The organism is Klebsiella sp. RIT-PI-d (assembly GCF_001187865.1).
Classification (GTDB): domain Bacteria; phylum Pseudomonadota; class Gammaproteobacteria; order Enterobacterales; family Enterobacteriaceae; genus Superficieibacter.
The window spans coordinates 864,822-1,095,507 of sequence record NZ_LGIT01000009.1 but is presented as its reverse complement, the minus strand read 5'-3'; the positions used below and the strand labels follow the sequence as shown (position 1 = coordinate 1,095,507).

209 protein-coding genes, 5 pseudogenes and 1 other annotated feature (2 of these 215 only partly in view) are annotated in these 230,686 nt (G+C 52.6%); of the genes and pseudogenes, 101 read left to right on the top strand and 113 right to left on the bottom strand.

Annotation, left to right across the window (positions count from 1 at the left end; all coding sequences use genetic code 11):
- The 5 genes from AC791_RS11595 to AC791_RS11575 form a co-directional block, all read right to left on the bottom strand.
- Positions 1-50, bottom strand: the 5' end (the start) of a protein-coding gene (locus AC791_RS11595; RefSeq protein ID WP_199485515.1) for an ABC transporter permease. It extends 1,570 nt beyond the left edge of the window; the window shows 50 of its 1,620 coding nt (coding positions 1-50); it begins with the start codon at positions 48-50; its stop codon lies beyond the left edge, outside the window.
- Positions 51-125: 75 nt separating this feature from the next.
- Complete coding sequence (locus tag AC791_RS11590) at positions 126-1,094, bottom strand: ABC transporter substrate-binding protein (RefSeq protein ID WP_049840589.1); 969 nt, start codon at positions 1,092-1,094, stop codon at positions 126-128.
- The gene (locus tag AC791_RS11585) at positions 1,091-1,792 is read right to left on the bottom strand and encodes an ABC transporter ATP-binding protein (protein WP_049840588.1); all 702 of its coding nucleotides are present in this window, start codon (positions 1,790-1,792) and stop codon (positions 1,091-1,093) included. The genes AC791_RS11590 and AC791_RS11585 overlap by 4 nt, the downstream gene beginning before the upstream one ends.
- Before the next feature lie 247 nt (positions 1,793-2,039).
- Complete coding sequence (gene pptA, locus AC791_RS11580; protein WP_049840587.1) at positions 2,040-2,267, bottom strand: tautomerase PptA; 228 nt, start codon at positions 2,265-2,267, stop codon at positions 2,040-2,042.
- Between the two features lie 60 nt (positions 2,268-2,327).
- On the bottom strand, positions 2,328-3,332 hold the full coding sequence (locus AC791_RS11575; protein ID WP_148677790.1) for a LacI family DNA-binding transcriptional regulator: 1,005 nt from the start codon (positions 3,330-3,332) through the stop codon (positions 2,328-2,330).
- Between the two features lie 314 nt (positions 3,333-3,646).
- On the opposite strand from AC791_RS11575, the gene AC791_RS11570 reads away from it, so the two are divergent.
- Both AC791_RS11570 and AC791_RS11565 read left to right on the top strand, forming a co-directional pair.
- Complete coding sequence (locus AC791_RS11570; RefSeq protein ID WP_049840586.1) at positions 3,647-4,843, top strand: L-talarate/galactarate dehydratase; 1,197 nt, start codon at positions 3,647-3,649, stop codon at positions 4,841-4,843.
- An 87-nt stretch (positions 4,844-4,930) separates the two neighbouring features.
- A complete protein-coding gene (locus AC791_RS11565; protein ID WP_049840585.1) occupies positions 4,931-6,247 on the top strand; it encodes an MFS transporter in 1,317 nt (438 codons plus the stop codon).
- Between the two features lie 62 nt (positions 6,248-6,309).
- Here the strand turns inward: AC791_RS11565 and AC791_RS11560 are convergent, their stop codons facing one another.
- From AC791_RS11560 to AC791_RS11525, 7 genes and pseudogenes are all read right to left on the bottom strand, one after another.
- Complete coding sequence (locus AC791_RS11560) at positions 6,310-7,203, bottom strand: ABC transporter substrate-binding protein (protein ID WP_049840584.1); 894 nt, start codon at positions 7,201-7,203, stop codon at positions 6,310-6,312.
- Positions 7,200-7,976 carry an amino acid ABC transporter ATP-binding protein gene (locus AC791_RS11555; protein WP_049840583.1) on the bottom strand — a complete coding sequence of 259 codons (777 nt, stop codon included), beginning with the start codon at positions 7,974-7,976 and terminating at the stop codon, positions 7,200-7,202. The genes AC791_RS11560 and AC791_RS11555 overlap by 4 nt, the downstream gene beginning before the upstream one ends.
- Entirely contained in the window at positions 7,960-8,889 is a 930-nt protein-coding gene (locus AC791_RS11550; RefSeq protein WP_049840582.1) for an amino acid ABC transporter permease, read from the bottom strand. The genes AC791_RS11555 and AC791_RS11550 overlap by 17 nt, the downstream gene beginning before the upstream one ends.
- 9 nt (positions 8,890-8,898) lie before the next feature.
- The gene (locus AC791_RS11545; RefSeq protein ID WP_049840581.1) at positions 8,899-9,405 is read right to left on the bottom strand and encodes a GNAT family N-acetyltransferase; all 507 of its coding nucleotides are present in this window, start codon (positions 9,403-9,405) and stop codon (positions 8,899-8,901) included.
- A 10-nt stretch (positions 9,406-9,415) separates the two neighbouring features.
- Positions 9,416-11,676, bottom strand: a pseudogene (locus AC791_RS20800) (NtaA/DmoA family FMN-dependent monooxygenase).
- Between the two features lie 26 nt (positions 11,677-11,702).
- Positions 11,703-12,824: an amidohydrolase gene (locus AC791_RS11530; RefSeq protein ID WP_049840578.1), complete on the bottom strand. Its 1,122-nt coding sequence runs from the start codon at positions 12,822-12,824 to the stop codon at positions 11,703-11,705.
- Positions 12,821-13,822, bottom strand: coding sequence for an LLM class flavin-dependent oxidoreductase (locus AC791_RS11525; RefSeq protein WP_049840577.1), 1,002 nt, complete (start codon positions 13,820-13,822; stop codon positions 12,821-12,823). Before AC791_RS11525 ends, AC791_RS11530 begins: the two co-directional genes overlap by 4 nt.
- A 564-nt stretch (positions 13,823-14,386) precedes the next feature.
- Here AC791_RS11525 and ansP point away from each other — a divergent pair.
- Positions 14,387-15,850 (top strand): L-asparagine permease, encoded by a 1,464-nt coding sequence (ansP, locus tag AC791_RS11520; protein WP_049840576.1) that lies wholly within the window; start codon positions 14,387-14,389, stop codon positions 15,848-15,850.
- Positions 15,851-15,981: 131 nt separating this feature from the next.
- Here ansP and AC791_RS11515 read toward each other — a convergent pair whose 3' ends face one another.
- On the bottom strand, positions 15,982-17,043 hold the full coding sequence (locus AC791_RS11515) for a YncE family protein (protein WP_049840575.1): 1,062 nt from the start codon (positions 17,041-17,043) through the stop codon (positions 15,982-15,984).
- A 259-nt stretch (positions 17,044-17,302) separates the two neighbouring features.
- Between AC791_RS11515 and pqqU the strand changes: the two genes are divergently transcribed.
- Positions 17,303-19,414 (top strand): TonB-dependent receptor PqqU, encoded by a 2,112-nt coding sequence (gene pqqU, locus AC791_RS11510; RefSeq protein ID WP_049840574.1) that lies wholly within the window; start codon positions 17,303-17,305, stop codon positions 19,412-19,414.
- Positions 19,415-19,452: 38 nt separating this feature from the next.
- On the opposite strand, the gene AC791_RS11505 is transcribed toward pqqU, so the two are convergent.
- The 3 genes from AC791_RS11505 to AC791_RS11495 all read right to left on the bottom strand — a co-directional run bounded on the left by AC791_RS11505 (position 19,453) and on the right by AC791_RS11495 (position 23,214).
- On the bottom strand, positions 19,453-21,363 hold the full coding sequence (locus AC791_RS11505; RefSeq protein WP_072094345.1) for a methyl-accepting chemotaxis protein: 1,911 nt from the start codon (positions 21,361-21,363) through the stop codon (positions 19,453-19,455).
- A gap of 171 nt (positions 21,364-21,534) precedes the next feature.
- A complete protein-coding gene (locus tag AC791_RS11500) occupies positions 21,535-22,572 on the bottom strand; it encodes an NADP-dependent oxidoreductase (protein WP_049840573.1) in 1,038 nt (345 codons plus the stop codon).
- A gap of 66 nt (positions 22,573-22,638) precedes the next feature.
- The gene (locus AC791_RS11495; RefSeq protein WP_049840572.1) at positions 22,639-23,214 is read right to left on the bottom strand and encodes a helix-turn-helix domain-containing protein; all 576 of its coding nucleotides are present in this window, start codon (positions 23,212-23,214) and stop codon (positions 22,639-22,641) included.
- 92 nt (positions 23,215-23,306) lie between these two features.
- Between AC791_RS11495 and AC791_RS11490 the strand changes: the two genes are divergently transcribed.
- Positions 23,307-23,825, top strand: a complete 519-nt coding sequence (locus AC791_RS11490; protein WP_049840571.1) for a GNAT family N-acetyltransferase — start codon at positions 23,307-23,309, stop codon at positions 23,823-23,825.
- Complete coding sequence (locus AC791_RS11485; RefSeq protein ID WP_049840570.1) at positions 23,822-24,271, top strand: DMT family transporter; 450 nt, start codon at positions 23,822-23,824, stop codon at positions 24,269-24,271. Before AC791_RS11490 ends, AC791_RS11485 begins: the two co-directional genes overlap by 4 nt.
- A gap of 890 nt (positions 24,272-25,161) precedes the next feature.
- Here AC791_RS11485 and AC791_RS11480 read toward each other — a convergent pair.
- On the bottom strand, positions 25,162-25,395 hold the full coding sequence (locus AC791_RS11480) for a DUF2526 family protein (RefSeq protein ID WP_049840569.1): 234 nt from the start codon (positions 25,393-25,395) through the stop codon (positions 25,162-25,164).
- 15 nt (positions 25,396-25,410) lie between these two features.
- Entirely contained in the window at positions 25,411-27,009 is a 1,599-nt protein-coding gene (locus AC791_RS11475; protein ID WP_049840568.1) for an ABC transporter substrate-binding protein, read from the bottom strand.
- A gap of 262 nt (positions 27,010-27,271) precedes the next feature.
- On the opposite strand from AC791_RS11475, the gene AC791_RS11470 reads away from it, so the two are divergent.
- The 3 genes from AC791_RS11470 to AC791_RS11460 are packed head-to-tail and all read left to right on the top strand — an operon-like array spanning position 27,272 to position 33,646.
- A complete protein-coding gene (locus AC791_RS11470) occupies positions 27,272-28,555 on the top strand; it encodes an SrfA family protein (RefSeq protein ID WP_049840567.1) in 1,284 nt (427 codons plus the stop codon).
- A 4-nt stretch (positions 28,556-28,559) separates the two neighbouring features.
- Complete coding sequence (locus AC791_RS11465) at positions 28,560-31,529, top strand: virulence factor SrfB (RefSeq protein ID WP_049841610.1); 2,970 nt, start codon at positions 28,560-28,562, stop codon at positions 31,527-31,529.
- Complete coding sequence (locus tag AC791_RS11460) at positions 31,526-33,646, top strand: virulence factor SrfC family protein (protein ID WP_049840566.1); 2,121 nt, start codon at positions 31,526-31,528, stop codon at positions 33,644-33,646. Before AC791_RS11465 ends, AC791_RS11460 begins: the two co-directional genes overlap by 4 nt.
- 43 nt (positions 33,647-33,689) lie before the next feature.
- Here the strand turns inward: AC791_RS11460 and AC791_RS19840 are convergent, their stop codons facing one another.
- On the bottom strand, positions 33,690-33,863 hold the full coding sequence (locus tag AC791_RS19840) for a GhoT/OrtT family toxin (RefSeq protein ID WP_072094344.1): 174 nt from the start codon (positions 33,861-33,863) through the stop codon (positions 33,690-33,692).
- Between the two features lie 190 nt (positions 33,864-34,053).
- Here AC791_RS19840 and yncL point away from each other — a divergent pair, with 190 nt between their 5' ends.
- Entirely contained in the window at positions 34,054-34,149 is a 96-nt protein-coding gene (gene yncL, locus AC791_RS19835) for a stress response membrane protein YncL (RefSeq protein ID WP_072094343.1), read from the top strand.
- Positions 34,150-34,211: 62 nt separating this feature from the next.
- Here the strand turns inward: yncL and patD are convergent, their stop codons facing one another.
- Positions 34,212-35,639, bottom strand: coding sequence for an aminobutyraldehyde dehydrogenase (patD, locus tag AC791_RS11455; RefSeq protein ID WP_049840565.1), 1,428 nt, complete (start codon positions 35,637-35,639; stop codon positions 34,212-34,214).
- A 171-nt stretch (positions 35,640-35,810) separates the two neighbouring features.
- The gene (locus AC791_RS11450) at positions 35,811-37,220 is read right to left on the bottom strand and encodes a PLP-dependent aminotransferase family protein (RefSeq protein WP_049840564.1); all 1,410 of its coding nucleotides are present in this window, start codon (positions 37,218-37,220) and stop codon (positions 35,811-35,813) included.
- A 233-nt stretch (positions 37,221-37,453) separates the two neighbouring features.
- Here AC791_RS11450 and AC791_RS11445 point away from each other — a divergent pair, with 233 nt between their 5' ends.
- Genes AC791_RS11445 through AC791_RS19830 form a run of 3 tightly spaced genes read left to right on the top strand, consistent with a single transcriptional unit; the run spans position 37,454 to position 39,992 of the window.
- Positions 37,454-38,854, top strand: a complete 1,401-nt coding sequence (locus AC791_RS11445; RefSeq protein WP_049840563.1) for a cytochrome ubiquinol oxidase subunit I — start codon at positions 37,454-37,456, stop codon at positions 38,852-38,854.
- Positions 38,854-39,864: a cytochrome d ubiquinol oxidase subunit II gene (gene cydB / locus AC791_RS11440; RefSeq protein WP_049840562.1), complete on the top strand. Its 1,011-nt coding sequence runs from the start codon at positions 38,854-38,856 to the stop codon at positions 39,862-39,864. Before AC791_RS11445 ends, cydB begins: the two co-directional genes overlap by 1 nt.
- Positions 39,864-39,992: a DUF2474 domain-containing protein gene (locus AC791_RS19830; RefSeq protein ID WP_072094342.1), complete on the top strand. Its 129-nt coding sequence runs from the start codon at positions 39,864-39,866 to the stop codon at positions 39,990-39,992. The genes cydB and AC791_RS19830 overlap by 1 nt, the downstream gene beginning before the upstream one ends.
- 93 nt (positions 39,993-40,085) lie before the next feature.
- Here AC791_RS19830 and AC791_RS11435 read toward each other — a convergent pair whose 3' ends face one another.
- Both AC791_RS11435 and AC791_RS11430 read right to left on the bottom strand, forming a co-directional pair.
- Positions 40,086-42,050, bottom strand: coding sequence for a peptidase U32 family protein (locus AC791_RS11435; RefSeq protein WP_049840561.1), 1,965 nt, complete (start codon positions 42,048-42,050; stop codon positions 40,086-40,088).
- A 72-nt stretch (positions 42,051-42,122) separates the two neighbouring features.
- On the bottom strand, positions 42,123-42,659 hold the full coding sequence (locus AC791_RS11430; protein WP_049840560.1) for a helix-turn-helix domain-containing protein: 537 nt from the start codon (positions 42,657-42,659) through the stop codon (positions 42,123-42,125).
- 71 nt (positions 42,660-42,730) lie between these two features.
- Between AC791_RS11430 and AC791_RS11425 the strand changes: the two genes are divergently transcribed.
- Positions 42,731-43,918 (top strand): benzoate/H(+) symporter BenE family transporter, encoded by a 1,188-nt coding sequence (locus tag AC791_RS11425; RefSeq protein ID WP_072094341.1) that lies wholly within the window; start codon positions 42,731-42,733, stop codon positions 43,916-43,918.
- Between the two features lie 62 nt (positions 43,919-43,980).
- On the opposite strand, the gene AC791_RS11420 is transcribed toward AC791_RS11425, so the two are convergent.
- Both AC791_RS11420 and AC791_RS11415 read right to left on the bottom strand, forming a co-directional pair.
- Positions 43,981-44,646, bottom strand: a complete 666-nt coding sequence (locus AC791_RS11420) for a DUF3313 domain-containing protein (RefSeq protein ID WP_049840558.1) — start codon at positions 44,644-44,646, stop codon at positions 43,981-43,983.
- 180 nt (positions 44,647-44,826) lie between these two features.
- On the bottom strand, positions 44,827-46,419 hold the full coding sequence (locus tag AC791_RS11415) for an ABC transporter substrate-binding protein (RefSeq protein WP_049840557.1): 1,593 nt from the start codon (positions 46,417-46,419) through the stop codon (positions 44,827-44,829).
- Between the two features lie 119 nt (positions 46,420-46,538).
- Between AC791_RS11415 and pepT the strand changes: the two genes are divergently transcribed.
- Positions 46,539-47,768 carry a peptidase T gene (pepT, locus tag AC791_RS11410; RefSeq protein WP_049840556.1) on the top strand — a complete coding sequence of 410 codons (1,230 nt, stop codon included), beginning with the start codon at positions 46,539-46,541 and terminating at the stop codon, positions 47,766-47,768.
- On the opposite strand, the gene tehB is transcribed toward pepT, so the two are convergent.
- The gene (gene tehB, locus AC791_RS11405; protein WP_049840555.1) at positions 47,765-48,358 is read right to left on the bottom strand and encodes a tellurite resistance methyltransferase TehB; all 594 of its coding nucleotides are present in this window, start codon (positions 48,356-48,358) and stop codon (positions 47,765-47,767) included. The genes pepT and tehB overlap by 4 nt on opposite strands.
- A gap of 116 nt (positions 48,359-48,474) precedes the next feature.
- Here tehB and ydcK point away from each other — a divergent pair, with 116 nt between their 5' ends.
- Together ydcK and AC791_RS11395 are read left to right on the top strand one after the other, a co-directional pair.
- Positions 48,475-49,455: a YdcK family protein gene (ydcK, locus tag AC791_RS11400; RefSeq protein WP_049840554.1), complete on the top strand. Its 981-nt coding sequence runs from the start codon at positions 48,475-48,477 to the stop codon at positions 49,453-49,455.
- 93 nt (positions 49,456-49,548) lie between these two features.
- Entirely contained in the window at positions 49,549-50,037 is a 489-nt protein-coding gene (locus AC791_RS11395; protein WP_049840553.1) for a glutathione peroxidase, read from the top strand.
- Positions 50,038-50,224: 187 nt separating this feature from the next.
- On the opposite strand, the gene AC791_RS11390 is transcribed toward AC791_RS11395, so the two are convergent.
- From AC791_RS11390 to AC791_RS11375, 4 genes are all read right to left on the bottom strand, one after another.
- Positions 50,225-51,199, bottom strand: coding sequence for a hypothetical protein (locus AC791_RS11390; RefSeq protein ID WP_049840552.1), 975 nt, complete (start codon positions 51,197-51,199; stop codon positions 50,225-50,227).
- Between the two features lie 633 nt (positions 51,200-51,832).
- On the bottom strand, positions 51,833-52,384 hold the full coding sequence (gene rimL / locus AC791_RS11385; RefSeq protein WP_049840551.1) for a 50S ribosomal protein L7/L12-serine acetyltransferase: 552 nt from the start codon (positions 52,382-52,384) through the stop codon (positions 51,833-51,835).
- 53 nt (positions 52,385-52,437) lie between these two features.
- Entirely contained in the window at positions 52,438-54,093 is a 1,656-nt protein-coding gene (locus AC791_RS11380; RefSeq protein WP_049840550.1) for a glucan biosynthesis protein D, read from the bottom strand.
- A 225-nt stretch (positions 54,094-54,318) separates the two neighbouring features.
- Positions 54,319-55,662 (bottom strand): VOC family protein, encoded by a 1,344-nt coding sequence (locus AC791_RS11375; RefSeq protein ID WP_049840549.1) that lies wholly within the window; start codon positions 55,660-55,662, stop codon positions 54,319-54,321.
- A gap of 337 nt (positions 55,663-55,999) precedes the next feature.
- Here AC791_RS11375 and AC791_RS11370 point away from each other — a divergent pair, with 337 nt between their 5' ends.
- The gene (locus AC791_RS11370; RefSeq protein WP_049840548.1) at positions 56,000-56,923 is read left to right on the top strand and encodes a LysR substrate-binding domain-containing protein; all 924 of its coding nucleotides are present in this window, start codon (positions 56,000-56,002) and stop codon (positions 56,921-56,923) included.
- 67 nt (positions 56,924-56,990) lie between these two features.
- On the opposite strand, the gene AC791_RS11365 is transcribed toward AC791_RS11370, so the two are convergent.
- The 6 genes from AC791_RS11365 to AC791_RS11340 form a co-directional block, all read right to left on the bottom strand.
- Complete coding sequence (locus AC791_RS11365) at positions 56,991-58,679, bottom strand: methyl-accepting chemotaxis protein (protein WP_049840547.1); 1,689 nt, start codon at positions 58,677-58,679, stop codon at positions 56,991-56,993.
- A gap of 153 nt (positions 58,680-58,832) precedes the next feature.
- Positions 58,833-59,951 (bottom strand): S-(hydroxymethyl)glutathione dehydrogenase/class III alcohol dehydrogenase, encoded by a 1,119-nt coding sequence (locus tag AC791_RS11360; protein WP_049840546.1) that lies wholly within the window; start codon positions 59,949-59,951, stop codon positions 58,833-58,835.
- A 30-nt stretch (positions 59,952-59,981) separates the two neighbouring features.
- Positions 59,982-60,257 (bottom strand): metal/formaldehyde-sensitive transcriptional repressor, encoded by a 276-nt coding sequence (locus AC791_RS11355; RefSeq protein ID WP_049840545.1) that lies wholly within the window; start codon positions 60,255-60,257, stop codon positions 59,982-59,984.
- Positions 60,258-60,388: 131 nt separating this feature from the next.
- A complete protein-coding gene (locus AC791_RS11350) occupies positions 60,389-60,589 on the bottom strand; it encodes a hypothetical protein (protein WP_049840544.1) in 201 nt (66 codons plus the stop codon).
- Between the two features lie 139 nt (positions 60,590-60,728).
- Positions 60,729-61,259, bottom strand: coding sequence for a cytochrome b561 (gene cybB, locus AC791_RS11345; protein ID WP_049840543.1), 531 nt, complete (start codon positions 61,257-61,259; stop codon positions 60,729-60,731).
- 115 nt (positions 61,260-61,374) lie between these two features.
- Positions 61,375-62,160 carry a YdcF family protein gene (locus AC791_RS11340; protein WP_049840542.1) on the bottom strand — a complete coding sequence of 262 codons (786 nt, stop codon included), beginning with the start codon at positions 62,158-62,160 and terminating at the stop codon, positions 61,375-61,377.
- A 206-nt stretch (positions 62,161-62,366) separates the two neighbouring features.
- Here AC791_RS11340 and AC791_RS11335 point away from each other — a divergent pair, with 206 nt between their 5' ends.
- From AC791_RS11335 to AC791_RS11325, 3 genes are read left to right on the top strand one after another with little or no spacing between them, the layout of a single operon-like run.
- Entirely contained in the window at positions 62,367-64,019 is a 1,653-nt protein-coding gene (locus AC791_RS11335) for an MFS transporter (RefSeq protein WP_049840541.1), read from the top strand.
- Between the two features lie 19 nt (positions 64,020-64,038).
- On the top strand, positions 64,039-65,121 hold the full coding sequence (locus AC791_RS11330; protein ID WP_049840540.1) for an HlyD family secretion protein: 1,083 nt from the start codon (positions 64,039-64,041) through the stop codon (positions 65,119-65,121).
- On the top strand, positions 65,118-66,503 hold the full coding sequence (locus AC791_RS11325; protein ID WP_049840539.1) for an efflux transporter outer membrane subunit: 1,386 nt from the start codon (positions 65,118-65,120) through the stop codon (positions 66,501-66,503). The genes AC791_RS11330 and AC791_RS11325 overlap by 4 nt, the downstream gene beginning before the upstream one ends.
- A 24-nt stretch (positions 66,504-66,527) precedes the next feature.
- Here AC791_RS11325 and hrpA read toward each other — a convergent pair whose 3' ends face one another.
- Positions 66,528-70,430, bottom strand: coding sequence for an ATP-dependent RNA helicase HrpA (gene hrpA, locus AC791_RS11320; protein ID WP_049840538.1), 3,903 nt, complete (start codon positions 70,428-70,430; stop codon positions 66,528-66,530).
- Between the two features lie 197 nt (positions 70,431-70,627).
- Between hrpA and azoR the strand changes: the two genes are divergently transcribed.
- Positions 70,628-71,233: an FMN-dependent NADH-azoreductase gene (gene azoR / locus AC791_RS11315; protein ID WP_049840537.1), complete on the top strand. Its 606-nt coding sequence runs from the start codon at positions 70,628-70,630 to the stop codon at positions 71,231-71,233.
- 37 nt (positions 71,234-71,270) lie between these two features.
- Here the strand turns inward: azoR and AC791_RS11310 are convergent, their stop codons facing one another.
- The 10 genes from AC791_RS11310 to AC791_RS11265 are packed head-to-tail and all read right to left on the bottom strand — an operon-like array spanning position 71,271 to position 80,558.
- A complete protein-coding gene (locus tag AC791_RS11310; RefSeq protein WP_049840536.1) occupies positions 71,271-71,780 on the bottom strand; it encodes a hypothetical protein in 510 nt (169 codons plus the stop codon).
- A 30-nt stretch (positions 71,781-71,810) separates the two neighbouring features.
- Entirely contained in the window at positions 71,811-72,206 is a 396-nt protein-coding gene (locus AC791_RS11305; protein WP_072094340.1) for a hypothetical protein, read from the bottom strand.
- Positions 72,182-73,459, bottom strand: coding sequence for a phosphatase PAP2/dual specificity phosphatase family protein (locus AC791_RS11300; RefSeq protein WP_049840534.1), 1,278 nt, complete (start codon positions 73,457-73,459; stop codon positions 72,182-72,184). The genes AC791_RS11305 and AC791_RS11300 overlap by 25 nt, the downstream gene beginning before the upstream one ends.
- Positions 73,456-75,216 (bottom strand): bifunctional alpha/beta hydrolase/class I SAM-dependent methyltransferase, encoded by a 1,761-nt coding sequence (locus tag AC791_RS11295; RefSeq protein WP_049840533.1) that lies wholly within the window; start codon positions 75,214-75,216, stop codon positions 73,456-73,458. Before AC791_RS11295 ends, AC791_RS11300 begins: the two co-directional genes overlap by 4 nt.
- A complete protein-coding gene (locus tag AC791_RS11290) occupies positions 75,191-75,850 on the bottom strand; it encodes a lysophospholipid acyltransferase family protein (protein WP_049840532.1) in 660 nt (219 codons plus the stop codon). Before AC791_RS11290 ends, AC791_RS11295 begins: the two co-directional genes overlap by 26 nt.
- Positions 75,851-75,854: 4 nt before the next feature.
- Positions 75,855-76,772, bottom strand: a complete 918-nt coding sequence (locus AC791_RS11285) for a phosphatidate cytidylyltransferase (protein ID WP_049840531.1) — start codon at positions 76,770-76,772, stop codon at positions 75,855-75,857.
- Complete coding sequence (locus tag AC791_RS11280; protein WP_049841609.1) at positions 76,772-77,371, bottom strand: CDP-alcohol phosphatidyltransferase family protein; 600 nt, start codon at positions 77,369-77,371, stop codon at positions 76,772-76,774. The genes AC791_RS11285 and AC791_RS11280 overlap by 1 nt, the downstream gene beginning before the upstream one ends.
- A 45-nt stretch (positions 77,372-77,416) precedes the next feature.
- Positions 77,417-77,740: a YdbL family protein gene (locus AC791_RS11275; protein ID WP_416202295.1), complete on the bottom strand. Its 324-nt coding sequence runs from the start codon at positions 77,738-77,740 to the stop codon at positions 77,417-77,419.
- 4 nt (positions 77,741-77,744) lie between these two features.
- Positions 77,745-77,936: a YnbE family lipoprotein gene (locus AC791_RS11270; RefSeq protein ID WP_049840529.1), complete on the bottom strand. Its 192-nt coding sequence runs from the start codon at positions 77,934-77,936 to the stop codon at positions 77,745-77,747.
- Between the two features lie 9 nt (positions 77,937-77,945).
- On the bottom strand, positions 77,946-80,558 hold the full coding sequence (locus tag AC791_RS11265; RefSeq protein WP_049840528.1) for a YdbH family protein: 2,613 nt from the start codon (positions 80,556-80,558) through the stop codon (positions 77,946-77,948).
- A gap of 291 nt (positions 80,559-80,849) precedes the next feature.
- Between AC791_RS11265 and AC791_RS11260 the strand changes: the two genes are divergently transcribed.
- From AC791_RS11260 to hslJ, 3 genes are all read left to right on the top strand, one after another.
- Positions 80,850-82,643 carry an EAL domain-containing protein gene (locus AC791_RS11260; protein WP_049840527.1) on the top strand — a complete coding sequence of 598 codons (1,794 nt, stop codon included), beginning with the start codon at positions 80,850-80,852 and terminating at the stop codon, positions 82,641-82,643.
- A 214-nt stretch (positions 82,644-82,857) separates the two neighbouring features.
- Entirely contained in the window at positions 82,858-83,847 is a 990-nt protein-coding gene (locus tag AC791_RS11255; protein WP_049840526.1) for a 2-hydroxyacid dehydrogenase, read from the top strand.
- Between the two features lie 110 nt (positions 83,848-83,957).
- On the top strand, positions 83,958-84,395 hold the full coding sequence (hslJ, locus tag AC791_RS11250; protein WP_049840525.1) for a heat shock protein HslJ: 438 nt from the start codon (positions 83,958-83,960) through the stop codon (positions 84,393-84,395).
- Here hslJ and AC791_RS11245 read toward each other — a convergent pair.
- Together AC791_RS11245 and AC791_RS11240 are read right to left on the bottom strand one after the other, a co-directional pair.
- Complete coding sequence (locus tag AC791_RS11245; RefSeq protein WP_049840524.1) at positions 84,392-84,661, bottom strand: DUF333 domain-containing protein; 270 nt, start codon at positions 84,659-84,661, stop codon at positions 84,392-84,394. The two genes, hslJ and AC791_RS11245, sit on opposite strands and share 4 nt — an antisense overlap.
- Before the next feature lie 16 nt (positions 84,662-84,677).
- The gene (locus tag AC791_RS11240; protein WP_049840523.1) at positions 84,678-84,959 is read right to left on the bottom strand and encodes a hypothetical protein; all 282 of its coding nucleotides are present in this window, start codon (positions 84,957-84,959) and stop codon (positions 84,678-84,680) included.
- Between AC791_RS11240 and nifJ the strand changes: the two genes are divergently transcribed.
- From nifJ to ttcA, 5 genes are all read left to right on the top strand, one after another.
- Positions 84,960-88,484, top strand: coding sequence for a pyruvate:ferredoxin (flavodoxin) oxidoreductase (gene nifJ, locus AC791_RS11235; RefSeq protein ID WP_049840522.1), 3,525 nt, complete (start codon positions 84,960-84,962; stop codon positions 88,482-88,484).
- A gap of 346 nt (positions 88,485-88,830) precedes the next feature.
- Entirely contained in the window at positions 88,831-89,943 is a 1,113-nt protein-coding gene (gene ompC / locus AC791_RS11230; RefSeq protein ID WP_049840521.1) for a porin OmpC, read from the top strand.
- Between the two features lie 134 nt (positions 89,944-90,077).
- Positions 90,078-90,296, top strand: coding sequence for a KTSC domain-containing protein (locus AC791_RS11225; protein WP_049840520.1), 219 nt, complete (start codon positions 90,078-90,080; stop codon positions 90,294-90,296).
- An 85-nt stretch (positions 90,297-90,381) separates the two neighbouring features.
- Complete coding sequence (gene uspF, locus AC791_RS11220) at positions 90,382-90,816, top strand: universal stress protein UspF (protein WP_049840519.1); 435 nt, start codon at positions 90,382-90,384, stop codon at positions 90,814-90,816.
- A gap of 179 nt (positions 90,817-90,995) precedes the next feature.
- Positions 90,996-91,931 carry a tRNA 2-thiocytidine(32) synthetase TtcA gene (gene ttcA / locus AC791_RS11215; RefSeq protein WP_049840518.1) on the top strand — a complete coding sequence of 312 codons (936 nt, stop codon included), beginning with the start codon at positions 90,996-90,998 and terminating at the stop codon, positions 91,929-91,931.
- 44 nt (positions 91,932-91,975) lie between these two features.
- Here ttcA and dbpA read toward each other — a convergent pair whose 3' ends face one another.
- The 3 genes from dbpA to zntB all read right to left on the bottom strand — a co-directional run bounded on the left by dbpA (position 91,976) and on the right by zntB (position 94,818).
- A complete protein-coding gene (dbpA, locus tag AC791_RS11210) occupies positions 91,976-93,349 on the bottom strand; it encodes an ATP-dependent RNA helicase DbpA (RefSeq protein ID WP_049840517.1) in 1,374 nt (457 codons plus the stop codon).
- A 27-nt stretch (positions 93,350-93,376) separates the two neighbouring features.
- Entirely contained in the window at positions 93,377-93,559 is a 183-nt protein-coding gene (locus AC791_RS19825) for a hypothetical protein (protein ID WP_072094339.1), read from the bottom strand.
- Positions 93,560-93,834: 275 nt separating this feature from the next.
- On the bottom strand, positions 93,835-94,818 hold the full coding sequence (gene zntB / locus AC791_RS11205; RefSeq protein ID WP_049840516.1) for a zinc transporter ZntB: 984 nt from the start codon (positions 94,816-94,818) through the stop codon (positions 93,835-93,837).
- A 271-nt stretch (positions 94,819-95,089) separates the two neighbouring features.
- Between zntB and AC791_RS11200 the strand changes: the two genes are divergently transcribed.
- From AC791_RS11200 to AC791_RS11185, 4 genes are all read left to right on the top strand, one after another.
- Complete coding sequence (locus AC791_RS11200; RefSeq protein WP_049840515.1) at positions 95,090-97,213, top strand: putative bifunctional diguanylate cyclase/phosphodiesterase; 2,124 nt, start codon at positions 95,090-95,092, stop codon at positions 97,211-97,213.
- Between the two features lie 100 nt (positions 97,214-97,313).
- Positions 97,314-97,541 (top strand): YgdI/YgdR family lipoprotein, encoded by a 228-nt coding sequence (locus AC791_RS11195; protein ID WP_049840514.1) that lies wholly within the window; start codon positions 97,314-97,316, stop codon positions 97,539-97,541.
- Positions 97,542-97,986: 445 nt separating this feature from the next.
- Positions 97,987-98,394, top strand: a complete 408-nt coding sequence (locus tag AC791_RS11190) for a YsnF/AvaK domain-containing protein (RefSeq protein ID WP_049840513.1) — start codon at positions 97,987-97,989, stop codon at positions 98,392-98,394.
- A 41-nt stretch (positions 98,395-98,435) separates the two neighbouring features.
- Positions 98,436-99,500 (top strand): YsnF/AvaK domain-containing protein, encoded by a 1,065-nt coding sequence (locus AC791_RS11185; protein WP_049840512.1) that lies wholly within the window; start codon positions 98,436-98,438, stop codon positions 99,498-99,500.
- A 112-nt stretch (positions 99,501-99,612) separates the two neighbouring features.
- Here AC791_RS11185 and AC791_RS11180 read toward each other — a convergent pair whose 3' ends face one another.
- On the bottom strand, positions 99,613-101,229 hold the full coding sequence (locus tag AC791_RS11180) for a peptide ABC transporter substrate-binding protein (RefSeq protein WP_049840511.1): 1,617 nt from the start codon (positions 101,227-101,229) through the stop codon (positions 99,613-99,615).
- Positions 101,230-101,367: 138 nt separating this feature from the next.
- Between AC791_RS11180 and mpaA the strand changes: the two genes are divergently transcribed.
- On the top strand, positions 101,368-102,081 hold the full coding sequence (mpaA, locus tag AC791_RS11175; RefSeq protein WP_049840510.1) for a murein tripeptide amidase MpaA: 714 nt from the start codon (positions 101,368-101,370) through the stop codon (positions 102,079-102,081).
- On the opposite strand, the gene ycjG is transcribed toward mpaA, so the two are convergent.
- The gene (gene ycjG, locus AC791_RS11170; RefSeq protein WP_049840509.1) at positions 102,072-103,037 is read right to left on the bottom strand and encodes an L-Ala-D/L-Glu epimerase; all 966 of its coding nucleotides are present in this window, start codon (positions 103,035-103,037) and stop codon (positions 102,072-102,074) included. The two genes, mpaA and ycjG, sit on opposite strands and share 10 nt — an antisense overlap.
- Positions 103,038-103,127: 90 nt before the next feature.
- Here ycjG and tpx point away from each other — a divergent pair, with 90 nt between their 5' ends.
- Entirely contained in the window at positions 103,128-103,634 is a 507-nt protein-coding gene (gene tpx, locus AC791_RS11165; RefSeq protein WP_049840508.1) for a thiol peroxidase, read from the top strand.
- A gap of 46 nt (positions 103,635-103,680) precedes the next feature.
- Here tpx and tyrR read toward each other — a convergent pair whose 3' ends face one another.
- The 7 genes from tyrR to pspA all read right to left on the bottom strand — a co-directional run bounded on the left by tyrR (position 103,681) and on the right by pspA (position 109,603).
- Positions 103,681-105,222, bottom strand: coding sequence for a transcriptional regulator TyrR (tyrR, locus tag AC791_RS11160; protein WP_049840507.1), 1,542 nt, complete (start codon positions 105,220-105,222; stop codon positions 103,681-103,683).
- Positions 105,223-105,350: 128 nt separating this feature from the next.
- Complete coding sequence (locus AC791_RS11155) at positions 105,351-106,415, bottom strand: YcjF family protein (protein ID WP_049840506.1); 1,065 nt, start codon at positions 106,413-106,415, stop codon at positions 105,351-105,353.
- Complete coding sequence (locus AC791_RS11150; protein ID WP_049840505.1) at positions 106,412-107,809, bottom strand: YcjX family protein; 1,398 nt, start codon at positions 107,807-107,809, stop codon at positions 106,412-106,414. Before AC791_RS11150 ends, AC791_RS11155 begins: the two co-directional genes overlap by 4 nt.
- Before the next feature lie 168 nt (positions 107,810-107,977).
- On the bottom strand, positions 107,978-108,214 hold the full coding sequence (gene pspD / locus AC791_RS11145) for a phage shock protein PspD (protein ID WP_049840504.1): 237 nt from the start codon (positions 108,212-108,214) through the stop codon (positions 107,978-107,980).
- 23 nt (positions 108,215-108,237) lie between these two features.
- Positions 108,238-108,597, bottom strand: coding sequence for an envelope stress response membrane protein PspC (gene pspC / locus AC791_RS11140; protein ID WP_049840503.1), 360 nt, complete (start codon positions 108,595-108,597; stop codon positions 108,238-108,240).
- The gene (gene pspB, locus AC791_RS11135) at positions 108,597-108,821 is read right to left on the bottom strand and encodes an envelope stress response membrane protein PspB (RefSeq protein WP_049840502.1); all 225 of its coding nucleotides are present in this window, start codon (positions 108,819-108,821) and stop codon (positions 108,597-108,599) included. The genes pspC and pspB overlap by 1 nt, the downstream gene beginning before the upstream one ends.
- Positions 108,822-108,934: 113 nt before the next feature.
- Positions 108,935-109,603, bottom strand: coding sequence for a phage shock protein PspA (gene pspA / locus AC791_RS11130; RefSeq protein ID WP_049840501.1), 669 nt, complete (start codon positions 109,601-109,603; stop codon positions 108,935-108,937).
- 158 nt (positions 109,604-109,761) lie between these two features.
- Between pspA and pspF the strand changes: the two genes are divergently transcribed.
- From pspF to osmB, 12 genes are all read left to right on the top strand, one after another.
- The gene (gene pspF / locus AC791_RS11125) at positions 109,762-110,748 is read left to right on the top strand and encodes a phage shock protein operon transcriptional activator (protein WP_228136898.1); all 987 of its coding nucleotides are present in this window, start codon (positions 109,762-109,764) and stop codon (positions 110,746-110,748) included.
- 111 nt (positions 110,749-110,859) lie between these two features.
- On the top strand, positions 110,860-112,506 hold the full coding sequence (gene sapA / locus AC791_RS11120; RefSeq protein WP_049840500.1) for an ABC transporter substrate-binding protein SapA: 1,647 nt from the start codon (positions 110,860-110,862) through the stop codon (positions 112,504-112,506).
- On the top strand, positions 112,503-113,468 hold the full coding sequence (sapB, locus tag AC791_RS11115) for a putrescine export ABC transporter permease SapB (RefSeq protein ID WP_049840499.1): 966 nt from the start codon (positions 112,503-112,505) through the stop codon (positions 113,466-113,468). Before sapA ends, sapB begins: the two co-directional genes overlap by 4 nt.
- Entirely contained in the window at positions 113,455-114,345 is an 891-nt protein-coding gene (gene sapC, locus AC791_RS11110; RefSeq protein ID WP_049840498.1) for a putrescine export ABC transporter permease SapC, read from the top strand. Before sapB ends, sapC begins: the two co-directional genes overlap by 14 nt.
- Complete coding sequence (gene sapD / locus AC791_RS11105; protein WP_049840497.1) at positions 114,345-115,337, top strand: putrescine export ABC transporter ATP-binding protein SapD; 993 nt, start codon at positions 114,345-114,347, stop codon at positions 115,335-115,337. The genes sapC and sapD overlap by 1 nt, the downstream gene beginning before the upstream one ends.
- A gap of 1 nt (position 115,338) precedes the next feature.
- Positions 115,339-116,145: a peptide ABC transporter ATP-binding protein SapF gene (gene sapF / locus AC791_RS11100; protein WP_049840496.1), complete on the top strand. Its 807-nt coding sequence runs from the start codon at positions 115,339-115,341 to the stop codon at positions 116,143-116,145.
- Between the two features lie 202 nt (positions 116,146-116,347).
- Complete coding sequence (gene fabI, locus AC791_RS11095; protein WP_049840495.1) at positions 116,348-117,136, top strand: enoyl-ACP reductase FabI; 789 nt, start codon at positions 116,348-116,350, stop codon at positions 117,134-117,136.
- Between the two features lie 183 nt (positions 117,137-117,319).
- Positions 117,320-118,456, top strand: a complete 1,137-nt coding sequence (locus AC791_RS11090) for a carboxymuconolactone decarboxylase family protein (protein WP_049840494.1) — start codon at positions 117,320-117,322, stop codon at positions 118,454-118,456.
- Between the two features lie 99 nt (positions 118,457-118,555).
- Positions 118,556-120,493 (top strand): exoribonuclease II, encoded by a 1,938-nt coding sequence (locus tag AC791_RS11085; protein WP_049840493.1) that lies wholly within the window; start codon positions 118,556-118,558, stop codon positions 120,491-120,493.
- 199 nt (positions 120,494-120,692) lie between these two features.
- Positions 120,693-122,684, top strand: a complete 1,992-nt coding sequence (pdeR, locus tag AC791_RS11080) for a cyclic di-GMP phosphodiesterase (RefSeq protein ID WP_049840492.1) — start codon at positions 120,693-120,695, stop codon at positions 122,682-122,684.
- 80 nt (positions 122,685-122,764) lie between these two features.
- Positions 122,765-122,947 (top strand): hypothetical protein, encoded by a 183-nt coding sequence (locus AC791_RS11075; protein WP_049840491.1) that lies wholly within the window; start codon positions 122,765-122,767, stop codon positions 122,945-122,947.
- Between the two features lie 358 nt (positions 122,948-123,305).
- The gene (osmB, locus tag AC791_RS11070; RefSeq protein ID WP_049841607.1) at positions 123,306-123,524 is read left to right on the top strand and encodes an osmotically-inducible lipoprotein OsmB; all 219 of its coding nucleotides are present in this window, start codon (positions 123,306-123,308) and stop codon (positions 123,522-123,524) included.
- Positions 123,525-123,605: 81 nt separating this feature from the next.
- Here osmB and yciH read toward each other — a convergent pair whose 3' ends face one another.
- The 5 genes from yciH to pgpB all read right to left on the bottom strand — a co-directional run bounded on the left by yciH (position 123,606) and on the right by pgpB (position 127,254).
- Positions 123,606-123,935 (bottom strand): stress response translation initiation inhibitor YciH, encoded by a 330-nt coding sequence (gene yciH / locus AC791_RS11065; RefSeq protein WP_049840490.1) that lies wholly within the window; start codon positions 123,933-123,935, stop codon positions 123,606-123,608.
- Positions 123,932-124,672: an orotidine-5'-phosphate decarboxylase gene (gene pyrF, locus AC791_RS11060; RefSeq protein WP_049841606.1), complete on the bottom strand. Its 741-nt coding sequence runs from the start codon at positions 124,670-124,672 to the stop codon at positions 123,932-123,934. Before pyrF ends, yciH begins: the two co-directional genes overlap by 4 nt.
- Before the next feature lie 184 nt (positions 124,673-124,856).
- Positions 124,857-126,026, bottom strand: a complete 1,170-nt coding sequence (gene lapB, locus AC791_RS11055) for a lipopolysaccharide assembly protein LapB (protein ID WP_049840489.1) — start codon at positions 126,024-126,026, stop codon at positions 124,857-124,859.
- Positions 126,027-126,032: 6 nt separating this feature from the next.
- A complete protein-coding gene (locus AC791_RS11050; RefSeq protein ID WP_049840488.1) occupies positions 126,033-126,338 on the bottom strand; it encodes a LapA family protein in 306 nt (101 codons plus the stop codon).
- A gap of 151 nt (positions 126,339-126,489) precedes the next feature.
- Entirely contained in the window at positions 126,490-127,254 is a 765-nt protein-coding gene (pgpB, locus tag AC791_RS11045) for a phosphatidylglycerophosphatase B (RefSeq protein ID WP_049840487.1), read from the bottom strand.
- A gap of 180 nt (positions 127,255-127,434) precedes the next feature.
- Here pgpB and ribA point away from each other — a divergent pair, with 180 nt between their 5' ends.
- Entirely contained in the window at positions 127,435-128,025 is a 591-nt protein-coding gene (ribA, locus tag AC791_RS11040; protein ID WP_049840486.1) for a GTP cyclohydrolase II, read from the top strand.
- A gap of 84 nt (positions 128,026-128,109) precedes the next feature.
- Here ribA and acnA read toward each other — a convergent pair whose 3' ends face one another.
- From acnA to topA, 5 genes are all read right to left on the bottom strand, one after another.
- Entirely contained in the window at positions 128,110-130,785 is a 2,676-nt protein-coding gene (gene acnA, locus AC791_RS11035; RefSeq protein WP_049840485.1) for an aconitate hydratase AcnA, read from the bottom strand.
- A gap of 311 nt (positions 130,786-131,096) precedes the next feature.
- Positions 131,097-131,195 carry a small membrane protein YmiC gene (gene ymiC, locus AC791_RS20925; protein ID WP_322842783.1) on the bottom strand — a complete coding sequence of 33 codons (99 nt, stop codon included), beginning with the start codon at positions 131,193-131,195 and terminating at the stop codon, positions 131,097-131,099.
- A gap of 94 nt (positions 131,196-131,289) precedes the next feature.
- Positions 131,290-131,418 carry a YmiA family putative membrane protein gene (locus tag AC791_RS19820; RefSeq protein ID WP_077264627.1) on the bottom strand — a complete coding sequence of 43 codons (129 nt, stop codon included), beginning with the start codon at positions 131,416-131,418 and terminating at the stop codon, positions 131,290-131,292.
- A 302-nt stretch (positions 131,419-131,720) separates the two neighbouring features.
- Complete coding sequence (cysB, locus tag AC791_RS11030; protein WP_049840484.1) at positions 131,721-132,695, bottom strand: HTH-type transcriptional regulator CysB; 975 nt, start codon at positions 132,693-132,695, stop codon at positions 131,721-131,723.
- Between the two features lie 186 nt (positions 132,696-132,881).
- On the bottom strand, positions 132,882-135,479 hold the full coding sequence (topA, locus tag AC791_RS11025; protein WP_049840483.1) for a type I DNA topoisomerase: 2,598 nt from the start codon (positions 135,477-135,479) through the stop codon (positions 132,882-132,884).
- Positions 135,480-135,878: 399 nt separating this feature from the next.
- Between topA and AC791_RS11020 the strand changes: the two genes are divergently transcribed.
- Positions 135,879-136,130 carry a YciN family protein gene (locus tag AC791_RS11020; RefSeq protein WP_049840482.1) on the top strand — a complete coding sequence of 84 codons (252 nt, stop codon included), beginning with the start codon at positions 135,879-135,881 and terminating at the stop codon, positions 136,128-136,130.
- A 49-nt stretch (positions 136,131-136,179) separates the two neighbouring features.
- On the opposite strand, the gene sohB is transcribed toward AC791_RS11020, so the two are convergent.
- A complete protein-coding gene (gene sohB, locus AC791_RS11015) occupies positions 136,180-137,226 on the bottom strand; it encodes a protease SohB (protein ID WP_049840481.1) in 1,047 nt (348 codons plus the stop codon).
- 231 nt (positions 137,227-137,457) lie between these two features.
- Between sohB and AC791_RS11010 the strand changes: the two genes are divergently transcribed.
- Positions 137,458-138,219, top strand: coding sequence for a YciK family oxidoreductase (locus AC791_RS11010; protein ID WP_049840480.1), 762 nt, complete (start codon positions 137,458-137,460; stop codon positions 138,217-138,219).
- Positions 138,216-138,806, top strand: a complete 591-nt coding sequence (cobO, locus tag AC791_RS11005; RefSeq protein WP_049840479.1) for a cob(I)yrinic acid a,c-diamide adenosyltransferase — start codon at positions 138,216-138,218, stop codon at positions 138,804-138,806. The genes AC791_RS11010 and cobO overlap by 4 nt, the downstream gene beginning before the upstream one ends.
- Positions 138,807-138,848: 42 nt before the next feature.
- On the opposite strand, the gene rluB is transcribed toward cobO, so the two are convergent.
- Positions 138,849-139,766: a 23S rRNA pseudouridine(2605) synthase RluB gene (gene rluB, locus AC791_RS11000; protein ID WP_049840478.1), complete on the bottom strand. Its 918-nt coding sequence runs from the start codon at positions 139,764-139,766 to the stop codon at positions 138,849-138,851.
- Positions 139,767-140,186: 420 nt separating this feature from the next.
- On the opposite strand from rluB, the gene AC791_RS20870 reads away from it, so the two are divergent.
- The 3 genes from AC791_RS20870 to AC791_RS10990 are packed head-to-tail and all read left to right on the top strand — an operon-like array spanning position 140,187 to position 142,132.
- Positions 140,187-140,309, top strand: coding sequence for a hypothetical protein (locus AC791_RS20870; protein ID WP_265597049.1), 123 nt, complete (start codon positions 140,187-140,189; stop codon positions 140,307-140,309).
- Complete coding sequence (locus AC791_RS10995; RefSeq protein ID WP_148677789.1) at positions 140,310-141,737, top strand: PAAR domain-containing protein; 1,428 nt, start codon at positions 140,310-140,312, stop codon at positions 141,735-141,737.
- A complete protein-coding gene (locus tag AC791_RS10990) occupies positions 141,734-142,132 on the top strand; it encodes a hypothetical protein (protein WP_049840477.1) in 399 nt (132 codons plus the stop codon). Before AC791_RS10995 ends, AC791_RS10990 begins: the two co-directional genes overlap by 4 nt.
- A 214-nt stretch (positions 142,133-142,346) precedes the next feature.
- Here AC791_RS10990 and AC791_RS10985 read toward each other — a convergent pair whose 3' ends face one another.
- The gene (locus AC791_RS10985) at positions 142,347-142,967 is read right to left on the bottom strand and encodes an L-threonylcarbamoyladenylate synthase (RefSeq protein WP_049840476.1); all 621 of its coding nucleotides are present in this window, start codon (positions 142,965-142,967) and stop codon (positions 142,347-142,349) included.
- A 9-nt stretch (positions 142,968-142,976) separates the two neighbouring features.
- Positions 142,977-143,846, bottom strand: coding sequence for an RNase RNM (gene rnm / locus AC791_RS10980; protein ID WP_049840475.1), 870 nt, complete (start codon positions 143,844-143,846; stop codon positions 142,977-142,979).
- A 158-nt stretch (positions 143,847-144,004) separates the two neighbouring features.
- Positions 144,005-144,100, top strand: a sequence feature (Trp leader region).
- 23 nt (positions 144,101-144,123) lie between these two features.
- On the opposite strand from rnm, the gene AC791_RS10975 reads away from it, so the two are divergent.
- The 5 genes from AC791_RS10975 to trpA are packed head-to-tail and all read left to right on the top strand — an operon-like array spanning position 144,124 to position 150,656.
- On the top strand, positions 144,124-145,686 hold the full coding sequence (locus AC791_RS10975; RefSeq protein ID WP_049840474.1) for an anthranilate synthase component 1: 1,563 nt from the start codon (positions 144,124-144,126) through the stop codon (positions 145,684-145,686).
- The gene (trpD, locus tag AC791_RS10970; protein WP_049840473.1) at positions 145,686-147,281 is read left to right on the top strand and encodes a bifunctional anthranilate synthase glutamate amidotransferase component TrpG/anthranilate phosphoribosyltransferase TrpD; all 1,596 of its coding nucleotides are present in this window, start codon (positions 145,686-145,688) and stop codon (positions 147,279-147,281) included. The genes AC791_RS10975 and trpD overlap by 1 nt, the downstream gene beginning before the upstream one ends.
- 3 nt (positions 147,282-147,284) lie before the next feature.
- Positions 147,285-148,643 (top strand): bifunctional indole-3-glycerol-phosphate synthase TrpC/phosphoribosylanthranilate isomerase TrpF, encoded by a 1,359-nt coding sequence (gene trpCF / locus AC791_RS10965; protein WP_049841604.1) that lies wholly within the window; start codon positions 147,285-147,287, stop codon positions 148,641-148,643.
- 10 nt (positions 148,644-148,653) lie between these two features.
- Positions 148,654-149,847 carry a tryptophan synthase subunit beta gene (trpB, locus tag AC791_RS10960; RefSeq protein WP_049840472.1) on the top strand — a complete coding sequence of 398 codons (1,194 nt, stop codon included), beginning with the start codon at positions 148,654-148,656 and terminating at the stop codon, positions 149,845-149,847.
- Entirely contained in the window at positions 149,847-150,656 is an 810-nt protein-coding gene (trpA, locus tag AC791_RS10955) for a tryptophan synthase subunit alpha (protein ID WP_049840471.1), read from the top strand. The genes trpB and trpA overlap by 1 nt, the downstream gene beginning before the upstream one ends.
- Before the next feature lie 265 nt (positions 150,657-150,921).
- On the opposite strand, the gene AC791_RS10950 is transcribed toward trpA, so the two are convergent.
- Entirely contained in the window at positions 150,922-151,554 is a 633-nt protein-coding gene (locus AC791_RS10950; RefSeq protein WP_049840470.1) for a hypothetical protein, read from the bottom strand.
- 187 nt (positions 151,555-151,741) lie between these two features.
- The gene (gene ompW, locus AC791_RS10945) at positions 151,742-152,377 is read right to left on the bottom strand and encodes an outer membrane protein OmpW (protein WP_049840469.1); all 636 of its coding nucleotides are present in this window, start codon (positions 152,375-152,377) and stop codon (positions 151,742-151,744) included.
- A gap of 434 nt (positions 152,378-152,811) precedes the next feature.
- Here ompW and AC791_RS10940 point away from each other — a divergent pair, with 434 nt between their 5' ends.
- Genes AC791_RS10940 through yciA form a run of 3 tightly spaced genes read left to right on the top strand, consistent with a single transcriptional unit; the run spans position 152,812 to position 154,540 of the window.
- Positions 152,812-153,555, top strand: a complete 744-nt coding sequence (locus tag AC791_RS10940) for a YciC family protein (protein WP_049840468.1) — start codon at positions 152,812-152,814, stop codon at positions 153,553-153,555.
- A 44-nt stretch (positions 153,556-153,599) separates the two neighbouring features.
- Positions 153,600-154,145 carry a septation protein A gene (locus tag AC791_RS10935; protein ID WP_049840467.1) on the top strand — a complete coding sequence of 182 codons (546 nt, stop codon included), beginning with the start codon at positions 153,600-153,602 and terminating at the stop codon, positions 154,143-154,145.
- Entirely contained in the window at positions 154,142-154,540 is a 399-nt protein-coding gene (yciA, locus tag AC791_RS10930; RefSeq protein ID WP_049840466.1) for an acyl-CoA thioester hydrolase YciA, read from the top strand. The genes AC791_RS10935 and yciA overlap by 4 nt, the downstream gene beginning before the upstream one ends.
- A 32-nt stretch (positions 154,541-154,572) precedes the next feature.
- Here yciA and AC791_RS10925 read toward each other — a convergent pair whose 3' ends face one another.
- A complete protein-coding gene (locus AC791_RS10925) occupies positions 154,573-155,109 on the bottom strand; it encodes a YniB family protein (protein WP_049840465.1) in 537 nt (178 codons plus the stop codon).
- A 212-nt stretch (positions 155,110-155,321) separates the two neighbouring features.
- Here AC791_RS10925 and hxpB point away from each other — a divergent pair, with 212 nt between their 5' ends.
- The 3 genes from hxpB (at position 155,322) to AC791_RS10910 (ending at position 158,253) form a co-directional block, all read left to right on the top strand.
- On the top strand, positions 155,322-155,990 hold the full coding sequence (gene hxpB, locus AC791_RS10920; RefSeq protein ID WP_049840464.1) for a hexitol phosphatase HxpB: 669 nt from the start codon (positions 155,322-155,324) through the stop codon (positions 155,988-155,990).
- Between the two features lie 152 nt (positions 155,991-156,142).
- Positions 156,143-156,724 carry a metal-dependent hydrolase gene (locus tag AC791_RS10915; RefSeq protein WP_049840463.1) on the top strand — a complete coding sequence of 194 codons (582 nt, stop codon included), beginning with the start codon at positions 156,143-156,145 and terminating at the stop codon, positions 156,722-156,724.
- Between the two features lie 137 nt (positions 156,725-156,861).
- Positions 156,862-158,253, top strand: coding sequence for an L-cystine transporter (locus AC791_RS10910; RefSeq protein WP_049840462.1), 1,392 nt, complete (start codon positions 156,862-156,864; stop codon positions 158,251-158,253).
- Positions 158,254-158,317: 64 nt separating this feature from the next.
- Here AC791_RS10910 and cedA read toward each other — a convergent pair whose 3' ends face one another.
- Positions 158,318-158,557: a cell division activator CedA gene (gene cedA, locus AC791_RS10905; protein ID WP_049841603.1), complete on the bottom strand. Its 240-nt coding sequence runs from the start codon at positions 158,555-158,557 to the stop codon at positions 158,318-158,320.
- 196 nt (positions 158,558-158,753) lie between these two features.
- Between cedA and katE the strand changes: the two genes are divergently transcribed.
- A complete protein-coding gene (katE, locus tag AC791_RS10900; protein ID WP_049840461.1) occupies positions 158,754-161,012 on the top strand; it encodes a catalase HPII in 2,259 nt (752 codons plus the stop codon).
- Between the two features lie 53 nt (positions 161,013-161,065).
- Here the strand turns inward: katE and chbG are convergent, their stop codons facing one another.
- From chbG to osmE, 7 genes are all read right to left on the bottom strand, one after another.
- Positions 161,066-161,824, bottom strand: coding sequence for a chitin disaccharide deacetylase (gene chbG, locus AC791_RS10895; RefSeq protein WP_049840460.1), 759 nt, complete (start codon positions 161,822-161,824; stop codon positions 161,066-161,068).
- On the bottom strand, positions 161,802-163,181 hold the full coding sequence (locus AC791_RS10890; RefSeq protein ID WP_049840459.1) for a 6-phospho-beta-glucosidase: 1,380 nt from the start codon (positions 163,179-163,181) through the stop codon (positions 161,802-161,804). The genes chbG and AC791_RS10890 overlap by 23 nt, the downstream gene beginning before the upstream one ends.
- Positions 163,182-163,303: 122 nt before the next feature.
- Entirely contained in the window at positions 163,304-164,116 is an 813-nt protein-coding gene (gene chbR, locus AC791_RS10885) for a transcriptional regulator ChbR (protein WP_049840458.1), read from the bottom strand.
- 33 nt (positions 164,117-164,149) lie between these two features.
- A complete protein-coding gene (gene chbA / locus AC791_RS10880; RefSeq protein WP_049840457.1) occupies positions 164,150-164,497 on the bottom strand; it encodes a PTS N,N'-diacetylchitobiose transporter subunit IIA in 348 nt (115 codons plus the stop codon).
- Positions 164,498-164,545: 48 nt separating this feature from the next.
- On the bottom strand, positions 164,546-165,904 hold the full coding sequence (gene chbC, locus AC791_RS10875; protein WP_049840456.1) for a PTS N,N'-diacetylchitobiose transporter subunit IIC: 1,359 nt from the start codon (positions 165,902-165,904) through the stop codon (positions 164,546-164,548).
- Between the two features lie 81 nt (positions 165,905-165,985).
- Positions 165,986-166,306, bottom strand: a complete 321-nt coding sequence (locus tag AC791_RS10870) for a PTS sugar transporter subunit IIB (protein WP_049840455.1) — start codon at positions 166,304-166,306, stop codon at positions 165,986-165,988.
- A 305-nt stretch (positions 166,307-166,611) separates the two neighbouring features.
- Positions 166,612-166,953, bottom strand: coding sequence for an osmotically-inducible lipoprotein OsmE (gene osmE, locus AC791_RS10865; protein WP_049840454.1), 342 nt, complete (start codon positions 166,951-166,953; stop codon positions 166,612-166,614).
- 241 nt (positions 166,954-167,194) lie between these two features.
- On the opposite strand from osmE, the gene nadE reads away from it, so the two are divergent.
- Both nadE and cho read left to right on the top strand, forming a co-directional pair.
- Positions 167,195-168,022, top strand: a complete 828-nt coding sequence (gene nadE / locus AC791_RS10860) for an ammonia-dependent NAD(+) synthetase (protein WP_049840453.1) — start codon at positions 167,195-167,197, stop codon at positions 168,020-168,022.
- 100 nt (positions 168,023-168,122) lie between these two features.
- Positions 168,123-168,992 carry an excinuclease Cho gene (cho, locus tag AC791_RS10855; protein ID WP_049840452.1) on the top strand — a complete coding sequence of 290 codons (870 nt, stop codon included), beginning with the start codon at positions 168,123-168,125 and terminating at the stop codon, positions 168,990-168,992.
- Here the strand turns inward: cho and ves are convergent.
- From ves to AC791_RS10820, 7 genes are all read right to left on the bottom strand, one after another.
- Positions 168,978-169,535, bottom strand: coding sequence for an environmental stress-induced protein Ves (gene ves, locus AC791_RS10850; RefSeq protein ID WP_049840451.1), 558 nt, complete (start codon positions 169,533-169,535; stop codon positions 168,978-168,980). The two genes, cho and ves, sit on opposite strands and share 15 nt — an antisense overlap.
- 280 nt (positions 169,536-169,815) lie before the next feature.
- Positions 169,816-170,298, bottom strand: a complete 483-nt coding sequence (gene spy, locus AC791_RS10845) for an ATP-independent periplasmic protein-refolding chaperone Spy (protein ID WP_049840450.1) — start codon at positions 170,296-170,298, stop codon at positions 169,816-169,818.
- A 318-nt stretch (positions 170,299-170,616) separates the two neighbouring features.
- The gene (gene astE / locus AC791_RS10840; RefSeq protein WP_049840449.1) at positions 170,617-171,594 is read right to left on the bottom strand and encodes a succinylglutamate desuccinylase; all 978 of its coding nucleotides are present in this window, start codon (positions 171,592-171,594) and stop codon (positions 170,617-170,619) included.
- An 11-nt stretch (positions 171,595-171,605) separates the two neighbouring features.
- The gene (astB, locus tag AC791_RS10835; protein WP_049840448.1) at positions 171,606-172,931 is read right to left on the bottom strand and encodes an N-succinylarginine dihydrolase; all 1,326 of its coding nucleotides are present in this window, start codon (positions 172,929-172,931) and stop codon (positions 171,606-171,608) included.
- A complete protein-coding gene (gene astD, locus AC791_RS10830; protein ID WP_049840447.1) occupies positions 172,928-174,406 on the bottom strand; it encodes a succinylglutamate-semialdehyde dehydrogenase in 1,479 nt (492 codons plus the stop codon). The genes astB and astD overlap by 4 nt, the downstream gene beginning before the upstream one ends.
- Positions 174,403-175,437: an arginine N-succinyltransferase gene (gene astA / locus AC791_RS10825; protein WP_049840446.1), complete on the bottom strand. Its 1,035-nt coding sequence runs from the start codon at positions 175,435-175,437 to the stop codon at positions 174,403-174,405. The genes astD and astA overlap by 4 nt, the downstream gene beginning before the upstream one ends.
- Positions 175,434-176,654, bottom strand: coding sequence for an aspartate aminotransferase family protein (locus tag AC791_RS10820; protein ID WP_049840445.1), 1,221 nt, complete (start codon positions 176,652-176,654; stop codon positions 175,434-175,436). The genes astA and AC791_RS10820 overlap by 4 nt, the downstream gene beginning before the upstream one ends.
- 424 nt (positions 176,655-177,078) lie before the next feature.
- On the opposite strand from AC791_RS10820, the gene xthA reads away from it, so the two are divergent.
- The 3 genes from xthA to AC791_RS10805 are packed head-to-tail and all read left to right on the top strand — an operon-like array spanning position 177,079 to position 179,014.
- Positions 177,079-177,885, top strand: coding sequence for an exodeoxyribonuclease III (gene xthA, locus AC791_RS10815; RefSeq protein ID WP_049840444.1), 807 nt, complete (start codon positions 177,079-177,081; stop codon positions 177,883-177,885).
- Complete coding sequence (locus AC791_RS10810) at positions 177,864-178,580, top strand: TVP38/TMEM64 family protein (protein ID WP_416202294.1); 717 nt, start codon at positions 177,864-177,866, stop codon at positions 178,578-178,580. Before xthA ends, AC791_RS10810 begins: the two co-directional genes overlap by 22 nt.
- A 20-nt stretch (positions 178,581-178,600) precedes the next feature.
- Positions 178,601-179,014, top strand: a complete 414-nt coding sequence (locus tag AC791_RS10805) for a pyrimidine (deoxy)nucleoside triphosphate diphosphatase (RefSeq protein WP_049840443.1) — start codon at positions 178,601-178,603, stop codon at positions 179,012-179,014.
- Here AC791_RS10805 and AC791_RS19805 read toward each other — a convergent pair.
- Entirely contained in the window at positions 178,974-179,222 is a 249-nt protein-coding gene (locus AC791_RS19805) for a DUF1496 domain-containing protein (protein WP_416202305.1), read from the bottom strand. The two genes, AC791_RS10805 and AC791_RS19805, sit on opposite strands and share 41 nt — an antisense overlap.
- A gap of 252 nt (positions 179,223-179,474) precedes the next feature.
- Here AC791_RS19805 and gdhA point away from each other — a divergent pair, with 252 nt between their 5' ends.
- Positions 179,475-180,818, top strand: a complete 1,344-nt coding sequence (gdhA, locus tag AC791_RS10795) for an NADP-specific glutamate dehydrogenase (protein WP_049840441.1) — start codon at positions 179,475-179,477, stop codon at positions 180,816-180,818.
- A 39-nt stretch (positions 180,819-180,857) separates the two neighbouring features.
- Here gdhA and AC791_RS10790 read toward each other — a convergent pair whose 3' ends face one another.
- From AC791_RS10790 to AC791_RS10775, 4 genes are all read right to left on the bottom strand, one after another.
- Positions 180,858-181,670 carry a hypothetical protein gene (locus tag AC791_RS10790; RefSeq protein ID WP_049840440.1) on the bottom strand — a complete coding sequence of 271 codons (813 nt, stop codon included), beginning with the start codon at positions 181,668-181,670 and terminating at the stop codon, positions 180,858-180,860.
- A 157-nt stretch (positions 181,671-181,827) separates the two neighbouring features.
- On the bottom strand, positions 181,828-183,744 hold the full coding sequence (locus AC791_RS10785; RefSeq protein ID WP_049840439.1) for a DNA topoisomerase III: 1,917 nt from the start codon (positions 183,742-183,744) through the stop codon (positions 181,828-181,830).
- Positions 183,745-183,748: 4 nt separating this feature from the next.
- Positions 183,749-184,792: a selenide, water dikinase SelD gene (gene selD / locus AC791_RS10780; protein ID WP_049840438.1), complete on the bottom strand. Its 1,044-nt coding sequence runs from the start codon at positions 184,790-184,792 to the stop codon at positions 183,749-183,751.
- Positions 184,793-184,908: 116 nt separating this feature from the next.
- Positions 184,909-185,460, bottom strand: a complete 552-nt coding sequence (locus AC791_RS10775) for an NAD(P)H nitroreductase (RefSeq protein ID WP_049840437.1) — start codon at positions 185,458-185,460, stop codon at positions 184,909-184,911.
- Between the two features lie 167 nt (positions 185,461-185,627).
- Here AC791_RS10775 and sppA point away from each other — a divergent pair, with 167 nt between their 5' ends.
- The 4 genes from sppA (at position 185,628) to yajD (ending at position 189,767) form a co-directional block, all read left to right on the top strand.
- On the top strand, positions 185,628-187,481 hold the full coding sequence (sppA, locus tag AC791_RS10770) for a signal peptide peptidase SppA (RefSeq protein ID WP_049840436.1): 1,854 nt from the start codon (positions 185,628-185,630) through the stop codon (positions 187,479-187,481).
- 163 nt (positions 187,482-187,644) lie between these two features.
- Positions 187,645-188,661, top strand: coding sequence for an asparaginase (gene ansA, locus AC791_RS10765; protein WP_049840435.1), 1,017 nt, complete (start codon positions 187,645-187,647; stop codon positions 188,659-188,661).
- A 16-nt stretch (positions 188,662-188,677) separates the two neighbouring features.
- Positions 188,678-189,319: a bifunctional nicotinamidase/pyrazinamidase gene (gene pncA, locus AC791_RS10760; protein ID WP_049840434.1), complete on the top strand. Its 642-nt coding sequence runs from the start codon at positions 188,678-188,680 to the stop codon at positions 189,317-189,319.
- A gap of 103 nt (positions 189,320-189,422) precedes the next feature.
- Positions 189,423-189,767 (top strand): HNH nuclease YajD, encoded by a 345-nt coding sequence (gene yajD / locus AC791_RS10755; protein ID WP_049841601.1) that lies wholly within the window; start codon positions 189,423-189,425, stop codon positions 189,765-189,767.
- 63 nt (positions 189,768-189,830) lie between these two features.
- Here yajD and AC791_RS10750 read toward each other — a convergent pair whose 3' ends face one another.
- Together AC791_RS10750 and msrB are read right to left on the bottom strand one after the other, a co-directional pair.
- On the bottom strand, positions 189,831-190,106 hold the full coding sequence (locus tag AC791_RS10750) for a YeaC family protein (protein WP_049840433.1): 276 nt from the start codon (positions 190,104-190,106) through the stop codon (positions 189,831-189,833).
- Positions 190,107-190,146: 40 nt separating this feature from the next.
- Positions 190,147-190,560, bottom strand: coding sequence for a peptide-methionine (R)-S-oxide reductase MsrB (gene msrB, locus AC791_RS10745; RefSeq protein WP_049840432.1), 414 nt, complete (start codon positions 190,558-190,560; stop codon positions 190,147-190,149).
- 341 nt (positions 190,561-190,901) lie between these two features.
- Here msrB and gapA point away from each other — a divergent pair, with 341 nt between their 5' ends.
- Both gapA and AC791_RS10735 read left to right on the top strand, forming a co-directional pair.
- A complete protein-coding gene (gene gapA, locus AC791_RS10740) occupies positions 190,902-191,897 on the top strand; it encodes a glyceraldehyde-3-phosphate dehydrogenase (RefSeq protein WP_049840431.1) in 996 nt (331 codons plus the stop codon).
- Between the two features lie 76 nt (positions 191,898-191,973).
- The gene (locus tag AC791_RS10735; RefSeq protein WP_049840430.1) at positions 191,974-192,861 is read left to right on the top strand and encodes a D-hexose-6-phosphate mutarotase; all 888 of its coding nucleotides are present in this window, start codon (positions 191,974-191,976) and stop codon (positions 192,859-192,861) included.
- A gap of 90 nt (positions 192,862-192,951) precedes the next feature.
- On the opposite strand, the gene AC791_RS10730 is transcribed toward AC791_RS10735, so the two are convergent.
- Positions 192,952-193,806: an aldo/keto reductase gene (locus tag AC791_RS10730; RefSeq protein ID WP_049840429.1), complete on the bottom strand. Its 855-nt coding sequence runs from the start codon at positions 193,804-193,806 to the stop codon at positions 192,952-192,954.
- A 92-nt stretch (positions 193,807-193,898) separates the two neighbouring features.
- Positions 193,899-194,645: a MipA/OmpV family protein gene (locus AC791_RS10725; protein WP_049840428.1), complete on the bottom strand. Its 747-nt coding sequence runs from the start codon at positions 194,643-194,645 to the stop codon at positions 193,899-193,901.
- 431 nt (positions 194,646-195,076) lie between these two features.
- On the opposite strand from AC791_RS10725, the gene yeaG reads away from it, so the two are divergent.
- The 4 genes from yeaG to AC791_RS10705 all read left to right on the top strand — a co-directional run bounded on the left by yeaG (position 195,077) and on the right by AC791_RS10705 (position 200,313).
- On the top strand, positions 195,077-197,011 hold the full coding sequence (gene yeaG, locus AC791_RS10720; protein ID WP_049840427.1) for a protein kinase YeaG: 1,935 nt from the start codon (positions 195,077-195,079) through the stop codon (positions 197,009-197,011).
- Between the two features lie 125 nt (positions 197,012-197,136).
- Positions 197,137-198,420 carry a YeaH/YhbH family protein gene (locus AC791_RS10715; RefSeq protein ID WP_049840426.1) on the top strand — a complete coding sequence of 428 codons (1,284 nt, stop codon included), beginning with the start codon at positions 197,137-197,139 and terminating at the stop codon, positions 198,418-198,420.
- Positions 198,421-198,616: 196 nt separating this feature from the next.
- Complete coding sequence (locus tag AC791_RS10710) at positions 198,617-199,063, top strand: DUF441 domain-containing protein (RefSeq protein ID WP_049840425.1); 447 nt, start codon at positions 198,617-198,619, stop codon at positions 199,061-199,063.
- Between the two features lie 62 nt (positions 199,064-199,125).
- Positions 199,126-200,313, top strand: a complete 1,188-nt coding sequence (locus AC791_RS10705) for a CynX/NimT family MFS transporter (RefSeq protein ID WP_049840424.1) — start codon at positions 199,126-199,128, stop codon at positions 200,311-200,313.
- Here AC791_RS10705 and AC791_RS10700 read toward each other — a convergent pair.
- From AC791_RS10700 to cspA, 3 genes are all read right to left on the bottom strand, one after another.
- Positions 200,310-201,014, bottom strand: a complete 705-nt coding sequence (locus AC791_RS10700) for a CTP synthase (RefSeq protein ID WP_049840423.1) — start codon at positions 201,012-201,014, stop codon at positions 200,310-200,312. The two genes, AC791_RS10705 and AC791_RS10700, sit on opposite strands and share 4 nt — an antisense overlap.
- Positions 201,015-201,183: 169 nt before the next feature.
- Positions 201,184-202,494 (bottom strand): PAS domain-containing methyl-accepting chemotaxis protein, encoded by a 1,311-nt coding sequence (locus AC791_RS10695; RefSeq protein WP_077264625.1) that lies wholly within the window; start codon positions 202,492-202,494, stop codon positions 201,184-201,186.
- Between the two features lie 363 nt (positions 202,495-202,857).
- A complete protein-coding gene (gene cspA / locus AC791_RS10690; RefSeq protein ID WP_016495754.1) occupies positions 202,858-203,070 on the bottom strand; it encodes an RNA chaperone/antiterminator CspA in 213 nt (70 codons plus the stop codon).
- 488 nt (positions 203,071-203,558) lie between these two features.
- On the opposite strand from cspA, the gene AC791_RS10685 reads away from it, so the two are divergent.
- Together AC791_RS10685 and AC791_RS10680 are read left to right on the top strand one after the other, a co-directional pair.
- Positions 203,559-204,068, top strand: coding sequence for a DUF523 domain-containing protein (locus AC791_RS10685; protein ID WP_049840422.1), 510 nt, complete (start codon positions 203,559-203,561; stop codon positions 204,066-204,068).
- Positions 204,055-204,417, top strand: coding sequence for a DUF488 domain-containing protein (locus AC791_RS10680; protein ID WP_049840421.1), 363 nt, complete (start codon positions 204,055-204,057; stop codon positions 204,415-204,417). The genes AC791_RS10685 and AC791_RS10680 overlap by 14 nt, the downstream gene beginning before the upstream one ends.
- On the opposite strand, the gene AC791_RS10675 is transcribed toward AC791_RS10680, so the two are convergent.
- On the bottom strand, positions 204,399-204,632 hold the full coding sequence (locus AC791_RS10675; protein WP_049840420.1) for a DUF333 domain-containing protein: 234 nt from the start codon (positions 204,630-204,632) through the stop codon (positions 204,399-204,401). The two genes, AC791_RS10680 and AC791_RS10675, sit on opposite strands and share 19 nt — an antisense overlap.
- A gap of 293 nt (positions 204,633-204,925) precedes the next feature.
- Between AC791_RS10675 and yoaJ the strand changes: the two genes are divergently transcribed.
- A complete protein-coding gene (gene yoaJ / locus AC791_RS20960; protein ID WP_072094384.1) occupies positions 204,926-205,000 on the top strand; it encodes a protein YoaJ in 75 nt (24 codons plus the stop codon).
- A 248-nt stretch (positions 205,001-205,248) separates the two neighbouring features.
- Entirely contained in the window at positions 205,249-205,587 is a 339-nt protein-coding gene (gene iraM / locus AC791_RS19795) for an anti-adapter protein IraM (RefSeq protein ID WP_072094335.1), read from the top strand.
- A 41-nt stretch (positions 205,588-205,628) separates the two neighbouring features.
- Here the strand turns inward: iraM and AC791_RS20790 are convergent, their stop codons facing one another.
- Both AC791_RS20790 and AC791_RS19785 read right to left on the bottom strand, forming a co-directional pair.
- Positions 205,629-205,820, bottom strand: coding sequence for a cold-shock protein (locus AC791_RS20790; protein WP_072094383.1), 192 nt, complete (start codon positions 205,818-205,820; stop codon positions 205,629-205,631).
- A 323-nt stretch (positions 205,821-206,143) separates the two neighbouring features.
- A complete protein-coding gene (locus AC791_RS19785) occupies positions 206,144-206,470 on the bottom strand; it encodes a four-helix bundle copper-binding protein (RefSeq protein WP_072094334.1) in 327 nt (108 codons plus the stop codon).
- Positions 206,471-206,771: 301 nt separating this feature from the next.
- Here AC791_RS19785 and AC791_RS10670 point away from each other — a divergent pair, with 301 nt between their 5' ends.
- Complete coding sequence (locus tag AC791_RS10670; RefSeq protein ID WP_049840419.1) at positions 206,772-207,887, top strand: mechanosensitive ion channel family protein; 1,116 nt, start codon at positions 206,772-206,774, stop codon at positions 207,885-207,887.
- A 108-nt stretch (positions 207,888-207,995) separates the two neighbouring features.
- Here AC791_RS10670 and AC791_RS10665 read toward each other — a convergent pair whose 3' ends face one another.
- Positions 207,996-210,539: an excinuclease ABC subunit UvrA gene (locus tag AC791_RS10665; RefSeq protein WP_049840418.1), complete on the bottom strand. Its 2,544-nt coding sequence runs from the start codon at positions 210,537-210,539 to the stop codon at positions 207,996-207,998.
- Positions 210,540-210,831: 292 nt separating this feature from the next.
- Between AC791_RS10665 and AC791_RS19780 the strand changes: the two are divergent.
- The 4 genes and pseudogenes from AC791_RS19780 to AC791_RS20865 form a co-directional block, all read left to right on the top strand.
- Positions 210,832-211,008: pseudogene (locus AC791_RS19780) on the top strand (TOBE domain-containing protein); the annotation flags it as partial.
- A gap of 495 nt (positions 211,009-211,503) precedes the next feature.
- Positions 211,504-211,890: a hypothetical protein gene (locus AC791_RS10660; protein WP_049840417.1), complete on the top strand. Its 387-nt coding sequence runs from the start codon at positions 211,504-211,506 to the stop codon at positions 211,888-211,890.
- Positions 211,891-212,153: 263 nt separating this feature from the next.
- Positions 212,154-212,771: pseudogene (locus AC791_RS10655) on the top strand (SDR family NAD(P)-dependent oxidoreductase); the annotation flags it as partial.
- A complete protein-coding gene (locus tag AC791_RS20865; RefSeq protein ID WP_265597054.1) occupies positions 212,769-212,987 on the top strand; it encodes a hypothetical protein in 219 nt (72 codons plus the stop codon). The pseudogene AC791_RS10655 and the gene AC791_RS20865, both read left to right, overlap by 3 nt.
- Positions 212,988-213,162: 175 nt before the next feature.
- On the opposite strand, the pseudogene AC791_RS10650 reads toward AC791_RS20865, so the two are convergent.
- A pseudogene (locus AC791_RS10650) lies at positions 213,163-213,888 on the bottom strand (IS30 family transposase); the annotation flags it as partial.
- Between the two features lie 46 nt (positions 213,889-213,934).
- Between AC791_RS10650 and AC791_RS19775 the strand changes: the two are divergent.
- Positions 213,935-214,078, top strand: a pseudogene (locus tag AC791_RS19775) (ferric citrate ABC transporter ATP-binding protein FecE); the annotation flags it as partial.
- Between the two features lie 29 nt (positions 214,079-214,107).
- On the opposite strand, the gene AC791_RS10645 reads toward AC791_RS19775, so the two are convergent.
- Positions 214,108-215,916, bottom strand: a complete 1,809-nt coding sequence (locus AC791_RS10645) for a toxin-antitoxin system YwqK family antitoxin (protein ID WP_049840414.1) — start codon at positions 215,914-215,916, stop codon at positions 214,108-214,110.
- 361 nt (positions 215,917-216,277) lie between these two features.
- Here AC791_RS10645 and AC791_RS10640 point away from each other — a divergent pair, with 361 nt between their 5' ends.
- The 3 genes from AC791_RS10640 (at position 216,278) to AC791_RS10630 (ending at position 218,250) form a co-directional block, all read left to right on the top strand.
- Entirely contained in the window at positions 216,278-216,892 is a 615-nt protein-coding gene (locus tag AC791_RS10640) for a hypothetical protein (RefSeq protein WP_049840413.1), read from the top strand.
- A gap of 202 nt (positions 216,893-217,094) precedes the next feature.
- Positions 217,095-217,847 (top strand): thiol:disulfide interchange protein DsbG, encoded by a 753-nt coding sequence (gene dsbG / locus AC791_RS10635; protein ID WP_049840412.1) that lies wholly within the window; start codon positions 217,095-217,097, stop codon positions 217,845-217,847.
- 55 nt (positions 217,848-217,902) lie between these two features.
- Positions 217,903-218,250, top strand: a complete 348-nt coding sequence (locus AC791_RS10630) for a DUF6404 family protein (RefSeq protein ID WP_049840411.1) — start codon at positions 217,903-217,905, stop codon at positions 218,248-218,250.
- Between the two features lie 102 nt (positions 218,251-218,352).
- Here the strand turns inward: AC791_RS10630 and AC791_RS10625 are convergent, their stop codons facing one another.
- Positions 218,353-220,653, bottom strand: a complete 2,301-nt coding sequence (locus tag AC791_RS10625) for an FdhF/YdeP family oxidoreductase (protein ID WP_049840410.1) — start codon at positions 220,651-220,653, stop codon at positions 218,353-218,355.
- A gap of 475 nt (positions 220,654-221,128) precedes the next feature.
- Here AC791_RS10625 and AC791_RS10620 point away from each other — a divergent pair, with 475 nt between their 5' ends.
- Together AC791_RS10620 and AC791_RS10615 are read left to right on the top strand one after the other, a co-directional pair.
- Positions 221,129-221,494, top strand: coding sequence for a hypothetical protein (locus tag AC791_RS10620; protein ID WP_049840409.1), 366 nt, complete (start codon positions 221,129-221,131; stop codon positions 221,492-221,494).
- Between the two features lie 10 nt (positions 221,495-221,504).
- Positions 221,505-223,601 (top strand): pyrroloquinoline quinone-dependent dehydrogenase, encoded by a 2,097-nt coding sequence (locus AC791_RS10615; RefSeq protein ID WP_049840408.1) that lies wholly within the window; start codon positions 221,505-221,507, stop codon positions 223,599-223,601.
- Positions 223,602-223,784: 183 nt separating this feature from the next.
- Here the strand turns inward: AC791_RS10615 and AC791_RS10610 are convergent, their stop codons facing one another.
- Positions 223,785-224,387, bottom strand: a complete 603-nt coding sequence (locus AC791_RS10610) for a helix-turn-helix domain-containing protein (RefSeq protein WP_049840407.1) — start codon at positions 224,385-224,387, stop codon at positions 223,785-223,787.
- A 43-nt stretch (positions 224,388-224,430) separates the two neighbouring features.
- Between AC791_RS10610 and AC791_RS10605 the strand changes: the two genes are divergently transcribed.
- The 3 genes from AC791_RS10605 to AC791_RS10595 form a co-directional block, all read left to right on the top strand.
- Positions 224,431-225,126, top strand: a complete 696-nt coding sequence (locus tag AC791_RS10605; protein ID WP_049840406.1) for a B3/4 domain-containing protein — start codon at positions 224,431-224,433, stop codon at positions 225,124-225,126.
- A 21-nt stretch (positions 225,127-225,147) separates the two neighbouring features.
- Entirely contained in the window at positions 225,148-226,041 is an 894-nt protein-coding gene (locus AC791_RS10600) for a dihydrodipicolinate synthase family protein (RefSeq protein ID WP_049840405.1), read from the top strand.
- A 250-nt stretch (positions 226,042-226,291) separates the two neighbouring features.
- On the top strand, positions 226,292-230,686 hold the 5' portion of the coding sequence (locus AC791_RS10595; RefSeq protein WP_049840404.1) for an NACHT domain-containing protein. The gene runs 549 nt beyond the window's last position; the window shows 4,395 of its 4,944 coding nt (coding positions 1-4,395); the start codon lies at positions 226,292-226,294; its stop codon lies beyond the right edge, outside the window.

Below are 230,686 nucleotides of genomic sequence, written 5' to 3'. Positions count from 1 at the left end.
GCTTGCAAAATGATAAATAGCAGCGGTAAAGCGACCAGCACCAGCAGCATCGCCAGTGTAAAGACCGGGATCAATTTTTGTTTCACAAGTCAGTCCTGACGGCGGAGTGGTCCCCGCCGGACGCGTTATTGCGCGAAGAGTTGATTAAAGCGGGTAAGTACGCTGCTGCGTTCACTGCTGCCGTCACTGGTGGTCGGCAAAATGTGAAGTTCATCAAGCAGCGGACGTTTGGCTTTGATATCGCTACGGGCAGGCATCAGCCAGGCATCAGCGACCCGCATTTGCCCTTCCGTAGACAAAATATAATCAATAAAGCCTTTTGCCTCATCAGCCTGTCTGGTGGTTTTGAGGATCATCATCGGGCGCGGAGCAATGACTGTCCCGCTGGCCGGAAAAATCACTTTTAGCGACTCGCCCTGGCTGATATTGCCATAGGAGACATAATCCACCGCGCCGAAAACCGCCGCTTTCGCCCCCTGCATCACCGGCGTCACTGCCTGCGCATTGGGACCACTGACCACCATGCCGTTGTTCTTAAGCGCAGCAAACAGGCTCCAGGCTTTATCTCCCATGTCATGTTGCAACCCAATCAACAGATCAAGTGACGCGCCCGACAGCGCCGGATCGGGGGTAGTCACTTTATCTTTAAATGCCGGTCCGGTCAGGTCCTGCCACTCTTTGGGTTCTGGCGTTCCGCTCTTGCTGTTCCAGACGATACCCAGTGCCGATACGCCCTGGGCCACAAAATCGCTGGATTTTAGACGGGCAGGCACATTAGCGGCATTCGCGCTTTGATAAGGCAGCAACCAGCCGCGCTGGTGTAAATCTTCTGCCGTATCCCACGAGGCGGAAATGAGGATATCCGCCTGCGGATTGGCCTGCTCGGCCTCCAGTCGTGCCATCACTTTACCGGTTGTGGCCTGAAATACATTTACTTTCACGCCGGTTTTCTTTTCATAATCGCTGGCAAGATTTTTCGCCAGTGTGCCCGGCCCTGCGGTATAGACGGTGAGCGCATGTGCGCTGGATAGTATGACAGATGACAACATGATGGCGAGGGCCACTCCTTGTTTTACGGATAGTACGGATGTCATGCGGGTTCCCCTGAGGATGAAGTAACAGTACGGATCGCGGCAATACTGCCGCCAGAAAGATGCACAACGCGATCGGCCAGCAGCTCGGCTTCCCGGCGGTCATGCGTAACATACACCGCGGTCGTCCCCAACTGGCGCAGTAGCTGGCCCATTTCCAGACACAGCGACTCGCGTAGCTCGCTATCAAGATTGGATAGTGGCTCATCGAATAACAGCACCCGCGGCTCCGCGACAATCGCCCGCGCCAGCGCCACCCGCTGCTGCTGCCCGCCGGACAAACCGGAGGGTTTACGTCCGGCGAACGCCGCCAGTCCGACCCGCTGGAGTGCCAGGGCTACGCGCCGTTCCCGCTCCGCCCGCGCAACATCGCGCATTCGCAGCGGAAAGGCGACATTCTGCGCCACCGTCATGTGCGGCCACAGGGCATAGTCCTGAAAGACCATTCCGATATCGCGCGCTTCGGGTGGCAGCGACCAGCCGCGCATCGCCACCCGCCGTTCGCCAAAAAAGATCTCGCCCCCGGCAGGCTGTGCCAGTCCGGCCAGCAAGCGTAACAGCGTACTTTTGCCGCAGCCGGATGGCCCCAGGAGCGCCACAATGCTGCCGGGTTCGATATGCAGATCGATATGATTGAGGATATTTTGAGTGCCGAAAGCGAACGAAACGCCTTGTAGCGAGATTGAGGTGAATGCGTGCATTAGCGCCCTCCTGTTACGGAAAGCATGCCGCGCCCTGCGGTCACTGGCCGCCGGGCCGCACTCACCTGTGAGAAACACAGGGGAGCCATCATATTGTTATCCTCTTTGGGACTTAATCTGGCAGTGACTATAGGCAGGAGAGATGACGGAAGAATGACGGTTTTGTGGCGATTTAAAGTGAGGCAAAAAGCAGACCCGGCACGCGCCGGGCCGTTGAGGCGCGCTGTAAGCACCTCAAATCTTAACGTTACATACTGTATCCGGGCTTCTTGATGAGCGTATCCATCTGCGGAGCGATTTCACTGTCCCAGACCTGCTGCCACGCCTCCTGCTTAACGTTATTTAGCGCAATGGAAACTGAGCGCTCCTGGCTTTGCAGATGGCGAACGATAACCTGAGTAATGTCATCCGCCAGCGCGGATTTTTGTTCGTCGGTTAGATCGCGGGGAAAGCATTTAATATCAATGTGCGGCATGGTTTTCTCCTTCGGGAATAAACCTTAACGCTAGCATAAAAACCAGCGCGCTATTTATCATTACGCCGACTCACGTTCAACCAGATGGAAACCGATATCAATAATGTTTTCGTCCTGCTCAACGCCTTCAATACGGTCTGCCAGTAGCGTGGCGGCGCGATAGCCGATCTCATGACGATCAATACTGACAGTGGTTATGGCCGGCCGGTTGCTGGCAGCAAAATCCAGATCGCCAAATCCAATCACCGCGAGATCCCGCGGAACCGTCAGCCCCCGACTTTCCGCTTCCATTATCGCGCCTTGGGCGAGGGTGTCCGAGCTACAGACGATAACGTCATAGGTATCCTGCGCCAGCAGGGAAGCCAGCCCGCTGCGCCCCAGCGCCAGCGAGGCCGGCAGCGGCACATCAATTTGTCCCGGCTCGGCGAGACCATAACGTTTAAGCACATCACACAGACCGTTTTTACGCTGCGCGCCCCGCAGGTCAGCGGTCCACAATAACCCCGCTTTACGATACCCCTTGCGCAGAAGATACTCCCCGGTCGCAATACCGATTTTCTCATGCGAGAACCCCACCAGCATATCCAGCGGCGTGGGCGTCAGATCCCAAATCTCCACGACCGGAATAGCCGTATTAAGAATGATTTTACGCAGGTCCGGCGAATGATGAATACCCGTCAGCACTACACCATCCGGGCGGCGGGACAACAATGTGGATACCAGTTCAGATTCAGTCTGCTGGGTGTATCCGGCCACGCACAGCAGCATGTGATAACCCCGCAGCGCCAGCGCATCACTTAATGCCTGGATAGTATCGACAAACATATTGTTGTTAATTTGTGGCACCACAACTGCAATCAGCCGACTCCGGCGTGAGGCAAGCCCGCCCGCCAGGGCATTCGGAATATAGCCGGTGACCCGTACCGCCTGAAGTACTTTATCGACGGTTTTTGGCCGAACAAGGTGCGGGGTATTCAGCGCCCGGCTCACCGTCATTGAGGATAAACCTGCGGTGCGGGCCACGTCTTCGAGTGTCGGTGCATGGGTCATTTTTGAACGCTTCACGGCGCAGCCTTTTGAGATCTTGTTGGGGGAATTAACATTATTAATGATATACCGCCCCATTACCAGAATAAGACCATTTTTTAGCCAAATATCAATCTGTTAACGACAAAACATTGTCTTTTAATGTTATCGCTAACATTTTAAATTGCACTCGTTGCCTGACGCGTCCGGAATGTGATACCCCTCTTAATAATGGGGGCATTTTAAGCCATATTTGTGATCGACTGTACATAAATAGTACGTGCTGCTGGCAACACGATAACACAGGAGATAGAAATGTTAGCGCAAACATTTTAGTTCACCTGGAGAGTAAAATGACCACAAGCGCCAATTCAGATGCTGTTTCCTACGCCCGCGTTTCAGGGATAAAAACCGCCGCTGAAACCGGGGATCGTATTGAGTGGGTAAAACTGTCGCTGGCTTTTTTACCGCTGGCGACACCGGTCAGTGATGCAAAAGTACTGACCGGACGTCAAAAACCGCTGACCGAAGTCGCGATTATCATCGCTGAAATTCGCAGCCGTGACGGCCATGAAGGCGTCGGTTTTAGCTATTCCAAACGTGCCGGAGGCCAGGGCATTTATGCCCATGCCAAAGAAATTGCCGATAATCTGCTCGGTGAAGATCCCAACGATATCGACAAAATTTACAGCAAACTGCTGTGGGCCGGAGCCTCCGTTGGCCGCAGCGGAATGGCGGTGCAGGCTATCTCCCCTATCGATATAGCCCTGTGGGATATGAAAGCCAAACGCGCCGGACTGCCGCTGGCTAAACTGCTTGGATCGCATCGTGATTCGGTACAGTGCTACAACACCTCCGGCGGCTTCCTGCACACGCCGCTGGATCAGGTGCTGAAGAATGTGGTTATTTCGCAAGAAAATGGTATCGGCGGTATCAAACTTAAAGTGGGCCAGCCAAATACCGCAGAAGATATTCGCCGCCTGACGGCTGTGCGTGAAGCGCTGGGTGATGATTTTCCGCTAATGGTTGACGCCAATCAGCAGTGGGATCGCGAAACCGCCATCCGCATGGGGCGTAAGATGGAACAGTTTAATCTGATCTGGATCGAAGAGCCGCTGGATGCTTACGACGTTGAAGGCCACGCCCAGCTGGCTGCCGCCCTGGACACGCCGATTGCGACCGGTGAAATGTTGACCAGCTTCCGCGAGCATGAGCAGTTGATCCTCGGTAACGCCAGCGACTACGTTCAGCCGGACGCCCCGCGGGTTGGCGGCATCTCACCGTTTCTGAAAATTATGGATCTGGCCGCCAAACATGGTCGCAAACTGGCTCCCCATTTTGCGATGGAAGTGCATTTGCATCTGTCTGCCGCCTACCCGCTGGAGCCGTGGCTGGAGCATTTTGAATGGCTGAATCCGCTGTTCAACGAACAGCTGGAGCTACGTGACGGACGGATGTGGATCTCTGAGCGTCATGGTCTGGGATTCAGTATTAGCGAGCAGGCCCGCCGCTGGACACAATTAACCTGCGAGTTTGGGAAACGCCCTTAACCTCAGGCTGCCCTGTACCCTGGCGGGACGTCATTGCCCGCCACCCTACCCGATAAAATAAAATTCAACCCTGTTAAGGAGTTGGTTATGACGACGCGTATTGCACGCACTAATGTGCGTCACGGCATTCTGTTATTTTTATTTTTGGCCACCGTATTTAATTATGCCGACCGTGCCACGCTTTCGGTAGTGGCACCGATCATGAGTAAAGAATTAGGGTTTGACGCGGAAGAGTTAGGGCTGGCGTTTTCTGTTTTTGGCATTTCTTATGTCATTATGCAAATACCGGGGGGATGGCTGCTGGATAAATATGGCTCACGGCTGATTTACGGCTGTGCATTAATTGCCTGGTCATTGGTAACCATGTTTCAGGGTACTATTTATTTGTTCGCCAGCCCGCTGATTGTCCTGGTGATCCTGCGGCTAATGATGGGCGCGATAGAAGCCCCGGCATTTCCGGCTAATAGTCGCCTGAGCGTCCAGTGGTTTCCGAATAAAGAGCGTGGTTTCGTCACCTCGGTTTATCAGGCGGCACAGTATATCTCGCTTGGCATTATTACGCCGCTGATGACCATTATTTTGCATAATCTAAGCTGGCATTATGTCTTCTATTACATTGGCGCTATTGGCGTCGTGCTGGGAATATTCTGGCTGATAAAAGTCCGCGACCCGCTACAGCATCCAAAAATTAATCAGCAGGAAATGGATTATATCCGTGAAGGCGGCGGAGAACCGACACTTGGCACCAAAAAAGATCAGCCGAAACTGTCCCTAGCCCAGATTAAAAGCGTCTGCGTGAACCGAATGATGATCGGCGTCTATATCGGGCAATTTTGCGTCACCTCTATAACCTGGTTTTTCCTGACCTGGTTTCCAACGTACCTGTATGAAGCCAAAGGGATGTCGATCCTGAAAGTCGGTTTTATCGCCAGTATTCCGGCGATTGCCGGATTTATCGGTGGCCTGCTCGGGGGTATCACTTCGGACTGGCTGCTGAAACGTGGTTACAGTCTGACCATTGCACGAAAACTGCCGGTTATTTGTGGGATGTTGCTCTCCTGCGTCATCGTGGTCGCCAATTACACCTCTTCAGAAGTAGTGGTGATTGGCGCAATGAGCCTCGCCTTCTTTGCCAAAGGCTTTGGTAATCTCGGCTGGTGCGTACTGAGCGATACCTCGCCGAAGGAAGTGCTGGGGATTGCCGGCGGGGTCTTTAATATGTGCGGCAATATGGCGAGTATCGTCACCCCGCTGGTGATCGGCATGATCATCGCCAATACCCACTCTTTTGATTATGCCATTTTGTACGTGGGCTCAATGGGACTGATCGGCCTGATCTCTTATCTGTTTATTGTGGGTCCACTCGATCGCATTCAGTTAACGCCAGCAACTACCCGATCCTGATATGGCGAACTTTCGCCACGCTGTTCCAGGTCTGAACTCCCCGGAACAGCGTTTTTTTGCCGTTACCAGGTGATCCCCGGCGGATTAATTTGTGAAGCTGAAACCGCCTCGCCCTGCTCCCCCCATCGTGCCAGTACCTGCTGATACTCACCGCGTGCAATCGCGCCGTTTAGCGCCGCCTGCAATGCATTGACCAGACCATTGCCTTTTTTAGTCGTAGTCGCTACCGACGCCTTTTTCGGTCCCAGCCCTGCTACCCGGGTTTTGCCTGTTAATGCGGCTTTATACGACGCCACAGACTGTGGGCCAAAAATCACATCCGCGCGTCCGGACTGAATATACAGATTGCCTGAGGCATCATCGGTTAAATAGATCGGCTGCGCAGGCTGACGCCCGGCCTGTTCATTTTCCGCATTCCAGCTAAGCAGGATGCGTTCCTGATTGGTACCTGAGCCGACAATCACTTTCATTCCGGCGAGATCTTCTGCCTTATTAATGTGCGTTATCGGGCTGGTGGATTTAACCGAAAACGCCAGATGATCGTCGCGGTAGGTGGCGAAATCAAATTTCTCTTTGCGCTGCTCCGTGACCGCAATATTGACCAGGGCGACATCATAGCGCCCGGAGGAAATCCCCAGCGGCCAGTCTTCCCATGCGACTGGCACCAGCTTCAGATTCAGGCCAAGGCTTTTGGCCAGCAGGCGGGCAATATCCGGATCGCTACCAATACGGGTCCGGTTATCGCTCGCCAACAGGGCCAGCGGCGGCGAATTAAGCGCAGAAATAGCCACCGTCAGCGTTCCCGGTTCAACAAAGCGGTAATTCGCCGGAATACGGGCAATGGCCGTCTCATCACGCGTGACCGGTAGCGGCTGTTCATTAGCTTTCAAATCCGGGGTACTGTTCGCCAGAGTCGAAGCGCTTAATACGATAAGCGCCAGAAGCGTATATTTCATGACAATACCTTTGATAAGAACTGACGGGTGCGCGGATGCTGCGGGTGATTAAGAACCTGCTCGCTACTACCCTGCTCGACGATTTTTCCATCGACCATAAACACCACCTGATCGGCTACCTCGCGCGCGAAACCAATCTCATGGGTGACCACCACCAGCGTGGTGCCGGAACGGGCCAGCTTTTTGATAACATCCAGGACTTCTCCCACCAGCTCTGGATCCAGCGCTGAGGTCGGTTCATCGAAAAGCATGACCCGTGGACGTAGGGCCAGCGCGCGGGCGATAGCAATGCGCTGCTGTTGTCCGCCAGAGAGATGCCGCGACCAGGCATCGGCTTTATCCCGAAGCCCGACGATATCCAGTAGTTCATAAGCGCGCGCTACCGCGTCCCGCCGCCGCAGCTGACGGTGAGCAACGGGAGCCTCAATCAGATTTTCCAGCACCGTGAGGTGCGGGAATAAATTAAAATTCTGAAAGACATACCCAACGTTAATTCGCTGGCGCAGGATCTCTTTTTCTTTTAGCTCATACAGCTTGTCACCCTGTAAGCGATAGCCGATATACTCACCGTCAATCTGAATAAATCCCTCGTCAACGCGTTCGAGGTGATTAATGGTTCGCAGCAGCGTCGACTTTCCCGATCCTGACGGTCCGAGGATCACGGTGACGGTGCCCGGCGCAATATCAAGCGTGACGTCATTCAGCGCTTTGTGGCGGCCAAAATATTTACTGACGCCGGTAATGGAGATATGACCTTCAGGAGAGGTGGGCATGGGCAGGCTCCTGCGATGATGAAACAACGGATGAAGTTGAAATGCTGCGGGGAAGCGGCGCCGGATTAATCGCCGAACGCCGCTCGCTGCGGGCCATCCAGCGCTCAACCAGATACTGGATCAGCGACAGCACGCTGGTGATCGCCAGATACCAGACCGCGCCGACCATTAGCAGAGGGATCACTTCCTGAGTGCGGTTGTAGATCATCTGAATGGTGTAGAACAGTTCCGGCATGGCCAGGACGTAAACCATTGCTGTGCCTTTAGCGAGGCTAATGATTTCATTAAACCCGGCGGGAAGAATGGTGCGCAGCGCCTGCGGCAGAATAATCCGCACGGTGCGTCGCCAGGCCGGAAGACCGAGCGCGGCGGCGGCTTCATACTGACCATGATCGACGCCTAAAAAACCACCGCGAATGATTTCCGCCGTATAGGCACTTTGTACCAGCGTCAGCCCTACCACGGCGGTGGAAAATTGCCCCAGCACATTGATGGTTTCATATTTCCCCCAGGCAATCTGCGTAAAGGGAATACCGAGCGACAGGGTGTCGTAGAGATACGAGAAGTTATACAGAATAATCAGCACGACAATCAGCGGTAATGAGCGAAATAGCCAGATGTAACTCCACGCCAGGCTGTTTAACAGCCATGACGATGAGAGCCGCGCCAGCGCCAGCATCCCGCCCAGTATCACGCTCAATACCGTGCCAATCAGGGTTAATAACAGCGTTTGTCCGAGTCCTTCGAGGATCACCGGGTCAAAGAACCAGCGGGCGAAGACCGCCCATTCCCAGCGTGGATTGAACGCAACGGACTGGATCACTGCTGCCAGTACAAACAGGGCGACCAGCGCCCCCGCAGTACGTAGCGGATAGCGGGCCGGAACCACTTTAATTTTTTCAGCGCTTTTCATACTGACTCCTCAGGCACTCTTACTCAGGCGGGCTGATAATAGTTTGCTAAAGCGCAGCCGCCCGTCATAAGGCGGCAGGCTGTACTCGTGCGGATCGCGCGTCAGATCAAAATGCGGGGTATAGTCCAGGCTCAGATACAGTCGGACCGCTTCCGGCTGACGAAAGCCGGTAGTCAGATAAATATGGCTATACCCTGCCTGGAGCGCACGTCGCTCCAGTTCCTGAACCACACGGCCCGCCAGCCCCTGCTGGCGCAGGCGCGGATGGGTCCAGATGCGCTTAATTTCGGCTGTACGATCGTCAAACGGTTTGTAGGCGCCGGTAGCAATAATCTCGCCTTCACGCTCCAGCACCAGAAATACCCCCTGTGGCGCAAGATAGTGTTCGCTGATTTCAACCTCGGCATCACGGGAAAAATAATCGCCATAACGTGCAGCGTAATCAGCAAATAAGCCCTCGATAACTGGCTGAAGTTCGGCAGCGTCCGGGGAAATATCGCGAAAATAATCACTCATGTTACGCACCTCAGTCGCCAAGTCCTGCCGGGTTAATTTCCGACCGGGCAATGCGCTCAACGCTTTCTCCCCAGCGTTTCAAAACTTTATCGTAATCGCCGCTTTGAATGACCCCGTTCAGAGCCGTCTGCACCGGCGTAACCAGCCCGCTGCCTTTTTTAAGCGTGACGGCAATATGCGCAGCCTTAGGCCAGCCGCCGTCGACACTGCCCACCAGCCGGGTTTTACCGGTCAGTTCCGCTTTCCATGCGCCAATCACATTGGGACCGAAGAAAGCGTCGGCGCGCCCGGACTGGATCGCCAGCGTCTGCGCGGCGTCATCTTTGGTATAGACCGGAATAAAGGGTTTCAGCCCTTTCTTCAGGTTGGCCTCATTCCAGGCCAGCAGGATCGCTTCCTGATTGGTGCCTGAGCCGACAATAATGCGCAGTCCGGGAATATCTTCTGCTTTCTCAATCTGCTTTATCGGGCTGGTGGATTTAACGTAGAAACCCAGTGAATCTTTACGGTAAGTAGCAAAATCGAACTTCTCTTTGCGTTCTTTAGTCACCGTAATATTGCTGATTGCCGCATCATATTTGCCTGACGCCACCCCGAGCGGCCAGTCTTCCCAGGAGGCAGGCACCACGTTTAACTCCAGTCCTAAACTGTCGGCGACCAGCCGTGCAATGTCGACTTCGCTGCCCATCAGCGTTTTATTGTCATCGGCGAAAACCGTTAACGGAGGCGAGTTCAGCGCGGCTACCGCCACGGTCAGTTTGCCCGGTACGGCAAAATGATAATTCGCGGGCAGTTGCGCGATGGCCGCGGGATTTTTCGCGCTGTGAACAGGCGTTTTGTTGGCCTCCAGGCTAACGCCGGTGCCATTAATGGTGACTTCTTTTGCCAGCCCCACGGAACTCCATGCCAGCGCAAGCGCCAGAACCAGTGATGTTTTGTACATAGCGTTGTCTCTTATTATTGTGTAAATGAGTTAACGGGCAGATCCAGGCCAAAGCTCTCACGCAGCGTGCTGCCGGGATAATCCCGACGGAACAGGCCGCGCGCCTGCAAGATAGGCACCACGCGATCGACAAAATGTGCAAAGGTATCGGGCGTACCGCCCTGAATGATAAATCCGTCGGCCGCGCGCGCCTCGAACCAGCGTTGCAGCCCGTCAGCAACCTCGTCGGCTGTACCGGAAAAACGCGGGCGCGGGCTGGCAGCTTCCAGCGCCACCTGACGCAAGGTCAACTGGCGTTCCCGCGCGCTGCGTTTGATTTCATCCGTGGTGCTGCGAAAACTGTTTTGCCCTAAGTCACCGATATCCGGGAACGGCGCGTCCAACGGATACTGGCTGAAATCGTGATGTTCGAAATAGCGACCAAGATAATTCAGCGCATCGTCAATCGACACCAGCGCCGCGGTGGTCTGATACTGATGTTCAACATCCGCTGCATCATCACCGACAATAATGCTGACGCCCTGGAATATATGCAGTTCATCGGCGCGACGACCTTGCCCCTCCAGCTGATGCTTCACGTCCTGGTAAAATGCCTGCGCCTCTTCCAGGGTTTCATGATGGGTAAAAATGGCATCTGCATGGCGGGCGGCCAGTTTTTTACCGTCTTCAGAAGCGCCTGCCTGGAAAATGACTGGTCGCCCCTGTGGCGTGCGGCCAATGTTCAGCGGCCCAGCCACCTGAAAAAAATCACCGTGATGATTGAGGGTGTGCAACTTAGCCGGATCAAAAAATTGGCCGCTCTCTTTATTGCGCACGAACGCGTCCTCTTCCCAGGAATCCCACAGGCCTTTAACCACTTCAAGATATTCATCGGCGATGCGGTAACGCAGCGCATGCTCGGGATGCTGCGCCCGGGAAAAGTTTTTCGCCGAGCCTTCCAGCGGCGAGGTCACTACATTCCAGCCTGCGCGGCCCTGGCTTAGATGATCCAGACTGGCAAATTGCCGCGCGGTGGTGAACGGCTCGCTGTAAGAGGTCGATAGCGTACCGACCAGCCCCAGATGGCGGGTAATGCTGGCCAGCGCGGAAAGCACGGTCAGCGGCTCAAAACGATTCAGAAAATGTGGGATCGATTTCTCATTGATATATAAACCGTCGGCGACGAATAAAAAATCGAGCTTGCCCTCTTCCGCCTTTAACGCAGTCTGTCTGACGAACTCAAAATTAATACTGGAATCCGCTAGCGCTGTCGGATGACGCCAGGCTGACATATTTCCCGACGCGCCATGTAAAATCGTGCCAAGACGCAATTGCCGTTCTCTGGACATAGTTCCCCCTACCCCTGAAGCAAAAATTAAATATGATGTAATGCGCGCTCGGCCAGCGACGCAAAATAGTGCGCGGCAGGTGCAATCAGCGCTTCGTCCGGATTAAACGCCGGATGATGTAAGCCAAAATCGCTGGCGCTGCCGATACTGACAAACGCGCCGGGAATGTGCTGGAGATAGACGGCAAAATCTTCACCGCCCATATGCAGGTCGGCAGGATCGGTGTGATAACCCGATTGCTGCGCTACATCGTGAGAAAAGGCCGCCCAGCGCTCATCATTCACCAGCGCCGTCGGCCCGGCGTACCAGGTAACGTCGATCTGTGCGCCAAACGCGAGGGCAAATCCGGCGGCGATTTCATCGACCCGGGCCTTCACCCGCTGTTGAACTTCAATGCGATGGGTGCGCAGAGTCCCTTCCAGTTCAACGCTTTCAGGCAGCACATTCCAGGTATTCCCGCCCTGTATGCGCGTCACGCTAAGCACGACTGAATCAAGCGTATTCACTTCGCGGCTGGCAACACTCTGGAGCGCCGTAACCAGTTGACTGGCAAGCAGGATCGCATCACGCCCTTCATGAGGCCGGGCAGCGTGCGCACCTTTGCCGGTAATGCGGATCACCAGGCGGTCGACGTTGGCATAAAACGCGCCGCCACGGGTAGCAAAGTGCCCTACCGGTAGTCCCGGCTCATTATGCATGCCGAATATCGCCGAAATACCCTCCAGCACCCCGGCGCGGATCAGCGCTTTGGCCCCGGCGAAATTTTCCTCGGCAGGCTGAAATAAAATTCGCACCCGCCCCGGCAGCTGGGCTTCTTTTTGTTTCAATAGCAGCGCGGCACCCAGCATGACGCTACTGTGAATATCGTGACCGCAGGCGTGCATAACTCCGGCGTTCTGCGAGCGAAACGGGACAGTAGTGGCTTCATGGATGGGCAGTGCGTCAATATCCGCACGCAGGGCAATCGCTTTTTCTCCCTGGCCAATTTCCGCCACCACGCCGGTTTTGAGCGCATAGGGCAGCAGGCGGATATTGCCTGCCTGCAACCAGTCACTCAGGCGTGCAGTGGTAGCGACCTCTTCGAGAGAAAGTTCCGGATGCTGGTGCAGTTCGCGCCGCCAGTCGATTAATTGCTGGCTGAAGGTCATGGCGCAACCTCCGCGACGACACGCGCATCCGCCAGTAAACGCAGAGAGTTGATCCGCGCCTCACCCTCGGCCACCGGCGTATCAATGATAAATTCGTCAATGCCGAACGCGGTGTGCAGCGCGTCAAGCTGGGCCAGCACCTGTTCCGCGGTGCCGTGCAATAACGACGATTCGCGGCGGGCTATATGGATCGCCGGACTTTGCGCCTGGCGTACAAACGCCTGCGCCTGGGCTTCACTGCCCACGGTCACGCGCTGACCGTTTTCAAGCTCCACGCCCCAGATCTCAACCTGCTGCGCCAGCGTTGCCGCCCGGGTAGTGTCGTCGGCGACAATTGCCTGCACGGCAACAATCACCGGTCTGCGACTGACGGCTCGCCAGGCGGCGATGACCTCGCGCAGCAGCGCTTTATCGCCATTCAAATGCGCGGCAAAAACAAAATCCCAGTCCAGCGACGCGGCCAGTCTGGCGCTCTGCACGCTGGCCCCCAGCAGAAATCCCTGCGGACGCTGGGTCGGGATCGGCGTGGCCAGCACGCTGGCCTCATCATCTTCCCGGGTCAGGGACAACCAGTTATCCAGCTGCGCCAGCCGATCGTCAAAACGTCCTTTTTCGTCTGCATGACTGCCCTGCTGAAGAACGCGCGTGGCATTCGGCAGGCCGCCCGGCGCTTTTCCCACTCCGAGGTCGACCCGTCCCGGCGCAATAGAGGCCAGCAAATTGAAGTTTTCAGCCACTTTATACGGACTGTAGTGCTGCAACATCACCCCGCCAGAGCCAACCCGAATACGTCGGGTCTGGCCAAGAAGCCAGGCAATAACCAGCTCCGGGGAGGGGCTGGCCAGTTGAGCGGTATTATGATGCTCGGCTATCCAGAAACGATGATATCCCCAGGCTTCGGCATGTTGCGCCAGTGTTAATGTGCGCGCCAGCGCCTGGGTGGCATTTTCGCCTTCCGCCACGGGGCTTTTATCCAGAATACTTAATAAATAAGACATATTGCAGGCTCGCTTTCGAGGACATACCCGCATTATTAAAATTCTGGAGCCGCTAAGAGAAACAATTTATTTACATTTGTACTGCCAGAAAATGCAAATACGCCATTGGTGTCTCGGTAAACGACATAAAGCAGAAGATCTTTTTTTACAATTCCGCCGCGCCTGGCCTGACGCGTCAGACGTTATTCCTTTCTTTGCGTTATGTCTGTCTTCCCTCGGCAAACAAGAGGACGCTATCCGGGTACTGTTTGAATTAATATCCGAAAACCCGCCGAAAAATGCGCTACGCGCTTATCAAAAAACGCTATAAACCTGTTTAAACGATGAATATCCGAAACCCTGATTTTTATTTTCTGCATTCAGCATAGCGGTGAAATCCGTCAATAACTGCGCCTTTCTTTCCTGAGCTGCCGTTTTCAGCGGCAGACTGTCTTTACGCCATCCTGATGATAAGTGTAGGATGTTTCGCCCTCTGCGGCGCTATCTCATCCTCAGAATAATGAGAAGCGTCCCGGGGCATCAGCACATCCTTGCAGGATTTGGACAGGTAAAACAGGAAAATTCATGAACACAACTGAACACACCCCGGCTGAGCAACATGCCGCAAAACGCCGGTGGCTAAACTCGCATGAAGAGGGATACCACAAAGCGATGGGCAACCGCCAGGTACAGATGATTGCTATCGGCGGCGCTATCGGTACCGGGCTATTTTTGGGCGCGGGTGCCCGTTTACAAATGGCTGGCCCCTCGCTGGCGATTGTCTATCTGGTCTGCGGCATTTTCTCTTTCTTCATATTGCGGGCGCTGGGCGAGTTAGTCCTGCACCGCCCCTCCAGCGGCAGTTTTGTTTCTTATGCCCGCGAGTTTCTCGGCGAAAAAGCGGCCTATGTGGCAGGCTGGATGTACTTTGTTAACTGGGCGATGACCGGGATTGTGGACATTACGGCGGTGGCGCTCTATATGCACTACTGGGGCGCGTTCGGTGATGTTCCACAGTGGGTATTTGCGCTCGGCGCGCTGGCCATTGTCGGCACCATGAACATGATTGGCGTAAAGTGGTTTGCCGAAATGGAGTTCTGGTTTGCGCTGATCAAAGTGCTGGCGATTGTCTTGTTCCTCGTGGTCGGCACGGTATTTCTCGGCAGCGGTAAACCGCTTGACGGCGGTACAACCGGGTTTCATTTGATCACCGACAACGGCGGCTTCTTCCCGCACGGCCTGCTGCCGGCGCTGGTGCTGGTCCAGGGCGTGGTATTTGCGTTTGCCTCCATTGAACTGGTTGGCACGGCGGCAGGAGAATGTAAAGATCCGCAGACCATGGTACCAAAAGCTATCAATAGCGTGATCTGGCGCATCGGGCTTTTTTACGTCGGATCGGTGGTGCTGCTGGTGCTGTTATTACCGTGGAATGCCTATCAGGCGGGGCAAAGCCCGTTTGTCACCTTCTTCTCAAAGCTTGGCGTACCCTATATTGGCAGTATCATGAACATCGTGGTGCTGACGGCGGCGCTGTCGAGTCTGAACTCCGGTCTTTACTGTACCGGCCGCATTTTACGCTCCATGTCGATGGGCGGTTCAGCACCGTCGTTTATGTCGAAAATGAGCCGTCAGCAGGTGCCCTACGCCGGGATACTGGCGACGCTGTTTATCTATGTGATCGGCGTGTTTCTGAACTATCTGGTGCCCTCACAGGTCTTTGAGATTGTGCTTAACGTCGCATCAATCGGCATCATCGCCTCATGGGGATTTATTGTGGTTTGCCAGATGCGGCTGCGAAAAGCCATCAAAGAAGGCAAAACCCCCGACGTCGGCTTCAAAATGCCCGGCGCGCCGTTTACCTCCTGGCTTACCCTGCTGTTTTTATTAAGCGTTCTGGTGCTGATGGCTTTTGATTATCCGAACGGCACCTGGACCATCGCTTCTCTGCCGCTGATTGCCATTCTGCTGGTTGCAGGCTGGTTCGGCGTACGCAAGCGGGTGGAGGCTATTCAGCGTCTGGCGCCGGACCACGCCCCCGCCAATAAATAAAATACCCGCCGCGCTGCCTTTCAACACAGCGCGGTTTCTACCCAACTGGCTGATAATGCCGGATGGCGGCTACGCCTTACCCGGCCTGGGACTATACGTAATATCTAAAGTTACCCATAACCGCAGCGCCTTCAGAGCGCAATACGTATCACATCATCCGGCTGGGTGGCTTCTTTTTCGCGGCTGGACGCCTGCTTAACGGTAACAAACAACGTTTGCCCATCGGCTGAAAGCGCGAGGCTATTCGGGAAGGTCGGGGTATCAATGGTTTTCACCACTTTTGCGGTTTTCGCATCAATAACGCTGACTTTACCGGCCTTACGGTGGGTGACATAGACCTCATTTCGCACCGGGTTAAACAACACGGCCAGCGACTCTGGTGCATCAATAGTACTGATGACTTTGCCGTCGCGCAGATCCACCACCAGCACCTGCGGCTGTTTTGAATCGGTGATAAAGGCACGATGACCGTCCACATCCAGGCTCAGGTTGAGCAACATGTGTTCTTTACCATCATCAAGCAGCTTTTTGCGGGACAGGATCTTATTACCTGCGGTATCAATGGTCACCAGTTCACCGTCGGCGTTGGTTACATACAGACGTTTCGCGTCGGCATCCAGCGCCAGACCGGTACCCATCGCGCCAGTATTATTGATGGTGGTTTTCAGCGTCATGGTTTTGCCATCGACTACCCAAACCACGCTTTCTTTACCCAGTCCGGTGATATAGACGGTGTTGGTTTTTTCATCCACCAGCAGTTCACGCGGTTGCAGCGGGCGCAGGCTTTCGGTGCGTTTACGCGCATCCAGCACCAGGCGCCCTTTCACGTCGCCGGTTTTCGCATCCACCGCCGTAATCGCCCCATTAGTGGTATTACCGAACCACAGCGTACCGGTCTGATTGTTGATGGCTGCGCCAAACGGTTTGAGATCGTTATGAATCGCCTGCGTAACCTCAAGCGTGACCGGGTCGAGGCGATAAATTACCCCGCCTTTATCCGTTTTACGGCTCTGTGAGGTGGCAACCCACAGCGCATTTTCCTGCGCGCTGACCGCCATTTCATACGCCCCTTTACCTACAGGCTTGCGCAACATCTCTTCGGCAGCATGGGCGGTGAATGTGCCCGCCAGCAGCAGGGATGTAAGTAAAAGCGACTGGCGCAGGCGCGGCGCGAACCGATGACGTAATGACATAATGACTCCCTTTCTTGAGCAATAGTAGTACCGCTTCACAGGCTTCCCCGGGCGCATTCATGGTGACACCCTGATTTAGATGCGAATAATAATCATTATTTAATGGAATGTGGAGCGTTAATTTTTACCTTTCCGGCAAAAAACGATTTACTTCCTATACTTGCACTTAACGTAAAGTGCCGTTTTGATTTTCAATTTTTTACAAAAACATTAACATGACGGCGAATATCCACTTTGTTGCGTATGTAAGAGCCTTTTAATGAAAATCCCGATCGTCCATCCGGCCGCATTTCCGGCGCTGTTGTTACCCGTTATTGCCCTGCCAGCCCTCTCCTTCGCCGCTGACGATCAGACGCTGATTGTTACTGCTACGCCTCATGCGGTTTCTGAACTGGATACCCCCGCCGCCGTGAGCGTGATCAACGGCGAGGAAATGCGCCATGCCGCGCCGCGCGTCAACCTTTCTGAATCGCTGGGCGCGGTACCGGGTTTACAGGTGCAGAATCGGCAAAACTATGCGCAGGATCTGCAATTGTCGATTCGCGGTTTCGGTTCGCGTTCCACCTACGGCGTGCGCGGCCTGCGACTCTATGTCGACGGTATCCCGGCGACCATGCCCGACGGTCAGGGGCAGACCTCCAATATTGATATCAATAGCGTTGAAAGCGTAGATGTCCTGCGCGGCCCGTTTTCCGCGCTCTACGGCAACTCTTCCGGCGGAGTGATGAATATCACCACCCAGACCGGAGAGCAGCCGCCTGCCATTGAAGCCAGTAGCTATTACGGCAGTTTTGGTACCTGGCGCTATGGACTCAAAGCGACGGGTGCCACCGGTGATGGCACCCAGGCGGGCGACGTGGATTACACCGTGTCGACCAGCCGATTTGCCACCCACGGCTATCGCGATCACAGCGGCGCGCGCAAAAATCTGGCCAATGCCAAACTTGGGGTAAGAATTGATGATGTCAGCAAATTAACCCTGCTGCTTAACAGCGTTGATATCACCGCCAACGATCCAGGCGGCCTTAGCCGTACGGAATGGCACGATAATCCGCACCAGTCGCCGCGCGGCGATCAGTACAACACCCGTAAGGATACCCGGCAAACCCAGGCCGGGCTGCGCTATGAACGTGAACTCAGCAGCGATGACGATCTTAGCGTAATGATGTATGCAGGCGAGCGTGAAACGACGCAGTATCAGTCCATTCCGCGCGCGCCGCAGCTTAATCCCACGCATGCCGGCGGCGTGATTAGCCTTAATCGTCATTATCAGGGGATCGATACCCGCTGGACGCATCGGGGTGAGCTGGGCGTTCCGGTCACCTTTACCACCGGTCTCGATTACGAAAACATGAGCGAGGATCGTAAAGGTTACGAGAATTTTGTCATGGTGAATGGCGCACCTGAATACGGGCAGAAAGGCGCGCTGCGTCGTAATGAACGTAACCTGATGTGGAACCTCGATCCCTATCTGCAAAGCCAGTGGCAGTTAACGCAAAAGCTGTCTCTTGACGCCGGCGTGCGCTACAGCTCAGTGTGGTTTGATTCCAACGATCATTACCAGACGGCGGCCAACGGCGATGACAGTGGTGATGCCAGCTATCATAAATGGCTTCCGGCCGGCTCGCTGAAATACGCGGTCACCGACGCCTGGAATGTGTATCTCTCTGGCGGACGCGGGTTTGAAACGCCGACGATTAACGAGCTGTCGTACCGGTCGGATAATCAGAGCGGGCTTAATTTCAATCTTAAACCCTCAACTAACGACACGATAGAAGTGGGTAGCAAGACGCGTGTAGGCAACGGGCTGTTTACCGCGGCCCTGTTCCAGACGGACACCGATGACGAGATAGTAGTGGATGCCAGCAGCGGCGGGCGAACCAGCTATAAAAACGCGGGCAAAACCCGTCGTCAGGGTGCAGAGTTGTCATTGGATCAGCAATTTGCTGAAAACTGGCGGGCTAAAGCGGCGTGGACCTGGCTTGATGCCACCTATCGCACCAACGTCTGCGGCGCAAATGACTGCAACGGTAACCGGATGCCGGGCATTGCACGCAATATGGGATTTGCCTCTCTGGGCTATGAGCCAGAAAGCGGCTGGTATGCCGGAGGCGACATCCGTTATATGAGCGGCATTATGGCAGACGATGAGAATACCGCCGAAGCGCCGTCGTGGACGGTCGTCGGCCTTAATACCGGCTATAAGTTTAGCTACGGGCACTGGCTGATGGATGTTTTTGGTCGGGTGGATAATCTGTTTGATCGGGAGTATGCGGGGTCGGTTATCGTTAACGAATCTAACGGTCGCTACTACGAACCGGCGCCGGGGCGCAATTACGGCGTCGGCGTCTCGGTGGCCTGGCAGTTCTAACCGCGTTAACCCGGCGGCATCGGCCGCCGGGTTGACCGTCAGAATGTTGTCCAGTTGCCCTGCGGCATGCTGCCTGCGGCCAGTGCAGGTTCACGCGATGCTCGCTGAACGCGGACGCTGTCATCCAGACGGAAAGCGGTCACCAGTTCTTCGAGGATCCGCGCCTGCTCCTCCAGCGAACCGGCCGCCAGTGACGAGGCATTAACCAGTGAGGCATTTTGCTGGGTCGTACTGTCAAGCTCAGATACGGCACGGGCAATCTGCTCAATTCCCCGGCTCTGCTCTTCCGACGCCGAAGAAATTTCGCCCATAATATCGTTCACCCGCGTTACCGAGTCGACCACCTGCTCCATGGTTTTTCCGGCTTTCACCACCAAATCACTGCCGGTATCGATCCGGGATACCGATTCTGCGATCAGGTGCTCAATGTCTTTCGCCGCCTGCGAACTGCGCTGGGAGAGACTGCGAACTTCGCTGGCGACCACTGCAAAACCACGCCCCTGCTCGCCAGCGCGAGCCGCTTCTACTGCCGCATTCAGCGCCAGGATATTGGTCTGAAACGCAATACTGTTAATGACGGCGGTAATATCGGCAATTTTGCGCGAGCTGGTATTAATATCACCCATCGTCGCCACCATATCGCGCATCACGCTGCCTCCCTGGCTTGCTGTGTGCGACGCTTCCGCCGCCAGTTTACTGGCATGACGGGCATTATCCGCGTTATTTTTCACCGTGGCGGTCAGTTGTTCCATACTGGCAGCCGTTTGTACCACTGCCGCCGCCTGTTGCTCGGTGCGGGACGACAGATCGGTATTACCATCGGCAATGTCTGACGCCGCTCTGGTGACCTGCGTCACGCTGTGGCGCACCTCGCCAATCATGGCGCGCAATTTATTATTCATCACGCCCATGGCGGCAGTCAGCTTGCCGAATTCATCCTCACTGCGCGCCACAATACGAGCGCTGAGATCGCCGCTGGCAATGCGCTCTGCAAGCTGCAGATTCTCGCGCATCGGCCGGGTGATCTGGCGTGTAACCCACCACGACACGGCGATCCCCAGCAGAATGGCGATAAACCCTACCAGCGCGGTGATTGTCGATGAAGTATTTGCCAGGCTATCGTTATGCGCTTTTACCAGCACGATAATGTCTTTAATGGCTGCGCTGGAGCGGTCACCGGCGGTTTTAACCGCATCTTCAGCGGTGTTGAGTGACTGCACGGACTGGTAATAATAGATACTGTTATCGCGGTAGGCGGCGCTCTCCTCCCATAACGACTGAAGCTGGGTTCTGGCATCGTCTGGCAGCAGAGGCAGCAGCGTCTGAACCGCGTTTTGCGTGGTGGCGGCAGATTTTTCCAGCGTGTCGCGGGCCTGCTGGCTGGTACTGAACCGTAAGGCCAGCGCCCGGTCACGCACGTTGCCAATGGCAAACAGCACATCATAAAGCTGATAGCTCAGCGCGGTGTCCTCCAGCGGAGTACGGATCAGGGCGGCGTAGCGGGACTGAAGGTCGTCGTTACCGGCCTGATCCAGTGCGCTCCTCAACGCCAGCAATGCAGCGGTGGAGGCCTGCATTGCGCTAACGCTGGTTTTGAATTCTTGCAGATGCTTGTCCACGGCATCAATGACGGCGCTTTCTTGCGGCGTCCAGTCAAGGCTCCGGGCAGATGCGGTGAGTTGCAGCGCGTGATCCACATAATTTGCCATCACCTGGCCTGATTTTTCATCGCTGCTGTAGAAATATTTCAGCCGGTTAATTTTGGCCTGAAAGACTTCTATATTGATATTGTAAATAAGATTGGTTTTTTCATAAACGTCACGTATTTCACGAAAGCGGAGTACGCTGAGGGTGGTAGCGATGGCCACCAGCAAAAGAACGACCCCAAATCCGGTGGCGAGTTTTTTAGTGATAGTGATATTGCGTAAGCGTTGGCGAAAACCAGACATCCCGTACTCCCTGGGTAACCAGTAACATGTATAGCGTGTCTTGTTATCGGCAGAGAAAGGGGTTAATTCAGCCATGCGGAAGGAAAAACGCTCTGAGGCGCGCAGAACGCGAGCCGGATCACATTACGCCGCGCAACGTTGCACGGCGTAATGTCAGTTAACCTTGTCGAATCAACTTTCTTCGGAGACTTTGATCACGACTTTGCCGAAGTTTTTCCCCTCCAGCATCCCGATGAAGGTGTGCGGCGCGTTTTCGAGGCCCCCGGTGACTTCTTCGAGATAGTGAATTTTTTCCGCTTTCACCCACTCGCCCATCTGCTGCTGGAACTCATCAATTCGGTGCGCATAGTCCTGGGCAATAATAAATCCCTGCACCCGCATCCGTTTTTTCAGAATGGTACCCATCAGCAGCGACAGTCGATCCGGTCCTTCCGGCAGGTCGGTAGCATTATAACCGCTCACCAGACCACATACCGGCACGCGCGCGGAGGTATTAAACAGTGGCAGCACGGCATCAAAGACTTTGCCGCCGACGTTCTCATAATAGATATCGATGCCGTCAGGACACGCCGCCGCCAGCTGGTCAGCAAAGTCGTCTGCACGATGGTCAAGACACTCATCAAAGCCCAGTACCTCTTTGGCATGACGGCATTTCTGTGGTCCACCGGCAACACCAATTACCCGGCAGCCCTTGAGTTTACCAATCTGCCCCACCGTCGCGCCTACTGGCCCGGTTGCGGCAGCGACCACCAGCGTTTCCCCCTCTTTCGGATTGCCAATATCCAGCAGCCCCATATAGGCGGTAAAGCCCGGCATTCCCAGCACGCCCAGCGCCCAGGAAAGATGCGGTATGCTGTCATCCAGCTTGACCAGGTCTTTGCCGTCAGAGAGCGCGTACTTCTGCCAGCCGCTGTAGCCAAGTACATAATCGCCCGGCGCAAAATCCGCATGATTCGACTGCTCAACCTGGCTGACTGTTGCCCCAACCATGACGGCACCAATCTCAACCGGCGGCGAATAGGACGGCTGATCACTCATTCTTCCGCGCATATACGGGTCGAGAGAAAGATAGACGGTGCGCAGTAAGAGCTGTCCTTCACCTGGCGCTGAAATCTGCTCTTCTTCAAGACGAAAATTTTCGGCGACCGGCGCACCGTGCGGACGGGACGCGAGGACCCAGCGGCGGTTACGTTGTGGTTGTTGACTCATAAATCGCTCCTTATTGGTTTAATGCATCCATAGATACTAGACCCTGAATCTGTGCACCGCTTCACATTACGCGGCAGAGGGATTTAAGCGCACCACCAGATATACGCATGGCTCTGCCGTTTCATTCATAAACCGACAGTCATTCGGCGGCCCCAGTTCAAGGCAGTCTCCGGCGCGCATTTCGTGGCGCGTATCGCCTTCAATAAACACCAGCTCCCCATGCTGTAGCCAGAGAAGCTGGCGGGCAAGCGCATAGGAGGATGCCGGCATCGGTACATCGCTACCGGCAGGGAGTTCAATTTGCACCAGATCGATGGGCAAATCGCTGCGCGGGGAGACGTGGCGACGCAGATACCCGGTTTGCGGATCGTGCCATACCGGCTGGTTTTGCTGGCGAAGAAGTCTGCCCTCCTGCATTTCGGCCCGGGCAATCAGCATTGACATACTAATACCAAACGCGCCGGAAAGACGCCCCAGCAGCGTTGCCGTTGGACTGCTTTCGCCGCGTTCGATTTTGTGGATCATCGCCCGTGAGACGCCGGACCGCTCCGCCAGATCGCTCAATGACCAGCTCCGTGATTCGCGCTCAATCCGAATGCGGCTGCTGATCCGCTGGTTAATAGTATCTTCAGAATTATTCATCGCGCTCCACGGGGTAATAAAAATGATGACAATACGGCGTACAGTATTGTAATAATATCGTACTACTATAGTGTACAACTGCTGAGGTCATTATGTCACTTCGTTACGCCTGTCAGGATGACTGTGCTGCCATCGCCGCCATCTACAATCATGCAGTACTGCACACTGCCGCCATCTGGAATGACACTACGGTTGATACGGATAACCGCATTGCCTGGTTTGAGGCGCGCACGCTGGCGGGTTATCCGGTGCTGGTGAGCGAGGAGAATGGCGTAGTGACAGGCTATGCGTCATTTGGTGACTGGCGCGCCTTTGATGGCTTTCGCCACACGGTTGAGCACTCGGTGTATGTCCATCCCGATTATCAGGGTCAGGGAACAGGCCGGACGCTGCTTGCTCAATTGATCATCGAGGCACAGCGCATCGGCAAGCACGTCATGGTCGCCGGGATAGAATCGCAAAACAGGGCCTCGCTGCATCTTCACCGTACGCTCGGGTTTATTACCACCGCACAAATGCCGCAGGTCGGCACCAAGTTTGGCCGCTGGCTGGATCTGACATTTATGCAACTGCAACTGGATCAGCGCAGCGATCCGGATGGCACAGTATGAATCAGACGCTTACCCTCACCTTCCTGGTGGCGGCCGGCATCGGGCTGGTGGTGCAAAATACGCTGATGGTGCGTATCACCCAGTCCTCCTCCACGGTACTTATCGCCATGCTGCTTAATTCGCTGGTGGGTATAGTGCTGTTTGTCACCATCCTGCTGTTTAAAAACGGTGCTGGAGGGTTCAGCGAGCTGGCCGCGAATGTACGCTGGTGGACTTTGCTCCCGGGCCTGCTGGGATCGTTTTTCGTCTTCGCCAGCATTAGCGGCTATCAATACGTTGGCGCAGCCACCACCGTTGCCGTACTGGTAGCCAGTCAGCTTATCGGCGGACTGGTGCTGGATATCGTTAAAAGTCAGGGGCTGACGTGGCGGGAGCTGATAAGCCCGGTATGCGGGGCCGTGCTGCTGGTCATTGGCGTCTGGCTGGTAGCAAAGCGATCGTTTTAAAGTAGAGTAACGTAGACGTTGCATGACAGTGTGTTTAGAAAAACAAATCTCCCGAAGGAGATTTGGCTTGATCTGTGATTTTATCGGGATAATAACTGAACGCTTACTTGTTCATTATCTTCATCTTTGTTGATAAAAGTGCTGTCATCGCAAATCAATATTTCGTCAGATTCCAGCCATAGCTGAGAGTCAATTTCCCCTCCATTGATTACCATCCACACTGACCCATCCTCAAGAGTCAGTATTGACTCCTGGTCATTTTTAGTTTGAAGCCAGTGTCCGGACTCACAGTCGGCATAAGCTCCAGCAGATAATAATAGTAAACTCAACAACAACATTGTTTTTTTCAAAAAATATGCCCTGGGAATTCATCAACGGATTATTAGCGTATTTATGTGCGGATAGATGGAATACCACTTAGAAATTTATCTAGCCGCTTTTTCTTCAAATCTTATATTTCAGGTATACCGACTAATATCAAATACGTGTTTTTATAAACAGACGCTTATTGATCGTAAGAACAATACCCTCCCTTATGGTGAGAACCCGTACCGCCATGCGGATGCTGACCTTTAGGGCAGGCAAATGCAGAAACTGATATCAGAAGTAAACCCAGGCACATCATTAGTTTTTTGATTTTCATAACATTTTCCTCATCCAATAACAAAGCCCGCACATTTGAGCGGGCTTTGTTATTGAGTCGTAATTATAGGTGTGATGCAGGGTGAGTAACTTTGATCTTGCGCATTTATTTTCACTGATAAGATGGTTGATCATCATCTGTACGTTATTCGTAATCAGCAGTTCTGTGCACGTGCAGCCTCAAATGAGGCTGCACTCTTCTTTTGCGATCGACGGCCGAAACTGCGCCTGTCATCACGCTGAACGCGCTACAAAATCGTGCCGCCCTTGGTTAACTGCTCGCGACGCGCGTCTTTATCTTCCCGATGCTGATGCCCATGATGCGCAATAGCGTTACGCAAACGCTGCTGCTGTTCATAACGGTCTTCGCGTGACAGCTCGGTATCATCGCTTAATACCACCAGCAGTTCGTTCATATGGGTGATGACGTCTTCCATAAGGGTGGCGTCTACGCGGCGGCGAACCTCATCCAGGTGCGACATACTTTCTCCTTTGTACTAGTTCAGTTTGGCTTTCGAAAAATCACTGCCCATCAGGCTTACACTATACCCGCTCACGTTGCTGCGGGTGGCATAAAATGTCTTTCCGTTGGCCAGGGCGATCCACGGCGCCTGCTGATAGTAAATTTCCTGGGCCTGCGCATACAGTGCTGCCCGGTCCGCCGGAACGCTGGTCAGACGCGCTTTTTGCACTAAATCGTTATAGCCCTTATCGCACCAGCGAGCCGCGTTGGAGCCGGTTTTAATGCTGTTACAGCCCAGCAGAACGTCCGCGAAGTTATCCGGATCGCCATTATCCGACATCCAGCCAAACAGCGCGGTATCATGCTCGCCTTTACGCATACCAGAGAGATACTCACCCCACTCGTACGAGACGATTTTGGCTTTTACGCCCACTTTCGCCCAGTCGCTTTGCAGCATTTCCGCAATACGGCGCGAGTTCGGGTTATAGGGACGTTGCACCGGCATTGACCATAACGTTGCTTCAAAGCCCTTCTCCAGACCCGCCTGTTTAAGCAAATCTTTGGCTTTTTGCACGTCGTAACCATAATCTTTCAGGTCTTTATTAAAGCCCAGCATATTCGGTGGGATTGGCGATTTCGCGACTGTACCAGACCCCATAAAGACGGCATTAATAATGGCTTCTTTGTCGGTGGCATAATTTAACGCCTGGCGCACCAGCACATTATCAAACGGTTTTTTCTCGGTATTAAACGCCAGATAGCCGACGTTCAGTGCATCAACGGAGTGTAGCGCCAGATCTTTATTCTTTTTGATCACATCAAACTGCACCGGTGACGGTGCGGGAATAATCTGGCACTCGTTGGTCTGTAATTTCGCCAGGCGTGTTTCAACATTCGGCGTAATAGAGAAAATCAGATGCTTAGTCGGAACCTCGCCGTCCCAGTAATGGGGGTTGGCAATATAACGAATGAGAGAATCCACTTTATATTGTTGCAGCGCGTAAGGTCCGGTACCCACCGGCCAGGTATCGACGTTTTCTGGAGTGCCTTTTTTCAGCATCGCATCGGCGTATTCCGCAGACAGGATAGAGGCAAAATCCATTCCCCAGTCGGCAAGAAACGCGGCATTCGGCTCGCTGAGGGTAAATTGAACGTGATAATCATCAATCTTTTTCACGTCGGTAATCAGCTTATCCAGCCCAACGTCATTGAAGTACTCGTAATTGCCCTGCGACACATTGTGGTAAGGATGCTTAGGGTCTTTCTGACGCATCACCGAGAAAATAACATCGTCGGCATTAAAATCGCGGGTGGGCTTAAAAAACTTATTGCTGTTGAACTTCACGCCCTGACGCAGGGTAAAGGTATAGGTTTTACCGTCAGGTGAAATGGTCCACTCGGTGGCCAGCGACGGGATCGGCGTATTCTTCTCGCGATCGAAGTTAATCAAACGGTTATACAGAACCTGCGAGCTGGCGACAAACGTCGGCCCGGAACTGGCAATCTGCGGGTTGAACGATTCCGGAGAAGCTTCGGAACAGTAAATCAGCGTATCATTATTTGCCGCCCAGGCGGCGCTTGCCGGTAATAAGGTGCTCAGCGCCAGCGCGAGCAGCGATTTTCCCATCGACATGGTTATAAGCCTTTCGGTTTTATTATATGAAGCTTAATAACAGCATAGCGATGTGTAACTGGCAAATAACAAATCACTATCAGGTTATGCTTAAGGAGCATTTTTCGCTGATATTCCAGGCATTTTCACCCCTGCCCCTGCGCCAGCGGTCCACAAGCGGGTCAATGCCGCGAGAATTACCCAGTTTTAGCCTCTCTTCCACCGTTTATCCGATCGCGCATTGCGTAAAGTAGAGCGGTGAAAAAGTCAGTGAGATGAAAACGTGGCAAAAACTCTTTTACGCAGCGGCGATTTAGACGATTTTCAGGCGGTGGGTGGCGGTGGCCAGGCCGTTTTTGAGTCGGCGCTGCAAATTCGTGAGACGCTGCGCCTGCGTAAACAACAGGCAATGGCAGAGTGTCTGGCGATCCCGCAGGTTAATGATGATGGCGATCGCGTCCACTGGTACTCGCCCATTGAAGGCCAGCCGGTGGCCTGGCTGGCAGCCGATGCGCCGACCCGCGCCCGCGCGCTGCAAAGCCTTGAAGCCACCTTTGAGGCGGCCTCGGCCCTCAGCCGCAAATGCCTGCAATCGGCGAAAACCGCGCAGCAGCTCTTCGGCTCCCTGCTGGAGAAGGCGCAGCAGTTCCCCGGTGAAAATCATCTTTTCCTCGTTGACGGCAAGCCGGTTATTACCTTCTGGGGCTTTGTGAATCTCAACGACAATGCCCGGGAAGATGTATTTGACTGTCTGCGCCAGCCTGCGGTGATTGAGCCTGCCCTTATTGTGCTTCCGGTTGAGGAAGAGGAAGCTCCGACAGTCGTGCCGCTCAGTCAGCCGGATGAGCCGTTGTTGACGCCACCCCCAGTCGCCGCTCCCGAACCGCTGGCGGCGTATGTGTTACCTGAACCGGCTGCGGAAGCGGTACCCGCCCCACAGCAAAAAAAATCACGCCGCCGTTTTCCGCTGTGGACTGTCAGCATTGCCGCCATCCTGATTGCAGCAGGGGTTGCGCCGTTGCTGCTCAATAACACCCCGACGCCTGCGGCGCCCGTCGTCGGGTCAGCGCATCGCCCTTTGCCTGAAGCGATTGCTGCGCTGCCGCTCGATCAGGCCGGGGTAGTAAAACCGGCACGGCCTGAGGTTGTCCCCAGCGCGCCAGTGGTGATTGCCGCCATTCCTAAGGAAGCAATGGTCATGGACGCAAGTCAGGTTCGGGCAGGCTTAACGCGCTTTCTCAACGGTAACTGGCAGGTCAACATTGCCATTCAGGACCCTGTTACCGGTAAAGCGCCGAATCTGCGTTTTCAGATCCAGAACAATAAAGGCACGGCACGACTGGTACAGGGAAAAAATATTGTCTGCCGCGCGGACCTTTTTTCGGGTCTGCACCAGAGCGGCGAGCTGATGATAAAAAGCCGTAATAATGCCCGATGCAACGACGGCTCCCGCTACCCGATGCCGGAAATTACCTGCAAAGCTGGCGTTAACGACGTTGCACAATGCGTTGCCCGCTATGACGCCGCAGACGCGGTTCCTGTGACGTTTCGAAAAATAGGTGCCTGATCCCATGCTGGTAAATCTCTGCGACTACAAACAGAGCGTCACGTTAATCGCCAACAGTGGCGTGCAATTTCTTGATTTTGGCCTGACGCCACTGGACGCACCACACAGCGGCCGCTTTGTGCGCAAGACCGCGAACGGGCCGCTGCTGCGCCTTGATTACGATCCTGCCAGCGAGCGGTACACCCTGCCCGGGCATGACGGTGCACGCCCCGAAGTGGTCAAGCCCGAAAGTACCCTGGGGCTGCCGCACTCGCTGACCCTGCTCGACGGCGTCTGGCTGCCGCTGCCCTTTTTACGCTTTAATCCACCCCGCACCTTTGTTGAGGGACCCGACAACTGGGGACGGATGCAGATCCGCAAACTCGACGCGCCGGATAGCGCAGGCAATACGCACCGCATCACGCTGGCGCTGGACACGCAAATCAGCGAGCGTTCACCCGCTGCGCTCGCCCCCGTGGAAAACGATCTGCTCAACGGCACCCGCTTTGCGCTGGCGTGGCAGGATAGTGAACTGGCCGATTTTCTCGACCAGACCTGGATCGACGGCTGGCTGCGCGAGGTATTTACCCACTCTGTAACGCAGTACGAGAAGCGCAGCGAGATGGAGATGGCGCAGGCGCTGAGAAGTTTCGAATATCAGGGACACTGGCTGAACTTACTGGCGCTGCTGGGCGAGCAGCTTACCGTGCCTGAAGTCAGGCTGGTAACAGCGACGCTCAGTACCCCGGCAATCCCGGTCGATCTGATCCTTGATGTCGGTAATACCCACACCTGCGGCATCATTATTGAAGATCACGGTGATGCCAATGACGGTCTGCGTCAGACGGCGGAACTGCAAGTGCGCTCACTCAGTGAGCCGCAGTTTTTTAATGACCCCCTGTTTACCAGCCGCCTTGAATTCTCCGAGGCGCGCTTCGGCAAACAGCATTTTTCGGTACAGAGCGGGCGTGAAGATGCGTTTATCTGGCCCTCCATCGTTCGCGTAGGCGACGAGGCGCGCAAGATGGCGATGCAGCGGCTGGGGACCGAAGGCAATAGCGGTATTTCCAGTCCGCGGCGCTATTTGTGGGATGAGACGCCGGTACTCCAGGACTGGCGATTTAGCCAGATGAACGCCAAAACCCATCGTGAACCGCTGGCGACGGCTTTCCCGCTGATGAACCTGATGAACGACGACGGCCAGCCGCTATTTACCCTGCCGCCGGATGAACGCTTGCCGGTCTTCTCACCGCTTTACAGCCGAAGTACGCTGATGACGCATATGCTCTGCGAGTTGCTGGCGCAGGCGCTGGGACAAATTAACAGCGTTGCCACGCGTCTGCGTCTGGGTTTTCCGGCGTCACCGCGCCAGTTGCGCACCATCATTCTTACCCTGCCCTCCGCGATGCCTAAACAGGAGCGCGAAATCTTTCGCCGTCGCATGTTTGAAGCCATCGCGCTGGTGTGGAAAGCGATGGGCTGGCACCCGCAGGACGACGATTTCGTCAGCCAGAAACAGCGGGAGAAAAGCCGGGTCCCGGTGCCTGAAATCCAGATGGAATGGGATGAAGCCAGCTGTGGTCAACTGGTGTGGCTGTATAACGAGGCTATCTCGCATTTTGGCGGGCAGACCGGGGCCTTCTTTGCCTCGCGCATCCGCCCCGATCGTGGGACCGCAGGCGATCGTACCTTGCGGGTCGCCTCAATCGATATTGGCGGCGGCACCACTGATATGGCAATTACCCATTATCAGCTGGATGACGGTACCGGCAGTAATGTCAAAATCACGCCGCACCTGCTGTTTCGTGAAGGCTTTAAAGTGGCCGGCGATGATGTCCTGCTGGATATCATACAACGTTACGTTCTGCCCGCCCTGCAAACCCGTCTGCAAAAATCAGGCATTGTAGATGCTGCGGCGCTTATGGCGACGCTGTTTGGTGACTCTGGCCGCATCGACACCCAGGCGGTGTTGCGCCAGCAAACCACTCTGCAACTGTTTATGCCCGTCGGACACGCGATCCTCGCGGCCTGGGAGCAGTGTGGTACTGACGATCCGCTGGCCGGAATGCACGCCACTTTCGGCGATCTGCTTGACCAGCCGCCGGGGCGTAACGTGATGAATTATCTTAATCAGGCGATTGAACATGCGCTGCCAGCCGGGGCTGAGACATTCGACATTCTGGCCGTGCCGCTGGAGGTTAATTTCAGTGAATTACAGCGCGCCATGCTCGCCGGTGAGTTTACCCTTGCGGCTCCGCTACATGCGGTATGTGAAGCCATTTCGCACTATGTTTGCGATGTGCTGTTGATTACCGGACGTCCGGGCTGTCTGCCTGGCGTTCAGGCGCTGATCCGTCATCTTCAACCGGTGCCGGTTAACCGGATGGTCTGGCTGGATAAGTATCGCGTTCATGAATGGTATCCGTTCAGCCAGCAGGGACGGATCGGCAATCCTAAATCCACCGCCGCCGTGGGCGCCATGCTGTGCAGTCTGGCGCTGGATCTGCGTTTGCCACGCTTTAATTTCAAGGCCGCCGATATCGGCGCATATTCGACGGTGCGCTATCTTGGCGTGCTGGATAACACGGTGAATACGCTGCGGGATGAGAATATCTGGTATCACCACATTGATCTGGATAAAGGCGGCAGCAAGCTGGATGCGCGCCTGCATTTCCCGCTGCGCGGCAACGTGACGCTGGGCTTTCGTCAGCTGGCGAATGTCCGCTGGCCCGCCACGCCGCTGTACACGCTGAGTATTAATTCTCCGGAGCTTGCCAAAGCCATTGCCGGCGACGGCGTACTGAATGTGCGTTTGCAGCTTAGCGGCGGCAGTAAAGCCCACGGCCCGGAAGCTTTTGTCCTCAGTGATGCCTGGTTGCAGGACGGTACGCCGGTGGCGGCCGATGCACTGACCCTGAAGCTGAACACGCTGGCCGACCGCCGTCACAGCGGCAGCCATTATTGGATCGACAGCGGGAGCATCTATTTAAAATGACTCAGTTACAGTCAGTCAGCCACTGGATTGATGAGGTTCGCCAGCGTTCAGCGCTACTTGATAGCGATGCCGATGCCCTGCACCTGCGTCTGGCGGAAATCGCGTCCCGCCAGCAAAAACTGGCGCAGGCTCAAAAAGAAGGCGCCAGCGTGGCGCTATACGGCCATTCGCAGGCGGCAAAAGCCCATTTGTTAACGGCGCTGTGCGGCAACGTGCAGGGTCGACTGACCGTGCGCCCGGGAGAGAAAACCCTCGACTATTTTAGTCACATCAATCCGGGCCATGCGCTGACCCGCATGGCGCTGCGTTTCACTCATCAGCCCGCGACGCCCGATGAAGCGTTTCCCCTGCGTCTGGCGCTAATCAGCGAAGCGGAGCTGGTGCAGCTATTTATAGTTCATGCCCGGGAGCAAATACACGTCAGGCCGGTAGAGCGCACGGTGATTGAAGCCCGCCTCCACACCTGGCGCACACTGCGGCAATCGCAACCGGTACCCGGTCTGAATGCCAGCGACGTTGCCGCGATTGCCCATTTCTGGCGTCAGCATATTCCGGCCCCGCAGCAGCAGATTGATGATTACCTGTGGCAACAGTTTGCCGACCTGCTGCCGGCGCTCGATCTCAGTACCCGCGCCAGCGCGTGGTCGTTATTGTGGGGCGAACAGCAGGAATTGACCCGGCAATGGCTGGCCCTGGCGCATGTTCTGCACCAGACCGGGAATGCCCGTGAGGTGGCGGCTCCACTAAGCTTACTGGTCGATCAGTTTGCCCTGCCGGCAGACGGATTTTTAACCGCGGAAAGTCATGCTGAAGGCGAAGTGGTGGTGCATCCGTGGGCCGATTCACAATTGCGCAGTGCCATTAGTCTGCCTATTTCAACCCTGTCTTTGCTGACCTGCGAACTGATCCTGCCGTGTGAACATGGCGCGTTATCGCAGGTTGACGTCCTCGATATTCCGGCTCCCGCCCCGCAGGATAATGCCCCGCTATGGGTAAGCAAAGCGCACTGGCTGATGGAGCGCTACCGTCAACATTTGCAGCCAGACGTGCTGGTGATTTGCAATGCCGTGGCAACCCGCGGGCAAACTCCTGCAACAGCGAAAATGTTGCGCCAGTGGGTGGATGAAACCCAGGCCAGCGAGGAGGTTTCTTTGCCGGGGCTGGTATGGGCCATAACGCCGCAGGACGATCGGTTTACCCGTAAAGTAAACTTCGATGAGTCCGTTCAGCAACTGCTGGGAAAACCCGGTCAGCGCTGGGGAACATTACAGGCGCTCGATGCCGGAAGCGTACAGCGGTTGCTGGAGTGGTTATCACAAGCCACTTCCGCCGGACCACGCGAGGCTCGCCTGAAGGCGCTTGCCACCCGCTATCACCAGCAGTTGCAAACCCTGATGCAGCCCTGGCGCAGCACAAAGGTTAACAACCACGATGCCATGATTAAGGAGTTACAACGTCACGCGGCACGACAAGGTGATATCCTGGACGGACTGCTGCCTGACGTGACGTTGTTCGAGTCCATCTGGCAGGTGCAGTTGCCTCGTGAGGAGAAAGTGAACGGCCTGTTTAATGAGGCCATCGATCTGTTTGCCCAGGATACGGCTCCGGCGACGTCGCGCGATCGGGAAGAAGATATTGCTCAGCAGGCACATCGTCTGTGGGTACAACATCTGCGTCAGTGGAGCCGCCAGACTAAAAATGCGCCGGGGCTGTCTTCTGCGACGCTGCAACAGCTGGCGGATTGTCTTATCGTGACCAGCTACCGGCTGGATCTGGTGGGTCAGCTACAAACGGCTATACAGCAAAATAATGCCCGTGCGGCCCAGCTTCACGCGGTGATGGGCAATTTTATTGCCTGGCTGGGGTATGCGGATGCTCCGCTGGATCAGCGCCCCGCCAGTCGGATTGCCAGCGGTAGCGCCGTATTCGCAGCGAATAATGCCAACAGTATGACCCGTCTTGACAGACTGGCAGAACAGCCGGTCCATGCGGCAACCCGCTATGTCTATGACTGGCTGGTGGCGCTGTATACCCGCGCCTGTGAAAATGAACGCTATCAGGCGGCCCAGGATGTCGGTATCGCCGACCGGGAACGGCTTGAGGAATGGCTTCGCTGATCGTTGCCCGGCGTGATTGCCGGGCATCATATTGTCAGGGGTATTAAAAAAGCGACAGCAGGAGCGCCATCGGAAAGCTAAAAGGCCAGGTTGCCCCCACCAGCACCGCCGCGAGTAAGCGTATACTGCGGCGATCTTTGGTCAGAAACCACGTTATTAGCCCACAGACAACTGCCATGACGGCATAGAACACCAGCATTTTATGATAGAACGTCATCGTTCAGGTCTCCACCCTGGAGAAAACGCCGCGAAATATGCCTCTTTTTCTGATCTACATCAAGTTTTTCTGGCACATTTTCCTAAACCCAAACTAGAATCAGAACTGCGCCTGAAAATTACCGCTTTTCGGGGCCGATTTTTCTGAGCGCATTTTACCATTTGGTCAAACTTTTGAGGGTTATAAGACTATGGAAGTTTCGGACAAAACCGTGGTGATGATTAACGTTTTTGCAGCACTTGGCCTTTTTAGCCTGCTTTCATTGCGTTTTGGATGGTTCCTCTGATGATTTGGTCACCCCGGTGACAAAACGCCCGACACCGTCGGGCGTTCATCATTCTTTTTGTCTCACGTGTGTTTGATCATGACGTGCCGGACGACGGTATAGTCTTCCAGACCGTACAACGACATATCCTTGCCATAACCCGACTGTTTTTGCCCGCCGTGCGGCATCTCACTGACCAGCATGAAATGGGTATTTACCCAGGTGCAGCCATATTGCAGGCTGGCGCTGAGGCGGTGCGCACGTCCCACGTCGCGCGTCCACACGGATGATGCCAGCCCGTAGTGTGAATCATTAGCCCAGGATAACACCTGCTCTTCATCGCGAAATGCCGTAACGCTGACCACCGGACCAAAAACCTCGTGCTGAACAATCTCATCCTCCTGCCGGGCGCCTGCCAGCAGCGTCGGCTGAAAATAATAGCCTGGCCCCCCGACTTTATGGCCCCCGGTGACGACCTGGATATGCGCCTGCGCACTGGCTTTTTCAACGGCGTCGGCAACCCGCGCCAGATGGGCCTTTGAACTGAGCGGTCCGAGTTCGCTGGCAGCATCTTCAGGAGGGCCCATTCTGATGCTGGCCACTGCCGCACCCAGTTTTTCCACCAGCGCGTCATAAATGCCCTCGTGGACATAGAGACGGCAGGCAGCAGTACAATCCTGACCGGCGTTATAAAACCCGAAAGTGCGTACCCCCTCAACCACGTCATCCAGACAGGCGTCGTCAAACACAATGACCGGCGCCTTTCCGCCCAGCTCCATGTGCGTCCGTTTTACCGACGAGGCGGTATGGCGAAGAATATGCTGTCCGGTAGCAATGGAGCCGGTCAGCGAAACCATGCGCACTTTATGATGCCCGGTCAGCGGATCGCCCACCGTGTGACCGCGACCAGACAGTACGTTCAGTACCCCCGGCGGGAAGATATCTTTGGCCAGCCCAGCCAGTGCCAGTGCAGTAAGCGGCGTAATTTCAGAGGGTTTAAGCACCACGCAGTTGCCTGCCGCCAGCGCCGGTGCCAGTTTCCAGGCGGCCATCATCAGAGGATAATTCCACGGCGCAATCGACACCACGACACCCAGCGGGTCGCGGCGGATCATAGAGGTATGTCCTTCAAGATATTCGCCTGCGGCCAGCCCGTTCAGACAACGGGAGGCACCGGCAAAAAAGCGAAACACATCGACGATTGCCGGGATCTCATCACTCTTCACGCAGTGCAGCGGCTTGCCGCAGTTTTTTGACTCAAGGCCAGCCAGCATATCGGCGTGCTGCTCAATGGTATCGGCCAGTTTTAACAGACAATCGGCGCGGGTTTTCGGCGTTGTACGCCCCCATTGCTCAAAAGCCGCTGCCGCAGCGTTGACCGCAGCATCAACCTGCCCCGGTGACGCCTCCGCCAGCATCAGCAGCACGTCTCCGGTAGCTGGGTTGTATACCGGCTGCGTTTCGCCTTCACCTGCCACCAGTTCGCCGTTAATCAGTAAATGATGTTGCATCGTGTTGTCCTGTTCAGAGTGAGGGGATCTGATAGAGTAAAATGCAGCAAGCGTGCCAGGTGTGAGCGCACGTCGACAGTGATAAAAGCATAGAGGGTAACAGGGGCGTGTGAAGCACGCAGAGTGTTACCGCCGCCACATTACTGAACAGTAATGCACGGCGGCAGTGCGTTATGCCATCATCTGACGGATAAGATCGCCAAGCTTACGTACCGCCTGCGCCTCTTTTTCTTCCCAGCTCCAGGAAGTGTTGAAACGGAAAAAAGGCCGCCACGCGCCGGAGGTAGAAAACATCTTACCCGGCGCAATGCTGATCCGGTGTGCCAGCGCGCGTTCGCTGAGTTCACCCGCATCAAGATGTGCAGGCAGCTCCAGCCATAAAAAGTAGCCGCTGTCGTTGTGGTGAATTTTTACCTCTGACGGGAGATAGCGCAGCAGCGTTTGCCAGGCCATTTGCTTGCGCTCGGCAAGCTGACGCCGCAGTCGTCGTAAATGAGCGTCGTAGCGGCGGGTTGACAGGTAATCCACCAGCGCCAGTTGCATCGGTGAACTGCTGGAAAGCGTACTCATTAATTGCAGCTGCTGGATGCGCCGGGCGTGTTTCCCGGCCGCGACCCAGCCGATGCGGAATCCCGGCACCAGGCATTTGGAGAATGAGGAGCAGTGAAGGGTCATATCATCACGATCCCAGGCTTTAGCAGGAAGCGGTTTTTCCCGACCAAAATAGAGTTCGCTATAAACGTCATCCTCAATAAGCACAACGTTATGCGCCGTTAGCAGCGCTATCAGACGCGCTTTCTTCTCTGGACTCAGGGTAAAGCCGAGGGGGTTCTGGCTGTTAGTCATCAGCCAGCAGGCTTTAACCGGATAATTCGCCAGCGCCTGCGCCAGGGCATCGAGATCTATGCCCTCTTTTACATCGCTGGCGACAGCGAGTGCTTTTAGCCGCAGGCGTTCCAGTGCCTGAAGCGCACCGTAAAAACAGGGGTTTTCAACAATCACCCAGTCACCCGGTTCGGTGACCGCCTGTAAACTCAGATTCAACGCCTCAAGCGCCCCGGCGGTGATCACAATATCGTCTGGCGATACCGGTATGCCCTGCAGAGCATAACGTCGGGCGATGGCATGACGCAGTTCACTATTCCCCGGCGGCAGATTTTCCAGGACGCTCATCGCACTGGCGGTTTTGCTGACCTGGGCGAGCGAGCGATTAAGCTGGCGTAGCGGGAACAGATGCGGGTCAGGAAAGGCGGAAGCAAATGGCATTACCGAGGCTTCACGGCTGGCCTGAAGCACCTCAAATATGCAGGTGTTAATATCGACAGACTCGTCGCTCATAACGCTTGCCGGTGGCGCAGGCTGCTTATGTACCGTGCGCGGAGCAACGTAGTAGCCGGACTGAGGTCGGGCCACAATCCGTCCCTGGCTTTCCAGCATCTGGTAAGCGTGGCTGACGGTCATAAAACTCATTCCACTGCTCACTACCTGCTCGCGTAAAGAGGGTAAGCGATCGCCAGGTTGCCAGACGCCTAAGTCAATTTGTTCACGAAGTTGCTGTGCCAGCCGCTGATACTTTTTCATTGAAAAATGCCAGGCCAATGGAGAAATAATGAAGCTCAAATTATAACAGTTGCAAAAAAATAAAGCATTTTTAACAACTGTTATAGATAAAAAAAGCCCGACTGTGTCTGACAGTTGCCGCTTGTAGTGTCTACCCTATGATCATCCTTCACTCGTTTTCCTGTGCATGGCCCGGACACTATGTGTGGGCCGTACCGTTGATGACGAGGATCTTTTTAATTTCGGGGTAGTCCATGTTTGGTCTCGATGCGTTTCATCTTGCGAGGATACAGTTTGCTTTTACCGTATCTTTTCACATTCTTTTTCCGGCGATCACCATCGGCCTTGCCAGCTATCTGGCAGTGCTTGAAGGGCTGTGGCTGAAAACTAAAAATCCGGTCTGGCGCACGCTGTACCACTTCTGGCTGAAGATTTTTGCCGTTAACTTTGGCATGGGTGTGGTATCCGGCCTGGTCATGGCTTATCAGTTTGGGACTAACTGGAGCGGCTTTTCCGAGTTTGCAGGAAGCATTACCGGGCCGCTGCTGACCTACGAGGTGTTAACGGCCTTCTTTCTTGAAGCCGGTTTTCTTGGCGTAATGCTATTTGGCTGGACCAAAGTGGGGCCGGGGCTGCACTTTTTTGCCACCTGCATGGTCGCGCTGGGCACCCTGATGTCAACGTTCTGGATCCTGGCATCCAACAGCTGGATGCATACGCCGCAGGGATTTGAGATTGTTAACGGTCAGGTAGTCCCGGTGGACTGGTTCGCGGTTATCTTCAACCCGTCATTCCCCTACCGCCTGCTGCATATGACCATTGCCGCCTTTTTATGCAGCGCGCTGTTTGTTGGTGCCTCGGCCGCCTGGCATCTGCTGCGCGGCAATAATACGCCCGCTATTCGCACCATGTTTTCGATGGCGCTCTGGATGGCGCTGATCGTCGCCCCGATTCAGGCGCTGGTGGGTGATATGCACGGGCTTAACACGCTTGAACATCAACCGGCAAAAATTGCTGCCATTGAAGGTCACTGGGAGAATCGTCCAGGCGAAGCCACTCCGCTGCTGCTGTTTGGCCTGCCGGATATGGAAAAGGAGCGCACTCGTTACGGTATTGAAATTCCGGCGATGGGCAGCCTGATCCTCACTCACAGCCTGGATAAGCAGGTTCCTGCCCTGAAGGAGTTCGCAAAAGAAGATCGGCCTAATTCCACGATTGTGTTCTGGTCTTTCCGCGTGATGGTCGCGATGGGACTGCTAATGATGCTGATGGGGGCGCTGTCGCTCTGGCTGCGTTATAAACGGCGGCTTTATGTCTCACGTCCTTTCCATCACTTCGCCCTGTGGATGGGGCCTGCCGGGCTGGTGGCACTCCTTGCCGGGTGGATCACTACTGAGGTAGGACGGCAGCCGTGGGTAGTATACGGTTATCAACGCACCATCGACGCCGTTTCTGCCCACGGCGAGTTGCATATGAGCATCACGCTGCTGGCTTTCTTTGTGGTCTATTCCTCGGTATTTGGCATTGGTTACGCCTATATTGGCAGTATGATCAAAAAAGGGCCGCAGCCGTTTGATGAACACCCGACTCAGGGCACCCCTTCTCGTCCACTGTCAGCCGCGGGCGAAGAGTTTGATACGAAGGAGAAAGTATAATGGGTATCGATCTCTCTGTTATCTGGTTTGTGATTATCGTGTTCGCCACGCTGATGTATATCGTGATGGACGGTTTCGATTTGGGAATCGGCATTTTATTTCCGGTGACCCGCAGCGCAGAAGATCGCGATGTCATGGTCAACAGCGTTGCCCCGGTCTGGGACGGCAACGAAACCTGGCTGGTACTGGGTGGCGCGGGGCTTTTTGGCGCATTCCCGCTGGCCTACGCGGTGATTATCGATGCCCTGACACTGCCGCTCACCCTGATGTTGATCGGCCTGATTTTTCGCGGCGTGGCGTTTGAATTTCGTTTTAAAGCAACGCCGTCGCACCGTCCTTTCTGGGATAAGGCATTTATTGGCGGATCAATTCTGGCAACGTTTTGTCAGGGGATCGCCGTCGGCGCGGTGATTAATGGTTTTCAGGTCACCGGGCGCAGTTATAGCGGCGGGGCGCTGGACTGGCTGACCGCCTTTAATCTGTTTTGCGGTCTGGGGCTGGTAGTGGCATATGCCCTGCTGGGGGCCACGTGGCTGGTCATGAAAAGTAGCAATCCGCTACAGGACAGAATGCGCTACGTGGGCAAAAGATTACTGCTGGCACTGCTGGTGGTGATCGCGGTGATTAGTCTGTGGACGCCGCTGACGCATCCGGCCATTGCCGGGCGCTGGTTTACGCTGCCGAATCTGTTTTTCCTGCTGCCCGTTCCGCTGCTGGTGGTGCTGTTCAGTTTCTGGCAGTGGCGCTGTCTAAATAATCCGCAGAGCCATACCCGTCCTTTCCTGCTGACGCTGGGTCTGGTGTTTCTCGGCTTTAGCGGGCTTGGGATCAGCATCTGGCCGCACATTATTCCGCCGTCCATTACGCTGTGGCAGGCGGCAGCGCCCCCACAAAGTCAGGGCTTTATGCTGGTTGGCGCGCTGCTGATTATTCCGGTGATCCTGGTGTATACGTTCTGGAGTTATTACGTGTTTCGCGGCAAAGTTCAGCACGGTGAGGGGTATCATTGATGCAACAGCCATTATTCAAACGCCTGTTGTGGCTGGTCGCGATCTGGGGCGGCAGCGTGCTGGCGCTGGCGCTGGTAGGCATGTTCTTTCGCCTGCTGATGACCGCCGCCGGATTTAAATCACACTGACGTGGTTGCAGGCCGCCGGAGGGATAATGCCGGATGGCGGCTGCGCCTTATCCGGCTTACAAATTCCACTATATCAATCGCATAGCATTAGTCTTAGCGACGTCGCGGCAGGGTTTTTAACAACGCATCCGGGCTGACCGAGGCCACTACGCTTCCGGCCAGCGGCATTTTCAGGATGTGGTGTTTAATCTTGCCGACGACGTGCATTTCACACGGTTTACAATCGAATTTCAGGGTTAATACTTCATCCCCATTGACCAGTTGCATTGGCGTGGCGCGTCCGGCCTTAACCCCGGTAACCCCTTTTGCCTGTTTGGGACAGAGGTTAAATGCAAAACGCAGGCAATGTTTAGTGATCATCACCGGTACGTCGCCTTTCTCCTGATGTGCCTCGTAAGCGGCCTCAATCAGGGTCACGCCGTAGCGCTGATAAAAGTCGCGGGCTTTCTGGTTATAGACATTGGCAAGGAAGCTAAGATGCGTTTGCGGATAGACGGGTGCAGGCTGCGCCACCGCTTTGCGCTGTCCGCGCTGATACCCTGACAGTCGCGCCTCCTCCAGCAGCGCCACCGTTTCGCGACGCAGCTGATTCAGCATTCCGCCCGGCACAAACAGTGCCCCCGGCAAATTAATCACCACATCGCGGGCGTAATACCGTGTTTGCCCGAGTTTAGCCAGGCCATCACGCAGATGGCTCAGCGCTTTTTCGGCCTGCGTAGCCTCGTCAAATACCCCCTCCAGAGTATGTGTGACGCTAATCCCGTCTTCACAGGTTAGCGTCAGGATCAATTGCTCCTGCCAGCCGCCGAGGTCGATATCAACGCCAATACGTCGATCGCTGGACGTTTTTAACAGCGTCTGCTGCCAGTGATGATCAAGATTGCGATACAGCGGATGAGGGGTGCGTAGCCCCTGTATGACGGCGGGCATATCGTTTGGCCACACCCGATAGCGATTTTCCGCCTGCTTCTCAACCACGTTCGCGCGAAAGCCCGTAACCTCACGCTTGATCATCACATTCAGACCGTCGCCGTTAGCCAGCGGCTCCGTCACCTCCACGTCGAGGTGATCTTTCGCGACCTTCAGCACGTTACCCACCTGTACGCCGACAAACGTCGGTGAATCGAAGGCGCCAATATCACCCTGCCGCGCATTGACGAAGTAATCGGTACTGCCCCGGTGAAACGTTTTCTCTGTGGATGGCGTAAAAAAGTGCGTGGTCCACCCCACCGACGCGCGCGCCAGATCGCCGCGTGCGTCAATAATGGCGTCGAGCATTTGCCGGTAGTGCGCGGTGATATTTTTGACGTAGCTCATGTCTTTATAGCGTCCTTCAATTTTGAAGGAGCGCACCCCCGCGTCGATCAGCGCCGCCAGGTTTGCCGTCTGATTATTATCTTTCATCGACAACAGGTGTTTTTCAAAGGCCACCACCCGTCCTTGATCGTCTTTCAGGGTATACGGCAGACGGCAGGCCTGCGAGCAGTCACCACGGTTAGCACTGCGCCCGGTCTGGGCATGTGAGATATAACACTGTCCTGAATAGGCGACGCACAACGCGCCATGCACAAAAAACTCGATGGTGGCATCGGTCGCCTGATGGATTGCGCTGATTTGCTGCAAGTTAAGCTCACGCGCCAGCACCAGTTGACTGAAGCCGACATCGCCGAGAAATTTTGCCTTTTCGACACTGCGAATATCGCACTGGGTGCTGGCATGAAGCTCAATTGGTGGAATATCCAGCTCAAGAATGCCCATATCCTGCACGATAAGCGCATCAACGCCGGACTGATACAGCTCGGTAATCAGCTTTTGCGCCGGTGCCAGTTCGTTATCATGAAGGATAGTATTGAGCGTGACGAAAATTTTTGCGCCATAACGGTGGGCAAACGGGACCAGTTCAGCAATATCGCGCAGCGAATTACCGGCATTGTGGCGTGCGCCAAAACCGGGGCCACCAATATAGACGGCATCCGCGCCGTGCAGGATAGCCTCGCGGGCAATGGTGGTATCGCGGGCCGGACTAAGAAGTTCAAGATGATGAGGTTGCAGGCGCATACAGTCGTCGCGATCCCTTAAAAAGAAAATGACCGCTATTGTAGTCAGAAGTCCACAATTTCGAAATGGCTTTTAGACGGGTTGCGCGTAATGGATCAACGAGTGAAATAAGACCGGCTGGTCGCTGCTGTTACGATAGGCGTGCAGTTGATCGCCTGCAAAGCGGATCCCCTGCGGCGGCGTAAGAGTCTGCCATTGCCCCTCAGTACGCAGGTCCAGTATGCCGCTAATCACCACCACATGTTCAATCACCCCTTGCTCGTGCGGCGTCGATTCGCTAAACGCGCCAGGGGCGAGCGTAATTGAAAAATGATCAAACCGGAGCGTGGGATCGAAGGGAAAAAGCGGCGTAATCACCATTGCCTGCTGCTGGGGATCGTACGCCGGACGCTTTTCGCTCTGCTCAGCAACAATAAATAGTGAGAACGGCACGTTTAGCCCGGTGGCAATTTTCCATAGCGTCGATACCGTCGGGCTGGATTCATGACGCTCAATTTGCCCCAGCATCGCTTTTGATACCCCGGTTTCTTCTGCCAGACGTGAAAGGCTCCAGCCGCGCTGCTGGCGCAGGGCCTTAAGCGTCATCGCCAGATGTTGTGCAATATCCATCTTTCCTCCTCTGAGTCGTCAAGTCTAGCACTTGTCCGCTATAGCGCACAGTGGTAGATTGAGCGGACGTTATAACGCACGGAGCAGGTATGCGCAGTTCCTCTTTTTCTTTTTCACCTTTGTTAGCCGGTTTTGTCGCTGTACTGGTCGGCTATGCCAGCTCTGCCGCCATTATCTGGCAGGCGGCGTTTGCCGCTGGCGCCAGCGATATGCAAATTGCCGGGTGGATGACCGCGCTCGGGCTGGGGATGGGCATCAGTACGCTGGCGCTTACCCTGCGATATAAAATGCCGATATTGACCGCCTGGTCCACGCCCGGGGCGGCCCTGCTTGCCACCAGCCTGCAGGGCATTTCATTACCTGATGCGACAGGAATTTTCATATTTGCTAATGCACTTATTGTGCTCTGCGGCGTAACCGGGATTTTCGCAAAACTAATGAAAATCGTCCCCCCCGGGCTGGCGGCGGCCATGCTGGCCGGGATCCTGCTGCGCTTCGGCCTGCACATCTTCACGCCGCTACCCGCGAATACCCTGTTGTGCGGCAGTATGTTGATAGTGTGGCTATTGATGCGTTTCCTTGCTCCTCGCTATGCCATTATTGCTGCATTAATCGTCGGACTGGTGATCGCCTGCATAAAAGGTGACGTTGTCACTGAGAATTTGTCGTTGTCGCTGGTGGCTCCGATATGGATAACACCGCATTTTTCACTGCCGCTACTGATAAGCGTTGGACTGCCGCTTTTTCTGGTGACCATGGCCTCGCAAAACGCGCCGGGCGTCGCCACATTGCAGGCCGCCGGGTATACGCCACCCGTATCGCCGCTGATAGTAGCAACTGGCGGACTGGCATTAGTGCTCTCTCCATTCGGCGTATTTTCGATTTGTATTGCAGCCATCTCGGCAGCGGTGTGTCTGGAGCCGGATGCCCATCCGGATAAAAATAATCGCTGGACAGCGGCAGCAATAGCCGGGGGAATTTATCTGCTGGCAGGGCTACTGGGTGGCTCGATTACCGCACTGATCGCTGCGCTGCCGGTAAGCTGGCTTCAGGTACTGGCCGGACTGGCGCTGTTTAATACCTTCACCGGCAGTCTGTATCAGGCTCTGCACGACGAACGTCAGCGCGATGCAGCAGCAGTCACGTTTTTGCTGACCGCCAGCGGGATCGTTTTTCTTGGGGTTGGTTCAGCATTCTGGGGACTGCTGGCAGGAAGCGCGGTTATTGCGCTGCGCAACGTGTTGAATAAGACAGCCTGATCCGTTAAGTGACAACGTCACGGAAAGCCCGACGGTATGCCGTCGGGTTTCTGTCATCAGGATTAATGCGAAACGTCAAACATCGTGGCGTCCGTCGCCATATCATCAATAACCTGTTTGAGCGTATCAGCGGTCATTGGCGTATTTTCATTGCTCAGATCCTTGCCCTCGCCCATACGCACGACCTTAACCACCGGCTTGTTGGTGGCAGCATCAATCAGCTCGCCCTCAAAGTACAGTCGGGTATCCATAGTGCGGTGCCCGGTTGCCATTTGCGTACCGGCAACCACCAGTGCCACTGGGATCACTTCATAGAATTGCAGGCCTTCTTTGCTGGTATCCACGCCGGTAATTGCCCCGCGGAAAATCAGGCTGCGTGGACCCGGGGCCGACATCAGCGGTTTACGTTCCGCGGCTGCCGCTTTTAGTTTGGTATTGGTATAGGTCAATACCTCATCAAGAGCCTTTTTACCAATCTGAGTGGTAGGTTTTGGCGTGGGGTAATAGGTTACCGGACGATAAACAATACTGTCATAATTTGCCGCATTGAAATCAGGCGCAACCCAGCGCAGAACCGGTTTTCCGGAGGCTGACGTAGTTTGTTGTAAACCGGAATAATCGCCTAAAAAACCAGAATATTTATCGGGCTGAGCGACTTTAGACGCGCAGCCTGCTAATGCTAAAAGGCCGCAAAGCGTGGCGACTTTGAAGAGGGCGTGAGTACGCATAGACAGGTCCCTTAATGGAGAGTTCAACCGGGTAATTTATAGCAAAAAAGCGATGTGGCTGTTGTGACAAAAAAGGGGTTGATGATAAAAATTTGCATTTTGCACCATGGGTGATGCCGTGTGACTTTCTGCCCCAAAAAACAGATATGCCGCCAGACTCAATGAAGCCTGGCGGGAGGTTTACTTCATATCAACCTGATAAAAAATATGCTTGCCAAACGGATCAATTTCATAGCCACTCACCTCTTTACGCACCGGCTCAAAAATCGTTGAGTGCGCAATCATCACTGCCGGCATCTGATCGTGCATCATTTGCTGTGCCTGCTTATACAGCGCGGTGCGCTGCTGCTGATCGGTGATGCCTTTGGCCTCAGCAATAATTTTATCAAACGGTTTGTAGCACCATTTTGCCGAATTTGAACCACCATTGGCCGATGTGCAGGTGAACAGCGGGCCGAAGAAGTTATCCGGATCGCCTGTTGCGGTGGTCCAGCCCATTAGCGCCGCCTGATGTTCGCCGCTCTTGACCCGGTTAAGATACTCACCCCACTCGTAGGTCACGATCTTCGCCGTGATCCCGACTTTCGCCCAGTCGGCCTGGATCATCTCCGCCATGCGTTTGGCATTGGGGTTGTACGGCCGCTGAACCGGCATCGCCCACAGCTCAATGGACGTTCCTTCTGGCAGTCCGGCCTCTTTCAGCAGCGCTTTGGCTTTTTCAGGATCGTAATCATAATCTTTCAACTCGCTGTCTGCGCTCCAGACGCCCGGCGGCAGCAGATTTTTAGCCGCTGTACCGGTGCCGTGGAAAACGGCCTCAATAATTGCAGGCTTATTAATGGCCAGCGCCAGCGCCTGACGGACTTTGACATTATCCAGCGGTGCTTTTTGGGTGTTGAATGACAGGAATCCGGTATTCAGCCCGGCTTTGCTCATCAGGTTCAGGTCTTTATTGGCCTTCATGCGCGGCAAATCGGCCGGATTAGGAAATGGCATGACCTGGCACTCGTTTTTTTCCAGTTTAGCAAAGCGTACTGACGCATCCGGCGTAATGCTGAATACCAGGCGATCAAGCTTTGCCTTGCCACCCCAGTATTCCGGGAAAGCGGTAAACAGAATGCGCGAATCCTTCTGATACTGCGTCAGCCTGAACGGGCCGGTGCCGACTGGCTCCATATCGACGCGCTCCGGAGTGCCTGCTTTCAGCATCGCATCCGCATATTCAGCCGAAAGGATAGAGGCAAAATACCAGCCTAAATCAGCCACAAACGGCGCTTCCGGGTGGGCGAGATTAAAGCGCACCGTATAGTCATCGACTTTATCAATGCCGGTGATGAGCGAGCCAAACTCCAGACTTTCAAAGTTCGAGTATGTCCCCCCCGACACTTTATGATACGGATTATTGGCATCTTTCTGGCGCATAAACGAGAAAATTACGTCATCGGCATTAAAATCGCGGGTCGGCTTAAAGTATTTATTACTTTGAAACTTGACCCCTTTGCGCAAATGGAAGGTGTAGGTTTTGCCATCCTCACTGACCTCCCAGCGCTCCGCCAGACTCGGCTCCAGCTCGGTTGTCCCCACTTTAAAATCCACCAGCCGGTTATAAACCGGTACGGCGCTGGCATCCACGCTGGTGCCCGAGGTGTAAAGCTGCGGATTAAAGTTTTCTGGCGATCCTTCAGAGCAATAGACCAGCGTTTTCGCCGCCACGGTTGAACTTAACGTCACTGCGGCAAGTGCCAGAGCAAGGGTAGAGTATTTGCTTTTCATCACATTTTCCTGTTTTCTTGAGCCAGAGGCAGAGGACAGTCACGTCATTTGCTTATTCCATAGATAACATTAAAAACACCTTGCAAGCACCTGATAACACAAATAAAGAAGGAAAAACCATGTCTTCGCCGTTAGCCAGTCAATTAACCCAACGCTTCTTCCGCTATCTTGCTATCAGCAGTCAGAGCGATGCGGCTGCTACAACCCTGCCAACAACACCGGGTCAACACGAGATGGCACGGGTGCTGGCAGCAGAACTCACCCGCTTTGGGCTGGATGATATTGTGATCGATGAACAGGCGACGGTAACCGCGGTAAAACGCGGTAATGTGCCCGGCGCACCGCGGGTGGGCTTTATTACCCATATCGATACGGTTGATGTCGGACTGTCACCAGATATTCATCCACAAATACTGCGCTTTACTGGTGAAGATCTCTGTTTAAACGCCGAAAAAGACCTCTGGCTGAGGGTAAATGAGCATCCTGAAATTCAGGCTTACCCTGATGAAGAGATTATTTTTAGCGATGGCACCAGCGTGCTGGGCGCAGATAATAAAGCGGCGGTGACCGTAGTCATGACCCTGCTGGAGAATCTGACGGCTGAACATCGCCACGGCGATATTGTGGTGGCATTTGTGCCGGATGAAGAGGTCGGATTGCGCGGTGCGAAGGCCCTTGACTTGCGCCGCTTTGCGGTCGATTTTGCATGGACAATTGACTGCTGCGAGCTTGGGGAAATCGTGTATGAAAACTTTAATGCCGCGTCGGCCGAAATTCGCTTTACCGGCGTGACGGCGCACCCGATGTCAGCAAAAGGCGTACTGGTTAATCCGCTGTTGATGGCCTGCGATTTTATCAGTGAATTCGACTGTCAACAGACCCCGGAGCACACCGCCGGGAAAGAGGGCTATGTCTGGTTTAACGGAATGGAAGCGGTGCAGAGTTACGCGGTGCTTCAGGCCAGCATTCGTGATTTCGACCTTACCGGCTTTGAACAGCGTAAGCAGCAGATTGGTGAAGTTGCACAGCAGATCGCAGCGCGCTATCCCACGGCAAAAGTGGAATACACTATCAGCGATATTTACAGTAATATCAGTAATGCCATCGGCGAGGATCGTCGGGCGGTGGATCTGATATTCGAAGCGATGGAAACCCTCGGCATTACGCCAAAACCGACGCCAATGCGCGGCGGTACGGATGGCGCAGCGCTCTCGGCCAAAGGATTGCTTACCCCGAACTTTTTCACCGGCGCGCATAACTTCCATTCAAAATTTGAGTTTTTGCCGCTGAAATCGTTCGAGGCATCCTACCAGGTCGCGCTGCAACTCTGTCTGCTCGCCGCGCGTTAAGCCGGTTTTCGCGCCAGCATCGTGGCAAAACGCAGTTTAATGCGCTGACCGTTGGCGTCGGTGCGGTGCAGTTCACCGACGTCTTCATTGTATTTTATGAAATCCCAGCCGCGGTAGTAGTCGCGCAGTTCACCCTGCTTAAACGCAAAGGGGAACCCTGTGGTACAAGGATAATCTTCTGTATCCATGGCCGCCACAATCAGATTAACACCGCCGGGGACGGTGCAACGCTGCATATTGGCGATCAGACCCGGAATGGTCTGCGCCTCGAGGAACATCATCACCACGGTGGAAAGAATGAAATCGTATTCGCCGTCAAAACGCAGGGTGTTCAGATCACGGATGTCACTTTTGAGGTTATCCAGCCCTTCTGCCGCGCGAATGTTCTCCAGCGTCGTAATGCTCATCGGATTACGATCCCAGGCGGTGACGGTATATCCGTTAGCCGCAAGCCAAAGACTATTGCGCCCGCTGCCGCAGCCTAAATCCAGCGCATTACAGGGCGACATGTGCGCAGCAGCGGCTATCACATCTGAATGCGTGCGGGTCAGACCATATTTTTCACTAAAGTAATTCTCATCGCGAACCATGCTGTTTTCCTCAATGTTTATAAGATGTATTTTTGATGCATTTTAAGAAAAAGTGCTATTAATAGCCAGCGCTATAACCTCTGCTACCTTTAACAGAGGCCTGCCTGGAGAAGATCATGCAAAAATACCGTCTGAGCGAGCATACCCGCGTATACAGCTATCAGGACAAGGGCGAAACCTGTCTTGTGACGCTGCGCCAGATTATTGCCCTGCGCAACTTCGCCGATGTTATTGCAGGTGATGAAGGCGGCTGGGTTGATGCAGAAGATGCGCTGAGCCAAACGGGGGAAAGCTGGATTTACGATCCCAATAGTGCGGTATTTGGTGGGGCAAAAATTGAAGATAACGCCCGACTGACGCGCAGTTGTATTGTCAGTCACCGGGCCATCGTAAAAGACAATGCGTGGCTGGATGCCGCAGAGGTCAGCCACCACGCGGTAATAAGTGACAACGTCACTATTCAACACTCAACCGTGCGCGGCGAGTGCCAGATTTCCGGCGAGGCGCGAATACTGCACCAGAGTCAGGTGATAGCCGTGCGGGGCCTGACCCACGAGCACGATAAAATCCTCAAAATCGGCGATCGCGCCACCGTCACCGACTCCCGTATTATTCATCAGGCACAAATTTACGGCGATGCTGTGGTTAACCATGCCTTTATTGAACATCGGGCTGAAGTCTTTGATTTCGCCCATCTGGAAGGCAATGAGGAAAATAATGTCTGGGTATGCGACTGCGCCAAAGTGTATGGACATGCCAGACTTATTGCCGGGACCGAAGAAGATGCCATCCCTACCCTGCGTTACAGTTCGCAGGTGGCAGAAAATGCAGTGGTTGAAGGTAATTGCGTCTTAAAACATCACGTGCTGGTCGGGGGTGAGGCCTGGCTGCGCGGCGGCCCCATTCTTATCGACGATAATGTCGTTATTCAGGGTCGTGCACGGGTGCGCGGCGACGTGATTATTGCGCATTTTATCGAGCTTAGCGGTGACGCCGTTATTGAAGCCACCGACGGCGAGGTGCTTTGCCTGCGCGATCATAAAGTCGTCAATGGCGCGCAGCGCATTACCCGCACGCCATTGGTGGGGTTACTTTAGTGGTGTAGCGCTTGAGTATAACGCCACGGGATAAGTCGAAATGACCGTGGAGGCTTACGCAGAGATTTCACCCGCAATTCAGAGGTTTTCACCATGACAACTTTTCACCAACTTGCTGCGACCAGCCTGCAAGGCCAGCGTATATCAATGTCCGACTATAAGGGTAAGCTGGTCCTGGTGGTTAACACCGCCAGCCATTGCGGCTTTACCCCCCAGTACGCCGGTCTGGAAATGCTCTACAAAAAGTACGCCGCCCGGGGGCTGGTCGTACTGGGTTTCCCGTGCAACCAGTTTGGTAAGCAGGAACCCGGCGGTGTCGATGAAATCACCCGCACCTGTCGCATCAATTACGGGGTGAGCTTTCCGATGTTCGAAAAAGTTGAGGTCAACGGGGCAGCGACGCATCCGCTGTTTCACTATCTTAAAGAAGAATTGCCCGGCGTACTGGGTGGGCGAATAAAATGGAACTTCACTAAGTTTCTCATCGGCGGCGACGGCAAGCCGCTTAAACGTTTTGCGCCACTCGTCACCCCGGAAAAAATGGAAACCGCCATTCTGGCGGCCCTTGACCGCGGACAATAAAAAACATAAATGCCCTTTCGGGCATTTATGTTTTGCTAACGACGGTCCTGATAGAACGAGTCTACCTCCCGCGTTGATATATCCGTATTAATGGAAAAACAGCGCAATCAGGATAATGATTGGAATAGGTACACCTAAAAAGAATAGTAATAATGAGCGCATTTTAAATCCCTCACCTGTTTAAAGATTATAAATCACGTTGACGGCCACCAAAGGTCGCACTCAGGCTGGCGACGAAAGCACCTGCCAGCAGAGAAATGAATGTCCACAGCATTAAATAACTTGTGGCTTTGCGTGCAGCATCAGCAGCCTGCTGCGCTTTCTCCTTCGCTTCTTTTAATTTAGCCTGGGCTTTGTCATAAGTACTCTGAACGCGCTGTTCAGCCTCTTGCTGACTAAGACCGGTATTTTGGGCAATCAGACGGGCAACGTACTGGCGATCGTCCTGCGGTAGGGCTCCGGTACTGATGCTGTTAGCAAATATACCGGTCACTTCACTTAATTGTTCCGCAGAGACGGGCTGACGCGGTGCAGAAGGCATTGCCGGCGTCGCAGCAGGATCGGCCGCATCAGTTGCCGGTGTTGCAGGGTCACTGGATCTAAACATTGAATTGATAAAATAGTTCATTGGCGAGCCAGAGTCGTCAGACGATGCGCTGGCCATGCCCGCAGCACCCGCAGCCGTAGTGGCCGCAGCCCCACCCGCAACGGTACCCACGATTTTAGCGCCACCGCCAAGGATAGACCCCACCGTGCTTGTTAACAGCACAGCCGAGATCAGCGCCGCCACAGCCCAGGTCAAAAAACCATGCGCAGTATCGCGGAAGTAAACTTCATCACTGCGGGTATCGATCCATTTTGTGCGCAGTCGTCCCGATAAGTAGCCTCCCATACCCGAGGCCACAATCTGGGTAAACGTCAACCAGGCGATGGCGGCGATACCCACCGTGCCTGCGTCAAGGCCGCGACTTTCCCACGGCGAAACGGACGTAAGACCTAAACCAGCACCCAGCATCAGTAAAATCAACGACAGGGATGCCGCTGCGACGGCTCCCGCAAAGATGGCACCCCATGATACGGCGCTGCTGCTCGCGGCAGGCAGCGGCAGACGCGTATCAGGATACGTAGTGTTAACTGTGGCGTGTTCATGAATGTGAGTCATGCTGTTATCCTTTAAATAATCTTTGCGTTCGGAACCGGGAACGGATTGAAGAAACAGGAAACATTATCATCTTCAACATTAAGGCTCTGCATGAGCCGGGCGATGCCATAAATAAAAAGAACGTTCGTCAAACGTTAAAAAAGTAAAAACGTAATACCACAATGGAAACGTATTCCATGAACTAAGGATAGTAGATATTTTATTACTAAATGAATTTTAAATTTTAAAAGCCGCGGGCATTAACAGTAGCGGATGTTATGGCGCTTTAGCGCCTTAACAATGCGACCACCCTGAGATGTATGGCAAGGAAGACCTGAAATGGAAGCCATCGTCAGGTCATTAAGTTGTCTCTGAAAAGCGCAAAGTGAGAGCGCCGTCAAATTATTAACTCACAGCGGAGTTTTTTATTATCCGGTTAATAATGTGGTTAATCATCTCACCGACAATAAATCGCCTTTGCTTATTCCAGCGGCTGATGAGGCGTGCGGGTATAGATTGCATTACTCAGCTTGCGCATTTTGTCGATCTCGCCCGGCATATCCTTAGCCGGGATGGTTTTTATCATGGCCGAATAAAGCGTGCTCTTGTCAGACCTGAACAACGCGTTAAACCACTTTAGGTCGAGAATACGCGTCAGGCAAAAATTCGCGCGTAGATATTCTGATCGTCGTACCTACCGTTCAGATATTCCGCCTGCTTTAAACACCCTTCCAGCGCAAAGCCGTTGCGGCGGGCCAGGGCATTGCTTCTCGCATTATCAACCCGGCATTTGATGACGAAACGGCGCAGTTCGCCGCGCTGTACATAATGTTCCATCAGGCTTTGCAGCGCCCGGGAGAGGATCCCCTGCCCCTGGACATCTTCATCCAGCCAGTAGCCGATATACGCCGTTTTATTCAGCGGCTCAATCAAATTAAAGGAGAGCACGCCAGCCAGTGTCTCGTCGCAGAAAATCAGATACATTTTGGCGTAGCCACGCTGATGCAGCATCACGTTGCCCTGGATATTTTTACGCGTATCGGACTCGTCGTTGACCAGCTGCGGCCAGTTCAGGGTCTGCTGAAGCCTGGCCTTATTCTTCAGCACAAGCTGATGCAGCGCTGAGACAAAAATCTCGTCAACCGCACGCAGGCTTATAATATCGTCAACCGGGATAATGTCAGGGGAAGGTCTATGTTCAGTCACGAAATATCCTTAAACAGCAAAGGTCGGACGGCGAGCCGTCCGACAGAGGATGTTTAGCGCATAACGCGATCGTCAACATATTGACGTTTGTCGGGCGCAGGCGGGAAATACTGATACAGCCAGGTTTCACTGATGGCGTCTCCCTGACAGCGCAGGAACATGCGCATATCGACCGGGTCGGTCGCCTCAGAGGTGGGATACCAGTCAAACAGGATGCGGTAGCCGTCAAACGGTTCGACATACAGAATTTCAACCTGTCGGGCTTCGCCGCTGGACAAGGTGATCACTGGCTCAATACCCTTTGGCGCAGCCGCTTTTAAATCGCCGCCGACGAAATCGACCGCAAAGCGACGCGACCATTTTTCCGGGAAGTGTTCACCCGGCGCCCATCCTTCCGGAAAGGATCCCATGCCGGTGCGCGTCGCCATTACGCGGGCCAGCGGTGAGCGTACCGGCGGCTGGGCGCTCCAGTAAAGTCGATATTTGAAGTCCAGAGCATCTCCTGCCCGAATCGCTTTTTCCGGCTGCCAGAAGCAGACAATGTTGTCCAGCGTTTCACCGGTAGTTGGGATTTCCATCAGGCTGACCGCCCCTTTTCCCCACTTGCTGCGCGGCTCGACCCACAGGCTGGGACGCTTGTTATACCAGCCCATCACATCCTGATAGTGGGTAAAATCGCGGTCCAGCTGCAACAGGCCAAAGCCTTTGGGATTGTTATCAACAAAGGCGTTGAACTGAAGTTTCTGTGGGTTATTCAGCGGGCGGCAAATCCATTCGCCGTTGCCGCGCCACATGGCCAGCCGGTCAGAGTCGTGAATTTGCGGATGCAGGGTATCGCACATCCGACGCTCGTTGTTACCGCAGCTGAACATGCTGGTCATCGGCGCGATGCCTAACTGTTTGATATCTTTACGCGCATAAATATGATTTTCCACTTCCATGATCACCTGGCTCTCTTCACAGTGGATCACGAATTTATACGCGCCTGTCACGCTGGCGCTGTCCAGCAGGGCATATACCGTGAAAGTCGTCGCGCCCGGCTTGACGGTTTCGAACCAGAAGGAGGTGAAGTCAGGGAACTCTTCCGGCGTATCGGTAAAGGTGTCGACTGCCAGACCGCGTGCGGACAAGCCGTACTGGTATGTGCTGTCCACCGCCCGGAAATAGCTCGCACCGAGGAAAGAGACGATATCGCGCCGCGCCAGTTCCGGGGCCTTGAACGCACGGAAGCCGGCAAAGCCCAGATCGGTCTGGCCTTCAAGCTGACGGGTATCAACGCCGGCATCATTGTACTGGAACAGCTCAGGACGAAAGTGAATTTCACGCGCACGCTGGGTGGCAGAGTCCAGAGAGAACATGCGCACCCGGCGGCGGAAACCCATCCCGACATGGAAAAACTGCACGTCCAGATTGCGGTCGTTAACGTTATTCCATAATGAATGCGCCGCATCATACTGAATGCTGTTATAAGCCTGCGGCGTCAGGTTCGCCAGGGTATCGGGCAGCGGACGAGGCGCGCCAGTCCACGGCTGTTTCGCCAGCGAGCTTGCCGTGGACTGAAGAACGGAGAAATCAAAGGGACGGGTCTGGCCGTCGGCGATGTCCGACTCTTCAGCGAGGGCGGCACGCGAGAACAACGTCGAAATCCCGGACGTGCCGCATACGGCGGCAACAGCCATTGTATTTTTAAGAAATCTTCTGCGATTCATGCCTGGAAAAACGTCCTTACGTCAGCAAATGGACCCGCTCATGCCGGTAAAGGCAGCGCGCGCGAAAGCGCCCACTTTAGACAAATTCAGGTGATAAACCAAATGGTAACGCGGGAAAAAATGACGTTGCGGAGAAAAAAGAGAGTGTCGATGAGAGCATCCTGAATCATGCGTAAAATTATGTATAAAAATTCCTCACCTGCGCCAGCGGGCGAGGGTCTGATATCACAGTAACCCGCAACGTTTTTTACTGCGATCCTCCGCCTGCTGGTAGAGCGTAAACTCATCCAGCGTTGGGCAGCCCAGCGCCTGCTCAAAAGCCTGACGTGACGCATTTCCATGATGACGCGCCTGCGTTTGGTTACCCAGATTGGACTGGAAAATCCCGGCTGCGCTGACCGGCAAAAAATCCTCGTAAACGATCGGCTGCGCAATCAGCCATCCCCGCTCGATCAGCGGTTGCGGGTCGTCGCCGGCATGAATAGCATTGCGGTGCGCCTCGCCGGCCGGTGTCAGACGATAACGGTAATATGCCAGCCCCTGACGGCGCAGGAATATATCGCTGTCCGGAAACTGTTTGAACGCCGCGTGCAAATTTGACTGGTGCGTCAGATTATCTTTGCCGGTACCGGCCTCAGCCAAAAGCTGGTCATATAGCGCACGGCCTTTCGGGGTCAGCGCGACGCCGCGCTGCTCAATCTCACCGAAGCGCGCCGTGTGGGTGCCCTGATGACTTCCGGCAAACAGTACCGGCTCCTCCAGCGCCTTAAAACTGGTCTGGCGCAGCAGGATCGGCACTTCGCGCCGGGGCGGGCCTTCGATCAGCGTCTTTGGTTCAATACCGCAGCCCGGCATTAACGCCTGGGCACGGTCGATATCCAGGGTTCGCGGTGTCAGATGGTTGATATGGCAGCCGGGAAAGCAGACCACGTCGGCAATCAGCCGGTGCTCGTTGTTGAGCGCATGATAGGTATCTTCATCGACAGTCGCGTGACGATGCCAGCGGAACGTCTCCAGCGCTTCACGTACAAATGCCTCACCCTCAGCCGGAGTAAATGCCCCCTGCTCATCAAATTTATCTAACAATGCCCGACAGCGCGGGGTAAAAATATCGCGCTGCGCAAGGGTAGCAGCCGCCCGCTCACGCAGTTTTGGATCGTCAATCAGCTCAAGGCGCAACAGCGAGGTGAATATTCGAAAAGGGTTATGTGCCAGGGCCGCATCATCGATGGGTCGAAAGGCCGTTGAATGCACCGGGACCCCGGCCTGGGATAAATCATAATAGCTGACCGGAAACATGCCCATAATGGCAAACATTCGCCGCAGAGTACTTAGCTCGCGCGCAGTACCGACCCGGATCGCGCCGTGACGTTCGACGTTTAATCGTGCCAGTTCATCGGCATTGACCAGATGTTCATGCAGCGCAGGATTGTTCTCCAGTACCGCCAGGTTCACATCTGCCACCAGCTCAAGCAACGTACCATATTGCGGCACCTCCTGCTGATACATGGCTGACATAGCCTGCGAAAAGTGTTCCCGAATCTCATCAGCCGTGATGGTGTTCGCCATGATGTCTGCCTCCAGTGAGTACTCTCTGGAGTGTAGAGAAGCGCCTTCAATGCGGGGGGAAGAATTTACGATTTGTGATCGCGGACGAGCTTCTTTTACCTGGTCATGCATCGCCGCGCGATGCAGACTGCTATGTATAAATCATGCTTATGGATAAGGCATTTACCATTTACTTAAAATTAACCTGCTCACTGTAGGTAGATCTACAATCGTCTGATTTATGGGCCAATTCACATATTCCCGTCGTTTTGTAAATGTTAATGAAATTTTGCTAGCAAGTTATCAAAATTAAGTAACTTTACTTGTCACCTTTATCATCTGTTTTTAACATCCGCACATGGAAAAAAATGGCCTCTTTAATCAGCGTATTCGCCTGCGCCATCTGCACACCTTTGTTGCCGTTGCTCAACAGGGAACGCTCGGACGCGCCGCGGAAACGCTCAATCTCAGCCAGCCTGCACTGTCAAAAACGCTCAATGAACTAGAGCAGTTGACCGGTGTACGTCTGTTCGATCGGGGCCGCCTGGGTGCGCATCTGACGCTGGTCGGTGAACAGTTTCTGACCCACGCCATGAAAGTGCTCGACGCCCTGAATACCGCCGGACAATCGCTGAACCGAAAAGAAGGCATTGATAACGATATTGTGAGAATCGGGGCCTTGCCGACCGCTGCCCTGGGAATTCTGCCGGCAGTGATTGGTCAATTTCACAAACAGCAAAAAGACATCACATTGCAGGTCGCCACCATGAGTAATCCCATGCTGCTGGCGGCGCTGAAATCAGGTGAAATCGATCTTGGTATCGGCAGGATGTCCGATCCTGAATTGATGAGCGGCCTGAACTACGAATTGCTGTTTCTGGAATCACTCAAGCTGGTGGTGCGTCCGGATCATCCGCTGCTTCAGGATAACATTACCTTTAGCCGCGTTCTGGAGTGGCCGGTGGTGGTAACGCCACGGGGAACTACGCCAAGGCAAAACGCCGAGGAAATGTTGCTCAGTCAGGGATGTAAAATGCCCGCTGGCTGTATTGAAACGCTTTCGGCATCGCTCTCCCGCCAGCTTACTGTTGATTATAACTATGTCTGGTTTGTACCTTCGGGGGCGGTTAAAGATGATTTACGGCTGGGCACGCTGGTTGCCCTGCCCGTTACCCCCCAGGGCGTGAGCGAGCCGATAGGCATTTTGACCCGCATAGACGGGCAGCTATCGCCGGGCGCGCAGATATTACTCAGTGCGATCCGCAAAACGCTGCCGGAATAGCCTCTGCCCCAATGCGGACAATTAACCTCGCGCCATCCTCCCGGATGGCGCGTCTACTTTATCTGGCTTAAAAGGTTTCCCAGTGATCGCCCGACGCGGGTGCCGGATGTCGGGTGGTCAAAACCGGTGTCGCAACGGCGGGAGACCGGGGCACGGTAGTGCCGGTTTGCAGGCGAAATGCTCCCACGGCTTCGGTCAGGCGAGCGGCCTGTTCTTCCAGCGAGGCAGCAGACGCCGAGGCTTCTTCCACCAGCGAGGCGTTTTGTTGGGTCACATTATCCATCTCGCTGATCGCCTGGCTGACCTGGGTGATCCCCCGGCTCTGCTCGTCAGAGGCGGCGGCAATTTCCAGCATAATATCGGTGACACGCTTGACGGCGTCGACGATCTCTTTCATCGTGCCGCCAGCCGCGACGACTTCGCCCGAGCCACGCTCAATCAACGTCACTGATTCACTGATAAGCCCTTCAATTTCTTTTGCTGCCTGCGCACTGCGGCTGGCAAGCGTACGAACTTCGCTGGCGACGACGGCGAAACCGCGGCCCTGCTCACCAGCACGTGCGGCTTCAACGGCGGCGTTAAGTGCCAGAATATTGGTCTGAAAAGCAATGCTGTTGATGACCGCAGTGATCTCAGAGATTTTCTTCGAACTGGCCGTAATGCTGCCCATCGTGGTGACTACGCCGGAGACAATCTGCCCGCCCCGGCTGGCTTTCCCTGACGCGTCTTCTGCCAGTTTGCTGGCATGATGCGCGTTATCGGCATTTTGTTTAACCGTGGCGGTCAGTTGTTCCATGCTCGCCGCGGTTTGTTCGATAGCGGCAGCCTGCTCTTCGGTACGGGCAGAAAGATCGGTGTTCCCTGCTGAAATCTCGCTGGTACCACGATAGATCTCATCCGCGCCCATACGAACGGTGCCGACGGTGCGCACCAGTGAATGCTGCATCGTTTGCAGATCGCGGCTTAGATGGCCGATTTCACTGCCCCCCGTAATCTCATCGGCAAGTGTGAGATCGCCGGAAGCGATCTTTTCAATGCGCTGGGCAGCACGCTGTAAGGGCAAAATGACCGTCCGACGCAACACAATGAAGGTCAGCAGCGTCAGAATGAGTGCGGTGGCAAAAGCCACGGCCATAAAGACCATGCCCAGCTGGCTGCGATGATGTGCCTGTTCCTGCAGGGCGGTGGCGCGTTCGGTACGCAGTTGAATGGCTTTTAACAGCACCTCGTTGTAGGCGCTGTCCAGCGGCCGTGCCTGTTCGTTCTCATGGTTGATGATGGCTTCAAACATGCCGTTTTTAGCGAATTTCACCATCGGCTCCATGCCTTTAATATAGGCTGCAAAATGACTATTCAAATCGCCATCCAGCGCCTTATCAGCAGGAGTTTTAACGGCGCGGTTCATGTAGACCGCAAATCCATCCTGCGATTGCTTGATCCGCCGCTCCGCCTCGGTAATATTCGCTTTCATATCATCCATTTCGGCAATACGGCTGGCAGCCCCGGCATGGATCAAATTGATACGCGCCGTACGCAGATGGTTGGCGCTGTTAGAAAGGCCCATGCGAACCTGGATTTCTTCAGTAACATCTTTCTGATCGTGGTCGGCCTGCATTAAGAAGTAGCTGGCTAACCCGGCACTCAGTGCGAATAAAATAAGGATGCCGCCGAGAATGGTGGAAAACAGAGGAACCAGACGAATATGGTGTAAAAAACTCAGCTTTTGCGCAGGTTGCAGCGCTGTTTTATTGTCCATGGCTATCGACTCTCAGTGAAAGAAGCGTACAAACACGCCCGTCTGATAGTCATCGGCATTTACGTGCAATTGCTTATGGCAAAAAGCGCTACCTGGCTCACACTTCACAACATTAGACGAAACGGCCAGCGGCGTGAACCGCTGGCAGATGAATCAGTTATCGCCGAAATGGATAACGGTACGGATGGATTTGCCCTCATGCATCAGGTCAAAAGCCTGGTTAATTTGGGCCAGCGGCAGGCGGTGGGTGATGAACGGATCAAGCTTGATTTTACCCGCCATGGCATCTTCAACCATGCCCGGCAGCTGTGAACGGCCTTTGACGCCGCCGAATGCAGAGCCGCGCCATACGCGCCCGGTCACCAGCTGGAAAGGACGGGTACTGATTTCCTGACCGGCTCCGGCCACGCCAATAATCACGCTTTCGCCCCAGCCCTTGTGACAGCATTCGAGCGCTGCACGCATCACATTGACATTGCCGATACACTCGAAACTGAAATCAACGCCGCCATCGGTGAGTTCAACGATCACCTCCTGGACAGGGCGCTCATGGTCTTTCGGGTTGATAAAGTCGGTTGCGCCCATCTCTTTTGCCAGCGCAAATTTATCAGGGTTGGTATCAATGGCGAGAATACGTCCGGCTTTCGCCTGTACCGCGCCCTGGATTGCCGCCAGACCAATTCCACCGAGACCGAAAATCGCTACAGTATCACCCTCTTTCACTTTCGCCGTGTTATGCACCGCACCGATACCGGTGGTGACACCGCAGCCCAGCAGACACACTTTGTCCAGCGGTGCCTCGGGATTTACTTTAGCCAGAGAGATTTCAGCGCACACGGTATATTCGCTGAAGGTGCTGGTGCCCATGTAGTGATAAATCGGCTCGCCGTTATAGGAGAAGCGAGTGGTGCCGTCCGGCATCAGCCCTTTACCCTGGGTGGCGCGTACCGCCTGACACAGGTTTGTTTTGCCGGATTTACAGAATTTACACTCGCCGCATTCGGCGGTGTACAGCGGAATAACGTGATCGCCCGCTTTCAGGCTGGTTACGCCCTCGCCCACCTCAACCACGATGCCGCCGCCTTCATGTCCCAGCACCGCCGGGAAAACCCCTTCCGGATCGTCGCCGGACAGGGTAAATGCATCCGTATGACAGACGCCAGTGTGGGTGATTTTGACCAGCACTTCACCTTTCTTCGGCGGTGCAACGTCGATTTCAACAATTTCCAGTGGCTTACCGGGACCAAAGGCAACAGCTGCACGTGACTTCATATTCTCTTCCCCAATTGCGATGTGAGTTATTTATTTTAGATACGAGCGGAGCAAGTGGCCGACTTCCGCCATTCTTACCGCGCGCTGGTCGGCCGTTGTCTCACCGCTGACCAGCTCGTCTTTCAGGTGGATCTCAACCATTTCGCCCATCAGCCCGTTAGCCGCCCCGCGAATAGCCGCAATTTGCTGCAAAATAGCGATGCAGGGTTCGCCCGACTCCAGCGCCCGCTCAAGGGCTTCAACCTGACCACGGATGCGCCTGACGCGGGTCAATGCGCGTTTCTTGTCTTCGGGTGATTGCGGCATAAGAACTCCAGCTAAATAATATACCCCCCTATAGTATCAGAGTGACTACGCAGTTGCAAAATAGCGCGTGAACAACATTTTCAGGCGGAAAGTTCAGAGCAGACCGGGTGCGGATAAAACAATACGTATCATCACATTCCCGATGTCGGACACGATGCCGGTGCGCCTTTAGAATCAACGCACGCGCCGCTGGCCGTCGTAATTTTGGTGCCCGGTGCAGGCGCAGCGTGCTCAGCGGCAGCCTGATCCTCAGTGCGGGAAGCCTCGGTCCAGTTGGTTTGTGAACAGCCGGCCAGAATGAGCATAACGCCTGCAATAACGCTTTTTTTCATCACACTTCTCCATAAATCAGAGGGATAAATCGCTAATGTAGATTAAGTGTGGCGTATATTGCGCGATTTTCCAGCGAGCGTTTGAACGGCTGACGCGCATAAAAAAGCCCCGCCAATGCGGGGCCGTCAGAAGACAGAGTTATGAACGTTTTTTTGGCATCATGCGTAATAAGGTATTATCTTTCCAGACATAATGATGCATAAGCGCCGCCAGCGCATGTAGTCCCACCACCCAGTAGCCCAGCTTAGCCAGTAAAATGTGATAATCCTTAACTACGTCGACTACATCGAAGTTAGCGTCTGTGGCATAAGGCATCACCACGCCAAAGGCGATCCACGGATGACCGCGGTTATACATCATCACCAGACCGAGGATCGGCAGAATAATAAACAGTAGATAAATGATCAGATGACCCAGATGCGCCATTCCGGTCATCATCGGTTTGGGTTTAGGCAGGATGGCCGGAGTTGTGTATTTAAGCCGTAGCAGCAGTCGGGCTACCATCAGCACCAGAACCGAAATACCACACGAGACATGAACCATATTAAACCACGGTCGGGCGCTTCTTGGGGCCAGACCGCGAAATTCCATTGCACAATAGGCCACCACGACTAACAGAAAAACCAGCCAGTGAATGGCTATTTGCACGCCGGAATATTTATTACTCATCAGAGTTCCCTGTTATATCAACAACAAAACGACAACATAGCGAGGTTCGGTTAAAAATTCATTAACTTTCATTCGCGGTATGACGGTTTTTGCTGTTACGGGATCGCGCAGCCTCTTACCGTAGAGAACGACTTTTTAGCGCATCAGTCAGCAATACATCCTCTTTAAGCGTTTGCCACGCCTGCTCGATGTCGGCCGGGATCGTGACGTGGGATATAAATCCTTTGCCACGAGGACCGTACCCCCCGGCGTCATCGCGCAGGCGCGGGATTTCACCTGAAATCAGCGATAAAAAACGCTCAACTGGCCACAGCCCCTTCTCTTTGTCGACTAATGCAAGCCCGCGATCGCTGTTGTAGAGTTGCGGCACAAAACCGGGATAGCTCACCCAGCGTGGCGCTTCCATCCTCTGCCAGGCATGGGCAAACGTGGCCATCGTCCGGCGCTGCATGGTGGGATCTTGTACCACTGCGATGTCGGTAGCGGGTAATCCGGTAACCTCAATCATTTGACGGGTGAAGCGCGCATTTTCACCGCAGTTAGTCGATTTACACTCCAGCAGCACCCTTTCCGTGGGTATCTCCCAGAATTGCCGGGCGATCTGCGCCAGGATCTCTGCTTCGGTACGTCCGGTCGTGTGCACCGTGTTATAGCGCGGATGACGGGCAACCGCGGCGTACAGATAAGTGGTCGAATGGCCAATGCCACCGCTTACCAGCAGTGGGCTTGAGGTGGCTATCGCCAGTTCACAGGCCGCATCAATACTCGGGATCACCGCATTGCCAGCCAGCACTACCAGATCGATATTTCCATTAACGGGTTCACTCTGCGCCAGCCACTGGCCCAGTCGGTTAGCGGCCTCGAGCGTAGAAGCGGTCAACGAGGGAAAAATAGCTGTCATTCGCGTTACTCCTTGTCTTAACGTCGTGGAGCGTAACATGTGCTGTGCGGCATCACAGAGGATCTATCTTAAAGCCTTGGGCACAATCTTTTCTGCTTTCGCGCCGCGCTGGTCTATATTTTCATTCACTTGAATTATGAATCACACCGGTTGTACACTCGACCACCGGGTGCAAAGAGAGTGCAATAATAAGGTGGAAAAGCATTATGCGCCTGCCAGGACGTGACCCCTACGCGCCGCGCGAGTGGGCCGCTCATGAAAAACCCATGTTACTCGGCTCGCCTTCGACGCCGCTACACAGTACGCCAAAAAGGGTTGCCTACGGAATAGTGGGCCTGCTGGTCTGTTTGACCGGCGCGCTGGGCAATGCGGTGGTGACCGCTAATCTGCAAAATTTGCAGGGAACCTTTGCCGCATGGTCGACAGAAATTGCCTGGCTGCCGACGGTCTACGTGATGACCAATGTCTCCATTAACCTGCTGCTGGTGAAATTTCGCCAGCAATACGGTCTGCGTGCCTTTACTGAAGGGTTTCTGGTGCTGTATGTACTGGTTACCTTCTTTCACCTCTTCGTGAATGACTTAAGTTCAGCCCTTATGGTGCGTGCGGCGCACGGCATGGTTGCAGCCGCCTTAAGTTCCTTAGGGATTTATTATCAAATTCAGGCCTGGCCCGCGCGTCATCGTCTCAAAGCATTAACGATTGGTATTACAGGCTCCTCGCTGGCAATCCCGCTGGCACGTCTGTTCTCCAGTGATTTACTCCAGCTGGATGAGTGGCGCGGACTTTATTTTTTCGAACTGGGGCTGGCGCTGATTTCACTGGCCGCGGTGATATTACTCAAACTGCCGCCGGGCGATCGTAAAAAAGTCTTTGAGAAAAAAGATTTTCTTACGTTTATTCTGCTGGCACCCGGCATCGCCCTGCTCTGCGCGGTGCTGTCTCTCGGACGCCTGGAGTGGTGGTTTGAGACGCCGTGGATTGGCTGGGCGCTTGCCGGTGCAGTGGTATTGATTATCCCGGCCATGGTGTTTGAACATAACCGGCAGAATCCGCTACTTAACACCCGCTGGCTTTCAAGCGGCAGTATTTTACGTCTTGGACTGATTATGCTGTTGATCCGCATCGTGCTGGCAGAACAGAACACTGGCGTGATTGGCTGGCTACAGTATGTCGGGCTGCAAAACGAACAAATGACCAGCCTGGCATGGGCGATTTTCGCCGGTATCGTCTGCGGCATTATTGCCAGTTGTCTCACCATTAAACCTCAGCGGCTGGCGTGGCCTATTCTCACAGCGCTGGCGCTGATGATTGTCGCCTCCTGGCTCGACAGTCACTCCACCAGTCTTACGCGCCCGAATCAACTGCTGTTTAGTCAGTTTCTCCTCGGATTTGCCAGCGCCTTTTTCCTCGCCCCTGCCATGCTTGCCGGGATCGGCGGTGTCATTGCTGAACCACGTAATCTGGTGAGCTTCTCCGTATTATTCGGCATGAGCCAGAACATTGGCGGCCTGTTGGGATCGGCGATCCTTGGTACCTTCCAGACCTGGCGGGAGAAGTATCATTCCAGCCTGCTCGCCGATCAGTTAACGACGCTCAATCCGCTGGTTAACGAACGTCTGCAATTGTACAGCCAGATGTATAACCGGCTGATTGGCGACAGTAATTTGCTCAACGTGCAGGCCGGTCAGCTTCTACAAAATGCGTCAGCGGTTGAGGCAAATATTCTGGCTTATAACGATACTTACCTGCTAACGGCAACCATTGCCGCCGCGACGATGCTGTGGATTTTCTGGCGGCTGTTGCGCCTGCACCTTACTGCACGGATGGCCCTTAAGCGGACGACAGGAACAAAATAATGCTATTTCAGGAGAGAGTATGAGTCAGCAGGACGCCGCTAAAGAGCGAGCGAATACGCGCAGCAACGTGCGCATTGTCTCTATTTTTGCTGCCGCCGCCATCGGCATTGTCGGCGTATTAGCTATTCTCTATGCCTGGCAACTTCCGCCGTTTACGCGGCACAGCCAGTTTACCGATAACGCCTACGTTCGCGGGCAAACGACCTTTATTAGCCCGCAGGTTAACGGGTATGTCACCGCAGTCAATGTCCAGGATTTTGCCCACGTCAACGCCGGGGATGTGCTGATGCAAATTGACGATCGCATCTATCAACAGCGGGTTCATCAGGCCCAGGCGCAGCTGGATATGAAAATTGCCGCGCTTAACAATAATTTGCAGCAGCGGAAAAGCGCTGAAGCAGTGATTGCCCGCAATCAGGCCGCGCTGCAAAATGCCCGCGCTCAGAATCAGAAAAACCAGGCGGATTTGCGGCGGGTGAAAGAGCTAACCGCCGATGGCTCCCTGTCGGTTCGCGAGCGGGACGCCGCGCTCGCCAGTGCGGCCCAGGGTAATGCAGATATTGCCCAGTCGCAGGCCACTCTGGAGATGTCCCGCCAGGATCTGCAAACCACGATTGTTAATCGTGCGTCGCTGCAAGCCGATGTCGAAAATGCCAAAGCCGCGCTCGAACTGGCGCAAATTGACCTGCAAAACACGCAAATTATTGCTCCTAAGGCGGGTCAACTTGGGCAGATTGCCGTTCGACTCGGGGCCTATGTTGCGGCGGGAACGCATCTAACATCGCTGGTACCGGCCGAGCACTGGGTGATTGCCAACGTCAAAGAGACGCAGCTGGCAGAGATCCGCACCGGGCAACCGGTACAATTCAGCGTAGATGCGCTAAACAACCGTCGTTTTCACGGTCGGGTGCAGAGTATCTCTCCGGCAACGGGCGTCGAGTTCAGCGCGATTTCACCCGACAATGCCACCGGTAACTTTGTCAAAATTGCGCAGCGTATTCCGGTGCGCATCGAAATACTCGGCCAGCCTGAGGAGATTGCCCATTTACGTCCGGGGATGTCGGTGCAGGTGACAATTGATACCCGCGAGGAGCCGCGATGAATCGCTCTCCTCTCGCCTTGCTGCTGGCATCACTGTTACTCACCGCCTGCCAGTCGGCTGACATTCAACCCGCGCAGCCGTCGCTACAGATCCCGGCAGAGTGGCGACAGAGTGTCGGTCCGGCAAGTCCGGTCGAGGGCGTCTGGTGGCGCGCTTTTCATGATGGCATGCTGAACCGCTATGTCGATCGGGCGCTGCAATACAACACCGATATTTTGATTGCCCGCGAGCGCGTAAATGAGTATCAGGCGCGAGTCTATGCCGCGCAGGGCAGTTTGTTCCCGACGCTGGATGCAGGACTTAACGGTACGCGGGCACGATCGCAATCGGCTGCCACCGGCCAGCCGGTTTATGGCAGTTTGTATAAAGGCACGCTCACCGCCAGCTATGATGTGGATATCTGGGGGGCGAATCGCCGCACCGCCGACGCCGCTGAAGCCGGTCTGGAAGCCCAAAAAGCCGCCGCGGCAGCGGCAGATTTAACTATCGCGGCTTCGGTGGCTGGTGGCTACATCACCCTGCTTTCGCTTGATGAGCAATTAAACGTGACCCGGGCCACGCTCACCGCGCGAGAAGCCTCTTTTCGCCTCGCACAACGTCAGTTTGAAACCGGCTACAGCTCTCGTCTGGAGTTGATGCAGGCCGATTCTGAACTGCGGGCAACCCGGGCGCAACTACCGCAGCTTCAGCATCAGATAAGCGAGCAGGAGAATGCGCTTAGCCTGCTGTTGGGTGAGAACCCGCAGGCCGTGGGGCGCGGCGGCGTATTCGGGCAGCTCACGCCATTAACACTGCCGTCGCAACTGCCTTCCACTCTCCTGAACCGACGTCCCGATATTGTTCAGGCACAGCGGGAGCTGATTGCTGCTGACGCCACGTTAGCATCAGCTCGCGCGCAGCTGCTGCCGTCGATTAACTTCATGGCAACCGGTTCGGTACAGGATCGGACGTTGCCGGGCCTGCTGGATAATCCGCTTCAGCTCTGGAGCATTGGCGGCAGTATTCTCGCCCCGCTGCTTAATCGTCAGGCGCTGAATGCTCAGGTCGATGTGTCCATGTCGCAGCGTAATCAGGCGCTATACCGTTATGAAAGTACCGTGCGTAACGCATTCAGGGAGGTTAACGATAGTCTGGATGCGATTCGCCGTTTACAAGAACAGCTTCAGGCGCTGGAGGGCCAGGAGACGGTGGCGCGGGAAACCTTACGCATCGCGCAAAATCGCTATCGCAATGGCTATTCGTCCTATCTGGATGAGCTGGACGCACAGCGCACGCTGTTTTCTACTCAGCTGAATGTCGTACAGGTGAAGAATAGTGTGTTGCAGGCGCAAATTGACTTGTACCGCGCGCTGGGCGGCGGATGGCGTGATGCAGCCCGCTAAACCGGGCTGCATCACAGTATCGCCTCAGGCGCTAATCTGCTCCATCGCCTGTAAAATACGCTTATCAGAAATCGGATACGGCGTGCCCAGCTGCTGGGCGAAGTAGCTAACGCGCAACTCTTCGATCATCCAGCGGATCTCTCTTACATCGTCATCTTCCCGGCGGGCAGGCGGCAGCTTATTTAACCACTGCTGCCACGCCTGCTGAACGTGTTCAACTTTCAGCATTTGCGCCCGGTCGCGATGCGGATCGACCGCGAGTTTTTCCAGCCGTTTCTCAATCGCCTGCAAATACCGTAACGTGTCCCCCAGACGGTTGAAACCGTTGCCGGTGACAAAGCCGCGATAGACCAGGCCGTTCATCTGCGCCTTTATGTCCGACAGGCCAAGCGCCATGGTCATATCCACCCGCCCTTTCAGCCGTTTATTAATGGTAAATACCGCGGTCAGGATCTGTTCCACCTGCCTGGCAATTTCCACCACCGTGTCGTTCAGTTCAGCCCGCACCTTTTCATGCAGGGCGGCAAAACCCGCTTCGGTCCACACCGGGCCACCGGCTTCATGGATCAGCTTATCAACGCCGCAGGAAATGCAGTCATCGATAAGATCGAGGACTTTGCCGTACGGGTTGAAATACAGCCCCAGCTTGGCCTTGTTGGGCAACTTTTCATGCAGATATTTCACCGGCGACGGGATGTTGAGCAGCAGTAAGCGTCGCAATCCGCGCCACATCGCCTGTTGCTGCTCCAGCGGGTTATCAAACAGCCTGATGGCAACACTGTCGCGCTCATCCACCAGCGCAGGCCACGCTTTCACTTTATAGTTGCCACGTTTCTGCTCATAACTTTCTGCCAGCGTGCCGAAGCTCCAGATGTGCAGCCCGCTTTGCTCAATACCATCGTCTGCCACCGCAGACAGCGTTTCCTGGACTTTCCCTTTTAGGCTCTCTTTCAGCGCATTCAGCGAGCGACCTTCCAGCAGCTTTTTATTTTTATCATCCACCACGCGCCAGGTAATCTTCAGGTGATCGGGCACCTGATCCCAGTGCCAGTCTTCGCGATCAATGGTGTTCCCGGTCATCCGTCGCAGTTCGCGCTCGAGTGCCTCCAGCAGCGGCAGTTCCAGCGGCGTCACGCGGCCTAAAAAGGCCTCGGCATAATTAGGTGCAGGGACAAAGTTGCGGCGTACCGGCTTGGGCAGGGATTTGATAAGCGCAATAACCAGCTCTCGGCGCAGACCAGGAATTTGCCATTCAAACCCCGCTTCTTCCACCTGATTAAGCAGCGGCAGCGGAATATGCACGGTAACGCCGTCGGCATCTGCCCCCGGCTCAAACTGGTAGCTCAGGCGTAGCTTAAGTGCGCCCTGATACCAGAAGTTCGGGTAATCCAGCTTGCTGATTGACTCTGCACCGGCTTTGATCAGCATACTTTTTTCAAAGTTAAGCAGATCCGGCGTTTCCCGGCTGACCGTCTTCCACCAGCTATCAAAATGGCGGGCAGAGATAACATCAACGCCAATACGCTGGTCGTAAAATTCAAACAGCGTTTCGTCGTCCACCAGAATGTCGCGGCGGCGGGATTTATGCTCCAGCTCCTCGACTTCGCTGCGTAATTTCAGATTCTCGCGAAAAAACGCGTGACGCGTTTGCCAGTCGCCTTCGACCAGCGCGTGACGGATAAACAGCTCGCGACATAACGCCGGATCGATCTGGCTGTAGTTTACTTTTCGGGCGGCTACCACCGGCAGGCCGTAGACGGTGACTTTTTCTGTCGCCATTACTGCCCCCTGGGCCCGCTCCCAATGGGGTTCACTGTACGACCGTTTTAGCAGATGCTGTGCGACCGGCTCCACCCACTCCGGATCGATGCGGGCGGCGATACGGCCCCACAGACGACTGGTTTCAACCAGCTCGGCCACCATTGTCCACTTCGGCGGTTTCTTGAATAAACCCGACCCCGGGAAGATGGCGAACCTGGCGTTGCGCGCGCCGGTAAACTCTTGTTTATCGGCATCTTTCATGCCGATATGCGACAGTAGCCCGGTCAGTAATGCAATGTGAACTTCACGGTATTCAGCCGGTTCGCTGTTGACCGGAATGCCCAGTTCTTTTACCACCTGGCGAAGCTGGGTATAAATATCCTGCCACTCGCGCACCCGCAGGTAGTTGAGGAAATCGGTACGGCACTGGCGACGGAACGCATTCGACGACAGCGCTTTTTGCTGTTCGCCGAGGTAGTTCCACAGATTGACAAACGCCTGAAAATCAGACTCTTTGTCATGGAAGCGACGATGCTTCTCGTCCGAGGCCTGCTGTTTGTCCATCGGGCGCTCACGCGGGTCCTGAATCGACAGCGCGGAGGTAATGATCATTGCTTCGCGCACGCAGCCATGTTTCTGCGCTTCCAGCACCATGCGCGCCAGACGGGGATCAACCGGCAGTTGCGAGAGCTGGCGGCCCATCGACGTCAGTTTATAGCTCGTCTGATCGGCATCCATGGTGATGGCGCTCAGTTCTTCCAGCAGGCGTACGCCATCCTGAATATTGCGCTTGTCAGGGGCTTCCACAAACGGGAATGCGGCAATATCGCCGAGGCCCAGCGCCGTCATCTGCAAAATAACCGATGCCAGGTTGGTCCGCAGGATTTCCGGGTCGGTAAATTCCGGGCGCGACAGGAAATCGTCCTCCGAATAGAGCCGGATGCAGATCCCCTCAGACACACGTCCACAGCGTCCTTTACGCTGGTTAGCCGAGGCCTGTGACACCGGCTCTATCGGCAGGCGCTGAACTTTGGTGCGGAAACTGTAGCGGCTTATACGCGCCGTACCCGGATCGATCACGTATTTGATGCCCGGTACGGTCAGCGAGGTTTCCGCCACGTTGGTCGCCAGCACAATACGCCGTCCGCTGTGCGACTGAAACACACGGTTTTGCTCACTGTTCGACAGGCGGGCATACAGCGGCAGGACTTCGGTATGGCGCAGATTAAGCTTATTCAGCGCATCGGCGGTGTCCCGGATTTCTCGTTCACCGCTCATAAAGATCAGAATATCACCGGCACTTTCGCGTCCAAGTTCGTCAACCGCATCGAAAATAGCCTGGAGCTGATCGCGTTCACTATCGTCAGCCTCTTCAACCATAGGGCGGTAGCGTACTTCCACCGGATACGTACGCCCGGACACTTCAATAATCGGGGCATTATTGAAGTGACGGGAAAAACGCTCGGGATCGATGGTTGCCGACGTAATAATGATTTTTAAATCCGGACGCCTCGGCAGCAGCTCGCGCAGGTAGCCGAGCAAGAAGTCGATATTCAGGCTGCGTTCGTGGGCTTCATCAATAATGATGGTGTCATACTGCATCAGCAGCCTGTCCTGCTGTATTTCAGCCAGCAGAATACCGTCGGTCATCAGCTTGACCATGGTATTATCACTCACATGATCGCTGAAACGCACCTTGTACCCGACGCAGCCGCCCGGTTCGGTTTGCAGTTCCTCCGCAATGCGGTTAGCAACGGTGCGTGCCGCCAGCCTGCGGGGCTGAGTATGGCCGATCAGACCTTTGATGCCGCGCCCCAGCTCCATACAAATTTTAGGTAACTGGGTAGTTTTGCCTGAACCGGTTTCCCCGGCAACAATTACCACCTGGTGATCGCGCACTGCTTCCAGAATGGCCTGTTTTTTCTGGCTAACAGGCAGGTTTTCCGGATAGGTAATCGCCGGACGAGCCGCAACGCGCAGGGCAACTTTCGCTGCTGCCTGCCCGATTTCTGCGGCAAGCGTCGTCAGGATCCCCTGTTGAGCATCAGGATTTTTAACTTTCTTCACACCGTGAAGACGTTTAGCGAAGCGCTGTTTATCGCGCAGCATCAGCTCGTCAAGCTGCTGATGCAGATGCGCAGGAGTCAATTTCTGTTGTTCTGTCATCGTGTTATCGGGCGATTAAATGCCATAGAAAAATAAACTTTTATGTTGGCTATAGCGTAACACACTGGCGGTATAGCCGCCTTATTCAAAAAAATCGAATATAGGATTCGATATATTGCGCTATCACTGCGGCGCATTTGTGAATAAAGTGTCAATAAGTCACGGGCCACCCCGTAAACACAGAAAAGGAAACACCCATGAGCAAAGTACTGATTCTTAAATCGAGCATTCTGGCAGGGTATTCACAGTCTGGTCAGCTGTCTGACTATTTCGTCGATCAATGGCAGGCAAAGCATCCGGGTGATGAGATTACCGTCCGCGATCTGGCAGCCAACCCGGTTCCGGTACTGGACGGTGAACTGGTCGGCGCAATGCGCCCTGGCGATGCCCCGTTGACGCCGCGCCAGCAGGACGCGCTGGCACTGTCAGACGAGCTGATTGCCGAATTGCAGGCTCATGATGTGATTGTGATTAATGCGCCGATGTATAACTTCAACATCCCAACGCAGCTGAAAAACTACTTTGACCTGGTAGCGCGCGCCGGGGTGACGTTCCGTTACACCGAGAAAGGTCCGGAAGGTCTGGTCACCGGTAAACGTGCGGTGATCCTCACCAGCCGCGGCGGTATCCATAAAGATACCCCAACCGATCTGGTGGCGCCTTACCTGACGCTGTTCCTGGGCTTTATCGGCATTACCGACGTCAATTTCGTCTTTGCCGAAGGTATTGCCTACGGCCCGGACGTGGCTGCGCAGGCGCAAACTGACGCCAAAGCGGCCATTGATAGCCTGGTTGCCGCATAAATGTTCAGCCCTCCCGCACCGGGAGGGCGGATCCGACTTACTCCTGCCGGTCCACAGTTTCAAACACGATACTCGCCAGGCACTCCGGACGCTTCTCTGCAAAGCCAAACGCCAGCGACCATTGATTAGAGGTTGTGCGGTATCCAGTTTCTTCTTCCCGCGAATGCCCGTGCGGCACCTGGCTTAACGTCAATCCGCCATAATGCTGTTTCACCTCATTTAGCGTGATGCAACCTGTACCCTCGATGTTAAGCACCATAAAACTGTCATGCGGCGGTGCAGCGCGAACCCGCAAATCAATGTTACCCATCCGTACCGTGTCGCCCGTCGCCGGGCCGCTGCCCTGATAAAATAAAAAATAGTCGTTTCTGGTGTTCAGCGTCAGGGAGGTGTTGAGATCGCGCCCCACGCTTGCTGGCGTCATTGTTGCCTGACTGCGCAACCTATCCACCGCCTGCCAGACATTGTGGCTTCCGCGCTCCGCCAGCACCATGGACGACAGGCCGCTTAACAGCAGAAGCAACATTGCGTTATAAAAAACGCTCACCTTATCTCCTTATTAATTAAGTGCGGGCCGTCAGAACAGGGTCGCAAGCGCGATCAGCCACAGCACCCATGCCAGCATTGTCGCCTTCAGGGTACGATGTAGCTGCCGCCGGGCACCAATTTCTCTTTCCTCGGGCGTTAAACGGCCTAATCGCTCTCGCTGCCAGATAAAGGCCAGCGCTTCTCCCGCCACCGCATTATGCTGTTCATGAATCAGCGCAAAATAGCGTTCGTCCAGCCACAGTCTCCAGCAGCCAAATGCACAATAGCCGCCGTTGATCACCAGTAAAATTTGTAGCCAGCAGTGAGGCAAAACGATAAGCGCCCACAACACCGGCAGCGCTGCCAGGGGAAGAAAAAATTTCCAGCTGGCCAGCGAGCAGCACAAAAGCGCTCTTCTTGTTACGTTGTCACTTTCAGCCGCCATTGTTTCAGCCCCTCCATCTGCACTGGGTTAATCACCGTTTGCGGGCGACAGGCCCGGATTAGACTAATCGCCTCCTCCACCGTTTGTACTCTGCCGGTCTGTAACAGCCAGGCAGCCACCACCAACGCGCTGCGCGACAATCCCAGGGCACAATGCACCAGCACCGTGCCGTGCGTGGCGCGTAAACGGTCAAGGTGATGAACTGCGCACGTTAACTGCTCATCTTCCGGTACCACCAGATCCAGCATCGGCACACAGTAATAATGGCGTTGCGCGCTGGCTGCCGCGCGCGAAAACTCACAGGTAAGATCGAGTACTGCATACTGCGCGACGGGACGGCGCGGATAACTGCCGATGAAAACGCCGTCGATAACCGGCGTCACGGCGGGTACAGTACGGGTAAACCAACGTGCCGACAGATGTGTGGCTATACGCCACGGCAGGAGCAACCACCACGCCGCAGGGGCAATGCGGCCCTGCGCATCTTTCTGCATGGCCGGCGCGCCAAAAGCCATATACCCCAGCGTCACTATCAACAGAGAAATCGCCGGCCAGCTCAACCACGGAGTCGTCATCATCACTAGCGCACCGGCAAAATAACGCAGCGCCAGTTTACGTCGTCCGGCATCCGGACGACGTATGCGCCATCTCCCCTGGTCGGGGATCAGCCAGCTAATCAGCATGCCGGTTGCCAGTCCGGTGATGACATCAATGACATGATGCTGCCAGGTGGTAACGACCGTAACGGCGATAAGTAAAAACCATGCCGCCGCTAGTTTTTGCCAGATACCGGATAAGCGTTGATAAAAATGCCAGCCGATGATCCAGCAGAGAATAATGTGCAGCGAAGGCGACTGATTAAAGGGCAGATCGAACTGCTCAAGCTGACTGAATAGCCAGCCTGCCGCGCCCTCAACCTGTGGACGCGTGAAGGTAAAGCGCAGCGGATACAGAAGAAAACCGAGGCACGCCAGCAGTGAGGCCAGTATCAGCCGACACGCCAGTCGGCGTTGTTCACTCAGCGAGCGGCAGCACAGAAGCGACAGGCCATACAGCAGATCCAGACTCCAGTAAGGAATAATACTGAGGGGGATAAAGGGAATAGCGTGCTCCCAGTCAAACACCAGACTGCCGACATCGCTACGGCCTGCGGTATACAGGTTAACCTGCCCGTATGTCAGAAAGAAAAATGGCCCCAGCAGAAGCAGCCATCCCATCCCCTGCAGCAGGATCTTGCGCTGCGCGGCAATCATCCCCGACGTACAGCCAGCGAGACGGTGAATATTCCCCAGCGGTCGATAAGCTGCGCGCATTTATCAAAGCCGGCTTCCTGCACCAGGGCATCCATTTCGCCCTGGGTACGCACCCGCATCACCCATGCTTTACCGTCTTTATGACTGGTTAGCGACCAGGCGATGGTTTTTAACTGTGGATGCCACGGTTGTCCGGTATAAATCAGCAGGCCGCCGGGAGCAATCGCCGCCGCCAGTCCGGCAAGCGATGCGCTGGCCAGCGCATTTTCAGGAAACAATTCATACAGGCCAGAGACGATACCTAACGTTGGCGCAGGCTCCAGCGCCGCCAGCTCGTCACGGTTAAAGGCATCGCCGCGCTCAAAGCGGGCCACGTTTGTCATCCCGCGTTCGGCGATCATTTGCTGGCCTTTAGTGACATTCAGCTCGCTGTAATCCCGCAGCAAAATGCTATTAACATCGGTATTTCCCGTTAATGCATCCAGTACATAGCGGCCATGCCCGGCGGCGATATCGACGATATGGACCGGCTTGCCGTCGGCCACCAGCCGACTGACCGCCTGGCGGATAAGCGTATCAAGATGCTGTTTGCGCTGACGGATGCCCTGCCAGCCGACGCTATTAAGATAGTTTTTGTCAATCACTCGACCCAGTGCGCTGCTGCCCTGCGGCTGATTGCGGTAGACGTAATCCAGGGTACTGCCCGAGTCAAAACCCGTTTCAAACCCCAGTCTGACGCCGCTGGACTGAGTACCGAGCGCTTTCATGCCGTAGCGCAGTGCGCGATAGGCTAAATCATCAACCGAGTACGGTTCCGGGCCGCCGCTGAGAATACGCCAGCGATCTGCCCCCGGGCTGTGAGTGTCTTCCTCAGCATAATTAAACGTCGCCAGCGGTCTGGCATACAGGCGCTCAATAAAGGCGCGCATTTTGTCAAACGCCAGGTGCCGGTCCTGCTCACCCAGCGTATCGTGATAAAACCCCGGCAGGATGTGCAACTCTTTACCCGGACCGCGCAGGCGCTGGTAAAACTCCAGCTGCGGCTTGCGGTGAACCACAAAATCTGCGCCGGAGACCAGCATCTGTGTCGGGACCACAATAGCCGCCGCGTCACTGACAATCCGCTCTGAGGTTTGATACAGCTCAAGCAGGATGTTAACAGCGATGGCACGGGTAATCAGCGGGTCGTGATTAAAGCTTTCAACCCGGGCCGGATCGTGCGTCAGGTATTTACCTTTAACGTAAGAGTTAACGTAAAACAGGCCGCGTACGCGCTGCATCAGGCGTAAGCCTGGCCGGGCAAACGGCACATACAGTTTGACCTTAAATGCCGGTGACGCGAGGATCAAACCGCGAAGCACCGGGGCGTAATCATGGACCCACGTGGCAGCCAGCACCGCACCGACGCTTTGTGCCACCACCACGACATCACCCAGCGTCAGCTGGCTGTCGGCGGCGGCAAAGCGCACAAACTCATCGACATCCAGAACCGAGCGCGCCAGCGACGGGCTGTAGCCACGTGCCCCTTCCGTACGCCCGTGCCCCCGCGCATCCCACGCGTAGAACGCGGTATCCGGCATCATTAACTCATCAACAATATGCTGTAAGCGCCCGGAGTGTTCATGCCCGCGATGAAACAAAACGATAACTTTACCCACTGGCGTGTCGCCCTGGGCAGGCCAGTGACGATAAAACAGCGCCTGGTTATCGCTGGTCAGAAAGGTTTTTTCTTCAGGCGTTCGGCTGTTGATGGTCATGCGCTTCTGATCCCTGTGAATGTGGTTGTAAGTGCAGTAATCCCTGCAATAACGCGTCCATAAAAATAGCTTTATCCGCATGGGGCGTTATTGCTTCCCCAACGAATACGTCGATAAAGAGCGGCAGCGGAATACGATTCCCCTTTGCCATGACTTTTTCTGTTCCCGCAAGCCATACCGGAATGATTGTCGTTTCCGGCACCCGCTGAAGCAGATGCCAGATCCCGGATTTAAGCGGGGACAGTACTCCCGGCTCACCGCGGGAGCCTTCCGGGAAGAGGATCAAAATTTTGTTCTGACGCAGCGCCTGTTCGCAGCCAGCAAGCGGATCGGAATCTTCACCATTGCGGGTGACGGGAATAATGTTAAGGATATTTAAGGTGAACCACGCCAGCCAGCGATTACGTAAAAAATAATCGGCGGCGGCCACCGGATGCACTTGTTGCTGGGTGCGTAAAGAAAACAGCGACAGCAGGGCAAAAACGTCCATATGACTGTTGTGATTCGCCACCACAATTGCCGGACCGTGTTCAGGGATCAGATGACGATGCTTTATCCGCAGTCCCAGCCAGAGCCAGATTACCGGCCAGACAATGGTCATGGTAAATAACAGGCGAAGCGCTTTTTTAACCATAAGCTTAATAATAAAAATAGTGAATGAAGTGGAAAAATACCGGCGCGGTGAAAATCAGGGAGTCCAGGCGGTCAAGAATTCCGCCGTGTCCGGGCAGCAGCGTCCCGCTGTCTTTCACGCCGATGTCACGTTTGACGGCAGACATTACAATATCGCCGCAAAAGCCGGTTATGCCAATGATAAGTCCGGCGAGCAGCGCCATGCTCCAGGTCATTGGCGTGATCAGCGGACCAAGGACCAGCCCAGCCAACGCAGTGCTGCCCACGCCGCCGACCAGTCCGGCGAGGGTTTTATTCGGACTTACCTGCGGGGTGACTTTGACCCGGCCTATCGATTTGCCCCACAGATATTGTGCGATGTCGTTAAATTCGGTCAGCCCGACCAGAAACAATACCAGCAACGCACCGGTTTGCCGGGCGTCGTTCGGCAACACCAGTAAATAGCCCACGTGACCAAAGGCAAACACGGTGGTCATTATTGCCCAGTGATGCTGTGAGGCCGTGCGCAGGAAGCTGGTGGTATTACCGGTCAGCACCATACGGGCAGGTAAAAACAGGAACGCATAGACCGGAATAAAAATGATAAACATGCCGTACCAGTTACAGCCAATCAATACGTAGTTAATCGGAATCGCCAGGAACATCCACAGCAGCGGCATTCGATCCGAACGTCGGGACGGAATAAGGGTTAAAAACTCTTTCAGGGCCAGAAAACTTACCAGCGCAAAAAGCGTCAGCGAGAGCCAGCGCGGGCTAATCATTGCCAGGGAGAAAAACAGGATGATGATCCACCAGGTGCGGATGCGCAGCGTCAGCTCGCGCCAGTTCTTATCCGGGCGGCAAAAGACCAGCAGCACATTGACCAGCGAGGCAAAGATAAGCAGTGTGAAAATGACCGCCAGCGCGGTATGCAGGGGCGACATTACGCCTGCTCCCGCAATACTGCGCGGCAGCGATTAATCGCCGTCCAGATAAGCAGCAGCGTGGCCGCGCCCCACACCACGTTGTTCCAGCTGTTAAACTGCGGCCACAGGGCGATAATCAGACCCCATGATCCAAACACCAGCGCGCGGTCGCTTTTGCCAAACGGACCGGCATAGCTGCGGAACGTATTAATGGTTTGTGCCAGGATGCCGCAAAATTCCGTCATGACGGTGCAAAATAGCAGGGCAATTACCAGCGGAACGTAACTTTCCGGTAAAAAAAGGAACGGCAAGTACAGGGCGATATCAGACAGCACATCACCCGTTTCATTGAGGATCGCACCGAGTCGCGTTTGCTGGTGGTATTCGCGCGCCATCATACCGTCGAGGGCATTAAGCGCCATGCGGATAAATAACACGACCGGCAGGACTATAAACCAGATCGGCTCGCGCATAACGACCAGAAACCCACCGGTAAGGAGGGAAATGGCCAGCGCCAGAAGGGTAATTTGATTTGCACTAATGCCCGCAGAATGCAGGCTGCGCAGCAGCGGGCGCAATAAAGCCTGAAAACGGGGTTTAATATCGTAAAGCGTTATCATGAAACTCTCCCTGACCATGACTCACTAGCGAATAAAAGCAGGCTATTTTTGTAACCACCTGCCGTTGATGCCCTGCACGTATTCACCTGGCGCGGCACGCTCTACCAACTTTAGCCCGGCCATTTTGGCAACGTCATCGACCGGTAAATTATTGACATTTGCCAGCTGCTGATAACTTTCGCTACGTGCCCGATTAATGTGCTTCACCAGCGCCTGGGTTTGGGCATCCTGCCGTAAAGGTGCAATAAAACCACCCAGGGTCTCACCAACTCGCCCCTGGGTGCGCGCTTCCTGAAGCGTCAGCGCACTGGCACTACCGATAAAACTGAATGCCAGAAGCGCGAGTATAAACTGTTTTTTCATCATCGTCTCAGAACAGATCGCTACGTGATTTCAGGAGTTTTTCAACGTCTTTATCGACCTTAATATAAATTTCATGTTCAATTTTGACATTCATATTAATGGTAATAGGCTGCTCAGGTGCTGCAACTTCAATACGCGGCGTGCAGCCGGTCAATAGCGCTAGTGCCAGCGCAGGTAATACAGCGATCGCAGTTTTCATTATTATTCCTCACTTTCCTTGCTGGTCTGGCAGCGTCGCATTTTTTTCGAGCCATGATTGTAAATTATCGCCAAAGCGTAAACTTCGCCATAGCGTAAAGACATTCTCCTGGTGGTTATAGTTTAGATTGATTGCGTTACTTTTTCCTTCAACCCGGCTGATGCCGGTAATCGCCGCCTGTAAGCTTAATAACCCCAGGTTACTGACGTTGATTTTGGTCCATGAGTGCGATATTTCGATATAGCGTAACCAGTTAATCGCCGCGCCAGCCGCCATGTTATCGCTGACAATCGCATCCGCCGTGTCTTTATCAATACGCAGGGTTAAGGGGCCAGGATTGGTTAACCAGCCGTCTTTAATTATCCACTTCTCATTATTAAGCCATAGCGGTAGAGCGCCGCTTACCGGACCGGACAGCGTAAATTGCTTCGGATTAACCGCGCTGATTAATTCACTGGTAGAGATGTTTTGCACCCGCAATAGCGCTGGATCGTGCTGGGGAAGGCGCAACTGGAGCATTGTCATTTTACCGCCCAGCAGGTCAACGCTGACGTCGCTGAGCACCAGGGGATCGGTTTCACTCCACGGCCAGTGCCCTTGTAATTCTGCGGTGATGTTGGTTGCGGTGAACTGGTTGATAATCTCGGCGATATGCAATGATACCGGCCCGCGAGTACCAAACTGCCATTGCCCTGCGCCGTAGCGAAACGGCAGGATAAAATCGACGCCGTTAATTTTATTGTCCGGCAGCCATGCGCTCCCCCCTTTTACCACGCCGTGGCCACCTGCGGTAAAGCCCTGCCCGGTGGCGGCGGAAAAGGCAATCTGGGCGTACAACTCCCCCTCGCGCAGATCGATTTTCCAGTCGGGCGGCAGGAGCGGCTGAAAAACGGTGAGTGATTGTTCAGGCCACCATGCCTGCCCGCGCAGCCGCTCACCGTCCCAGCGTCCATTGACTCTCACCGGCCCGATGTCCTGCGCGTGGAGATCGCCTTTAAACTGGAATAGCGCCGGTTCCCTGCCCTCAACGCTGAAGTTAAGGCGCGAAGGCGGCAGGACACTTCCTCCACTAAAGGTGGTTTGCGCCGCGTCCAGGGTTAGTGCGCCGGTAAATCGGGGATGCAGAGGATCGCGCATCCAGATAACCGGTTTATTGAGGGTCAGGCGCGGCATGTTCATATGCATAGTGCCATAGCGTAACTGATCAAATCCCGTGGACAGCGTGTTAAGCGTAATGCGCTGGTCGCGCCACTCGCCGGTTCCGGCAACATCCCAGCGCGCCTGCATGGGCGTAAAGCTGCCGTCGCCCCAATAACGCCACTGCCAGAGTCCTTTATCCGGCAGGAAATCGTGAGCTTTGCCGTCAAGATGCAGGACAAAATCGCCCATTTGCTGCTCATGCGCCCGCAGGATCGCCTGTAAACGACCATCAATGCCGTGTTGCGATACCGTCACCCCGGCCAGCGGCCAGCGGATCTCATCCAGATTCAGCGACTCAATGACTCGCCCGCGCGAGCGTAATAGTGCGCCAGGCGCAAAGGCTAACTGCGGATCGTCAAGCCGTCCGCGAAGATGCGCGGGAAGCAGTGCATAGAAAATCAGATCGTCGTGTTTCGCCTCGCCGCTCAGTTGCAGCGGCATATCACTGTTTTCAGGATTAAGTTTGCCCGGCCCAAACGTCAGGACGGCATTACCCTTCCCGGCTTTACCGGTGGTGATAACGTTCACACGTCCGCTGATTTGTGCTTCATTAAGCCCTTTCTGCCACTCTTTAACCGTGACGGCCAGTCGGCCACTGAGAGGAAGCCCCTCCCATAACCCGCTCCAGCGCCCGTCGCTTATCGTAAGCTGGCGGGCACTGACCTGCCAGGGAAGATCGAGTAGCGGATCGCCGGTCTCGCGTGAGATAGCAATAAGCTGTCCTTGTGAGTCACGCCACTCCAGATCGACATCTACTGGCGAGGGGATGGTCGGGATTTGCAGTGTCGCCCGCGTGTGCCCTGCTACCGGCAGACCATCCGGCACCAGCGGCATCATAAATTGCCCGTTAAGCGTAATGGGCGGCTGGTCGGCGAACAGGCGCAGGGCGAACTCGTCAACCACCAGCGCCTGACCGTGCATCTGCGCGGCAAGCGTTATCTCTTCACCCTGATAGCGAACGGACTGCTTTTGCGGCGTCAGATCAAGAGCGAGACTGCCCTGCCATTTTTGCCAGGGAGTGAGCGTCAGGCGATCAACCGTCACCCAACTGTAAGGCAGCAGCGACTGCCACTCAGCCAGCGTGCGTGGCGCTGCCGGGGAAGGCGCCGTTTGCGGAAGCTTGCTCAGACAAGCAGAATTTACGTCTAACTCGCCAATAGATAATCGCCAGCGCCCGGGGTGAGTTAAGACCCCCTGCTTCAGGTGGACCAGCTCGCAATCGTCGACCAGATAACGTACATCGGGAATACGCAGCGCGTGCCATGACAGCGTCGGCGTCGCTTCCAGCGCAATGCGTGTTCCCGCAGGTAACCAGATACCGGCAAGTTTAGGGATCCACCAGCCCAGCGACATTAGCAGCGCAAGCGGCAGGAGAATAATGAGTAAGAGGAGCGTGAGTGCAGTTTTATATCTACCCTTCATGGGTAACAAATATCCTGATTGTCTGCGTTGTATCACTCAACATGATCGCTGAGCAACATGTTAAGCCGATGAGTTGAACCCGCAGGTCCAGCCGCCAAAAGTTGACCGCAGGTTAAGTATATCTGGCTTTTTTATGTATGGTACGCAAGGTATTCAGGATATCAATGTGTATTATCATGCAAATAACCACAATTACATCTGTCATAATGTGGTTTTTATGTCATTATTTTGTTAATAACGACTAACAAATGGCGGTGAAGCGCGCGTTTATCCCTCCCGCAGGAGCCATGCATGTTCTCAGGATTAAATGAAAACGAAACCAAAAAGCTGGCGGCATTTGAATTGCTGCGCAAGGAGCATGACTCGCGCGATCAAACCCTGGGGGGGTTTGCTCAGCTGGCAAGAGAGCTGATTGGCGTATCCGGCTGTTTTGTCACCGTATTTGACGATAAATATCAGTACATCAAATATGCATTTAATGTGGATTCACTGCCGGAAGTGCTGCCGGCCGATGAGACAATGTGCAAATATTCCGTTGGCACCTGTCAGCCGGTGATCTGTCCTGATGCCCGTATCGATCCCCGCTTTACCGATCATCCGCTGGTGGTTGAAGGCAACATTGTGTTTTACGCTGCCGCGCCCTTAAAAACAAAAGATGATTTTGTTCTCGGTACGCTGTGCGTATGCGACTCAATCGCGGTCATGCCCGATCAGCAGCAAATTGACCAGTTCTTGCATTTGGCCGCTTTAGCCAGTGCCTACCTCGAGTCCTGGTATTCAGCCGGACGCGTGGACGTCCTGACCTCATTACCAAACCGGCAAAGTCTGCTGGAAGACATTGATGGCCTGGCGGTAACGGGCGGCGCAGGTAACTACACGCTGATTATTTTTGACTGCATTGATATTAATCGAACTTATGAACTCTCCCGCTATCTGGGGATCGCAGCCGTCGAGAATATGTTGCGCAGTTTTCCTCCGCTGTTGCGTATGCGTCTCGATATCGATCCCTCGGTGGTACTCTATGCCTTTGCCACCGCGCGCTATGCCCTGTTGATGAAAGAAGAAGACGCTGACGAACTGGTGCAAAAGGCCGTGGGATTTCCCGCCACGCTCACCAAAATCACCGGGGATATCGAAATATCGCTGAGTGTTCATGTCGGTTATCTGACCTTCAGTCCGGCGCAGACCCGTGGGCAGGAAGTGCTGCGCAAAACGGTCAGCGCCCTGCACGAGGCTATTCGTCAGGATGTACCGGTCAGGGCATTCGATCCGTTAATGGATGAGAAGCGAAACGATGAATTTCGCCTGCTGTATGATTTGGGCGAAGCCCTGAAAATGGAAGGACAGCTTTATTTGGCCTATCAGCCAAAAGTTTCGCTGCGCACGGGTGAGATTAAAGGCGTGGAGGCCCTGCTGCGCTGGGAACATCCGACCCTGGGTAATGTATCCCCTACCATCATTATTGCCCTCGCTGAACGTACCAGCCTGATGGCAGAAATTACCCAGTGGGTGATCCGCCATACGCTCAGGCAAATTCAGACCTGGCACGCTGAGGGCGTCTCAGTACCAGTATCCATTAACATTACCGTCAGCGATTTCTCCAGCCCCGGTTTTTCACTTAAGTTAACCCGCCAGATTATCGCCGCGGGTTTAACACCTGCGGATATTCGCATTGAATGTCTGGAAACAGAGAAGATGCTCGAAAGCCCGGCGGCGTTAAACGAACTGGATATTTTAAAATCGATCGGGTTTGTCATTCTGCTGGATGATTTTGGCGCCGGGAACAGTAATATTAATTATCTGCGCCGCATTCCGGTCGATATTATTAAGCTGGACCGCTCTTTAATCAGCCAGATTACCTCCGATCCCGGTAGCCGAATTATCGCCCGTAATGTGGTCGTTATGCTTAAGGAGCTAAACTATACCGTGCTGGCGGAAGGGGTTGAGGATCGTGAAACCGCCCTGCTGTTGACATCGTTTGGTTGCGATGAAGCTCAGGGATACTACTTTTCAAAGCCAATGTCACCCGCGCAGCTACCGGCGTGGATCGCGAGCAATCCGGTGGTGGAAAAGCTTCGCCATTAACTCCGGCTGTTTAATGCGCCCTCGCCTCAGGCCTGATTTTCGCTCATTCGCCTGGCGCGGCGCGATGCTTGTGCACCTTCCTGCCGCGCATTATTTTCTTCCACCATGCAGACGCATAATACAGCGGAAACGAGCCTTTCAATTATTTTTCAAAAATTGTCAAATTATTTTAAAAATGTTAATCTGATCGCAGAAAATCACTGGAGAATGTCTTATGAAACTCGCCGTGTACAGTACCAAACAGTATGACAAAAAGTACTTGCAGCATGTTAACGACGATTATGGCTTCGAACTGGAATTTTTTGATTTTTTGCTGACCGAAAAGACCGCAAAAACGGCCAATGGCTGCGAAGGTGTGTGCATCTTCGTTAATGATGACGCCAGCCGTCCGGTGCTGGAAGAACTTAAAAATCACGGTGTGAAATTTATTGCCCTGCGCTGTGCCGGGTTTAATAACGTCGATCTGGATGCAGCCAAAGAGCTGGGCCTGCGCGTCGTTCGCGTACCGGCGTATTCGCCGGAAGCGGTAGCAGAACATGCTGTCGGCATGATGATGACGTTAAACCGCCGTATTCACCGCGCCTATCAACGTACCCGCGATGCTAACTTTTCGCTGGAAGGGTTAACCGGATTTACCATGCACGGTAAAACGGCAGGCGTAATCGGTACCGGTAAAATTGGCCTCGCCACGCTGCGTATCCTGAAAGGATTTGGGATGCGGCTGCTGGCCGTCGATCCCTATCCGAATGCTGCCGTGCTGGATCTGGGTGCCGAGTATGTCGATTTGGACACCCTGCTTTCTCAATCGGATGTGATTTCACTTCATTGCCCTATGACGGCAGAAAACTATCATCTGCTGAATCAAAGTGCGTTCGATCGAATGAAAAATGGCGTGATGATTATCAATACCAGCCGCGGCGGATTAATCGACTCGCAGGCGGCGATTGATGCGCTCAAAACGCAGAAAATCGGCGCGCTGGGTATGGACGTTTATGAAAACGAACGCGACCTGTTTTTCGAAGACAAGTCTAATGATGTGATCCAGGATGATGTTTTCCGTCGTCTTTCTGCCTGTCATAACGTACTTTTTACCGGCCATCAGGCGTTTTTGACCGCCGAAGCGCTGATCAGTATTTCGGAGACAACGCTGGAAAACCTGCGTCAGCTGGAAAATAACGAAACCTGTCCGAACGCCCTCGTCTAGTCTTCCTGCTCCCCGCCTGCGGGGAGCACTTTCAGAATAACCCCGATGATCATGCGCGTAATCGCGTTACAATGAGCGCTATAAACAGTTAATAAGATACAGGTATGAACATGAAGAAAGGTATTGCGCTGCTTTGCGCACTGATGCTGTCAGGTTGCGTCACGGATAAAGACACCTCCGTGACAGCAGAAAGTTTACAGCAGCAGCGCTTTGTGCTGCAAACGGCAAACGGTAAGCCGGTTACTGCCACGGACAAACCGCTGGAGCTGGCCTTTGGTCAGAAGGTAATCGCTCTGGAAAGAATTCAGATTTCAGGCTCAATGTGTAACCGTTTTACCGGCGCGGCGAAAATGTCTGCTGGTGAACTGAAAGTAGATAACCTGGCAATGACGCGCATGATGTGTAACGATCCGCAGCTGAACACGCTGGATCACACGCTCAGCGCTATGCTTAGCGCCGGCGCACAGGTTGACCTTACTGGCGACCAGTTGACTCTGGCAACGGCAGATCAGACCCTGACGTTTAAACGCGTCAACGAGGCGAGTTAATAGCTTCCGCAGGTGCCACCGGCAAGCGACTGTTCGCTACAGCGTTTGCCGTTGGGCAAGGCGCACATTCCGGCGCTGGAGCCATCGAGCTGGCGTGCAGCCGACAGGGTGCCGCCGATCATCGCACAATTTGCCTGGCCTGAACTGGACATTGCCGCCTTCATGCCCGGCGCTACGTGGGCCGCCGTCGCCTGCTGTACAGGTTCATTGCTGCTACACGCCGACAGTGCCAGTACGGCTAATCCCATTAAAAAAGCTGCTCGCATCTTTTCTCCCCTTTCATTAGGCCAAAGCAAATCGCCGCCCTGCGCGGATCGCAGACGTCGCCGAAACATCATAGGGAGCCGAATGCCGTTCGTCGAGCGTTGAAACCCGCATTTGCGGCGGCAGAAACATTTTCTGGCAATTTTGTTGAGGTAAATTGATCCCGTCCGGGATGAGAAAGGGCTCCAGGACACAAAAGCGAAAATGCATTGCTGTAGCCTTTGCTAAAATAAGGGAATTATATTCAGGGCTCGTCGACAGGTTGCGGGTTTCCTTATTTTGAGCAATGTATGAGGTCATATGATCACGATTGACGGTAATGGTGCGGCCGCCTCAGTAGCGTTTCGAACCAGCGAAGTTATCGCCATTTATCCCATTACGCCAAGTTCGACGATGGCTGAACAGGCTGATGCCTGGGCGGGAAATGGCGTCAAAAATATCTGGGGTGATGTTCCACGGGTTGTGGAAATGCAGTCGGAGGCTGGCGCTATCGCCACCGTACACGGCGCATTGCAAACTGGCGCGCTTTCAACCTCGTTTACATCATCGCAGGGCCTGCTGTTGATGATCCCGACTCTCTATAAGCTTGCGGGCCAACTTACACCGTTTGTCCTGCACGTGGCGGCCCGTACCGTCGCCACGCATGCGCTATCAATCTTCGGCGATCACTCGGATGTGATGGCGATACGCCAGACCGGCTGCGCCATGCTTTGCGCGGCAAATGTTCAGGAAGCGCAGGATTTCGCGCTGATCTCTCATATTGCTACGCTTAAATCGCGCGTGCCATTTATTCATTTCTTTGATGGCTTTCGTACCTCGCATGAAATCACGAAAATCGTTCCTCTTTCTGATGACACGATCCGTGGCCTGATGCCGCAGGCAGAAATTGACGCCCATCGTGCACGTGCGCTCAACCCGGAACATCCGGTGATCCGTGGCACCTCCGCGAACCCGGATACGTACTTCCAGTCGCGTGAAGCCACCAATCCCTGGTATAACGCGGTGTACGATCAGGTCGAAGCAGCAATGGATGCTTTTGCTGACGCCACCGGGCGGCAATATCAACCGTTTGAATATTACGGCCACCCGCAGGCAGAGCGTGTGGTGATCCTGATGGGTTCGGCTATCGGCACCTGTGAAGAGGTAGTGGATGAACTGCTGACCCGTGGCGAAAAAGTGGGTGTGCTTAAAGTCCGGTTATATCGTCCTTTCTCGGCGGCGCATCTGTTACGCGTACTGCCTGAAAGCGCACGGACTATCGCCGTGCTCGATCGCACCAAAGAGCCGGGTGCTCATGCTGAACCACTTTATCTGGATGTTATGACATCGCTTGCCGAAGCGTTTAATCGCGGCGAGCGTGAAACATTGCCGCGAGTAACTGGCGGTCGCTACGGCCTCTCGTCGAAAGAGTTTGGACCGGAATGCGTGATGGCGGTGTTTAATGAACTTAGCGCGGCGCAGCCTAAGCCGCGTTTTACGGTGGGCATTTACGACGACGTAACCAATCTTTCTCTTCCGTTACCAGAAAATACCCTGCCTGCCAGAGCCCGGCTCGAAGCACTGTTTTACGGCCTCGGCAGCGACGGTAGCGTGTCGGCCACCAAAAATAATATCAAAATTATTGGTAATGCCACGCCGTGGTATGCTCAGGGCTATTTCGTTTATGATTCCAAAAAAGCCGGTGGCCTGACCGTTTCGCACCTGCGCGTTAGCGAACATCCTATCCGCTCGGCTTACCTGATCTCTCATGCCGATTTTGTCGGCTGCCACCAGCTTCAGTTTATCGATAAATACCAGATGGCAGAACGCCTGAAGCCAGGCGGTATTTTTCTGCTGAACACGCCTTATGCCGCCGATGACGTCTGGTCGCGATTGCCGCAGGAAGTTCAGGCGATCCTGAAGCAGAAAAAAGCCCGTTTTTATGTGGTCAACGCCGCGAAAATTGCCCGTGAGTGTGGCCTGGGTGCCCGTATTAATACCGTCATGCAGATGGCCTTCTTTCATCTGACCAATATTCTGCCCGGTGACACTGCGCTGACCGCGCTTCAGGGCGCGATTGCCAAAAGCTACAGCAGTAAAGGTCAGGAACTGGTTGAGCGAAACTGGCAGGCGCTGGCGATGTCGCGTGAATCGCTTGCTGAGGTGCCGGTTCAGGACATTGATACCAGCAGCCCTGTGCGTCCGCCGGTTGTGTCGGATGAGGCTCCGGATTTTGTTAAAACGGTCACGGCCGCCATGTTAGCTGGACTGGGCGACGCCCTCCCCGTTTCCGCTCTGCCGCCGGATGGCACCTGGCCTGTCGGCACCACCCAATGGGAAAAACGCAACATTGCGGAAGAGATCCCCATCTGGAAGCCTGAAATCTGCACGCAGTGTAACCACTGTGTTGCCGCCTGTCCGCACTCGGCTATCCGCGCTAAAGTGGTGTCACCACAAGCGATGGAGCAGGCGCCTGATGCCCTTCAGTCGCTGGATGTGAAATCACGGGATATGCGCGGACAGAAATACGTGCTCCAGGTGGCCCCGGAAGATTGCACCGGCTGTAATCTGTGCGTGGAAGTTTGCCCGGCAAAAGATCGTCAGAACCCGGAGATCAAGGCCATCAATATGCTGCCGCGCCTTGAGCATGTCGAAGAGGAAAAAGTTAATTATGACTATTTCCTCGAACTGCCGGAAATCGACCGCAGCAAGCTGGAACGCATCGATATTCGTACTTCTCAGTTGATTACCCCGCTGTTTGAATATTCAGGCGCGTGTTCAGGCTGCGGCGAAACACCGTACATTAAATTACTGACCCAGCTGTATGGCGATCGAATGATGATTGCTAACGCCACGGGCTGCTCCTCTATTTATGGCGGTAATTTGCCTTCAACGCCGTATACCACTGATGCCAACGGTCGCGGTCCCGCGTGGGCAAATTCTTTATTTGAGGATAACGCCGAGTTTGGTCTTGGCTTCAGGCTCTCCGTCGATAAGCACCGCGATCGGGCGATGCGCTTGCTGGATACCTTTGCCGATAAAATACCGGCAGAACTGAATAGTGCTCTTCATGCAGAAGCCACGCCGGAAGTGCGTCGTGAGCAGGTAGCAGAGTTGCGCCAGCATCTGGCAAACGTTGAGGGCGCGGAGCAGTTACTGACCGATGCCGACGCACTGGTTGAAAAATCGATCTGGCTGATTGGCGGCGATGGCTGGGCCTATGACATCGGCTTTGGTGGTCTTGATCATGTCATGAGCCTGACGGAAAACGTCAATATTCTGGTGCTGGACACGCAGTGTTACTCCAATACTGGTGGTCAGGCGTCAAAAGCAACGCCGCTGGGGGCAGTGACTAAATTTGGCGAGCACGGTAAGCGCAAAGCCCGCAAGGATTTGGGCGTGAGTATGATGATGTATGGTCATGTTTATGTTGCGCAAATTTCGCTGGGAGCACAGCTTAACCAGACGGTGAAAGCCATTCAGGAAGCCGAATCGTATCCTGGCCCTTCGCTGATCATCGCTTACAGTCCTTGCGAAGAACACGGTTACGATCTGGCTCTGAGTCACGATCAAATGCGCCAGCTCACCACAACTGGTTTCTGGCCGCTGTTCCGCTTTGATCCGCGCCGGGCTGATGAAGGTAAAATCCCGCTGGCGCTCGATTCTCGTCCGCCTTCAGACGCGCTGGCAGAAACGCTTCTCAATGAGCAGCGCTTCCGTCGTCTGAATTCCCAGCAGCCGGAAGTCGCCGAGCAACTCTGGAAAGACGCCGCAGCGGATTTGCAGAAGCGCTATGATTTTCTTGCGCAACTGGCCGGTAAAGCAGAGAAGGCCCCGAGTGAATAATCGTGGTGTTGACTGAATAAGCCAAAAAAAAGCCCGAACATCTGTTCGGGCTTGTCATTAATACCATTGCTCTGCCGGGCAGAAAAACGGCTTAATAAAGCAGTGACAATAAAGGCATATAACTTATTTATGATACGGAATGAATTTCACTTTGTATAATTTTTATTTTGTATGGTTCGGCACAAACTATTCACCATAATTATCACTGTAACCTGTGATATATGGGCTTAAGATTTTACTCATCAAGTAACAATTGTTATTTACCATCTCAGAATAGTCTCCTTTAGCATACTTCCACTTCCTTCAAAGGAAGTAAGAACAAAAAAACATCTAAAGGATTATTTTAATGAAAAGAAAAGTACTGGCCCTCATGATCCCTGCATTATTAGTAGCAGGTGCTGTTAATGCTGCTGAAGTCTATAATAAAGACGGCAATAAAGTAGATGTCTACGGTAAAGTAGATGGTCTGCATTATTTCTCTGACAACCACGGTGCTGATGGCGATCAGACCTATGTTCGTTTCGGCTTTAAAGGTGAAACACAGATTAATGACCAGTTGACCGGTTACGGTCAGTGGGAATACAACGTTCAGGCTAACACCACTGAAAGCCAGGGCTCTAACGCCTGGACCCGTCTGGGCTTCGCTGGCCTGAAAGTGGGTGATTACGGCTCTTTCGACTACGGTCGTAACTATGGCGTACTGTACGATATCGAAGCCTGGACCGATATGCTGCCGGAATTCGGCGGCGACTCTTATACCCAGACTGACAACTTCATGACTGGCCGCGCCAATGGCGTGGCGACTTACCGCAATGCCGATTTCTTCGGTCTGGTTGACGGTCTGAACATGGCTTTACAGTATCAGGGTAACAACGAGTCCGCGAGCAACAATCAGGAAGGGACCAATAACGGCCGCGATCTGCGTAACGAGAACGGCGACGGTTTCGGTATCTCTACCACCTATGACCTGGGCATGGGCGCAACCTTCGGTGCTGCTTATACCAGCTCCGATCGTACTAACGATCAGGTTAACGCCGGTGGCAAAGTGGCAGGTGGCGATAAAGCAGAAGCCTGGACTGCAGGCCTGAAATATGATGCGAACAACATCTATCTGGCAAGCATGTACTCTGAAACTCGTAACATGACGGCGTACGGGAATACCGGTGTTGCTAACGAAACCCAGAACGTTGAAGTGACTGCACAGTACCAGTTCGATTTCGGTCTGCGTCCGGCAGTCTCTTTCCTGATGTCCAAAGGCCGCAACCTGAATGGTAATGCAGACACCAGCAAAGACCTGGTTAAATATGCTGATGTTGGTGCAACCTATTACTTTAACAAAAACTTCTCCACCTATGTTGATTACAAAATCAACCTGCTGGATGAAGATAACAACTTCTACGCAAACAATGACATCAATACTGATGACGTTGTAGCACTGGGTATGGTTTACCAGTTCTGATGCTGCTGGCCCGCTGTTTCAGTGATAGCGGGCTATTTCCCAATCTGCCCATCGGCGACAGTTAGTAGTTGCATCAGCGCCCCGCCGTGATGGATGATATCATTCATTAATGATAGCCGTAGAGGATGCGCATCATGCAACACCATCCCGTAAAATCATCCAGAATTGCGTCCATTGCCTGGGACGAAAAATCCACCACGCTTGAAATTGCGTTTTGTAATGCAGATATTATTCAGTATCGCGGCGTCCCTGCGCGTATTTTCCGTGACTTTCTTATCGTGGTTTCCAAAGGCCGTTTTTACGATGGCGTGATTAAAGGCAAATATCCGGAGAAAAAACTTACCCACCGTTAATATAGACACAACTTTACCCTCGTAAATAGCCCAGCGGCCCATTATTTGACTAGACTTTAAATGGGTACTTAACGAGGAGATTGTTATGAACAGAACAATTCTTGTCCCGATTGATGTATCTGATAGCGATCTAACACAGCGCGTGGTGTCTCACGTTGAATCTCAGGCGCGTATTGATGACGCTCAGGTTCACTTTTTGACGGTAGTCCCTTCATTTCCTTACTATGCCTCTCTGGGTCTTGCCCAGTCCGGTCAGCTCCCCTCTATGGATGAGCTACAGCAAGAGGCCACCAACAAGCTGAAAGAGATTGCCGCGCAGTTTCAAATCCCCGACGATCGTAAACAAACGCACCTTGCTGAAGGTTCGCCAAAAGATAAAATTCTTGAACTGGCGAAATCCCTTTCTGCCGATCTAATTATTCTTGCTTCACATCGACCTGATATCTCGACCTACCTGTTAGGTTCAAACGCTGCCGCCGTTGTCCGACACGCTGAGTGTTCAGTCCTGGTAGTACGTTAACCCTTCCCGGCCCGCAGGCAATTATTGCGGGCCATCTGCGTCTTACACGCATGGGCATTTATCTTTCCCCGGATCAGGCATAAAACGTGCTGGTATTCGCCGCTGTAATCCGTACCATACACGCCAGAGATAACCGTACCGATAATCGGTTGCGCCTTCAATAATTGAGTAAAGAGTCGATGAGTCAGAATCCGGACGTAACAAAGAAAGAACAGTACAATATTAACAAACTCCAGAAACGCCTGCGCCGCAATGTCGGTGAGGCTATTGCTGACTTTAATATGATTGAAGAAGGCGATCGCATTATGGTGTGTCTGTCAGGGGGTAAAGACAGCTATACCATGCTTGAGATTTTACGTAATCTCCAGCAAAGCGCGCCGGTCAATTTCTCGCTGGTGGCGGTGAATCTCGATCAAAAACAGCCGGGCTTCCCGGAGCATATTCTGCCGGCGTATCTGGAACAACTTGGCGTCGAGTACAAGATTGTTGAAGAGAATACCTACGGTATCGTTAAAGAAAAAATTCCTGAAGGGAAAACCACCTGTTCCCTGTGCTCGCGTCTGCGTCGCGGAATTCTGTACCGTACCGCTACGGAACTGGGCGCGACTAAGATTGCCCTCGGCCATCATCGCGATGATATCCTGCAAACGTTATTCCTCAACATGTTCTACGGCGGGAAAATGAAAGGGATGCCGCCGAAGCTGATGAGCGACGATGGACAACATATTGTTATTCGTCCGCTGGCCTACTGTCGCGAGAAAGATATTGTTCGTTTCTCCGAGGCCAAAGCCTTCCCGATTATTCCCTGTAACCTCTGCGGCTCACAGCCGAATCTGCAACGTCAGGTCATCGGCGATATGCTGCGCGACTGGGATAAGCGTTATCCGGGCCGCATTGAAACGATGTTCAGCGCGATGCAAAATGTGGTGCCCTCGCATTTAAGTGATACGTCTTTATTTGATTTTAAAGGACTTCAGCACGGATCTGAGGTGGTGGATGGCGGCGATTTAGCATTCGACCGCGAAGAGATCCCGCTGCAACCAGCTGGCTGGCAGCCTGAAGATGAAGATGTATTACGTGATGAAATGCGGTTGAACGTCATCGAAGTGAAATGATGGTGCGCGCTCAGGTCGTCGATGACCTGAGCGCCAGCTTACGCTTATTTCAGCAGGCGTACGCGAACGGATTTGCCTTTGATTTTACCATTCTGTAATTGCTTCCAGGCCTGACGTGCAAGTTCATGGCGAACGGCAACATAAACGTGTGCCGGATGCACATCAATCTTGCCGATATCCGCGCCAGTCAGCCCCATATCGCCGGTTAATGCGCCCAGCACGTCCCCTGCCCGCATTTTCGCTTTTTTACCACCGTCAATACATAAGGTCACTTTCTCTGCTTCAAGCGGCACGATGCTGATACCTGACGGCGCGTTCAGCCAGTTAATCTTTAATTGCAGCATTTCAGCCAGCGTGTTTGCACGCTGAGCTTCTTCAGGTGCACAAAGGCTAATTGCCAGTCCGCTGTTACCGGCACGCGCGGTACGCCCAATGCGATGCACATGCACTTCCGGGTCCCAGGCCAGCTCGTAATTAATGACCAGCCCCAGCGATTTAATATCAAGTCCACGCGCGGCCACATCTGTCGCCACCAGCACGCGAGCGCTGCCATTGGCAAAGCGGACCAGGGTTTGATCGCGATCGCGTTGTTCCAGATCGCCATGTAGTGCCAGCGTACTCTGACCGGATTCATTCAGCGTATCACAGACCGCCTGGCAATCTTTTTTGGTATTACAGAATACAACGCATGAGGCAGGACGATGCTGACTTAATAGTTTTTGCAGCAGCGCTATTTTGCCGCCGCGTGAGACTTCGTAAAATTGCTGCTCAACGGCAGGCAGTGCATCAACGCTGTCAATCTCGATTGTCAGCGGTTCACGCTGGACCCGGCCACTGATAGCAGCAATGGCCGCAGGCCAGGTTGCAGAAAAGAGCAGCGTCTGGCGCGAGGCCGGCGCAAAGCGGATGACTTCATCAATTGCCTCACTAAACCCCATGTCCAGCATTCGGTCCGCTTCGTCCATGACCAGCGACTGTAGTGCTTCCAGTGAAACGGTATTTTTTTGCAGGTGATCCAGCAGACGCCCCGGCGTTGCAACAATGATGTGCGGCGCATGTTGTAAGGAGTCGCGCTGGGCACCGAAGGGTTGACCGCCGCACAGCGTCAGAATTTTAATATTGGGTAAAAATCGTGCCAGACGGCGTAATTCACTGGCCACCTGATCGGCCAGCTCTCGCGTCGGGCATAGCACCAGCGATTGCGTCTGAAAACGTCCGGCATCAACGTGCTGTAGCAAACCTAATCCAAACGCCGCCGTTTTCCCGCTGCCGGTTTTTGCCTGCACCCGGACGTCTTTACCTGCCAGAATAGCGGGCAGCGCCGCAGCCTGAACCGGCGTCATCGAAAGGTAACCCAGCTCGGTAAGGTTCTCGAGCTGGGCTGCGGGTAATACATTCAGCGTTGAAAAAGCGGTCACAATCTTATCTCATTATATAAAGGGCAATCAGCAGGCGCGTATCCTCGCAGATCTGCGGCTCTGATGCGACAATTTAATCGGTACTTCATCCGGCGGCGGGTCCGGCATAGGTTGTGGATGTGGAATGGGATCGGGAACGGGCACCGGGTCTGTGGGCACCGGATCGGACTGTACAGCAGGAATAAGGAAAAGTAGCGAGAGATTCGACATTTTTAGCTCCTCGGTTACGGTACATCTTTAAGGGTAGATGCTGTGGTGCAGGAGGCAAAAAAAAAGCCGACTAATCTAAGCCGGCATCGTACGAATCAATTGTGCTATGCAGTAATTCAAAAAAAGGAAGTAAGACAATATGGAGCGCAACGCCCATCGCTTGACGTTGCATTCACCTGCGGGAGCTATATTGCACCGAACAGGCAGGCGCTTTATTGACTTCGCTCAATTATCAGGCCTTTTTTGGGGTCAGATAAGATTGAAAAAATGATTTTTTACAACCATTTTCTTCGATGCAACCACCATGTCACACCTCCAACAATTAATATTAACATGATGCAAAACGTAGCGAAGCCATAGTGCCAGTTACCGCCGGGGATGCCCCCGAGGTTGACACCGAAAAGCCCGGTTAAAAAGGTGCTCGGCAAAAATACCATTGCCATAAGCGACATCGTATACGTACGTCGGGCCAGCGACTCCTGGGTGATCTGGGTAATTTCATCGGTCATGACCGCCGTGCGTGAAATGCAGGCATCAATCTCATCCAGTCCCCTCCCCAGCCGATCGGCAATATCCTGCATGCGCCGCCGCTGATCGTCACTCATCCACGGCAGTCGCTCACTGGCAAGACGGGCAAATACATCACGTTGCGGGGCCATATAGCGACGCATCACGATAAGCTGCTTACGCAGCAGCGCTAAAAACCCGCGCGGGGGGATCTCCTGATCAAGCAAATTATCTTCAAGATCGATAATTTTATCGTGCAACTCTTCGATAAACTCGCTGGCATGATCCGTCAGGGCATCGCACACGTCGACCAGCCAACCGCCGCAGTCGGCTGGCCCCGTGCCCTCCTGAAGATCGCTGACCACATCATCCAGCGCCAGTACCTTACGCTGACGGGTAGAGACAATCAGCCGCTCATCCATGTAGACCCGCATGGCCACCAGTTGATCCGGCCTTTCATCCGTACTGCCATTAATACAGCGAAGCGTGATAAGCGTACCTTCACCCAGGCGGCTTACGCGCGGACGCAAGCTTTCTCCTGCCAGCGCATCACGAACATTATTGGGCAGCAGCGGTGTGGTGGAAAGCCATTCGGCGCTATCGGGATGGGTATAGTTCAGATGTAGCCAGCAAGGATGCTGTCCATCAATGAGGTCGCCATTCTGCAACGGCTTAACGCCGCCCCTGCCATCCAGTTGCCAGGCAAAAACGGCATCCGGCACATTTACTTCCGATCCTTTTAAGACGTCCACAGCGCCTCCGTCATCCACGTTTAGTGAGGTTAGTCTAGCCATGTGTGGTCGTTAGGCAACTGTAAGCAAAAGAATAAAAGGGTTAAACCAATTAGCTAATCGTACGATTTTTGTGCGTAATAATGCCTGTTTACTCACTTGTAGAGCCAGAATTGGATATTACTTAAGCGATTATTAATACATAGAAAAATAATTCTGCGTAAAGGCCGCATAAATGAAAATCTCTCATATACTCTTAAATTAGACTTATCTTATTTTAATACTGGATTGCATGATGGTGCTTGTTTCCTGGGACCCCGTTTTGATCGGGATGTCCTTTATTATCGCTTTCATTGCGTCCTTTGTGGCACTTGACTGTGCAGCTAAGATTACGGCTACGCAGCGTAAAAGAGATTTTTTCTGGCGTTTGTCTGCCGGTGCAACCTTAGGCATAGGTATCTGGTCAATGCACTTCATCGGTATGTTATCGATGAAAATGATCATGCCCATGCACTACGACTTCATCCTCACCTTTATTTCACTGTTGATAGCGATAATCTGCGCTGTCGGCGCTATCAATATCGCCGTCTCCGCCAGTGCGCTTGCACCCAAACGCTGGCTCCTCGCCACCGGAATTCTGAGCAGTGGCGTGACCGCTATGCACTATACCGGGATGTCGGCTCTCATGGTGCAGGGAACACCTCACTGGAATAAAGCGCTTATTGCATTATCGGTCCTTGTGGCATTACTTGCCTGTGGTGCCGCTTTATGGCTGACATTTAGCCTGCGGCAACGTCATAAAAGAGGGCTGGGCAATCGTATCGCGGCGGCAGTCGTGATGGGGCTTTCGGTCGCTGCGGTACATTATATTGGGATGAGTGCTGCAACATTTAGTGAACATGGTATGGGTCTGGCGGGGGGGCTGAGCGAGCGCGGCCTCTCTATCTGGGTAACGGCCACTACCTTGTTATTACTGGGATTTATGCTGGTATTTTCGACAATTGATTCCCGGGTGCGTACTACGCGTCTGTCGGACGATCTCGAAAAATTGAACCTGCAACTGGAACGTCAATCGCGTTACGATGCTCTCACCGGGCTGGCAAATCGTACGCAAATGGATTTTCGCCTTGAGGAATGTTTGCTCCAGGCACGGCAGCTCCGTGCGTCGTTCGCCGTCATTGTTATGGATCTTGACCGTTTTAGCTTAATAAATGACACCCTCGGCCATGCGGCAGGCGACCGCCTTTTAATGTCGGTCGCAAACCGCCTGAGCGCCTGCTTACGTCCTAAAATGCTGCTGGCAAGACCGCAGGAAGATACGTTTATTCTGCTGGTCCCGGATACCAGTGAAGGCGAGATGAACGATTTGGCGACAGCGCTGGTGGCGTCCGTCCGTCGCCCGGTTTATGAAGCAGGTCAACTGCTCAATCTGACATTAAGTGCGGGTGTAGCGATGTTTCCTTACCACGGCGAGAGCGTGCAGGAACTCAAATCTAACGCTGACAGGGCGATGGATAGCGCTAAGCAGCAGGGGCGCAATGGGTGGGCGATGTATAATCAGCACACTATGTATCAACCCGCTCATCACGATAATCTGCGCCATGATGTTCAGCAGGCACTGGCACGGCAGGAATTCGAATTATGGTATCAACCTATTTACGACACCAAAACCGATGCCATTCAGGGTTTTGAAGCACTTCTGCGCTGGCGTCACCCGCTTAACGGGATTTTACTTCCAGAAACATTTCTTCCGGCACTGGCCGAGTATCAGCAATTGCTCCCAGTTGGTAACTGGACCCTCGAAGAAGCCTGTCGGCAACTCAAGGCATGGAGTGAAGAAGGCCGCGATGAACTCACCCTCTCGGTTACGCTTTCAGCCGAGCAATTCGATGATGAGCGGACTCATCTTCTGTTGAGTTCATTGCCAGAAAAGTATGCCATTTCACCTGCCCGCCTCACGCTCAAGATAGCGGAATCAGTTGCGCTCAATCATCCCGAACGCAGTTTGCGCGTGTTAACTACCTTAATGCAATCAGGACTTACGCTGGCTATCGACAATTTTGGCACCGGCTATACGAACGTGATGCAGCTAAAAAATCTGCCGGTGCAGCAGTTAAAGATTAATAGAAGTCTGATTAAGGACGTTCGCTATAACGGCAGAAATATGACTATTGTCTCTACTATCATTGATGTAGCACACTCAATGCATATCAGCGTTGTCGCACAAGGCATCGAAACAGCAGAACAAAAACATTTACTGACCAGTCTCGGCTGTGACTATTTGCAGGGCTTTTTCCTGGCGCATCCCCTGCCTGCCGACGATATGATGTTGTTACTCGACAACCACGTTCATCAGGAAACACTCAATCCTGTTGCGGCATTTATCGAGCCTTTACTGCCAGAGGTTAAAAATTAAATTCAGAGATTTGACTGCCAAATTTTGTAGTTACCCTGCAAACAATTACCTTGCTGCTATACTTAAGTTCTGACAAAACAAGAGAGTAGCGAGGTTAAACATGAAAAAGGCGTTAATTATTCCCCTGGGCATTTTGCTGGCTGCGACTGTTCTTTCAGGCTGTACACGGACGAGTTACGCAATTCATACCAATGATGGCCGAACCATTATTAGCGATGGCAAACCGAAGGAGTCTGAAACCGGGCTGCTCGGCTATAAAGATGCGAATGGCGTGAAGCAGCAGATTAATAAATCTGAAGTGAAAAACGTCGCAGAAGTCCCTCATTGATTTACCTAAGCAGCCCTGTCACTGGGCTGCTTACCCAACCCACCTCGTAGCGCCCTGCCTCAGCACGTAAACCTGTATTAGAAAACAACATATAATCCAAAGAAATGTTAAAGTTATTAATAGCCTATCTTTTTACTTGTTAATCGCTTAAATTAGCCGTTCTTGTAATGATAATGCTCTTTGCATTCTCTCAGGAACATCTGGATTTCATGTTCCTGAGAGTTTTTTTACTCTGCCCTAACACCGCTTTTTCGTTTTGCTCTCGCCTTCCAGCATCTGCACCACATCATAAACTAATTGCTTAAAAATCATCTGTTAACATTTTTTCATAATTACAACGCGGCGAAATATACCGTTTGGTCTATGCTTAAATACATTGACGGTCGGATCAGACGATTAACTTTTAGTGACAAGAAGATTCTTAAAATCACGGGCTTAACGTTATATGCAAAACAAAGATGCTATAAATAATAGTACGCCAACATCAGGTGAAACACTTCCCTTAGCGGAAGAAAGAATTGCGTTAACCAAAGAAAAAATTGTCGATCGCCGCATCCAGATTTCTCGCAAGACAGTTTCGGATGAGCAGATTATTGAAGCTGAGCTTGAACATCATGAGGCAATAATTAATCGCATTGTTAAAAATGAAATAATACAACCTGATAATATCCCCGTCGCTCGTCAGGAGGGTGATATTTATATCATCCCGGTGATCAGAGAAGAAGTGGAAATAATTCGTCGTCAGGTTCTGGTAGAGGAGATCCACGTTAAAAAAAGACTTACTACAGAACATTTTCAGGAAAGCGTCATATTAAGACGTCAGGAAATAGATATTTCCACGGACAAGGAATAAGACTAAAACACCCCGTAACCTAAGCACGAGGAGAATTTCAGATGGCTCATGAAAAGATCGTTACTGCCTTTGAGCAGCCCCAGCAGGCTGCAGCAGCGAAAGAAAAGCTCATTGCGGAAGGTATCCCAGAAAGTCATATTGATATTATTTCGGGCGAAAGATTACGAGTTGAAGATAAAGAAATTCGCCATCCCAGCTTCTGGCAGCGACTGTTCGGGGACGATGTTGATGATGACTACGCCACCGAATATAACAAAGCTATTCAGCTGGGCGGTGTGCTGTTGACCGCACGCGTCGATAAAGATGAAGCTGACCGTGTTGAAGCCCTGCTTGACGGTTACTCTACCGACTACTCATCTCTACGCGGAACCTACGACCCGACTACCGAGCGAGATTATCTTGGTGAAGTTGACAGCACCACGGCTGCAGATGTTGGCGGTGTACGTCCGCTTGATAACCCGGTTTCCGGTGTTGGCGGCGTGGGTGGTATCGCACCTGCCGGGCAGACACCTCCGAATGTAGGCGGTATTCGTGCTCATGATACTGAGCTCGATAGCGATACGATTAGTGCTTCAGAAAGAACGCGTGACTGGAGTTCATCGGATAACATTACCGATACCGACGATCTCTCTGATACCCGCGATTTGACGCGTGACCGCACGTTGACTGGCGATGATGTTGATCGCGAAACGCTGAAACTGGCTGAAGAAGAAGTGGACATCGGCAAACGTCGTGTCAGTGACGGTAAAATTCGTCTGCGTCGTTATACTACTGAAGAGAATGTGTCTGAGGACATCTCCCTGACTGAGCATCACGCTAACGTTTTCCGCTCGGCGGTAGATGAGCCGACATATTTGCATGATGTTGACTGGTCCGAAAAAACGATTGAAGTTGAGGAATCACACGAAGTGCCGGTAGTTAATAAAACTACCCATATTCGTGAGGAAGTCGGTATTAATACCGAGCGCACTGAACGTACTGAAACGGTGCATGACACCGTACGTCGTCAGGAAGTCGAGGTAGATAAATCAGCTTCCGATAAAGATCGTCTTCTCAATGAAGATCGCCTGCATGATAGCAAGTTTGACGACGATAAGAAGTTCTAAGCCGTCTGACTCTGTTACTACAGCCCCCGCCTGACGGGGGCTTTTTTTATTTCCTGTTTATTCAACAATCACAATCCAGCTGTCATCCGGATTGCGCATCATCGCGCCAAATTTAGTGTTCAATAACATACATCGTCCGGCTATAGGCAACATCTTCTGGATTGTTAATCGGATACCCTTTCAGCCAGGGTTTAATTAATCTGCCGTTAGTGTACTGATAAATAGGTGCAATGGGAGCCTGCTCGGCAATAATCCGCTCTGCGGTATTGTAATCAGTATTTCTTGCTGCTTCAGTCGTTTCGAGTGCGGCCTGATTAATGATTTTGTCATAGGCCGGATTTTTGAAGCGGGCGATATTTCCACTGTGCGTTGAAGTCAGTAGCGACAAAAAGGTTGAGGGTTCGTTATAATCCCCGACCCACGAGGCGCGGATCACGTCAAAGTTACCGGTATTACGCGAGTCGATATACGTTTTCCACTCCTGATTTTGCAGCTTCACATCGACACCAAGATTTTTCTTCCACATTGATGCCACAGCAATGGCGATTTTTTGATGATTTTCTGATGTGTTATAGAGCAGTGTCAGTTTAAGCGGACGGCTCGGGCCATAGCCTGCCGCCTGCAATAGCGTTTTAGCCTGGGCATTAAGTTCAGCCTGGCTCATCTGCTCAAACTGGCTTTTCTGCGGGGTAAAACCCGCCGTGACATCCGGCGTAAAACGCCACGCTGGTTTCTCGCCGGTCCCCAGCACTTTTTCTGCCATCAAACGACGATCAATAGTCAGGCTTAGCGCCAGGCGCACGCGCGCATCGGCCGTAGGTCCCTTCTCCGTATTGAAGGCGTAGTAGTACGTTCCTAACTGAGGCGGCGTGTACACCTGACCTGGAATATCTTTAAGCAGCTTCTGATACAGGTTCTTTGGGAAAGATTCGGTAATATCAATACCGCCTGCCAGATAACGCTTGGTGGCAGAGGATTCCTGATTGATCGGCACAAACGTGACTTTCTTAAGCACGGTCTTCGCATTGTCCCAATAGTGGCTATTCGGCTCGACTACCAGCTTTTCATTCACCACGCGTTCTTTTAATACATACGCGCCGTTGCCGATTAAATTGCCGGGACGCGTCCACTCTTTTCCGCTCTCTACATTGGCTTTTTGCACCGGATAAAAGGCAAAGCTGGCCGTCAGATTGGCAAACCACGGGAGCGGTTTATCCAGCTGCACCCGCAGCGTGCGGGCATCTACGGCGCTGACGCCCAGTTTGTCCGGCGTGGCTTTTCCGTCGATGATGGCCTGAGCATTGTTGATGCCTGCCAGCGCGGCGAACCAGGCGAAAGGCGACAGTGTTTTAGGACTGACCAGCCGCTGCCAGCTATAAACGAAATCTTGTGCGGTAACCGGGGTGCCGTCTGACCACCGGGCATTATCACGCAGAGTGAAAGTCCAGACGCGGTTATCACTGGTCTGCCATTTGCTGGCGACCCCCGGCACAATTTCCCCTTTTTCATTCTGATTGACCAGACCTTCAAACAGATCGCGGATCACCTGTATTTCTGGCAGGCCCACGGCTTTTGCCGGATCAAGCGTGGCAGGCTCATCTTTAATATGGCGCACCAGTTCCTGTTTCTCAGCCAGTACCGTACCCGCCGGAACGTCTGCGGCAAATGAAAAAGATGAAAGCGAGGTACACAATAGCGCACAGCAGGTTAACGAAAAAGGATACTTCATAAGCTTCCCCGGCAAGTGAATACAGAATGAATTAATTATTTGTTTTGCTTAATAGAAATGCAAACAACTTGTGTCAGTAAATTGACGTTACCACAAATTACTATACTGTGAATGTAAACAGATTGAACGAGGTATGCCATGATCCTCACTCGCCCACGGGCACAACGCGGTGGCTTTCCGCCCGGTACGCTGCATTATGGAAAATCGGTGCTTGGTGCGCCGCTGTTGTGGTTTCCGGCACCGCTGGCAGGACATGATGCCGGGCTGATTATTGCCGGGACGCACGGCGATGAAAATTCGTCGATTGTGACCCTTTCCTGTGCCTTACGGACCCTGCCCCCTGAATTACGCCGTCATCATGTGGTGTTAACGGTCAATCCTGACGGTTGCCAGCTTGGTCTGCGGGCAAATGCTAATGGTGTCGATCTCAATCGCAATTTTCCGGCAGCAAACTGGAAGCCGGGCGAGACGGTTTATCGCTGGAACAGCGCGGCACAGCAGCGCGATGTCGTTTTGCTTACCGGCGATGCGCCAGGCTCAGAGCCGGAGACACAGGCGCTTTGCCAGCTGATCCGCCGGACGCGCCCGGCCTGGGTCGTCTCTTTTCACGATCCGCTGGCTTGTATCGAAGACCCCGACCACTCCGCACTGGGGCAGTGGTTAGCCGGGGCTTTTTCGCTGCCGCTGGTGGGTAGCGTCGGCTACGACACGCCAGGCTCTTTTGGCAGCTGGTGCGCCGATATTAACCTGCCCTGTATCACCGCGGAGTTTCCGCCAGTTTCCAGTGATGAAGCCAGCGAAAACTATTTGTCCGCGATGACCGGACTGCTGCGTTGGCAGGCTCAGAGATGAAGTTCTCCAGTGGTAAAGTGCAGTGACGGCTCGGCATCGGCGGCAAGCCAGGTTGGGCCATCAAGATCGGCGAAGCGCACCTGATGGGCTAACGGCAGGGCTGCCGCAATAGCCCGGGAGGTACACAGCATACAGCCTAACATCAGGTCGAATCCTTTCTGACGCCCCTCCTGCGCCAGCGCCAGCGCTTCTGTCAGCCCTCCCGTCTTATCAAGTTTGATGTTAATCATGTCATAACGCCCCGTCAGCGCAGCAAGATCGTCGCGGGTGTGACAGCTTTCATCGGCGCAAATAGGCAGAGGATGGATAAAATTCGCCAGCGATTCATCCTCTCCGACGGGCAGCGGCTGCTCCAGCATCGCCACATTCAGATCGGCCAGTAGCTGGCAGCGCGCGGCGAGCCCTTCGCTAGTCCAGGATTCGTTAGCATCGACAATTAATGTGGCCTGGGGAGCCGCAGCGCGGATAGCCACGATGCGCTCGCTGATCAGGTGCGCATCCATTTTAATTTTCAGTAGCCGTGCGCCCTTTTGCCAGAGCGTGGACGCGCTGGCTGCCATTTGCTCCGGCGCGCCAATCACTACCGTTTGTGCCGTGGTGATATGGTGGGGAGCAGGAATGTTCAGATACGCCGACAGCGTTTTTTGCTCTGTACGGGCGGCGAGATCCCAGAGCGCGCAGTCAACGGCATTACGTGCGGCACCGGCAGGCAGCAGGGTCTGGATCTCTCTGGCGGTGGCCCCTGCTTCAATTTGGCTTCGGATGGCCATGATCTGTGCCATCACTGATGAAATGCTTTCGCCATAGCGAAGATAAGGCGTACATTCGCCGGTGCCTTTTATCCCGGACTGTTCAATTTCGACGACCACGACTTTCGCTTCACTACGGCTGCCGCGAGCAATCACGAACGGCGTGTGCAAGGGCCATGCTTCTTCATACACTCTCAGGCTTCTCATCAATGAACCTCGCTAAAAGCGTTTGCCGTGTTAACTGCTGATGTCATACACTAGCTTCGGCGTTAATTATATGTAAACAGGAAGAAAATCATGTCACAACTCGTGCATTTCCAGGGCAATCCGGTCGCCGTTTCTGGCGCTATTCCAGCGCCGGGTGCATCGGCACAGCCTTTTACACTGGTCGCAAAAGATCTCTCTGACGTGACGCTTGCCCAGTATGCAGGTAAGCGCAAAGTATTGAACATTTTCCCAAGTATTGACACCGGCGTTTGTGCCGCCTCTGTACGTAAGTTTAATCAACTGGCGACAGAAATGGAGAACACCGTGGTGCTGTGCATCTCGGCCGATCTGCCGTTTGCGCATTCGCGTTTTTGCGGTGCGGAAGGTTTAAGCAACGTCGTGACGCTGTCGACGCTGCGTAACCCTGAGTTTTTGCAAAATTATGGCGTCGGCATTGCGGAAGGCGCGCTTAAAGGGCTTACCGCTCGCGCCGTCATTGTGATTGATGAAAGCGATAAGATCATTTTCAGCCAGCTGGTGAATGAAATCACCACCGAACCTGACTATGCCGCCGCGTTAAACACGCTTAAAGCATAAACCTCGTTGCCCGAGAAAAGGCCCGGCTTGAGCGGGCCTTGTTGCCTTACTCTTCGCTTTTCTTCTGGCTCAAACCGTATTCACGCAGCTTATTGGCGATGGCGGTATGAGAAACACCAAGCCGTTTCGCCAGCTTACGCGTGCTGGGATAATTTTGATAAAGCTGAACAAGAATTGAGCGCTCAAAGCGACTGGTAATATCATCCAGGGTCCCTTCCATGGCTTCTTCTCCCGGAGATGCCAGCAATATATCCGTTTGTGGCAATAAGATATCCTGAGAGCGTAATTCATACCCTTCGAGCTGAGTCAGCGCACGATAGATCGCATTCTTCAACTGACGCACGTTACCCGGCCAGCCATAGCGCGTTAAGACACTGCTCACATCGGCGGCAAGTTTGGGCCGGTTCAGACCCTGCTCATCCGCAAAACGGGCAACGAACAGCTCGGTAAGCGGCATGATATCCTGAGTGCGTTCACGCAGCGGCGGCAGATTCAGCGTTAAGACATTCAGGCGATAATACAAATCCTCACGAAACAGACCTTTCTGCACCAGCTCCTGAAGATTTTTTTGCGTCGCGCAAATCACCCGCACATTAACGTGCACTTCGTGATCTTCCCCTACACGGCGGAAGGTGCCGTCGTTAAGAAAACGTAGTAGTTTGACCTGCATTCGTGGCGACATTTCACCTATTTCATCCAGCAGCACCGATCCACCGTTCGCCTGCTCAAAAAAGCCTTTTTTGCCTTCCGGCGCATGGCCAAACAATTCGCTCTCGACGGCATCTTCAGGAATCGATGCACAATTCAGCGCCAGATACGGCATCGCTGCGCGGGGGCTGGCCTGATGGCAGGCGTGCGCAATAAGATCTTTCCCGGTGCCGGTATCGCCAACAATCAGCAGCGGAGCCGTTAGCATGGCCAGTTTACGTGCCTGATCGACCACGTGACGCATTTTAGGGCTGACGGCGACTATCTGACTGAATGCGCTGACATCCTGAGCATTAACGTTCTGAAGCTGACGTCCCATCCGCGCGGTCGAGCGCAGGATAACAACCGCCCCGGTCAACAGCGGCTGGGCATCCTCGCCGTCGAGGAAAACAGGTGTGATTTCCAGCAGGAAATTCTGTCCGTTCACCACAATATGTTCGCTGTGCGATTCGGCAGGTTTACTTTCCAGCCAGCGCTGGAAATTGAAATCACCGATAAGCTGACCAATAGTATGATGGCGTAAACGCTCCTGGCTCTGCCCCAGCAGCTGGCAGCTGGCCGGGTTGGCCAGTTCAATTTTACTTTTGGTATCCAGCGACAGCATAGGATCGGGCATGGCTTCGAGTAGCGCACTCAGCGCCAGATGCTCGCGCTCAGACGGCATCCACGGTACGGTGCGAACATCGGTCACCCCGGCAATACGGCGGATCTCCGCCATCAGGCGGCTGAAGGAATCAAACTCCAGCTCGGAAAAATTGAGGTAGATACGCCCAACCGGATCGATTTCAATCCCCCGCAGGTCGATACCGCGTAACACCAGCAGATCGAGTAATTCGCGAGCAAGACCAAGACGGTCTTCACAAAAGACTTCAAGACGCATGGGATTTTTCCCTGAACAGTCAACGATGATAAGAATAATAAGCTACCCGCAGACAATCGGAAAGATAGCTGTCAACAAATATTGACAGCATAGAGGAAATAATGAGCGATTGAGAGGATTATTTAGGGTCAGGTACGATCGGACGGCGCTTTACTACGCTGGAGCGTCTCTTTCAGTTGGCCGATAAGCTGACGGCGAAAATCCCCCAGACGCGGCTTATCGCCGTCTATCCATGGCAGAGGGCGACACAACTCCATCGCTTTAATGCCTAATCTGGCGGTGAGCAGCCCGGCGCCGATACCCTGTGCGGCGCGGGTTGACAGTCGGGCGGCAAGATCCTGAGACATCCAGTCCATTCCCACTTCGCGCACCAGCTCGCTGGCCCCGGCAAACGCCATGTTAAGCAGGACCAGCCGAAACAGACGCAGCCGACTGTAGTAGCCCAGCTCAATACCGTATAACGTGGCAATACGGTTGATAAGCCGCAGATTTCGCCAGGCAATAAAGGCCATATCCACCAGCGCCAGCGGACTCACGGCAATCATCAGGGTTGACTCCGCCGCCGAGCGGCTAATTTCGCGTCGCGCCTGAGCATCAAGAACCGGCTGAACCAGATGGGCGTATAGACTGACGATTTCCCGATCGCTTTGTGTTTCATGTATTGCGGCATACCAGCGCTGTAGCGCAGGATGCGACTGATCAATACCGGCCTGGCGCGCCAGCCCTTCACAAAATGTCCGGCCTTTGCCCGTACCGTGACTGTGTAAAAGATCCCGCGCTTCATCGCGCTCGTGCGCCCGCTGGCGAAGTCGCCATAAGCGGCGCCATTCGCTCGCCACCGACCCTGTTCCGGCCGCGACAATCAACGCCCCCGCCGCGCAACCGCCGAGCGCGACCCAGTCCTGAGCCTGCCAGGCATTCATAGCCCACTGTACGCCCTGCCCCACAACACTCACCCCAAACAGCGTCAGCCCGGCCATCACCATTTTACGCCACAGGCTCCGTTTGGGCCGCAGGGCCGCCGCGACAGCCGCTTCAGCCGGGCCGTCTTCGGTAATTCCTTCATCAGTTACGGCAAGAGCGAAAGGGTGCGCATCGTCGTCACTGAAATGCCGGGCAGCGCGAAAGGATTCTTCACGCTCTGGCTCCAGCGGACCGGCGAAATCAATACGCGGTTTAAGTGGCTCGGTCATCGTAATTTATCCCCAATTAAAAATTCCAGTGCCGCATCAATGCGAATGTGCGGTAACGGTTTATCCACGTCCAGAACCGGGGGGCGAAACGCCTCGAATTGAAACCCCTGCTTTTGCCAGAAAGCCTGCCCCGGTAAGCGGGCGGGAACCTCTCCCGGATAGACGGTCAGCGGAGTGCCATCTTCCAGCCGATGCCCTCGCAGTGCGGGCACTTTTTCACCCTCGACGTCGATAAGTCCGCTTTGCGTTGCCTGAACGGAAGCCAGTCCCAGGCAATCCATTGAGATACCTTCAAAAGCGGCATTTTGCCAGGCGTCCTGAACTAACTGTTGCAGCAGCGACACCATGTTCGCATGTTGATCGAGCGTAACGTGATCGGCTTTGGTCGCGGCAAACAGCAGCTTATCAATGACCGGGGAAAACAGGCGACGAAACAGGGTGCGCTGGCCGTAATGGAAACTCTGCATCAGCTGCGTCAGTGCCAGTCGCATATCATTGAAGGCCTGCGGACCGCTGTTCAACGGTTGCAGGCAGTCCACCAGCACGATCTGCCGATCAAAGCGCAGGAAATACTCTTTGTAGAAGCCTTTAACGACGTTTTCGCAGTAGTAATTAAACCGCTCGCGCAGCATTCCGGCATTGGTCTGTTTACCCGCCTGGGCCAGCATGGCTTCGCCGGTCTGGTCAACATCGGGCCACGGAAAAAATTGCAGCGCGGGTGCACCAGCCATATCGCCCGGCAGCACAAATCGCCCTGGCTGGATAAAATGCAGTCCCTCTTTTTTACAGCGATGGAGATAATCGGTCCAGACGGCGGCAATTTCAGCCAGCTTGTTTTCGTCGGCTGGCGCGAGAGGGTCCAGATCCTGACAAAGCCTGCGCCATGTCGCCGCCCATTCCGCACGTTGTCCCTGTAGCATACCGGTCATCTGGCGGGACCAGCCGGTATAATCCTGCGCCAGCATCGGCAAGTCGAGTAACCACTCACCGGGATAGTCGACAATCTCAAGATACAGTGTGGAGGTATCACGGAAATGGCGCAGCAGTGAATCGGTCGGGCGAAAGCGCAGGGCCAGGTTGATTTCACTGACGCCGCGGGTGGCGGTCGGCCATGCGGGCGGCGACGCATAAAGCTGTGCCAGCCCCTGGTCGTAGGTAAAACGAGGAACGCCAAAATCACGCTGCGGTACGCGTTTAACGCCCAGTAAGCGCTCTTCACGCACGGCGCTTAACAATGGCAGACGCGCACCCGCATGAACATTTAGTAGCTGATTTACCATTGAAGTGATGAACGCGGTTTTTCCGCTGCGGCTGAGTCCTGTTACCGCCAGACGCAAATGCCTGTCCACGCTCCGGTTCATTAGCGCATTTAATTCATTTTTAAGTCGCTTCATCCCTTTCCTTCTGCTTCAGTCGACATCGTCACAGGTATAGCATGAGTATATTAAATGAGGCTGACTGTGGGTAATGCAATCGCTGTTAACGCGATGACATCGCGTACAGTTAAGGTAGGCTGACTGGGGCAGACCGGAAGGTAAAAAAAGTTGCGGTGACCATAACGGTCACCGCGGGGTCTGACGTTTAGCATAGCGACGGGAAACACTATTGGCCGCACGCTTAAGCAGCGGTTCCAGCGCAAAAGCCAGCAGCATTTTCAGCGGGCGTCGCGCAACGGACTTAACCGCCCAGCCTGCAACGCCAGCCGGCCCGTAACGCAGCGCGGTTAACAGCACCAGCTTGCCGGCGATTTTCAGGCCGGGTTTAACCCGGGTGCCAGCTTTCTGCCACTTCGTATTCATATCTGGCTCCTGTCGACGATTGATCAAAGCTGACGAAACCGGCTATGCAGTGAAAACGCATCGGAGGTAACATACCGTTCCATTTCACGTAGCCTTTTTTCTCCGGCAGCCAGTTCATTATCTACCATCAATAATAGCTCACTACTGCCCGGTATGCGTTCGCCGTCTAACTCGGCATCCGGTAGCGGATCCAGTAAAAAAGCCATAATAATGTAGGCAACGACCACAAAGAAGAACAGGCCGAAAATCATTGCCAGCACGGTAATCAGCCGGACCAGCTTCACAGGTACATCAAAATAGTGCGCGATCCCGGCACAAATACCTTTGACCATTCCCTGCTGTGGGATGCGGTACAGCTTTTTGTTTAAATCAATCGCGGCCATTAGCGGTCCCTCCAGTTCGGATGCTCAGCATCAAGGATAGATTCCAGGGCCTGAATACGCTCCCGCATCCTTTTTGCTTCATCATTAAGCTGTACCAGGTGCTGCTGTTCACTGGTCGATAACGTGCCATTCCGGGAACGATTGTTGTAATGCAGCCACAGCCAGACTGGTAAAATAAACAAAATGAACAGGGTCAGCGGTATGGCAAGAAAAAGCGCGCTCATGTGTACTCCTTACAATTTTTGAGCGGCGGTACGCTCAGGCACCGCCAGTGAAACACGTCATGGGCCGAAATACCCTATAACTAAATTCGGGTATCTCACGCAGGATATGTCTTTTATTGATTATCCTGCTTCATTCTGGCTTTTAACGCCGCCAGCTGCTCGCCGATCTCATCATCCGCCTGTAAATCGGCAAATTGCTGGTCGAGCGTATTCTTTTTACCGAACTGGTGGCTTTCCGCTTCTGCTTCCATATGATCGATACGACGTTCAAACGATTCGAAACGGGCCATTGCCTGATCGATTTTACCGCTGTCGAGCTGACGACGCACATCGCGCGAGGAGCTGGCTGCCTGATGACGCAGAGTCAACGCCTGCTGACGCGCACGGGTCTCACTGAGTTTATTTTCCAGCTCGCCAATCTCTTTTTTCATACGGATTAGCGTTTCATCAACCAGTACCGATTCGTCTTCCAGCATCGCAATCAGATCGGTTAACTTTTGTTTCTCAATGAGCGCGGCACGGGCGAGATCGTCTTTATCTTTACGCAGTGCCAGCTCAGCTTTATCCTGCCACTCTGCCTGCTGCACGCTGGCCTGCTCAATACGACGCGTCAGCTGCTTTTTCTCTGCCAGCGAGCGTGCGGAGGTAGAGCGAACTTCCACCAGCGTATCTTCCATTTCCTGAATCATCAGGCGCACCAGTTTCTGCGGATCTTCCGCTTTTTCCAGCAGTGAGTTGATGTTGGCATTCACGATGTCGGCGAAACGAGAAAAGATACCCATAATTAATTCCTCACAATGATGTTTGTTATATCGGGCAGTGCCCTGCTGAATACTGGTTTGCAAACGGCGTGCCATGTTTTTATGTTGTTGATTTGTCGTTAATCATTTGCTTTATAGGCGTTGCTACCATAAAGTTTATCAGTGAATCACACTACTTAATGGTCAATTTCATCATGGCTGAATACAAAGATACGTTGCTGGGTGAGGCAAACAGCTTTATTGACGTGCTGGAACATGTCTCACGTCTGGCGCCGCTGACCAAACCGGTACTTATCATTGGTGAGCGCGGGACCGGAAAAGAGCTTATTGCCAGTCGCCTGCACTATCTCTCTTCCCGCTGGCAGGGGCCGTTTGTGTCGCTTAACTGCGCGGCGCTCAATGAAAATCTTCTTGACTCAGAGCTGTTTGGTCACGAGGCCGGAGCCTTTACCGGCGCGCAGAAGCGGCATCCCGGACGTTTTGAGCGTGCCGATGGCGGCACGCTGTTTCTCGATGAACTGGCAACCGCGCCAATGATGGTGCAGGAAAAACTGCTGCGGGTGATTGAATATGGCGAACTTGAGCGCGTTGGCGGCAGCCAGCCGTTGCAGGTCAACGTACGGCTGGTCTGCGCCACCAATGCGGATCTGCCTGCCATGGTTGAGCAAGGTACATTTCGCGCCGACCTGCTCGATCGTCTGGCATTTGACGTCGTACAGCTTCCGCCACTGCGCGAGCGTGAGAGCGATATCATGCTGATGGCCGATCACTTCGCTATACAGATGTGTCGTGAAATCGGTCTGCCGCTGTTTCCCGGGTTTACCCCCCGTGCCACTCAAACGTTGCAGGATTATGGCTGGCCGGGGAATATCCGTGAACTAAAAAATGTGGTTGAGCGCTCGGTCTACCGTCACGGAACTATCGACGCGCCGCTGGATAATATCATTCTGAATCCTTTTGCGCGGACTGCCCCGGCGCAGCCGCAGCCGGTGACGAATGACCTCCCGGCGCTGCCGCTGGATTTGCGCCAGTATCAACTCGACCAGGAGCGGGATCTGGTGCAAAAAAGCCTCCATCAGAGCAAGTTTAATCAAAAGCGCGCCGCCGAATTACTCGGTCTGACCTACCATCAGCTCCGCGCATTGCTCAAAAAACATCAGATCTAGGCGCGGAATAGCCAAAATGATGATATTTTCAGCAATTGCCTGCAGACATTTTTACCTCGCTGGCGTAAGTGCGATACACTTTGCAGATCGAATCTGAAAACCCTGAAAATTATGCGCCTGGTTTTTTCCTCTTTGGTCGCGGCAGTCGGCCTGTTTTTTGGCCTGGCTCATGCCGCTCCTGTGCCGCCCGCCTCACCTGTTACCGATATCCGTGATAGCGGCTTTGTCTATTGTGTGAACGGACAGGTAAACACCTTTAACCCGCAAAAAGCGGGGAGCGGCCTGATTGTCGATACGCTGGCGGACCAGCTTTATGACCGCTTGCTGGAGGTCGATCCTTATACCTATCGTCTGGTCCCCGAGCTCGCTGAGCGCTGGGAAGTACTGGATAACGGTGCGACCTACCGTTTCTATTTGCGTAACAACGTCGCGTTTCAACATACCGCCTGGTTTGAACCGACTCGCAAGCTGAATGCTGACGATGTGGTCTTTACCTTTCAGCGCATCTTTAATCGCCAGCACCCGTGGCACAATGTGAATGGCAGCAGCTTTCCGTACTTCGACAGCCTGCAGTTTGCCGATACGGTTGAGAGCGTGCGTAAACTGGATAATCATACCGTTGAGTTTCGCCTGACGCGTCCGGACGCCTCGTTTCTCTGGCATCTGGCGACCCATTATGCATCGATAATGTCCGCAGAATATGCCGCACAACTGACAAAAACCGATCGTCAGGAGTTAATCGATCGTCAGCCCGTGGGAACCGGACCCTATCAGCTTAGCGAATACCGTTCCGGCCAGTTCATTCGTTTGCAGCGTCATGCGCATTTCTGGCGCGGCGAACCGCTGATGCCGCAGGTGGTGGTCGATCTTGGTTCCGGGGGCACCGGACGTCTTTCTCGTCTGCTTACCGGCGAATGCGATGTCCTCGCCTGGCCTGCTGCCAGCCAACTTTCCATCTTACGTGACGATCCACGTCTGCGCTTAACCCTGCGGCCAGGTATGAACATTGCCTATCTGGCCTTTAACACCAACAAAGCACCGCTGAATAACCCGGCGGTTCGCCATGCGCTGGCGCTGGCCATCAATAATGAACGTCTGATGCAGTCGATTTATTACGGCACGGCAGAAACCGCAGCCTCTATTTTGCCGCGCGCCTCATGGGCTTATGATAACGAAGCGAAAATCACCGAATACGATCCGGCGAAGGCTCGTGAGCAGCTTGACGCCCTGGGTATTAAGGATCTTACGCTCCAGCTTTGGGTCCCGACCTCCTCCCAGGCATGGAATCCCAGTCCATTGAAAATGGCGGAATTAATTCAGGCAGATATGGCGCATATTGGCGTCAAGGTAACGATTATGCCGGTTGAAGGCCGTTTCCAGGAAGCACGGCTGATGGACATGAATCATGACCTGACGCTGGCAGGATGGGCTACCGACAGTAACGATCCGGACAGTTTTTTCCGTCCGCTGCTGAGTTGCGCCGCCATCAGCTCACAATCCAATTTTGCTCACTGGTGCAATCGGGAATTTGATAACGTGCTGTTTAAAGCGCTGTCTTCACAACAGCTTGCCGCACGAATTGATGAGTATGATGAAGCGCAGCGCATTCTTGCCCGTGAACTTCCGGTTCTTCCTCTGGCGTCTTCGCTACGCTTACAGGCGTACCGTTACGATATGAAAGGACTGGTCGTCAGCCCGTTTGGTAACGCCTCTTTTGCCGGCGTCTCGCGTGAAAAAGACGAGGGGCAGAAACCATGATCATCTATACCTTGCGCCGCGTACTGCTGTTGCTGGTTACGCTATTCCTGTTGACCTTCATCGGCTTTAGCCTGAGCTATTTTACGCCTCATGCGCCACTCCAGGGTGCCTCATTATGGAACGCATGGACGTTCTGGTTTAACGGCGTCCTGCACTGGGATTTCGGCGTTTCCAGCATTAATGGTCAGCTGATCTCAGAGCAACTGAAAGAGGTTTTTCCGGCCACTATGGAATTGTGTATCCTGGCTTTTTCGTTTGCCCTGCTTATCGGTATTCCGGTTGGAATGCTGGCCGGGATCATGCGAAATAAATGGCAAGATAATGTCATTAGCGCGCTGGCGCTGCTGGGCTTCTCGATCCCGGTTTTCTGGCTGGCACTGCTGCTGACGCTATTTTTCTCACTGACGTTGGGCTGGCTGCCGGTATCCGGGCGTTTTGATCTGCTGTACGAGGTCAAAACGGTTACCGGATTCGCGCTGGTTGATGCCTGGCTTTCTGATTCGCCCTGGCGGCATGAAATGATGATCAGCGCCCTGCGCCATATGGTGTTGCCGGTTCTGACGCTGGCGGTAGCCCCGACAACGGAAGTGATTCGTTTGATGCGCATCAGCACGATTGATGTTTTTGATCAGAATTACATCAAAGCCGCCGCCACCCGTGGCGTTTCACGCCGTACGATCCTCTGGCGTCATGTGCTGCATAACGCTCTGCCGCCGGTTATTCCACGGCTCGGACTGCAATTTTCGACCATGCTGACGCTGGCGATGATCACTGAAGTCGTTTTTAGCTGGCCGGGTCTCGGACGCTGGATGATTAATGCAATCCGGCAGCAAGACTATGCGGCGATCTCGGCCGGCGTCATGGTGATTGGCGCGCTGGTGATTATTGTTAATGTGATTTCCGATATTTTGGGTGCTATGGCTAACCCTCTGAAACATAAGGAATGGTATGCCTTACGATAGCGTCTATAGCGAAAAACGCCCGCCGGGAACGCTGCGCAACGCGTGGCGTAAATTCTACGGCGATACCACCGCGATGATCGGCCTTTACGGTTGTGGCATCCTGTTGCTGCTATGCATCTTCGGCAGCCTGTTCGCGCCATACGGGATTAATCAGCAATTCTTAGGCTATCAACTGCTGCCGCCTTCCTGGTCGCGCTACGGTGAGGTGTCATTTTTCCTCGGTACCGACGATTTGGGCCGGGATGTCCTGAGCCGACTGCTTAGTGGCGCAACGCCTACGGTCGGTGGTGCGTTTGCGGTGACGCTGGCGGCAACGCTGTGTGGCCTGGTGCTGGGCGTGGTCGCCGGGGCCACCCACGGCCTGCGGTCTGCCGCGCTGAACCATATTCTCGACACCCTGCTTTCTATTCCGTCGCTGCTGCTGGCGATTATCGTGGTTGCATTTGCCGGTCCACATCTGACCCATGCCATGTTTGCCGTCTGGCTGGCGCTGCTGCCGCGTATGGTTCGTTCGGTCTACAGCATGGTTCACGATGAACTCGAAAAAGAGTATGTCGTCGCCGCGCGGCTGGATGGAGCAACCACGCTAAATATCTTATGGTTTGCCGTATTGCCAAACATTACTGCCGGGATGGTGACCGAAATCACCCGCGCGCTGTCTATGGCAATCCTTGATATTGCAGCACTGGGCTTTCTCGACCTCGGCGCGCAACTTCCCTCTCCGGAATGGGGCGCCATGCTCGGCGATGCGCTGGAGCTGATTTATGTCGCACCGTGGACGGTAATGCTCCCGGGCGCAGCCATCATGATAAGCGTATTGCTGATCAACCTGCTGGGCGACGGGCTGCGCCGGGCAATTAATGCGGGGGTGGAGTAATGCCGTTACTGGATATCCGCAATCTGACCATTGAATTTAATACCAGTGAAGGATGGGTGAAGGCCGTAGACCGCGTTAGCATGACGCTGGCCGAAGGTGAGATCCGCGGACTGGTGGGTGAATCCGGCTCCGGAAAAAGTCTGATCGCCAAGGCTATCTGCGGGGTGACGAAAGATAACTGGCGGATCACCGCTGACCGCATGCGTTTTGATGACATTGACCTGCTGAGACTTTCGGTACGTGAACGGCGTAAACTGGTCGGTCATAATGTGTCGATGATTTTTCAGGAGCCGCAATCCTGTCTTGATCCGTCAGCGCGCATTGGCAACCAGCTGATGCAGAATATCCCGCGCTGGACCTTTAAAGGTCGCTGGTGGCAACGCATCGGCTGGCGCAAGCAGCGCGCTATTGAACTGCTGCACCGGGTCGGTATCCGGGATCACAAAGATGTGCTGCGCAGCTTCCCTTATCAGCTTACCGAGGGGGAATGCCAGAAAGTGATGATCGCCATCGCCCTTGCGAATCAACCGCGTTTGCTCATTGCCGATGAACCAACCAATGCTATGGAGCCGACCACGCAAGCGCAAATTTTTCGTCTGCTGAGTCGCCTCAATCAGAATAACAACACCACTATTCTGCTCATCAGTCACGATCTACAAATGCTGAGTAAATGGGCGGATAAAATTAACGTTATGTACTGCGGACAAACCGTCGAAACCGCGCTGAGCGAAGAGTTGGTGGCGACGCCTCATCACCCCTATACGCAGGCTCTTATCCGTGCGATCCCGGATTTTGGCAGTTCGATGCCGCATAAAAGCCGCCTTAATACGATGCCCGGCGCAATCCCGCTGCTGGAACATTTGCCGATGGGTTGTCGCCTGGGACCACGCTGTCCTTATGCCCAGCGTAAATGCATTGAAACGCCTCGTCTGACAGGGGCTAAAAACCATCTGTACGCCTGTCATTTCCCACTGAACATGGAGAGAGAGTGAGATGGTCGAGACCCTGCTGGAAGTGCGTAATTTAAGTAAAGTTTTTCGCTATCGTACCGGCTGGTTTCACCGCCAGACGGTGGCAGCGGTAAAGCCATTGAGCTTCACCCTGCGCGAGAAACAGACGCTGGCGATCATCGGTGAGAATGGCTCCGGCAAGTCGACGCTGGCAAAAATGCTGGCGGGCATGGTGGAACCGACTACCGGTGAAGTGTTAATCGACGATCATCCCCTGCACTATGGCGACTACTCTTTTCGCAGCCAGCGTATTCGTATGATTTTTCAGGACCCGTCAACGTCGCTAAATCCGCGCCAGCGTATTTCACAGATCCTCGATTTTCCGCTGCGCCTTAATACGGATTTACAGCCTGAAGAGCGCCGCAGGCAAATTATTGAAACCATGAGAATGGTAGGCCTGCTGCCCGATCACGTTAGTTATTATCCGCATATGCTGGCACCCGGGCAAAAGCAGCGTCTGGGGCTGGCGCGTGCGCTGATTTTACGCCCTAAAGTGATTATTGCTGACGAGGCATTGGCCTCGCTGGATATGTCGATGCGTTCTCAGCTCATCAATCTGATGCTGGAGTTACAGGAAAAACAGGGTATCTCTTATATCTATGTAACTCAGCATTTAGGCATGATGAAACATATCAGCGATCAGGTTCTGGTGATGCATCAGGGGGAAGTGGTCGAGCGTGGCAGCACTGCCGACGTTCTTGCCGCCCCGCTACACGATCTTACCCGACGTCTGATTGCCGGACATTTTGGTGAGGCGCTGACGGCGGATGCCTGGCGTAAAGACCGTTGATGCCAGGCGACATCTGTACGTAACCGTTTAAACGACTGAACAGAACCGTGACACTGTCACTGCTCTATCCACTGCTGCGCCTATAGCCTCATCATGATGAGTAGCTTATAATGGCTGTTTATGGTTTCGTATTGCTGATTTTAGCAACAAACCGCCTGATTTTAGGCACATAAGATCTATTCAAATTAAGGATTAAAACGCTATGGGATTTCTTACCGGTAAGCGCATTCTGATCACTGGCGTCGCCAGTAAACTCTCCATTGCCTACGGTATCGCACAGGCTATGCATCGTGAAGGGGCTGAACTGGCGTTCACCTACCAGAACGATAAACTGAAAGGCCGTGTGGAAGGTTTTGCCGCTGACCTGGGTTCCAGCATTGTGCTGCCGTGTGACGTAGCTGAAGATGAAAGCATCACCGCGTTGTTCGACGAACTGGCAAAAAGCTGGCCTAAATTCGATGGTTTTGTTCACTCCATCGGTTTCGCGCCGGGCGATCAGCTGGACGGCGACTATGTCAACGCGGTAACCCGTGAAGGCTTTAAAATTGCTCATGACATCAGCGCCTACAGCTTTGTTGCGCTGGCAAAAGCCTGCCGTGAAATGCTAAACCCGGATTCTGCGCTGCTGACCCTGTCTTATCTGGGTGCCGAGCGCGCCATTCCTAACTATAACGTTATGGGTCTGGCCAAAGCATCTCTGGAAGCCAACGTTCGCTACATGGCGAATGCAATGGGTCCGGAAGGGGTACGTGTTAACGCCATTTCTGCCGGCCCAATCCGCACCCTGGCCGCTTCAGGCATTAAAGATTTCCGCAAAATGCTGGCGCATTGCGAAGCAGTGACCCCGATCCGCCGCACGGTGACCATTGAAGATGTGGGCAATTCTGCCGCGTTCCTGTGCTCTAACCTCTCTGCCGGTATCTCTGGTGAAGTGGTTCACGTTGACGGCGGCTTCAGCATCGCTGCAATGAACGAGCTGGAACTGAAATAAGTTTTTTGCCCTCTTTACGTCTGTAAAGAGGGTTATTTTCCCGCCTATATTCCTGTTTGCTATTAAATATCACCCTTCATTCTTTCATCCCTTCTCACGCTTACGCCAGGATATCAGGGTTAAACGATCCGTTGCACAGCGCCTGCTTACGCGCGGGTCGCCACCTCAGATCAAGGAAAGCCCATGGAGCAACGCCGCGTTTCTGGCAAAAGCCACTGGTATCATGAGACGCAGTCCAGTACCTGTCCGGCAGACGTCCTGCCGCTCGTCCCGGAAGCGGCCCACGTTGAGGATCGCTTCCTGCTTGGATTATCCCTTCCCGAGCCGCTGCTGACGTCCTGTGACGCCTGGATTGCCCCGGCAAGAGAGCTTGCTGCCCTCTTTTTCCCGCACCATGTGGCGCTAACCCGTCTGCTCACATTCAGTCCGTACGATCGTCTGAGCACGGCGCTGACCGTTGCACAGGTGTATGGCGTGCAGCGGTTATGCAATCATTATGCAGCGCGCCTCGCGCCACTTCCGGGTCCCGATTCTTCTCGTGAAAGTAATCATCGGCTGGCACAAATCACCCAGTATGCGCGACAGCTTGCCAGCTCTCCATCCGTCATAACGTCTCAAGCCGTACGGCAACTGGAACAAGTGGGGCTGACCACACACGACATCGTATTAATCACTCAAATTATTGGTTATGTCGGCTTTCAGGCCCGGGTAATCGCTACTTTTCAGGCCCTGCTGGCCCAGCCTGTTCGCTGGCTACCGGGTATGCCGGTACAGGATGATGCCCCGGCCACGCATTTTGCCACCCCGAATGCGCGATGGCGGTTGATTCTTCAGGGTATCGAATTACATCACACTTGCGCAGAGCAGACTGACGTTCTGGAAAAATGGCAGACGCTGTCGCCGCTTGAGGGATTGTTACCGCTTCTGGTGTACGATTGTCGTACGCTCGATGCCACCGCCAGGCTGATTACTCGTCTTCCTCCTGCGCCGTTTTCTGGCCTGACGGCACTCATTGGGGCGCGCATTAACGGTAGCGCCCACTGTTTTAATGCCGCAATTGATGCTAACGACGACCTGGCGGAAATTCGCACGCAGTCACTTGATACGTTACGGTCATGGGAACATAACCACCCCGCCGGACACGCCGTGATTCAGGCGGTACAGCTTCTTACCCGCGCGCCCGACCATTTCAGTGCCGCTCACTTTACCCCTCTTATTGAGCACGGGCTGTCCGTTGAACAGGCGGTTAACCTGCTTGCAGGCAGTGGGTTGTGCGGCTGGCTGAACCGATTAAGAATTGCCCTGGGGGAAATGGCCTGACCGCACATTCCTCAGGGAGATTGGTCAAACAGCGCTTGCTGGAAGGGTCATATTCGCGTAAAACTGTCAGCCGCTCTTAGGCCACGAAAATACACCATTATGCTTCAGGATAACCCGCTGCTTGCGCAGCTTAAACAGCAACTACATTCACAGACCCCGCGTGCTGAAGGGGTCGTTAAAGCCACGGAAAAAGGCTTTGGCTTCCTCGAAGTCGATGCGCAAAAAAGCTACTTTATTCCGCCGCCGCAGATGAAAAAAGTGATGCACGGTGACCGCGTTATTGCCGTGATCCACAGTGAAAAAGATCGTGAAAGCGCGGAGCCGGAGGAGCTTGTCGAGCCCTTTCTGACCCGTTTCGTCGGCAAGATTCAGAAGAAAGACGATCGTCTTTCTATTGTCCCTGACCATCCTTTACTAAAAGAGGCAATCCCCTGCCGCGCTGAGCGTGGCGTGGAGCATGATTTTCAAGACGGCGACTGGGCCGTGGCCGAGATGCGCCGTCATCCGCTGAAAGGCGACCGCAGCTTTTATGCCGGGTTGACACAGTTTATCACCTTTGGTGATGATCACTTTGTACCGTGGTGGGTGACGCTGGCGCGCCATAATCTGGAAAAAGAAGCGCCGGCAGGTCAGGCTGCTGAAATTATGGATGAAGGCCTTGAGCGTCGCGACTTAACCGCGCTGGACTTTGTGACTATCGATAGTGCCAGTACCGAAGATATGGACGATGCACTATTTGCTGAAGAGCTGGCCGACGGCAAACTGCAGTTGACCGTCGCCATTGCCGATCCCACCGCGTGGATCGCTCAGGGCAGTAAACTGGATGACGCAGCGAAAATTCGCGCTTTCACCAATTATCTGCCGGGCTTTAATATCCCGATGCTACCGCGTGAGCTGTCTGACAACCTGTGTTCACTACGCCCGCTGGAAGTTCGTCCCGTGCTGGCCTGCCGCATGATTGTTGACCAGGACGGCACAATCGAAGATAACATTGCGTTTTTCGCCGCAACCATCGAGTCCAAAGCGAAGCTGGCCTACGACAATGTGTCCGACTGGCTGGAAAATAACAGCAGCAGCTGGCAGCCGCAAAGCGAAAGCATTGCCCGCCAAATTACCCTGTTAAACCGAATCTGCCTGAGCCGCAGCGAGTGGCGTCTTAAACATGCGCTGGTGTTTAAAGATCGCCCCGATTACCGTTTTGTGCTGGGCGAAAAAGGCGAAGTGCTGGATATCGTTGCCGAACCGCGCCGTATTGCCAATCGAATTGTCGAAGAGTCGATGATTGCAGCCAATATCTGTGCGGCTCGCGTGCTGCGCGATAAACTTGGCTTTGGAATTTACAACGTCCATACCGGTTTCGATCCGGCTAACAGTGAGCAGCTTGCTGCCCTGCTTAAAACGCACGGTATCCATGTCGATACACAGGACGTGCTGACGCTGCCTGGCTTCTGCAAGTTACGTCGCGAACTGGACGCGCAGCCGACGGGCTTCCTCGACAGCCGTATTCGTCGCTTCCAGTCATATGCAGAAATTAGTGTTGAACCCGGCCCACATTTCGGTCTGGGGCTTGATGCTTACGCGACATGGACCTCACCGATTCGTAAATATGGCGATATGATTAATCATCGCCTGTTAAAAGCGGTAATTAAAGGTGAATCTATTGAGCGTCCGCAGGCCGATGTAACAATCCAGATGGCCGAACGTCGTCGTCTGAACCGTATGGCAGAACGTGATGTAGGCGACTGGCTGTATGCCCGCTTTCTGAAAGATAAAGCCGGAACGGATACTCGCTTTGCAGCGGAGATCGTCGACATCAGCCGCGGCGGTATGCGCGTTCGTCTGGTCGACAACGGTGCCGTTGCATTTATTCCAGCGCCTTTCCTGCACGCCGTTCGCGATGAACTGGTCTGTAGTCAGGAAACGGGTACCGTACAAATCAAAGGTGAGGTCGTCTTTAAAGTGACTGACGTTATTGATGTCACCATTGCTGAAGTGCGTCTGGAAACCCGCAGCGTTATCGCTCGTCCCGTCGTCTAATCTCTGATACTTCCCTAAAACCGCTTTTCACTTTTCGGAAAAGCGGTTTTATTATTAATGCCACGAATGCGACATGCCCCACTATTTTTCTGATTTTTTCCGCCAGAATCGCTAAAAACGTTCACACTGAGAGATACGACACCTTCTGTGCAGGGCATAAAGATGCTTAAATGCGACATATTCATTGTGCGGAGAGGATATGAAAAACCAGCCTGAGCATAATCTACTCTCTCGTTTTACCGGCAGCCCCAGCCCACGCTGGCGCTTTAAAGCTAACACCAATACCCTGTATCTGACAGCCAATGAAAATTCGTCCCTGACTCAGGTCATTACGCTTACAGCTGACCAGGCGGCGCGCATTCGCGAACTCAGTGTTATTACCTCCAGTCTTAAGATAACCCTTAATATTTATAATTCTGAGGTTCCTGTTCACCTGGTGGGCCGAAAAGTCAGCGCTGATGAATGGGCCGGAACCTCATCGGCATGGAATGACACATCTTCCGTAGCCCGCGATCTCGCGCAAAGCCTCTCTTTTGCTGAACAGGTTGTCTCAGAGGCGAACTCGGTGATTGTTATTCTTGACCGCCACGGGAATATTCAGCGTTTCAATCGGCTAAGCGAAGAATATGCAGGTAAGAAAGAGCATGAGGTTATTGGTCAAAGTATATTTAATCTGTTTATGACGCCGGGTGAGGCCAACGCGTCAAGAGAATATATTAATGATTTCTTTAATAACGGCAGCTCTTATGAGGTTGAACGCTGGATAAACACCCGCAAAGGACAGCGCTTGTTTCTTTTTCGCAATAAATTTGTCCACAGCGGCAGCGGAAAAAATGAAATTTTTCTTATTTGTTCAGGTACGGATATTACGGAGGAAAGGCGTGCGCAGGAGCACTTACGCGTGCTGGCAAATACCGATAGTGTGACCGGATTACCTAACCGCAATGCTATTCAGGAGTTGATCGCCGAAGCTATTGATCTGCGGGGTGAAACGCAGGTCGGTATTGTTTACCTGGATCTTGATAACTTCAAAAAAATTAACGATGCCTACGGACATATGTTTGGCGATCGATTATTGCAGGCGGTGTCGCTGGCTATTTTGAGCTGTCTTGAGGAAGGTCAGCTGCTGGCGCGTCTCGGTGGCGATGAGTTTATTGTGCTCGCAACCAGTACGTCACAGGCGGCACTTGAAGCAATGTCATCGCGCATTCTGCATCAGCTACAGCAGCCCTTTCGTATCGGCCTTATTGAGGTCTATACCAGCTGCTCTTTAGGTATTGCGATTGCGCCTCAGCACGGAGAAGATCGTGAAAATGTGATTCGAAATGCCGATACCGCAATGTATACCGCCAAAGAAAGTGGCCGGGGCAAATTTTGTGTATTCGCACCTGAGATGAATCAGCGCGTATTTGAGTATTTATGGCTGGATACGAATTTGCGTAAGGCACTGGATAATTTACAGTTGCAAATACACTACCAGCCCAAAATCGACTGGGATGGTGAAGTACACAGTCTTGAAGCGCTGGTTCGCTGGCAGTCGCCTGAACGCGGATTGATCCCGCCGCAAGAGTTTATTGCCTACGCTGAAGAGTCAGGACTGATTGTGCCTCTGGGGCGCTGGGTCATGGTGGAGGTAGTGCGTCAGCTGGCGGTATGGCGGGATAAAGGCCTGGATCTGCGCGTGGCGGTCAATGTTTCTGCCCGACAGCTGGCAGATCAGACGATTTTTAGCGATCTTACTCAGGCGCTAAAGGAATTTCATTTTGATGATTGCCCTGTCGATGTGGAGCTTACTGAAAGCTGTTTAATTGAAAATGCTGAACAGGCCCATTCCGTCATTCAGCAGTTCAGCCAGCTGGGCGCGCAAATCCATCTTGATGATTTTGGTACCGGCTACTCCTCTCTCTCCAAGCTGGCGCATTTTCCCATAAACGCCATTAAGCTGGATAAAAGTTTTGTTCGTGACGTGCATAAGCAAGCCATTTCACAATCTCTTGTCAGGGCCATTATTGCTTTTGCCCAGGCACTCCAGTTGCGGGTTATTGCTGAAGGTGTCGAAACAAAGAAAGAAGATATCTTTCTTACCCGCAATGGCGTTAATGAAAGGCAGGGTTTTTTGTTTGCTAAGCCGATGCCAGCCGATGATTTTGAAAAATGGTATCGCGAGTATCAGACAAAAACTGTCCATTGACAGGATTTTTTTTACTTTCCTTTTAACATTGATTTTTGCATGATTGGAATGACGTTTTTTCATTGAAAAAAGGATATAACATGACCGATCTCACTCTGCACAGCCTGGCCCATCGCATTGATACAGTACTTGATATTCTGGTAGCTGGCGATTACCACTCGGCAATTCATAATTTAGAGATCCTCAAAGCTGAACTTCTGCAGCAGGCACAAGACCCACAGCTAAATACATCCGATAGCCCTAAATCTCCGTGGGAAATTTAGTATAAGGGAAACGTGACTGATAGTGCCGTAGCCTGAGAGCAAGCTATTTCGCGCAAAAACCCTGAATAGCCGGGATTTATCGTTTATATGCTTATTGATAAATGCCGCCACACAGCGTGCCGCATAGCAGGCTGCTGACCTTCTCTAAGATTTATCCTGGTAATGAATTAAGATTTTTTACCTGTCTGTTCAATGATAAAGACCTAAAATTATCTTAACGAAACGACAGGCCAGAATGATCACCTGCGTAATCTTTTGCACCTGCACAACAATACTCATGGATGGCCCCATTATTATGGTTACCAGCTATAATAAAAGGGAAATTCTTCCATGAATCCATTATTCAGGAGAAGGTATGATGAACTTAACAAGTAAAAAAGTCGCCGCTGCGGTTCTGGCCGTCACTCTGGCTGTTTCATTGAGCGCCTGCTCAAACTGGTCTAAACGCGATCGTAATACCGCTCTGGGTGCCGGCGCGGGTGCACTCGGCGGTGCAGTCTTATCCGACGGTAGCACGCTGGGTACGCTGGGTGGTGCGGCAGTGGGTGGTGTTATTGGCCATCAGGTCAGCAAGTAACTTTCTCCTGACCAAGGCGTTATCATCGCGAATAGCGCATTCTACAAACGAGCCACGGTATTATGCCGTGGCTCGCCTATTTTAACCGCCAGCCAGCTTAACTTTCATGCCTTTTGCTTCCAGAAGTGACTTAATCAGCTCCCGCTTATCGCCCTGAATCTCGATTATGCCGTCTTTAAGCGCGCCACCGCAGCCGCATTTTTTCTTAAGCTCTGCGGCCAGTTTATTCAGGGTTGCATCATCTGCATCAATACCGGTAATTAAGCATACCCCCTTCCCTTTACGGCCACTGGTCTGACGCTGGATACGTACAATACCGTCTCCTTTCGGCCGCTGGGGAGCAACCACAGGTTCGTGGATACGGCCTGAGTCAGTAGAATAAACTAAACGTGAATTATCAGAGTCGTTCATCGGGCCTCCGTATGCAGCGATGCGTTGATAGTACGTAATGTCCGTAATGGATCGGCAGACTGCGTGACAGGGCGACCGATAACCATATAATCCACTCCTGCTGTCTGCGCCTCTTGCGGCGTCATGATCCGTCGCTGGTCGCCGGCATCGCTTCCCGCCGGACGAATACCTGGGGTAATCAATTTGAAAGACTGCCCTAGTTCTTGCTTAAAGCGCACGGCTTCTTGTGCTGAACAGACTACCCCATCAAGCCCACATTGCTGGGTCAGACGAGCCAGTTTTGCCGCATAATCTGCTGGCGTTGACATAACGCCTAAATCTGCAAGATCGCTGCCTTCCATACTGGTGAGTACGGTTACGGCAATGAGCAGCGGCGCATCGTTGCCAAAGGAAACCAGCGCCTCTCGCGCCGCGTTCATCATTCGTGCTCCGCCGGTTGCATGGACATTGACCATCCACACGCCGAGATCGGCCGCGGTGGCGACTGCACGTGCAGTGGTATTAGGAATATCGTGAAATTTCAGATCGAGGAAGACGTCAAAACCACGTTGATGAAGATCGCGGATGAGCTGGGGTCCATAGCGGGTAAACATTTCTTTACCCACCTTAAGACGGCAATCTTGCGGATCAATCCGGTCAACAAATGCCAGCGCACTGTCACGGTTATCGTAATCGAGAGCCACAACTACCGGAGAAAGCGTGGCGGAGCGTGAAGAAGAGAGAGCTGAAGACGTCATGACCGAACCTTCCTGATAATGGCGCAAACAAGGCGCAAAAAAGGTAAACGGGCAGCATTCTACCTGCGGCAACGTCAAATTGACAGACTGCATTTTTTCCTGCCAGGCAAAACGACTATGGTGGCCGGACAAAAGCTAAAAATGCCAATAAGTATGTTGTAACTAAAGTGAGTGTTTTTTTGAATTATTGCCCGTCAAGTCCGCGAATAGGTTTCACCGTCGACCAGGCGCGGCAGGATGGACAGTGCCAGTAGAGGGAGTAGGCGGTAAAACCACATTTTTGACAGCGGAAGCGCGGCTTGCTGCGTACCTGCTCGCCGACCATGTCGCGCAGCACCATCAGACTCTCTTTAGCCCGCCCCTCTTCCGCTTCATTAAGATGGTAGTCCATCAGCTTATGAAAAACGCGCATTGTTGGACGCTGCTGCAGGTGGCGCGTGACATAAATTTGGGCACTCTCCTGGCCATCACGCTGCTCGACGATATCCGCCAGCATCAGTTCTGCCGTTGCACCGACGTTTTCTTCTACACAGCGGCGCAAAAACTCCGCCCATTCATCTTCTTTACCCAGCTGCTGATAACAGGTTTGCAGCATCTCCAGCGTTTCACTCACCAGCTCTTTATCCTGGTCAATCACCCGCAGCAGGCTTTCAACCGCTTTAGCGTAATCGCCTTTCGCCATTAGCACGCGCCCCATCATGATGGAGATGCGTGCGCTACTGCGATCGGCTGAGGCACCTTTTTTCAGCAATGACATGGCTTTATCCATATCATCATTTGCCATCTGCTGTAGCGCCAGCTCGCAGTAGAAATGGGCAATTTCGCCACGGTGTTTCTCTTTACCAAGCTTAACCAGACGTTCAGCGACGTCGATAGCTTTTTGCCAGTCACTGGTGGCCTGGGCAATTTGCAATAGCTGTTGCAGTGCGCTGATGCGAAAGTCAGTTTCATCGACCAGCTGGCTAAACATATCCTCAGCCCGGTCATACATCCCTGCGGCCATGTAATCGCGCCCAAGCTGCTGCACGGCCAGTAAGCGCTGATCGTAGGTCAATGACGCGCTTTCCATTAAGGTCTGGTGAATGCGAATAGCCCGGTCGACCTCGCCCCGGGAGCGAAACAGATTCCCCAGGGTGAGATGAGCCTCAACGGTACCGGTGTCTTCTTTCAGCATATCGAGGAACAGATCGACGGCTTTATCCTGCTGATTGCTTAACAGGAAGTTGACCCCGGTCACGTAGTCACGTGACAGGCGATTAGCATCGTCCTGTTTGGACTGTTGTGCACTTCTGCGCCCCATGTACCACCCATAGGCAGCCGCAACAGGTAAAAGCAGAAATAACAACTCCAGCATAGATGATTATTCCTTCACGACCGGAACGCCCGGCGCTGTCGACACTGCCGTGTTCAGGGTTTGGTTTTCCAGGCGCTTAATTTTGCGCTCAGCGTACATAAGCGAGACGCGAAGGCGTAGCCAGAACAGACCGCAGATAAGCCAGCCAATAGCAAAGCCCGCGGCAAATAATGCGGCAAGCAGCGTGGAGATTCGGAACTCTCCTTTCGCCAGAAGATAATTGAATGTTACGACCTGATCGTTTTGCGCACCCAGGGTGACCGAGATGACGAAAATCGCTAATACCAATAAGAAAATGAGTAAATATTTCACATTACTTCCCGTTATGTGGCGTGAGCGTTTAAAGAGTATTCAGCCTGGCGCTTCCAGCCCTATAAAGTACCATTTCCGTGCTGTGTACGAAATGGAAAAACGTCACGCCTGTGCTGGATTTAAGGGCGAATGAACAGATTTTCAACCCCAGTTAGCGTTTCTGCTCGCGTTCTTTGATTTCTCGGGCTTCTTCTCCCGGCGGCGTGAGCGGACCACAGATACGCTGAGCCAGCCAGACGGCGACGGTTACCAGTAGCCATGAGATTAACGTAGCAACAATTAAATCACGCGGCCAGTGCATCCCCAGTAGCATCCGGCTCCCCATCACTGCTGTTGCCCAGAGCAATAAAACGGCAATGGTGATCCTGCGACGACGTGGCCACAGTAATCCGACGCCCAGTAATGCCCAGCTGGCGGCAAAAAGCGTGTGCCCTGAAGGAAAGGCAAAACCCGTTTCTTTTTGCCAGTGCTTACGTAAAAAAGTGGGGATATTATCCTGTTCTGTCAGAAGTTCTTTGACCATTTCACCGCGTGCTTTACGTTTTAAAGTGTAGAACTCATCGGCAGGAATATGATGGGTTTTTTCCAGCCACAGCACAAAGGGTCGCGGCTCCTGTACCTGCTGTTTGACCCATGACTTTGCGCCCTGACCAATAAGAATGGCCCCGCCTAAAATGGCAAACAGCATAATGGCCGGACGTAAACGAAAACGCAGGCACCAGAAAAACCAGGCGCAGAGGATCACGTGCGTAATAATTCCCCATGGCTGGGTGACCGTTTCAGTCACCCAGTACAGCATTTTTAACCATACGCTGTCTGCGCCTGGCTCCCAATGCCATCCGGAGATCCATACCAATACAGGCATGATAAGTAACAGTGCAGCGCCTGCTGACGTGCGCCTGACGATGGAAAACATAGTCTCTCCTGATAAATAGCCTCTCAAATGATAACTGAAATTTAGCGATGCGGGGCAAACGGTCTGTTTGTTCGCTTAATGTGCGTTCAAAATCGGGTAATTAGGAGAAGTTGAAAACATTGTGGCAAAATAGCCACATACAGAAGACACGAAAGGTGTCCGTCTACTCTGGAGAATCACATGCAGCTTAAACGAGTGGCAGAAGCCAAACTGCCAACACCCTGGGGCGATTTCCTGATGGTGGGATTTGAAGAACTGGCAACCGGACAAGATCACGTTGCATTAATTTATGGCGATATTTCCGGGCAGACGCCAGTGCTGGCACGCGTTCACTCAGAATGTCTGACCGGGGATGCTCTGTTTAGTTTACGCTGCGACTGCGGTTTTCAACTGGAAGCCGCGCTAACCCATATTGCCGAAGAAGGCCGCGGCGTGCTGCTGTATCACCGTCAGGAAGGGCGTAATATCGGATTACTGAACAAAATACGCGCTTACGCATTGCAGGATCAGGGCTACGATACCGTTGAGGCCAACCATCAGCTGGGTTTTGCAGCTGATGAACGCGACTTTACATTGTGTGCCGATATGTTCAAATTGCTGGGCGTAGATGAAGTTCGCCTGCTGACCAATAACCCGCTGAAAGTCGAAATTTTAACTGAGGCGGGAATAAATATTGTCGAACGCGTACCGCTGATCGTTGGTCGCAATCCGAACAATGAACACTATCTCGACACCAAAGCCGAGAAGATGGGACATTTATTAAATAAGTAAGCGTCAGCGCGGTTATGGCAGCAATGCCACCCTATCCGCGACTGAATCAATGCAGAGGCCCGATCGCCGGGCCTCTGAGTTGTGTTAATTAAGCATATTACGGATCACGTAATGCAGAATACCATCGTTCTGGTAGTAGGTTAGCTCGGTAGCCGTATCAATGCGACAGCGGCACTGAATCACCTCAGACGTCCCGTCAGAACGCGTCAGGTTTACCGCGATATCGGCCCCGGGCTTAATATTCTGCACACCCGGCACATCAATTGACTCTTCCCCGGTCAGGCCCAGCGTTTTACGGGTCACGCCCTCGGGGAACTCGAGTGGCAAAATACCCATTCCGATCAGGTTGGAGCGATGGATCCTCTCGAAAGACTCGGCGATCACCACCCGGATACCCAGCAAACGCGGCCCTTTAGCGGCCCAGTCACGGCTGGAACCCGAACCATACTCTTTACCGGCAACGATCGCCAGCGGGGTGCCTTCCTGCTGGTAACGCATCGCAGCATCATAAATTGAGATAACATTGGTGTCCGGCAAATGGCGCGTCATCCCGCCCTCCACGCCGGGCACCATTTCATTACGAATACGAATATTGGCGAACGTTCCTCGCATCATGACTTCATGATTACCGCGACGTGAACCGTAGGAGTTAAATTCATTGCGTTCGACGCCGTGATTTAACAGATAACGCCCTGCCGGACTGTCTGCCTTAATGCTACCAGCGGGAGAGATATGGTCGGTGGTAACTGAATCGCCCAGCATGGCAAGTATCCGCGCGCCGTGAATATCTTTCACCGGCTCAGGTTCAGCTTGCATCTCTTCAAAGAAGGGAGAAAGCCGGATATAGGTTGAATCACTCTGCCAGCCATAGGTATCTGAGCTTTCTACCTGAATAGATTTCCATTCCGGTGTGCCTTCGAAGACCTCTGCATATTCCTTGCGGAACATTTCGGTCGAGACTTGTTCAACCGCACGGGCAATCTCGCGCCCGGTTGGCCAGATATCCTTAAGATAAACCGGGTCGCCGTTTCGATCGTGTCCCAGTGGATCGGTCGCCAGGTTAATATTCATATTTCCGGCCAGCGCATAAGCGACCACCAGCGGAGGGGAAGCCAGCCAGTTGGTTTTGATCAGCGGGTGGATTCGGCCTTCAAAATTGCGGTTGCCTGACAGCACGGCCCCCACGGTCAAATCCCCTTTTTTGATGGCCACTTCAATCGGCTCCGGCAGTGGGCCAGAGTTACCGATACAGGTGGTGCAGCCATAACCCACAAGGTTAAACCCAAGTGCATCGAGATAAGGTGTCAACCGCGCATGCGCCAGATAATCAGAGACAACTTTCGAGCCGGGAGCCAGCGATGCTTTAACCCAGGGCTGACGCTTGAGGCCAAGTTTAACCGCTTTTTTCGCCAGTAAACCCGCCGCCATCAGTACGCTGGGGTTAGAAGTATTGGTACAGGATGTAATGGCAGCGATAGCCACCGCACCGTCAGGAAGCTGGTACTGATGCCCGTTCAGCGTATAGTCGACCGGTTGACGATCTTTATGCGAGGTATTCACTTCCAGCTCAGCGCTGGCGGCAAAAGCCCTGGGAACATCACCGAGCGCAACGCGGTCCTGTGGACGTTTAGGTCCGGCCAGACTTGCCTCGACGTCACCCATATCCAGCGCCAGCGTGCTGGTAAACACCGGTTCATCACCGGTATTTCGCCACATCTGCTGGGCTTTGGCGTAGGCTTCTACCAGTTCAACCTGTTCATCACTGCGTCCGCTAAGGCGCATATACTCAAGTGTGACGGCATCAATAGGGAAAAAACCGCAGGTTGCACCGTACTCCGGGGCCATATTGGCAATGGTTGCCCGGTCGGCAAGCGGTAATGTATCCAGACCATCACCATAAAATTCGACAAATTTCCCGACCACACCATGCTTACGCAGCATTTGCGTAACGGTAAGCACCAGATCGGTGGCGGTGATCCCTTCGTTCAACTTTCCGGTTAATTTAAAACCGACAACATCAGGGATCAGCATCGATACCGGCTGGCCCAGCATTGCGGCTTCTGCCTCAATACCGCCCACGCCCCAACCGAGTACGCCAAGCCCGTTAATCATGGTAGTGTGCGAATCGGTGCCGACCAGCGAATCAGGATACGCCACCCACTCTTTGTCCTGAAGTTCGCTCCACACTGCCCTGCCCAGATACTCAAGATTTACCTGATGGCAGATCCCGGTTCCGGGCGGTACAACGCTGAAACGGCTAAACGCCTGCTGGCCCCAGCGTAAAAACACGTATCGTTCGTGGTTACGCTCCATCTCAAGACGCACGTTCTCGCCAAACGCGTCGTCATCACCGAAGTGATCGACAGTAACGGAGTGGTCAATAACCAAATCGACCGGAGAAAGTGGATTCACTTTGGCGGTATCGCCGCCAAGACGTTTGACCGCCTCACGCATGGCGGCCAAATCAACCACTGCGGGTACGCCGGTGAAGTCCTGCATCAGTACCCTGGCCGGTCGCCAGGCAATTTCGCGGTCGGCGTGGCCGGTTTTAAGCCATCCGGCCAGCGCATGGATATCGTCGGCGGTGACAGACGCATCATCCTGCCAGCGTAACAGATTTTCGAGTAATACTTTCAACGACTTGGGCAGACGGGTAAGATCACCAAGTTCTTTTGCGGCCAGCGGCAGACTGTAATAGTGCCAGGTTTTATCGTGTAGCGTTAATGTATCCTTACTGGCTTCGCGTAGGGTTGACGACATAGCTCCTCCTTTATGACAGGGATTGCGGTACCCCGATCTTTTACAGGGTTTGCATTAAAGATAACACAAACATGTCGTAACGTTTTGATAACAACTCAAATTGATAAAGAGACGATTTTGCCCGGAAACAGAATAATAAGACGCAAGCGCCCCTCAGAAATCCGGGCCGGCGGGGAGTAAATTATCAGGGAGTCTGTAAAAGTGAATATTCAGTGAATAGTGAGAAGCTGCGATATTGGCCGACATATAAACAAAACGGCCCCCTTTTTCAGGAACCGTTCAGGCAGGTATTTAGCACCGGGGTATTTCGTTTAGCGGATCAGCATCCAGACAAGCTGTGTCCAGGCCAGCACAGAGAACGCAAGCGCCCCGAGCCACGACCAGTATTTTGTATCGCCAGGGTAATTCATCTTGTACACCGTAAGAGTAATCAGTATCCCGCCGCTGCCGGCATGGTTTTATTGTTGTGCTGTAATCAGGGGATTATTTATTCGCTAACGGACGCTAGCCCCAGAGTCTCCAGATCGCAAAGATAATAACCGCCCAGAACAACGCTGAGCCAATAAACACGGTACGCCATGCTTTACGCTCAAGGTGCGGATCTCTTTTCGGCTGATCGCTTCCAGTGGACATTACAAACCTCGTGAAATCGGCACTGCTTATCATTTTATGCACCAGCAATTGGCGTAAACAATCTCAATTGAGACGAATCCTAATCAAAAGCGAGCGAAAAATCCAGCAAATTTGCCTGTTCGATTCATGGAATTATTCAATCTTTAGACATCACATAAATAATCGAAATATCAGACTGGCGTGGCAGGCAAAATGGATCTACTTTGCCGCTTTGGAATGGAAGTATAGTCTGCAACGGGAAGGGTTTTAATGCTCAACATGCTGCGAGGTCTCCCGCGTAAGAAGACCTCATTCACTGGCTATTATTTTTCGGGCAACTTAATGTCTTTAAACATTTCTTCGATATCTTCATTCGAACGCAGGGCAACAGCCGTGTCCACCACATCACGCGTCAGGTGCGGCGCAAAACGCTGAATAAAATCATACATGTAACTGCGCAGGAACGTGCTGCGACGAAAACCAATCTTAGTGGTGCTGTGACTGAATACGCCGTGCGCATCAAGACGCACCAGATCGGGATCGGCAATGGGATCGACAGCCATGCTGGCAATAACGCCCACCCCAAGGCCCAGCCTGACGTAAGTCTTAATGACGTCTGCATCGGTCGCAGTGAATACGATACGCGGGGTTAACCCGGCGCGGTTGAAGGCGGTATCCAGTTCAGAGCGGCCGGTAAAGCCAAAGGTGTAGGTGACTAAAGGATATTGCGCCAGCTCCTCGATAGTCACAGAGGATTTAGAGGCCAGCGGATGCTCCGGCGTCACCACAATCGAACGATTCCAGTGATAGCACGGAAGCATTACCAGATCGTCATAAAGGTGCAATGCTTCGGTGGCAATAGCGAAATCGGCGTTTCCCTTTGATACTGCTTCAGCTATCTGGGTAGGCGATCCCTGATGCATATGTAATGACACGCGTGGGTAGCGCTCAATAAACCCTTTGATCACCCCGGGTAAAGCATAGCGAGCCTGGGTGTGCGTAGTTGCTACGTAGAGTGAGCCTTTATCTGGCCAAGTATGTTCACCGGCAACGGATTTAATGGCATCCACCTTCGACAATACTTCACGCGCGATACGAATAATCTCCTGACCTGCGGGCGTTACCTGGGTCAGATGTTTACCACTACGGGCAAATATCTGCACGCCTAATTCATCTTCCAGCATCCGGACTTGCTTACTGATCCCTGGCTGGGAGGTGTAAAGGCCTTCTGCGGTGGAAGAGACGTTGAGATTATGGTTTACCACCTCAACGATGTAACGAAGCTGTTGTAGTTTCATGGCGCGCCATCCCGGTAAACGCAAGGTCAATCGCTTAAGACGATTTAAGACTAAAAAAGAAGCTGACTATAACCACTATATCACTTATAACCACACTGTATAGATATGATTAAAAAATAATAGCGTTAAATATAAAAGGGCCGACAAGCGGCCCTTTGAAGGATGGGAGAGGTAAATAATTAAGAATTACTTCTTACCTTCAACCCACTTACCATCGATAAAGAAAGCTGACCAGCCAGTGGCTTTGCCGTCTTTCTCGGCAGCAACATATTGCTGTTTCGTTTTACGGCTGAAGCGCACCAGCGTTTTATTCCCTTCAGGATCCTGCTGCGGTGCATCTGCCAGATAGCGCAATTTTTCCGGCAGGCGATCGCGGAAGCGGTACAACTCTTCCACACGCGGCGCACGCGTTTCACGCGATTTCGGGAAGGTGTTTGCCGCAAGGAATACCCCTGCTGCGCCGTCACGCAGCACAAAATACGCGTCCGATTTCTCGCACGGTAATTCTGGCAGCGGGACCGGATCTTCCTTCGGCGGTGCAACCTCGCCATTACGCAGAATTTTACGCGTATTCTTACAGTCGTCGTTGGTGCACGACATGTATTTACCAAAACGCCCCATTTTCAGGTGCATTTCAGAACCGCATTTTTCACACTCAACGATTGGGCCGTCATAACCTTTGATGCGAAACTCACCTTCTTCAATCTCATAACCGTCACAGGTCGGGTTATTACCGCAAACGTGAAGTTTACGCTTCGGATCGATCAGGTAGCTGTCCATGGCTGTGCCGCATTTCTTACAGCGATGCTTGGCACGCAGGGCATTAGTTTCAGCGTCATCGCCTTCAAGCACGTTAAGCACTTCATTTTCCGGCACCAGGTTAATGGTGGTTTTGCAGCGCTCTTTGGGTGACAGCGCATAGCCGGAGCAGCCAAGGAATACGCCAGTACTGGCTGTGCGTATTCCCATCTTACGGCCACAGGTCGGGCAGTCGATGCTGGTCAGAACCATCTGATTTGGCTGCATACCGCCTTCTGCCGGATCTTTCTCTGCCGTCTGAAGCTGCTCACTAAACTCAGCAAAGAAGATATCGAGCACTTTCTGCCATTCGGCTTCATGGCGGGCAACCTGATCGAGACGATCTTCCATTTGCGCAGTGAAGTCGAAATTCATCAGCTCACGGAAATTATCTTTCAGACGATCGGTGACAATCTCACCCATTTTTTCGGCATAGAAACGACGGCTTTCAACGCGGACATAGCCTCTGTCCTGAATGGTCGAAATAATCGATGCATAGGTCGACGGACGACCAATACCGCGTTTTTCCAGCTCTTTAACCAGCGAAGCTTCGCTAAAGCGTGCAGGCGGCTTGGTGAAGTGTTGTGCCGGCACGATATCAACCAGCGAAAGTTCATCGCCCTGGTTAACGGCAGGCAGGATACGGTCTTCATCGCCTTTACGCAGGGCGGGCATGACTTTCGTCCAGCCGTCAAAGCGCAGGATCCGACCACGCGCTTTCAGACGGAAGCTACTGGCCTTCACTGTCAGCGTGGTGGAGTCGTACTGCGCAGGTGTCATTTGGCAGGCAACGAACTGACGCCAAATCAGCTGATAAAGCTTCTGGGCATCGATTTCCATGTCTTTCAGGGTGTCAGCTTCCACCGCGACATCAGATGGGCGAATGGCTTCGTGCGCCTCCTGAGAGTTGTCTTTACTGGCATACTGATTGGGATCGGCCGGCAGATATTTTTTACCAAACTGCTCGCCAATATAGCCCCGCACCATTTCCACCGCATCTTTACTCAGATTGGTCGAGTCGGTACGCATATAGGTGATGTAACCCGCTTCATAAAGACGCTGCGCCAGCATCATGGTCTTTTTCACCCCATAGCCCAGGCGAGTACTGGCCGCCTGCTGTAGCGTAGAGGTGATAAAGGGCGCGCCTGGCTTACTGCTCGTCGGCTTGTCTTCACGTTCAAGCACGCTGTAGCGGGCTTTTTCCAGCTCACTGACCGCCGCCATGGTGGTTTCACGGTTCACCGGTCGGAACGGTTTATCGTTCTGATGCGTGACCTGTAGCGGAAGCGAATCTCCGCCTGGCGTGGCAACACTGGCATCGACTTCCCAGAACTCTTCCGGAACAAATGCCTTAATTTCACGTTCGCGCTCAACGACCAGACGCACAGCGACGGACTGAACGCGTCCGGCTGATAATCCGCGAGCGATTTTTTTCCACAGTAGCGGAGAGACCATGTAACCCACGACGCGGTCCATAAAACGGCGCGCCTGCTGGGCATTAACCCGATCAATATTCAGTTCACCAGGCTTTTCAAAAGCCTGTTGGATCGCGTTTTTGGTAATTTCATTAAACACTACGCGACTGTAGCGTTTGTCATCGCCGCCGATCACTTCCCGCAGGTGCCATGCAATGGCTTCCCCTTCGCGGTCAAGGTCGGTTGCGAGATAGATATGATCGGCTTTTTCAGCCAGCTGTTTCAGTTCTGCGACAACCTTTTCCTTACCCGGGAGCACTTCATATTGCGCTTCCCAGTTATGCCATGGGTCGATACCCATACGGTTGACGAGCGCGCCGCGTTCATCCTTTTTGGGCTTTTTGGCCGTTTTGGTGGAGGCAGAGTCAGCGCTCTTTTTGGCGGCTGAGCCACTGGTCGGCAAATCGCGGATATGACCCACGCTGGATTTAACCACGTAGTCATTACCAAGATACTTATTGATCGTTTTGGCTTTTGCCGGGGACTCAACGATAACGAGAGCTTTACCCATATTCACCTTTACCTAATTTGATTCTTCCAGGAATACATCGCACGTTGATTCAGGTTCTGCCGCGATGAGCCGTTGATATTGCGACCCGATCAGCAGAGATCAACCCCTCAGCCCAACTGCCTGTTACGCACACGGTCACAGGTGGCTGAGTTACTTCGCTTTTCTAAGCTACGGTGATATAGCACGACGAACTTTCGGTCGAATGTCAAGCAAATCTGTTGCCAGATTATCGAAAGGGTCTCACTGTACCTGATAAAATCCGTTACGCAACTTTATTAGCATGCAAAAACAAAACCCGCCAGCCCGAGGCGCAGCAGATCCCACTGTTTTTCTGGGGGAATATTTGCCCATGAGCCCCGCAGGACGTAGACTATCGACAGTTTGCTAAGGAGTAAAAATATGAAAAGTGAAACGCAACCTATCGATCGCCTGACGCTGCTACTGGAAGCTAATAAGTTAATTCGTGAACATGAAGATACGATGGCCGGTATCGAGGCCACCGGTGTTACCCAGCGTAACGGCGTGCTGGTGTTCAGCGGCGAGTACTATCTTGATGAAAATGGACTGCCGACCGGAAAAAGCACCGCGGTATTTAATATGTTTAAATATCTGGCACATCAGCTATCGGAAAAATATCACCTGGTCGATTAACTGCTATTCAATGACCGGGCGGCCGGCACGCCGCCGCCCGGTCGTTTGATCAGCCCAGAGGCTGTTGTCCACGCTGCCACCAGCGCATGAGCAAACGGTCGGCGCTTTCTGCCGCACTCCCGGTGAAGCGCTCCATCAATTTTTTGCGCTGCAGGAAGCGAACGTTCAGCACTTCCCGGCCTTCCATAAGCCCCAGCAGCAGCTCGTCACTGGTGCTGACTACGTCAACCAGGCCGTTATGTAGCGCCTGTGAACCATACCAGTGTTCACCGGTTGCTACCTGCTCAATATCCAGCGTTGGTCGCATCTGCTTCACGAAATCTTTGAACAGGACGTGCGTTTCATTCAAATCTTCACGAAATTTCTGCCGCCCTTCTTCCGTATTTTCACCGAGCAAGGTCAGCGTGCGCTTATATTGACCTGCGGTATGCAGTTCAATATCGATATCTTTACTTTTCAGGAAGCGATTGAAGTTAGGAACCTGAGCCACAACGCCGATGGAGCCAATAATCGCAAACGGCGCGGAGACAATTTTGTCCGCAACACACGCCATCATATACCCGCCGCTGGCTGCCACTTTGTCAACGGTCACCGTTAGCGGAATGTTACGCTCACGAATGCGCTGGAGCTGCGATGCTGCCAGACCGTAGCCATGTACTACCCCGCCCGGACTTTCAAGACGGACCACCACTTCATCTCCCGGCTTAACAACGGCTAATACGGCGGTAATTTCTTCACGCAGTGAATTGACCTCGTGTGCATCCATGCTGCCTTTGAAATCCAGGACCCATATCCGCGGTTTACCGGTAACGGTCGCTTCGCCCAGTTTTGCTTTCGCTTTTACTGCTTTTGCGTCTTGTTTACGCTTTTTCTTTTGCGCTTTATGCCAGAGTTTCTGTTGATGTTCATCCAGCAGCGATGCTGACATATTTTCCTGCATCTCTTTGTACTGCTCGCTGAGATTGGTTACCCGCAATTCTCCACGCTGACGTTTGCGCTGCGTCAGATTGATAATCAATATCGCAATGACTGCTATCGCCACGACAACCGTGACAATTTTTGCCAAAAACAGACCATATTCAGAGAGTAATTCCACACTTCCACCTTGGTTAAAATCATTTAACGTCTGTTCCCAGTGTACATCACCCTCTTCGCCCCGTCTCGGATCGTCATAAACCGTTGCGAGGCGGATTCAGGAAAAATTTCTCGTCTATGAAATAGTTGCAAAGTATGAACAGAGGCAAAGCTCTCCTCAAGGCTGATTGAATTCAGGTGAATTTTAGGGCATAAACCCCTTTTTATTTCCGCTGTAAGCAGGAGGACCGTCGTGCATTACCAACCGCAACGTGACTTACTACAACATCATATAATTCTGGTCACCGGTGCCAGCGACGGTATCGGCCGCGAGGCCGCGTTAACCTACTCTCGTTACGGTGCCAGCGTTATCCTTCTCGGGCGCGACGAGAAAAAGCTGCGCAGCGTTGCCGATCATATTGCAGCAGACGGCGGAATACCTGCGCCGTGGTTTACGCTCGATCTGTTGACCTGTACGCCGCAAGAATGCCTGCAGCTGGCGCAGCAAATAGCGATTCACGTACCACGGCTGGATGGTGTACTGCATAACGCTGGTTTGCTGGGTGAGGTCATCCCAATGAATGAGCAAAAACCGGACGTATGGCAGCAGGTGATGCAGGTAAACGTTAACGCCACCTTTATGCTGACTCAGGCGCTGCTTCCTTTATTACTCCGCTCAGAGGCAGGCTCGTTAGTATTTACCTCTTCAAGCGTGGGTCGCCAGGGTCGGGCCGGATGGGGTGCCTATGCGGTGTCGAAATTTGCGACTGAAGGTATGATGCAGGTGCTGGCCGAAGAGTATCAGAACTCAACGCTGCGCGTGAACTGTATTAACCCCGGCGGGACGCGTACCGGAATGCGTGCCAGCGCGTTTCCACACGAAGATCCGCAAAAACTGAAAACGCCTGCCGATATTATGCCGCTGTATCTGTGGTTGATGGGCGACGATAGCCGCCGTAAAACCGGCATGACATTTGACGCTCAGCCGGGCCGCAAACCGGGGGTGGCACAATGAGTGAGGAGCGCTACCAGCAACGCCAGCAGCGGGTAAAAGATCAGGTTGATGCCAGAGTGGCTGCGGCTCAGGATGAACGCGGTATTGTTATTGTTTTTACCGGCAACGGAAAAGGAAAAACAACGGCGGCATTTGGGACTGCAACACGGGCAGTTGGCCACGGTAAAAAAGTCGGCGTCATCCAGTTTATCAAGGGGACCTGGCCCAACGGCGAGCGTAATCTGCTTGAGCCTCACGGGGTAGAGTTTCAGGTAATGGCAACCGGATTTACCTGGGATACCCAGGATCGTACCGCCGATACCGCTGCCTGTCAGGCAGTCTGGCAGCACGCAAAACGGATGTTGAATGATCCTGCGCTGGATATGGTACTGCTTGATGAGCTGACCTATATGGTGGCTTATAATTACCTTGCGCTGGATGAGGTGCTTACCGCCCTGGCCGCTCGCCCACCGCATCAAACCGTTCTGATCACCGGCCGCGGATGTCATCGGGATATTCTGGATATCGCGGATACGGTTAGCGAGTTACGTCCGGTGAAACATGCATTTGATGCAGGGATCAAAGCGCAGATTGGAATTGACTACTGAGGAAACAGGCCCGGCGCAGAACGCTACCGGGCCATAGCAGGCTTAACCCTTGCTGCGACTGCCGCCGGAACGGCCGCCGCTGGTTGCACGACCGCCGCCAGAACGACGACCGCCGGTCGGCTGTGCAACCTGACTGTGACGCTTAACGGCCCGGCGGATCTGATTCGCCTTCATACGGCGGCGATCTTTTTCCACCGCCACTTTCGATTCGGTTTCCGGTTTTAACCCCACCAGCTCGCGCAGGTAGTTAGTTTGTCCCAGATCCAGCTCCGTCCAGCCACCGCGCGGCAGACCTTTCGGCAGCGGGATATCACCGTAGCGAACGCGAATAAGACGGCTCACCTGCACGCCAACCGCTTCCCACAGTCGACGCACTTCGCGGTTGCGGCCTTCGGTCAGGGTTACGTTGTACCACTGGTTAATACCTTCACCGCCGCTGAACTTAATGGTTTTGAAGGCGGCGGGACCGTCTTCAAGCTGCACACCGCGGCCCAGATCGCGAATTTTCGCATCATCAATCTGACCGAATACGCGAACCGCGTATTCACGTTCGACTTCACGACTTGGGTGCATCAGACGGTTTGCCAGCTCACCATCAGTGGTGAACAGCATCAAGCCGCAGGTATTCACATCCAGACGCCCTACGGCAATCCAGCGCGCACCGCGTAATTTTGGCAGGCGGTCAAATACGGTCGGACGCCCTTCCGGGTCATTACGGGTGCAAAGCTCGCCTTCTGGCTTGTAATAGGCCAGCACGCGACAAATTTGTTCGGCAGATTCTTTTACCGAGATCAGGTGCCCGTCGAGGCGAATTTTAAGCGCGGGAGTCACCTCAACGCGATCGCCCAGGGTAGCGATTTTACCGTCCACGCTCACGCGTCCGGCTTCAATAATGGTTTCGATTTCACGGCGGGAGCCGTGGCCAGCACGCGCCAGCACTTTCTGTAGCTTTTCGCTCATTGAGCTTCCTTTAGGTGTCGCCTTCCCAGGCGTCTGGTATACTTTCAAATACAACGAGTTAGCTTGAAATTAAACGTAACTCACCGATCTGTAACTATTACATGGTACACAGCATGGCAAAAAACGTACCATACAAGCTGTCACACAATGATTCGTGGGCGCACATACTACATGAATTTTAGACTAAATGATTCAACAAGTTTGTGCGTTTGAGTCCTGGTACTGAATCGCCGCCGCCGTGCTTGCCGATACACTTGCCATAACATCCCCTACCTGAAATTTATCGAAGCCCCCCACAATTTTACCGGATAACCTCTTGTTTACAAAAGAAGTTTAACTTATGTCTGGTACTTATTGCGCATGCGGTTATTGTTTGTAAAATGACATCTGTGATTATTTCTATAACAAGTAAAGGGACTTATGAAACGCTTGCTTGATAACGGAGATGTAATTATCAGCACCCCTGATTACGGATTAGTTTTCTCTTTCCGTGAGGGTGAATCAATGCCAGATGATTTCCTGACTGATGCAAAGGTGGCATAAATGGGGGGAATACGTCCAAACGTTTTAGGTCGTGGGATGGCGTTGCCTGGCGATCAAACTACAACTGGCGCAAAACTCATCCCATCACTTTCTTGCGGTAACATTCTAGGTCGCCGTCCGATTGTTCTGGGTGACAAGACCACAGCTTGCCCGAAATGCGGCAAGGAAGGAAAAGTTGTTGAAGGTGAGTCACACCGCACAATTCACCAGATCCCTGTAGCAGTGGACGGGTGCGTCGTTTTATGTGGTTGCCCCTCTGGATCTAACCGTATCATAGCCCCTTTGGGATGGATCGGCCCAGGTGAATCCCCCTCTCAGGCAACAGCAAGGTATCTGGCAGAAGCGGCAACCGCAACAGCCGCTCTTGCTGCATCTCAACAGCCGCAAGCAGAGCCAGAACAACACGCCCAGACAGCGAAAAAGAAAACAGGCATCGACGCAGGTTTTGCCGTTATTCCCTACGGTGGCACCACAAAAGCCTGGCAACGTCTGTTATTCACAGGCACCCCGCCAGCAGGAGCAAAGGAGCTATTCTCTACGCTGAACGGCCCGGATGAAAAGTATAAAGCTGGGTCGATTATGCTTCTGGTTGATCCAGAAAAACAGGACGACGAGCAAATCGCCCACATGAAAGCCGCGAAAGCGCGAGTTGATGCGGCGTTAGAACCGCTGACAATTCAGGAAGCTAACTTCCTGCATAAACATAAAGACACCATTGATCTTTTTACCTCTCAAGCCAGTACGACAACAGGGATCGCCTCAGAAGCTGCGGGAAAATACTTTGAGAAGATCGAGAGTGTTCTGACCAGGATTCAGCAAGCATACAAAAATCAGTACATCACCAGCGGATCACTGATCAGTGAACAATTTTATGTTCAAAGACGGCAACTGTTTGGTGAACTCGATAGCATTCTCACGGACTTCACGCGTCACAAACTGGCATTGCAGGACTATCCGGACATCAAACGGGCGTTGGGACTTTCAACCAGTTCGATCACTCACCGCTGGAATCAAACCGGGGTTGCTGACATTGAGGGCTACGCCACTTTCATCGAGAAAGCTGCAAAGTATGTGAAAATGATGAAAACAGCTGGCTATGTCGGAATCGCACTTGATGGCGTGAACAGGCTGGATAAAATTTACGAAGCCTGCACAGTCGGGTCTGACTGCGAGAAAACGGCTTACACTGAAGTTGGCAGTTTTAGTGTGGGATTAGGCACCGGAATAGGCGCAGGTGCGCTTGTTTCGGGTTCGGTGTCGACTACGGTTTGCTCGGTTGTCTTAAGTGCATTAACTATTGAAGCCGCCGGAGCTGGAATGTTAGCTTGCGGTGTGATCTTTACCGGGGCGGCTGGATATGCTGGAGGAGAAGCAGGCGGTAAGCTTGGCGAGAAGGCTGGCGAAGTAATTTATGAGGTGACAAAGTGACAATTTCAGTTTCCGACATTCTCATAATTGGCACTTCGGGAATCATTATTTTATCTACAGTTATTATGATCGTGCTTTCCATTTTAAACAAAAAGCGATTCCTTGAAGTATGCCACTTGTACGAAAAGGAGTTTGGCTCTATTCCACTTGCTGCCGCGGTCCTAAAAGATGCCGATTTAGTAGGATTCACTGCAGGTTACTCGACAAAAATAAGCTTCATCATTCATCCGTTAATCTATGGAAAAAAATCGGCTTATAGCAAAAATGATGATGCAGCTTTCATCAGAAGCCTACCTGCAAACATCAGATACTGGTTTATTGCCGAGTTCCTGTGCTCTTTAGTTGGTTTCATTGCCCTGGTTATTGGTGGAATCTGTCTTTGGGTCGATAAGTGATTGATTCAGCAGATCTAATCATCTGCAGATTTAGAAGATTAAGCCTCATTGCGGTATAGCTGTTGGATAGCATCTCTAAAGTAAGCCAGCAGTTATGTCTGATAATGAAGCCGTCACAGCCTTAAAAATAGTGTGCATAAAAGTAGTGATACTAAGCGCTGTTAAAGCTGTCACATAAAATGATGACAGCCATAATTAATAGCGGCTCACGCCGCTATAAGAAAGGTTTAACGTCGCCCACGCCTTCACGCAAAATAACCGGCGAGTCATCGGTTAAATCGATAACCGTGGTGGGCTGCTGGCCGAGATAACCGCCATGAATAATTAAATCTACCACTTTCTCCAGTCGGTCTTTGATTTCCTCCGGATCGGATTCGGTAAACTCACTACCGGGCAGCATGAGTGACGTGGAAAGCATCGGCTCGCCCAACACTTCCAACAGCGCCAGCGCGATAGGATTTGAAGGCACGCGCAAGCCAATGGTTTTACGCTTTTCCTGCAATAAGCGGCGCGGAACGTCTTTTGTGCCTTTCAGAATAAACGTGTAGTTCCCCGGCGTATTATTTTTAATCAGACGAAACGCGACGTTATCGACAAATGAGTAGGTCGACAGCTCCGACAAATCGCGGCACATCAGAGTAAAGTTGTGACCATTTGGCAGATGACGGATGCGACAGATCCGCTCCATCGCGCCTTTATCTTCAAGCTTGCAGCCCAGCGCATAACCAGAGTCGGTGGGATAAACAATGACGCCGCCTTTGCGGACAATTTCTACGGCCTGGTTAATCAGGCGCGGCTGCGGGTTATCCGGATGAATATAAAAAAACTGACTCATACTTCCCTCTCAATCGGTATTCTGCGGCTGTTCCCATTGATGCCATATGCCTTCGACGCCTGCGGGTAGCCAGAGTTTACGTCCAAGCTCGATCCACGAGCAGGGCTGATGAAAATCGGAGCCCTGCGAGGCCAGCAAACCAAACTGGCGGGCAAGTTCTGCAAGTTGCGTACGCTCATTCGGCCCTTGCTGGCACTGCGCGACTTCCATCGCATCTCCACCACATTCGGCAAAATAGGCCAGCAGCCTTTTCAGCCACTTAGTGGAAAGATCGTAGCGCCCAGGATGGGCGACAACGGCTTTGCCGCCAGAATGATGAATTACATCAATAGCTTGATCTATTGTACACCACTGGGGAGGAACGTATCCGGTTTTCCCGCGCGCGAGGTACTTTTTAAAGACGTCAGCCATATTACCGGCTTTGCCGGCCTCCACCAGAAAACGGGCGAAGTGGCCGCGGGTTACCGCTCCACCGGCGGCAAGCCTGAGTGCGCCTTCCCAGGCCCCCGGTATATGCGCTTTTTCAAGCCGCTCGGCAATCAGTTGCGCTCGCTGTTGACGTCTTGCTTTTTGTTCGGCCAGAAAAGCAACCATCTGTGGATGGTGAATATCAATGTTGAGGCCAACAATATGAATTTCATGATTTTCCCAGACGGTAGAAATTTCTACGCCGGTAATCAGGCGCAGTGGCAGGCCTGCGCGCGCAATTTCTGCCTGAGCCGCAGGAATAGCATCTACACTGTCATGATCGGTGATCGCCAGTGTGCCGATGCGCATATCAACAGCGCGATGGACGAGTGCTTCGGCAGATAACATGCCGTCTGAAGCGGTAGTGTGGCTGTGCAGGTCGTAGATAATCGCGTAGTTGGTGTCGCTCAAAAACAGCTCCGTCAGTCTAAAAAAGGGTTAGCGAAATCATCATAACGGCTGAAGAGGATTTAATGAAATGAGCGCTTGACATTATTTTCATGAACTAGTTAACTAGTACGAAAGTTCACGATGAAAAGGTATCTGAGATGAAAGACAATTTTATTCTACGCAGCGGTTGGCGGACTCCCTGATCACGGGCTGTATCATCACGTCTGCACTTTGCAAACAGATACCCGGCCCGCCATCAGAGCGGGCTTTTTTTTGACCAGAAACGATGAGAATAACAATGCAAACGCAAAAACACACTCTCGAACTTCTGACCAGTGACGCCGTTTACCGTGAAGATCCTACCGCGCTGTTTCATCAGCTTTGCGGTGCGCGTCCGGCGACGCTGCTGCTGGAATCTGCCGATATTGACAGTAAAGACGATCTTAAAAGTTTATTGCTGGTCGATAGCGCACTGCGCATTTCGGCTTTAGGTGACACTGTCACTATTAATGCCCTTACTGATAACGGTGCTGCTTTGTTACCGCTACTTGATGCCGCGCTGCCGGCAGGGATTGTTAATGAGCATCTGTCTAACGGTCGCGTGCTGCGTTTCCCGGCGGTAAGCAGTTTACTGGATGAAGACGCCCGGCTGTGTTCCCTGTCCGTTTTTGACGCTTTCCGTCTGTTGCAGGAACTGGTTGTCGTTCCGCAAGAAGAGCGTGAAGCCATGTTCTTTGGCGGCCTGTTCGCTTATGATCTGGTAGCGGGTTTTGAGGATTTGCCGCAGCTTGAAAGTGACACCGCCTGTCCGGACTACTGTTTTTATCTCGCCGAGACATTGCTGATTATCGATCACCAGAGTAAAAAAACGCGTATCCAGTGCAGTCTGTTTACCCCGCTTGAGGATGAAAGATCGCGTCTGTCTCAGCGCATTGAAACGCTTCATCAGTTGCTGAATACCCCACCGCAACCGCTGCCGGTGGAGAAAATGGAGCAGATGCGCAGTGCCTGTAATCAGAGTGATGAAGAGTTCGGCGCAGTGGTCCGTCAGATGCAGAAAGCGATCCGTGCCGGTGAAATTTTTCAGGTAGTCCCTTCGCGCCAGTTTTCACTGCCCTGTCCCTCGCCGCTGGCCGCCTACGATGTGCTGAAGAAAAGTAATCCCAGCCCGTATATGTTTTTTATGCAGGATGATCACTTCACCCTGTTTGGCGCATCACCTGAAAGTTCACTGAAATACGATGCTGATTCGCGCCAGATTGAAATATATCCGATTGCAGGCACCCGCCCGCGCGGCCGTCGTGCTGATGGCACTCTCGACCGCGACCTCGACAGCCGGATTGAGCTGGAAATGCGTACCGATCATAAAGAGTTGTCGGAGCATTTAATGCTGGTCGATCTGGCACGTAACGATCTGGCGCGTATCTGTACGCCCGGGAGCCGTTATGTCGCTGATTTGACCAAAGTCGATCGCTATTCGTTTGTGATGCATCTGGTGTCCCGCGTGGTCGGTGAACTGCGTCACGATCTCGATGCGCTCCACGCTTATCGCGCCTGTATGAATATGGGCACCCTCAGCGGTGCGCCGAAAGTGCGTGCAATGCAGCTTATTGCCGGGGCTGAAGGCAAGCGTCGCGGCAGCTACGGCGGCGCAGTCGGGTATTTTACCGCTCATGGTGCGCTCGATACCTGCATTGTGATCCGATCGGCCTTCGTTGAAAACGGCATTGCGACAGTACAGGCCGGAGCGGGAGTCGTTCTGGACTCCGTTCCGCAGTCTGAAGCCGATGAGACTCGCAACAAGGCTCGCGCGGTACTGCGCGCTATTGCCACCGCCCATCACGCACAGGAGATTTTCTGATGGCTGATATTCTGCTGCTCGATAATATCGACTCTTTTACCTATAACCTGGCAGATCAGCTTCGTTCCAGCGGCCATAGCGTGGTGATTTATCGCAACCATGTCCCGGCACAAACGTTAATTGATCGCCTGGCAACCATGGATAATCCGGTACTGATGCTCTCGCCAGGTCCTGGCGCGCCGAGCGAGGCAGGCTGTATGCCTGAGCTGTTAACTCGCCTACGCGGCAAATTACCGATAATCGGCATCTGTCTGGGGCATCAGGCGATTGTTGAAGCGTATGGCGGGTATGTGGGCCAGGCGGGTGAGATCCTGCACGGCAAAGCATCCAGTATTGAGCATGACGGTCAGGCTATGTTTGCCGGATTGCCCTGCCCCCTGCCAGTAGCACGCTATCACTCGTTGGTGGGCAGTAATATTCCGGCCGGTTTAACGATTAATGCACACTATGACGGAATGGTGATGGCCGTACGCCATGATACTGATCGGGTGTGCGGATTTCAGTTCCATCCGGAATCGATCCTGACGACCCAGGGTGCTCGTCTGCTGGAACAAACTCTGGCATGGGCGATGCAAAAGCAGGAGCAGACGCACAGTCTGCAACCGGTACTGGAAAAACTGTATCAGGCGCAAACCCTGAGCCAGCAGGAAAGCCACCAGCTTTTTTCTGCGGTGGTTCGCGGTGAGTTGAAGCCGGAGCAGCTCGCGGCGGCGCTGGTGAGCATGAAAATTCGCGGCGAGCATCCTAATGAAATCGCCGGCGCGGCCACGGCGCTGCTGGAGAATGCCGCCCCGTTCCCGCGTCCGGATTACCCGTTTGCCGACATCGTCGGAACCGGGGGCGACGGTAGCAACAGCATTAACATCTCCACCGCCAGCGCGTTTGTCGCTGCCGCCTGCGGCATGAAAGTGGCGAAACACGGTAACCGTAGCGTCTCCAGCAAGTCCGGATCGTCGGATCTGCTGGCCGCCTTCGGCATTAATCTCGATATGAACGCAGATAAGTCGCGTCAGGCGCTGGACGAGCTGGGCGTTTGCTTCCTGTTCGCACCGAAATATCATACCGGCTTTCGCCATGCCATGCCGGTCCGCCAGCAACTAAAAACCCGTACTCTGTTTAATGTTCTGGGGCCGCTGATTAACCCGGCGCATCCTCCGCTGGCGCTGATTGGTGTATATAGCCCTGAACTGGTGCTGCCGATTGCTGAAACCCTGCGCGTGCTGGGCTACCAGCGCGCTGCTGTCGTTCATAGCGGTGGAATGGATGAAGTCTCTCTCCACGCCCCAACGGTGGTCGCTGAACTGCATAACGGCGAAATCAAAAATTATCAGCTCACCGCCGCTGACTTTGGGCTGATGCCCTATCGTCAGGAAGAGCTGGCCGGGGGCACACCTGAAGAAAACCGTGACATTTTGACACGCTTACTTCAGGGTAAAGGTGAGACCGCACATCAGTCCGCAGTCGCGGTAAACGTGGCGATGCTAATGCGTCTACACGGTGAAGAAGATTTACAGGCTAACGTTCAGAAAGTGCTGAGCGTATTGCGCAGCGGCGCGGCATTCGATCGCGTGACTGCACTGGCAGCAAGAGGGTAAATGATGCAAACCGTTTTAGCGAAAATCGTCGCCGATAAGACGATATGGGTAGAAGCCCGCAAACAGCAGCAGCCGTTGGCCAGCTTTCAGAACGACATTGTGCCCAGCCAGCGTGATTTTTACGCCGCGTTACAGGGCGCACGGACCGCATTTATTCTCGAATGCAAAAAAGCCTCGCCATCAAAAGGCGTGATCCGTGATGATTTTGATGCCGCACGCATCGCCGGGATCTATAAGCACCATGCTTCGGCGATTTCGGTATTGACCGATGAGAAGCATTTTCAGGGCAGCTTTGATTTTCTGCCGATTGTCAGCGGCATCGCTCCGCAGCCGATCCTGTGCAAGGATTTTATCGTTGATCCCTACCAGATTTACCTGGCGCGTTTTTACCAGGCAGACGCCTGCCTGCTGATGCTCTCCGTGCTGAATGACGAACAGTACCGTCAGCTCGCCGCCGTTGCCCACAGCCTGAACATGGGCGTGTTGACCGAAGTCAGCAATGAGGATGAGCTGGAGCGCGCCATTGCGCTTGACGCAAAAGTGGTGGGCATTAATAACCGCGACCTGCGCGATATGTCTATCGATCTCGATCGCACGCGCCAGCTGGCGCCGCGTTTAGGTCATGGCGTAACGGTCATCAGCGAGTCAGGCATCAGCACTTACGCCCAGATACGCGAGCTAAGCCGCTTCGCCAATGGTTTTTTGATTGGCTCAGCCCTGATGTCGCATGAGGATCTCAACGCCGCCGTGCTGCGCGTTCTGCTGGGCGAAAATAAAGTGTGCGGATTAACCCGGGCCGACGATGCCCGGGCGGCACACGCGGCTGGCGCAATTTATGGCGGGCTGATTTTTGTTTCCGCGTCGCCCCGGGCTGTTGATCAACATCAGGCCCGTGAAGTAATGGCTGGCGCACCGCTGCGCTATGTCGGTGTTTTTCGCGATGCCGAAGTGTCACAGGTGGTTGCAACGGCCATTGACCTGGGCCTTGCCGCAGTTCAACTGCACGGCAATGAAGATGCCAGCTATATCGCCGCACTGCGTGTACAGCTCCCGGCGGCAATAGAAATCTGGAAGGCGCTTAGCGTGAGCACGACCTTGCCGGCGCGCGATTTTGATCATGTAGATAAATACGTATTAGATAACGGTCAGGGCGGGAGCGGCAAACCGTTCGACTGGTCGCTACTTGCAGGCCAGGATCTGCGTAATGTTCTGCTGGCGGGCGGTCTTGGACCCGACAACTGCGTCACCGCCGCAGGCACCGGCTGTGCCGGTCTTGATTTTAATTCTGGCGTAGAGTCTGCTCCAGGTATCAAAGATGCCAGTAAACTGGCCTCGGTTTTTCAGACGCTGCGCGCCTATTAAGGAAGTGAAGATGACAACATTATTAAATCCGTACTTCGGTGAGTTTGGTGGTATGTACGTACCGCAGATCCTGATGCCCGCGCTGCGTCAGCTTGAAGAAGCGTTTGTCAGTGCGCAAAAAGACCCTGAGTTTCAGGCCCAGTTCACCGATTTACTGAAAAACTATGCCGGTCGTCCGACCGCGCTGACGAAATGCCAGAATCTAACCGCCGGAACCCGGACCACGCTTTATCTTAAGCGGGAAGATTTGTTGCACGGCGGCGCACATAAAACCAACCAGGTGCTTGGCCAGGCGTTATTGGCTAAGCGTATGGGTAAGACAGAAATCATTGCTGAAACAGGCGCAGGCCAGCACGGTGTGGCCTCGGCGCTGGCCAGTGCGCTACTCGGGCTTAAATGTCGCATTTATATGGGGGCCAAAGACGTTGAGCGCCAGTCGCCAAACGTGTTCCGTATGCGACTGATGGGTGCTGAAGTGATCCCGGTGCACAGTGGTTCCGCTACCTTGAAAGATGCCTGTAATGAAGCCCTGCGCGACTGGTCTGGCAGCTATGATACCGCCCACTATATGCTGGGTACTGCGGCAGGCCCGCACCCGTTCCCGACAATCGTGCGTGAATTCCAGCGCATGATTGGCGAAGAGACTAAAGTCCAGATCCGTGAGAAAGAGGGTCGCCTGCCGGATGCGGTTATTGCCTGCGTCGGCGGTGGCTCTAATGCTATCGGCATGTTTGCGGATTTTATTGAAGAGTCAGAGGTCGGCTTGATTGGCGTAGAGCCAGCGGGTCACGGTATTGAAACCGGAGAACACGGCGCGCCGCTAAAACATGGTCGGGTCGGCATCTATTTCGGCATGAAATCGCCAATGATGCAGACTGATGAAGGCCAGATTGAGGAGTCATATTCACTCTCAGCCGGGCTCGATTTCCCGTCGGTCGGCCCACAACATGCCCATCTTAACAGCATTGGTCGCGCGGAGTATGTTTCTATTACCGACAACGAAGCGCTGGACGCCTTTAAGGCGCTGTGTCGTGAGGAGGGCATTATTCCGGCGCTCGAATCCTCACACGCCCTCGCCCATGCGCTAAAAATGATGCGCGACGATCCACAAAAAGAGCAGCTGCTGGTGGTTAACCTTTCCGGTCGCGGCGACAAAGACATTTTCACCGTACACGATATTCTGAAAGCGCGAGGCGAAATCTGATGGAACGTTATGAACAGTTATTTGCCCGACTGAAAGACCGTCGGGAAGGCGCTTTTGTCCCGTTTGTGACGCTTGGCGATCCGTCCCCGGAACAGTCGCTGAAAATTATTGATACCCTGATTGCTGCGGGCGCTGATGCCCTGGAGCTGGGCATTCCGTTCTCCGATCCGCTGGCCGACGGCCCTACCATTCAGAACGCCACGCTGCGCGCATTTGCCTCAGGCGTGAATACCAGTCAATGCTTTGAAATGCTGGCAACCATTCGTCAGAAATATCCGGACATTCCCATTGGGCTACTGATGTATGCCAACCTGGTATTTAGCGGAGGTATTGATGAGTTCTATGCCAATTGTGAACGTGTGGGCGTGGACTCGGTGCTGGTAGCAGATGTGCCTGTTGAAGAGTCGGCTCCATTTCGTCAGGCGGCGCTGCGTCATAACGTTGCGCCGATCTTTATCTGCCCGCCGAATGCTGATGATGAGTTACTGCGCCAGATTGCCTCGCACGGCCGTGGTTATACCTATTTACTGTCACGGGCGGGCGTCACCGGCGCTGAAAATCAGGCCGCCCTGCCGCTGCATCATTTGGTGGAGAAACTGACAGAATACAACGCGGCCCCACCGCTACAGGGCTTTGGTATTTCGTCACCGGAACAAGTCACGGCTGCCATCAGCGCCGGGGCTGCCGGAGCCATATCCGGATCGGCCATTGTCAAGATCATTGAAAACAATCTCAATGCGCCCGAGAACATGCTGACCGAACTTAGCGCCTTTGTGCAAAAGATGAAGGCGGCTACGCCACACGCCTGATAGTCAGGCCGTCCGGCTAACGTCGGGCGGCGCTCTTTTTTCCGCCCTCGCCGCGTTCGCCTCGTCAAATCCTGAATGAATTAACACTAGTATACCTGTAAAGACAGAATTGAGGGCGACCGCACAAAAGAAGGGGTTGATTATGAAGATGATAAAGATTATCTTTCTCACTACCGAATAGTTGAGCGAAATACTCGGGTATTCGGTACGACATTGCTCACATTGCTTCCAGTATCACTTGCCCGCCTTTACGGCGGGCTTTTTTTTAGCGACCTGCATGTGCTACAGAGAACGCAGACGCCCGTTTCTCACTCTTCATTAAATCCCAGGTAATAAAAAATAATCCCACCATAAAGGGAATTTCATACAACTCCTCAATCAGATCCTGGTACTGTTTAACATGTAAAAACAGCGGCGCAATCAGACGATGGTGTTCAACGGCGTCAGAGATCAGGAAAGTCAGCACCACGATAATCATCATCCAGAGCGGGATTTCAGCAGTGCGTAATTTCAGGGCAATCTCTTTACGCAATACTGAAGACAAAAAGACTGGCAGCACCAGGCCCGCAATTAAGAGCACGGAGATAATTCTGAAGACCCATTTGGGATCTTCCGGGAAATAGACTCGCCCCCAACTGGTGCTTCTTCCCAGCAGAACGACCCACCACACGACGGCCCAAAGCCAGAACTGGCGTGCGCCATTATCTAACGATAGTGGTTTAATATAGGCAGCCGTAAAGACCGCGCCAAACAACAGCCACAGCGCCTGACCATTTTCAATCCAGTCAACGACTTTACCGTGTAGTAGCGGGAAGTGGAGGTCTGCTGCGAAGGGAAACAGGACTGCTAACAGCAGCAAAAATAATGCCGCCGCAGAAAATTGTGTTTTCAGTGTCATATGCCGTCATTACTTAAGGACAAATTAAGGAAAATCTTAGACGACGATAATAACCTTTTTGTACCAATACGCATTGTTTAAGTGTGCCTGTTATGGCTTCTGTCGCATAAAAGGCTTTTATCGTTAAAACCCGCCTGCGGAATACGCGGCGGTAACTGGCCGATAACGGCCAGTTTGTAACAAAAAATCAGAAGCGATAGCCGCCTGAGAACATAAAGACCCACGGATCAAGTCGCGTATTCACATTCTGCTGAACGCCATTTGCTTTGAATTTGACCTCGGTATCAATATCCATATACCAGACTGACATATTAATTAGCCAGTTGCGGTTAATAAGATAATCCAGACCAACCTGACCCGCCGCGCCCCATGAATCTTTTAAATGTAGATCGGATAATCCCGCTGCTTTACCAGTGCTGTTAAAACTTTCGTCAAAGAAGGTGGTGTAGTTAACACCCGCACCGATATACGGCCGAACCTGACTGCTGGCGTCGCCGAAGTACCACTGCGCCATCAAACTGGGCGGGAGATGATGAACCGTGGCGATATCGCCCGTCGGCCCGGTACCGACTTTATGCCGAAACGGTGTTGCTGCCAGCAGCTCCACCCCAACATTGTCGGTCGCCATCCAGCTAAACGTCAGCCCCAGCTGCGTATTGTTATCAACATTAAATCCGCCGAGGCTGTTAAGAACATTGTCTGAACCCGCCGTAGGCCGTACCGTTGCCGAACCGGCACGGATAAAAAATTCACCGGCGTCATGCGCCCAGACATTCCCAGAGAGACTGCTTAAAATCAATGCTGCCACCGCACTCTTTTTCATATCCACTCCATCGTTATGGTTTTCTCAAGCGCGTGAAATATACCCATAAAGCGGTAAAAGTGATCTAACAGAGATCACATTTAATCCTTAGATTTAACATTCATTGATCTGGATTAATTTTTACGTTCTGAAACAGACTTTAGTTTTTGCACCTCGATCAATTTTGCCAATTATTTGCATAAGCGAAATTCCCCCTCTTTGTTCAATACCTGAACTGACGCAGGACCTATTCAGTGACGATCGCGCGCGTTTTTCCCATAGCCACGATTAAAACCTCCGTTCAACAGTGGGTTGTTTGATCTGTGCGGCTCACCGAGTCTTACCGCGCCTTTACAAAGCCAGACCATTACTTACGTTTACTGATGCTGCCACTGATGCATTATCCAGGGTACAATCGTCCGCTTAACAACAGCTGCAATACTCAAGGAGAGTGCATGTCTATCACGGCGAAGTCCGTTTACCGTGACACGGGTAATTTTTTTCGTAATCAGTTCATTACCATTTTGCTGATTGCTTTATTGTGTGCATTTATCACGGTAGTGCTTGGCCATGCTTTTTCACCCAGTGAGGAGCAGCTTTCAATCCTGAGCAGCGGAGACAACCTGGCCGCCAGCGGCGGGTTATTTGACCTGGTGCAGAGCATGACGCCTGAGCAGCAGCGGGTCTTGCTCCATGCCTCGGCTATTTCCACCTTTTCCGGTCTGGTCGGCAATGCGCTGTTAGCGGGGGGCGTTCTGCTGATGATCCAGCTGATCTCTGCTGGTCAACGCGTTAGCGCCCTGCGCGCGATTGGTGCCAGTGCGCCGGTGCTCCCTAAGCTGTTTTTGCTTATTCTGTTGACCACTTTTTTGGTGCAAATAGGCATTATGCTGATTGTGGTGCCGGGAGTTATCCTGGCGATCATTCTGTCTTTTGCGCCCATTATTCTGGTGCAGGAGAAGATGGGCATCTTTGCTTCACTGCGTGCCAGTATGCGTCTGGCATGGGCGAATATGCGTCTGGTCGCCCCCGCGATTATTTTCTGGCTGCTGGCCAAAACGCTGCTGCTGATGATGGCATCCCATTTCGCCGCGCTCACACCGCTGCTGGGTGCCGTAGTCGCTAATACAGTCAGTAATTTGATTTCCGCGATACTGCTTATTTATCTGTTTCGCCTGTACATGCTTATTCGCTCTTAACCCTGTCGCCCGCCAGGCGGGCGTTACTATTACGGAATCGTTGTATGAAGCAGTTTCTGGATTTTTTACCGCTGGTCGTCTTTTTTGCCTTTTACAAACTGTACGACATCTACACGGCGACCACCGCGCTTATCGTCGCCACGGCTGTGGTCCTGATCTACAGTTGGATACGCTACCGTCGGGTCGAAAAAATGGCGCTAATCACCTTTGTGCTGGTGGCGGTGTTTGGTGGACTGACGCTGTTCTTCCATAATGACGAGTTTATTAAATGGAAAGTCACGGTGATTTACGCTCTGTTTGCCGGCGCGCTGCTGTTTAGCCAGTGGGTGATGAAAAAGCCATTGATCCAGCGCATGCTCGGCAAAGAGCTGACGCTGCCTGCGGCAGTGTGGGCAAAGCTGAACATCGCCTGGGCGCTGTTTTTCATTGTTTGCGGCCTGGCTAACATCTATATCGCTTTCTGGCTGCCACAAAATATCTGGGTTAATTTTAAAGTCTTTGGGCTGACCGCCTTAACGCTGGTATTTACGCTGCTTAGCGGTATTTATATCTACCGGCACATGCCGCAGGACGAGAAATCCGCAAAATGACAATCGCCAATGAGTTAGCACAGGGTGAGCTGGTTTTACGGACTCTGGCGATGCCTGCCGATACCAACGCCAACGGCGACATTTTTGGCGGCTGGCTGATGTCACAAATGGATATGGGTGGGGCTATTCAGGCCAAAGAAATCGCGCAGGGTCGCGTAGTGACGGTGCGCGTCGACGGCATGACCTTCCTGCGGCCGGTCGCGGTGGGCGACGTCGTATGCTGTTATGCCCGCTGCATCAAACGCGGTACAACCTCGATCACGATTAACGTTGAAGTGTGGGTCAAGAAAGTGTCGTCGGAGCCGATTGGCCAGCGTTACAAAGCAACTGAAGCGTTATTTATCTATGTGGCGGTAGATAGCGACGGTAAACCACGACCGCTGCCAGCGGCGTGATCTATCGCCCGGCGCAGGCCGGGCGATGATAATCACATAAAGCCCAGCAGTGAAAAAAAGAAGTAGCCAATCACCAAAACTATGATGGGCGTAATGTATAACGGTATGATTTGCAGAAAGATCGTGTGGCGCGGCACCACAATGCGCGATTCGATTTGTTGCCGGGTCATCCCCTCTGCGCCCTTCGCCTTTTCAAGGATCATCTGGTCCTCAACCCCTTCACGCACGAAGCGCGCCTGACGGCTCATCCGCGCTCCGGATGCCTGTAGCGCCAGCCCAACGAAAATAAGCGCAAAGATAACCCAGAACATCAGATTAAGGCCGTGGCTGAACTGCGGCTGCGGCGAGTTAAACCAGAAGAAATTCAGGAACGGCGTGTTGAAACGCATCATTTCAATCATGACGTGGGCAAAGTCCAGCATCACGGCATTTATGCCCGCCTGCTTTTCGCTTTGCGCATACATAAATTTCAGCACTGAAATCAGGGTAGAAACGACTGCTGGAATAAAAATCACCCAACCGGCGATCCGTTTGATGATGGCGATGCGTCCAGCTTGTTGATACGTCATGGATTCCCCTTATAAAGACGCTTTGTTATCGCTGCTAATTCTACCCGCTGATACCCGATTTCGCCCGATTTTTAAAAGCAATGTGCTATAACAACCTCTGTATTGAAATGGAAACGACAGTCTGAATACTTTGCATTAGCGGATAAGCCCGCGCTGGCGCAGTGAAAAACGTATGCAAAGCGGGATGGACAGAACTCCTGAGGAGGGGTGCAATGACGACTCAGCGACAAATTCTTGCCGCAATTTTTGATATGGATGGCCTGCTCATTGATTCTGAACCTTTATGGGACCAGGCGGAACTGGAGGTGATGGCGGATCTTGGCGTCGACATTTCCCGGCGCAATGAGCTGCCGGATCTGCTGGGACTGCGGATCGATATGGTCGTGGCGTTATGGTATGACCAGCAGCCGTGGCGGGGGCCGGGGCGCGATGAGGTCACTGCACGCATTATACGCCGTACCATGGATCTGGTTGCCGATGCGCGTCCGCTGCTACCCGGCGTCCGTGAGGCCATTGCACTCTGTAAAGCTGAAGGGCTGAAAGTGGGTCTTGCTTCCGCATCACCGCTGCTAATGCTGGAAAATGTGCTGAGCATGTTTGACTTACGTGATGATTTTGATGCCCTCACCTCGGCCGAAAAACTGCCGTTCAGTAAACCGCACCCGCAAGTGTACCTCGACTGTGCAGCAAAATTAGGCGTCGACCCGCTTTGCTGCGTGACGCTGGAGGATTCTGTTAATGGCATGATTGCCACCAAAGCCGCGCGAATGCACTCAATTGTGGTACCGGCTGAAGAAACTGCGCACGATCCGCGCTATGCGCTGGCCGATGTTAAACTGCTTTCCTTAGTCGATTTAACCGCCGCGCATTTACGCCGTTAATTTCGTTGGGCATTCTTATTGAATGCCCTCTTGACCCCATCCTCACACCGCCACGTAAATTGTGACATTGAGTTACAACGTCACCTCTTTCGCATACTGTATAAAAACCCTATACTGGATGAAATAACAGTTTAGCGGGTCCACTATTTATCATGACGGCGGAAGGGCACCTTCTTTTTTCTATTGCCTGTGCGGTTTTTGCCAAAAACGCCGAGCTTACCCCTGTGCTCGCGCAGGGAGACTGGTGGCATATTATTCCGTCTGCCATTCTGACGTGTCTTTTGCCGGACATCGATCATCCGCAGTCATTTCTTGGGCAGCGCCTTCGCTGGATCTCAAAGCCCATCGCCCGGGCCTTTGGCCATCGTGGCTTCACTCACAGTTTATTAGCCGTTTTTTGCGGTCTGACAATTTGCTATTTTAAAGTCCCGGCAAGCTGGGTTATTCCGGCTGACGCCGTACAAGGGCTGGTACTGGGTTATCTGAGTCATATTCTTGCCGATATGCTGACGCCTGCCGGAGTGCCGTTGTTATGGCCCTGCCGCTGGCGCTTTCGTCTTCCCATCCTGGCGCCACGCAAAGGTAATCAGCTTGAACGCGTACTGTGTATGGCGCTATTTGCCTGGGCTATCTGGATGCCGCAGAATCTGCCAGATAGCAGCGCGGTACGCTGGTCATCAGGCGTGATCAATACGTTGCAAACCGGGTTTTATCGCTTAATTAACCAACCGTAAAGGTGATATATCAGGCGTTTTTATTCTTTAGCTATAAGCCATTCCATTTGGATATAAGACCCGTGTCACACTTCTGCTACTCTTGCGCCATCTGAGTCGGCGTTTCTAAGCCGACCATTATAAACAGGAGAACGGGGATGAATTTTCCATTGATAGCGAACATTATCGTGTTCGTCGTTTTGTTGTTTGTGCTGGGGCAAACCCGTCACAAACAGTGGAGTCTGGCAAAAAAAGTGCTGGCCGGTCTGGTACTGGGCGTGGTATTTGGCCTGGCGTTGCAGATGATTTATGGCGACGACAGTTCGGTACTGAAAAGCTCTATTCAGTGGTTCAATATCGTCGGTAATGGCTATGTTCAGCTGCTACAGATGATCGTGATGCCTCTGGTATTTGCCTCAATTCTGAGTGCCGTTGCCCGCCTGCATAACGCTGCACAGCTGGGTAAAATAAGCGTACTGACTATCGGCACCCTGCTCTTTACCACCCTTATTGCCGCGCTCGTCGGCGTGCTGGTCACCAACCTGTTCGGTCTTTCAGCCCAGGGGCTGGTTCAGGGCGTGGCGGAGACGGCGCGTCTGAGTGCCATTGAGAGTAACTATGCGGGGAAAGTGGCCGATCTGAGCGTGCCTCAGCTTATTCTCTCTTTTGTTCCGAAGAATCCTTTTGCCGATCTCACGGGTGCTAATCCCACCTCCATCATCAGCGTGGTAATTTTCGCCGCCTTCCTCGGCGTGGCGGCACTGAAGCTGCTGAAAGATGACGTTGCCAAAGGTCAGCGCGTATTAACCGCCATCGATACGCTGCAAAGCTGGGTAATGAAACTGGTCCGCCTGGTGATGCAGGTAACACCATACGGTGTGCTGGCGCTAATGACTAAAGTGGTGGCCGGTTCTAATTTGCAGGATATCATTAAGCTGGGAAGCTTTGTTGTCGCGTCCTATCTGGGCCTGGCCATTATGTTTGTGGTTCATGGCATTCTGCTGGGCGTAAACGGGGTCAGCCCGCTGCGCTATTTCCGCAAAGTATGGCCGGTACTCACGTTCGCCTTCACCAGCCGTTCCAGCGCAGCAAGCATTCCGCTGAATGTTGAAGCGCAAACGCGTCGTCTGGGCGTACCGGAATCCATAGCCAGCTTCTCAGCCTCGTTCGGTGCCACCATTGGTCAGAACGGCTGTGCCGGCCTGTACCCGGCGATGCTGGCGGTAATGGTTGCGCCTACCGTAGGTATTAACCCGTTAGATCCGATGTGGATTGCAACGCTTGTCGGCATTGTCACCGTGAGTTCTGCGGGGGTAGCCGGTGTGGGCGGTGGCGCGACGTTCGCCGCACTGATTGTCCTGCCGGCAATGGGACTTCCGGTTACGCTGGTGGCCCTGCTGATCTCTGTGGAACCGCTGATTGATATGGGTCGTACCGCACTGAATGTCAGCGGATCGATGACCGCCGGAACGCTTACCAGCCAGTGGCTGAAGCAGACGGATAAAAGCATTATGAACAGCGAAGAAGAAGTCGAGCTGGCTCATCGTTAAACGTCAGGCCGGGCGCTCTGCCCGGCTACAATGCCCCAGCCCGGTTCGCCGGGCGCATTCTATTTTACTCTGTAATATCTTCTTCCTGGCGCATCTGCGTCGCCCAGCGCTGCGCGGACTCAGGAATAGTAAACGCCTGAGAGCGTGCAAAAGTCTCGCCCGTAAACACGAACGCAACATATTTACCGCGTAAAATCCACACGTCCTGAAAACCCTCCATCTTGACCGCATGTTCAGGCGGCGCGGGTTCAATACGCGGCACGTAGCTGATGACAGGACGATTTTGTTGTCGAAGTGTTTTCATAAGCGGTTCATTCACTAAAAGGGCAGAAACAAAGAGACTATGATATCCGAAATTACCCTCTGGCGTCGCGTTGTTGAAAGATTGTGGCATTGAGTTTGCCTTAAGTCATACCTGGATCTGAGATTGTTCTATAGTTAGAGGGGTTTTTTACATTAAGAACGACCATTTTCAGAAATGAAAACAAGAGGCTTATGCAATGTCGAAAGATGATAAAAAGAGCAATAATCACACTTCTCCCGTTCATGATGAGAAACAATCACAACCAGGTCTGGACTCTCTGGCGCCACAGGATGGTTCCCATCAACCGGACCCTAAACCTACGGCCCCTGGCGAGCAGCCAACCGCCCCGGGCAGTCTGAAAGCCCCCGACGTTGAGAGTGACAAACTGACGGCGCTGGAGACTTTCCGTAAGGACAGTGAAAATCAGGCGCTGACTACCAATCAGGGCGTGAAAATTTCTGACGATCAAAACTCACTGCGTGCCGGAAACCGTGGGCCAACGCTGCTGGAAGACTTTATCCTGCGCGAAAAAATCACCCATTTTGACCATGAGCGTATTCCTGAGCGTATCGTTCACGCCCGCGGTTCTGCGGCGCATGGGTACTTCCAGCCTTATAAAGATCTCAGTGATATCTCTAAAGCTGACTTTCTCAGCGATCCGCAAAAGAAAACGCCGGTATTTGTGCGTTTTTCAACCGTCCAGGGCGGCGCGGGATCGGCTGATACCGTGCGTGATATCCGTGGCTTCGCGACGAAATTTTACACTGAAGAAGGCATCTTCGATTTAGTGGGTAACAATACGCCGGTATTTTTTATTCAGGATGCGCATAAATTCCCGGATTTTGTCCATGCGGTAAAACCTGAGCCACACTGGGCGATCCCGCAGGGTGCCTCAGCCCATGATACCTTCTGGGATTACATCTCGCTGCAACCTGAAACCCTGCACAATGTTATCTGGGCGATGTCAGACCGTGGCCTGCCGCGCAGCCTGCGCACCATGGAAGGCTTTGGCATTCATACTTTCCGACTGATTAATGCCGAAGGTAAAGCCACATTTGTACGTTTTCACTGGAAACCGGTGGCCGGTAAAGCATCCATGGTCTGGGACGAATCACAAAAACTGATTGGTCGCGACCCTGACTTCCATCGCCGCGAGCTGTGGGAATCTATCGAGGCAGGTAATTACCCGGAATTCGAACTGGGCTTCCAGTTGATCCCGGAGGAAGACGAGTTTAAATTTGATTTCGATCTTCTCGACCCGACTAAACTGATCCCTGAAGAACTGGTCCCGGTACAGCTGGTCGGTAAAATGGTACTGAACCGTAACCCGGACAACTTCTTTGCCGAAAACGAGCAGGTCGCCTTTCATCCGGGTCATATTGTGCCGGGCATCGATTTTACTAACGATCCGCTACTTCAGGGGCGTTTATTCTCCTATACCGATACGCAGATCAGCCGCCTCGGTGGGCCAAACTTCCACGAAATCCCGATTAACCGCCCGACCTGCCCGTATCATAATTTCCAGCGTGACGGGATGCACCGCATGGATATTGATACCAATCCGGCGAACTACGAACCGAACTCAATTAACGATAACTGGCCGCGTGAGACGCCGCCTGCGGCTAAACGCGGCGGTTTTGAGAGTTATCAGGAGCGTGTTGACGGAAACAAAGTGCGTGAGCGCAGCCCGTCATTTAATGAGTACTACTCTCATCCGCGCCTGTTCTGGAACAGCCAGACGCCGTTTGAGCAACAGCATATCATTGATGCCTTTAGCTTTGAGCTAGGCAAAGTTGCCCGTCCGTATATCCGCGAGCGGGTGGTCGATCAACTGGTACGCATCGATCTTAAACTGGCACAGGCAGTTGCAGAAAATCTGGGGCTGACCCTGACGGATGAGCAACTTGCGGTTACGCCGCCTGCGGATGTTAACGGTCTGAAAAAAGATGCCTCCTTAAGCCTGTACGCCATCCCGGGCGGTAGCGTTAAGGGTCGCGTGGTAGGTGTGCTGCTAAACGACAAGGTAAAGGCGGCCGACCTGCTGACTCTGTTAAAAGGACTGAAAGCGGAAGGTATCCACGCCAAACTGCTTTATTCCCGCATGGGCGAGATCCAAGCCGACGATGGCTCAGCGATTAACATTATGGCGACCTTCGCCGGTGCGCCATCACTGACGGTAGATGCAGTCATTGTCCCTGGCGGCGATTTAAGCAGCTTGAAAGCCAGCGGAGATGCAAATTACTATCTGCTGGAAGCGTATAAGCACCTCAAGCCTATCGTTCTGGCAGGCGATGCTCGCCAGTTCAAGACGATCCTGAATGTGGATGCGCAGGGTGAAGAGGGAATTGTTGAAGCTGACGCTATTTCTGCGGCGACAGTAAAAGAACTTATTACTCTGCTCGCGGCGCATCGGGTCTGGTCCCGTAGCAGCAAAATCGCCACTATTCCGGCATAAGATACCTTCTGGTGCACAAAAAACCGCAGCGCGGATGCTGCGGTTTTATTTTTTTATAAATCGCTAAAATTTGCTGGCGTAAAGCCGCGTGCGGTAATCGCCGCTTTCAGCGTTGGCGCGGTCAGAACGGCAAATTCATCCAGCCGTGGCATACAGTATTGACTCTCCTGAAGTGCTTTATCGATAAAAGCCGGATGACACATCACTTCCAGCGAGGTATCACCGCGCGCTATAGCCCGATCCAGAATATCAATAAAAAACGTTTCGCTGACGTTCTGCGCATAGAAATCGCTGGCGAATCCCTCACTGCTGCGCTCATCACTGAGCGCCAGCCGGTGCTTTGCCACTACCTCACGATCAATACGTACTGGCAGTCCTTTTTCCAGGGCGAATTTCACCACTACCGGATAAATTTGTGGGATCAAGTGAACATGATGATGGCTATCAATATGGGTCGGAGCACGGCCAAAAACAGCTAAAAAGCGCTGATATTGACAGGCCAGCTCACGTTCAACTTCATGCAAATCCAGCGCGCCCTGCTCTGCCACTTCCCAGATCCATTTGCCGAGCATTCCGTCGCGGGTTAGCGATGGCATATTCGTCAGAGGGCGACCGAAGCTCAGAACGAAATGCATTCCTACTCCAAGTTCAGGACAGCGAGCGCTCAGCTCAGCGGCATGTTCCACCGCTGGAGCGTTCATCATGGCGGTGGTAGAGGTCACCACGCCATTACGCGCAGCCTCAATCACACCATAATTCACGCCTTTGCTTAGCCCAAAATCATCAGCATTAACGATTAACAGACGTTTCATGAGGTGCCTCCTGTGGTGCGTTAAGCGCGGCAATGGCCGTGGCGAATTGCGGAAGATGTTGCTGATGCGCCAGCAGCAACTCACGCACCAGTACTTCTGCATCATTATCGGAACGCATTAGCGGATTTACATTCAGTGCCAGCAGCGCGTCGTTGAATTCCCCACTAAGTGCCGCCTTACTGGCTGCGATCTCAAAGCATTTGATCGAATAAATCAGGCCCATGACTTTTTCATCGAAATGGGTAATACGCGGGTGCGGCGTTGCGCCGTCACTGCCAAGCAGGCAGGTCATCTCAACAGTCCAGTCCGACGGAATATTTTGCACGCTGCCCTGATGCGGAATATTGATGTAGTGCTCAGTGTGCTTATCATTGTAAATGGCGTTTATAACTTCACAGGCTGCATCTGAATAGTAGGCACCGCCACGCTGTTCCAGCTCCGTCGGTTTGGTGTCCAGGGAGGGGTCTTTATATAACTCGAAAAGCTTTTTTTCGAGCTGCTGTACCACCTGAGCGCGGGCACCGCCTTTATAAAACTCAGCCATTTCAATCGCTAACATCTCTTTATGTTTGAAATAGTACTGCAAATAAGAGCACGGCAGCAAATTGAGCGCCCGGATCAGTCCCTCATTAAACGGCAGGCCAAAGATATTTTTGACGGTTTTTGCCTTCAGGGTGCCGGATGCCACGCCGTCAATCAGCTCGGCAAAACGCGACTGGCCGTTCACCAGCACGTCTTTAATAAAGACCATGTGGTTAAGACCAAAGAGATCGACAGACAGATCGTCGCTTTCTTCCAGTTTTAGTACATCGCGGACAAACATTTTCATCCCGATGGGCACATTACAAACGCCAATAAAGCGTTTAAAATTGGTGTGGCGGTATACGGCTTCCGTAACCATCCCGGCCGGGTTGGTAAAGTTAATAATCCATGCCTGCGGGCAAATTTCTTCAACATCTTTAATGATGTCGAAAATAACCGGGATAGTACGCAGACCTTTAAATAAACCGCCGGCACCGTTGGTTTCCTGCCCCAGATAGCCGTGACTTAACGGGATACTTTCATCCTTTTCACGTGCTTTAAGCTGGCCAACGCGGAGTTGGGTTGTTACAAAGTCGGCACCCTGTAGCGCCTGACGACGATCCAGCGTCTTGAACACTTTCAGCGGCACACCGGCTTTTTCGACCATTCGTTGACACAGGGCATGAATAATATCGAGTTTCTCCTGCCCCTCTTCTACATCGACCAGCCATAGTTCGCTGACCGGTAATTCATCATAGCGTTTAATAAAACCTTCAAGTAATTCCGGGGTATAGCTGCTGCCACCACCAATGGTGACCACTTTTAACGTTTTCATATAAACTCCCGTCCAGTAAATGATTACTGTCGCTTAATTATTTCACGGAACCCATTATTCATGGATTGAAATTAATATAAAAATTCAGACGATGATTATTCGCTTTCAGAAAAGCGTTACGTTTACTGACTACAGTGTTGCTTACGATACGAGCCTGGCGTAAACGCGGTTAATTTCTTAAATGTTTTAATAAAAATACAGGGACTGCTGAATCCGGAATCATAAGCGATATCGGCTACCGAGAAATTAGTCGTTTCCAGCTGCTTCTTGCAGAAATTAATTCGGATCTCATTAATAATTTGCACTGGTGTTTTATTATAGTATTTCTGCGTAGAGCGCGTCAGATAAGCCTGGCTCTTGCCTGAAACCGTAATCATTTTCTCCAGCGCATTCTCACCAAACATGGCTTTATCATGCATTTCTTTTACCGTTCGCCTGAGCCATACGGGTATATCATCATCTTCTATTTGCTCTTTAAAATGCTGTAAGCGGTTGACGACATAAAAAGCCAGTAGCTTGTTAAACTCATCAAATTCATTATCGCAAAAGTCCAGCGAGGCGATCACCGATTCGATGTAGGTCAGAAATTGCTTCTGTATATGATATTTTTGTGACGCCACGAAGCAAAACGGCAACAGGTAAAGATAGTGCTCATCGAAGAACGAACGGCGGATCCCCATATTTAAAATACGCGTCATGCCAAAATCATAAAACGTCTGATGATGAGAGCCGACGGGAATAAAGACAAAATCACCTCTCTCCAGCAGTACACGTTTGCCGTTGATCTCCTGATAGCAGCTTCCGGTCAGGACAATGGTAAACTCGTAATAGTCGTGCTGATGTAATCCACTCACGCTCTCTACCTTATCAAATATGAACATATGAAAATCTTCATTGTTCATAAACTGGCTTGCGCGTACCGTTTTGATTTCCATCGCACTCTCCTGTTGCCCGGTCGTCATGGTAGCCTATTGCATTTTCTGATGTAGCTCAATCAGTTCGGCAATCAGCTCGCGTGCCAGCATGGAGGTCATCAGGTGATCCTGAGCATGTACCAGCACCAGGCTTACTTTCATTTTCCCCAGCCCCTGATCGCTTTCAATCAGTTGAGTCTGTACCCGATGCGCCTCATTGAGCGCCAGGCGCGATTGCGCCATCATCTCATGCGCGGCAACAAAATCGCCCTGCTTCGCTTTTTTAAGCGCTGCGTACGCCTGGCTACGCGCGGAACCAGAATTAATAATCAGCCCCATCACCACTTCTTCCAGTTCATCAGCTTCGGTATCAGTATCTACAATCTCTTCTACGTCAAACATACTCTTTTCCTTTACGTCAGGAGCGGGGGTATCCCGCTCCTCGTGGGATTAAAATGACAGTGCGTTTTTAATATCTTCTTCGCTTTCTTCTTCCTCGATCGCGGCCTGTGCTTTGTTGGAGATGATAACGAATGGCAGATAACACAGGGTGGCAACCCCAAGGTTGAATAACGCCAGAATAAGTGCGCCGATACTGCCGTTAGAGTTAAAGAACGCGCCGAGCCCAGGCGGCATAGTCCATGGGGCAAAGTTCGTTGAGGGTGGAATCAGATGCAGTGAATACGCTGCCAGCGTGATACCGGCCAGAATCGGTTGAATAAGGACAAAGGGGATTAACATCAGCGGGTTCATGATGATTGGCATGCCGAACAAAATCGGTTCGTTAATATTGAATAACCCTGATGGCAACGCCAGCTTCGCCACCTGACGGTGATCGGCACGACGTGAAGCGATAAAAATGGCGAAGATAAGACCCAGTGTGGCCCCCGTCCCCCCGAGGAAGATATAGGATTCAAGCATTGGCCCGGTCCAGAAATGGAAGGACTTACCGGCTGCAATAGCCGCTTCAACTGAACCAAACTGAGTGTAGGTCGCCATGTTTTCCATGCCCCACGGCCCCAGGATACCGCTGTTGAGCGCGGTCAGCGCCAGCCCACCGTGAACGCCAAAGAACCACAGCAGCGCGTTGAATATCACGTATACCCAGCCCACTACGCTCCCCATGGACGCCAGCGGTTTAGAGACGCCGTCCATAATGAGTTGATGGAAGTTGCTGCCGATAAGGGTCAGGCCCCAGGCAACAAAGCCCATAATGAGCAGAATAATAAAGCCTGGAATGAGTGCAGAAAAAGATCGGGAAACGGAGGCCGGCACGCTGTCCGGCAATTTAATCACCCAGTTGCGGCGGACAATAAAGGTGAACATTTCTGCTACCACCAGACCAATAATGATACCGGAGATAACGTTTTGTCCACCCAGCCAGTTAGCGCCAACGGCGTAGGCTTCCCCCACGCTAAACGGCGTGACGGTCATAAAGGCGGCTATAGACAGTAAGCCTGCCGCCAGCGGATCGACTTTTCGTTCTTCTGCCAGCGCCATACCAATAAAGAACGGTGTCATCAGTGACATAATACCCAGCGTACCGTTATAGACGCTGCCACCAATAACCTTAAATCCATCTAATGTGTGAATTGTCGATGCGTCAAGTCTTATACCCAATGAATAAAAAAACGATCCCTGTCCAAAACTTAAGAACACGTTATTAATTAGAACAAACATTGCACCGGCAAGCGTCAGCGGCATTAAACGAATAAAGCCATTCTTGATTGCATTAACATGGACTTGCTTGCCCAATTTCACAGCAAAGGGAAGGAGAACCCTTTCAAGTGAATCAATCGCTCTGCTCATAAATAGCATCCTGTAATGCCGCAATAAAATACTGCGGCGATGAAATGTGAAATTACTCTTTGACGGGAAAAATAAATAAAATTAATGCACTGCTGCTTTTTTAATTGCGGCAACGGCAGATTTTAACACACCCAATCCATCAACCTTGCCATACAAAATAGAGTCAATAACTTCAACAGGCTTACCAGGAACAGCTTTTTGAATATCCGCTAACATATAAGAAATTTGTGGGCCGAGTAAAATGGCATCTGCCTCAGGACCTTTATCTGCGGCCAGCGACTCGGGGAAGGCCTCTATTATCACCGGTACTTCATATTTTTCTGCCTGAGCACGCATTTTGGATACCAGCAGCGAAGTGGACATCCCTGCGGAACAAAACAAATAAATTCTTTTCTTCTCCATAAAACCCTCCATAATTTTACGAACAAACATTATGCGTCGAATTATTAATCTGATTCGCCATCACTGGCAATAGTAAATGATATTGCGGTGCCTGAACGAAGTATACGATTTTCGACAAGAGGATGATAATGCGTGAGACACATAAATTGTCTCCCATTGACCTGTGGCTTTGACAGCCCTCACATTTCGACCAAATAATTCGCGTCGTTAAAAAAGCCGGGGAGCCAAAATTTTAAGGAAATACTAAAAAGCAGAAACCGGCATGTGCGCCGGTTTCTGCTTTTGTCCTGGGCAGGAAGAGAGACTTACTGCTTTGGAGCCTGAGGATCGGTGTCGTATTCGGCACAGGTCTGGTAACCAGAGTTGAGCACGCGACCCGCATCATCCAGCGCCACAAAATAGGTTTCTGCTTTACCATCACGTTGACCCAGGATATAGGTCTGACAAGTACCACGAGCATGAACCATTGACACTTCAGAAGAAGGACGGCCGGCAATCTGCTGCACCTGCTGGCGTGTCATCCCTTTCTTAATATCTTTAACCACCGGCTGTGTGAATTGGTCTTTAGTACGATCGTAGGCGGTACAACCCGCCAACATGGTCAGTACTGCCGCTGCACTTAAAATTCCTGCTACATTCTTATTCATATTCCGTCCTCTTGTTTATCAGCGTGTTATAAGCCTGGAATAGATATCCGGATTTATCAACCTGACGGTGAAAATCTCCGGTCTTTCGGAAAAATCCTTAATAAACAGCGGATGAGGCCGAAAATGCATCAATTAGCTCACACTCGCCGCCCAGATGTTGTCGTTTTAGCGCTGAGGAGGTAGGTTTAAGGTATCGTCCAGAATTGTTGATGACCTGATTACATTTACTTACGGGGGTGACATGGCTCTGCAACAAGACATTATTCGTACGCTAGGCGTTAAACCACAAATTGATGCGCAGGAAGAGATTCGCCGCAGCATCGATTTTCTTAAGTCCTATCTAACGACCTATCCCTTTATTAAAACGCTGGTACTGGGGATCAGCGGCGGCCAGGATTCGACGCTTGCCGGAAAACTGAGTCAATTAGCCATCAGTGAACTGCGGGCAGAAGGCGGCGCTGACGATCTGCAATTTATCTCAGTCCGTCTGCCTTATGGCGTGCAGGCTGATGAACAGGATTGCCAGGATGCCATTGCTTTTATTCAGCCCGATCGCGTGCTGACGGTCAATATCAAAGGCGCAGTGCTGGCCAGCGAGCAGGCACTGCGTGAGGCAGGTATTGAATTGAGCGACTTTGTCCGCGGTAATGAAAAAGCTCGCGAACGCATGAAAGCACAATACAGTATCGCGGGAATGACTAAAGGTGTGGTGGTCGGTACTGACCATGCCGCAGAAGCACTGACCGGTTTTTTCACCAAGTATGGCGATGGCGGCACGGATATTAACCCGCTGTTTCGCCTGAATAAACGTCAGGGTAAACAGCTGCTGGCCCAGCTGGGCTGCCCGGAGCATCTGTATAAAAAACTGCCGACAGCCGACCTGGAAGATGACAGGCCATCGCTGCCAGATGAAGCCGCACTTGGCGTAACCTATGAAGATATTGATAATTATCTTGAGGGCAAAGCCGTCGATGAAGGGACATCACGCATTATTGAAGGCTGGTATCTGAAGACTGAACATAAGCGTCGCCCGCCAATCACCGTATTTGACGATTTCTGGAAAAAATAATCGCCGCCGGGTCATGATGTGACCCGGCCTTGCATTTTGCCTCTTTTTTCGCCAGGTTTATCTTGCTACACTGTATGTGTAAACAGTATCAGGAGTTAATGTGGCCAGGCGTCCTTCTGCCCCGCGTCTCAATTATGAGACATCGGCAATTTATGAGTATCCCGAACATTTACGCCCCTGGCTTGAGGCTCTGCCCAAACTGCCCGGGGTGTATTTTTTCCATGGTGAAAGCGAAGCAATGCCGCTTTATATAGGCAAAAGCATTAATATTCGCAGCCGCGTGCTGTCACATTTACGTACGCCTGCGGAAGCCGCCATGCTGCGCCAGTCCAGACGGATCACCTGGATCCGTACGGCGGGTGAAGTCGGTGCGCTGCTGCTGGAAGCGCAGCTGATCAAGGAGCAGCAGCCGCTATTCAATAAACGCCTGCGCCGCAATCGCCAGCTCTGCTCCCTGCTCATGGTGGACGGTAAACCGCAGGTCGTTTACGCCCGCGACGTTGACTTTTCTCACCAGCCCGGCCTGTACGGTCTTTTTGCCAACCGTCGTACCGCGCTGGGTGCGCTGCAAAGTATCGCCGATCAGCACAAGCTCTGTTATGGCCTGCTCGGTCTGGAGTCGGTTACGCGTGGACGCGCCTGCTTTCGTTCCGCTCTGGGCCGCTGTGCCGGCGCCTGCTGCGGCAAAGAAAGTAGTGAAGAGCATAATCAGCGGTTGCAGGAGGCGCTGGTGCGTCTGCAGGTCGTTTGCTGGCCGTGGCAAGGTCCGGTGGCGATGAAAGAAAGCGGCCCGGATATGACCCAGTATCATATTATTGATAACTGGCTATGGCTGGGGTCGGTTAACAGCCCCGACGAGGCGTCCTCACTGCTACGAACGCCTGCCGGGTTCGATCAGGACGGCTATAAAATTCTCTGCAAACCGCTGATCGCGGGTAATTATGACATCAGTGAGTTAGTGTCCCGGTAGCCAGGTTATTTCGCTAAACAAAAGCTGTCCTTCATTTTTTAGCAGCCGCAGCGTATGGCAACCCTCCTGCCAGTATGCGCCCTGCTCGGCGGTAAGCAGTTTGTCGCCGAGCTGCCAGGCTCCCGTCAGCACAAATACCACACCACCGCGTGAGCCGAAAGTAGTAAACGATCGATCGGCTACCCGCACTTTCGCCTGACAGCGGTCGCGGCGGGTGATCACGTTAAAATCCATCGACATGCGCCCTTGCGTAAGATGCGCGCGTACCGCCTGCTCGCCGGAAAAGCGAAACGGCTGAAACTGGCGCAGCGTATGACGAAATTCGCCTCCTGCATCCAGGGTCATCTCTCCGCCTTCAAGCAGCGTAATGACTCGCTCGGTGCCCGGGAAAACGGCAAATTCGCCATTGGCTGCAATTGAGGCGATACTCGCGCGCCAGTTGAAATCGCGGGTTGCGGGCGGAAAGCAACACAGTTCGCGCGTTTCACCGGCACCGTTGCGCCATAAATTAACCGGCATTTTGCGCATATCAAAATAATCCATCATCACTCCTGAAAGGCACCGTCGATTTGCCATTCCGCCGGGGATGCGCGGTGGCATATTGTTATCAGATCAGGGTCAATTATCGGCAGCAAAGCAGCTGGCCTTAGCAATACCTTATGGCGAAATGAAAAAAAAATGCCAATAAAATGAAGAAGGTCCGCTTTCAGGCGAAAAAATGTTGTGGTAACAGGCAGGATCCAGTCATAAAAAAACCGCCGGGCCTGCCCACCGCCCGTAAGGCTATGGACAAGACCGGCGGTCTTGAATGTTGTCGGCTGAATTATTCAGCTGGCGGGGTCATTTTACCGTCTTGCGCATGATGTTCTGTCAGACGCTTCTCAAAATTAGCATTAAATTGCTTCTTCTGTTCCGGGGTCAGAATGTTATAGATTTTGTTCTGAGCTTCCATTCGGGCCAGGATTTGTGATTTGTGCTGGGCCGCCATTTTGTCGATTTGCGCTTCAGCCTTCGCTTTGTCGAAGCTATCGCTGGCAATCAACGCATGGTTTGCCCGCAGCTCTTCAACCGGCGGACGCTTCATTTCGCTGCGCTGGGCTTTCATGATGTCGCGAACCTGCTGTTTCTGCGCATCGGTCAGATTCAAATCTTTAAACATCATATCGTGATGCGGTCCCATCGGACCTTTATGCTGCGGCGCAGTTTTCACTGCGGTCGGTGCTGCAGTGGTATCCGCCGCGTGGGCCAGATTAGCCGCACCAAAAGCCAGAGTAGAAGCAACAAACAAAGCAGTTAATTTACGCATGGTTTTATCCTTTCTTTCAGTTATTCTTTCGGCTGTTTGCCGTGTTGACGATATTAACTGTACGCGCTTTATCGTCAATAAATCAGTGTAAGAGTAAAGCATTGAAAGTGAAAAAAGCAATTTTTCATCAATTATGGAGGAAATATGAAAAAAAGATGGAGAACAATAACAAAAATAGTTAATTGACTGATTAAGAAGGCATTGTGCAGAAGTATAAATTAACGCAGATTAATAATAAAGCATTTTACCAGGATAAATCTGTATAACTCATGGCGGATGATTTCGGCCATGAATAATTAATTCATGGCCGGGTAAATTTTAATCGGGCGCAGGTATTCGTTGTAACATTAAACCCGCCCGTAATCCCGGTGCGACGTCAGGATTAGGGAATAAAACATACTCTTCAACGTCGCCAACGTGCCAGGCATATTCTCCCTCCTCCGCCAGAAGCGTACCGGGGGCAAAGGGAGTGAAATTCAGCGTTTGAGCCGACATGTGCAGTGTAAATCTGGCATCTTGACGGGTGATTTGCTGTACCACCTGATAGCACAGCGGCGGTGAACAATCCTGTTCCGCCATTTCCCCGCCGAGCAGTCGGGCCAGTGCCCGGCCAGTGGTGGCAAACAGCGAGAGATCGTTCTCACCAAACGGCAGCGCCTTACCCAGTTCAAGCGTGCACGCCTGTGCGGCAAAGTGTTCTGCACTGAAATGGGTGAAGGTGCCGCCCGGATGTTGGTGAAAGACCAGCGCTTCCAGACCTGCCGCCGCCAGCCACTGTAAAAAAGAGGTATCCCAGGGTGCGGCTCGTGCGGGCAGGACACCAAAGCGCAGATGATGTGAACCGCGGATTGCAGTATGCAAGTCCAGATGCCAGCATCGTGCCCGCTCATCCTCCTGAAAGAAACGACTGACCGTTTCTTCAAGCCGTACGGCGCGCACCGTTTCATCAGAGTGCGGAAACTGCTGCCAGCGGCCACCAAACATGCGATTAAGATCGGCTGCCAGATAGCGTTTACCCAGCCGCAGCGCGGCTGGATTACCAAGAATCACCAGCAGTCGCCAGCGCAGAGTAATCTCCCCGGCAAACAGCGCCTTCAGCAACTGATCCACTATTTCAACCGGCGCAGTTTCATTGCCGTGAATACCGGCAGAGAGTACCAGCGCCTGCGATACCGGGAGATGCGGCGTTAACTCGACGATCCCCTCCCCCAGCCAGCGCCAGTGAAAATGCGGCGTTTCGCCCCGTGTTGCCAGCGGTGGCGCATCAGCCAGCGTTGCTGCCAAAAGATGCTTCATATCGACCTCGTTTACTGCTGGAAAGGATAGACCGAGCCGAGATGCAGAATGCGGGTCAGAGCATCAAGCGCCTCCCGCCCTTCACGCAGCAACTGGGGATCGGCCAGATCTGCCTGCACTAAACGATCGCGGTAGTAGCGGTCTACCCAGTGATTAAGCGTGTCAAAAAGTGCGTCATTCATCATTACCGCCGGATTCACCTGTTGTTGCTCCTCTTGCGTCAATACTACCCGCAAACGCAAACAGGCCGGGCCGCCGCCGTTAGCCATGCTTTCACGCAGATCAAATACCTTAAGTTCACCGATCGGGTTGTCTTCTGCCAGCAGCCGATTCAGATAGCGCCAGACGCGCGGATGGTGCCGGGCTTCAGAGGGCAGGACCAGCATCATCGATCCGTCGGCTTTGCTCAGAAGCTGACTGTTGAAAAGATACGTTGCTACCGCCTCATCAACGCTCACATCACTGGCAGCGACCTGAAGCGGCGTAAACCCGTCTATTTTTTGCTGTAGTGTCGTCATAAGCGCAGGTTGATCGACAAATGCCTGTTCATGGCAGAAAAGAACCTGACGATTGCTGACGGCAATAACATCATTATGGAAAACGCCGCTATCGATCACCTGCGGATTTTGCCGGGCAAAGATCGCTTGCTGAGGATTAACCTGATTCAGCCGGGCGACGGCCTGACTGGCTTCCAGCGTCTGTCGCGCCGGATAGCGTTCCGGGCGAGCGACACCGCCCTCTTCACGACCATAGACAAAAAGCTGAATACCCGCCTTCCCGTAGTCGCCCCCGAGACGATTATGGTTGGCTGCACCTTCATCGCCGAACAGCGCCACCTGCGGCAGGGCCGCATGAATGGCGAATCGGGACGTATCGGGAAAAATAGCGCGCAGCAGCGCCCCGGTGGTCGGCGCTTCACTGGCACGATGAAATTTATTGTTCAGATTAGCGACGGTCAGATGAACTTTGCCATCAAGCGCATCGGCTGAGGGACATACGGTCGCCGCGTTAGCCACCCACATTGACGACGCGGAACTGACAGAAGACAGAAGTCCCGGAGCCTGAGACGCCACGGCTTGCAGGATCTGCTCGTCACTACCGCTAAACCCCAGCTGTCGTAGCAGCGGAATATTCGGCCTCTCCTGCGGCGGGATCACTGCCTGCATAAACCCGGCATCTGCCAGGGCTTTCATTTTTAACAGTCCCTGCTTCGCCGCCAGCTTAGGGTTGGAAAGCTGGAGACGATGTTTCGTTGAGGCCTGATTGCCAAAAGAAAGACCGGCGTAGTGGTGCGTTGGCCCCACCAGTCCGTCAAAATTGACTTCACGGGCGCTCATGATTGCACCCCGCCATCAAAATGCAGCCCCGGACTCAGGGTGGCAGGCATCGCTGGCGCAGGTGACTCAAGGCTTGCCATTGGCCACGCACAGTAATCTGCGGCATACCACGCCCCGGGGCGATGATTACCGGAGGCTCCGACGCCGCCAAACGGTGCGGTGCTGGCAGCCCCGGTCAGCGGTTTATTCCAGTTAACGATCCCGGCCCGGGCTTCCAGCACAAGCTGCCCGAATTTCTGCCGTTCAGAAGAGATTAGCCCGCAGGCCAGGCCGTAGCGGGTAGCATTCGCCATGCGGATGGCCTCATCAAAATCGTCATATCGCCAGACGCACAATAAGGGACCGAAGACTTCTTCGTCCGGAATATCGCGCGCGCCGGTAACATCGATGATCCCCGGCGTCAGCAGCGATGTGCCAGGCTGCAACAGACGAGGTTCCAGCAGCGTCACGCCGCCTTTTTCGACATGCTGACGCCATGCCAGCAGCACGTTTTGTGCTGCCTGTTCAGAGATTAGTCCCCCCATAAAAGGCTGAGGCTGTGCATTCCACATGCCTGGCGTGAGGCGCCCGGCGATCTCAAGCAGCCTGGAGAGGAAACGATCGCCCTGCTCACCGCGCCTGACCAGCAGACGGCGGGCGCAGGTACAGCGCTGCCCGGCGGTGATAAACGCTGACTGAACGGTCAGATGTACCGCCGCGTCGATATCCACCGGATCATCAACAATGAGCGGATTGTTACCGCCCATCTCAAGAGCAAGGATTTTTTGCGGCTGTCCGGCCAGTTGATGATGCAGTTGCGCGCCGGTGGCTGAACTACCGGTAAATAGCAGGCCGTCAATCACTGCAAGCTGGCTTAAGGCCATGCCGGTTTCCCGCCCGCCCTGCACCAGATTAATGACGCCAGGCGGTATACCCGCCGCCTCCCACAGTTTAACCACCGCCTCGCCGCTGCCCGGAGTCAGTTCACTGGGTTTGAAAATTAGCGTATTGCCTGCCAGCAGCGCCGGAACAATATGCCCGTTAGGCAAATGTCCGGGGAAATTATAGGGGCCAAAAACCGCCAGCACACCGTGCGGTCGATGGCGGAGTGTCGCTTCACCGTCTGCTAATTCGCTGCGCTGCTCGCCGGTGCGGGCGTGATACGATTTTATTGAGATGGCGATTTTGTTGATCATCGCCGCCACCTCGGTCGCAGCTTCCCAGCGGGGTTTGCCGGTTTCAAGAGCAATGGTATCGGTCAGCGACGCCTTGTGGCTTTCCAGCAGGGATGCAAATTTTTCAACTATCTCCTGGCGAACACTCAAAGGATGTCGCGCCCAGCCTGGAAATGCCGCTCGCGCCGCCTCTCCCGCCAGTCGAACCTGTTCAGCATCGGCATCGTAACCGTGCCATACCACCTCATCCGATACCGGATTGGTCTTAACGCGTCTTTCTCCGCGACCGGTTTCCCAGCTGCCATTAATCCACTGGCTCATGATTTTTTCTCCTCAGCGCACAGACGTACCAGTCGTACCCGATCGCCGGCATGGCATTTAAGGGCATCCATTTGGGCTGCGGTCAGGATCAGCCGCTCACACTGCGGATCGGCGGCAATTAACATGGCGCGGAACTGGTGATATTGCTCATTGGCGACCAGACAGAGCGGAAATTCCCCTGCCGCAGGCTGACCTTCCGACACCTCGACCAGCCGACTTTTGCGAATGGCGCGCACGCGGTCGATATCACATTCCAGGGTCGGGCCACCGTCAAAAATATCGATATAATCCCGATAGCGAAATCCCTCTTTTTCCAGCACCGCGCGGGCGGGCGCCGTCTGAGGATGAACCTCACCAATTACCGCTCGTGCTTCAGGCGGCAGGAAATCGGTATAAATAGGATGTTTGGGCATCAGTTCGGCGATAAAGGCTTTTTGCCCGGTGCCGCACAGGTAATCGGCACGGGAGAATGCCATGGAGAAAAAGCGCTTGCCGAGGGCCTCCCAGAAAGGTGAATAGCCGCTCTCGTCAATCACGCCGCGCATTTCTGCCACCACTTTGTCGTTAAAGCGATCGCGAAATGCTGCCATAAACAGAAAACGCGATTTTGAGAGCAGGTAGCCATTGCTGCCGTTGCGCCAGGCGGGGTCGAGAAACAGGGTACATAACTCGCTGCTGCCGGTGTGATCGTTACTGAGGAACAGGGTGGGTAGCGCATTATAGACGTTCAGCTCTTTTGAGGCGTGAACCAGCGTCCCGACGCGGTAGTTGTACCATGGATCGTTTAACCCAACCGCCACCTCAATGGCGCAAATCCCGGCGACTGTGCCGCTGTCGGTGTCTTCCAGCACAAAAACATAACCCTGGTCGCCACGGTCAATGTTGTCTTGCCAGGTATTGAGAGAACGTTCAACCCGCGCCGAGAGCGTAGCTTCATCGGCTGGGAGCGACGTCAGCCCGCCGCCGGTTTGCCCGGCAAGCGCCACCAGCGCCGATAAATCGTCGTGGGTGACCGGACGAATGATCATCATGATGAACCTCCTGAGACGAAGCGTTCACAGGCGCGGGCAAAGCGGTCGAGACCGGCGGTCATTTCTGCCTCGCTGATAATCAGCGCGGGAGCAAAACGGATAACCTGACTCCCGGCAATTAACACCATCACGCCTTCTTCTGCTGCCAGGATGCTGAGCTCTTTAGCCCGTCCGGCGTAGCGCGGATCGAGCACGCAGCCAATCAATAAACCCAGGCCCCGGATCTCGTTAAACAGGCCGGTTTGCTGGCTGATGGCCTGCAAGCGTTCACAGAACCACTGGTGCCGCTGTTTGACACCGGTTAACACCTCCTGACGATTAATCAGATCCAGGACTTCACCGGCTACCGCGCTTGCCAGCGGATTGCCGCCGTAGGTGGTGCCGTGGGTGCCAACCGTCATGACGCTGGCACAGGCCTCAGTCGCCAGCAGCGCCCCGATCGGAAAGCCACCACCCAACGCTTTGGCGGTGGTCAGTAAATCCGGGGTTACGCCGTAGTGCATATAGGCATACAGCTCACCCGTCCGCCCAACGCCTGACTGCACTTCATCAAAAATCAGCAGCGCCTGATGGCGATCGCACAGATCCCGCAGGCCGCGTAAGAAAGCCGGTTCGGCAGGCACCACGCCGCCCTCACCCTGAATAGGCTCGACAATGACCGCGCAGGTGTCGTCGTTGATCAGCGCACGCGCGGATTGCAAGTCATTGAAGACTGCGTGGCGGATATCCGGCGGCAATGGGGCAAAGTCGCGTGAGTAGGCGGGTTGACCGCCGGCAGAAACGGTAAACAGGGTGCGGCCGTGAAAAGCGTTATTAAACGCCACGATGCCGCTTTTGTGGGGACCACTGCGATCGTGAGCATATTTGCGCGCCAGCTTAAGTGCTGCTTCGTTCGCTTCCGCGCCGGAGTTACAGAAAAAAACCCGGTCGGCAAAGGTGGCATCGATCAGTCGTTTTGCCAGTCTCAGCACAGGCTCATTAGTATATCCGTTGCCGGTATGCCAGAACTTATCCGCCTGCGCCTTCAGCGCACGGTTCAGACCCGGATGCGCATGTCCCAGCGCGTTAACCGCAATGCCGCCGGCAAAGTCGATATATTCTTTGCCCTGCTGATCCCACAAACGAGATCCTTCCCCGCGTACCGGAATAAACGAGGCCGGAGCGTACACAGGCATCATCCATTCATCGAAATTATTCCGCGTTATTGACTGCGACATAGCGACCTCTTCAGGTTAATAATAAGTTTATTAAATGTTAAATTTAATGATCATTTGCGCTGTAAATGTAGATTGCAGGCATCGTGCCAGCCAGCGAAAAAAATGCATAAATCTTGTGCATGGACGCAATATCAATGAGTTACAGCCTAACGATATGCAATGTATTTGCATAAAAAGTGCATAAAAACGCAGAAATAATGATTTGCAGTGGGATAATCAGAAATATTATTCATTGATAAAATATAATTCTGGAATTGTGATCGCCTGCGAAATTTTCCGTAGCTCTGTGCCTCAAAACAGGGCATTGTGCCCCGATAGTGTGCGCAACATGCCCACCTGCGCGCCATTGCGTTCAACGCCGAGCCAGCCACGCTAATTTCTGCTACCATCGCAGCTCTATTCACATCGAACAGTGGCAGCGACTATGAAATTTGTCTCTTTTAATATCAACGGCCTGCGCGCCCGCCCTCATCAGCTTGCCGAAATTGTCGATAAGCATCAGCCTGACGTGATCGGTTTGCAGGAAACGAAGGTCCATGACGATATGTTTCCTCTGGAGGAGGTCGCGAAACTGGGCTATCACGTTTTTTATCACGGTCAGAAAGGGCATTACGGTGTGGCATTGCTGACAAAAGAGATGCCGGTTCAGGTGCGACGCGGCTTTCCTGATGATGATGAAGAAGCACAGCGGCGCATTATCATTGCTGAGGTGCCTTCACCGCTCGGCAACATCACGGTGATCAACGGCTATTTTCCGCAGGGTGAAAGCCGCGATCATCCGCTTAAGTTTCCGGCTAAGGCGCAGTTTTATCAGAATCTACAGGCGCTACTGGAAAACGAACTGAAGCAGGATAATCCGGTACTCATTATGGGCGACATGAATATTAGCCCGACCGATCTGGATATTGGCATTGGTGAAGACAGCCGCAAGCGCTGGTTGCGTACCGGTAAATGTTCCTTCCTGCCGGAAGAGCGCGAGTGGATGCAGCGTCTGCTTGACTGGGGACTGGTGGATACTTTCCGCCAGGCGAATCCACATACTGCCGATCGGTTCTCCTGGTTTGATTACCGTTCCAGAGGTTTTGATGATAACCGCGGCTTGCGTATTGATTTGCTGCTGGCAAGCCCCCCGCTGGCAGAGCGCTGCGTAGAGACCGGCATTGACTATGAAATCCGCAGTATGGAAAAACCCTCTGACCATGCGCCGGTATGGGCTACCTTTCAGGTCTGATGAACGAGGGTAATGTGAAAAAAATCCTGCTGGCCACGGTTGTCACCCTTATAGTGGCCAGCGCGGTATGGGCGATGTCTGCGGGCCTGCTGACTCTGGAAAGCCTGAAGCATTATCATCGACTGCTGGCAAACTGGCAGCAGCAATCGCCGCTGCCCTTCGCCGGGATCTTTTTTCTGCTTTACACCCTGATCGCAACGTTATCAATCCCTGGCATCAGATTGCTGGCGGTGCTGGGTGGCGCGCTATTTGGTTTAGCTGAAGGTACGCTGCTGGTGTCCTTCGCTTCAACCCTGGGGGCGACGTTTGCGATGTTAACCAGTCGTTATCTGCTGCGCGGGTGGATTTCCCGTCGTTTCTCCCGCCAGCTGGCGCGGATCGATGAAGGAATGGTCCGGGATGGTGCATTTTATCTGTTTGCCCTGCGCTTAATGCCGCTGTTTCCGTTCTCGCTGGTTAACCTGTTGTGCGGCGTGGCAAATGTGCGGGTGCGGCAATTCTGGTGGATCAGTCAGGCCGGGATGCTGCCAGCCACCGTTATTTATCTTAATGCCGGCAGCCAGTTAAGCCAGTTAACCTCTATAAGTGACATTATCTCTCCTGGGATACTGGCAGCTTTTGCGCTATTGGGGCTGTTGCCGCTGCTGTCACGCTGGCTTATCATCTGTATTACCCGTAGAAAAGATGCGTGCTAAAGTGCGGCGAGATGAAAATAATGAAAACACTTGATGTTGTTGCCGTCATTATTGAGCGTGACGGCAACATTTTGCTGGCCCAGCGATCCGAACATGCGGATCAGCCCGGTTTATGGGAGTTTGCTGGCGGGAAAGTCGAGCCAGGCGAGAGCCAGCCTGATGCGCTGGTGCGCGAACTTCGGGAAGAATTAGGTATTAGTGCCACGGTGGGCCGCTATATTGCCAGCCATCAGCGTGAGGTATCAGGCAGAATGATTTGTTTACATGCCTGGCACGTCCCGGATTTTAGCGGCACACTCACTGCCATTGAGCACCAGAAACTGTGCTGGTGCTCACCTGACACTGCGCTAACCTATCCGCTGGCTCCGGCAGATATTCCCTTATTACAAGCCTTCAGGGTGTTACGCGCCGCCACACCAGGGGATGAGTGCTAAGCGTTTTGGCCTCGCGCTGGCATTGCAGCATCACCCCTTCGGCAGTGATAACCGCCCCTTCAGAATAATTCCGATCCTGATAAATGCAGCACTGATTGCAGGGTTGAGGGCGCTGACCGGTGGATGTAAATACCTCCGACGGGACATTGACCTCGACATCGGGACGAATGCGCTGCTCCGCGTGCACACCGGAACAGGTGAGGATCATAATAGCGACGGCGCTGATCTTCTTCATATTATTTATTTCCTGAATATATTTATTGCTTACTATAACCAATGCCAGTTAAAAGTGCTGTCATCACTTTTTATTATGATGGATTGCCGCGTATGAATTTATTCCCCAATGGGTTTTTTTCCTTGCAAACCGCCGGGCCGCGAATGTTATAGTCGAAAAGCAGACGCTTTTTAATCGTAACCATAATAAATACAACCCATCACACCATAAGAGGATCTTATATCTATGGATCAGACACGCTCCCTGGAAAGTTTTCTCGTCCGCGTTCAACAGCGCGATCCAGAGCAAAAAGAATTCGCCCAGGCTGTACGCGAGGTAATGACGACCCTTTGGCCATTCCTTGAACAGAACCCGCGTTATCGCGAACTTTCACTGCTGGAAAGGCTGGTCGAACCGGAGCGCGTGATCCAGTTTCGCGTGGTGTGGGTCGACGACCGTAATCAGGTGCAGGTCAACCGCGCCTGGCGCGTCCAGTTCAGCTCGGCTATTGGGCCGTTTAAAGGCGGGATGCGCTTTCATCCGACGGTAAATCTGTCAATTTTGAAATTCCTCGGTTTTGAACAAACCTTTAAAAATGCCCTGACGACGCTGCCAATGGGCGGCGGTAAAGGCGGCAGCGACTTCGATCCAAAAGGCAAAAGCGATGGCGAAGTGATGCGCTTTTGTCAGTCACTGATGACCGAGCTTTATCGTCACCTTGGCCCGGACACTGACGTTCCGGCGGGTGATATCGGCGTCGGCGGTCGCGAAGTGGGCTTTATGGCCGGAATGATGAAAAAGCTGTCGAACAATACCGCCTGTGTCTTTACCGGTAAAGGTCTTTCATTCGGCGGCAGTTTAATCCGCCCGGAAGCGACCGGCTACGGGCTTATCTACTTTACCGATGCGATGCTCAAACGCCACGGGCTGGGTTTTGAAGGTATGCGTGTTGCCGTGTCCGGCTCGGGTAACGTCGCGCAGTATGCTATCGAAAAGGCAATGTCGCTGGGCGCGCGCGTGATCACCGCGTCTGATTCCAGCGGCACGGTGGTGGATGAGGCCGGATTTAATGCGGAAAAACTGGCGCGTCTGGTGGCAATCAAAGCCAGCCGCGACGGTCGCGTGGCAGCCTATGCTGAGGAGTTCGGTCTGACCTATCTTGAGGGTCAGCAGCCGTGGGGCGTGCCGGTTGATATTGCCCTGCCCTGTGCCACGCAGAACGAACTAGATATCGAGGGTGCCCGCACGCTTATCGCTAACGGCGTGAAAGCGGTGGCAGAAGGGGCAAACATGCCCACCACTATTGAGGCCACCGACGCGTTTCTGGATGCGGGCGTGCTCTTTGCACCGGGTAAAGCCGCCAATGCCGGTGGCGTGGCGACATCAGGGCTGGAGATGGCGCAAAATGCCGCGCGCATGGGCTGGAAAGCCGAAAAAGTGGACGCGCGTCTGCACCACATTATGCTCGATATTCACCACGCCTGCGTAGAATACGGCGGCGAAGGTAAGCAGACGCATTATGTCCGCGGTGCAAATATTGCCGGCTTTGTTAAAGTGGCAGATGCAATGCTGGCTCAGGGCGTCATTTAAATCTGATGCGCCTCTGCTGAAAAGAGGCGCGCTGTACCCTTACTGATAGCTGGCCCATGCGCGATCCAGTACTTTAACGGCCGGGCGTGCGAGGGTCGCAATTTGCGGTGACAGGGTTCGGGTTCTGATCTGACGCGAGCGCAGGTCACCCCATGACCAGCTGACCCGTTTATCCCCCTCCAGGTTAGCAATAGCTTGCGCGGCATTATCGCCATAAATAAACGGGAAGTCCGCGGCGGTAATAAACTCAGACTTACCGATGCGTAACTGAGAAATAGGGTTAAAGCGCATTTTTCCGACGCTGATTAAATACCCCTCAGGAACCTCAAGGGCCGTTAATTCCGGCACTTTTTGAATATAAAAATTATCGTCGTTAATAAAGCAACCGTGAAAATCGGCTTCCTGTTCATTGACATTTTCACGAGTCTCACAGGAAAAATGCCAGCCCTCAACGCCCTTACTAATATAGCCGTCGGCATTTACGCCGGTATGGGTCAACGTATACTGCGCGTTACCAAGATAACCGTCTTCTCTGGCAAAAAGCTCAAGTGAACCTGGCGTATTGCGGCTCAGGGTCAGTTGGCAGGTCATGCGGCCCTGTACAAATAACGGTCGGGACGAGAAGGTCATAACGACCGGCGCAAGAGAATAGGCCGTCGTGGTGCTGATATCGCTGGCAACAAACAGATCGGCACAATGGACAGAGTGTAAATCGGCCTGCTGATTAAGCCACGTTGTTTCCTGTAGTGTTGCGCGGCGAAATAGCTGATGTTGAATATTCTCGTTCTGAGTTGCCTGGGCCACTGTAGAAATAAACAACAGCGCCGCCACCAGTATATATTTGTTATCCATACTTTCACCTGATGAATACCGGTCCCTTTTGCATGAAGAAATCCAGGGCTTAAATGTCGGCATTACCTTATCAGGGGATAAAAAAATGCCTTTGCGCCAGAAGGCCTTAAAGGCATTTTTCAGACAATATTAAGATGGTGCTGCATTTTCAGCCCGTTTATCCGGCGGCTTTTTTGCTGCTTCGCTTGCGAAACGGTTTCTTTTTATCCGTCGACGGGGCGACAATGCCGCGAAACTGACGCGCAGGCGTACTGCGAGCCTGATGGATCAGTTCGTGCAGGGTGCCTACCAGCGGGTGCATAAAGTCCTGATAGCGACACTGCTTTTCACTGATTTGCGTGAGCACCGACTCCCAGTGTGCGGTCATATCCGGCCTGGCAGCCATTTCCGGCAGAGAGTGGATCAGCGCGCGTCCCGCCTCCGTTGAGTGAATATATCGCCCCTGCTTGTGCAAAAAGCTGCGTTTAAACAGCAGCTCAATGATCCCTGCGCGCGTCGCCTCAGTGCCCAGACCATCGGTTGCACGCAGGATTTTCTTCAGGTCTTTATCCTGTACAAAACGGGCAATCCCGGTCATCGCAGACAGCAGCGTCGCATCGGTAAAATGGCGCGGCGGCTGGGTTTGCCGCTCAACGACTTCGCCTTTTTCGCACAATAGCGTATCGCCTTTTTTCACCACCGGTAACGGCGTTCCGTCGTTCTCCTCATCCCGCTCTTTTGACCCCAGCAGCGTACGCCATCCCGCATCGGCGAGAAAACGTGCTTTAGCCACAAATTTACCGTTGGCGATATCAAGTTCAATCACGCATTTGCGAAATACCGCATCCGGGCAAAATTGCATCAGATATTGACGGGCAATCAGACCATAAACTTTGGCTTCGTTGTCATTGAGATTAACGGACGAGCTGCGGGCGGTAGGAATGATGGCATGGTGCGCGTCGACCTTTTTATCATCCCAGCAGCGATTGCGGCGGGCAGGATCGACGACCGGCTGCGGCAACAGCGTTGGCGCATGAACGCCGATGGCATTCATGACCGCCTGGCGTCCGGCGAAATGCTCTTCCGGCAAATAGCGGCAGTCGGAACGTGGGTAAGTAATGAGCTTATGGGTTTCATACAGCTTCTGGCAGATATCCAGCACGTTCTGTGCACTGAGGTTAAACCGTCTGGCAGCTTCTATCTGCAGCGATGAGAGTGAAAACGGCAGCGGTGCAGGTTCTGATTCCCGTTTATCATTATAGGCGGTTACCTGCGCGGGCTGCCCGGCTATGCGCCCCACGACATGATCGGCCAGCGGACGGTGCAAAAGCCGCCCTTCTTCATCCTGATACGGTTCACACGCTTCGCTGGGCTGCCATAGCGCGGTAAATCGCTCATCTTTCGGCGTCACAATATGCGCTTTAACGTCAAAGAAATCTTTAGCCACAAAGTTGGCAATTTCTTCATCGCGTCTGACCACCAGACCCAGTACCGGCGTCTGCACGCGCCCGACCGACAGCACACCCTGGTAGCCGGCATTACGGCCAAGAATGGTATAAGCGCGGGTCATATTGATACCGTAAAGCCAGTCAGCACGCGCCCGCGCCAGGGCGGAAACACACAGCGGAATAAACTCGCTGTTCGCCCGCAGGCGTGAAATCGCACGCTCAACCGCCTGCGGATTCAGATCGTTAATCAGACAACGCTGAACCTGCTGACGTTTTGCCGGGGCCAGTTGCAGGTAGTCCAGAACTTCGTCCACCAGCAGTTGCCCTTCTCTGTCCGGGTCACCCGCGTGGATCACCTCTTCAGCCTGATGCAAAAATCGCTTGATGACATTGAGCTGTTTAGTCACCGACGGTCGCGGCTGTAATTGCCACTTTTCCGGGACGATAGGCAGATCGCTCAGGTTCCAGCGCGCATAGCGGCCATCATAAGCGTCAGGCTGCGCCTGTTCGAGAAGATGGCCGATACACCAGGTGACAACCTGCCCATTTCCGCATTCAATAAAGCCATCGCCCTTGCGATGCGGCTTCGGTAGCACATCCGCAATGGCCCGTCCGAGGCTTGGCTTTTCCGCAATAAACAGCCGCATCGACTTAACGGATCTCGATCATCGGTCGTCCCGCACGGGCGGGGACCAGTTCGCCAATGGCGCTTAGCGTAATGCCAAACCCGGCGGCGGCGGCCTGCACATCGGCTTCACCGTCCTCAGTGACCGCCAGCAGCAGGCCGCCAGAGGTTTGCGGATCGCACAGCAGATCGCGCCAGGCCTGCGGCATGTCGCCCATCAGATGCCCGTAGCTGGCATAATTCCGTCCGGTCCCGCCAGGCACTGCACCCAGCTGGATATACTCTTCCACACCCGGCAGTTTTGGGACGTCTTCAAAGCGAATTTGCGCCTGGACGCCTGCCCCCTGACACATTTCGCTCAGGTGGCCCAGCAGCCCAAAACCGGTGACGTCAGTCATCGCTTTGACGCTTTCCAGATCCGCAAAGGCGGCTCCGGCCAGATTCATCCGGCACATCACCTCCGTGGCCAGTCCCTGATGCTCAGGCTTGAGCAACGATTTTTTCTCAGCGGTGGTCAGAACGCCAATACCCAGCGGCTTGGTCAGGTATAGTTTGCAGCCCGCCTCAGCGGTGCTATTTTTCTTCACCCGTTCGGTGGGCACAATTCCGGTGACTGCCAGCCCAAAAATAGGTTCAGGCGCATCAATGGAATGCCCGCCCGCAAGCACGATACCGGCCTGCTGACAGGCAAAACGCCCACCCTCAGTGACTTCACGAGCGATTTCAGGCGCCAGCTTATCAATCGGCCAGCCCAGGATCGCAATCGCCATAATCGGTTTGCCGCCCATGGCAAAAATATCGCTGATGGCATTAGTCGCGGCAATGCGGCCAAAGTCGAAGGGATTATCCACAATCGGCATAAAAAAGTCGGTGGTGCTGATAACAGACGTGCCGTTGCCCAAATCATAGACGGCGGCATCATCACTGGTTTCATTGCCGACAAGCAGCCTGGGGTCGGTAAACTTTGCCTGTTCGCTGTGCAGGATCGTCTGCAACACTTTAGGGGAAATTTTACAACCGCAACCCGCTCCGTGGCTGTACTGGGTTAAACGAATAGCTTGCGCGCTCATGGACCTCTCCTGTCAATGCACTGCCGCTATGGTAGCGCCAGAAGCGAGCAGTGATAAGTACTACCGTCTGAATCATGCTGCTTTCGCTCATAATCCAGACAGTTTTATCGTGCGTTTCAGAAATAGTGAACAAACGGCGCGGTATCGGCCAGCTCAATGGTGGTCGAGGCCTTTAATTGTGGCGTGCCTAAATAGAGGAAACCGACGATTTTATCCTGAGGTCGGCAATCCAGACCGTCGCGCACGATGGGGTTATCGGTCAGCGGCCCGCTGCGCCAGATGCCGTTAAATCCCTGCGCCAGCGCCGCCATTTGCATGGCCATGACCGCACAACCTGCGGACATTTCCTGCTCCCAGCGCGGCACCTTATGGTGCTCTTCACATTTCGCCACCACCGCGATAATCAGCGGCGCACGTAGAGGGGCATTACGCGCTTTGTCGCGGGCTTTCTGATCCTGTCCGGCAGCGATTGCGCCTTTTTCAAGTAGTTCGCCGAAGCGCTCTCGCCCCTCGCCTTCTACAATAAAGAATCGCCACGGCTGCAAAGTCCCGTGATCGGGCGCGCGGATCCCGGCACGTAAGATATTTTGCAGTTGTTCACCTGCCGGAGCAGGTTCTGCCAGCCGCGAAGCGCTGCGGCGGTTGACGAGCAGTTCAAGTGCGTCCATTAATTAACTCCTGTTATGTTAATTCTTCACAAAATTAACATGTACGGCCATTTTGTTACAGCACCGGCAATGATTCCTGCTGACAAGTGGCGACGGTGTATTTAGGATAGCGACACGATTTTGCCGCTACGGCAAATTTTTTCATTCTGTTTGGTCAGGGAGATTGCATGAAAACCCTTTGGCGTTATATCGCCGGATTTTTTAAATGGACATGGCGGTTGTTGAACTTTATTCGCCAGCTAGTCCTTAACGTGGTGTTTATTGTCGTGCTGCTGGTGTGCGTCGGGATCTGGATGCAGTTTACCAGCGGTCCGGAAGAGAATTCCCAGCGCGGCGCGCTGCTACTGGATATTACCGGCGTTGTGGTTGATAACCCGTCTCCCACCAGTAAGCTGAGTGCGGTTACTCGCCAGCTGTTCGGCGCCAATTCCGATCGCCTTCAGGAAAACTCCCTGTTTGATATTGTTCATGCGATCCGCCAGGCCAAAGATGATCGCAATATCACGGGCATTGTGATGGATCTGAAAAACTTTGCCGGTGCCGATCAGCCTTCAATGCAGTATATCGGTAAAGCACTGCGCGAATTCCGCGACAGCGGTAAACCGGTATATGCGATGGGCGACAGCTATACCCAGGGGCAGTACTATCTGGCGAGCTTTGCGAACAAAATCTGGCTTTCACCGCAGGGCACAGTCGATCTGCACGGGTTTGCGACCAATGGTCTGTACTACAAATCGTTGCTCGATAAGCTAAAAGTATCGACCCACGTTTTCCGCGTCGGCACCTATAAATCGGCCGTCGAGCCGTTCATTCGTGACGATATGTCTCCGGCTGCCCGGGAAGCTGACAGCCGCTGGATTGGCGAACTGTGGCAAAATTACCTCACGACGATTGCCAGCAACCGTAACGTCCCTGCGCAGCAAATTTTCCCGGGCGCGCAGGGCGTGCTTGACGGATTACGTAAAACCGGCGGCGATACGGCAAAATATGCGCTGGATAATAAACTGGTGGACGAACTTGCCTCCAGCGCCGACATGGAAAAAGCGCTTAACAAACAGTTCGGCTGGAGCGATAAAGATAACGCGTTCAGCGCCGTCAGCCTGTATGACTACGCGCTGAAAAAACCGACCGCGCAAGGCGGTAAAATCGCGGTAATTTTTGCCAGCGGCGCAATTATGGACGGTGAAGCCACACAGGGTAACGTCGGCGGGGATACCACCGCGGCGCAGATCCGCGAGGCGCGTCTTGATGCCGACGTTAAAGCGATTGTGCTACGCGTTAACAGCCCAGGCGGCAGCGTCAGCGCATCAGAAATGATCCGCGCAGAACTGGCGGCGGCCAAAGCTGCCGGTAAGCCGATTGTGGTTTCCATGGGCGGCATGGCGGCATCCGGCGGATACTGGATCTCCACGCCTGCGAATTATATTGTAGCGAACCCGAGCACGTTGACCGGCTCTATTGGCATCTTTGGTGTGATTAATACGGTTGAAAACAGCCTGGATTCCATTGGTGTTCATACCGATGGTGTAGCGACCTCTCCGCTGGCCGACGTTTCCATTACCAAAAATCTGCCGCCCGAAGTTCAGCAGATCATGCAGTTGAGCATCGAAAATGGCTATCAGCGCTTTATCTCGCTGGTGGCCGCGGCCCGTAAAAGTACGCCTGAGCAAATCGATAAAATTGCCCAGGGGCACGTCTGGACCGGTCAGGATGCAAAAAGCAACGGTCTGGTCGACAGCCTCGGCGACTTTGATGATGCGGTTGCCAAAGCGGCTGAGCTGGCGAAGCTCAAGCAGTGGCAGCTGGATTACCTGGTTGAAGAGCCGGGGATGTTGAATATGGTCGTCGGCAGTCTGACCGGTTCAGTCCGGGCTATGCTGCCGCAGGCGATGCAGGCTTATATTCCCGCTCCGCTGGCGGGGGCGGCGAGCCGGGTTAAAGAAGAGAGCGATAAACTTGCGGCCTTTAACGATCCGCAGAATCGCTATGCGTTTTGCCTGACCTGCGCCAATATTCGTTAATCTGCCTGGCTATGCGCCGCCGTCGCGGCGCATAGCTTTTCTCTTCGAAAGCCCTCTGTCAGGAACGATTGACATTCATTTTGCCAGGTCACCTGCCCGGCACTGCCGTTTTCCTGTCCCTCACGTTATAATCCTTCGCATTCACTGACACTATCAGGTCACTATGCACAAGAAATCCATTTACGTCGCCTATACCGGTGGCACCATCGGCATGCAACGTTCCGATCAGGGATATATTCCTGTTTCCGGCCATCTTCAGCAGCAGCTGGCACAGATGCCGGAATTTCACCGTCAGGAAATGCCGGATTTCGCGATCCACGAATATCAGCCGCTGATGGACTCATCCGATATGACGCCAGAAGACTGGCAGCATATCGCAGAAGATATTAAAACCCACTACGACGATTACGACGGTTTTGTGATCCTGCACGGCACGGACACCATGGCGTTTACCGCCTCTGCACTCTCTTTTATGCTCGATAATCTTGGCAAGCCGGTAATTGTGACAGGGTCACAAATCCCGCTGGCAGAGTTGCGATCCGACGGGCAAATCAATCTGCTGAATGCGTTATATGTTGCTGCGAACTACCCCATCAATGAAGTAGCGCTGTTTTTTAATAACCGTCTTTATCGGGGCAACCGGACCACTAAAGCCCATGCGGACGGTTTCGATGCGTTTGCCTCGCCTAATCTGGCACCGCTGCTGGAGGCCGGTATTCATATTCGCCGTCTCGGCACGCCGCCAGCTCCACGGGGAAGTGGCGATCTGGTCGTCCACCCGATTACTCCGCAGCCTATTGGCGTGGTCACGCTATATCCGGGGATTTCAGCAGACGTAGTACGCAACTTTTTGCGCCAGCCGGTTAAAGCATTGATCCTGCGCTCCTACGGGGTGGGCAATGCGCCGCAGAATGCAGAGTTTCTGAACGAGCTGGCGGATGCCAGTCAGCGCGGTATTGTGGTCGTCAACCTGACCCAGTGTATGTCGGGCAAGGTCAATATGGGCGGCTATGCCACCGGCAATGCGCTGGCGCATGCGGGGGTGATCAGCGGCTTTGATATGACCGTTGAGGCAACGCTGACCAAGCTTCACTACCTGCTAAGCCAGGATTTGAGTACTGCGGCGATCCGCCGTGCGATGATGCAAAACCTGCGCGGCGAATTAACCCCGGATGAATAATAAATAAGGAATAATAATGACCACACGAGCCCTGTTGCTGGTTGATATCCAGAATGACTTCTGCGCTGGTGGCGCGCTGGCGGTTCCCGAAGGCGACAGCACCGTTGATGTGGCTAACGCGCTAATCGCCTGGTGCCGTCTGCGCGGTGACAAGATTGTCGCCTGTCAGGACTGGCATCCGGCCGATCATGGCAGCTTTGCCAGTCAACAACGCGTGGAGCCTTTTACCCAGGGCACGCTGGACGGCATTCCCCAGACGTTCTGGCCCGATCATGCTATTCAGGAAAGTGAAGGCGCCCGGTTACACCCGCTGCTTAATGCGGGTGCCATTGACGCCGTTTTTCGTAAGGGCCAGAATCCACTGATAGACAGCTACAGCGCTTTTTTTGATAACGAACATCGTCAGCAAACTGGCCTTGATGCATGGCTGCATGAGAACAATATTACCGGGCTTATCATTCTGGGACTGGCGACGGACTACTGCGTGAAATTTACCGTGCTGGATGCGCTGGCGCTTGGCTACAACGTTAATGTCATTACCGATGGCTGCCGGGCGGTAAACCTCACAGCAGAAGATGGCGCGCACGCCTTTATGGAGATGTCGGTGAGCGGAGCCACGCTTTATACGCTGGCGGACTGGCTCGAAACGCAGGATTAACGCCGCGACAGCACTCTGGTGCCTGTTCCCGTGCGCCTTAATTAATAGGACTCAGATGATGTCTGCCATCACGGGCATCATCATTACTTTGGAAGCTTTAAATATGGCCTTTATTCCTAAAAATTATGCCCGGCTAGAAGTCGGGTATCGTGAGAAAGCTCTCAAGCTGTTCCCGTGGGTCTGCGGACGGTGCAGCCGCGAGTTCGTCTATTCCAATCTTCGCGAGCTGACCGTGCATCATATCGATCACGATCACTCAAATAACCCTGAAGATGGCAGTAACTGGGAGATGCTGTGCCTGTTCTGCCACGACCATGAGCACTCAAAATATACCGAGGCCGATCAGTATGGCTCGACGGTGGTGGCGGGAGAAGATGCTCAGGACAGTGTCGGCGCGGCAAAATACAATCCGTTTGCCGACCTGAAGTCGATGCTGAATAAAAAGTAATCTCGCTCATTCGCCCGACTGCACAGGTTCGTCGGGCGTGAAAAAATAGATGCTCAGCCGTGTTCAGGATTTGAACGTGGCAATGGGCTGCGGCGTAATACCAAAATCTTCTTTTAGCTGCTGTTTCGTCTTCATAACCATCTGACCGCGGGTGTCAATTGTCATGTGCTGAGCGTCGGTATTGTGCCGGGCCTGCCATAACATCACCAGTTGCAGACTGTTCTCTTTTTGCTCCGGCGTCAGCACCACGCCATCGGGCCATTTACCTAACTCAACGGCAGTCATCAACCGCTGATAAACTTCCGGGGTCATGCTCTCAATCATTTTGTCGAGATCCATGCTCTGCTCCTGCTACTGGAATAATGGCTGAATCGATTTTTCAGCCCTGAATTTGTTCACCGTCGTTGTCATCCGTAAAGCTCAGGGACGCAGAGTTAACACAAAAACGCTCGCCGGTCGGCTGTGGCCCGTCGGGAAACACGTGTCCAAGATGAGCATCACAGTTTCCGCACCGAATCTCAATACGTTGCATTCCGTGTGAGTAATCGTTCAGTGAACGAACGGCCTCTTCACTGACCGGCTCGAAAAAACTCGGCCAGCCACACCCTGACTCGTATTTTGACTGAGAATTGAACAACGGCGCATCGCAAACCAGACAATGATAAACGCCTTCACGTTTATTATGCAGTAAACGCCCGGTGAACGGCGGTTCAGTGCCATGATTTTGCGTCACATAAAATTGCATTTCGTTAAGCGTATCTTTGAGCGCTTCGGAAGAGGGTTTATTTGCCATTTTCTTACATCTCGCGGTAGTCTCACTTACGTTTATAAGCCTATTCTAACAAAACATTAACATCAAGCCTGCGATATTTGTTCTAAACTTACCCGGTGTGTCGGGTTACCCCGATTATTGTGATGGCGCTCACATTTTTATCCGGCTGGCCCTTTAAAATTCCGGGCGCAGCCCTCAAGTGCTATTTAGCCCTAAAGAAAAGCGGATAGCGTCAGTCGTCTAAAGGTTAGGCAGAGGATTGATTTGTCGCAATGATTGACACGATTCCGCTTGACGCTGCGTAAGGTTTTTGTAATTTTACAGGCAACCTTTTATTCACTAACAAATAGCTGGTGGAATATATGACTATCAAAGTAGGTATCAACGGTTTTGGCCGTATCGGTCGCATTGTTTTCCGTGCTGCTCAGGAACGTTCTGACATTGAAATCGTTGGCATCAACGATCTGTTGGACGCTGATTACATGGCGTACATGCTGAAGTATGACTCCACTCACGGTCGTTTTAACGGTACCGTAGAAGTGAAAGACGGCCATCTGGTTGTTAACGGCAAAACCATCCGTGTTACCGCAGAAAAAGATCCGGCTAACCTGAAATGGAACGAAATTGGCGTTGACGTTGTTGCTGAAGCAACCGGTATCTTCCTGACCGACGAAACCGCGCGTAAACACATCACTGCTGGTGCGAAAAAAGTTGTTCTGACTGGCCCGTCCAAAGACAACACCCCGATGTTTGTTAAAGGCGCTAACTTTGACAAATACGAAGGCCAGGACATCGTTTCTAACGCATCCTGCACCACTAACTGCCTGGCGCCGCTGGCAAAAGTTATCAACGACAACTTCGGCATCATCGAAGGTCTGATGACCACCGTTCACGCAACCACCGCAACGCAGAAAACCGTTGATGGCCCGTCTCACAAAGACTGGCGCGGCGGCCGTGGCGCAGCACAGAACATCATCCCGTCTTCTACCGGTGCTGCTAAAGCAGTAGGTAAAGTTCTGCCAGAACTGAACGGCAAACTGACCGGTATGGCGTTCCGCGTTCCGACTCCTAACGTATCTGTTGTTGACCTGACCGTTCGTCTGGAAAAAGCAGCTTCTTACGAAGAAATCAAGAAAGCTATCAAAGCCGCTTCTGAAGGCGACATGAAAGGCGTTCTGGGTTATACCGAAGACGACGTTGTTTCCACCGATTTCAACGGTGAAGTTTGCACTTCCGTGTTCGATGCTAAAGCAGGTATCGCACTGAACGACAACTTCGTGAAACTGGTCTCCTGGTACGATAACGAAACCGGTTACTCTAACAAAGTTCTGGATCTGATTGCTCACATCTCCAAATAAGACGAGATGAGACATGAATACAAAAGAGCGACTTAGGTCGCTCTTTTTTTGTTTTGAAGACAGAGGATTGCGTTAAATGATTAATCAAATTTTTGCTCTACCTGTAGTCGAACAGATCACCCCGGTTCTTTCTCAACGACAGCTTGACGAGCTGGATGTCATTGTTATTGACCATCCGCAGGTAAAAGCTTCAATTGCGCTGCAGGGTGCGCATCTGCTCTCCTGGAAACCGGCAGGAGAAGAAGACGTCCTGTGGCTAAGTGGCAACACGCCGTTTAAGCACGGCGTTGCGCTGCGCGGTGGTGTCCCGATTTGCTGGCCGTGGTTTGGTCCGGCACAGCAGTCAGGTCTGCCCTCTCACGGCTTTGCCCGCAACCTGCCGTGGACGCTGAAAGCGCATAACGAAGATGATACCGGCGTGGTATTGACGTTTGAACTGCAAAGCAGCGATGCGTCACGCCAGTACTGGCCGCATGATTTCACCCTGTATGCCCGCTACAAACTGGGTAAAACCTGTGAGATTGAGCTGGAAGCGCACGGTGAATTTGAAACCACTTCAGCGCTGCACACCTATTTTAATGTGGGTGATATCAGTGCGGTCAAGGTGAGCGGTCTTGGCGATCGTTATATTGATAAAGTGAATGACGCACAGGAAGGCGTACTGACGGACGGCGTACAGACCTTTCCCGATCGCACCGACCGGGTGTACCTGAATCCAGAAGCGTGCAGCGTGATCCACGATAGCGCGCTTAATCGCAGCATCGAAGTGATCCACCATCACCATAATAATGTGGTTGGCTGGAACCCGGGCCCGGCGCTCTCTGCCAGCATGGGTGATATGCCTGATGACGGTTATAAAACGTTCGTGTGTGTTGAGTCAGCGTGCGCAACGGCGACGCAAAAAACCAGCGAAGAAAAACCGTCTCGTCTGGCGCAGACCATTCGCATCGCTAAACGTCAGTAACCTCTGCCGGTGTGCCGGGTGGCGCTCGCTTACCCGGCATTTATGGGGTAACGCAGATGATGCGCACCTGCCCTCTCCGTTCTGCTCCTGTTACACGACGTCGAGCGGCATCTTACGCTGCGGTGGCGGGAAGGCGCTATCCAGCCTTGCGAGATCGTCGGTACTGAGCACAATGTTTATCGCTGCGGCATTTTCCGCGACGTGCGCCACGCTTGACGCTTTCGGAATGGCCATTACGCCCTGATGGCGGATAACCCAGGCCAGCAGGATCTGCGCCGCAGTGGCATTGTGTGCCGCGGCAATGTCTGTCACCGTACTGTTGTTCATCAGACCGCTGCGTAAGCGCCCCGCCTGCGCCAGGGGGCAATACGCCATCACCGGCAGCGATTGTTGCTGGCACCATGGCAGCAGATCATATTCAATTCCGCGTGAGGCGAGATGGTAAAGCACCTGATTGGTCGCGCACTGTTTTCCGCCATCAACCTGCCACAACGCCTGCATATCGTCGTGGTCCAGATTGGAGACACCCCAGCGGGCAATTTTCCCCTGCTCAATAAGCGTCTGCATGACTTCTGTGGTTTCGTCCAGGGAATAGTTGCCTCGCCAGTGCAACAGATAAAGGTCGAGATGATCGGTGCCTAAACGGCGTAAACTGGCCTCGCAGGCGGCAATCGCTTTTTTGCCCCCGGCGTTCCACGGATAGACCTTCGAAACCAGAAAAACCTGGTCGCGGATGCCTTTCAACGCTTCACCTACGACTTCTTCAGCCCCACCATCGGCGTACATTTCAGCGGTATCAATAAGCGTCAGCCCGTGCTCTACGCCCGCACGCAATGCAGCGACCTCTGCAGCGCGCTGGCTGCGATTTTCACCCATATACCATGTGCCCTGGCCGATGGCTGCAAGCGTGGCCCCCTCGCTGAAATGAATCACTTTGTCTGTCATAACGCCTCCTGAGATCTTCTGCACTACCGTAATGCAAAACAGGGCGAAATCGCCCTGTTTTATTGCACAGAATGCACTGTTAGTTTGCACTATCAGAAAGTATAGGTTACCCCGGTCGAGAAAAGTCCGGACCAGGACTTATCAACCATTGGGCTATCAGACACTTCGTCTGACAGGCGCGTATAACGCCCTGAGCCGTAGATATTCCAGTTGTCGTTCAGCCCATAGCTGACGGTCAGCTCGAGATACGGATCGAAGCTGCTGTTTGGATTGTAGCGCTTGAGGCCGCTACGCTGCGCTTCCTTACCGGAAACGCCATAGTAGTAGTCGTTCTGGTTTTCGCTATTCCACTCAACCCCAATACCCGGCGTAACGCGCAGACGGTCATTGGTATAACGGTAAAGCCAGGCTGCATCGGCACTGATCCCGTTACTGTTATTCAGCGTGTCGCCCGCAAGCGTAGTGCGCAGGAAGCCATACTGCGTTTCATGAACGTATGTCAGACCGGCCATAAGCGTTGAACGGCGACGATCGAGCTGGCGCAGCTGATTGTTATCACTGTCATGCGGTTTGAAATGAAGCGGAGAGTAATAGGCCGTGATCGAGAGCTTATCCGTTTTGTCATTCCACAAGTAATATCCGCCGCCGAGGCCACGGAACCAGAAATCATCACCTTCATAAGCGATTACCGGTACAGGATAAACGTCATCATCGTACTGTTTATAGGGGTTCTGTATGACGCCAACACCCGCGCCCACAGTCCAGGGGCCGGCGGCCTGCGCCACGGATGCTGAAGAAGCAATTAGCACACTCAGTGCCAGAAGTTTGAATTTAGTCACAATTCGCTCTTTCCTGTATCAAATTATCTGCCGTGAAAGTGTAACCGCCCTTTCCCCACATCCCAAGTTATTTACAAGAACATTACGTGGATAAACTTTTTAATATCATTACCATCAATGACAAAAGGTTTTCATATTCATGACAGCCCAGTGAATTACCGCCATCCTGCCTCAGACGATCCGGATTTTCTGGCGATGAGTTATTGATATGTCATTGAAATTGGGTTTGGCTCACAGGCAGGTTTTGCAAATGCCATCTACGCTTTATTGAGAAGGTGTATCGCCGGGCACGTGGTCTTCTGGTCTCTTACAACCTGGCATAATGGTTGCTGGAGTGTGAATGAGCGTGGCTCAGCCTACCTCTTTCTGGAGCCTCTATTATTCATATGAACGGCTCTTTACCTGTGCTAAAAACGAAAGGACGGCATGCCATGAATATATTCGATCACTATCGCCAGCGTTATGAAGCTGCCAAGGACGAAGAGTTCACATTGCAGGAATTTCTTACTATTTGCCGCCAGGATCGCAGCGCCTATGCCAATGCGGCAGAAAGATTATTAACGGCAATCGGTGAGCCAGTAATGGTTGATACTGCTCAGGAGCCACGGCTATCACGTCTCTTTTCGAACCGGGTCATCGCACGCTATCCGGCTTTTGAAGAGTTTTACGGTATGGAAGACGCCATTGAGCAAATTGTATCGTATCTCAAACATGCGGCTCAGGGGCTGGAAGAGAAGAAACAGATCCTGTATTTGCTTGGGCCTGTTGGCGGTGGTAAATCGTCATTAGCTGAACGCCTGAAAGCGCTTATGCAGCGCGTACCCATCTATGTGTTAAGTGCGGATGGCGATCGTAGTCCGGTAAACGATCATCCATTGTGCCTGTTTAACCCTCAGGAAGATGCACAAATTCTGGATAAAGAGTATGGCGTCCCTCGCCGTTATCTTGGCACAATTATGTCGCCGTGGGCGGCAAAACGCCTGCATGAGTTTGGCGGCGATATCACTAAATTTCGCGTCGTGAAGGTCTGGCCTTCTATCCTGGAACAGATTGCCATCGCTAAAACCGAGCCGGGCGATGAAAATAATCAGGATATTTCCGCGCTGGTGGGTAAAGTCGATATTCGCAAACTGGAAAACCACGCGCAGAACGATCCCGATGCCTACGGCTATTCAGGGGCATTGTGCCGCGCAAATCAGGGGATCATGGAATTCGTCGAGATGTTCAAAGCGCCGATTAAAGTGCTGCATCCCCTGCTCACGGCTACCCAGGAAGGCAACTATAACGGTACAGAAGGCATTTCAGCGCTGCCTTTTAACGGCATTATTCTTGCCCACTCAAACGAATCTGAATGGGTGACATTCCGTAATAACAAAAATAACGAGGCATTCCTTGACCGTGTCTATATCGTTAAGGTGCCGTACTGCCTGCGGATTTCTGAAGAGATAAAAATCTACGAGAAATTGCTCGATCACAGTGAACTGACCCATGCGCCCTGCGCACCGGGTACACTGGAAACGCTGGCGCGTTTTACCATTCTTTCTCGTCTTAAAGAGCCGGAAAACTCCAGTACCTACTCCAAAATGCGCGTGTATGATGGTGAAAGTCTGAAGGACACCGATCCGAAAGCGAAATCCTATCAGGAGTATCGGGACTACGCTGGCGTGGATGAAGGTATGAACGGCCTGTCCACCCGTTTTGCGTTTAAAATCTTATCCCGCGTTTTCAACTTTGATCATGCAGAAGTGGCCGCAAACCCGGTACATCTTTTTTATGTGCTGGAGCAGCAAATCGAACGCGAACAGTTCCCGCAGGACCTGGCTGAGCGCTATCTTGAGTTTCTCAAAGGGTACCTGATCCCGAAATATGCTGAATTTATCGGCAAAGAGATCCAGACTGCGTATCTGGAGTCTTACTCCGAATATGGACAAAATATTTTCGATCGGTATGTGTCCTATGCGGATTTCTGGATCCAGGATCAGGAGTACCGCGATCCCGACACCGGGCAGCTATTCGACCGTGAGGCACTCAATGCCGAGCTTGAGAAAATCGAGAAGCCGGCGGGGATCAGTAATCCAAAAGATTTTCGTAATGAAATTGTTAACTTCGTACTGCGTGCCAGAGCGAATAACAGCGGACGGAATCCGAACTGGACCAGCTACGAAAAACTGCGTACTGTCATAGAGAAGAAAATGTTCTCGAATACCGAAGAACTGTTGCCGGTTATCTCGTTTAACGCTAAGACGTCAACAGACGAACAGAAAAAGCACGACGATTTCGTCGATCGGATGATGGAAAAAGGCTATACCCGCAAGCAGGTTCGCCTGCTGTGTGAATGGTATTTACGCGTCCGTAAATCATCATAATACTGATGCCCGGCAGCACGATGCTCGCCGGGCCAGAATAAAGATGCGTGCTGTCTGGCGGGAGCGCTAAGCCTTCGGCAGATAATCGCGCCGCGTGAAGTTGGCAAAAGCAGTACGGGGGGCATATGACCTGGTTCATTGACCGACGACTGAACGGTAAAAATAAGAGCGCGGTAAATCGTCAGCGCTTCTTACGCCGTTATAAATCACAAATCAAACAATCCATTTCCGAAGCCATTAACAAACGTTCCGTAACGGACGTTGAAAGTGGAGAGTCCGTCTCTATTCCCGCAGGCGATATTAACGAGCCGATGTTTCACCAGGGACGCGGCGGCGAGCGCAGCCGCGTCCATCCCGGAAACGATCACTTCGTGCAGAACGATCGTATTGAACGCCCTCAGGGCGGTGGTGGCGGCGGCGGAAGTGGGCAAGGACAGGCAAGTCAGGATGGCGAAGGCCAGGACGAATTTGTGTTCCAGATTTCCAAAGATGAATATCTGGATCTGCTTTTCGAAGATCTGGCGCTACCGAATCTGAAGAAAAATGAACACCGGCAGATGAACGAATATAAAACGCATCGTGCCGGTTTTACCTCAAACGGGGTTCCGGCAAATATCAGCGTGGTACGCTCGCTGCAAAATTCGCTTGCCCGCCGCACCGCGATGACGGCCGGCAAGCGCCGTGAATTACGCGAACTGGAAGTCAATCTCGATACCCTCAGTAAAAGCGAACCTGTCCAACTGCTTGAAGAGGAGCGACTGCGTAAAGAGATCGCGGAACTGCGGGCCAAAATTGAACGGGTGCCGTTTATTGATACCTTCGATTTACGCTACAAAAATTATGAAAAGCGCCCGGAGCCATCAAGTCAGGCGGTGATGTTTTGCCTGATGGATGTATCAGGATCGATGGATCAGGCGACGAAAGACATGGCGAAACGCTTTTATATTCTGCTCTATCTGTTCCTGAGCCGTACTTATAAAAACGTCGATGTTGTCTATATTCGCCATCACACCCAGGCAAAAGAAGTCGATGAACACGAGTTCTTTTATTCGCAGGAAACCGGCGGAACGATTGTATCGAGTGCCCTGAAGCTTATGGATGAAGTGATGAAGGAACGCTACGATCCGGCGCAGTGGAATATCTACGCGGCGCAAGCCTCGGATGGCGACAACTGGGCAGATGACTCGCCACTTTGTCATGAGCTTCTGGCGAAGAAAATTCTGCCGATGGTGCGTTATTATAGCTATATCGAAATCACCCGACGCGCTCATCAAACATTGTGGCGTGAATATGAAAATCTTCAGGCTTCGTTTGATAATTTCGCTATTCAGCACATTCGCGAGCAGGACGATATTTACCCGGTCTTTCGCGAACTGTTCCATAAACAAAACGCCACATCCAGTGATTAACGCTTCCCCCCGCGCCTGCGCCGGGGGAAACGCCCTTCTTTAATTTGTTTCTGCTAACATGACCTGGTAACGGCCTCAGGTTTTATATCGCCTGTGATCCGTATGCTGTGTAGTTAAACAATATCAAAAAAGCCTTTTTACTCGCGCACATGTGCGTAAAATGAGCACGCTTATTATTTTGGTAAGGATTACTATCATGTTTGATATCACTCTGCTCGTCCTGTTGGGACTGGCAGCGCTGGGATTTATCAGTCATAACACGACCGTCGCAGTGGCGATTCTGGTACTGATTATTGTCCGTGTCACGCCACTCAGCACCTTTTTTCCATGGATTGAAAAACAAGGGCTGACCGTTGGGATTATTATTCTGACCATTGGCGTAATGGCGCCTATCGCCAGCGGTACCCTGCCACCTTCCACGCTACTTCACTCATTTGTGAACTGGAAATCGCTGGTCGCCATTGTTATCGGGATCTTTGTTTCATGGCTTGGCGGTCGCGGCGTAACGCTGATGGGCAACCAGCCTCAGCTGGTCGCCGGTTTGTTGGTTGGAACCGTACTGGGAGTAGCTCTGTTTCGCGGCGTACCGGTGGGTCCGTTGATAGCCGCCGGACTGGTATCCTTATTAATTGGCAAGCAGTAACGCTGTTTACATCGGGCGTAATCATGACTGATTACGCCTCAGTTCTACGTTGTGAGAAATTTATGAACTCTGCTTTAAATCCTCCGGTACGACGCGGCATCCTGTTAATTGCCGGTATTCTGATGATCGCAACCACACTACGGGTAACGTTTACCGGTGCGGCACCGCTGCTGGATGCGATACGCGCAGACTATGGGCTGACAACGGCCCAGACCGGGCTACTGACTACCCTTCCTCTGCTGGCCTTTGGCCTGATATCGCCGCTGACCGCAGGCGTCGCGCGTCGTATAGGGATAGAACGCAGTCTGTTTTTAGCTATGCTGCTAATATGCGTCGGGATCGCCATCCGTTCTCTGCCGTCATCGCTCCTGCTGTTTACCGGCACGGCGATTATTGGCTGCGGTATTGCGCTGGGTAACGTCCTGCTTCCGGGGTTGATTAAACGCGATTTCCCGCAGCACGTGGCAAAAATGACCGGGGCATATTCACTGACGATGGGTGGCGCCGCGGCCCTCGGTTCAGCGCTGGTGGTTCCGCTGGCATTAAGCGGCTTCGGCTGGCGCGGGGCGCTACTGATGCTGATGATCTTCCCGTTGTTAGCCTTGCTGCTGTGGCTTCCACAATGGCGTCGACAGCAACCGGTGGCGCTAACCACGTCGGGGATGCAGCACAGCCGGGGGATCTGGCGCTCGGCGCTCGCCTGGCAGGTTACCTTATTTTTAGGCATTAACTCGCTGATTTACTATGTCATTATCGGCTGGTTGCCGGCTATTTTGACCGGTCAGGGTTACAGCGAAGCCGAGGCAGGATCGCTACACGGTTTGCTGCAACTGGCGACGGCGGTACCAGGCCTGGCTATCCCATTAATTTTACATAAACTTCGCGATCAGCGCGGAATTGCAGCGCTAGTCGCCCTGATGTGTGCCATTAGCGCAGCGGGTTACTGGTTCTTCCCGCAAAGCGCAGTCTTGTGGACGCTGCTGTTTGGTTTTGGCTCCGGTGCAACCATGATCCTTGGCTTAACGTTTATTGGATTACGGGCGCGTTCAGCGCATCAGGCGGCGGCCCTCTCCGGTATGGCTCAGGCGGTGGGGTATCTGCTGGCGGCCTGTGGCCCGCCGGTCATGGGTAAGATCCACGATGCCAGCGGCGACTGGCATGTGCCGCTGCTGGCCTGTGCAGTGCTATCCGTACTGATGGCTGTTTTCGGTGCCTGCGCCGGACGCGACCGTGAGATTGATATGAATTAGTGGCTGGCCGCGTATAACCAGGCCTGCACCAGCGGTGCAGGTCGTCCTGCCAGCGCATGTCGTTCATGCTGAAACAGGGTAGCGACAAAAAACGGATGTGTGGTCAGTTCAACGGCCCTGATCTCTCCCTCCTCATCCCAGCCGGTGACGTGTAAAGGTTCATTCTCTAACGCCCGCGCAAAATCCGCATTGACCCCGTAGTTACAATGATAGCCTTCTTCAATCGTCTCTTTACCGTAGGCGCGGGCAATATGCGTATTGGCGCGCAGTTCAATGGCATCACTTTTTTCTACCAGAGAACAGGCTAAGGGTGAAATCACCATCCGTCCTTCACGGTCAGTCTCTGCATGTGCGGCATCGCTCCAGCCCATCACGTTGCGCGCATACTCCAGGATGGCGTGCTGGAATCCGCCGCAGGTGCCAAGAAAAGGGATCGCGTTTTGCCGCGCATAACGGACCGCGGTGATGGCACCCTCGAGGCTGTCATAAGGACTGGCAGGCACTAACCAGATGGCATCATATCCGGCCAGATCGTCCTCATTGCGAATAGTGCGGGTCGGCAGCCAGTCGTATTGTGCCGGGGTATTCAGTACCGCTGCGGCATCATCAATGGCCAGAGGGATCGCCTGATGAGCGAGAACATCGGCGTTATAATCGCCAACAAGCGCAATGCGCAGGGCGTGGGAAGGTGTCGTTTCCATGGGGTTACCTTATGTCTGGACTAATCACTAACGGCACAAGGAACCTCAGACTAGTGATATTGATGCTAAAAGACAATACCTTAATGCAAGCAGCTAACAGCATAAGCGGATATTCATCAACTACCTGACATCAACGGTCAAATTTACGTCGGGTATACAGGGAGAATAATTACCCCGCTTTCACCGAACGAGCCACGTCCATAACGGCATTTTCCACCCCTTCTGAATTCTTCTGAATGCTGGCGATGACTTCACCCGCTTCACGCATCAACGCAACGCCCTTTCCGGTATTAGCACGGTTACTTTCAATACCGTTAAGCACGGTTCGGGCAAGCTTATTATTATTCGCGACCACCCGTTCTATCTCTTCCGTTGCCAGACTGACATTGGCAGCCAGATGACGCACCTCTTCGGCAACAACAGCAAAACTCCGGCCAGAGGGGCCGGCTTTTGCGGCTTCAATGGCCGCATTGAGCGCGATAAGTCGGGTTTGCATGGCAAAATTGCGGATAGTGCCGACCATGCCGTCAATGCTATCTGACTGGCTGTTCAAACGTGTAACGTCGGCCGAAACAACACTCATCCCTTGCGAAATCTGGTCAATCATCCGAATGCTGTTCTCAATGACATCCGCACCGGCTTGCGCACTGTCGCGCGTTTGTACGGCCATATCCCAGGCGTGAACGGCCGCATCCTGCTCTCGCTGATTACGCATCACCTGCTCCGTCACATCTGTCGCAAACTTAGTAATTTTGTAGAGTTTTCCATCACTGTCGAAAACCGGGTTATAGGTTGCCCGCAGCCAGAGCGCCTTTCCCTGACGATTAAGCCGGGAAAACTGTCCTGAGAAAAATTCCCCCTGATTAAGCCTTGCCCAGAACTGCCTATATTCTTCGCTTTTGTGGAGGGTGGCAGAACAAAACATGCGATGATGCTGCCCGAGAACCTCAGAGCGCTGATAACCCGTACACGCTAAAAAATTGTCATTCACAGCAAGAACATGGCCAGCGGGATCAAATGAAATGACGGCCATTGAGCGACTAATGGCATTGATGAGAGATTCCTGCTCAAGGGCCGATTGCATTCGGTTCGAGATATCAGCCGCTATTTTAATAATTTTGTATACCTTGCCGCGGGAGTCCGTGACCGGAATATAACTGGCCTCAAGCCATACCGGACGATTTCCTTTGGCCAGACGAAGATACTTGTCGCTAAAACTCTCACCTGCTGCCAGACGCTGCCAGAAGAGGCGGTATTGCGCAGAACTTACCAGTTCAGGCGGACAAAACAGACTGTGATGTTGCCCGATAATTTCGTCGGCGCGATATCCCATCGTGGTAAGAAAAAGTGAGCTTGCCCCCCGGATAACACCATCGGGGCTGAACTCAATCATGGGCATTGCCTGCACCAGGGCATTAAATGACGCAGCTGAGTGCAAACGACGTCGGGAAAAAAAAGATTTTAATAAGTTCAGTGGCATCAGGTACACCGGGTAGAAGAATAACAGTAAGCGTTATCGGCAATGTTTCTGTCTGCATTACGTATCGCTACGATAGCTATCACAGATTAGTGTCTGGAAATGTTTGCGGTGGCGGATTAATCTCAAAAATCATGATGTACTGCACTAAGAAGATACTAAAGCACTTTTGGCGAAAAAATAGTGCTATTGACCTGACAAGACTAAATAGCGGACCACCAGCATGGATGGATGTAAAGGTGATTTGAGTTAAGTCGAAAGCATAAAAAAACCCGCACAAGGCGGGTTAATTTTTTATCAGTTATGTTAACTGCTCAGGCTGTTGCCTTCATCGCTATTGTAAGCATCGCTGATAATAAGCGTGGCTTACAGCGCGGTAACATTACCTGCAGCCGGGCCTTTAGCGCCGCTTTCAATGGTGAAGGAGACTTTCTGTCCTTCATCCAGCGTTTTATAGCTGTCGCTCTGAATTGCAGAGAAGTGTACGAATACATCTTTGCTGCCGTCGTCAGGCGTGATAAAACCAAAGCCTTTATCAGAGTTAAACCATTTTACTAAACCAGTCATTTTATTAGACATAGATACGTTCCTTAATTGATGAGCCACTGATGTGACTGTGATGGCCTGTATTTAGAGTTACTTATTTGGCACTTAGGAGGAGGCTCATGAAGAAGAGTATCTGTGGATAACACTTGAACTGAGGACTGCTTTACTAAAACTGCTTTCATAAGGTCTGTGTTCCAAACCGCTGAACACATTAAGACACAGGTAAATTCTTTTGGCAAGGTTTAACTTTTATTTTTTTAACCACTTAAACACCCGGATGGCTAAATGACGGCCGGGATTATGTAGAAAATATCAAATACCGTGCAGGTACGGCAGAAATTAATCTGACAATCCTGAAAGGTAGAATTAAATGGCAAAACAACGGCATTTACGTAAAGAACCGTAAATAACCCTGCATAAATGAGTGGCGCTTTAAGATATGCTCTCCACGCCATGTGACTGTATTCCGCGCAAAATATATATTACTCTTATACCGCAATAACGAAATAAGCGGACGCAATATGAAAAATAAATTGCTGGTCAGCGCCTGTTTGATGGGATTTAGCGTGCGTTACAACGGTAGCCACAAAGCCGATCTAACTTCTCTTCTCTCCCGCTGGCAGCATCAGGGACGGCTGGTCACTCATTGCCCGGAACTGGCCGCCGGTCTGGCTACCCCGCGCTTGCCCGCCGAAATTGTGGCTGCTGATGGCCGGGACGTCATCAACGCGCAGGCAAAAATCATTGAAAACAGTGGCCATGACGTTACGGCACATTATCAACTTGCTGCATGGCTGGCTTTGCAAACGGCGATAAGTGAGAAATGCGGCGCGGCTCTGCTTACGAATGGCAGCCCCACGTGCGGCAGCCAGTTTATCTATGATGGCAGCTTTAGCGGCACCCGCAGGCCGGGAACAGGTGTTGCCACAGCGCTTTTAAGAGAGCATGGCATCACCGTTTTTTCTGAACAGCAAATCCCTGAACTGATCGCGTGGATGGAAAAAATGGAGGCATCATATGATCCAATGTAAACGCGTATACGACAATGCGGATCGCGACGGTAGCTACCGTATACTGGTCGACAGATTATGGCCGCGCGGGGTAAAAAAAGAGACGTTACATCATGATGAATGGTGTAAAACACTTGCGCCCTCCACGGAATTGCGCAAGGCGTTTCATGCTGAGATTATTGACTTTGCCACTTTCAGTCAGCATTACCGCGAAGAACTTGCTGCGCATAAAGAGGAAGGATTACGACTTCTTCATCAGGCGGGAACGCAAAAGTTAACGTTACTTTATGCCTCCAGCAATACGCGCCAGAATCATGCATTGATTCTGGCCGACTGGCTGGAAAAACTGGCTCAGCGCGCAGAGGCATGATCGCGCCGCCACAGCTCCCATTCGTCAATAGTTTGCCCGTCGCTGAAGCGACACTGCGTTTTCACACCCTGAGGGCTTTGCACTGGCTCTCGGGTACCGCCCTGCTGTACACACCATACCGCTGCCGGATTGGCCAACGTTGTTTTTACTGGCGGGTCTTGCTCAGTGGCACAGCCGGCCAGGGCAACCGATAAAAACAGGCATACTCGCTTCATCACCTCTCCTTTTCTTTATGCGGGAGACAAAGAGGAAATCCAAGATTTCTTCATTTTTACGGGACGTTATTCACTTAATATAACGATGCTCTCTTCATGACCGGGAGCACCCCATTCCATAATTTGTCACGCTTTCCCCGCTGTCTACAGCGGGGATTTTTTGCACTATGCGATACCTTTATGCCGAATATATCAAATTTTATTCAATCATGCTCTACTATACCAGGCGATTGTCCACAGTAACTTATAGCCCGCTATTTCTCTGGGGCAGATAAATTGACAGGATTTATACTATGAAAAAAACAACGATTATCATGCTGATTGTAGCGATTATTGCACTGGCGGGTACACAATTGGGGTGGTGGTAGTCACATCGCTTATTTTGTATAAAAGATAGCCGAAGGTTTCGCAACAATCTAACGTTTGCGAAGCCCGGATTGTCGTAAATTTGAACCGTCTCACAGTTTACAATGTAAATTACCGCAAAGAAAAAACATTATATCTCCTTTTTGTCATAGTTAATTAATCCTATTAGACTTATCTTATTCCGTTGCTATATTTATAAAACTGACTAATCAAGGATCGTATTACTCATATCTGACGGAGAATTTAACTAATGGATTGGGAAATTGAAGACACGCTGGTTTGCCCGGCAACAGGTACTGGATTTGCCGTTGCCACAGCCGTAAAAAATACGAAGCTAATATTATGGTATAAAGGCAACTACTTTTTACGTACCGGCAATGCTCTCAATAATGGTCCCTCTGGCATCAGCGTTAATGGAAGAAAAACCCCAATAACAATTATCCATACTTTTCATCACTCGACGGCATTATGGCAAATATTTAAAAACAGGATTTCCTGCCCGGGCAATGATAATCAAACAATGATTAACTGCCCTCAGAGCAACGAATGTGCGTTTACATTATGCCCCTACGGTGCCCGGTCAACTTAATATAATCACAACATCAACCGGACCTGCGTCCGGTCTGACGCTTAACGGTGATATTCCGCAAGCTTGGGTGCGCTGGTAATGGCAAGATGACATAAGTCGTCGCCAGCAATCATTGCGGTTTTGCAAAAAATGCATTTAGCACCCATGCGATTTTTTTCCGTCACATCATAGGGTGACGTCCTGTATTGCGACCCGTGACAAGCCGGGCATCTGAATTGTATTTTCAAAATTATTTCCTTACATAAGCGCCTGGTGGCATTCATGGTTTGAATACAGATGCGAATCGAAGCTTCAAATGGAGACTCAAGAGAGGATATCTTTGATGAGAACTGCTTTAGTAACTGCTCAAGGTATTGTCTGTGTATCAAACCGACAGACCATTTACGCATGATTCTTAGTTTTATACAAGTATTATTTTTTTTATTTATGATATGCCGTAAACTCTTATTTTAGCACTATTTTTTATCAACAACCCGCACATTTTTTTGTGGGGTAGCTGGTCATCAGCTGAAAGTGGCAATCCAGATACCCCGTCATAAGCCGCATACCTTAAACGTTATGCCACCATTCGCAGGCAGGCATTAGCACAATTGCGGCATATTTTTGCACAGCGCTGGCAGTGATCGCTCTGATGCTTGGCACACTCTTCAGCACAGGCTTTACAAATATCGACACAAATACGACAGGTTTGCTTAAAATAATCGCTATCAAGACTCATAAATTGCGCGGAGAGACGACAAATACCGGCACACTGTACTGCCAGGCGAATACAATCAGTCATTAAACCCGGATTTTCTTCCTTAAGACATGATGCCGCACAGAAATCACACATGGCCGCACATTTGTAGCATAACTCTATACATTTCAGGGCATCCTGGTGCATATCTCACCTCTTTTCGTCATTTCAGTATTAATCAGTCTGGACAAAGAAAGAGATTTAGCCAAGCGCCAGGATGCAATTGCTTGCTGACCGTCGCCAAAAAATGGCGCACTTCCCGCCAATTACTAACAGGCAATAAGAGACGTCTGAAGTTGATAACTATACGCATACCTCAGCTCCCAAAAATATGCAGTGCGGAGAATATCCGCTACTCTCCGGCAATAAATAGCGATCTGCCCAAAATACAGAATATTTATCAGTAAAGTCTATACTGTGGGTTCACATGCGTCAGACTGGAGGTAAAATGGAGTATCTGGCAAGACTGAATATAGTTACTGTATTAATGTCAACGGCTTTTTGGATTAATTTTGCACTGGTATTTTTTATTACAATAATAACCTACTGGTGCATCAATCGGTTATTAGCTTTTGTGCATAAAACCTTTCAGCACGCCAGCAAGCATGAGGGGCACGACGAGCGCCTTCGGTACATTGTTTTTGATATGCTGAAAAAAACAAATAAGATGCTTATTCTGGTCGCCGCGTTCCTTTTCAGCTTACGCTTCGTTGCCCTCCCCGACCGGCTGTTTTCGACTATCTCTCACGCCTGGTTTCTGGTGCTGGCGATCCAGATAGCCATCTGGCTCGACCAAAGTGTGCAATCATGGATGCGTCATTTGCTATACGCGCCGGGGAATAATAAAAACCCGGTTACGCTGGTCATACTGGGGATGATCCTCAGGGCGCTCGTCTGGTCGATGATGCTATTGTCCATCCTGGCGAACGGCGGCGTCGATATTACCGCCCTGGTCGCCAGCCTTGGCGTAGGCGGTATTGCTATTGCGCTGGCGGTACAAACCGTCTTAAGCGATGTCTTTGCCTCTTTATCTATTGGATTCGACAAGCCGTTCGAAATCGGTGATTTTGTGGTGTTCAATGATGTTGCAGGCACTATTGAGCATATCGGTCTGAAAACAACGCGTATTCGCAGCCTTAGCGGCGAGCAAATTGTCTGCGCTAACGCACAATTACTTCAGCAAACTATTCATAATTACAAACGAATGCAAACGCGCCGCATCGTATTTACCTTTGGCGTCGCCACCTCCACCGCACCGGAAAAACTGCGCCTCATTGGTGATATGGTTAAAAAAATCATTACCGAAGTGGGCGAAACAAAATTCGACCGTGCGCATTTGCTGGCATTTAATCAGGATCGCCTGACGTTTGAAGTAGTTCATATTGTGAATACGGCAGATTACAATAAGTATATGGACATTCAGCAGGAAATTAATATCCGCATCATTGAAGGGCTTATTGATAAGGATATAGAACTGGCGCTACCTAGCCTGGTGGTAAAATCGCCCCTGCAACTGCAAAAAGCCAGAACATATAATCAGGAGCCGGCTCTCGAAACTGAATAAAAGCCGCGTTGATAATATAAAAAGAGAGCCTGAAGGCTCTCTTTTTATATAAAGGATAATTTCCGGACATGTTCACTAAAATAGCCGCATATATGGACCCGACTAAAGCTATTGTCTGGGATCGTCCGCTCGCTTTTTTAGCCCGACAGCCAGCCAGGGTGCGGTAAGGCTCTCCTGCGAAAGACTTACCGCTTCAGGCGTACCGGCGACAACGATGCGTCCACCGTTTTCACCTGAGCCAGGTCCGAGATCGATAACCCAGTCGGCCTCCGCAATAATGCGCATATCATGCTCTGCCATCACCACTGTATCGCCACGCTGAACCAATTTATCAAGAACCCGCATCAGCTTATCCATATCGGACGGATGCAGTCCCGTGGACGGTTCATCAAGCAGATAGAGCGTTTTACCTCGCTGAACGCGCTGCAGCTCCCAGGCAAGCTTGATGCGCTGGCATTCTCCGCCCGACAGTTCAGTCGCAGGCTGGCCCAGCTTCAGGTAACCCAGACCAAGCGACGCCAGTGCGGCAAGGGAGCGCTGAATGACGTCATTATCCCTGAATACGGCGATCGCTTCGTCAACGGTGAGATCCAGGACGTCCGCTATCGTTATGTTATGCCAGCGTACCTCCAGGGTTTCATCATTGTAGCGACGGCCACCGCAGGCGGAACATGGCGCGCTTGCTTCCGGCATAAACAACAACTCAATGGTTATATGCCCCTGCCCCTCGCAGGCAGCACACCGTCCGGCAGGCAGGTTGAATGAAAATCGACTGGCATCAAAGCCGCGTTTTCTCGCATCGTCGGTGTCGGCAAAGAGCTTGCGCACGGTGTCAAAAAAACCGGTATAGGTCGCCAGATTCGAGCGCGGCGTGCGCCCGATAGGACGCTGATCGATGCGCACCAGGCGCTTGAGGGATGTGCCGCCTGCCGTAATGTTCCCTTTGACCTCCAAAGCCACGTTGTCCTCGTCGATCTCCTCATCCTGCGGCATTTTATCGAGTCGCTGAAGTAGCGCAGGTAGTACCCGAACCAGCAGCGTGGACTTGCCCGAGCCGGATACGCCGGTGATCGCAGTCATCCGCTCAAGGGGGATGCGAGCATCCAGTCCGCGAATGTTATTGCAGGTCACGTGCTCAAGCGTCAGCCAGTCCTCAGGAAGCCGACGCTGGCGCAGGCCCGGACGCTGTTTGTCGAACAAGTAGCCTGCCGTGGGCGAACGGGACACCTGTTCCAGCCCTGAGGGCAAACCGTTATAAACGATTTCCCCTCCCAGTCGCCCGGGTCCCGGCCCGACTTCCGTCAACCAGTCGGCTTCAGCAATGACATCCAGATTATGTTCGACAATAACCAGCGAGTTACCGGCCTGCAAAAGTAAGCGCAGGGACTGGAGCAAGGCCCGGACATCTTCCGGATGCAGGCCAGCCGCAGGCTCGTCGAGCACGTAGAGAACGCCAAATAGTCGGGAGATAAGCTGCGTGGCCAGGCGGACCCGCTGTAGCTCGCCGGATGACAGCATCGTAGTTCGTCGGCCGAGAGAGAGGTGACCAAGACCCAGCTTTTCAAGCTGATCGAGACGCCCGCAGATGTCGGCCGTCATTCTGATGGTGGCCTCACGCAGCGCTGCCTCACCGGGCAGCTGCTGTGAATCGCCTTTAGCATAGGGTAATAGCAGCGCTTTTAACTGCGTTATTGTTAGCTCACCGATTTCGGCAATGTCATAGCCCGCAAAGGTAAAGGCCAGAGCAGCGCGGTTGAGCCGCTTGCCGTGACATTCATCGCAAGGTGCCACGGTAATAAAGCGTGAAAGACGTTTTTTAACGGACTCTTTGCCGCCTGAGTAACTTTGAAGCAGATATTTTCTGGCGCTGGTATACGTCCCCATATAATCAGGCTCCACGCCTTCTGCCAGGGCTGCCTGCCGCTCTTCAGTGTTAAGACGTGTAAAAATGGGCACCGAGGGCTGTTCCTCAGTAAAGAGTATCCACTCCCGATCTTCTACAGTTAGCGTATTCCACGGCGCATTGATATCGTAGCCGAGTGTTTCCAGAATCGAACGCAAATTCTTCGCCTGCCAGCCGTATGGCCAGCACGCTATTGCGCCTTCGCGGATGCTCAGCGAGCCATCCGGGACCAGCGTTTCGGCTCTGACTTTATGCACACGCCCTATTCCCTGACAGACCGGGCATGCGCCCTGCGGATTATTAGGCGAGAATGATTCAGCTGGCAGGAACGGAACATCAGCGGGCCGATGGCCTGCACGGGAAAAAAGCAGCCTCAGCGTGGCGGCGATCCGCGTCAGACTGCCGACCGTGGAGCGTTCCTGTGCACCGGCGCGGCTTTGCTGGAGGGCTACGGCAGGCGGCAGTCCGTCTATACCGTCCACATCCGGCGTGGACGCTTGTTCAATCAGCCGGCGCGCATGCGGTGCGACAGATTCCATAAACCGGCGCTGGGCCTCAGCATAAAGCGTATCAAAAGCCAGAGAGGATTTGCCAGAGCCGGATATCCCGGTGAACACCACCATTGCATCGCGAGGGAAGGAAAACGACACGTCCTTAAGGTTATGGGTCCTCGCTCCCTGGACGCTTACGCTGGTGCTAATGTCGTGGGGCTGTGCGCTTAGGCTTTTAACTGGTTTTTCGAATGACATAGTTTCCCCTGCAATTAGGTCAATCTGTCGCCCGCACCACGTTATCTTTCACGCGGGCGAACCGTTCTGATAAAGAAGAAGCTGAACAGATGACCTGAAAAAAGAACTACAAAGGTAGTACCGGGACGCGCATCGAACAATTTTTCGCGGCGCAAATTCCGCTGTCGCAATGTACACATGGCGTCCGGTGCAGAGGGAGTGGTTCCTGGACATGCTGTGCCCAACATGATTATGGGATGTTTTACGGGCCCGACGCCGACGCTGAAAAGGCTATAATAGCCTGTCACTGGAAAAAGGCGCGGTCAATGCTACCGTTCACCTTCAGACGGACGAAGGTACAGCCCTCATAGCGGTTATCACTAACGAAAGTCTGGTGGAGATGGGGATTAATGAAGGTACGCGAGTCATTGCCCTCATCAAGGCTTCATCCGTACTGCTTGCAGTAAAAATGGCTGACAACAAATCATAAAAACCTTATGGATTAATATAGAATATATATAAATTCATAGACTCTCTCTTAGTACAATTATCGGTATATACCAGACTACATAACGATTGAGATTACCATTCTTTGAACGGGTTAACTGACAGGAATTTTAAGATGATGGTGTCGTAGTACGACGAACTCACACTCTCGATGACAATGACCTCATTTACTCTTGCATTATGGATATCGGATAATGTCAGAGCAAGAACGAATACCGGAAGTATTACGCTGCCGTACTCAATAGTTTCACTGCACATGCCACCACATGGGTAAATTTTGATAGCCGCAGGCAATAGCCTTTCTGATTGGTTTTCATTCCATAATCGAGCAGTTGCGTCAAGACTATTTCTGGTAGTACCTAATGAATAATATCACCGATTATTCGCATTGACAGATAAAAGCAAGTCGAATATGGTCAACGCTTTGTAATAAATGAACTATAAAATTAACAAACCCTTTAATACTCTGAGGATTTTAATGAAAAAGATTTTACTGTGCGGGATTGTTCTGGCGACGTCCTCATGTGCTGATTTTTCGAAAAACGTTAGCGAACAGATGAAAGCTGTAAATCAGGCACTGACGCCTAAATCATCTAATGCTGTGCAGACAACGTCCTCAAGGAAAGTGGGCACTATTACTAATGACCAGTGCAAAAATAGCGTTGGTCAGACGCGCTCTTACTTTGAACAACTGGTTGGATTTAAGCTTAACGAAAGTAATTCATCTGGCTACACGTCTTTCTCTGAGACCTATAATCTTAAAATATCCGATCGTAAAGATCGCTTTGGCGGTAACTTAGCCATTTGCGTTATCTCAATCGATCCCCAAACCAATAAAGTCACCACATTCTCGATGCCGACCTGATATTAGTCCCAAGATTTAACCGGGGCATAGTATTTCCCCCGGTTATCTTTTAATTTCTTACTCAACATCGAACACCTCTTCAACGGCTATGACCACGGCTTCAGCGGGCATAGCTATCGCTTTTTTCTGTACATTGTCAACAGGTAGCGTTTTACGGCCACCTTCTGAACGTCAATCTGGATAGTACAGGCAAAAGGCACTCCTGATAAACGCCTTGTATCAGCAGCGCTGATACTCTCTCATTTTGTGTCCCTCATGTAGAAATGGCATCAACTGACAGATGTGACTTAACTTCTTCATGTATATCTATCTCTACATACAGTTATCAGAAAAGGCGAATAAAGATGCTGAGAGGTAAAAGAGCGGTTATTACCGGTGGTGGCACGGGGTTTGGTCAGGCGCTGTGCGTGTGGCTGGCTCGAGAGGGCATTGAGGTAGATTTTTGTGCACGTCGGGCTGAAGATATTCAAAAAACCTGCGCCATTATTAGTGATGAAAGCGGCCTTGCAAAAGGGTATATCTGTGATTTGACCCAGCCTGAATCTCTGTCTCAGTTTTCTTCACAGCTGTTACTTTCAGACAAGCCTATAGACATCTTAATCCTCAATGCGGCTCAGTGGTTATCAGGGAGAATAGAAGATCAGCCTGACAGAGAGATTATCAATACCATTAGTTCAGGTCTGACAGGTTCAATTCTACTGACCCAGGCCCTGTTACCTGGAATAAGGCGGTCAGACAATGCGGATATCATCTCAATTATATCTTCATGTGGGATCCCGAATTTTACCGATTCCGTTGCTCACCCAGCTTTTTTCGCCAGCAAACATGGGCTGAGCGGATTTACAACTAAACTGGCACAGCAGCTATCTGAAGAAAATATACGGGTTACCGGTTTGTATCCTCCTGATTTTGAAATAACGGGGTTAGATACGTATGTCGAGAGTCAATCCAGAATGGGGGAACGCCTGATGAATGGACGGTCGGTCTGGGAAACAATTCGTTTTGTGCTGACACAACCGCGTGGCTGCCATATAAGTAGCATCTACTTTCAGGGCCCTACCCGCGAAGGCCTAAGAGACAGGAACTTAATTGGGTAACGTTGAGCAGTATGGTCAGTTTCCTCTTTTCGCTTACAGCAGACCTTAGCAAGCTGACACGTCCGCTCTGTGCTGTGAGTTCAACCGATGGATGCAACACACTTATTAAACCGCTCTGCGGGTGATTCATAGTATAGCGTTTTTCTCGGCCTTTCATTGAGCTGTCTGGCAACACTATCAGATCACCTTCCCAGTGACCAGGTATGGCTCTGTCTGCGACTTCCAGTGGCCTTTTGCTGACAGGTATCGCATTCGGGATTTTCCCTAATCCTTTCCCTTTAAGCGATGATGTTCTGGATCTACGCACGACTCTTCCGCTTCTGAGGCATTGCTGCAGTTCTTTTTTTAATGCTCCCCGGGTTTGTATAAAAAGCGTTTTATAAATCGTTTCATGTGACACATGCATTTCCTGATTATCCGGATAACAGCGTTTAAGCCAACCGGCGATTTGTTCCGGCGACCAGTCCTGATGCATCTTTTCTGCAATGATTTTACACAACGTGGGGCTTTCAATTAGCTTACAAGGTTTTGGTCTCAATGCACTTTCCCACGCAGCAGTATCCGCTTTTGCTGCCCGGTATTGTTTTGCACCTCCATGCCTCTTAATCTCGCGGCTAATCGTTGAGGGGGCTCTTGATAATTTGTCAGCGATGTCCCTGATGCTTCTTTTTGCTACCAGTCCTCTGGATATCTCCTTTCTTTCATCAAGCGAAAGTGCTAACCGGTGCCGCTTTCGGACAGGGGGACGGTATCCACCAGTCTGATGGATTGTAGGTATAATAGAAGAGTGAAATCTGTCGAACATTCTGGCGATATCATGCAGGGAATCACCTTGCTTGTATCTGTCCCAGATAATCGCCTTTTGTTCTGGCGTGTAGTAAATGCGAGTTCTTCGTTTCATGGCAACGCCCCCTTGATCAAGGATAGCGTTGCATCGATCCATTGAACTCACAATGGCGAACGGGCATATACGCGCGCAAGGCACACCGAAAGAGGTAATGACACCTGAACTGCTTAAAGAGGTATTCAGCGTGGAGGCAGAAATACACCCCGAGCCAGTGTCGGGCAGGCCGATGTGTGTGGTGAGATAGATCACACCGGCCGGACGATTGATCGTCGCTTACTCAATCATCGGACTGTGGATCATCCTGAACTCCCAGGTATTATTTGGCATCAGAGCAAACCCCTGGCTGAACGCACTGTCCGGCACCTGATGCGCATAGCGGATGTCGGAGGCCGGCTTGTTTTCGACTGATGACGGACCAAACCTGGTCAATTCAGAAATAAGGGCATTACGATGTTTGAGCAGGCTGTCAGGCGAATTCATCAGGACCTGAGACGAACCGTTTATCTCAACGGCCTTCATCACCGCACGGCCAATTTCAGGCGCATACCAAATCACTTCAGCGGTATAACCGGAAACCTCGCACGCCGGTGTGTCGCAGGCCATTTCTGAGGTCCCGGTGCCAGTAAAGCGTGGACGGGATTTGGTCCAGTGAATATCACGGGTAATAAGCAATGTATCAAAGGTTCCGCCGGCCACCGTTATTTTCTCAATGCCGGCAATTTTTGATGAGGAGGTCGCGCTATAGGTATATTCCCATCCTGCCCCATTTTCCTGCGGCACGGTGATCCGGGTCTGGTAACGGTTATTCCATACCTTACCGGGCGTCAGCGGAAAAGAGAGGATCTGCCTGTCCTGCGGGGGCTGATCCGGCTTGATCCAGGTATAGCTATTAAGATTTTCTTTTATTTCACCGTGCCTGGTACGCCAGGTCGCCGTCTTATCGTCGGCGGTAATTAATTCCAGTTGACTATAACGCTTGCCGTCTGAGCTATATTCCCAGACGGTGCCTGGTTTCGGCAATTTCCGTGAGTCAATATTGAAAGGGAGCTTAACATGCGGCATTCCCCGATCATCGCTGGAAATATAATCACGTCCTGCGCTGTAACTCACCGCGGGGTGCTTATCGGATGCGCGTGTCGTGAAAAGAATAGCGTCAGCATCGTCGTCAAGTGCGAAACCGTCCCCCGTTTCCTGGCCCTTCTCGAAATGGGAGTAAGCAATAACGTGGCCCGCTTTTACCGTTTTTTGTTCCCCTTCTTTAACACCGTTTATATAAGTGACATAGGTGGTTTGTCCATCATGGCTGGTGACTTGCTCCCCCTCTTTTTGCAGAGGCCCGTCGGTTCTGTATTGTAATAAATCGGTCAGTTGCCCCTGGCCGTCAAAGGTTTCAGTTTTGCTGCGGGCTAAATTTATCATGAGGGTTTTCTTCTCGATAATTTTACCCTCTGCGCCGTAGGTAACGGTTATTAACGGATCGCGTCCATATTTTTCAATGCGCTTTTGTAACGCCCCCTTCTCATCAAAACTATCATCAATTTCCTTCTTAACGCTGTTCACCGTTTTACGGTATTTTTTGCGTATCAGTACGCCATCCTCAGCGTAATATCTGGATTCTTTATATTCTTCACCGTCGAAATCAATACCTTCATAACTCAGCTGACCGTTATCATAATAGGTTCGCTCATCAACAGACCATCCGTCGGCGAGATATCGTTTCACGCCCGTGGGAAAACCATTTTCATTATATGTGGTTTGTAAACCGACAGAGGTTCCGGTTTTATCCCACTCACCCTCTTTTTTGATTTTTCCATTCGGATAATAGAAGCGATATTTTCCGGTCATATTTTCGCTGGCGAGAAGATCATCGTGATGACTATCCTGTAAGGTGGCCTGAAGATAGGGTTTGCCGTCGGGATAGCGCAGGGTAAATTTCTCATTGGATTTGACTGGCCAGTCGAGCCGCCAGGCTGTCTCTTCGCCTGCGGTCGCAAGGTGCCATTCACGGGTAATATTACGTGTTTCAGCCCAGACCGAATGCGTTAATGTGATAATGGAAAGTAAATAGAGTGCTGGCTTCATTCCTGCTCCTGAATTTGACATCTAACAATGAAGCCTGTCTCAGGCTTCATTGTTTTTCGTCTATTATTACCGTCAGATTAAAGCATCGACAACTACCTGAATTTTTATTGACGGCGTAATTTTTTACTCTTCAGGAAAACAGGGAGGCGGCTCTCAAATAATATTTAAGGCCAGCATTTCAGGGTTACAGCAATATCAAAATTACGATTTTTAATAATGAACGATGGCAACAATAATGCCCGAGGCCGTTCTGGCATCCGTTGCATAATTAAACTGATACTCACTTACCGCAATTGTTGCATAACAATACTTGAGCATGTAAATTACAATTTTAACTATAATACAACACGCTAGAGGAAAAATGAGAATCCACCTATTTAAAACTTTACCTTTGGTCGTCCTGTCTTCTTCATTGGTCTCTTTATCCGCTAATGCCATTCCGCCGGTTCGTGCCGCAGAAGTTAAATCATTTGACGTTGGTGGGGTTAAAACAGGGATGAGCGTTGAGGAAGCCCGCGCGGCAATGCAAAAAAACTTTGGCATCTCTTCCGACCAGATAAGAACATCTGAGTCGATGAAGAGTCAGATGACCAGTGTTATTACCGGAAGCCAGCAGGTTGCGTTCCTTGTGTACGAAGATAAGGGTACCCGTATGCAGGTAAGTTTTGAACCACGTGTTCCGTATGACAAGGCTAATCCAGTGGCTGTTTCGCACGTCATCTACGAAATACCGTGGACCAAAGAAAATGAAGACAACATGGTTAAAGCTGCCCTGCAAAAGTACGGGCCGGTATCCACAGGTGGGGTCTTCCCGATCTGGTGTGAGAAACCCATGCCTAGCTCAGGAATGGGATGTGAGAGCGGTACGGCAAGTCTATCAATGGGAAATACCAAGATTGAGCTGATTGATCCCGCATGGCAACAGGCGGTCATCGGTTATAGCAATCAACAGAAAAAAACCGCGCCTAAGCTATAAATACGTTGTAATAATGACTCCGGCTCCACTCAGCCACATGTTAGCCAGCCAGTCAGTGGGCCCGGATGCGATAAGCATAAGACTTTTTGCTTCATGTTAAATTCACCCGGGAAAGTGAACCCGTCCAGAAACTGCACCACGAGCTGGACGCATGGGTCGTCTTTCGCGTGCTGCCCTGCCGCTAACAACAAGGATTATCGTTATGCGCTACACCTCTCTTGCTCTGCTTATCGCCCTCCCGTTTCTGGCCTCGGCCAAAGATGCCCTGCCACCGGCAGTGCAGCAAATAGAGAAGCAAGGCATCACTATTATCAAAGAGATTAAAACTGAAGGCGGATTACGCAGCTGGCTGGGACGCTATCAGGATATGGGCGTCACTGTCTGGCTGACGCCGGACGGTCAACACGCTATTTCGGGCTATCTGTACAATGAGAAAGGCGAGAACCTGAGCGAAGCCATTTTCCAGCAGCAGATCTATATTCCCGAAGGACGCAAATTGTGGGAAAAACTCAGCGCTGCACAGGGCATTAAGGAAGGCAGTCCAACGGCGAAACGGAAAGTGGTGGTGTTCGCCGACCCGTTTTGCCCCTACTGCAAACAGTTCCGGGCCGCCGCGCAGCCGTGGATCGCATCCGGAAAAGTAGAAGTTAATACGTTACTGGTCGCCATTATTAATCCAAAGAGCGGTCAATATGCGTCCGCCATCCTTAACGCGCCCGACCCGGCCAAAGCCTGGAGTGACTACGAGCTGTCCAACGGGCAAAAAATACCGCAATCTCCTGCAAGTACGTCTAAAAAGACCTTTAGTCAGCTGCAATACCACCAGCAACTGATGGATGAAACTGGCGCAGGGGCCACCCCAGCAATTTACTATATGAATGACAAGCAGGAACTTCAGCAGATTGTCGGTATGCCTGACGAAAAACAGCTGGAAGCGATGTTCGGGCCAAAATAAAATATAACCAGGTTCAGATAGTGTTCGGGCCATTTAGTATCAATGGGTGATCGAAATGAGTTTTGAGCGAAAAAAAGAACGTGCGCTGGCCATAATGGAAAGTAAAAAAATGTGGCGCAGCAACTATGCTCCGCCTGCGTTACTGGGGTTATGGAAGTTAGGATTTAAGATCCCTCCTCTGCCTTTTGCGCCATTCTGGCAAATTACTTTCGTAACAGGATCAGGATTTGGCCTTATGTGGGGAGTTATTATGTGGTTTTCCACGTGGCAACGTTCGGGCATTCCGCCTTCCACGGCGATAGTGAGCAGTGTGTGCAGTGGTCTTCTGTTTGGCGTCACCCTCGCCGCGTTTCACCGGTGGCGTAAAAAGGCGAATAATCTGCCCGACTGGAAAGATCTTTAGCCGCCTCACTGTCTGCTGACAAGATTAAAAGCCCGTTCCGGCACAGCGCCGCAATACCGATTCGGGCTTTTTTGTCTCCGCTATCAATGTTGTCCTGAGCGATTAGATGCCCGGCATCGTGGCTATGTCGTGTGACCGGAGAGTGATACGAACCGGCGCTGATTTATACGAGGGCGTGCCACTTTCTTTATCGATGTAGTCAAGTGGGATGAGCACGTTGGCTTCGGGATAATAGGCACCAATCGACCCCGGTGAAATAGCGTAACGAACGACCGTCATTGACTCAAGACGCATGCTGTATCCCGGTACCGCTGACTCAAGATCGACGACATCCCCGTGTTCAAGGCCCAGACGCTCAAGATCCTGATCGCACATAAACAGCACATCGCGACGGCCAAATATGCCCCGGTAGCGATCGTCTAACGCGTAGATGGTTGTGTTGTACTGATCGTGGCTGCGCAAGGTAATCAGCCGCAGAACATCCTCACCGTTAACCACTAAATCTTCATGCGTTCCGCGATACACTGAGAACACGGCCTTTCCTGATTCAGTGGGCCATACACGCTCCCTGGGAGGAAGCGGCATCTGAAAGCCGCCGGGATGACGAATACGCGCATTATAATCGTCAAATCCGGGTATCGTTTTTTCTATCAGATCACGGATTAGATCGTAGTCGGCAACCAGTTCATTCCACGATACTTTCGTGTCGGGAAGAACCGCTTTCGCCATTCCGGCGACGATGGCAGGTTCAGAGCGCAGCAGGGGCGATGCCGGCTTAAGTTTACCGGAGGAGGCGTGTACCATGGACATTGAATCTTCAACGGTGATCGACTGGCGGATACCGGATTGCTCATCAAGCTCTGTGCGTCCGAGGCAGGGCAGCAGCAGCGTTTCTTTTCCGGTAAGAAGGTGCGTGCGGTTAAGTTTAGTGGCGATGTGAACGCTGAGCTCGAGTTCGCGCATTGCCGGTAAGCACACCTCAGGATCGGGCAGCGCCACAGCAAAATTACCACCGAGACAAATCAGGGCCTTGGCGCGTTTTTCGACCATGGCTTTCATTGCCTCTACCGCATCGTGTCCATGATGGGACGGCGGCGTAAAGCCAAATACGCTTTCCAGCTTGCTGAGAAAATCCGCCGAGGGCTTTTCGGTTATTCCAACGGTGCGGTTCCCCTGAACGTTAGAGTGGCCCCGTAGCGGACACACACCAGCGCCAGGCTTGCCAATATTACCGCGCATCAGCAAGAGATTGGTCAGCAGGCGGACGTTTTCCGTCCCGCGATTATGCTGGGTGATCCCCATGCCGTAGGTCAGTATGGTAGCTTTTGATTTCACATAGGCTTTTGCGACGCTGCTGAGATCTGCCCGGGTCAGGCCAGAATCATGCTCGATATCCTGCCATGACGTGGCAGTGATCTCTGCGGCAAACGGCGCAAAGCCTTCCGTATGCGCATTGATAAAATCGTGATCCAGCGCCGCGCCTGTTTCTGTTTCTATTTCCAGAACGGCTTTAGCGATGCCTTTCAGTGCAGCCGAGTCGCCTCCGGCGCGAACCAGATAGTAGGTTGATGCGATATCCGTCGAGCTGTAAGTGGCCATCTCCATCACATTTTGTGGATCGGCAAAACGCTCAAGCGCCCGCTCGCGCATAGGATTAAAAACGATAATAGGCACGTTGCGACGCGACAGTTCGTGTAACGTCCCCATCATACGTGGATGATTGGTCCCAGGATTATGCCCCATTGATATAATTAGCTCTGCGCTGTCAAAGTCATCCAGTGAGACAGTGCCTTTACCGATACCTATTGATTTCGGTAAGCCTACGCTCGTTGCCTCGTGACACATATTGGAGCAATCGGGGAAGTTGTTTGTCCCAAACTCACGGGCGAACAGTTGAAAAAGATAGGCCGCTTCATTTGATGCCCGGCCTGAAGTATAAAATTCGACGTCGTCCGGCTTAAGCGCCTGTAAACTGTTAGCGATATGTGCAAATGCTTCGTCCCAGCTTACTTCTCTGAAGGTATCGCTGGCTGCGTCGTAGCGCAGCGGCGTGGTTAACCTGCCATATCCTTCAAGCTCAAAGTCCGTTCGTTTCAGCAGCGACGTAACGGTGTTTTCAGCCAAAAATACCGGCGTCACGCGCTTTGCCGTGGCTTCCCACGTGACGGCCTTGGCACCGTTCTCGCAAAACTCAAAGGTTGAACCATCATTTTTATCCGGCCAGGCGCAGCCGGGGCAGTCAAAACCATCCGGCTGATTGGTTCGTAACAGCGTGGGCGGCGCTTTCAGCGTATCCATCTGATTTTTGACCGCGATTGCGGTGGCCTTGAGTGCTCCCCACCCGCCTGCTGGCCCGTCATAGGGATGCACTCCGGGTACGGTACGACGATTTTTCAAGCTCATAATGCATCCTGTTTTATTAAGGTTAGTGATGATTCGACGAGGTGTTGGAGGGGGAAAATTGAATAAATCGAATTTCACCGGCATGCCTGGATATGCAGGCCTGTACATCTCTTGCTCGTTTGATTAAATCAAAATAGCAAAGAAAAACGTAAGATCGCGGGAGAGTAGTAATTCGTTACCAATATCTTTACGTTTGATATGCAAAAGTCCGGCTTATCTCTGGCTGCATTAGCAGCTCATTGGTGGTCTTTAATGCTCAGGCTATGTAGGGTTTAAGGCATTGTTTTAGCAACAAGTGCTCAAATTCCCCTTAAGAAAAATCCTCTTCTATACTCATTAACGTTTACTTAACGCTGCTGCTGTTTTCCATACTGCGTAAATTTTTTGTTATTCGATTGCTCAGGCAGATAACAGCCACGATTACCCGTGAAAGCGGCTTTTTGGTTATTTTTTATTTTAAAGGAGACTTCCTGGTATGTTGCACTCTCAATCTTCACGCACCGGCAGTAGATTGCTGCTGCTGGCTGCGCTCATCGGTCTGGTGGTGGCGGTCTATGCCTGGCTGACACCGCTGACCGGCGTTACCGGGAGCATTGGCGCGCTGGGCGTGGCTATCGCCTGTGTATTACTGGCCGTACTGACTTTTCTTTTGCGTACCGCCACCCGTCGCGGCGCACGCATTTTTCTGATTATTGTCACCCTCGTGGTGCTGTTTGGTACGGGTTTTGCCGCCGCGCTGCTGCACCAGTACATCATTACCGCAGCAATGGTAGTCGGCCTGATTGGTCTGATTGCGCTGAGCCGCAATTCCGTTCGTCACCATCCCCGCGTTAGCGCCTGAGGAGCCATCCGTGCATAGCCATAAACATTCACCACTACTAAAAATAAGCCTGACAACGCTGGCGCTGCTGGTTACGCCGCTGACGCTACAGGCACAGGACAACGCTACTGAAGCCTCTCAGGGTACGCAGGAAAAACTCAATATTGACGCTGCCGATCAACAGGCGCCGGGTACCACTAAAACCACAGACGACGTCTCAACCGGCAAAAATGATGATCAGAAAGTAGAATCTGCCGCGCAACCGGCAACGCCACTGGTTCCTACTACGGCGACCTGGGACAGCTTCCACGGTCAGCTTAATGCGCAAAAATACAGCCCGCTGACGCAAATCACCCCGGAAAACGTCAAAAAATTAACCAAGATCTGGGAGTTTCATACCGGCGATGTTTCGGATGGTAAAGGTGACACCCCTGCCACCGTCTGGTCAGCGACGCCTATTTTTGCGAATGAAACGCTCTACATCGGCACTCCTTTCGATCGCCTGATTGCGCTCGACCCTGGTACAGGGAAAGAGAAGTGGCACTACGATACTAAATCATCACGTAAAGCCCTGACCCAGCCAGTACTGAAAAACCGTGGTGTCTCCTACTGGCAGGCTAAAAATCCGGTTGCCGGATCGGCCTGTCAGAAGATGGTTTATATGGGCAACGTTGATGGCAAGCTCTTTGCGCTGGACGCCGACACCGGCAAGCCCTGCACCAGCTTTGCGGACAATGGCGTACTGGATATAAATCAGTGGAACACGGTTAACGCTAAATACCCGCTCTCCATCCTGCAACCGCCAACCGTCGTGGGTAATCATCTGCTGGTCGGCTGGGCAGGCAAAGACTGGGCCTATGCGGAAGCCCCTCCAGGCAGCATGTTTGCCATTAATGCGCAGACCGGCGAGCGTGAGTGGACCTTCGAGGCTATCCCGGAAGAGATCCGCAAGCGTACCGGCACGGCCAACGTCTGGACCCACATGTCTGCTGATGAAGCACATGGTCTGGTCTACCTGCCGGTCTCCTCCCCGTCACCTAACTACTGGGGCGGCAATCGTGTCGATGCCATTCCGCTCGGCACCTCAACGACCGCGCTGGATGTAAACACCGGTAAAGTCGTCTGGTCACGCCAGTGGGTGCATCACGACGTATGGGATTACGATATCAACTCTGCACCTACGCTGATGGATATCACCGTCGATGGCAAACAGATCCCGGCGCTGATTCAGGCCACAAAACAGGGCTTTCTGTTTGTGGTTAACCGTCTGACGGGCGAGGATGTGTGGCCTATCGAAGAGCGTCCGGTACCGCAGGGCGACGGCACGGTGCAGGGTGAGAAACTCTCGCCTACGCAGCCCTTCCCGACCAAACCTGCGCCATTACTCGATCAATCTAAAAAGCCTGAGATCTGGAAACTGGCAGATGTTGTGGGTGCCGGACAGTGTTCTCGTTTGTGGGATAATCTGACCTATGATGGGATGTACACGCCGCCGACCACCAAAGGCGAAGGCACGCTGACCTATCCGGACAGCGCCGGTGGCGTCCAGTGGGGTGGCGTAGCATTCGATCCGAATAAACAGATTGCTATCGTTAACACCTCGCACATCGTGCAGTACGTGAAGCTTTACAGCCGCAAAGATTACGACAACGCGGATAAAGACTCCGGCAACGAGAACGGCTTTGCGCCGCAGCAAGGCGCGCCTTACGGTATGCGCCTGCTGGTAGCGAATAACTGGCTGGGAATGCCTTGCTGGGAGCCGCCGTTCGGTGAGATCGTCGCGCTGGATATGCACACCGGTGATGTGAAATGGCGTCGCCCGGTTGGCGCATCCCAGCAGTATGGCTTCTTCATGCCGGAAAGCTGGGGTTCACCTACCATCGGTGGTCCGGCCGTAACAGCAAGTGGACTGGTATTCATTGGTGCTTCAATGGATGCTAAAGTTCGCGCCTACTCAATTGAAACTGGCGAAGAGCTGTGGTCCGATCAGGCTGAAGCGCCTGCGGTGGCCAACCCATCTGTCTACGAATACAAAGGCCGTCAATATGTGGCATTTGTTGCAGGCGGAAATACCATCCTGAAGGATCAGGTCGGCGACCAGGTAGTGGTTTACGCCCTGCCTGAATAACCTGACGCAGGGATAAAACGTGGGGCCGAAAGGCCCCATTTTTACGTCAGGTAATAGGTATTATCTGAAGCAGGATCGCGTGTGGCACTCCGCCTGATTTAAAATGCGTATTCTCCACTGCACCTGCCCTTCTGTGGTAAGACGCGTACTCGTGCCGGAGCCTGATTCGGTATTGCGCCACGCTCAGGAGGCTTTTTCCTGTACTGTCATGATGAAAATCAGCGTGCTGTCTTCCCGGTTTTCATAGAAATGAGCGACATCCGTTCTGGCCGTTGCTGAACACCCGGTCTTCACCCGATACAGCTGCTCCTGTACCCCCAGCGTGAGCGTGCCGCTCTGCACATAAAACAGTTCAAGCGTCCCGGCTGAATGGCCCGGGGAAGCAAACGTTTCTCCCGGCTGCATTTCCCACATCCAGAGTTCGGTCATATCAGGACCGCCCGAGCCTGCGAGCAACCTTGCTCTCCCACCTTTGTCACCGCGCCACAACTGCGGGATCTCGTGTTCATCAATGAGGTGTACCGTCGGTTTAGCGCTGACATCCACAAAATCAGCCACCGAAACACCTATTGCCGCCGCCAGGCGGCACAGCAGAGCAATACCAGGATTCGCACGGCATCCCTCAATTTCAACCAGCGCGCCTTTGCTGACGCCTGCCCGGCGGGAGAGTTCATCGAGAGATATTTTCTTTTGCTTACGATACAGCTTAATTCGCTGAGATACGGCTTCATTAACGGCACTGACGATACCGTCCGCGTCGGTCATTATATTGACTTTTTTAGTCATTGGTCATTATCATGGGATAAATTGGTCATTACAGGATTATCCCGTGTTAACAGTCTCTCCGTCAATTGCCCCGGAAATTTATCGTATTGCGCCCGGCTTTCGGGCGCTCAGTATCTCTGTCAACGCCGCTCCCGTGCTGAACCCCGGCGCGGGTGAAGCCGCACTGCGAGAAGCGTGTGAAGCCGTTCTGACCGGTCAGCCTGACTGGGCAGAAGATCACCTGGCGGCATGGGCCGACGTGTTCCAGATGTTTGGCGCTAAACCCAAACGCACCCCTTGCTCAGCAGATGCGTTACGCAAGCGCGTACTGCGTGACGGAACGCTGCCCGCGATCGATCCTGTTGTTGATCTTTATAATGCTGTTAGTCTCCGCTACGCCGTCCCGGTGGGCGGAGAGGCTATTCAGGCCTATCAGGGTTCACCGCGTCTGACCGTGGCAATGGGCACAGAGCCTTTTGATACCGTTAAAGCGGGAGAAGCCGCCGTAGAGTACCCTGCACAAAACGAGGTTATCTGGTGTGATGACAGGGGCGTAACCTGCCGTCGCTGGAACTGGCGACAGGGGATCAGAACCCGTTTAGACATAGATGCTCCGCAGATGTGGTTCATTCTGGAAAGCCTGCCGCAAATGCCGCTGGCGATGCTCCATGAAGCCGGAAAAATGCTGACTGACGGCCTTGAAAAAATGATGCCTGGGGTGTGGTTTGACGTTGTGCTGATTGAAGAACAACGGCAGTAAGATTATTCAGGAGAACGGCTTATGTTTACCGGGTTGTCAGCGTTTCCACTAACCCCGATCATCGCCAGCAAGGTGGATGAAAAAGGGTTTAGCCATATTCTTTCCCGCCTTACCGCGGCCAGGGTTAATTCTATGGGCATACTGGGATCAACCGGAAGCTACGCCTATCTGACCCGGGAACAGCGCAGACGCGTCGCAACTCTGGCAACACAACATGCCGGGAATATCCCTGTTATGGTATGTATTGGATCAGTCAGTACCGATGCCATTCTTCATCTGGCTGATGACGCACAGGCTGCCGGCGCCAGTGCCCTGTTGCTTCCGGCGGTAAGCTATCAGTCACTTCGTGATGAAGAAGTGTTCTCACTTTTCGAGACCGTTACCCGCCACGTGTCTGTACCGGTGTGCATCTATGATAATCCAGGCACCACGCATTTTACCTTTACGGATGAACTGCACGGTCGTCTCTCGTCACTTGAGGGGATTCGCTCAGTTAAAATCCCCGGTGTTCCGAAGCACCCGGCCGCAGCGATCGAACGAGTGAATGCGTTGCGTCAACATCTGCGCCCCGGCGTAACAATTGGGATTAGTGGCGATGCTGATGCCGGAAGAGGATTAAATGCCGGCTGTGAAGTCTGGTATTCGGTGTGCGGTGGTCTGTTTCCGGAAACAGCAAAACAGATCACTGAGGCAGCAGCGGCACAGGATCATCAACGCGTTACTGCCCTGACAACCCGCCTTGAGCCATTATGGTCGCTGTTCCGTAAACATGGCGGAAGCCTTCGCGTTATTGCTGCCGCCGCCGGTGTGCTCGGATTTACCGATACGGATTGTCTGCCTCGTCCCCTGCAACCGTTATCGGCAGGTGATATTGCGGATGTTGCGCATGTCATAAATCTACTGAAGCTGAAGTGATCAATACGCAAGACTGACAGTATGCCGTTTCTTGTGTATCACCGCAGATGACCAGTTCCTTCGCATTTTGCAGCCGCATAGCTGGGTTTGTCTTCGCTTATAGCTCACTTTACCGCGCATCAGAGGGTCTGCTGTGTGCCAGGAGCGGACATGACTAAAGCCACAAAATCATCACGTGTTAGTTGGTAAATTATCTTCGACTGAAAGAATGTAATTCGGTATTTTATGCCTCATAAAAGGTAGCATTGATATGAATCGCATGAATGCTGAACCATTTCAATTGGAGGGGCACCAATTTATGGAACAAAAAAAGAAAGAAAATGCTATTACAGCACCAGCTAGCCACGTGCCACATTTTATCCCAGTTCAGACAGTTTCACAGGTACTACCATTCGGTGAATTGCGCTGGGTAAACTTTGAGAAACTATGTTATCGGCTAGCTGGTAAGGATGCAGATGTAGAATCCCATAGTTTATATGGTCGAACTGGTCAAGCCCAACAAGGTATAGATATTTTTGCTCGCAAACGCAACAGTAGATATAATACATGGCAAGCTAAGTGTTACAACAAATATACTTCCACTAATTTAAAAGATGCCTGTTCGACCTTCCTAAATGGAGAATGGTCACGTAAAACAGATGTCTTTTATATTGCAGTACAATGCGCCGTCGATGATGTCAATTTGCAGGATGCGATAGAAGAACAAGCTAAGTTTTTTCGAGCCCAAGGAATTTCTTTAATAGTACTTGGTGGTCATGATTTAAGTTCATTATTACGTGAACACCCTGACATAGTTCTGGAGTTTTTTGGCCGCGAATGTGCGAAAAACTTTTTTGGCGATACAATAGATAAACATCATCTCCAAAAGCTAGATGGGGGAGAAATCCATCAGGTAAGAGCTCAGTTGCAGCGGGTTTATCAAGCCGGGTTTGAGCTTCTTGATAAAATCCCTGTAAATACACCATCGCCATTTTCAGATCAACCTTCCGTTCCCATCTCACTACTAGAACGTTTTTCGGTGCCAGACGTTCTATTGAAAGAAAGTTCAATAAACTACATAGTACAAAAAAAGGAGAGTGAATTAGCCGCACCAAGGCGTGAGCACCAGCCAAAAGAAACAATTTCACAACTAAAGACCGAAGAAAATCTTCAAACCGAGCAGTATCGCCGTACCCCTATCGCAAAATGGCTGGCTGAGTCGGATAGAATTGCCATAATTGGGCAAGCTGGAACAGGTAAAAGTACTGTATTGAGATGCATGGCACTTGATCTTCTTGGCGAACAGGAGCGATTTTCTGATGTAGCTAAAAAATGGGGACTTCACCTACCTTTATTTATCTCATTCGCAAAATGGGTGCGACTAACTGAAGCCAATGCCGAAGCAGTTGGCATTAAAGAGTTGCTTCGTGCAACATGGCAACAGCAACTAACTGCAGATTTAGTCTCTTTGATAGATAAAGCTATTGATGAGTCACGTGTGGTTCTTTTTGTTGATGGACTTGATGAGTGGGCAAATGAGCAGGCTGCCCGCACAACTTTGCAAGTAATGCTAACTATAGTCTCTGCACATAACATTCCTATTATAATTAGCGCTCGCCCTGGGGGGCTATCGAAAATAGGTGGTATACCTGACTACTGGGCTGTCGGGCATCTAGCACCTTTATCGAAATTGCAGCAAAGGGAAATAGCAACCATATGGTTTTCAAGAAATATGGATCAGAATAATACCCTACCCTCTTATGAATCTGTGCTCTGGCAAACAAATAGATTTTTTACGGAGTTAAACAAAGGGAGGGGATTGGCGACATTAGCAGAAACACCTCTGCTATTGTTAGGGCTAATTGCACTCGCTGTACGTCAATTAGTTTTGCCATTGAACAAAGCTCAAGCACTAAACCAATTAACAGAGTTACTGTTAGAACTTCATCCATATAGCCGGGCCACAGCTGCTGGTGATGTGATTCCTCGATTTTCTATAGCAGCTTCAACGGATGTTCGTCGTGAGGCGCTTGCAGCCCTTGCTTTTGAGATCCGCTCAGAAGGAGGTGATGCAGGTTATCCCATACAATTAGCTCGAAAATGTATTAAAAACTTTCTAACGGATCCTGAGGGATTCTCCTACTCTTCTCGTGAGGCTTTGGAAGTTGCTAGTGAGATTCTAGCCGTTAATTCCGAAACAATGGGACTGCTTGTAGAAAAAGGGCGTGGAGAAGTAGGGTTTGTTCATGCGAGCATAGAAGAATATCTTGCATCCGTTCATATTCATGGTTGGCCTATAGAACGTATTTTGGGTTTTGTTCGAGAAAATGCTAGCAACTATCGCTGGAGGAGTGTATTTGGAGATTTAATTTCTAGAAATAATAGAAGATCTGAAGCTGAGAAAATTGTTAGGGTGATTGATGAACCTGAGAACGACGCTATCGGAGCACTGCATCGTCGTTTGCTTCTCTCTGATGTGGTTTTTGGGGGAGCCGAAATAAATAAGCCGACAGCTATAAAAATTTCAGAACGCAGTTTTGATATAATTTCAGGAAGTGGTTGGATTAACGAGCGGCGAGCACATTTAGGTGCTGCTCTTGAAGGTATTTATAACCCATCACTGAGAGAAAAGACATCCACAAACATCATGAAATGGGGAATTAGGAGCAATGAATATTTACAGGATTTTTATCGTGCATTATTGTCATGGCCTCGCTCAGATTGTTTGCTAAATATCCTGAAGCAAGGTATAAAGAATGACAGCGTTATCAATTCTAGAACAGCTGCACATACTCTAGCAGTGATATATAAAGGGGATATTGAAGTAGAGGAATGGTTAATATCGTTGCTTCGAGGTGACAACGATTTAATGGTTATCGGAATAGTTTTGGAAGCTCTGGCAGTGGGCTGGCCGGGTAATCAATTCTTAAACAACCAACTTACTAATGTATTGACTTTGAAATACAAGCCACTCCTCCTGAGTATAATTTGGTGTAAAATACAGTTGAATTTTCATACTGCTGAGGATATGAAAACACTTTTGATCTTTATAGGTTGGCATGATGAAATAGATTATGATTATAGAGCGTTTGTCGGGCAGTGCTTGCTTCAAGGTTGGCAGAATAATAATGAAATTATTATGGTGTGTCTTTCCTCATTAAATAATACCGCTAGCCAACATGATCAAATTGACAAAGAAATTGCACAGAAGTACCTCATGAGTTGCGATGCAAACAACCCTGATATTTGTAAATGGATTTTAACCGAAATTAAATCAGACCACCCATTTATCATGAATTTCAGCCATGACTGGGAGTGGTTACTTAAGTTCTCTGAAGCGAATGTTGAAATATGTGAGCAGCTTGTTATTGCGGTCACATCCGAGAAATCAAAATATCATGAGTATAGGCTGCAACCAATTTATAGTAATATTGAAGACTCTCGTATCAAGAAGCATCTGATAGATAAGGTGAGAACCTCAGAAGATTTCTCAGTTTATTGGGCAATGTTCTCTTTATTAGAAGGGAAGAGCTCTAACGATCCTGATGTAAAAGATCTAATCCAAGAAATTCTCAATTGGGAGGACAAACGAAAACTACATGTTGTTAGCTTATTTCCTAAAATGTTCGAACGAGGTATATGTATTCAAGAGCTTCTTAGGATCATTAAATCCAATGAAAAAGTCAGAAGCGATCTTTTGATTTCTGCTTTCAGTCAGCTAAATATTGAGTCAGAAAAAGAAATTATTGACCTTCTAATTTGCAAGATTCTATCCGAGCCAGATGATGCATTTTCTGGTTCAAATAATTTAATCGCATTATTTCCAAATGAACCTAGGGTCAAGGAGTATGCTCTTTCAAAGCTTAATGGATGCCGCCCTCCAATTGCACTGCTAGCATCAGTGTATAATGATGAATCATATATTCATCAAAAAATCGCTGAAAAAGTTGGCTCGCTTACTATAACAATGCGACAACAAATAATAGACGCGGCATCAAATGAGTTTGATCGCAATGATACCGCAAAGAAAATTCTTGGGAAATATGATCACGAAGCCGATGGGCTGTTAAAAATTCATGGCGCTATAAAAAATTATCAAGCATTGTTGCCAACAGATAACAATCGTCAAAAAGTAATTGAAAAATTAATTATTGATTCGAATTCCGTCGGTCCGGATCATGATGAACGTCGAGCTGCAGCTTTTGCTGGCCTTATTGCTTATGGCGCTACAAAACAATTCGTGCCTCTTAAATGGAATGATAAACCTTTAGATATTTCTCTGGGTTGTTATGGCAGGGAATCTCAATCATTACTTAGATTGATTGCCGAGAACTGGGATGAATTAGATAAGAACTTTGATCGGAATTTTGTATCCAGACTAAATAGTTTCACTTCTGAACCTCACTATTTTGCTATTATAGCACCATACATTTCAGCCAACTCATCACTGCGGCTAGAATTTATTAAATATTGTGAAAAAACCACAAACTTGCTTGCTTCTCAAGAGTTACTGATATTAGCTAAGGAACTACCAAAGAGTGATTTACTTTTACGCCATTGTCTATCAGTTATAAACCACCTCAAGGATAAAAATGCCCATGACACATGGCAAGCATATCAAAGCTATTTTGAAGCAGCATATATCTTGCGCGAGCATTTTGGTGGC

Bases quoted from the DNA above. Each gene is read 5' to 3' on its own strand.
- AC791_RS10925 (WP_049840465.1), bottom strand. From the start codon at position 155,109: ATGACGTATCAACAAGCTGGACGCATCGCCATCATCAAACGGATCGCC.
- cobO (WP_049840479.1), top strand. From the start codon at position 138,216: ATGAGTGAGGAGCGCTACCAGCAACGCCAGCAGCGGGTAAAAGATCAG.
- pqqU (WP_049840574.1), top strand. From the start codon at position 17,303: ATGAAAATCCCGATCGTCCATCCGGCCGCATTTCCGGCGCTGTTGTTA.
- iraM (WP_072094335.1), top strand. From the start codon at position 205,249: ATGGATTGGGAAATTGAAGACACGCTGGTTTGCCCGGCAACAGGTACT.
- AC791_RS11420 (WP_049840558.1), bottom strand. From the start codon at position 44,646: ATGCGTACTCACGCCCTCTTCAAAGTCGCCACGCTTTGCGGCCTTTTA.
- AC791_RS11335 (WP_049840541.1), top strand. From the start codon at position 62,367: ATGCGCCTGCCAGGACGTGACCCCTACGCGCCGCGCGAGTGGGCCGCT.
- pepT (WP_049840556.1), top strand. From the start codon at position 46,539: ATGTCTTCGCCGTTAGCCAGTCAATTAACCCAACGCTTCTTCCGCTAT.
- AC791_RS10620 (WP_049840409.1), top strand. From the start codon at position 221,129: ATGTTGCACTCTCAATCTTCACGCACCGGCAGTAGATTGCTGCTGCTG.
- AC791_RS11505 (WP_072094345.1), bottom strand. From the start codon at position 21,363: ATGTCTGGTTTTCGCCAACGCTTACGCAATATCACTATCACTAAAAAA.
- AC791_RS11155 (WP_049840506.1), bottom strand. From the start codon at position 106,415: ATGACCGAGCCACTTAAACCGCGTATTGATTTCGCCGGTCCGCTGGAG.
- sapF (WP_049840496.1), top strand. From the start codon at position 115,339: ATGGTCGAGACCCTGCTGGAAGTGCGTAATTTAAGTAAAGTTTTTCGC.
- chbA (WP_049840457.1), bottom strand. From the start codon at position 164,497: ATGTTTGACGTAGAAGAGATTGTAGATACTGATACCGAAGCTGATGAA.
- AC791_RS11525 (WP_049840577.1), bottom strand. From the start codon at position 13,822: ATGTCTTATTTATTAAGTATTCTGGATAAAAGCCCCGTGGCGGAAGGC.
- dsbG (WP_049840412.1), top strand. From the start codon at position 217,095: ATGCGCTACACCTCTCTTGCTCTGCTTATCGCCCTCCCGTTTCTGGCC.
- selD (WP_049840438.1), bottom strand. From the start codon at position 184,792: ATGAGCGCGCAAGCTATTCGTTTAACCCAGTACAGCCACGGAGCGGGT.
- AC791_RS11245 (WP_049840524.1), bottom strand. From the start codon at position 84,661: ATGCGAGCAGCTTTTTTAATGGGATTAGCCGTACTGGCACTGTCGGCG.
- AC791_RS11360 (WP_049840546.1), bottom strand. From the start codon at position 59,951: ATGAAGTCACGTGCAGCTGTTGCCTTTGGTCCCGGTAAGCCACTGGAA.
- pspD (WP_049840504.1), bottom strand. From the start codon at position 108,214: ATGAATACGAAGTGGCAGAAAGCTGGCACCCGGGTTAAACCCGGCCTG.
- cedA (WP_049841603.1), bottom strand. From the start codon at position 158,557: ATGAAAACACTTCGACAACAAAATCGTCCTGTCATCAGCTACGTGCCG.
- AC791_RS10735 (WP_049840430.1), top strand. From the start codon at position 191,974: ATGATTAATCAAATTTTTGCTCTACCTGTAGTCGAACAGATCACCCCG.
- AC791_RS10915 (WP_049840463.1), top strand. From the start codon at position 156,143: ATGACGGCGGAAGGGCACCTTCTTTTTTCTATTGCCTGTGCGGTTTTT.
- AC791_RS11300 (WP_049840534.1), bottom strand. From the start codon at position 73,459: ATGATTGCCGCGCAGCGCAAGATCCTGCTGCAGGGGATGGGATGGCTG.
- osmB (WP_049841607.1), top strand. From the start codon at position 123,306: ATGAACTTAACAAGTAAAAAAGTCGCCGCTGCGGTTCTGGCCGTCACT.
- chbC (WP_049840456.1), bottom strand. From the start codon at position 165,904: ATGAGCAGAGCGATTGATTCACTTGAAAGGGTTCTCCTTCCCTTTGCT.
- msrB (WP_049840432.1), bottom strand. From the start codon at position 190,560: ATGGCAAATAAACCCTCTTCCGAAGCGCTCAAAGATACGCTTAACGAA.
- sapA (WP_049840500.1), top strand. From the start codon at position 110,860: ATGCGCCTGGTTTTTTCCTCTTTGGTCGCGGCAGTCGGCCTGTTTTTT.
- AC791_RS11225 (WP_049840520.1), top strand. From the start codon at position 90,078: ATGCAACACCATCCCGTAAAATCATCCAGAATTGCGTCCATTGCCTGG.
- AC791_RS19785 (WP_072094334.1), bottom strand. From the start codon at position 206,470: ATGCACCAGGATGCCCTGAAATGTATAGAGTTATGCTACAAATGTGCG.
- AC791_RS10705 (WP_049840424.1), top strand. From the start codon at position 199,126: ATGAACTCTGCTTTAAATCCTCCGGTACGACGCGGCATCCTGTTAATT.
- AC791_RS19825 (WP_072094339.1), bottom strand. From the start codon at position 93,559: ATGTCGAATCTCTCGCTACTTTTCCTTATTCCTGCTGTACAGTCCGAT.
- trpB (WP_049840472.1), top strand. From the start codon at position 148,654: ATGACAACATTATTAAATCCGTACTTCGGTGAGTTTGGTGGTATGTAC.
- AC791_RS10625 (WP_049840410.1), bottom strand. From the start codon at position 220,653: ATGAGCTTGAAAAATCGTCGTACCGTACCCGGAGTGCATCCCTATGAC.
- trpD (WP_049840473.1), top strand. From the start codon at position 145,686: ATGGCTGATATTCTGCTGCTCGATAATATCGACTCTTTTACCTATAAC.
- AC791_RS11270 (WP_049840529.1), bottom strand. From the start codon at position 77,936: ATGAAAACTGCGATCGCTGTATTACCTGCGCTGGCACTAGCGCTATTG.
- AC791_RS11555 (WP_049840583.1), bottom strand. From the start codon at position 7,976: ATGCCCACCTCTCCTGAAGGTCATATCTCCATTACCGGCGTCAGTAAA.
- mpaA (WP_049840510.1), top strand. From the start codon at position 101,368: ATGATCCTCACTCGCCCACGGGCACAACGCGGTGGCTTTCCGCCCGGT.
- AC791_RS10715 (WP_049840426.1), top strand. From the start codon at position 197,137: ATGACCTGGTTCATTGACCGACGACTGAACGGTAAAAATAAGAGCGCG.
- AC791_RS11255 (WP_049840526.1), top strand. From the start codon at position 82,858: ATGAAACTCGCCGTGTACAGTACCAAACAGTATGACAAAAAGTACTTG.
- AC791_RS10730 (WP_049840429.1), bottom strand. From the start codon at position 193,806: ATGACAGACAAAGTGATTCATTTCAGCGAGGGGGCCACGCTTGCAGCC.
- pspA (WP_049840501.1), bottom strand. From the start codon at position 109,603: ATGGGTATCTTTTCTCGTTTCGCCGACATCGTGAATGCCAACATCAAC.
- AC791_RS11445 (WP_049840563.1), top strand. From the start codon at position 37,454: ATGTTTGGTCTCGATGCGTTTCATCTTGCGAGGATACAGTTTGCTTTT.
- sapB (WP_049840499.1), top strand. From the start codon at position 112,503: ATGATCATCTATACCTTGCGCCGCGTACTGCTGTTGCTGGTTACGCTA.
- astA (WP_049840446.1), bottom strand. From the start codon at position 175,437: ATGATGATCATTCGTCCGGTCACCCACGACGATTTATCGGCGCTGGTG.
- AC791_RS10630 (WP_049840411.1), top strand. From the start codon at position 217,903: ATGAGTTTTGAGCGAAAAAAAGAACGTGCGCTGGCCATAATGGAAAGT.
- lapB (WP_049840489.1), bottom strand. From the start codon at position 126,026: ATGCTGGAGTTGTTATTTCTGCTTTTACCTGTTGCGGCTGCCTATGGG.
- pspF (WP_228136898.1), top strand. From the start codon at position 109,762: ATGGTCAATTTCATCATGGCTGAATACAAAGATACGTTGCTGGGTGAG.
- AC791_RS10775 (WP_049840437.1), bottom strand. From the start codon at position 185,460: ATGGACGCACTTGAACTGCTCGTCAACCGCCGCAGCGCTTCGCGGCTG.
- AC791_RS11185 (WP_049840512.1), top strand. From the start codon at position 98,436: ATGGCTCATGAAAAGATCGTTACTGCCTTTGAGCAGCCCCAGCAGGCT.
- AC791_RS11390 (WP_049840552.1), bottom strand. From the start codon at position 51,199: ATGACTCACATTCATGAACACGCCACAGTTAACACTACGTATCCTGAT.
- AC791_RS11395 (WP_049840553.1), top strand. From the start codon at position 49,549: ATGACAACTTTTCACCAACTTGCTGCGACCAGCCTGCAAGGCCAGCGT.
- AC791_RS10710 (WP_049840425.1), top strand. From the start codon at position 198,617: ATGTTTGATATCACTCTGCTCGTCCTGTTGGGACTGGCAGCGCTGGGA.
- cspA (WP_016495754.1), bottom strand. From the start codon at position 203,070: ATGTCTAATAAAATGACTGGTTTAGTAAAATGGTTTAACTCTGATAAA.
- cybB (WP_049840543.1), bottom strand. From the start codon at position 61,259: ATGAGTAATAAATATTCCGGCGTGCAAATAGCCATTCACTGGCTGGTT.
- AC791_RS10680 (WP_049840421.1), top strand. From the start codon at position 204,055: ATGATCCAATGTAAACGCGTATACGACAATGCGGATCGCGACGGTAGC.
- AC791_RS19805 (WP_416202305.1), bottom strand. From the start codon at position 179,222: ATGATCCTCACCTGTTCCGGTGTGCACGCGGAGCAGCGCATTCGTCCC.
- yajD (WP_049841601.1), top strand. From the start codon at position 189,423: ATGGCCTTTATTCCTAAAAATTATGCCCGGCTAGAAGTCGGGTATCGT.
- AC791_RS11195 (WP_049840514.1), top strand. From the start codon at position 97,314: ATGAAAAAGGCGTTAATTATTCCCCTGGGCATTTTGCTGGCTGCGACT.
- yciA (WP_049840466.1), top strand. From the start codon at position 154,142: ATGACAATCGCCAATGAGTTAGCACAGGGTGAGCTGGTTTTACGGACT.
- AC791_RS11565 (WP_049840585.1), top strand. From the start codon at position 4,931: ATGACGACGCGTATTGCACGCACTAATGTGCGTCACGGCATTCTGTTA.
- AC791_RS11295 (WP_049840533.1), bottom strand. From the start codon at position 75,216: ATGACCATCAACAGCCGAACGCCTGAAGAAAAAACCTTTCTGACCAGC.
- AC791_RS10975 (WP_049840474.1), top strand. From the start codon at position 144,124: ATGCAAACGCAAAAACACACTCTCGAACTTCTGACCAGTGACGCCGTT.
- chbR (WP_049840458.1), bottom strand. From the start codon at position 164,116: ATGGAAATCAAAACGGTACGCGCAAGCCAGTTTATGAACAATGAAGAT.
- AC791_RS19830 (WP_072094342.1), top strand. From the start codon at position 39,864: ATGCAACAGCCATTATTCAAACGCCTGTTGTGGCTGGTCGCGATCTGG.
- acnA (WP_049840485.1), bottom strand. From the start codon at position 130,785: ATGTCGTCAACCCTACGCGAAGCCAGTAAGGATACATTAACGCTACAC.
- gapA (WP_049840431.1), top strand. From the start codon at position 190,902: ATGACTATCAAAGTAGGTATCAACGGTTTTGGCCGTATCGGTCGCATT.
- AC791_RS10665 (WP_049840418.1), bottom strand. From the start codon at position 210,539: ATGTCATTCGAAAAACCAGTTAAAAGCCTAAGCGCACAGCCCCACGAC.
- pncA (WP_049840434.1), top strand. From the start codon at position 188,678: ATGACCACACGAGCCCTGTTGCTGGTTGATATCCAGAATGACTTCTGC.
- AC791_RS11260 (WP_049840527.1), top strand. From the start codon at position 80,850: ATGTTCTCAGGATTAAATGAAAACGAAACCAAAAAGCTGGCGGCATTT.
- AC791_RS10890 (WP_049840459.1), bottom strand. From the start codon at position 163,181: ATGAAAACGTTAAAAGTGGTCACCATTGGTGGTGGCAGCAGCTATACC.
- AC791_RS10810 (WP_416202294.1), top strand. From the start codon at position 177,864: ATGGGCTACCTTTCAGGTCTGATGAACGAGGGTAATGTGAAAAAAATC.
- AC791_RS11075 (WP_049840491.1), top strand. From the start codon at position 122,765: ATGACCGATCTCACTCTGCACAGCCTGGCCCATCGCATTGATACAGTA.
- AC791_RS11330 (WP_049840540.1), top strand. From the start codon at position 64,039: ATGAGTCAGCAGGACGCCGCTAAAGAGCGAGCGAATACGCGCAGCAAC.
- pgpB (WP_049840487.1), bottom strand. From the start codon at position 127,254: ATGTTTTCCATCGTCAGGCGCACGTCAGCAGGCGCTGCACTGTTACTT.
- AC791_RS11475 (WP_049840568.1), bottom strand. From the start codon at position 27,009: ATGTCGATGGGAAAATCGCTGCTCGCGCTGGCGCTGAGCACCTTATTA.
- tyrR (WP_049840507.1), bottom strand. From the start codon at position 105,222: ATGCGTCTTGAAGTCTTTTGTGAAGACCGTCTTGGTCTTGCTCGCGAA.
- AC791_RS20870 (WP_265597049.1), top strand. From the start codon at position 140,187: ATGAAACGCTTGCTTGATAACGGAGATGTAATTATCAGCACCCCTGAT.
- AC791_RS10910 (WP_049840462.1), top strand. From the start codon at position 156,862: ATGAATTTTCCATTGATAGCGAACATTATCGTGTTCGTCGTTTTGTTG.
- AC791_RS11275 (WP_416202295.1), bottom strand. From the start codon at position 77,740: ATGATGAAAAAACAGTTTATACTCGCGCTTCTGGCATTCAGTTTTATC.
- pdeR (WP_049840492.1), top strand. From the start codon at position 120,693: ATGAAAAACCAGCCTGAGCATAATCTACTCTCTCGTTTTACCGGCAGC.
- AC791_RS10820 (WP_049840445.1), bottom strand. From the start codon at position 176,654: ATGTCGCAGTCAATAACGCGGAATAATTTCGATGAATGGATGATGCCT.
- AC791_RS11495 (WP_049840572.1), bottom strand. From the start codon at position 23,214: ATGAATAATTCTGAAGATACTATTAACCAGCGGATCAGCAGCCGCATT.
- AC791_RS10660 (WP_049840417.1), top strand. From the start codon at position 211,504: ATGAAAAAGATTTTACTGTGCGGGATTGTTCTGGCGACGTCCTCATGT.
- nadE (WP_049840453.1), top strand. From the start codon at position 167,195: ATGGCTCTGCAACAAGACATTATTCGTACGCTAGGCGTTAAACCACAA.
- AC791_RS11485 (WP_049840570.1), top strand. From the start codon at position 23,822: ATGAATCAGACGCTTACCCTCACCTTCCTGGTGGCGGCCGGCATCGGG.
- astB (WP_049840448.1), bottom strand. From the start codon at position 172,931: ATGAGCGCCCGTGAAGTCAATTTTGACGGACTGGTGGGGCCAACGCAC.
- ttcA (WP_049840518.1), top strand. From the start codon at position 90,996: ATGAGTCAGAATCCGGACGTAACAAAGAAAGAACAGTACAATATTAAC.
- tpx (WP_049840508.1), top strand. From the start codon at position 103,128: ATGTCACAACTCGTGCATTTCCAGGGCAATCCGGTCGCCGTTTCTGGC.
- AC791_RS11150 (WP_049840505.1), bottom strand. From the start codon at position 107,809: ATGAAGCGACTTAAAAATGAATTAAATGCGCTAATGAACCGGAGCGTG.
- AC791_RS10935 (WP_049840467.1), top strand. From the start codon at position 153,600: ATGAAGCAGTTTCTGGATTTTTTACCGCTGGTCGTCTTTTTTGCCTTT.
- sppA (WP_049840436.1), top strand. From the start codon at position 185,628: ATGAAAACCCTTTGGCGTTATATCGCCGGATTTTTTAAATGGACATGG.
- AC791_RS11355 (WP_049840545.1), bottom strand. From the start codon at position 60,257: ATGCCGCAATCACCCGAAGACAAGAAACGCGCATTGACCCGCGTCAGG.
- AC791_RS11180 (WP_049840511.1), bottom strand. From the start codon at position 101,229: ATGAAGTATCCTTTTTCGTTAACCTGCTGTGCGCTATTGTGTACCTCG.
- xthA (WP_049840444.1), top strand. From the start codon at position 177,079: ATGAAATTTGTCTCTTTTAATATCAACGGCCTGCGCGCCCGCCCTCAT.
- AC791_RS11290 (WP_049840532.1), bottom strand. From the start codon at position 75,850: ATGGTTAAAAAAGCGCTTCGCCTGTTATTTACCATGACCATTGTCTGG.
- AC791_RS11465 (WP_049841610.1), top strand. From the start codon at position 28,560: ATGCTGGTAAATCTCTGCGACTACAAACAGAGCGTCACGTTAATCGCC.
- astD (WP_049840447.1), bottom strand. From the start codon at position 174,406: ATGAGCCAGTGGATTAATGGCAGCTGGGAAACCGGTCGCGGAGAAAGA.
- AC791_RS11265 (WP_049840528.1), bottom strand. From the start codon at position 80,558: ATGAAGGGTAGATATAAAACTGCACTCACGCTCCTCTTACTCATTATT.
- AC791_RS11200 (WP_049840515.1), top strand. From the start codon at position 95,090: ATGATGGTGCTTGTTTCCTGGGACCCCGTTTTGATCGGGATGTCCTTT.
- cydB (WP_049840562.1), top strand. From the start codon at position 38,854: ATGGGTATCGATCTCTCTGTTATCTGGTTTGTGATTATCGTGTTCGCC.
- AC791_RS11435 (WP_049840561.1), bottom strand. From the start codon at position 42,050: ATGCGCCTGCAACCTCATCATCTTGAACTTCTTAGTCCGGCCCGCGAT.
- AC791_RS11350 (WP_049840544.1), bottom strand. From the start codon at position 60,589: ATGAAAAAAAGCGTTATTGCAGGCGTTATGCTCATTCTGGCCGGCTGT.
- AC791_RS10695 (WP_077264625.1), bottom strand. From the start codon at position 202,494: ATGCCACTGAACTTATTAAAATCTTTTTTTTCCCGACGTCGTTTGCAC.
- yeaG (WP_049840427.1), top strand. From the start codon at position 195,077: ATGAATATATTCGATCACTATCGCCAGCGTTATGAAGCTGCCAAGGAC.
- AC791_RS19840 (WP_072094344.1), bottom strand. From the start codon at position 33,863: ATGACGTTCTATCATAAAATGCTGGTGTTCTATGCCGTCATGGCAGTT.
- AC791_RS10675 (WP_049840420.1), bottom strand. From the start codon at position 204,632: ATGAAGCGAGTATGCCTGTTTTTATCGGTTGCCCTGGCCGGCTGTGCC.
- azoR (WP_049840537.1), top strand. From the start codon at position 70,628: ATGAGCAAAGTACTGATTCTTAAATCGAGCATTCTGGCAGGGTATTCA.
- hslJ (WP_049840525.1), top strand. From the start codon at position 83,958: ATGAAGAAAGGTATTGCGCTGCTTTGCGCACTGATGCTGTCAGGTTGC.
- AC791_RS10950 (WP_049840470.1), bottom strand. From the start codon at position 151,554: ATGACACTGAAAACACAATTTTCTGCGGCGGCATTATTTTTGCTGCTG.
- sapD (WP_049840497.1), top strand. From the start codon at position 114,345: ATGCCGTTACTGGATATCCGCAATCTGACCATTGAATTTAATACCAGT.
- ansA (WP_049840435.1), top strand. From the start codon at position 187,645: ATGCACAAGAAATCCATTTACGTCGCCTATACCGGTGGCACCATCGGC.
- AC791_RS11370 (WP_049840548.1), top strand. From the start codon at position 56,000: ATGGAAAAAAATGGCCTCTTTAATCAGCGTATTCGCCTGCGCCATCTG.
- AC791_RS11515 (WP_049840575.1), bottom strand. From the start codon at position 17,043: ATGTCATTACGTCATCGGTTCGCGCCGCGCCTGCGCCAGTCGCTTTTA.
- AC791_RS11590 (WP_049840589.1), bottom strand. From the start codon at position 1,094: ATGACATCCGTACTATCCGTAAAACAAGGAGTGGCCCTCGCCATCATG.
- yncL (WP_072094343.1), top strand. From the start codon at position 34,054: ATGGAAGTTTCGGACAAAACCGTGGTGATGATTAACGTTTTTGCAGCA.
- AC791_RS11375 (WP_049840549.1), bottom strand. From the start codon at position 55,662: ATGGCGAACACCATCACGGCTGATGAGATTCGGGAACACTTTTCGCAG.
- yciH (WP_049840490.1), bottom strand. From the start codon at position 123,935: ATGAACGACTCTGATAATTCACGTTTAGTTTATTCTACTGACTCAGGC.
- pspB (WP_049840502.1), bottom strand. From the start codon at position 108,821: ATGAGCGCGCTTTTTCTTGCCATACCGCTGACCCTGTTCATTTTGTTT.
- pptA (WP_049840587.1), bottom strand. From the start codon at position 2,267: ATGCCGCACATTGATATTAAATGCTTTCCCCGCGATCTAACCGACGAA.
- AC791_RS10685 (WP_049840422.1), top strand. From the start codon at position 203,559: ATGAAAAATAAATTGCTGGTCAGCGCCTGTTTGATGGGATTTAGCGTG.
- AC791_RS11340 (WP_049840542.1), bottom strand. From the start codon at position 62,160: ATGACAGCTATTTTTCCCTCGTTGACCGCTTCTACGCTCGAGGCCGCT.
- ompC (WP_049840521.1), top strand. From the start codon at position 88,831: ATGAAAAGAAAAGTACTGGCCCTCATGATCCCTGCATTATTAGTAGCA.
- spy (WP_049840450.1), bottom strand. From the start codon at position 170,298: ATGCGTAAATTAACTGCTTTGTTTGTTGCTTCTACTCTGGCTTTTGGT.
- AC791_RS19820 (WP_077264627.1), bottom strand. From the start codon at position 131,418: ATGTCCACTGGAAGCGATCAGCCGAAAAGAGATCCGCACCTTGAGCGT.
- AC791_RS10985 (WP_049840476.1), bottom strand. From the start codon at position 142,967: ATGAGTCAGTTTTTTTATATTCATCCGGATAACCCGCAGCCGCGCCTG.
- trpCF (WP_049841604.1), top strand. From the start codon at position 147,285: ATGCAAACCGTTTTAGCGAAAATCGTCGCCGATAAGACGATATGGGTA.
- AC791_RS11450 (WP_049840564.1), bottom strand. From the start codon at position 37,220: ATGAAAAAGTATCAGCGGCTGGCACAGCAACTTCGTGAACAAATTGAC.
- AC791_RS11415 (WP_049840557.1), bottom strand. From the start codon at position 46,419: ATGAAAAGCAAATACTCTACCCTTGCTCTGGCACTTGCCGCAGTGACG.
- AC791_RS10600 (WP_049840405.1), top strand. From the start codon at position 225,148: ATGTTTACCGGGTTGTCAGCGTTTCCACTAACCCCGATCATCGCCAGC.
- nifJ (WP_049840522.1), top strand. From the start codon at position 84,960: ATGATCACGATTGACGGTAATGGTGCGGCCGCCTCAGTAGCGTTTCGA.
- sapC (WP_049840498.1), top strand. From the start codon at position 113,455: ATGCCTTACGATAGCGTCTATAGCGAAAAACGCCCGCCGGGAACGCTG.
- AC791_RS10870 (WP_049840455.1), bottom strand. From the start codon at position 166,306: ATGGAGAAGAAAAGAATTTATTTGTTTTGTTCCGCAGGGATGTCCACT.
- AC791_RS10750 (WP_049840433.1), bottom strand. From the start codon at position 190,106: ATGGATCTCGACAAAATGATTGAGAGCATGACCCCGGAAGTTTATCAG.
- AC791_RS10645 (WP_049840414.1), bottom strand. From the start codon at position 215,916: ATGAAGCCAGCACTCTATTTACTTTCCATTATCACATTAACGCATTCG.
- AC791_RS10785 (WP_049840439.1), bottom strand. From the start codon at position 183,744: ATGCGGCTGTTTATTGCGGAAAAGCCAAGCCTCGGACGGGCCATTGCG.
- rluB (WP_049840478.1), bottom strand. From the start codon at position 139,766: ATGAGCGAAAAGCTACAGAAAGTGCTGGCGCGTGCTGGCCACGGCTCC.
- katE (WP_049840461.1), top strand. From the start codon at position 158,754: ATGTCGAAAGATGATAAAAAGAGCAATAATCACACTTCTCCCGTTCAT.
- AC791_RS11285 (WP_049840531.1), bottom strand. From the start codon at position 76,772: ATGTCGCCCCTGCATACCGCGCTGGCGGTCATTTTCACACTGCTTATC.
- AC791_RS11085 (WP_049840493.1), top strand. From the start codon at position 118,556: ATGCTTCAGGATAACCCGCTGCTTGCGCAGCTTAAACAGCAACTACAT.
- AC791_RS11490 (WP_049840571.1), top strand. From the start codon at position 23,307: ATGTCACTTCGTTACGCCTGTCAGGATGACTGTGCTGCCATCGCCGCC.
- ribA (WP_049840486.1), top strand. From the start codon at position 127,435: ATGCAGCTTAAACGAGTGGCAGAAGCCAAACTGCCAACACCCTGGGGC.
- AC791_RS10940 (WP_049840468.1), top strand. From the start codon at position 152,812: ATGTCTATCACGGCGAAGTCCGTTTACCGTGACACGGGTAATTTTTTT.
- AC791_RS10610 (WP_049840407.1), bottom strand. From the start codon at position 224,387: ATGACTAAAAAAGTCAATATAATGACCGACGCGGACGGTATCGTCAGT.
- hrpA (WP_049840538.1), bottom strand. From the start codon at position 70,430: ATGACAGAACAACAGAAATTGACTCCTGCGCATCTGCATCAGCAGCTT.
- gdhA (WP_049840441.1), top strand. From the start codon at position 179,475: ATGGATCAGACACGCTCCCTGGAAAGTTTTCTCGTCCGCGTTCAACAG.
- AC791_RS10670 (WP_049840419.1), top strand. From the start codon at position 206,772: ATGGAGTATCTGGCAAGACTGAATATAGTTACTGTATTAATGTCAACG.
- AC791_RS11460 (WP_049840566.1), top strand. From the start codon at position 31,526: ATGACTCAGTTACAGTCAGTCAGCCACTGGATTGATGAGGTTCGCCAG.
- AC791_RS10790 (WP_049840440.1), bottom strand. From the start codon at position 181,670: ATGGATAACAAATATATACTGGTGGCGGCGCTGTTGTTTATTTCTACA.
- ompW (WP_049840469.1), bottom strand. From the start codon at position 152,377: ATGAAAAAGAGTGCGGTGGCAGCATTGATTTTAAGCAGTCTCTCTGGG.
- AC791_RS11090 (WP_049840494.1), top strand. From the start codon at position 117,320: ATGGAGCAACGCCGCGTTTCTGGCAAAAGCCACTGGTATCATGAGACG.
- AC791_RS11380 (WP_049840550.1), bottom strand. From the start codon at position 54,093: ATGAATCGCAGAAGATTTCTTAAAAATACAATGGCTGTTGCCGCCGTA.
- topA (WP_049840483.1), bottom strand. From the start codon at position 135,479: ATGGGTAAAGCTCTCGTTATCGTTGAGTCCCCGGCAAAAGCCAAAACG.
- ves (WP_049840451.1), bottom strand. From the start codon at position 169,535: ATGGATTATTTTGATATGCGCAAAATGCCGGTTAATTTATGGCGCAAC.
- AC791_RS10995 (WP_148677789.1), top strand. From the start codon at position 140,310: ATGGGGGGAATACGTCCAAACGTTTTAGGTCGTGGGATGGCGTTGCCT.
- tehB (WP_049840555.1), bottom strand. From the start codon at position 48,358: ATGGTTCGCGATGAGAATTACTTTAGTGAAAAATATGGTCTGACCCGC.
- AC791_RS11190 (WP_049840513.1), top strand. From the start codon at position 97,987: ATGCAAAACAAAGATGCTATAAATAATAGTACGCCAACATCAGGTGAA.
- osmE (WP_049840454.1), bottom strand. From the start codon at position 166,953: ATGAATAAGAATGTAGCAGGAATTTTAAGTGCAGCGGCAGTACTGACC.
- ycjG (WP_049840509.1), bottom strand. From the start codon at position 103,037: ATGAGAAGCCTGAGAGTGTATGAAGAAGCATGGCCCTTGCACACGCCG.
- AC791_RS11240 (WP_049840523.1), bottom strand. From the start codon at position 84,959: ATGACCTCATACATTGCTCAAAATAAGGAAACCCGCAACCTGTCGACG.
- AC791_RS11585 (WP_049840588.1), bottom strand. From the start codon at position 1,792: ATGCACGCATTCACCTCAATCTCGCTACAAGGCGTTTCGTTCGCTTTC.
- AC791_RS11500 (WP_049840573.1), bottom strand. From the start codon at position 22,572: ATGAGTCAACAACCACAACGTAACCGCCGCTGGGTCCTCGCGTCCCGT.
- patD (WP_049840565.1), bottom strand. From the start codon at position 35,639: ATGCAACATCATTTACTGATTAACGGCGAACTGGTGGCAGGTGAAGGC.
- AC791_RS10700 (WP_049840423.1), bottom strand. From the start codon at position 201,014: ATGGAAACGACACCTTCCCACGCCCTGCGCATTGCGCTTGTTGGCGAT.
- AC791_RS11550 (WP_049840582.1), bottom strand. From the start codon at position 8,889: ATGAAAAGCGCTGAAAAAATTAAAGTGGTTCCGGCCCGCTATCCGCTA.
- AC791_RS11365 (WP_049840547.1), bottom strand. From the start codon at position 58,679: ATGGACAATAAAACAGCGCTGCAACCTGCGCAAAAGCTGAGTTTTTTA.
- AC791_RS10640 (WP_049840413.1), top strand. From the start codon at position 216,278: ATGAGAATCCACCTATTTAAAACTTTACCTTTGGTCGTCCTGTCTTCT.
- AC791_RS11325 (WP_049840539.1), top strand. From the start codon at position 65,118: ATGAATCGCTCTCCTCTCGCCTTGCTGCTGGCATCACTGTTACTCACC.
- hxpB (WP_049840464.1), top strand. From the start codon at position 155,322: ATGACGACTCAGCGACAAATTCTTGCCGCAATTTTTGATATGGATGGC.
- ydcK (WP_049840554.1), top strand. From the start codon at position 48,475: ATGCAAAAATACCGTCTGAGCGAGCATACCCGCGTATACAGCTATCAG.
- AC791_RS11545 (WP_049840581.1), bottom strand. From the start codon at position 9,405: ATGAGTGATTATTTTCGCGATATTTCCCCGGACGCTGCCGAACTTCAG.
- AC791_RS11020 (WP_049840482.1), top strand. From the start codon at position 135,879: ATGAAAAGTGAAACGCAACCTATCGATCGCCTGACGCTGCTACTGGAA.
- pspC (WP_049840503.1), bottom strand. From the start codon at position 108,597: ATGGCCGCGATTGATTTAAACAAAAAGCTGTACCGCATCCCACAGCAG.
- astE (WP_049840449.1), bottom strand. From the start codon at position 171,594: ATGAAGCATCTTTTGGCAGCAACGCTGGCTGATGCGCCACCGCTGGCA.
- cysB (WP_049840484.1), bottom strand. From the start codon at position 132,695: ATGAAACTACAACAGCTTCGTTACATCGTTGAGGTGGTAAACCATAAT.
- AC791_RS10805 (WP_049840443.1), top strand. From the start codon at position 178,601: ATGAAAACACTTGATGTTGTTGCCGTCATTATTGAGCGTGACGGCAAC.
- fabI (WP_049840495.1), top strand. From the start codon at position 116,348: ATGGGATTTCTTACCGGTAAGCGCATTCTGATCACTGGCGTCGCCAGT.
- ymiC (WP_322842783.1), bottom strand. From the start codon at position 131,195: ATGAATTACCCTGGCGATACAAAATACTGGTCGTGGCTCGGGGCGCTT.
- AC791_RS11560 (WP_049840584.1), bottom strand. From the start codon at position 7,203: ATGAAATATACGCTTCTGGCGCTTATCGTATTAAGCGCTTCGACTCTG.
- ansP (WP_049840576.1), top strand. From the start codon at position 14,387: ATGAACACAACTGAACACACCCCGGCTGAGCAACATGCCGCAAAACGC.
- uspF (WP_049840519.1), top strand. From the start codon at position 90,382: ATGAACAGAACAATTCTTGTCCCGATTGATGTATCTGATAGCGATCTA.
- AC791_RS11305 (WP_072094340.1), bottom strand. From the start codon at position 72,206: ATGGCGGCTGAAAGTGACAACGTAACAAGAAGAGCGCTTTTGTGCTGC.
- AC791_RS11430 (WP_049840560.1), bottom strand. From the start codon at position 42,659: ATGGATATTGCACAACATCTGGCGATGACGCTTAAGGCCCTGCGCCAG.
- AC791_RS11570 (WP_049840586.1), top strand. From the start codon at position 3,647: ATGACCACAAGCGCCAATTCAGATGCTGTTTCCTACGCCCGCGTTTCA.
- chbG (WP_049840460.1), bottom strand. From the start codon at position 161,824: ATGAAACGTCTGTTAATCGTTAATGCTGATGATTTTGGGCTAAGCAAA.
- trpA (WP_049840471.1), top strand. From the start codon at position 149,847: ATGGAACGTTATGAACAGTTATTTGCCCGACTGAAAGACCGTCGGGAA.
- AC791_RS11480 (WP_049840569.1), bottom strand. From the start codon at position 25,395: ATGTCGCACCTGGATGAGGTTCGCCGCCGCGTAGACGCCACCCTTATG.
- AC791_RS11530 (WP_049840578.1), bottom strand. From the start codon at position 12,824: ATGACCTTCAGCCAGCAATTAATCGACTGGCGGCGCGAACTGCACCAG.
- pyrF (WP_049841606.1), bottom strand. From the start codon at position 124,672: ATGACGTCTTCAGCTCTCTCTTCTTCACGCTCCGCCACGCTTTCTCCG.